192 protein-coding genes and 6 tRNA genes (1 of these 198 only partly in view) are annotated in these 230,686 nt (G+C 34.4%); 104 read left to right on the top strand and 94 right to left on the bottom strand.

The features are described 5' to 3' along the window. Both ABW637_RS11775 and ABW637_RS11770 read left to right on the top strand, forming a co-directional pair. Positions 1-353, top strand: the 3' portion of a protein-coding gene (locus ABW637_RS11775) for a PUR family DNA/RNA-binding protein (protein ID WP_367584892.1). Its footprint begins 34 nt before the window's first position; 353 of the gene's 387 nt are visible here — the last part of the coding sequence; its start codon lies beyond the left edge, outside the window; its stop codon occupies positions 351-353. Positions 354-456: 103 nt separating this feature from the next. Further along, on the top strand, positions 457-2,970 hold the full coding sequence (locus ABW637_RS11770) for a M14 family metallopeptidase (RefSeq protein ID WP_367584891.1): 2,514 nt from the start codon (positions 457-459) through the stop codon (positions 2,968-2,970). A gap of 31 nt (positions 2,971-3,001) precedes the next feature. On the opposite strand, the gene ABW637_RS11765 is transcribed toward ABW637_RS11770, so the two are convergent. Then, positions 3,002-3,871, bottom strand: a complete 870-nt coding sequence (locus tag ABW637_RS11765; protein ID WP_367584890.1) for an alpha/beta fold hydrolase — start codon at positions 3,869-3,871, stop codon at positions 3,002-3,004. Position 3,872: 1 nt separating this feature from the next. Then, a complete protein-coding gene (locus tag ABW637_RS11760) occupies positions 3,873-4,337 on the bottom strand; it encodes an Mpo1 family 2-hydroxy fatty acid dioxygenase (RefSeq protein ID WP_367584889.1) in 465 nt (154 codons plus the stop codon). A 90-nt stretch (positions 4,338-4,427) separates the two neighbouring features. Between ABW637_RS11760 and ABW637_RS11755 the strand changes: the two genes are divergently transcribed. Continuing rightward, on the top strand, positions 4,428-4,985 hold the full coding sequence (locus tag ABW637_RS11755; RefSeq protein ID WP_367584888.1) for a thioredoxin family protein: 558 nt from the start codon (positions 4,428-4,430) through the stop codon (positions 4,983-4,985). Between the two features lie 3 nt (positions 4,986-4,988). Then, complete coding sequence (locus ABW637_RS11750) at positions 4,989-5,516, top strand: GNAT family N-acetyltransferase (RefSeq protein ID WP_367584887.1); 528 nt, start codon at positions 4,989-4,991, stop codon at positions 5,514-5,516. On the opposite strand, the gene ABW637_RS11745 is transcribed toward ABW637_RS11750, so the two are convergent. The 4 genes from ABW637_RS11745 to ABW637_RS11730 form a co-directional block, all read right to left on the bottom strand. Then, complete coding sequence (locus ABW637_RS11745; protein WP_367584886.1) at positions 5,513-6,037, bottom strand: YfiT family bacillithiol transferase; 525 nt, start codon at positions 6,035-6,037, stop codon at positions 5,513-5,515. The two genes, ABW637_RS11750 and ABW637_RS11745, sit on opposite strands and share 4 nt — an antisense overlap. Before the next feature lie 13 nt (positions 6,038-6,050). Next, positions 6,051-6,848, bottom strand: a complete 798-nt coding sequence (locus ABW637_RS11740) for a hypothetical protein (protein WP_367584885.1) — start codon at positions 6,846-6,848, stop codon at positions 6,051-6,053. A gap of 284 nt (positions 6,849-7,132) precedes the next feature. Further along, a complete protein-coding gene (locus ABW637_RS11735) occupies positions 7,133-8,065 on the bottom strand; it encodes a peptidylprolyl isomerase (protein ID WP_367584884.1) in 933 nt (310 codons plus the stop codon). A gap of 463 nt (positions 8,066-8,528) precedes the next feature. After that, positions 8,529-10,736 carry a RecQ family ATP-dependent DNA helicase gene (locus tag ABW637_RS11730; RefSeq protein WP_367584883.1) on the bottom strand — a complete coding sequence of 736 codons (2,208 nt, stop codon included), beginning with the start codon at positions 10,734-10,736 and terminating at the stop codon, positions 8,529-8,531. A 238-nt stretch (positions 10,737-10,974) separates the two neighbouring features. Here ABW637_RS11730 and ABW637_RS11725 point away from each other — a divergent pair, with 238 nt between their 5' ends. The 4 genes from ABW637_RS11725 (at position 10,975) to lptB (ending at position 13,947) form a co-directional block, all read left to right on the top strand. Then, positions 10,975-11,940: a KpsF/GutQ family sugar-phosphate isomerase gene (locus ABW637_RS11725; RefSeq protein WP_367584882.1), complete on the top strand. Its 966-nt coding sequence runs from the start codon at positions 10,975-10,977 to the stop codon at positions 11,938-11,940. Beyond that, positions 11,940-12,776 (top strand): twin-arginine translocase subunit TatC, encoded by an 837-nt coding sequence (gene tatC / locus ABW637_RS11720; RefSeq protein ID WP_367584881.1) that lies wholly within the window; start codon positions 11,940-11,942, stop codon positions 12,774-12,776. The genes ABW637_RS11725 and tatC overlap by 1 nt, the downstream gene beginning before the upstream one ends. Next, positions 12,773-13,123 (top strand): carboxymuconolactone decarboxylase family protein, encoded by a 351-nt coding sequence (locus ABW637_RS11715; protein ID WP_367584879.1) that lies wholly within the window; start codon positions 12,773-12,775, stop codon positions 13,121-13,123. The genes tatC and ABW637_RS11715 overlap by 4 nt, the downstream gene beginning before the upstream one ends. 83 nt (positions 13,124-13,206) lie before the next feature. Beyond that, positions 13,207-13,947 (top strand): LPS export ABC transporter ATP-binding protein, encoded by a 741-nt coding sequence (lptB, locus tag ABW637_RS11710; RefSeq protein ID WP_367584878.1) that lies wholly within the window; start codon positions 13,207-13,209, stop codon positions 13,945-13,947. Between the two features lie 6 nt (positions 13,948-13,953). Here lptB and ABW637_RS11705 read toward each other — a convergent pair whose 3' ends face one another. The 4 genes from ABW637_RS11705 to ABW637_RS11690 form a co-directional block, all read right to left on the bottom strand. Continuing rightward, entirely contained in the window at positions 13,954-14,892 is a 939-nt protein-coding gene (locus ABW637_RS11705) for a CapA family protein (RefSeq protein ID WP_367584877.1), read from the bottom strand. Positions 14,893-14,907: 15 nt separating this feature from the next. Then, positions 14,908-17,367: a DUF3160 domain-containing protein gene (locus ABW637_RS11700; RefSeq protein WP_367584876.1), complete on the bottom strand. Its 2,460-nt coding sequence runs from the start codon at positions 17,365-17,367 to the stop codon at positions 14,908-14,910. 83 nt (positions 17,368-17,450) lie between these two features. Then, positions 17,451-17,954 (bottom strand): hypothetical protein, encoded by a 504-nt coding sequence (locus tag ABW637_RS11695; RefSeq protein ID WP_367584875.1) that lies wholly within the window; start codon positions 17,952-17,954, stop codon positions 17,451-17,453. A 78-nt stretch (positions 17,955-18,032) separates the two neighbouring features. Beyond that, on the bottom strand, positions 18,033-18,785 hold the full coding sequence (locus tag ABW637_RS11690) for a CDP-alcohol phosphatidyltransferase family protein (protein ID WP_367584874.1): 753 nt from the start codon (positions 18,783-18,785) through the stop codon (positions 18,033-18,035). 152 nt (positions 18,786-18,937) lie between these two features. On the opposite strand from ABW637_RS11690, the gene lnt reads away from it, so the two are divergent. From lnt to ABW637_RS11670, 4 genes are all read left to right on the top strand, one after another. After that, on the top strand, positions 18,938-20,524 hold the full coding sequence (gene lnt / locus ABW637_RS11685) for an apolipoprotein N-acyltransferase (protein ID WP_367584873.1): 1,587 nt from the start codon (positions 18,938-18,940) through the stop codon (positions 20,522-20,524). A 124-nt stretch (positions 20,525-20,648) separates the two neighbouring features. After that, entirely contained in the window at positions 20,649-22,517 is a 1,869-nt protein-coding gene (locus ABW637_RS11680) for an ABC-F family ATP-binding cassette domain-containing protein (protein ID WP_367584872.1), read from the top strand. Next, positions 22,514-23,089: a hypothetical protein gene (locus tag ABW637_RS11675; RefSeq protein ID WP_367584871.1), complete on the top strand. Its 576-nt coding sequence runs from the start codon at positions 22,514-22,516 to the stop codon at positions 23,087-23,089. Before ABW637_RS11680 ends, ABW637_RS11675 begins: the two co-directional genes overlap by 4 nt. 169 nt (positions 23,090-23,258) lie before the next feature. Then, entirely contained in the window at positions 23,259-24,698 is a 1,440-nt protein-coding gene (locus tag ABW637_RS11670) for a sodium:solute symporter (RefSeq protein WP_367584870.1), read from the top strand. On the opposite strand, the gene ABW637_RS11665 is transcribed toward ABW637_RS11670, so the two are convergent. Next, positions 24,675-25,037, bottom strand: coding sequence for a CoA-binding protein (locus tag ABW637_RS11665; RefSeq protein ID WP_367584869.1), 363 nt, complete (start codon positions 25,035-25,037; stop codon positions 24,675-24,677). The genes ABW637_RS11670 and ABW637_RS11665 overlap by 24 nt on opposite strands. Before the next feature lie 399 nt (positions 25,038-25,436). Continuing rightward, positions 25,437-26,942: a cadherin repeat domain-containing protein gene (locus ABW637_RS11660; RefSeq protein ID WP_367584868.1), complete on the bottom strand. Its 1,506-nt coding sequence runs from the start codon at positions 26,940-26,942 to the stop codon at positions 25,437-25,439. 352 nt (positions 26,943-27,294) lie between these two features. Here ABW637_RS11660 and ABW637_RS11655 point away from each other — a divergent pair, with 352 nt between their 5' ends. Then, the gene (locus ABW637_RS11655; protein WP_367584867.1) at positions 27,295-29,667 is read left to right on the top strand and encodes a TonB-dependent receptor; all 2,373 of its coding nucleotides are present in this window, start codon (positions 27,295-27,297) and stop codon (positions 29,665-29,667) included. Between the two features lie 273 nt (positions 29,668-29,940). Here the strand turns inward: ABW637_RS11655 and ABW637_RS11650 are convergent, their stop codons facing one another. The 6 genes from ABW637_RS11650 to ABW637_RS11625 all read right to left on the bottom strand — a co-directional run bounded on the left by ABW637_RS11650 (position 29,941) and on the right by ABW637_RS11625 (position 36,503). After that, positions 29,941-30,948, bottom strand: a complete 1,008-nt coding sequence (locus ABW637_RS11650) for a 3-oxoacyl-ACP synthase III family protein (protein WP_367584866.1) — start codon at positions 30,946-30,948, stop codon at positions 29,941-29,943. Between the two features lie 253 nt (positions 30,949-31,201). After that, positions 31,202-31,456: a T9SS type A sorting domain-containing protein gene (locus ABW637_RS11645; protein WP_367585295.1), complete on the bottom strand. Its 255-nt coding sequence runs from the start codon at positions 31,454-31,456 to the stop codon at positions 31,202-31,204. Between the two features lie 128 nt (positions 31,457-31,584). Then, positions 31,585-32,217: a response regulator gene (locus tag ABW637_RS11640; protein WP_367584865.1), complete on the bottom strand. Its 633-nt coding sequence runs from the start codon at positions 32,215-32,217 to the stop codon at positions 31,585-31,587. Continuing rightward, on the bottom strand, positions 32,210-34,264 hold the full coding sequence (locus tag ABW637_RS11635) for a tetratricopeptide repeat-containing sensor histidine kinase (RefSeq protein WP_367584864.1): 2,055 nt from the start codon (positions 34,262-34,264) through the stop codon (positions 32,210-32,212). Before ABW637_RS11635 ends, ABW637_RS11640 begins: the two co-directional genes overlap by 8 nt. A 218-nt stretch (positions 34,265-34,482) precedes the next feature. Then, positions 34,483-35,790 carry an ABC1 kinase family protein gene (locus ABW637_RS11630; protein ID WP_367584862.1) on the bottom strand — a complete coding sequence of 436 codons (1,308 nt, stop codon included), beginning with the start codon at positions 35,788-35,790 and terminating at the stop codon, positions 34,483-34,485. A gap of 47 nt (positions 35,791-35,837) precedes the next feature. Further along, positions 35,838-36,503, bottom strand: a complete 666-nt coding sequence (locus tag ABW637_RS11625) for a TetR family transcriptional regulator C-terminal domain-containing protein (RefSeq protein WP_367584861.1) — start codon at positions 36,501-36,503, stop codon at positions 35,838-35,840. Positions 36,504-36,762: 259 nt separating this feature from the next. Between ABW637_RS11625 and htpG the strand changes: the two genes are divergently transcribed. From htpG to ABW637_RS11605, 4 genes are all read left to right on the top strand, one after another. Continuing rightward, the gene (htpG, locus tag ABW637_RS11620) at positions 36,763-38,649 is read left to right on the top strand and encodes a molecular chaperone HtpG (protein ID WP_367584860.1); all 1,887 of its coding nucleotides are present in this window, start codon (positions 36,763-36,765) and stop codon (positions 38,647-38,649) included. Positions 38,650-38,885: 236 nt separating this feature from the next. Then, complete coding sequence (locus tag ABW637_RS11615) at positions 38,886-40,331, top strand: MBOAT family O-acyltransferase (RefSeq protein ID WP_367584859.1); 1,446 nt, start codon at positions 38,886-38,888, stop codon at positions 40,329-40,331. A gap of 13 nt (positions 40,332-40,344) precedes the next feature. Then, entirely contained in the window at positions 40,345-41,406 is a 1,062-nt protein-coding gene (locus ABW637_RS11610) for an alginate O-acetyltransferase AlgX-related protein (RefSeq protein WP_367584857.1), read from the top strand. A 123-nt stretch (positions 41,407-41,529) separates the two neighbouring features. Continuing rightward, positions 41,530-42,372 (top strand): hypothetical protein, encoded by an 843-nt coding sequence (locus ABW637_RS11605; RefSeq protein WP_367584856.1) that lies wholly within the window; start codon positions 41,530-41,532, stop codon positions 42,370-42,372. Between the two features lie 81 nt (positions 42,373-42,453). Here the strand turns inward: ABW637_RS11605 and ABW637_RS11600 are convergent, their stop codons facing one another. After that, the gene (locus tag ABW637_RS11600; RefSeq protein WP_367584855.1) at positions 42,454-43,524 is read right to left on the bottom strand and encodes a M12 family metallopeptidase; all 1,071 of its coding nucleotides are present in this window, start codon (positions 43,522-43,524) and stop codon (positions 42,454-42,456) included. Between the two features lie 261 nt (positions 43,525-43,785). Between ABW637_RS11600 and ABW637_RS11595 the strand changes: the two genes are divergently transcribed. Genes ABW637_RS11595 through ABW637_RS11585 form a run of 3 tightly spaced genes read left to right on the top strand, consistent with a single transcriptional unit; the run spans position 43,786 to position 45,227 of the window. Next, the gene (locus tag ABW637_RS11595; protein WP_367584854.1) at positions 43,786-44,247 is read left to right on the top strand and encodes a hypothetical protein; all 462 of its coding nucleotides are present in this window, start codon (positions 43,786-43,788) and stop codon (positions 44,245-44,247) included. Then, on the top strand, positions 44,247-44,594 hold the full coding sequence (locus tag ABW637_RS11590; protein WP_367584853.1) for a DoxX family protein: 348 nt from the start codon (positions 44,247-44,249) through the stop codon (positions 44,592-44,594). Before ABW637_RS11595 ends, ABW637_RS11590 begins: the two co-directional genes overlap by 1 nt. Before the next feature lie 21 nt (positions 44,595-44,615). Continuing rightward, entirely contained in the window at positions 44,616-45,227 is a 612-nt protein-coding gene (locus ABW637_RS11585; protein ID WP_367584852.1) for an alpha-ketoglutarate-dependent dioxygenase AlkB family protein, read from the top strand. Between the two features lie 53 nt (positions 45,228-45,280). On the opposite strand, the gene ABW637_RS11580 is transcribed toward ABW637_RS11585, so the two are convergent. Continuing rightward, positions 45,281-45,685: a MauE/DoxX family redox-associated membrane protein gene (locus tag ABW637_RS11580; protein ID WP_367584851.1), complete on the bottom strand. Its 405-nt coding sequence runs from the start codon at positions 45,683-45,685 to the stop codon at positions 45,281-45,283. 208 nt (positions 45,686-45,893) lie between these two features. Between ABW637_RS11580 and ABW637_RS11575 the strand changes: the two genes are divergently transcribed. After that, positions 45,894-46,754, top strand: a complete 861-nt coding sequence (locus ABW637_RS11575; RefSeq protein ID WP_367584850.1) for a helix-turn-helix domain-containing protein — start codon at positions 45,894-45,896, stop codon at positions 46,752-46,754. A gap of 4 nt (positions 46,755-46,758) precedes the next feature. On the opposite strand, the gene ABW637_RS11570 is transcribed toward ABW637_RS11575, so the two are convergent. Next, positions 46,759-47,541 carry a S1/P1 nuclease gene (locus ABW637_RS11570; RefSeq protein ID WP_367584849.1) on the bottom strand — a complete coding sequence of 261 codons (783 nt, stop codon included), beginning with the start codon at positions 47,539-47,541 and terminating at the stop codon, positions 46,759-46,761. 169 nt (positions 47,542-47,710) lie between these two features. Here ABW637_RS11570 and ABW637_RS11565 point away from each other — a divergent pair, with 169 nt between their 5' ends. From ABW637_RS11565 to ABW637_RS11540, 6 genes are all read left to right on the top strand, one after another. Beyond that, a complete protein-coding gene (locus ABW637_RS11565; RefSeq protein WP_367584848.1) occupies positions 47,711-48,703 on the top strand; it encodes an alpha/beta hydrolase in 993 nt (330 codons plus the stop codon). 18 nt (positions 48,704-48,721) lie between these two features. Further along, on the top strand, positions 48,722-49,528 hold the full coding sequence (locus ABW637_RS11560) for an HAD family hydrolase (RefSeq protein WP_367584847.1): 807 nt from the start codon (positions 48,722-48,724) through the stop codon (positions 49,526-49,528). A gap of 2 nt (positions 49,529-49,530) precedes the next feature. Further along, on the top strand, positions 49,531-51,426 hold the full coding sequence (locus tag ABW637_RS11555) for a M61 family metallopeptidase (RefSeq protein ID WP_367584846.1): 1,896 nt from the start codon (positions 49,531-49,533) through the stop codon (positions 51,424-51,426). A 73-nt stretch (positions 51,427-51,499) separates the two neighbouring features. After that, positions 51,500-52,804: a DUF819 family protein gene (locus ABW637_RS11550; protein WP_367584844.1), complete on the top strand. Its 1,305-nt coding sequence runs from the start codon at positions 51,500-51,502 to the stop codon at positions 52,802-52,804. Between the two features lie 59 nt (positions 52,805-52,863). Beyond that, on the top strand, positions 52,864-53,604 hold the full coding sequence (locus tag ABW637_RS11545) for a DUF4369 domain-containing protein (RefSeq protein ID WP_367584843.1): 741 nt from the start codon (positions 52,864-52,866) through the stop codon (positions 53,602-53,604). A gap of 129 nt (positions 53,605-53,733) precedes the next feature. Further along, a complete protein-coding gene (locus tag ABW637_RS11540) occupies positions 53,734-54,270 on the top strand; it encodes a GNAT family N-acetyltransferase (protein WP_367584842.1) in 537 nt (178 codons plus the stop codon). 204 nt (positions 54,271-54,474) lie between these two features. Here the strand turns inward: ABW637_RS11540 and ABW637_RS11535 are convergent. The 7 genes from ABW637_RS11535 to ABW637_RS11505 form a co-directional block, all read right to left on the bottom strand. Continuing rightward, positions 54,475-54,548, bottom strand: a tRNA-Thr gene (locus ABW637_RS11535). A 57-nt stretch (positions 54,549-54,605) separates the two neighbouring features. Beyond that, a complete protein-coding gene (locus tag ABW637_RS11530) occupies positions 54,606-54,872 on the bottom strand; it encodes a hypothetical protein (protein WP_367584841.1) in 267 nt (88 codons plus the stop codon). Between the two features lie 46 nt (positions 54,873-54,918). Then, positions 54,919-55,902 carry a type I phosphomannose isomerase catalytic subunit gene (locus tag ABW637_RS11525; protein WP_367584840.1) on the bottom strand — a complete coding sequence of 328 codons (984 nt, stop codon included), beginning with the start codon at positions 55,900-55,902 and terminating at the stop codon, positions 54,919-54,921. Further along, positions 55,895-56,356, bottom strand: a complete 462-nt coding sequence (locus tag ABW637_RS11520; RefSeq protein ID WP_367584839.1) for a peroxiredoxin — start codon at positions 56,354-56,356, stop codon at positions 55,895-55,897. Before ABW637_RS11520 ends, ABW637_RS11525 begins: the two co-directional genes overlap by 8 nt. A gap of 3 nt (positions 56,357-56,359) precedes the next feature. Then, the gene (locus tag ABW637_RS11515; RefSeq protein WP_367584838.1) at positions 56,360-56,770 is read right to left on the bottom strand and encodes a 6-pyruvoyl trahydropterin synthase family protein; all 411 of its coding nucleotides are present in this window, start codon (positions 56,768-56,770) and stop codon (positions 56,360-56,362) included. Beyond that, entirely contained in the window at positions 56,767-57,288 is a 522-nt protein-coding gene (idi, locus tag ABW637_RS11510; RefSeq protein ID WP_367584837.1) for an isopentenyl-diphosphate Delta-isomerase, read from the bottom strand. The genes ABW637_RS11515 and idi overlap by 4 nt, the downstream gene beginning before the upstream one ends. 151 nt (positions 57,289-57,439) lie before the next feature. Then, positions 57,440-58,396 carry a PorP/SprF family type IX secretion system membrane protein gene (locus ABW637_RS11505; protein WP_367584836.1) on the bottom strand — a complete coding sequence of 319 codons (957 nt, stop codon included), beginning with the start codon at positions 58,394-58,396 and terminating at the stop codon, positions 57,440-57,442. Between the two features lie 324 nt (positions 58,397-58,720). On the opposite strand from ABW637_RS11505, the gene ABW637_RS11500 reads away from it, so the two are divergent. Beyond that, the gene (locus tag ABW637_RS11500) at positions 58,721-60,307 is read left to right on the top strand and encodes a peptide chain release factor 3 (RefSeq protein WP_367584835.1); all 1,587 of its coding nucleotides are present in this window, start codon (positions 58,721-58,723) and stop codon (positions 60,305-60,307) included. Positions 60,308-60,457: 150 nt separating this feature from the next. Here ABW637_RS11500 and ABW637_RS11495 read toward each other — a convergent pair whose 3' ends face one another. From ABW637_RS11495 to ABW637_RS11370, 26 genes are all read right to left on the bottom strand, one after another. Further along, a complete protein-coding gene (locus tag ABW637_RS11495; protein ID WP_367584833.1) occupies positions 60,458-60,778 on the bottom strand; it encodes an Mpo1-like protein in 321 nt (106 codons plus the stop codon). Positions 60,779-60,915: 137 nt separating this feature from the next. Continuing rightward, positions 60,916-61,230 (bottom strand): DUF3467 domain-containing protein, encoded by a 315-nt coding sequence (locus tag ABW637_RS11490; RefSeq protein ID WP_367584832.1) that lies wholly within the window; start codon positions 61,228-61,230, stop codon positions 60,916-60,918. 67 nt (positions 61,231-61,297) lie between these two features. Continuing rightward, entirely contained in the window at positions 61,298-65,599 is a 4,302-nt protein-coding gene (rpoC, locus tag ABW637_RS11485) for a DNA-directed RNA polymerase subunit beta' (RefSeq protein WP_367584831.1), read from the bottom strand. A gap of 74 nt (positions 65,600-65,673) precedes the next feature. Continuing rightward, positions 65,674-69,483: a DNA-directed RNA polymerase subunit beta gene (gene rpoB, locus ABW637_RS11480; protein WP_367584830.1), complete on the bottom strand. Its 3,810-nt coding sequence runs from the start codon at positions 69,481-69,483 to the stop codon at positions 65,674-65,676. 131 nt (positions 69,484-69,614) lie between these two features. Then, complete coding sequence (gene rplL, locus ABW637_RS11475) at positions 69,615-69,992, bottom strand: 50S ribosomal protein L7/L12 (RefSeq protein WP_367584829.1); 378 nt, start codon at positions 69,990-69,992, stop codon at positions 69,615-69,617. A gap of 70 nt (positions 69,993-70,062) precedes the next feature. Next, positions 70,063-70,584 carry a 50S ribosomal protein L10 gene (gene rplJ, locus ABW637_RS11470; protein WP_367584828.1) on the bottom strand — a complete coding sequence of 174 codons (522 nt, stop codon included), beginning with the start codon at positions 70,582-70,584 and terminating at the stop codon, positions 70,063-70,065. Positions 70,585-70,599: 15 nt separating this feature from the next. Further along, positions 70,600-71,295, bottom strand: coding sequence for a 50S ribosomal protein L1 (gene rplA, locus ABW637_RS11465; protein ID WP_367584827.1), 696 nt, complete (start codon positions 71,293-71,295; stop codon positions 70,600-70,602). A gap of 18 nt (positions 71,296-71,313) precedes the next feature. Then, a complete protein-coding gene (gene rplK, locus ABW637_RS11460; RefSeq protein WP_210197189.1) occupies positions 71,314-71,751 on the bottom strand; it encodes a 50S ribosomal protein L11 in 438 nt (145 codons plus the stop codon). Positions 71,752-71,826: 75 nt separating this feature from the next. Beyond that, positions 71,827-72,381, bottom strand: coding sequence for a transcription termination/antitermination protein NusG (nusG, locus tag ABW637_RS11455; RefSeq protein WP_367585294.1), 555 nt, complete (start codon positions 72,379-72,381; stop codon positions 71,827-71,829). Between the two features lie 9 nt (positions 72,382-72,390). After that, on the bottom strand, positions 72,391-72,588 hold the full coding sequence (secE, locus tag ABW637_RS11450) for a preprotein translocase subunit SecE (protein ID WP_367584826.1): 198 nt from the start codon (positions 72,586-72,588) through the stop codon (positions 72,391-72,393). Between the two features lie 154 nt (positions 72,589-72,742). Continuing rightward, positions 72,743-72,815, bottom strand: a tRNA-Trp gene (locus ABW637_RS11445). Positions 72,816-72,877: 62 nt separating this feature from the next. Next, positions 72,878-74,065, bottom strand: coding sequence for an elongation factor Tu (gene tuf / locus ABW637_RS11440; RefSeq protein WP_367584825.1), 1,188 nt, complete (start codon positions 74,063-74,065; stop codon positions 72,878-72,880). Between the two features lie 57 nt (positions 74,066-74,122). Beyond that, positions 74,123-74,194 (bottom strand) — tRNA-Thr (locus tag ABW637_RS11435). Between the two features lie 123 nt (positions 74,195-74,317). After that, positions 74,318-74,390 (bottom strand) — tRNA-Gly (locus ABW637_RS11430). Between the two features lie 54 nt (positions 74,391-74,444). Beyond that, positions 74,445-74,526: transfer RNA gene (locus ABW637_RS11425), tRNA-Tyr, on the bottom strand. A 132-nt stretch (positions 74,527-74,658) separates the two neighbouring features. After that, positions 74,659-74,732: transfer RNA gene (locus tag ABW637_RS11420), tRNA-Thr, on the bottom strand. A gap of 101 nt (positions 74,733-74,833) precedes the next feature. Further along, positions 74,834-75,136 (bottom strand): ribosome hibernation-promoting factor, HPF/YfiA family, encoded by a 303-nt coding sequence (gene hpf, locus ABW637_RS11415; RefSeq protein WP_367584824.1) that lies wholly within the window; start codon positions 75,134-75,136, stop codon positions 74,834-74,836. A gap of 70 nt (positions 75,137-75,206) precedes the next feature. After that, on the bottom strand, positions 75,207-76,097 hold the full coding sequence (locus tag ABW637_RS11410; RefSeq protein ID WP_367584823.1) for a tyrosine-type recombinase/integrase: 891 nt from the start codon (positions 76,095-76,097) through the stop codon (positions 75,207-75,209). Between the two features lie 117 nt (positions 76,098-76,214). Continuing rightward, the gene (rpsU, locus tag ABW637_RS11405; protein WP_024768892.1) at positions 76,215-76,409 is read right to left on the bottom strand and encodes a 30S ribosomal protein S21; all 195 of its coding nucleotides are present in this window, start codon (positions 76,407-76,409) and stop codon (positions 76,215-76,217) included. An 88-nt stretch (positions 76,410-76,497) separates the two neighbouring features. Next, entirely contained in the window at positions 76,498-77,877 is a 1,380-nt protein-coding gene (locus tag ABW637_RS11400; RefSeq protein WP_367584822.1) for an alpha-amylase, read from the bottom strand. 256 nt (positions 77,878-78,133) lie between these two features. Further along, positions 78,134-79,300, bottom strand: a complete 1,167-nt coding sequence (locus tag ABW637_RS11395) for an acyl-CoA dehydrogenase family protein (RefSeq protein WP_367584821.1) — start codon at positions 79,298-79,300, stop codon at positions 78,134-78,136. A gap of 138 nt (positions 79,301-79,438) precedes the next feature. Then, complete coding sequence (locus ABW637_RS11390) at positions 79,439-80,308, bottom strand: ComEA family DNA-binding protein (RefSeq protein WP_367584820.1); 870 nt, start codon at positions 80,306-80,308, stop codon at positions 79,439-79,441. Between the two features lie 10 nt (positions 80,309-80,318). Continuing rightward, complete coding sequence (locus ABW637_RS11385; RefSeq protein WP_367584819.1) at positions 80,319-81,923, bottom strand: alanine/glycine:cation symporter family protein; 1,605 nt, start codon at positions 81,921-81,923, stop codon at positions 80,319-80,321. A 99-nt stretch (positions 81,924-82,022) separates the two neighbouring features. Next, complete coding sequence (locus ABW637_RS11380; protein ID WP_367584818.1) at positions 82,023-83,039, bottom strand: potassium channel family protein; 1,017 nt, start codon at positions 83,037-83,039, stop codon at positions 82,023-82,025. Then, a complete protein-coding gene (locus ABW637_RS11375) occupies positions 83,036-83,257 on the bottom strand; it encodes a PspC family transcriptional regulator (RefSeq protein ID WP_035085698.1) in 222 nt (73 codons plus the stop codon). The genes ABW637_RS11380 and ABW637_RS11375 overlap by 4 nt, the downstream gene beginning before the upstream one ends. Positions 83,258-83,286: 29 nt before the next feature. Further along, positions 83,287-84,567 (bottom strand): DUF2851 family protein, encoded by a 1,281-nt coding sequence (locus ABW637_RS11370; protein WP_367584817.1) that lies wholly within the window; start codon positions 84,565-84,567, stop codon positions 83,287-83,289. A 200-nt stretch (positions 84,568-84,767) separates the two neighbouring features. On the opposite strand from ABW637_RS11370, the gene ABW637_RS11365 reads away from it, so the two are divergent. Then, positions 84,768-85,622, top strand: a complete 855-nt coding sequence (locus ABW637_RS11365; protein WP_367584816.1) for a peroxiredoxin family protein — start codon at positions 84,768-84,770, stop codon at positions 85,620-85,622. A gap of 292 nt (positions 85,623-85,914) precedes the next feature. Here the strand turns inward: ABW637_RS11365 and ABW637_RS11360 are convergent, their stop codons facing one another. Further along, a complete protein-coding gene (locus ABW637_RS11360) occupies positions 85,915-86,883 on the bottom strand; it encodes a helix-turn-helix domain-containing protein (protein ID WP_367584815.1) in 969 nt (322 codons plus the stop codon). A gap of 160 nt (positions 86,884-87,043) precedes the next feature. Continuing rightward, a complete protein-coding gene (locus ABW637_RS11355) occupies positions 87,044-88,405 on the bottom strand; it encodes a pyridoxal-phosphate dependent enzyme (protein ID WP_367584814.1) in 1,362 nt (453 codons plus the stop codon). Between the two features lie 229 nt (positions 88,406-88,634). Here ABW637_RS11355 and ABW637_RS11350 point away from each other — a divergent pair, with 229 nt between their 5' ends. Next, positions 88,635-90,254, top strand: a complete 1,620-nt coding sequence (locus tag ABW637_RS11350; protein WP_367584813.1) for a tetratricopeptide repeat protein — start codon at positions 88,635-88,637, stop codon at positions 90,252-90,254. 24 nt (positions 90,255-90,278) lie between these two features. Here the strand turns inward: ABW637_RS11350 and ABW637_RS11345 are convergent, their stop codons facing one another. The 3 genes from ABW637_RS11345 to ABW637_RS11335 form a co-directional block, all read right to left on the bottom strand. Further along, entirely contained in the window at positions 90,279-92,945 is a 2,667-nt protein-coding gene (locus tag ABW637_RS11345; RefSeq protein WP_367584812.1) for a TonB-dependent receptor, read from the bottom strand. Between the two features lie 20 nt (positions 92,946-92,965). After that, the gene (locus ABW637_RS11340) at positions 92,966-93,871 is read right to left on the bottom strand and encodes a FecR family protein (RefSeq protein WP_367584811.1); all 906 of its coding nucleotides are present in this window, start codon (positions 93,869-93,871) and stop codon (positions 92,966-92,968) included. A gap of 115 nt (positions 93,872-93,986) precedes the next feature. Beyond that, complete coding sequence (locus ABW637_RS11335; protein WP_367584810.1) at positions 93,987-94,508, bottom strand: RNA polymerase sigma factor; 522 nt, start codon at positions 94,506-94,508, stop codon at positions 93,987-93,989. Positions 94,509-94,923: 415 nt separating this feature from the next. Between ABW637_RS11335 and ABW637_RS11330 the strand changes: the two genes are divergently transcribed. Both ABW637_RS11330 and ABW637_RS11325 read left to right on the top strand, forming a co-directional pair. After that, positions 94,924-98,157 (top strand): T9SS type A sorting domain-containing protein, encoded by a 3,234-nt coding sequence (locus ABW637_RS11330; protein WP_367584809.1) that lies wholly within the window; start codon positions 94,924-94,926, stop codon positions 98,155-98,157. 76 nt (positions 98,158-98,233) lie between these two features. Further along, the gene (locus ABW637_RS11325) at positions 98,234-98,926 is read left to right on the top strand and encodes a fibronectin type III domain-containing protein (protein ID WP_367584808.1); all 693 of its coding nucleotides are present in this window, start codon (positions 98,234-98,236) and stop codon (positions 98,924-98,926) included. A gap of 341 nt (positions 98,927-99,267) precedes the next feature. On the opposite strand, the gene ABW637_RS11320 is transcribed toward ABW637_RS11325, so the two are convergent. Further along, positions 99,268-100,929, bottom strand: a complete 1,662-nt coding sequence (locus tag ABW637_RS11320) for a tetratricopeptide repeat protein (RefSeq protein WP_367584807.1) — start codon at positions 100,927-100,929, stop codon at positions 99,268-99,270. A gap of 206 nt (positions 100,930-101,135) precedes the next feature. Here ABW637_RS11320 and ABW637_RS11315 point away from each other — a divergent pair, with 206 nt between their 5' ends. The 7 genes from ABW637_RS11315 (at position 101,136) to ABW637_RS11285 (ending at position 116,850) form a co-directional block, all read left to right on the top strand. Continuing rightward, positions 101,136-107,888: a LamG-like jellyroll fold domain-containing protein gene (locus ABW637_RS11315; RefSeq protein ID WP_367584806.1), complete on the top strand. Its 6,753-nt coding sequence runs from the start codon at positions 101,136-101,138 to the stop codon at positions 107,886-107,888. 12 nt (positions 107,889-107,900) lie between these two features. Beyond that, positions 107,901-108,602 (top strand): fibronectin type III domain-containing protein, encoded by a 702-nt coding sequence (locus ABW637_RS11310; RefSeq protein ID WP_367584805.1) that lies wholly within the window; start codon positions 107,901-107,903, stop codon positions 108,600-108,602. Positions 108,603-108,958: 356 nt separating this feature from the next. After that, a complete protein-coding gene (locus tag ABW637_RS11305) occupies positions 108,959-112,981 on the top strand; it encodes a C1q-like domain-containing protein (protein WP_367584804.1) in 4,023 nt (1,340 codons plus the stop codon). A gap of 273 nt (positions 112,982-113,254) precedes the next feature. Beyond that, complete coding sequence (locus ABW637_RS11300; RefSeq protein WP_367584803.1) at positions 113,255-113,704, top strand: T9SS type A sorting domain-containing protein; 450 nt, start codon at positions 113,255-113,257, stop codon at positions 113,702-113,704. A 567-nt stretch (positions 113,705-114,271) separates the two neighbouring features. Continuing rightward, positions 114,272-115,117, top strand: a complete 846-nt coding sequence (locus ABW637_RS11295) for a hypothetical protein (protein WP_367584802.1) — start codon at positions 114,272-114,274, stop codon at positions 115,115-115,117. 90 nt (positions 115,118-115,207) lie between these two features. Continuing rightward, positions 115,208-115,930 (top strand): hypothetical protein, encoded by a 723-nt coding sequence (locus ABW637_RS11290; RefSeq protein ID WP_367584801.1) that lies wholly within the window; start codon positions 115,208-115,210, stop codon positions 115,928-115,930. Positions 115,931-116,370: 440 nt separating this feature from the next. Next, a complete protein-coding gene (locus tag ABW637_RS11285) occupies positions 116,371-116,850 on the top strand; it encodes a hypothetical protein (RefSeq protein WP_367584800.1) in 480 nt (159 codons plus the stop codon). Between the two features lie 522 nt (positions 116,851-117,372). Here ABW637_RS11285 and ABW637_RS11280 read toward each other — a convergent pair. Next, positions 117,373-117,957: a fasciclin domain-containing protein gene (locus ABW637_RS11280; protein ID WP_367584799.1), complete on the bottom strand. Its 585-nt coding sequence runs from the start codon at positions 117,955-117,957 to the stop codon at positions 117,373-117,375. A gap of 745 nt (positions 117,958-118,702) precedes the next feature. Here ABW637_RS11280 and ABW637_RS11275 point away from each other — a divergent pair. Beyond that, positions 118,703-126,385 (top strand): MBG domain-containing protein, encoded by a 7,683-nt coding sequence (locus ABW637_RS11275; RefSeq protein WP_367584798.1) that lies wholly within the window; start codon positions 118,703-118,705, stop codon positions 126,383-126,385. Positions 126,386-126,449: 64 nt separating this feature from the next. Then, positions 126,450-127,145: a fibronectin type III domain-containing protein gene (locus tag ABW637_RS11270; protein ID WP_367584797.1), complete on the top strand. Its 696-nt coding sequence runs from the start codon at positions 126,450-126,452 to the stop codon at positions 127,143-127,145. Between the two features lie 53 nt (positions 127,146-127,198). Here ABW637_RS11270 and ABW637_RS11265 read toward each other — a convergent pair whose 3' ends face one another. Beyond that, positions 127,199-128,440, bottom strand: coding sequence for an ABC transporter permease (locus ABW637_RS11265; protein WP_367584796.1), 1,242 nt, complete (start codon positions 128,438-128,440; stop codon positions 127,199-127,201). 8 nt (positions 128,441-128,448) lie between these two features. On the opposite strand from ABW637_RS11265, the gene ABW637_RS11260 reads away from it, so the two are divergent. Both ABW637_RS11260 and ABW637_RS11255 read left to right on the top strand, forming a co-directional pair. Further along, positions 128,449-129,792 carry an exo-beta-N-acetylmuramidase NamZ family protein gene (locus ABW637_RS11260; RefSeq protein ID WP_367584795.1) on the top strand — a complete coding sequence of 448 codons (1,344 nt, stop codon included), beginning with the start codon at positions 128,449-128,451 and terminating at the stop codon, positions 129,790-129,792. Positions 129,793-129,953: 161 nt separating this feature from the next. Next, the gene (locus ABW637_RS11255) at positions 129,954-130,640 is read left to right on the top strand and encodes a Lipl32 family lipoprotein (RefSeq protein ID WP_367584794.1); all 687 of its coding nucleotides are present in this window, start codon (positions 129,954-129,956) and stop codon (positions 130,638-130,640) included. A gap of 74 nt (positions 130,641-130,714) precedes the next feature. On the opposite strand, the gene ABW637_RS11250 is transcribed toward ABW637_RS11255, so the two are convergent. Beyond that, the gene (locus ABW637_RS11250; protein WP_367584793.1) at positions 130,715-131,209 is read right to left on the bottom strand and encodes a YkgJ family cysteine cluster protein; all 495 of its coding nucleotides are present in this window, start codon (positions 131,207-131,209) and stop codon (positions 130,715-130,717) included. A gap of 252 nt (positions 131,210-131,461) precedes the next feature. Between ABW637_RS11250 and ABW637_RS11245 the strand changes: the two genes are divergently transcribed. The 3 genes from ABW637_RS11245 (at position 131,462) to ABW637_RS11235 (ending at position 133,928) form a co-directional block, all read left to right on the top strand. Beyond that, on the top strand, positions 131,462-132,172 hold the full coding sequence (locus tag ABW637_RS11245) for a class I SAM-dependent methyltransferase (protein WP_367584792.1): 711 nt from the start codon (positions 131,462-131,464) through the stop codon (positions 132,170-132,172). Between the two features lie 136 nt (positions 132,173-132,308). Next, the gene (locus ABW637_RS11240) at positions 132,309-133,094 is read left to right on the top strand and encodes a hypothetical protein (RefSeq protein WP_367584791.1); all 786 of its coding nucleotides are present in this window, start codon (positions 132,309-132,311) and stop codon (positions 133,092-133,094) included. 162 nt (positions 133,095-133,256) lie between these two features. Further along, positions 133,257-133,928 (top strand): RNA polymerase sigma factor, encoded by a 672-nt coding sequence (locus tag ABW637_RS11235; RefSeq protein ID WP_367584790.1) that lies wholly within the window; start codon positions 133,257-133,259, stop codon positions 133,926-133,928. Here the strand turns inward: ABW637_RS11235 and ABW637_RS11230 are convergent. Further along, the gene (locus ABW637_RS11230) at positions 133,925-135,550 is read right to left on the bottom strand and encodes an amidohydrolase (protein ID WP_367584789.1); all 1,626 of its coding nucleotides are present in this window, start codon (positions 135,548-135,550) and stop codon (positions 133,925-133,927) included. The two genes, ABW637_RS11235 and ABW637_RS11230, sit on opposite strands and share 4 nt — an antisense overlap. Before the next feature lie 163 nt (positions 135,551-135,713). Next, a complete protein-coding gene (locus ABW637_RS11225; protein WP_367584788.1) occupies positions 135,714-136,403 on the bottom strand; it encodes a DUF4386 domain-containing protein in 690 nt (229 codons plus the stop codon). Positions 136,404-136,659: 256 nt separating this feature from the next. On the opposite strand from ABW637_RS11225, the gene ABW637_RS11220 reads away from it, so the two are divergent. Further along, positions 136,660-137,094, top strand: coding sequence for a VOC family protein (locus tag ABW637_RS11220; protein WP_367584786.1), 435 nt, complete (start codon positions 136,660-136,662; stop codon positions 137,092-137,094). Positions 137,095-137,111: 17 nt separating this feature from the next. Here the strand turns inward: ABW637_RS11220 and ABW637_RS11215 are convergent, their stop codons facing one another. The 10 genes from ABW637_RS11215 to ABW637_RS11170 form a co-directional block, all read right to left on the bottom strand. Beyond that, positions 137,112-137,594 (bottom strand): GNAT family N-acetyltransferase, encoded by a 483-nt coding sequence (locus ABW637_RS11215; RefSeq protein ID WP_367584785.1) that lies wholly within the window; start codon positions 137,592-137,594, stop codon positions 137,112-137,114. 160 nt (positions 137,595-137,754) lie between these two features. Continuing rightward, a complete protein-coding gene (locus tag ABW637_RS11210; protein WP_367584784.1) occupies positions 137,755-139,545 on the bottom strand; it encodes a DUF885 domain-containing protein in 1,791 nt (596 codons plus the stop codon). A gap of 167 nt (positions 139,546-139,712) precedes the next feature. Beyond that, positions 139,713-142,700, bottom strand: coding sequence for a DUF2135 domain-containing protein (locus ABW637_RS11205; RefSeq protein ID WP_367584783.1), 2,988 nt, complete (start codon positions 142,698-142,700; stop codon positions 139,713-139,715). Positions 142,701-142,918: 218 nt separating this feature from the next. Continuing rightward, positions 142,919-145,906 carry a carboxypeptidase-like regulatory domain-containing protein gene (locus tag ABW637_RS11200; protein ID WP_367584782.1) on the bottom strand — a complete coding sequence of 996 codons (2,988 nt, stop codon included), beginning with the start codon at positions 145,904-145,906 and terminating at the stop codon, positions 142,919-142,921. 142 nt (positions 145,907-146,048) lie between these two features. Next, entirely contained in the window at positions 146,049-146,651 is a 603-nt protein-coding gene (locus tag ABW637_RS11195) for a GNAT family N-acetyltransferase (protein ID WP_367584781.1), read from the bottom strand. 355 nt (positions 146,652-147,006) lie between these two features. Continuing rightward, complete coding sequence (locus ABW637_RS11190) at positions 147,007-147,819, bottom strand: M23 family metallopeptidase (RefSeq protein WP_367584780.1); 813 nt, start codon at positions 147,817-147,819, stop codon at positions 147,007-147,009. Between the two features lie 151 nt (positions 147,820-147,970). Further along, positions 147,971-149,071, bottom strand: a complete 1,101-nt coding sequence (locus tag ABW637_RS11185; protein WP_367584779.1) for a serine hydrolase domain-containing protein — start codon at positions 149,069-149,071, stop codon at positions 147,971-147,973. Positions 149,072-149,174: 103 nt separating this feature from the next. Beyond that, positions 149,175-149,537, bottom strand: coding sequence for a response regulator transcription factor (locus ABW637_RS11180; RefSeq protein ID WP_367584778.1), 363 nt, complete (start codon positions 149,535-149,537; stop codon positions 149,175-149,177). 42 nt (positions 149,538-149,579) lie between these two features. Beyond that, entirely contained in the window at positions 149,580-151,322 is a 1,743-nt protein-coding gene (locus ABW637_RS11175; protein WP_367584777.1) for a TonB-dependent receptor, read from the bottom strand. 28 nt (positions 151,323-151,350) lie between these two features. Then, positions 151,351-154,368 (bottom strand): tetratricopeptide repeat protein, encoded by a 3,018-nt coding sequence (locus tag ABW637_RS11170; protein WP_367584776.1) that lies wholly within the window; start codon positions 154,366-154,368, stop codon positions 151,351-151,353. 295 nt (positions 154,369-154,663) lie between these two features. On the opposite strand from ABW637_RS11170, the gene ABW637_RS11165 reads away from it, so the two are divergent. Beyond that, the gene (locus ABW637_RS11165; RefSeq protein ID WP_367584775.1) at positions 154,664-155,347 is read left to right on the top strand and encodes a cell division ATP-binding protein FtsE; all 684 of its coding nucleotides are present in this window, start codon (positions 154,664-154,666) and stop codon (positions 155,345-155,347) included. Positions 155,348-156,399: 1,052 nt separating this feature from the next. Here the strand turns inward: ABW637_RS11165 and typA are convergent. Next, positions 156,400-158,199, bottom strand: coding sequence for a translational GTPase TypA (typA, locus tag ABW637_RS11160; protein WP_367584774.1), 1,800 nt, complete (start codon positions 158,197-158,199; stop codon positions 156,400-156,402). Positions 158,200-158,363: 164 nt separating this feature from the next. Here typA and kdsA point away from each other — a divergent pair, with 164 nt between their 5' ends. Next, positions 158,364-159,182, top strand: coding sequence for a 3-deoxy-8-phosphooctulonate synthase (gene kdsA, locus ABW637_RS11155; RefSeq protein WP_367584773.1), 819 nt, complete (start codon positions 158,364-158,366; stop codon positions 159,180-159,182). Here the strand turns inward: kdsA and ABW637_RS11150 are convergent. Then, positions 159,169-159,531: a DUF1801 domain-containing protein gene (locus tag ABW637_RS11150; protein ID WP_367584772.1), complete on the bottom strand. Its 363-nt coding sequence runs from the start codon at positions 159,529-159,531 to the stop codon at positions 159,169-159,171. The two genes, kdsA and ABW637_RS11150, sit on opposite strands and share 14 nt — an antisense overlap. Before the next feature lie 93 nt (positions 159,532-159,624). Between ABW637_RS11150 and ABW637_RS11145 the strand changes: the two genes are divergently transcribed. The 7 genes from ABW637_RS11145 to ABW637_RS11115 all read left to right on the top strand — a co-directional run bounded on the left by ABW637_RS11145 (position 159,625) and on the right by ABW637_RS11115 (position 164,052). Further along, a complete protein-coding gene (locus ABW637_RS11145; RefSeq protein WP_367584771.1) occupies positions 159,625-160,230 on the top strand; it encodes a hypothetical protein in 606 nt (201 codons plus the stop codon). Between the two features lie 59 nt (positions 160,231-160,289). After that, a complete protein-coding gene (locus tag ABW637_RS11140; RefSeq protein ID WP_367584770.1) occupies positions 160,290-160,583 on the top strand; it encodes a winged helix-turn-helix domain-containing protein in 294 nt (97 codons plus the stop codon). A 54-nt stretch (positions 160,584-160,637) separates the two neighbouring features. Continuing rightward, entirely contained in the window at positions 160,638-161,108 is a 471-nt protein-coding gene (locus ABW637_RS11135; protein ID WP_367584769.1) for a Coq4 family protein, read from the top strand. Beyond that, a complete protein-coding gene (locus tag ABW637_RS11130; protein WP_367584768.1) occupies positions 161,099-161,413 on the top strand; it encodes a hypothetical protein in 315 nt (104 codons plus the stop codon). The genes ABW637_RS11135 and ABW637_RS11130 overlap by 10 nt, the downstream gene beginning before the upstream one ends. Then, positions 161,410-162,054: a DUF1361 domain-containing protein gene (locus ABW637_RS11125; protein ID WP_367584767.1), complete on the top strand. Its 645-nt coding sequence runs from the start codon at positions 161,410-161,412 to the stop codon at positions 162,052-162,054. Before ABW637_RS11130 ends, ABW637_RS11125 begins: the two co-directional genes overlap by 4 nt. 56 nt (positions 162,055-162,110) lie before the next feature. Then, complete coding sequence (creD, locus tag ABW637_RS11120) at positions 162,111-163,466, top strand: cell envelope integrity protein CreD (RefSeq protein ID WP_367584766.1); 1,356 nt, start codon at positions 162,111-162,113, stop codon at positions 163,464-163,466. 88 nt (positions 163,467-163,554) lie between these two features. Next, positions 163,555-164,052: a DUF192 domain-containing protein gene (locus ABW637_RS11115; protein ID WP_367584765.1), complete on the top strand. Its 498-nt coding sequence runs from the start codon at positions 163,555-163,557 to the stop codon at positions 164,050-164,052. A gap of 97 nt (positions 164,053-164,149) precedes the next feature. Here the strand turns inward: ABW637_RS11115 and secDF are convergent, their stop codons facing one another. The 5 genes from secDF to gyrB all read right to left on the bottom strand — a co-directional run bounded on the left by secDF (position 164,150) and on the right by gyrB (position 172,287). Continuing rightward, positions 164,150-167,179, bottom strand: coding sequence for a protein translocase subunit SecDF (secDF, locus tag ABW637_RS11110; RefSeq protein WP_367584764.1), 3,030 nt, complete (start codon positions 167,177-167,179; stop codon positions 164,150-164,152). Between the two features lie 235 nt (positions 167,180-167,414). Further along, positions 167,415-168,035 (bottom strand): hypothetical protein, encoded by a 621-nt coding sequence (locus ABW637_RS11105; protein ID WP_367584763.1) that lies wholly within the window; start codon positions 168,033-168,035, stop codon positions 167,415-167,417. 187 nt (positions 168,036-168,222) lie between these two features. Beyond that, complete coding sequence (gene mdh, locus ABW637_RS11100; protein ID WP_367584762.1) at positions 168,223-169,149, bottom strand: malate dehydrogenase; 927 nt, start codon at positions 169,147-169,149, stop codon at positions 168,223-168,225. Between the two features lie 108 nt (positions 169,150-169,257). Beyond that, a complete protein-coding gene (locus ABW637_RS11095) occupies positions 169,258-170,259 on the bottom strand; it encodes a DUF6588 family protein (RefSeq protein ID WP_367584761.1) in 1,002 nt (333 codons plus the stop codon). Positions 170,260-170,346: 87 nt separating this feature from the next. Beyond that, positions 170,347-172,287 (bottom strand): DNA topoisomerase (ATP-hydrolyzing) subunit B, encoded by a 1,941-nt coding sequence (gene gyrB / locus ABW637_RS11090; protein ID WP_367584760.1) that lies wholly within the window; start codon positions 172,285-172,287, stop codon positions 170,347-170,349. 507 nt (positions 172,288-172,794) lie between these two features. Between gyrB and ABW637_RS11085 the strand changes: the two genes are divergently transcribed. Next, complete coding sequence (locus tag ABW637_RS11085) at positions 172,795-173,961, top strand: M12 family metallopeptidase (RefSeq protein ID WP_367584759.1); 1,167 nt, start codon at positions 172,795-172,797, stop codon at positions 173,959-173,961. 156 nt (positions 173,962-174,117) lie between these two features. Here ABW637_RS11085 and asnB read toward each other — a convergent pair whose 3' ends face one another. Further along, positions 174,118-175,782, bottom strand: a complete 1,665-nt coding sequence (gene asnB / locus ABW637_RS11080) for an asparagine synthase B (RefSeq protein WP_367584758.1) — start codon at positions 175,780-175,782, stop codon at positions 174,118-174,120. A gap of 260 nt (positions 175,783-176,042) precedes the next feature. Between asnB and ABW637_RS11075 the strand changes: the two genes are divergently transcribed. Beyond that, a complete protein-coding gene (locus tag ABW637_RS11075; RefSeq protein ID WP_367584757.1) occupies positions 176,043-176,576 on the top strand; it encodes a DUF2911 domain-containing protein in 534 nt (177 codons plus the stop codon). Positions 176,577-178,293: 1,717 nt separating this feature from the next. Here the strand turns inward: ABW637_RS11075 and ABW637_RS11070 are convergent. Then, positions 178,294-178,923, bottom strand: a complete 630-nt coding sequence (locus ABW637_RS11070; protein ID WP_367584756.1) for a 7-carboxy-7-deazaguanine synthase QueE — start codon at positions 178,921-178,923, stop codon at positions 178,294-178,296. A gap of 230 nt (positions 178,924-179,153) precedes the next feature. After that, on the bottom strand, positions 179,154-179,600 hold the full coding sequence (locus ABW637_RS11065) for a RidA family protein (protein ID WP_367584755.1): 447 nt from the start codon (positions 179,598-179,600) through the stop codon (positions 179,154-179,156). 109 nt (positions 179,601-179,709) lie between these two features. Here ABW637_RS11065 and ABW637_RS11060 point away from each other — a divergent pair, with 109 nt between their 5' ends. The 10 genes from ABW637_RS11060 (at position 179,710) to ABW637_RS11015 (ending at position 189,232) form a co-directional block, all read left to right on the top strand. Continuing rightward, positions 179,710-181,245 (top strand): helicase HerA-like domain-containing protein, encoded by a 1,536-nt coding sequence (locus ABW637_RS11060; protein ID WP_367584754.1) that lies wholly within the window; start codon positions 179,710-179,712, stop codon positions 181,243-181,245. Between the two features lie 145 nt (positions 181,246-181,390). Further along, entirely contained in the window at positions 181,391-181,957 is a 567-nt protein-coding gene (locus ABW637_RS11055) for a hypothetical protein (protein WP_367584753.1), read from the top strand. 111 nt (positions 181,958-182,068) lie between these two features. Continuing rightward, positions 182,069-182,437 carry a cupin domain-containing protein gene (locus tag ABW637_RS11050; RefSeq protein ID WP_367584752.1) on the top strand — a complete coding sequence of 123 codons (369 nt, stop codon included), beginning with the start codon at positions 182,069-182,071 and terminating at the stop codon, positions 182,435-182,437. Next, positions 182,434-183,273 (top strand): alpha/beta hydrolase, encoded by an 840-nt coding sequence (locus ABW637_RS11045; protein ID WP_367584751.1) that lies wholly within the window; start codon positions 182,434-182,436, stop codon positions 183,271-183,273. Before ABW637_RS11050 ends, ABW637_RS11045 begins: the two co-directional genes overlap by 4 nt. An 86-nt stretch (positions 183,274-183,359) precedes the next feature. Then, positions 183,360-184,226 (top strand): 23S rRNA pseudouridine(2604) synthase RluF, encoded by an 867-nt coding sequence (gene rluF, locus ABW637_RS11040; RefSeq protein WP_367584750.1) that lies wholly within the window; start codon positions 183,360-183,362, stop codon positions 184,224-184,226. Between the two features lie 93 nt (positions 184,227-184,319). Then, complete coding sequence (locus tag ABW637_RS11035) at positions 184,320-185,276, top strand: YybH family protein (RefSeq protein ID WP_367584749.1); 957 nt, start codon at positions 184,320-184,322, stop codon at positions 185,274-185,276. A gap of 33 nt (positions 185,277-185,309) precedes the next feature. Beyond that, complete coding sequence (locus tag ABW637_RS11030) at positions 185,310-185,741, top strand: VOC family protein (protein ID WP_367584748.1); 432 nt, start codon at positions 185,310-185,312, stop codon at positions 185,739-185,741. Positions 185,742-185,880: 139 nt separating this feature from the next. Continuing rightward, entirely contained in the window at positions 185,881-186,747 is an 867-nt protein-coding gene (locus tag ABW637_RS11025; RefSeq protein WP_367584747.1) for a hypothetical protein, read from the top strand. A gap of 139 nt (positions 186,748-186,886) precedes the next feature. Further along, positions 186,887-187,822 (top strand): sterol desaturase family protein, encoded by a 936-nt coding sequence (locus ABW637_RS11020; RefSeq protein WP_367584746.1) that lies wholly within the window; start codon positions 186,887-186,889, stop codon positions 187,820-187,822. A 42-nt stretch (positions 187,823-187,864) separates the two neighbouring features. Further along, complete coding sequence (locus ABW637_RS11015) at positions 187,865-189,232, top strand: aldehyde dehydrogenase (RefSeq protein ID WP_367584745.1); 1,368 nt, start codon at positions 187,865-187,867, stop codon at positions 189,230-189,232. 8 nt (positions 189,233-189,240) lie between these two features. Here ABW637_RS11015 and ABW637_RS11010 read toward each other — a convergent pair whose 3' ends face one another. Then, positions 189,241-190,602 (bottom strand): FAD-dependent oxidoreductase, encoded by a 1,362-nt coding sequence (locus tag ABW637_RS11010; RefSeq protein ID WP_367584744.1) that lies wholly within the window; start codon positions 190,600-190,602, stop codon positions 189,241-189,243. 149 nt (positions 190,603-190,751) lie between these two features. Next, the gene (locus tag ABW637_RS11005; protein WP_367584743.1) at positions 190,752-191,558 is read right to left on the bottom strand and encodes a class I SAM-dependent methyltransferase; all 807 of its coding nucleotides are present in this window, start codon (positions 191,556-191,558) and stop codon (positions 190,752-190,754) included. A 172-nt stretch (positions 191,559-191,730) separates the two neighbouring features. Here ABW637_RS11005 and ABW637_RS11000 point away from each other — a divergent pair, with 172 nt between their 5' ends. The 10 genes from ABW637_RS11000 to ABW637_RS10955 all read left to right on the top strand — a co-directional run bounded on the left by ABW637_RS11000 (position 191,731) and on the right by ABW637_RS10955 (position 200,594). Beyond that, positions 191,731-193,119, top strand: a complete 1,389-nt coding sequence (locus ABW637_RS11000; protein ID WP_367584742.1) for an ATP-binding protein — start codon at positions 191,731-191,733, stop codon at positions 193,117-193,119. 4 nt (positions 193,120-193,123) lie between these two features. After that, positions 193,124-193,960, top strand: coding sequence for an aldo/keto reductase (locus ABW637_RS10995; RefSeq protein ID WP_367584741.1), 837 nt, complete (start codon positions 193,124-193,126; stop codon positions 193,958-193,960). 3 nt (positions 193,961-193,963) lie between these two features. After that, positions 193,964-195,628, top strand: a complete 1,665-nt coding sequence (locus tag ABW637_RS10990) for an FAD-dependent oxidoreductase (RefSeq protein WP_367584740.1) — start codon at positions 193,964-193,966, stop codon at positions 195,626-195,628. 1 nt (position 195,629) lies between these two features. Then, positions 195,630-195,914, top strand: a complete 285-nt coding sequence (locus ABW637_RS10985; protein WP_367584739.1) for a UBP-type zinc finger domain-containing protein — start codon at positions 195,630-195,632, stop codon at positions 195,912-195,914. Between the two features lie 11 nt (positions 195,915-195,925). Next, positions 195,926-196,441, top strand: coding sequence for a hypothetical protein (locus ABW637_RS10980; RefSeq protein ID WP_367584738.1), 516 nt, complete (start codon positions 195,926-195,928; stop codon positions 196,439-196,441). 60 nt (positions 196,442-196,501) lie between these two features. Then, a complete protein-coding gene (locus tag ABW637_RS10975; protein ID WP_367584737.1) occupies positions 196,502-197,584 on the top strand; it encodes a hypothetical protein in 1,083 nt (360 codons plus the stop codon). Positions 197,585-197,848: 264 nt separating this feature from the next. Next, positions 197,849-198,226, top strand: coding sequence for an ArsR/SmtB family transcription factor (locus ABW637_RS10970; protein WP_367584736.1), 378 nt, complete (start codon positions 197,849-197,851; stop codon positions 198,224-198,226). Further along, entirely contained in the window at positions 198,223-198,648 is a 426-nt protein-coding gene (locus ABW637_RS10965; protein WP_367584735.1) for an SRPBCC family protein, read from the top strand. Before ABW637_RS10970 ends, ABW637_RS10965 begins: the two co-directional genes overlap by 4 nt. Positions 198,649-199,099: 451 nt before the next feature. After that, positions 199,100-199,888, top strand: coding sequence for a helix-turn-helix domain-containing protein (locus tag ABW637_RS10960; RefSeq protein WP_367584734.1), 789 nt, complete (start codon positions 199,100-199,102; stop codon positions 199,886-199,888). A gap of 73 nt (positions 199,889-199,961) precedes the next feature. Next, positions 199,962-200,594: an NAD(P)-dependent oxidoreductase gene (locus ABW637_RS10955; protein WP_367584733.1), complete on the top strand. Its 633-nt coding sequence runs from the start codon at positions 199,962-199,964 to the stop codon at positions 200,592-200,594. Between the two features lie 62 nt (positions 200,595-200,656). On the opposite strand, the gene ABW637_RS10950 is transcribed toward ABW637_RS10955, so the two are convergent. Continuing rightward, a complete protein-coding gene (locus ABW637_RS10950; protein WP_367584732.1) occupies positions 200,657-201,028 on the bottom strand; it encodes a GerW family sporulation protein in 372 nt (123 codons plus the stop codon). Between the two features lie 11 nt (positions 201,029-201,039). Continuing rightward, positions 201,040-201,585 carry a hypothetical protein gene (locus tag ABW637_RS10945; RefSeq protein WP_367584731.1) on the bottom strand — a complete coding sequence of 182 codons (546 nt, stop codon included), beginning with the start codon at positions 201,583-201,585 and terminating at the stop codon, positions 201,040-201,042. A 178-nt stretch (positions 201,586-201,763) separates the two neighbouring features. On the opposite strand from ABW637_RS10945, the gene ABW637_RS10940 reads away from it, so the two are divergent. From ABW637_RS10940 to ABW637_RS10890, 11 genes are all read left to right on the top strand, one after another. Further along, positions 201,764-202,528, top strand: coding sequence for a cyclase family protein (locus ABW637_RS10940; RefSeq protein WP_367584730.1), 765 nt, complete (start codon positions 201,764-201,766; stop codon positions 202,526-202,528). A gap of 47 nt (positions 202,529-202,575) precedes the next feature. After that, positions 202,576-202,995 (top strand): hypothetical protein, encoded by a 420-nt coding sequence (locus ABW637_RS10935; RefSeq protein WP_367584729.1) that lies wholly within the window; start codon positions 202,576-202,578, stop codon positions 202,993-202,995. Between the two features lie 242 nt (positions 202,996-203,237). Then, a complete protein-coding gene (locus ABW637_RS10930) occupies positions 203,238-203,750 on the top strand; it encodes a DinB family protein (RefSeq protein ID WP_367584728.1) in 513 nt (170 codons plus the stop codon). Between the two features lie 896 nt (positions 203,751-204,646). Next, positions 204,647-205,681 carry a hypothetical protein gene (locus ABW637_RS10925; protein WP_367584727.1) on the top strand — a complete coding sequence of 345 codons (1,035 nt, stop codon included), beginning with the start codon at positions 204,647-204,649 and terminating at the stop codon, positions 205,679-205,681. A gap of 173 nt (positions 205,682-205,854) precedes the next feature. After that, the gene (locus ABW637_RS10920) at positions 205,855-206,610 is read left to right on the top strand and encodes a hypothetical protein (protein WP_367584726.1); all 756 of its coding nucleotides are present in this window, start codon (positions 205,855-205,857) and stop codon (positions 206,608-206,610) included. A 22-nt stretch (positions 206,611-206,632) separates the two neighbouring features. Then, positions 206,633-207,271, top strand: coding sequence for a chymotrypsin family serine protease (locus ABW637_RS10915; protein WP_367584725.1), 639 nt, complete (start codon positions 206,633-206,635; stop codon positions 207,269-207,271). Positions 207,272-207,471: 200 nt separating this feature from the next. Next, on the top strand, positions 207,472-208,287 hold the full coding sequence (locus ABW637_RS10910) for a hypothetical protein (protein ID WP_367584724.1): 816 nt from the start codon (positions 207,472-207,474) through the stop codon (positions 208,285-208,287). A gap of 409 nt (positions 208,288-208,696) precedes the next feature. Beyond that, positions 208,697-209,317 (top strand): hypothetical protein, encoded by a 621-nt coding sequence (locus ABW637_RS10905; protein ID WP_367584723.1) that lies wholly within the window; start codon positions 208,697-208,699, stop codon positions 209,315-209,317. 198 nt (positions 209,318-209,515) lie between these two features. After that, positions 209,516-210,301: a hypothetical protein gene (locus ABW637_RS10900; RefSeq protein WP_367584722.1), complete on the top strand. Its 786-nt coding sequence runs from the start codon at positions 209,516-209,518 to the stop codon at positions 210,299-210,301. 406 nt (positions 210,302-210,707) lie between these two features. Next, on the top strand, positions 210,708-211,001 hold the full coding sequence (locus ABW637_RS10895; protein ID WP_367584721.1) for a hypothetical protein: 294 nt from the start codon (positions 210,708-210,710) through the stop codon (positions 210,999-211,001). A gap of 32 nt (positions 211,002-211,033) precedes the next feature. Next, entirely contained in the window at positions 211,034-211,729 is a 696-nt protein-coding gene (locus tag ABW637_RS10890) for a hypothetical protein (RefSeq protein WP_367584720.1), read from the top strand. A 508-nt stretch (positions 211,730-212,237) separates the two neighbouring features. Here the strand turns inward: ABW637_RS10890 and ABW637_RS10885 are convergent. After that, the gene (locus tag ABW637_RS10885; RefSeq protein ID WP_367584719.1) at positions 212,238-212,525 is read right to left on the bottom strand and encodes a GIY-YIG nuclease family protein; all 288 of its coding nucleotides are present in this window, start codon (positions 212,523-212,525) and stop codon (positions 212,238-212,240) included. A 402-nt stretch (positions 212,526-212,927) separates the two neighbouring features. After that, the gene (locus ABW637_RS10880) at positions 212,928-213,653 is read right to left on the bottom strand and encodes a hypothetical protein (RefSeq protein WP_367584718.1); all 726 of its coding nucleotides are present in this window, start codon (positions 213,651-213,653) and stop codon (positions 212,928-212,930) included. Positions 213,654-214,173: 520 nt separating this feature from the next. On the opposite strand from ABW637_RS10880, the gene ABW637_RS10875 reads away from it, so the two are divergent. The 9 genes from ABW637_RS10875 to ABW637_RS10835 all read left to right on the top strand — a co-directional run bounded on the left by ABW637_RS10875 (position 214,174) and on the right by ABW637_RS10835 (position 222,728). Next, the gene (locus ABW637_RS10875) at positions 214,174-215,061 is read left to right on the top strand and encodes a hypothetical protein (RefSeq protein ID WP_367584717.1); all 888 of its coding nucleotides are present in this window, start codon (positions 214,174-214,176) and stop codon (positions 215,059-215,061) included. 100 nt (positions 215,062-215,161) lie between these two features. Next, the gene (locus tag ABW637_RS10870) at positions 215,162-215,692 is read left to right on the top strand and encodes a DUF1643 domain-containing protein (RefSeq protein WP_367584716.1); all 531 of its coding nucleotides are present in this window, start codon (positions 215,162-215,164) and stop codon (positions 215,690-215,692) included. Between the two features lie 316 nt (positions 215,693-216,008). Beyond that, positions 216,009-217,412: an FAD binding domain-containing protein gene (locus ABW637_RS10865; protein WP_367584715.1), complete on the top strand. Its 1,404-nt coding sequence runs from the start codon at positions 216,009-216,011 to the stop codon at positions 217,410-217,412. A 26-nt stretch (positions 217,413-217,438) separates the two neighbouring features. Continuing rightward, entirely contained in the window at positions 217,439-219,703 is a 2,265-nt protein-coding gene (locus ABW637_RS10860) for a xanthine dehydrogenase molybdopterin binding subunit (RefSeq protein WP_367584714.1), read from the top strand. A 5-nt stretch (positions 219,704-219,708) separates the two neighbouring features. Then, the gene (locus tag ABW637_RS10855; protein ID WP_367584713.1) at positions 219,709-220,209 is read left to right on the top strand and encodes a hypothetical protein; all 501 of its coding nucleotides are present in this window, start codon (positions 219,709-219,711) and stop codon (positions 220,207-220,209) included. 8 nt (positions 220,210-220,217) lie between these two features. After that, a complete protein-coding gene (locus ABW637_RS10850) occupies positions 220,218-221,168 on the top strand; it encodes an XdhC family protein (protein WP_367584712.1) in 951 nt (316 codons plus the stop codon). A gap of 92 nt (positions 221,169-221,260) precedes the next feature. Next, complete coding sequence (locus ABW637_RS10845) at positions 221,261-221,737, top strand: nucleoside deaminase (RefSeq protein ID WP_367584711.1); 477 nt, start codon at positions 221,261-221,263, stop codon at positions 221,735-221,737. 259 nt (positions 221,738-221,996) lie between these two features. Next, the gene (locus ABW637_RS10840) at positions 221,997-222,401 is read left to right on the top strand and encodes a nuclear transport factor 2 family protein (RefSeq protein ID WP_367584710.1); all 405 of its coding nucleotides are present in this window, start codon (positions 221,997-221,999) and stop codon (positions 222,399-222,401) included. A gap of 66 nt (positions 222,402-222,467) precedes the next feature. Continuing rightward, complete coding sequence (locus ABW637_RS10835) at positions 222,468-222,728, top strand: hypothetical protein (RefSeq protein WP_367584709.1); 261 nt, start codon at positions 222,468-222,470, stop codon at positions 222,726-222,728. 139 nt (positions 222,729-222,867) lie between these two features. Here ABW637_RS10835 and ABW637_RS10830 read toward each other — a convergent pair whose 3' ends face one another. The 3 genes from ABW637_RS10830 to ABW637_RS10820 form a co-directional block, all read right to left on the bottom strand. Continuing rightward, a complete protein-coding gene (locus tag ABW637_RS10830) occupies positions 222,868-224,448 on the bottom strand; it encodes an Lcl domain-containing protein (RefSeq protein WP_367584708.1) in 1,581 nt (526 codons plus the stop codon). A gap of 11 nt (positions 224,449-224,459) precedes the next feature. Continuing rightward, the gene (locus tag ABW637_RS10825) at positions 224,460-224,924 is read right to left on the bottom strand and encodes a T9SS type A sorting domain-containing protein (RefSeq protein ID WP_367584707.1); all 465 of its coding nucleotides are present in this window, start codon (positions 224,922-224,924) and stop codon (positions 224,460-224,462) included. A gap of 256 nt (positions 224,925-225,180) precedes the next feature. Continuing rightward, positions 225,181-225,774, bottom strand: coding sequence for a hypothetical protein (locus ABW637_RS10820; protein WP_367584706.1), 594 nt, complete (start codon positions 225,772-225,774; stop codon positions 225,181-225,183). 253 nt (positions 225,775-226,027) lie between these two features. Here ABW637_RS10820 and ABW637_RS10815 point away from each other — a divergent pair, with 253 nt between their 5' ends. The 6 genes from ABW637_RS10815 to ABW637_RS10790 all read left to right on the top strand — a co-directional run bounded on the left by ABW637_RS10815 (position 226,028) and on the right by ABW637_RS10790 (position 230,168). Then, positions 226,028-226,915, top strand: coding sequence for a receptor L domain-containing protein (locus tag ABW637_RS10815; RefSeq protein WP_367584705.1), 888 nt, complete (start codon positions 226,028-226,030; stop codon positions 226,913-226,915). Between the two features lie 29 nt (positions 226,916-226,944). Further along, entirely contained in the window at positions 226,945-227,097 is a 153-nt protein-coding gene (locus tag ABW637_RS10810; protein WP_367584704.1) for a hypothetical protein, read from the top strand. Positions 227,098-227,208: 111 nt separating this feature from the next. Beyond that, the gene (locus tag ABW637_RS10805) at positions 227,209-227,877 is read left to right on the top strand and encodes a hypothetical protein (protein ID WP_367584703.1); all 669 of its coding nucleotides are present in this window, start codon (positions 227,209-227,211) and stop codon (positions 227,875-227,877) included. A gap of 128 nt (positions 227,878-228,005) precedes the next feature. After that, positions 228,006-229,043, top strand: a complete 1,038-nt coding sequence (locus ABW637_RS10800; protein ID WP_367584702.1) for an alpha/beta hydrolase family protein — start codon at positions 228,006-228,008, stop codon at positions 229,041-229,043. A gap of 319 nt (positions 229,044-229,362) precedes the next feature. Continuing rightward, positions 229,363-229,569, top strand: a complete 207-nt coding sequence (locus ABW637_RS10795; RefSeq protein ID WP_367584701.1) for a hypothetical protein — start codon at positions 229,363-229,365, stop codon at positions 229,567-229,569. Positions 229,570-229,628: 59 nt separating this feature from the next. Beyond that, positions 229,629-230,168: a GNAT family N-acetyltransferase gene (locus tag ABW637_RS10790; protein ID WP_367584700.1), complete on the top strand. Its 540-nt coding sequence runs from the start codon at positions 229,629-229,631 to the stop codon at positions 230,166-230,168. Positions 230,169-230,686: the final 518 nt, after the last annotated feature.

Genomic DNA, 230,686 nt, shown 5'->3' with positions numbered 1-230,686 from the left:
TTTTCTCAAAAGTTTTACGCGCAGGAAGAAGAACATATTTCTTTGATGTGAGGGCTACCAAAGCTGGAGATTACTATTTGACAATAACAGAAAGTAAAAAATTCACTAATGACGATGGATCGTTTCATTACAAGAAACACAAGATTTATCTTTACAAAGAGGATTTTGTTGGCTTTACAGAAATCTTAAATGAGATGACGAATTACATTGTTGAAGAAAAAGGTGAAGAAGTAATCAGTGAGAGACATCAAAAAGACTATCAAAAGTCGTATGACAATTCTACTGAAGAAAAAACCGAAGAAATATCTGCTTCTACAGAAAGCTTTACAGATGTAAGCTTTGATGATATATAGAAAGTAACAAAAGACTTATTAAAGTTAAAGTTATGCAAACCGCTTCATTGTCTGAAGCGGTTTTTTTTATATTCACAAATCGAAAGAATAACTCAACAATTCAATGAAATACATCTTTACTGTTTTTTTAGCATTAACCACTCTTGTCTCCTCTGCTCAAAATGATCTTGCTTTAGAATATTATCTTCCAAAAAACACAACCTATAATCCAGAAATACCCACTCCTCAAAGTATTTTGGGATTTGTCCCTGGGAAATGGCATGTTAGTCATGATAAATTAGTTAATTACGTAAAAACACTTGCCGAAGTTTCACCAAGAATAACACTAGAAAACAGAGGAAATACTTTTGAAGATCGCCCCATTTTATTATTGACAATCACTTCAGAAAAAAATCATCAAAACCTAAAAAACATACAAGAAGAACATCTTCGGCTTACAGAATCGGGCTCTGAAACAGTACAAATAGAAACCCAACCTGTTATCGTGTATCAAGGATTTTCTATTCATGGTAACGAACCCAGTGGCTCTAATGCGGCTTTGATTGCTGCATATCATCTCGCTGCCGCCCAGGGACCCGAAATAGAAGAACTTTTAAACAATACTATTATTTTATTAGACCCTTCTTTGAACCCAGATGGCTTACAACGTTTTGCCTATTGGGCAAATACTAATAAAAGTAAAAACCTGAGTACTGATCCCCAAGATCGAGAATATAGTGAAGTATGGCCAGGAGGAAGAACCAATCATTATTGGTTTGATATGAATCGCGATTGGTTACCCGTGCAATTACCCGAATCAAAAGCGCGAATTAAAACCTTTCACCAGTGGTATCCGAACATCCTTACCGATCACCATGAAATGGGATCAAATAGCACTTTCTTTTTCCAACCGGGTATACAATCCAGAACACACCCTCTTACCCCTAAACTTAATCAGGAATTAACCAAGAAGATAGCCAATTATCATGCTAACGCACTTGACAAAATAGGTTCTTTGTATTATACCGAAGAAAATTTTGATGATTTTTATTACGGTAAAGGATCTACCTTTCCTGATATCAATGGAGGGATTGGAATCTTGTTTGAACAAGCAAGTTCTCGCGGACATGCACAACAAACAGCAAATGGGATACTTACTTTTCCATACACTATTAGAAATCAGTTTACCGCAGCTTTGTCTACACTAGAAGCCGCCAAGTCAATGCGAAAAGAATTGCTGCAATACCAAAAAGGTTTTTATAATAATGCCAGAAAAGAACCTGCAAAGGATGCCTATATTTTTGGAAACTCACAAGATGCGGCCTCAGTATATCATCTAGCCGAAATCCTTAAAAGACATCAAATTAAGTTGTATGAACCTAAACAAGATATAACTTCAGGAAATAAAACCTTTAGAAAAGGATATAGCTATATTGTACCTAAAAATCAACGTCAGAATCGACTTTTAAAAGCCATTTTCGAGAAGAGAACTTCATTTCAGGATAGTCTTTTTTATGATATTTCTGCCTGGACATTCCCTTTGGCTTTTAATCTTGAGTATGCAGACAGGATTTCAATTGCTAATGTAGGTAAAGAAGTCTCTGATTTAAAACACCGAAATGCTAATGCTGTAAACCAGAGTAATTATGCCTATGTAATGCAGTGGCACGAATACTATAGCCCTAGAGCTTTATATCAACTATTAGCAAAAGGCATTAGAGCAAAAGTAGGCATGAAACCATTTTCATTAGAAAACAAGAGGTATGATTATGGTACTATCCTAATACCTATACAGAATCAAAAATTAAACGCTCAGGAACTTTATGCTTTACTTCAAAAAGTTGCTACTGATAATCATATTGATATTACCGGAGTATCTACAGGACTTACAGAAGGAATTGATTTAGGCAGTAGTCAATTTAGAACTCTTAAACTACCCAAGATAGGCTTATTTACTGGTGCTGGTATCACACCATACGATGCAGGTGAAGTATGGCATCTAATGGATCAACGATACGATATTCCTATTACAAAATTAAAAACAGGAAATTTCTCTAGAACAGATTTATCAAGATATTCCCATATTATTTTACCAAATAGCTGGAGACAAAGTTTTGATAAAGAAAAAGCAGAAAAGATTAAAACTTGGATTAGCAATGGAGGAACATTAATAGGGTATAGAAATGCAGCACAGTTCTTTGCTAATCATGAACTTATGAAAATTGATTTTGCGAAACCTGAGAATGATGCTAAAACTATATCTTTCGAACAAAAACGAGATTTTTCGGGTGCCCAGGTTATTGGCGGAGCTATTTTCGAAGCAAAAATCGATCGTTCTCATCCAATTAATTTTGGGTATAAGCAGGATAAGATTGCTTTGTTTAGAAATACTACATTATTTGTAAAACCCGACAAACAAAGCTACAACAACCCTATTAAGTATACCAAAAACCCATTATTGAGCGGCTATATAAGTCAAAAAAACTTAGATTCGTTATCAGGAACTGTTCCCTTTAGGCATAACGACCTAGGAAAAGGTAACGTAATTTTATTTACGGATAATACTAATTTTAGAGCCTTCTGGTATGGTACCAATAAACTATTAATGAATGCCATATTCTTTAGCGAAGAAATGTAATCTGTGAGGAGGTTGCTAAAATTAAATGATATTATGACAGTTTGTTTCTAAAATCATAATAATGCTCTAATACTTCATCCGGAGCTTCAACTTGGGGATAGTGCCCTATGTCTTCTAAAATTACGACATCTGCATTAGGTACGATTTCTTTATAAAATTCTGCCATATGTTTGCCCGAGATTGGATCTACTCCCCCATCGATTAATCGTTTTGGAATATCTGTATATTGTATAGCCTCTCGCCATCTAATTTTATAGGTATCTCTTTCTGTTAGGTATTTTATAAGTTTCGGAATGACATTTTTACCATCGTTATAGTCTACTACTTCCCAAAAATCATTTACCTCTTTCTCGCTAGGCTGTGTGTCTTTCCCAAAGATCTTTTTAAAATTCTTAGCTAGTGTATTTCTACCCATAAAATGCTTTAGAATAGCGCCAAGAGGGGTTAATAAAAGCTTCTGCGTAATAGTCGGGAAATTAGTTTCAGGAAACATTCCACCATTTAAGAAACAAACCGATTTAATATCAAATTTATATTCTGGATTTTCTTTAAATCGGGCCAACATTTCTTGTACAACAGTATCACCAAAGTCATGAGCCAGAATATGGAAAGAAGAGAGGTTATTTTCTTCAAGAAAAGTTTCCCACAAATCAACTTGTGCAGAAATCGTATATTTAAAATCCATTGGTTTTGAAGAAAAACCATACCCCAACATATCTAATGTATATACCTCATATTTATCTACAAGAGAATCCCAAATTTTTTCCCAATCCCAAGATGATGTTGGAAAACCATGTACAAGGAGCAAAGGCTCTCCCTTACCCGATTTCTTATAAAATATTTGATAGCTATCTTTATATTTAAAATAAGAACCCGAATTTTTCCAGTCTTTTAAAGTCATACTACTTCTTTCCGAACATTTTTTGAATTACCCATGCTGGACCGATCAGTAAAAACTGTATATCCTCTGCAGCTGATGGCTTTTTTCCTTCTAAATGATGCCCATAAAACTGTCCAATCCATGCAACTACAAAGATGATTAAAGAAACCAACCATAAAGGTGCATATTGACCTATATAATGATTTGCTATAATACAAAAAGCTATAAAAATCAGAATTTGCAAGGCCATTTTTACAGATAGTCTGATATAAAAGAGTAAGATAAGTAATGACACTACAAAAGCCCAGTTTTCAATAAATGGATTGTTACCAGGGATAATTGATGCTAAAAAACCACTAGGAATACTCATTATTAACCCAACTATAGAAAAGAATATAGCGGGAACGCAGATAAAATGAATTGCAATATTAGTCTTATTTTGATGGCTTACAGCATATTCTTTAAACCAAGTATCTAAAGATTTCATAAAGTTAAATTTAGTTGTAACGAAGGTACTAATTTTTTAGACTTATTATATAGAAAATTGTAATTTGGAACCTTTAATAAATTGAAAAATATGGCACGTACTCCATCAAATATGCTACCTATCGGGACTCTAGCATCAGATTTTAAACTGGTAGATGCAATTACTAATAACCCAGTAACACTAAAAGATGTTCGTGGCGAAAAAGGAACTGTAGTAATGTTTATCTGTAATCACTGTCCGTTTGTGATTCATGTAAATGAAGAGGTTGTACGGGTAGCAAATGATTATCGAACACAAGGGTTTGGTTTTGTTGCCATTAGTAGCAATGATATCGAAAAATATCCTCAAGATGCCCCTGAGCATATGTGGAAAACAGCACAAAAAAACAACTATACTTTCCCTTATCTATTTGATGCCACTCAAGAAGTGGCAAAGGCCTATGATGCCGCTTGTACGCCAGATTTTTATTTATTTGATGCAGAATCAAAACTTATCTACCGAGGTCAACTTGATGACTCCAGGCCTGGTAACGGAATACCTGTAAATGGGCGTGATCTTCGACAAGCATTAGATGCAGTATTACGTAACGCACAAGTTTCTGAAAATCAAAAACCTAGTATTGGTTGTAATATAAAATGGAAAGAATAGAGTATGCATTCAGAAATCATCTTCAAGAAATGTTCAGAAAGTGATATTGAAAGCCTGGTACATATTAGTCAGCAGTTTTATCCCGAACATTATACTCATATCTGGAAAAATGACGATCCCAGTTATTATATAAATCTAAGTTTCAACCTAAAGGCTTTTGAGGAGGATTTTAAAGTTGAAAACATTGTGTATTTCTTAATTCAAAAAAAAGATACCAATTTAGGATTGTTGAAGATTAGAAAAAATGAAAAAGTGTCTAATTTCGGTGACGCTGAAGCTATTCAATTAGAAAAAATCTATTTATTAAAAAACTCTACTGGTCTAGGTATTGGTAAAAAAGGTTTGGAATTTACAATAAACTATGCCACATCCTTGAATAAAAAGGTACTGTGGTTAGACGTAATGACCACGAGTCCTGCGTTGGCCTTTTATCAAAAAAATGGTTTTCGAACCATCTCTTTTTATGACTTGGACTATCCAGGTTTAAAAGATGGGTATCGAGAAATGCAACGAATGATTATAGAAATCTAATCCCCTAACGCTGCAATAATTTTTAAATGTGCCAAATGATGATTACCATGCCATGCATAAATGCCAATATCTTCGGCTAATGAAATTGCGATATTACCCTCTGGATGTATAAATTCTTTTTCAAGATCCACAGCAGACAATCCTTTTAAAAAGTATACCCATTTAGCATGTAAGGCTTTTATAAGGTCTATTGACAAATTAATTGGTGCTGATTTAGTATCGAAAAGTTCTGCCCATAATTTTTCATTATATGCCTTGATGGTCGGATTATTTTCTGTCATTGCCCATTTAAACCGAATATACCCGTTATGATGGCTATCATGAATATGATGAATTACCTGTCTAGCTGTCCAACCACCTTCTCTATATGGGGTTTCTAATTGTTTTTCAGTAAAATCAGAAACGAGGTCAGATATTTTTAAAGGCAAGCTCTCTATATCAGATATCCATTGTTCTATATGGGTTGAGGTTATATTTACAGGGCATTTAAATTCTCCAATAGGATATTTTCTAGCATCCATAATTAATAATACATTATTCTACTTTAGCATACACAAATTCTTCTTTAGAGAAGAGATCAATCAACGTAAGTACGTTTTCATCTACGTTTTCTATTTTATATCTATAAATACGATCATCCATAGGAAAAAAGCATTCTAGAACACCATCGTCGATCCTGGTTTTTAGACGATTTGCAAATTTACCATTGTAAAAATTAAAGCGTATAGTACCTTCAAAAATGATGTAATCGTCTGTATTTTGTATAAAAAGCCATCTCCCCTGTAATGCATCGTATATATCTCTATTGTAGAATTTATTATCCAGCAGCCCTTTCATCTTATTTGCATATGACAAAAAGTCTTCTTTTAAAGGAATTCCTGCAACGGGTGATCCAATTTTCTCAGTTTCTATTTCTTCTCCACTATTAAAGTAATGCTTCGACTCGTATTTAGTAAATGTTCTTGAATAATCAAGTACTTTTTGACCATTAGGATTGGTTGCTGTTAAATATGGTTTATGTTTATAGTCTACATAAATCAATTGGTCATTCCAGAAATAAAATGTGGTAAGAACATCTGCAGAACGTGTTCCTACTTTTCTAACAATTTTCTTAAGTCGTTCATGTTCGTAGTATCCGTTAAGCTCTGCTGCATTATCAGGCATTTTATCCAGAAATTCTTCGGGATCCAGAAAAAATGTATCAAATTCTATATAACCATCAATGACCTCCATTTGATCTTTGATATTAATAAGAAGATCTTCTTTTTCTTGTCCAAAAGAAACATTTGCCAGATAAAGAATCAAAAAAGTTGTAAGTAGTGTTTTTTTCATATTAATTGATTAAAGCTTCTTCCTGTTTTCCCATAAACATAATTAAGAAGAAGCATATATCTAACTATCAATTGAAAATTTTAACATTTTCATCATCACTTAGAACAACCAAAGTAATGATTTTGAATCAGATAAAAAATAGGTTTTATTAACAAAACCTCTATTACAATATATCATAAAGCATACCACATTTTCTTATTGCGCTAAACATATAGGTTTTAAAACAAAATGTCCCTGAGGTAATCAGGGACATTTTAAAGTATATTTTTAATAAAAAATGAAAATTATTTCACTTCTACTAATTCTACATCAAAAACAAGAGTCGCATTAGGTGGAATTACTCCTCCTGCACCAGCTTCACCATATCCCAGATAAGGTGGGATTACAAAACGAGCCTTATCGCCTACTTCTAATAGTGCTATCCCTTCATCCCATCCTGCGATTACATGTCCCATTCCTAATGGGAAATCAATAGGTTGATTTCGTTTAAAAGAAGAGTCAAAAACGGTTCCGTCGGTTAAACTCCCTTTGTAATGTACAGAAACCGTTTTACCTTTTTCTGCTTTAGCACCATCTCCTTTTTGAATTACTTTATATCGTAATCCACTCTCTGTTTTATCAAATCCCGCAGCTAGCTCTTCTAATAACGCTTCTGTTTTTTTCTTAGCAGCTGCTTCACGTTCTGCTTTTGCTCCGTTAAACTTTCTAAAAGTTTCTACAGCGTTAAAATTTTCTGCTTCTGCACCTACTCTTATGATCTCTACCTCATCAATAGCATCTCCCTGAGCTACGGCATTAACTACATTTTGCCCTTCTATTACTTTACCAAACACTGTATGTTTACCATCTAACCAAGATGTTTCTACGTGTGTAATAAAAAACTGGCTACCGTTTGTTCCCGGACCTGCATTAGCCATAGATAATACACCAGGGCCATCATGCGTAAGATCTGGATGTATTTCATCATCAAATTGATATCCTGGGCCTCCGGCACCAGTACCCTGAGGATCACCTCCTTGAATCATAAAATCTGCGATTACTCTATGAAATTTCAAACCGTTGTAATAAGGCTTTCCCTGTGGGATAGCTTCATTTTCTATGTTTCCTTCGGCAAGGCCTACAAAGTTACCTACGGTTCCTGGAGTCTTTTCGTATTCTAAATTAATAAGAATATCCCCTTTTGTTGTTTTAAATTTTGCGTATAATCCGTCTTGCATAACAGCGTATTTTTAAGCGTTTTAATTTTTGAGATGCAAAGATAAGTAATTGGTTATGGTTTACAGAAACATATTAGCTTTTAAAGTTTACATACTTATTTTGGCTTAGACTTAATATAGTTTTAACAGAAAGAGAAAATGACATCAAAAAATTATAATTACATTGTAGAGTATAATCTTAAAACCATTTATTATGTTGAAGAAAATTTTAGAAATCAAGGATATTAAATCTTTGAATCAGAATGAAAAAAAAGCTATAAAAGCAAGTAGCGCAAGTAGATCGAATTGTGCAATAGCTATTTCGTTAGATTGTACGTTATGCTTATGTGTAGGATGGAAGCCTCAAGGATGTGTTTGCGTACCTGTCAATCCATAATGGACGGTATGTAAAAAGTAAAAAAAGGCTTTGATAAAAAAATCAAAGCCTTCGGTTTAGCCTAAAGCTAGTTTATCTTTATGTTTTTTAATTCGCTACATCACTAATAAACTTGATACGGTATAAACGAAGTTCTTCGTCGTCATAGTCACCGTCAAACTCTTTTATAGCAATATCGATCTTGTCATTTTCGGCTTCAATAAAATACTCATGGATTTCTTCTTGTTGATCTTCATCAAGAATATCATCAATCCAATACGAAATATTTAGTTTAGTACCACTATACACAATAGCTTCCATTTCTTTCATAAAGGCTGTCATATCCATTCCCTTTGCTGCTGCTATATCGGTGAGTGGTAATTTTCGATCCACGTTTTGTATGATATACAGCTTGAGGCCGCTATTGGCACCTGTACTTTTCACTACAAAATCATCTGGGCGAACAATATCGTTTTCCTCTACATAATTAGTAATAAATTCTACAAAAGGCTTTCCATATTTTTTTGCTTTTCCTTCTCCTACCCCATGTACATTTCCAAGCTCTTCTATAGTAACAGGATATTTTAGAGCCATATCTTCTAACGACGGATCCTGAAATACTACAAAAGGTGGTACTCCCAGCTTTTTAGCAACAGTTTTACGCAGATCTTTAAGCATTCCTACTAACCGATCATCAGTACTTCCACCTTTACCTCCAGACTTTGCTGCAGTTATTATAGTATCATCATTAGCTTCGTCAAAAATATGATCCTCGGTCATCATGAAGCTTACCGGATCATTTAGAAAATCGGTTCCTTTAGGAGAGATTTTGATTACTCCATAAGTTTCGATATCCTTTTTAAGGTATCCGGCAACCAATACCTGACGTATAAGGGCCATCCAATACTTCCCTTCTTTAGATTTCCCACTTCCAAAGAACGATTGCTTATTGGTTTTGTGCGAGAGGATAAGTGCGTTACTTTTTCCTATAATTGTATTCACTAAATCCTTAGACTTATATATTTCGCCAGTTTTACTCACCACTTCTAGTAGTAGTTTAACCTCATCCTGAGCTTCGTGTTTTTTCTTTGGATTACGAACATTGTCATCCATATCTGCTCCATCGCCATTCACCTCATCAAACTCTTCTCCAAAATAATGCAATATAAATTTACGTCTGGATATTGATGTCTCTGCAAAAGCGACAACTTCCTGCAATAGCGCATGACCAATTTCTTGCTCTGCAACAGGTTTACCACTCATAAACTTTTCTAACTTCTCTATATCTTTGTAGGCATAATAAGCAAGACAATGCCCTTCTCCTCCGTCACGTCCTGCTCGTCCTGTTTCCTGGTAATAACTTTCAATACTTTTGGGTATATCATGATGGATTACAAATCTCACGTCGGGTTTATCTATTCCCATTCCAAAGGCAATGGTAGCGACCACCACATCGGTATCTTCCATTAAGAACATATCTTGATGTCTCGCTCTTGTTTTAGCATCCAATCCTGCATGATAAGGCACTGCTTTTACCCCGTTAACCTCTAGAGTTTGCGCAAGTTCTTCTACACGTTTTCTGCTTAGACAATATACTATACCACTTTTTCCTTGATTTTGTTTTACAAAACGAATAATATCGGCATCAACATTTTTAGTTTTAGGCCGTATTTCATAAAATAAATTAGGGCGGTTAAATGAAGCTTTAAACGTTTTTGCGTTACTCATCCCCAGGTTTTTCAGGATATCTTCTTGCACTTTTGGTGTGGCTGTAGCGGTCAACCCAATGATAGGTATATCTTCGCCTATTCTCTTGATTATGGTACGCAGGTTTCGATATTCTGGTCTAAAATCATGACCCCATTCGCTAATACAATGAGCTTCATCGATTGCCAAAAATGAAATTTTTTGTGTTCTCAAAAAATCTACATATTCTTCTTTGGTAAGGGATTCTGGAGCAACATATAGTAGTTTTGTAACTCCATTGATAATATCATCCTTTACCTTTTTTACTTCTGATTTATTCAGTGAAGAATTTAGCACATGTGCTATACCATCCTGTGATGAAATACTACGTATAACATCAACTTGGTTTTTCATCAATGCGATCAGGGGTGAAACTACAATTGCAGTTCCTTCGCACATTAAAGCAGGCAGCTGATAACATAGGGACTTTCCTCCGCCTGTAGGCATTATTACAAAAGTATTTTGCTTTCCAAGAATACTTTTGATTACCTCTTCCTGTAATCCTCTAAATTGACCAAATCCAAAATACTTTTTAAGAGCATTTTGCAAGTCAGTTTCATTCAAACTCATTAAATCCTTTAACTTTTATATACCAATTTAAATAAAGATTTTACTAACACTAAAACCCGTTTCCCCAAACACAGATTTAGTGGATATTTTCATTTCAATTTTAGTATGCCAAATATAACGAAAGCATAAATTAATATGCTTTTTTTTGACAGTATTTAAAATTAATAAGGTATTGTATACCTTTGCGTAAATTAAAGATAATAAAATCTTTATTCATAACACGCAAATTTTTTAAATTTTGAATACCCGAGATACTATAATTTCATATGCCAAAAAAACCATCGCCGAGGAAGCTCAGGCGATTGCCTATTTAGAAGAACTTATTGATGAAGAGTTTTCTAAAGCTGTGGAAACCATACAGAACTCTAAAGGTAGAGTTATCATTACTGGCATTGGCAAGAGTGCAATAATCGCTTCTAAAATAGTTGCAACGATGAACTCTACAGGAACTCCTGCTGTTTTTATGCACGCCGCAGATGCCATTCATGGTGATTTAGGAAATATTCTGAAAGATGATGTAGTCATCTGTATTTCTAAAAGTGGTAATACTCCAGAAATAAAGGTCCTGGTTCCCTTGATAAAAAGTTTTAAAAATCCATTAATTGGAATGACCTCTAACAAAGAATCTTTTTTAGGTCAAGAAGCCGATTATGTATTACATGCTTTTGTAGAAAAAGAAGCTTGCCCCAACAATCTAGCACCAACTACCAGTACTACAGCCCAAATGGTTATGGGAGATGCTGTAGCTGTAAGTTTGTTATATTTACAGGGTTTTTCGAGCCGTGATTTTGCTAAATATCATCCTGGAGGAGCTTTAGGAAAAAAACTATATTTACGAGTAAGCGATATTACTTCTCGTAATGAAAAACCAGAAGTTGCTCCGGATTCTAATATTAATAGTGTGATTGTTGAAATTACCGAAAAAAGACTTGGGGCCACCGCTGTAACAGATAATGGCAGTATTTTAGGTATCATCACCGATGGGGATTTACGAAGAATGCTTACCAATAATACTTCTTTTAATGGGCTTACTGCCAAAGATATTATGTCTCCTAACCCCAAGCGAATTGATAACAATGCCATGGCCGTTGATGCTCTAGAAAAATTAGAGGAAAACTCAATTACGCAATTACTTGCAGAAGAAGATGGTAAGTATGCAGGCTTTTTACATATTCATGACCTAATGAGAGAAGGTATTTTATAATGGCAAAAAATACAAAAAAAAACCCCCAATCCATGTCTTTTCTAGATCATCTAGAAGAGTTACGTTGGCACTTAATAAGAGCAACCATGGCAGTACTTATTGCAGCTGTTATTGCTTTTATTGCTAAAGAATTTATTTTTGATGTATTAATCTTTGGGCCAAAAAAGCCCGATTTTCCGACTTATAAAGGGCTGTGTAATTTATCAAAACTTCTAGGTCTGGACGAAAGTTTATGCTTCAAAGAATTACCTTTTAGTGTACAAAGTAGAAAAGTTGCAGGACAATTTTCGGTTCATATCTGGACATCGATCACTGCTGGTTTTATCATTGCATTCCCTTATGTTTTGTATGAATTCTGGAAGTTTATAGCACCAGCAATGTATGATAATGAGAAAAAGAATTCTAAAGGGTTCATTATTATTTGTTCTTGCTTATTTTTCTTAGGTGTCCTATTCGGATATTATGTTATCACACCGCTATCGATTAACTTCTTAGGAGGATACCAAGTAAGCAAAGAAGTTTTAAACGAATTTGATATCGATAGTTACATTGGTCTATTAAGAGCATCGGTAATTGCCTGTGGTTTGATTTTTGAACTCCCTGTTATTATGTTCTTCTTAACCAAAATTGGATTAGTAACCCCCGAGTTTTTAAAGAAATATCGCAAGTTTGCTTTGGTCATTGTACTTATTCTATCGGCAGTGATTACACCACCAGATATTGCTAGCCAGGTCATCGTTGCTATTCCTATACTAGTCCTTTATGAGGTTAGTATTTATATTTCAAAAATTGTTATTAAAAAAGAAAAGAAAAAATTACAAAAACAATCTACATGAGTACTATAGTTGATGAATTTAATGGATATCGAGAAAAAATGAACTCTCGTATCCTGGAAGATAATAATAAAGTAATCAAAAGAATCTTTAACCTAGACACCAATGCCTTTATGGAAGGTGCTCTAAATGTAAAAACCAAGGAATTATTAGGTTTGGTAGCTTCTGCTGTACTTCGATGTGATGATTGTGTTCGTTATCATCTTGAAACTTGCCATAAAGAAGGTTTATCTAAAGAAGAAGTAGTCGAAGCCCTTAGTATTGCTACCCTAGTTGGCGGTACTATTGTGATTCCTCATTTACGACGTGCCTACGAATTTTGGGATGCTTTAGAAGAAAAGGCTTCCTGAGATTAGAATACGGTTAAAAAAGAATACTGTAAATTTACCAGCTCTTTTGAGCAACACCCCAAAAATAAAGAAGTCATTGTACTATGAAGTTGAAAGCAGATAATTTAATGAAGTCCTATAAAGGACGAAAAGTGGTAAAAGACATCTCTCTTGAGGTTAATCAAGGAGAAATTGTAGGGCTCCTGGGACCTAATGGTGCCGGTAAAACTACTTCATTTTATATGATTGTTGGTCTGGTAAAACCTAACGGAGGTAAGATTACCTTGGATGATATAGATATTACCAAATACCCAATGTATAAACGTGCTCAAAACGGTATTGGTTACTTAGCTCAAGAAGCTTCTGTTTTTAGGAAATTAAGTATAGAAGACAATATTTTAAGCGTTTTGCAGCTTACTAAACTATCTAAAAAAGAGCAACTACATAAAATGGAAGCTCTAATTGAAGAATTTGGTTTAGGGCATATTAGAAAAAATCGCGGAGATCTTTTAAGTGGTGGAGAACGTAGACGTACAGAAATTGCTCGCGCATTGGCCACAGATCCAAATTTTATCCTTCTCGACGAACCCTTTGCAGGTGTAGACCCTGTAGCAGTAGAAGACATACAACGAATCGTAGCCCAATTAAAAAACAAGAACATTGGTATTTTAATCACCGATCACAACGTGCAAGAAACCCTGGCCATTACAGATCGAACCTATTTAATGTTCGAAGGTAGTATTCTTAAAGCGGGTATCCCCGAAGAACTTGCCGAAGACGAAATGGTACGTAAAGTATATCTAGGTCAAAACTTTGAGTTGCGGAAAAAGAAACTTAATTTTTAAATAATGTTATAACATTGGCACACATGATTTAATATTAAATCTGGTATCTTTGAATACAACTTGTGATTTAGTCACTTCTATCTGAATCATTAATCCTTTGGAATTTATTGGGTCTGACTGATCAAAAATAAAATTACCAATACTGTAATAAATTGGATTACCCTTATAGTATTCTATAGATTGTATAGTATGACTGTGATGACCAATAATGCCATCTGCTCCAGAATTAATCAATATACGTGCTTGTTGTTTTTGAGAAGTTAATGGTACAGAAATATGCTCTGCTCCCCAATGCAACTGAACAATTATAACTGAATCAGGCTCATTATTTTTCAACTCTTTAATTTGCTTAGCAATAGCATCGAACGAATGCTCACAAACACAAGGTTTATCTTCTAGAAATGGCCAATTTTCTGAAGGTACCTGAAGTGATGAAAGAATATAAACCTTTCGTGGAGAATTTGTAATTAATTGGGGCTTACAGGCTTCTTCCAGATTATTTCCTACTCCCAAAGGGATCAACCCACTATTCAGAATATTGATTTTTGTATCAATCAATCCTTTTCTTCCCTGATCCATAACATGATTATTAGCCATATTAAGGTGCGTAATGCCATGATTCTTTAATTCTGGTAGCCATTCTGGCTCAGCTCTAAAAATATACTTCTTATTAATAGGTTCTTCAATTTTGGTAGCGGGGCATTCTAAATTAGCAATAACAATATCACTTTCGGCAAAAACAGAGTCTATCGTAGCATGAAATAAATCACCTATCCCTAAATGCTCTATCCTTTCTCTAACTCCTCTGTCCAGAAGTAGGTCTCCAACAAAAATAATTCTTTTTTTATCTATTTCTTTTTTTGAAAAATCACAAGAAACTATAAACATTACTGTCAAAAGCAGTAGACAAAATGGCTTATTAAATATCAGGTTCGAAGTATTCATCAACATATCTTTTCTCTAGCAACCCGAACTGTAAAAGATTTTCTCATTAGGTGTTGGTGCATCGATATTGATCATAATTTCTTTTATCCAATCCGGAATTTCTGGTGCCTCACCTTTCTCCAGCATTTCCTGCCACTCTTCATCTGTTAAACGGTTGCCCATTGGGACATGAAATTCATGATATCCTAACACAGCTCCTTTAGTGATATACAAGTATCCTTCAATCTCAACAACTACATAAATATCATTTACATTTCCGGTAGCCACATGTAAAATCCCTTTATCCGGATTATTAGGGCTATTTGATGTGTAAATATCGGCTACTACTGCTACTGATTTATCAGGGCCTTTTACATCACTCCAACCAGAAAGATATTGATCTTTTTGCTTTACTAAATCTAAAGTTAACCATTCGAATGTACTGCCTATAAGTTCAATTTGTATATATTCTTTTTCAGTTAGTTTCTTTCCGGATAACTCTTTCTTACTGGCAGAAAGTAAAAACTCTGCATTTTCCCTAATGCTTGTTGTTATCCTGGATATATCCTTGCTCATAAGGTTATTTCGTTCTAAAACTCCTTTGGTTAAATCTATTAATGCTATTACCGTGTTCCAATATCCAATGTTTGGTTCTACATACCCAACTGTATATGGGCTTGGTGGTCCTCCGCCTCCGCATTCGGCAGCCATGGGTTGTTCTGCATATAAAATTGCATCGTGTTTCAACTCTGCCCATGAAGCTAATGAAGCATTTAGGTCTTTCTTACTCCATTGAGGACTCTGCATAAAATAGGGATAACTTTTATTTGGTTTCTGCAATTCTAACAGACTATGAATCCATTTGGTATATACTGTCGAATTCCAATCTAATCCTTCCATTTTACTTTTTAGACCAGCAAGTATTTCAGGGTATTCACTCCAGTTTTCTCCCTCTTTTAATTCATTCAATAGAATTTTTTCTGCGGAAGCACTTCCAAAGGCTGCCATTACATCCAACCCCTTGGGATATCCTCTTTTTGTAACATCACTTTTGACATCAACCAACTCTTGTAACACTTCATTATCGGACAAATATCGTTGGGGAATGAAATTAATTTTATCTACACAACTGCCAGGTATTTTGGGTTTTATAATATTCTGAGCATCCGCTATTTTTTTTATTTCCTTTCTAAACTCTTCTAATGAGTCTTTATTAGTCAAAATAGTATTTAGATCAAACTCTTTATTCTTGATCAATTGTACTAAATCCAAGAATGAAACATTATCAGGAAGACCTATAATAAAATTGATAGGCTCCATAATGGCATTATATTTTTTTAAAGTCTCCTCTCCAAAATTTGGACTGTTTGCTAAAACTGAAGCATTAATCATTGCTCTTTTCAAGTGGATATCATTATCCAAACAAAAAGGTGCTGTTTGCAGCCACATCATTGCTTTAAAATATCTTTTTAGTCCGTCGGTTCTTGTATAATGCCCTCTTGGTTTAAAAAGACTATAAGGAAACGCTACCTGTTTATAGTCTAAAAAAATTGAAGGTGAATCTTCGGCCATATTTATACTTGTTAGCTCTTCTTCATACAGATCCTCAAAACCTAATGGCACATTTATTTTTTCCTGGGTAAGCGTAGTATAACCAATAGCATAGAACGTAAGATTATACTCGGCCAACTCTTTTATCGATAGGTCTTTTGTAGTCCCTGCAAGAGTTTTCATATCGGTCATCATTGCCTTACAAATCTGAGAAAGTAGTGGTATAAATTGTTGTTGCTCGATTTCTTTGAGAACATAACCAAAATACATATGAAACAATTGCATATACATATCAGTGGTAACAAAATTGGGGAACTGCTGATAATCATTTTGTTCATAAACATGAAACAACTGAATATTATCATTAGGTATAATAGCAAATCCATTCTGTGCAAGCGCCTCCATAAGTTCAGATGGAATTTTTTCCATCTGAAAAAGGTTAACAATATTGTTTAGGTTTGGAAACTTACGACTTGATTCCAATACAAAATTTTTTGCCTTCAACTCATTTTCTCTAGCTTTTAGTTTAGCAATGAATTTTTGCTCATCATCTGTATACGAAATAGGAGGCATAGGTTTTTCTTCTTCTTCTGCCCAATATCTTTCTTCCATTCTTGTATCATACCAGCTTGTAGTACTAAAAACCCCTCTGAGATCAGCCTTCATAAAACAATATCCTTGTCTAGCAGCAAAAGCATTTCTCAAAATCCGAATATCGGAAAGACTAAGATCAGAAACATCCATTTCTAAATCGATGTCATTTTTTAACTGTTCAACATTCAGACCCTTATCAGAAAACAATGGAAGCGTAGATTCTTGATCTCCCTTTATAATTTCTGATATTGTGTTTGTCTTTTCTTCTACAACAGGCTTGTCTTTCGGTTTTTCATTACCTCCGCAACTCAATAGAGTTAAGGAAACCAACAATAGTATTATTTTTTTCATCGATTACTATATAATTTTTAAAGATCATACGTTTCGAAATATCGAAAACCAATTATTATTTCTTTCTATTTTAGAAAAAATTTCTAGAAAGATTCTTCTTCTAAAAAAGTCAAAGCAGTAGTGCTATCGATTTCTCTTCTTAAATATCTAATAAATTCTAACCCAAACTTACGCCATTTATATTCTGCCACTAAATATTTGCCGCTTTTTTCTCTCTCAATACTTCTTATATATGTCCCGTCTTTATCCTGGTAACAACCGAAATTCACCAAAGGTTGACTTAATCTCGACCCTAACCAAAGTGGCCTTACTAACCCTTTATAGTTTTTAAAAATAAAAAGCCGTTTATCACTTGTCGAATCAAAGCGAGTAGACTTAATGACTCCAATTAATGCATCATCCGTTCCATTATTATCAATATCTCCTGTATGAAACTGGTACACTGGATAAGGCAATTTCCACCTATCGGAATGCTTACCAGAACTTATTTTAAGATAATAAAGTGAGTCATGTTCTTTTGTAAGAAAAAAATCGCCTTTCTTGAATTCTTTCTTATGAGATTCTACATCTGTACAAGATAAAAACATGCACAAAAAAACTATTCCAACTATAAAAAAAGATGGCATTCTAACGCAATTATCATTTAATATCATGATTATCATGCATTAATCTTTCCTTGTCAAAAACAAAGACATCAATATATACAACAATATAACCACAGGAATTGCTATAAACTTCAGTAAAACGATCAATGCAATAGTAAGAAGTAAGAAGATATAACGTACTTTATTTTCGTTAAAACCCCAGGTTTTAAATTTCAAAGAAAATAATGGGATTTCAGCATTCAATAAATAACAACTCAATAGTGTTAAGCCAATCAAGAACCATTTGTTTAGTATAATTTCTACAACCCAAGTTTCCTGTTGAAATTTAAGAATAAGCGGAAGACTAATGATCAAAAGTGTATTTGCCGGAGTAGGTAACCCAATAAATGAAGTCGTCTGGCGAGTATCGATATTAAACTTTGCCAACCGATATGCAGATGCTAGTGTAACTAATAAACCTAATAAGGATACATACGACATATCTATACTTGATAAGATATGATCAGAACCCCAAGAGTTTGGAGAAGTACCGAAAGGTTTTCCAAAAACTTGCGATAACAACTGATACATAATTACCCCAGGAACAAGACCACTTGTTACCATATCTGCCAGAGAGTCTAATTGCAGCCCTAACTCGCTTTGAGCGTTTAATATTCGCGCTGCGAAACCATCAAAAAAATCAAATCCTATTCCTAACATTACGAAAAGAGCGGCTAATTCTAAATTACCTTGTACCGCAAAAATCGCTGCAATGCACCCGCAAAAAAGATTGAGAAGCGTTATAATATTTGGAATTTGTTTTTTGATCCACATACATTTGATTTTGTGTAAAAATAACAAACTATTTCGGTCTGTTAATATAGATTTAAAATATGAAGGCATATACTTCATAAAAAAGAAGCATTCAATTTTATTAATTGTAACTAAATAAGTTTATTTTCGTTCTTATAAGGAAGTCTTTTTATATGAGAAACATTGTACTGTCCGTAATTTCTGGACTCTTACTCGCAGTTAGTTGGCCAACATATGGTTTTCCTTTATTTCTATTCTTTGGATTCGTTCCTCTATTAATTGCCGAGTACACTATTCGTAAAAACAAATACAGTAAAAGTCAGGTTTTTGGACTTGCATATCTTACTTTTTTTATCTGGAATATGATCACTACTTGGTGGATATACAATTCTTCGGCCTTCGGAATGTGGTTTGCTGAAATTGTAAACACAATGCTTATGGCACTTGTTTTTTTGATGTATCATATTGTTGCAAAAAGAACAACATTTACCATAGGAAGCCTATTTTTGGTTTGTTTTTGGATGAGTTTTGAATATTTTCATCTACAATGGCAATTTTCGTGGCCTTGGTTAAATCTAGGAAATGGTTTTGCCAACTTTACCTCTTGGGTACAATGGTATGAATACACAGGAACCTTTGGAGGAACTTTATGGATATGGATAGTCAATATCGGGGTTTTTAAAAGTATCATATTGTTTCAAGAACATAAAGAGAAAACTATTTTATACCGATCTGCCATTCGGCATGGTTTAATTGTAATAGTTCCGATCCTTATTTCTTTTATTATTCTAAAAACCTATACCGAAAAAGGTCAGGATGTAGAGGTTGTTATTCTTCAACCCAATATCAACCCGTATACCGAAAAATATAACACTACAGATAAACGCATAAGTATATTATTAGATTCTCTTACAAAAACTGCCATCACACAGGAAACAGATTTTATTATAGCCCCCGAAACTGTTTTTGCCGATAGCAACAGGTTACATAATTTTCCGTATTCCACAGCGAAAAAAACAGCTCAAGATATTATAAATATGTCCCCAAATGCACATTTTCTTTCGGGCATTTCTCTTATTGATGTTTTTAACGACCCCTCAAGAGTTCATGCTCAAACCAATGTGTATAAAGAGAATATTTTTTATGATGATTATAATTCTGCATTCTTTGTTCGCCCAGATGGGACCGATGAATTGTATCATAAAAGCAAACTGGTTGTAGGTGTCGAAAATTTCCCATATCAAAGCGTTCTAAAACCTATTTTGGGAGATGCCATGATTGATCTGGGAGGTACAGTAGCTAAAAAAACCACACAAGAAGATCGTGAGGTGTTTTTTACTAAAGATAGTATCGGTGTAGGAACTATGATTTGTTATGAAAGCATATATGGTGAATTTACAGCGGGATATGTTAGAAACAAGGCCGATTTCCTGGCCGTGATTACCAATGATGCCTGGTGGGGTAATACACAAGGACACAAACAACATCTATCCTATGCCAAATTACGTGCTATAGAAACCCGAAGAAGTATTGCCAGAAGTGCCAATACCGGGATTTCTGCAATCATAAATCAAAAAGGTGATATTATTACCCAACTAGGATATGAAAAACAGGGTGCATTAAAAGGAACTTTAAAAACTAATGATGACATTACTTTTTATGTAAAGGCCGGAAACTACCTGGCAAGAGTATCTATTTTCTTGTCTATTTTTATATTCTTGTTTTCGGTAACCCGACGGAAAAGGAAAATGCAAAATTAATGTGTATTATGAAGTCTTCATACTTCAGAAATAATCTATTTGATTTTCTAGCTTTGATACTCTGAAACTTTATACCTTTCTTTCTTTACAACTTTGTACCTTTGAAGCCTTATAAAAAACAATTGTGAATTACGTATCAGTAGAAAATGTTGCTAAATCCTTTGGAGAACGAATTCTCTTTAAAGACATTTCATTTGGAATCAATGAGGGGCAAAAAATTGGATTTGTAGCCAAAAACGGAACCGGAAAAACTTCTTTACTTAACATCATTGCCGGAGATGAGGAGCCAGATCAAGGCCAGGTGGTGTATAGAAAAAACCTGAAGGTTGCTTTTCTACCGCAAGAACCCGATCTAGATCCTGGTTTAACTATTGAACAAACCATTTTTGCTTCAGACAACCCTACTCTACAGGTAATCAATAATTACGAAAAAGCATTACAAAACCCTAACGATGCTGAGGCATACCAAAAAGCCTTTGAGCAAATGGATGCCATTAGTGCCTGGGATTTTGAAACACAATACAAACAAATACTTTTTAAACTCAAACTAGAACATCTTGATAAAAAAGTGAGTGAACTCTCGGGTGGACAAAAAAAGAGATTAGCTTTAGCTAATATCCTACTTAGTAAACCTGATTTATTGTATCTCGATGAACCTACTAACCATTTAGATCTCGAAATGATAGAATGGTTAGAGGAGTATTTTGCAAAAGAGAACTTTACTCTTTTTATGGTAACTCACGATCGTTATTTTCTTGAAAACGTTTGCAATGAGATTGTAGAACTAGAAAATGGACAACTATACAGTTACAAAGGCAATTATGCCTATTATCTAGGCAATAAAGAAGCCAGAATTACCAACGAACAAATTGCAACCGACAAAGCAAAACAACTCTATAAAAAAGAATTGGATTGGATGCGCCGTCAACCTAAAGCGCGTACCACCAAATCTAAATCCCGAATAGATGATTTCTTCGAAATCAAAGAACGTGCTCATAAACGTAGAAATGATCACGAAATTCAATTAGAAATCAATATGGAACGCCTGGGAAGTAAAATCCTTGAGCTCCATAAAATTTCTAAGAGTTTTGAAGATCTTGTGTTGCTAGATAAATTCGAATATGTGTTCAAAAAAGGAGAACGCATTGGTATTATCGGTAAAAACGGAACCGGAAAATCTACTTTTCTAAATATGATTACCGGTGGGATTACCCCAGATAATGGAAAGATTGTTATTGGTGACACCGTAAAATTTGGGTATTATACCCAACGAGGAATCACCATAAAAGAGGGTCAGAAAGTGATAGAAGTGATTAGAGAGTTTGGTGATTTTATTCCATTAAAAAAAGGAAGACAAATCTCTGCACAGCAATTATTAGAGCGCTTTTTATTTGATCGTAAAAAACAATATGACTTTGTAGAAAAATTAAGCGGTGGAGAACGAAAAAGATTATACCTGTGTACTGTTTTGATACAAAACCCTAACTTCTTGATTTTAGATGAGCCTACAAACGACCTTGATATTGTTACTCTAAATGTGCTAGAGAACTTTTTATTAGATTTTCCTGGTTGTTTAATGGTGGTATCACACGACCGTTATTTTATGGACAAAATAGTAGATCACTTGTTCGTCTTTAGAGGCAATGGGGTTATACAGGATTTTCCTGGTAACTACTCAGACTATCGCATCTATGAAAACAGTAGTGACCCTGCGCCATCTAAATCAGAAAACGAAGAACCAAAGGTTAAAAAGACCTGGAAAAAAGATAACAAAGCTGGATTATCCTATAATGAGCAAAAAGAATTTAGTAGAATTGAACGCGATCTCAAGAAGTTAGAGCTTCAGAAAAAAGAAATTGAAACTCTTTTTGTTGATGGTGACCTAGAAGGAGATAAGATTAATGAAGAATCTCAAAAGCTTCAGAAAATCATTGATCAGATTGAAGAAAGTGAGATGCGTTGGCTTGAACTTTCTGAAAAAATGGAAGAATGATTTTCGAATTTAAGTCATACTTAAAATTCCTACTAAAATCTACCAATCAACATGGGGTGCACTCTCCTTTCGTTTATGATTTGGTTACAAAATGTTTTTATAACAAAGAAGAAAGGGCTTCTTATCCTGCAATTTCATCTTTATCGAAACAACAAGTTGACAAAAAACGTTTTAGTATAGAAACTGCCAAACTGCTAAATCGCATTCCAGCCTACTTTGAAGCCAAAAAAGCATTAATTCTATCCAAAAATTCTGGGCCTCTTTCTGAAATTCTATCCCTAAATAATACTATTGAGGTCCATGAATCAATTCAGTTTAAAGGACACTATGACTTAATTTTTATAAATATAAATACCCTTATACATTACCTTAAGGTTGAGACATTATCATCAATAGCACATAATAATAGTGTTATCATTACAGATTCTATGCATAAATCCGAAATCAATACAATGATATGGGATGAAATAAAAGTTCATCCAAAAATCACTGTAACCATTGACACCTTTAGTTTAGGTTTTGTTTTTATCAGAAAAGAACAAGTTAAAGAACATTTTACCATTCGATTGTAACGGGTATTAACTAACGTGAATTTGAGGTAAGAAAATTTACTTGTCTTCGATACAGTTTTCTATCGAAAACCACTCTGACTGACGTAAATTTTCTTATGACCAACTCAAATTAAATAGTTTAAAGTTTGTAGTTAATTTGTATTTTGGTGCTTCATTTTAACCAAAATTTATGCAACCCACACACATTCTGCTTTTAATTGCAGCTTATTTTGGAGTTCTAATCCTTATATCATATTTCACCGGAAAAAATGCCGATAACGAGGCTTTTTTTAAAGCCAATAGACAATCGCCTTGGTATGTTGTAGCCTTTGGGATGATAGGTGCTTCGCTTAGCGGTGTTACTTTTATCTCAGTCCCAGGTTGGGTAGAGGCTTCTCAATTTAGCTATATGCAGGTAGTATTAGGGTATATTCTAGGGTATGCCATTATAGGTACGGTATTGCTTCCACTGTATTATAAACTAAATCTTACCTCGATATATACCTATTTAGATGAACGTTTTGGAAATTATTCATACAAAACCGGGGCCTCCTTTTTTTTATTATCAAGAGTTGTAGGTGCTAGTTTCAGGTTGTTTTTGGTAGCCAATGTTTTGCAAGCTATACTTTTTGATGCTTTAGGGGTTCCCTTTTGGGTAACAGTAATCATTACCATTTTGTTGATTTGGTTATATACATTTAAATCAGGGATTAAGACTATTGTTTGGACAGATACATTACAGACTTTATTTATGCTCATTGCCGTTGGCGTGGCAATTTATTATGTATCCGATGATTTGGGAATCCAAGGATCAAACCTATTGGGTTATGTGCTAGATAGCGACCTCTCTAAAATGTTCTTCTTTGATGATTTTAAAAGTGCCAATTACTTTTGGAAACAATTTTTTTCTGGGGCATTTATTGCTATCGTGATGACTGGGTTAGATCAGGATATGATGCAAAAAAACCTTACTTGTAAGAGTTTGAAAGATGCACAGAAAAACATGTTCTGGTTTACTATTGTGTTAACTATTGTAAACTTCATCTTTTTAGGATTAGGGTTATTGCTCACCCAATATGCCGCTCAAAATGGTATCGATGCACATAAAGATCAATTATTTCCGGTGATTGCGACACAAAGTGGATTAGGTTTTGGCATTGCTATTTTCTTTGTTCTGGGTTTAATTGCCGCTGCCTATAGTAGTGCCGATAGTGCTTTAACCTCTTTAACAACCTCTTTTAGTATTGATATTCTGGATATAGAAAAAAAATATAGTCCTTCGGATCAGGTAAAAACTCGAAAAAAGATTCATATTCTATTTTCTTTTATTCTGGTGCTAGTAATTATTGCTTTTAAATATATCATCAAAGATGAAAGTGTAATTGCCAAATTATTCGTGTTTGCGGGGTACACCTATGGACCATTATTAGGTTTATATGCTTTTGGATTGTTTACAAAACTAAATGTTAGAGATAAACTAGTCCCGATTATAGCTATATTATCACCGATCCTGTCTTATATTATAAGTGATAATAGTGCAACCTGGTTTGGTTTTGAGTTTGGCTTCTTTATTCTAATTTTAAACGGTTTATTAACCTTTTTAGGGTTAATATTGATTCGTAGAAAGTAAAACAAGAGTACAGGCTACCTCAACCTCGATATCTTTAGCTCTAAGTATTTGATATAACTCTGGGTTTTCGGTTCCGGGATTAAAAATCACTCTTTTGGGAGCAAGATCTACGAGGTAATCATAGTATGGTTGTTGTCGAAGCGGATTTAGGTATAATGTTACCGTATCGATATCTTCTATTCCTTTAGGATCTGTTTGAATTTCTACACCAGATACTTCTCCTGATCTTAAACCTATTGCATGTACTTCGTGATTATTATCTACTAATTTATTGATAACATAGTTAGAATATCTATCGACTCTTAATGATGCACCTAGCACAAGTGTTTTTCTATTCATAGATCATGAATTAAATGTAGTAGTAAATTATATCTTTCCAGACCTTCAAGTAACGGTTAAAACGTTAAAAAAGCAAGCAGAAATGTTAAAAACAAAGCATGTGTGTAACACAAATCAAAGCACAGCGTCTTACTTATAAAAGATATGATTTTTCATAAATTTAGTTAGTTAGTTACTTAATAATAATCAAATTTTATTCATAGTTGATGGTTAGTGTTACTATTTGGTTATTATAGAAAACCGCCCCTAAAAATAGGGGCGGTTTTTGTATTTAGCTTGATATGCAATTATTTTATTTGTTATTGTTCTATTTCATGATCGAGACATACTCTACTAATCACTAACATGTCGCACAAAACCGTATCAGCATACTACAAATCCATGCTATTGGATATTTTATTAAATCTGACAATTCCCATCAATAATATCTTGCTGTGTAGGGTTGTTTGCATTTTCTTCTACGTTATACATCCCTTTTATATTGTTGTTCTGTACTAGATTTGATATTCCACATAAATCTGTTAATGTTATATTATAAGTTATACTCAAATCATGACAAGTTGCTTTATTATTTAATCCATTGACATTTATCAAGGATTCATTTTGATGTATTGATATTGAACCTTCAGAAATAATATTACTTAACGCGTCAATACTAATTAACGAGTCATTCCAGCTTATATCAACATCTCCATTTAAAGCTGGAACGATTGATAACCCTAATGAAGTATTTGGAGCAATACCATCCAAACTTTCAAGGGAGCTATTATTAGAAATAATAAGAGAACCCCCGATTGAAGTTAATTTACCTAAGCCATTTAGATTTTTAATTAAAGGATTTAAGCTTATACCGACATATTCACCTACCGAGGTTATATTACGTAATCCATCAAGATTTAAAAGTGAAAAATTCCTTTCTATTATTAAATCACCACTAACTTCTCTAATATTACTAAGTGCATTTAGATCTTTAATTAAGATGTTTTGTATTATTTCTAAATCCCCGTTTACTGTTTGTATATTCTCAAGTCCATCTAAATTTATAAGCGAATCATTACTTTCAATTTCCATTTTTCCTACAGTGGTTAGGTTATTGAATATACTTATACTCGTAATTAAAGGATTATTGCTAATTCTTAACCATTGACCTACCGATGTAATATTAGATAGCCCATCCATATTAGTTAAAGAATCATTTCCAAATATCCTTAGATCGCCGTTAACAGAAGTAATATTAGATAACTCATCAAGATCAGTTATTAAATCACAGAAAACTATGGTTAAATCATTAGTAACCGTAGTTATATTTTCTAATCCCGATAAATCTTGTAATAATCCAGCTGCTACCCTTAAACTGCCTACAGTTTTAATTGTTCCTAAAGGCGCCAAAGAAGTAATATCTAAATCAATATCTCCTCCTTCGATATCGGCTACTCTAAGTAATCCTGTAACTTGAGTATATTGTTTTGCTCCAAAATCGTTAATCTCCTGTTGAGAACTAAGAATAATATCTCCTGCAAAAACAGTCTCATCAATATCATTTAAATTAATTGTAATCGTAGAAGTCTTAAAAATTTCCCCATTAGCTACTTTTACCTCTCCAATAATTGATGAATTGTTTTCAAAATCATAATTCTCGGTATTTAAAACTGTTAACTCGCCAGTTGATTGATTAATAGAGAATGAATTATTCGGACTTTGTGACACTATTGAAAAAGTTATTGTACCCTGATTCGTAACTCCCTTAACAGTACCTAAAACTTGATTTTCTGATGGGTTTTCGTTTATGGATATCGTAAAATCTTCTGTAGAAACATTAATTGACATAAGAGAATTAATATTATTTCCATCATCACTACTACAAGAGAAGAAGATTATTAAAATAAAATACCCTATTTTTTTCATAAAATTTAGTTTAAATTCAGTTAACATTTAATGTATGCGTCCCAGTAGTGCAAAATCTTACCAGCTCACGTGCAACTTCTTACGCATTGGTTGCTGTTTTAATATTTTCAGTAAAACATAACTCTCCACCGTTGCTAGTCTCTATTTATTATGCCGTGCGAAGCTATGTAAAATACTACAAATACAAATCCTTATCATCGGTTTTTTTTAGAGCTAGTCATTGTTAAAATCTACATAAAGTGTAACAGATATCAAGTATAGTCGTCTAGTACTATATATACGCTTAATCACCGTGTTGAATTACATAGGTATCGTTAGATACCAAACCTTTATCAATCAAACAAACATCCAAATGAAATCAATCAATCAAAAAGCATTTGCTTTACTTTTCTTATTTTCCTTTTGTTTACCAGGTATTGCTCAGCCAAACAATGAAGCCATTGTAGGTACCATAAAGGGAAAAGTAATTGATAAAAACCTTAATCAACCCATCCCCTATGCCACTGTTGTAATTACCGATGGCGCCAATAAGATAATTAGCGGCGGTATTAGCACAGAAAATGGAAATTTTCTGATTACAGATATACCAAGAGGAAACTATACTCTTAAAATACAGTTTATAGGATATACCTCTTACTCAACGCCTATAGAGATTTCGAGAAAAAGTAAAGACATAGATGTGGGAACAGTTGCTTTAGAAGAAAGTGCTGAAGCATTAGATGATGTAACTGTAGTAGCAGAGCGAACTACAATAGAACAAAAAATAGATCGCAAAGTTATTAATGTAGGAAAAGATCTTACCACTACCGGGGGTACTGCAGCAGAAATCATGAACAATATCCCATCGGTTAATGTAGACCAAGACGGTAATATTGCTCTTAGGGGAAATGAAAATGTGCGCATTCTTATTGATGGTAAACCAACCAATTTAAGTGCATCTCAACTATTAAGACAAATCCCCTCTACGTCTATCAAAAAAATTGAACTTATTACCAATCCGTCTGCAAAATACAATCCAGAAGGAATGAGTGGAATCATCAATATTGTATTACATAAAAACAGTAATATAGGTTTTAATGGAAATATAAACCTTGGCGTTAACTTTGATGAAAATGCCCGTTTCAACAACTCTATTGATCTAAATTATAGAACCGGAAAAGTAAATGTTTATGGCAATTATGGTGCAAATATTACCAAAAATCTAAATGCCGGGTTTGTACTTAGGGAAGATCAAAACTATCTAACCAATTTTAGCTTTTTAGATAATAACAAATCACATTTGTTTAAAGTTGGGTTAGATTATTATATCAATGATCAAAATACAATTTCTGTATATACTAATCAAAATTTGTTTGATGGTTTAACCAACGGAACTACAGACATTATCTTCTTAAATAATGATCAAAATGACCTTACTCAAGATTTGGTAAGTGATAATGATAATTTGGGATCAACGTATAATTTTGACTACAAGCATGATTTCAAAAAAGAAGGTCACAATATTGAATTAGAGGTGGATTACAATGTATTTGAAAGCGATAATGATGATGATTTTAATTTTATAGGAGGAGATGGTTCGTTTACCAATTATAATGATCTAATAGATAACGAAAGAACAAATACCACAATCAATCTGGATTATGTAAATCCTTTATCAGAAAAAACAAAACTAGAATTAGGGTATGAAGCCCGATTTAGAAGAACCGACAATAACTACCGATCAACACTTTTCCCGAATTCTATATACAGTTATGATCGAGATATTCATTCTTTATATTCTACCTATGGTAAAAATAATGAAAAGTGGTCTTACCAAGTTGGGGTTCGATTAGAAAGCTATCAGGTAGATGCAATTTTTAATGGAGAAAAAGTATTTGAAGATGAGATTTTTACTGCATATCCATCTGCATATCTTACCTACAGTCCTACAGAGAAAAATACGTATCAATTAAGTTACAGCCGAAGAGTAGATCGTCCAGGGTTAAATCAGGTGAATCCGATTAGAGAATGGAGTACACCAAGAATAATTTCTATTGGTAATCCATCACTTGATCCACAATTTACGAATTCAATCGAGGCTAACTATACCAAAAAAGTAAAGGGTGGATCAATAACGGGAGGAGTTTTTTACAGGCTCATCAATGATGAAATTAACTTAACTCTAATCGAAAACCCAGATGTCGAAGAAGGGCAAATACTAACCTTCGATAACTTTGATAATAACTCTGCCTACGGAATTGAGATCTCAAGCAATTACAAACCTACCAAATGGTGGAATTTTAACACAAGTTTTGATCTGTACGGTCAAACGGTAAAAGGGGTTGTAGAAGGCTTATCTAAAGAAGTTGATGCCGTGATTTATAATTTTAGGATGAACAATAATTTCAAAGCAACCAAAAATTTAACCTTTCAGATATTTGGGTTCTATAGAGGTGAACAAAAAGGTATCCAATTTGATATGAAACCTTTCTATTTCATTAATACGGGAGCCAGATACAATTTTCTTGAAGGAAAAGGAACTGCCAGTATTAATTTTAACGATATCTTCAATACCCAGCGATTTAGATTTGATGGGGATTCTCCTTTTCCGCAAAACGGAAGATTTCAGGGAGAAACTCAAACCGTTTATTTAGGATTTTCTTACCGTTTTGGAAGCGGAAAAAACAGGAAAGTTTCCAGAAAACGAAGAGATGCTAATGAAAAGTCTGGCGGAGGAATACTTTAACTAAATTTTTCGTAAAAAATATGTTAATTCACTGAATTATAATTAATATATTGGTTAAATTTAGTATCATATAATCAAAAATTTACATAAAGTTAAATAATTGTAAAAAATCAACATATTCTGTAACACATTACAATTTACAGCGTTTATTATAATATGATCATGGTTATGATTTATTTGAATTAGCCTTTAAAGAATAATAACCGATTTTTACTACATAAAAAACGCGAAGCTATAAGCTTCGCGTTTTTGTTTTTTTATGTTCTATTTATATTACCATTTTATAATCACACTCCCCCAGGTAAATCCACTTCCAAATGCAGCAAGAACCACTACATCACCTTCATTTATTTTACCTGATTCCCAAGCTTCAGTAAGGGCAATTGGGATCGATGCGGCAGTTGTATTACCATACTTCTGGATATTATTATACACCTGATCATCTGATAATCTAAATTGTTTCTGAACAAATTGAGAGATTCTTAAATTTGCCTGGTGCGGTATCAGCATATTAATATCTGTGGCCGTAAGATTATTAGCTTGCAACCCTTCATTAATCACCTCAGAGAAACGAACTACTGCATTTTTGAATACAAATTGTCCGTTCATATATGGGTAATAAGGAATATCTTCTTGTGGGTTTTCGGCAATAATTTCAGGAACCCAATGCTCTGTACTAGGTCCATCTAATGATAATTCTTTTGCATGAGCACCTTCACTATGAAGGTGAGTAGATAAAATACCTTTACCCTCTTCATCACTTCTTGTTAACACAGCGGCACCAGCACCATCTCCAAAAATAACAGAAACGCCTCTCCCTCGTGTCGTCATATCTAAACCACCACTATGGTTTTCACTTCCTATTACTAAAACATTTTTATACATCCCAGTTTTTATGAACTGATCTGCAACTGATATTGCATAAACAAACCCACTACATTGGTTGCGAACATCCAGTGCAGGGACTGTGCTCATATTCATCATATCTTGAACTCTCACTCCTCCTCCTGGAAAATACATATCAGGACTTAAGGTGGCAAATATGATAAAGTCAATATCATCTGTGGTTAAATTAGCTCTCTCTAAAGCAATTTTTGCCGCTTTAACCCCCATAATCGAAGTACTGTTACCATCACCTTTTTTAATATGGCGTCTTTCTTTTATACCTGTTCTTTCTTGAATCCAGGCATCATTGGTATCCATTATCTTAGAAAGATCATCATTAGTTACAACATTTTCAGGAACATAATATCCCAAACCTGATATTTTCGAAGTATACATATAGCTAATTATTGTGTATTGTGCGTTATTTTATTATCAGTTAAAACTGCCGCACAATATATGTATTCTTACAATCTTGATAAAAGAAACCGCTACTATATTGTATGCATGCATAATAATTTTGATACAAAAACTAGCTACATACTCTACTCTCTTTATGAGAACTATTATGAATTGGTAGTACTATGTTTTTGATACCAAAAAGGCTACAAATTTTAAATTTGTAGCCTTTTTCCCCCAATCTTCCTAAAACTTAGAGTTTCAGAAAATTTTTAATTATTACTTTATTTTCACTTTTTACCTTCATTGTATATATCCCTGCAGGCAATTTTTTCAACGAAATGGTATTCCTAATTACTGGATTACTATTCTCTATAACAGTTCGCCCTTGTGTATTCAAAACTTTGAATGATGATTTTGAAACACAATCATTAAAATCTACATATACTTCTCCTTCTGTCGGATTTTGGTATATCGAAAATATTTCCGTTTCAACTCCACTTATCATCATCTAATACCTACTCTTTAATAATTGCCTATTGAATTTTGATATACACAAATATATCTAATCAATCATCATCAAAACATACGTAACCCTACGTAATTGCACAAAAAGTACTTGAATAAAAAGCGTATTTAAAGTAGTAATTCTTTATTCTTTTGAGACCAGATAAGAAGTGAGTTGGGTTTTTGATCTATATGAAGTTTTCTAATGATATTTGCACGATGCTTTTCTACAGTCCTGGTAGAGATACTTAAAAAATCGGCAATTTGAGCACTTGTCATTTCATCGGCAATAAGTCTTAAGATTTTGATCTCTGAAGGTGTTAGGTTTTCGATATTAGTATCTTCATCGGTAGTGTGTGAAAATCGTTTATATATTTTTTCACTAAAATAAGTCTTTCCATCACATACTGCCGCTATGCACTCTTCTAACTCGGTTAAAGCAAATTCTTTTAACAAGTAGCCATCAATATTATATTTTATAGCTTCTTCAAAGATTTTTTTTTCTTTATGTAAGGTATTTAAAATTATTTTGGTGCTAATCTGATGTCGCTTGCATTTCTTAGCAATATCGATCCCTGTCATATTTGGCATTTCGATATCTAAAATTGCAATATCTGGTTTCTCTTTTACAATAGTATTGTACGCAGAAAGTCCATCAGAACAAGCAGCTATAATAGTATGTTTTTTTTCTTTTAGAAAGTCCTCAAGCCCTTTTAACAATAAAGGGTGATCATCTGCAATAAGTATATTGGGTTTAAACATGCTTTGGTATGTTAAAAATCAATGTTGTACCCTCATCTATTTCTGAGAGTATCTTAAAACTAGCTTTCAAAAATTTAGAACGTTCTGTTAATGTTTTTAAGCCAATTTTAGAAACAGACATTTTTTCTTTTGAAACGTCAAAACCCTGACCATTATCTTTAATAACGATCTCAATATTTTCATCTTTATTAACTACTTTAATCTCTGCAGACCTTGCATTAGAGTGCTTAAGGATGTTATTGAAACTTTCTTGAACGAGTCTATAAATATTTATTTCTCTTTCTTGATCAAAAACTTTATCGATATTATCAATTTCTGCCGAAATAAAGATATCATAGTTTTCATCAATCATTTCAACACTACTTTGCAATGTTACAGTAAGGCCTAATTCTTCTAATTTAAATGGATGCAATGTTCTGGATATCTCACGTACTTCATCTATAACTCCGTCAACAACTGATGCCGTTTTCATATCCTTGTTCTGCAAGACTTTATTCTTAATTAATAGTAAGCTTTGGCCTACACTATCGTGCAAATCCTTAGAAATTCGTTTACTAACTCGTTCTTGGGTTTGAAGTAGTTCTTGTAAAAATGATTGCTGTAATCTCTTATTTCGCATTAAGAAAACTCTATTTCTATATAAATAAATGCTTAGAAAAAGTAGACTCAAGCCAATTCCTCCAAAAATCATCAAGTTTTTCTTTGCCTTATCTTTGGCTTCTAAGATTTCAATACTTGCATTTTGCGATGCTATTTTATTCTCTCTTTTCTCTGTTTCATAAAGAGTTTGATAATAAATTACACTATTTGATCTTTTAATATTATATAAAGAATCTTTGAGAAGCATATATTTTTCGAGATGTGCATTAGCATCGGAAAGCTTATTAATTTCCTTATAAGATTTATATAGACATTCCTCTACATCCAACTGGGATTGTACATCATTCATTTTTATAAAGGCCTCCTGTTTCTGTTTTAAAAAGGGAATTGCTTCTTTATATCTACCTCTAGCCATTTCTAACTCGGCCATAACGTCTAAATATAGTATTCTACCATCTGGACCATTCTTAAAATCCACATCTTGTTCTATGGTATCTATATATTTTTCAGCTATTTCTGGTTGATTTTTGTATTTTGAGTAAAATACTGAGAGATATGCCCTTGTAAACATATCACTCTTGAAATTTGATACTTTTTTAGAAAATTCTAATGCTTTTAACAACGATGTTTCGGCATCATCATACTTTTTCTGTTTGACTAAATCCCGGTAATCCATTACACTTAACTGAGATAAGGCAGAATTATTTGGGTTCTTTTGACTGGTTAACAAATTTCTTGCTTCCTTTCTTGCCTTCATTGCTTCATTGAACAAAGACAATTGACTAAAAATATAAGAGATATTAATCTTGTTAAATGCCATATAGGTTGTATCCTTAAGCTGTATAAACAACTCGTTTACTTGCTGATATCTTAGTATAGCATTGGTTAAATCTCCTAATCTTTGGTGTGTATGTCCTGTATAATAAACCACTTTTGACATACCAAGTGTATCTTCGGTTTTGCTTAATATTTCTTCGGCTTTTCTAAAATCTGTAATTGCCTTTTCTAAATCTGCTATTTGAAAATTAATAAATCCTTGACTAGCATATAAATTACCAAGGTTACTCTTCTTTTTAATTTTACCACTGTCTTGTAAAATAGTATTAATAATAATCTTAGCAGAATCAGGCCGGCCCATTACCTTTAGATAATGGTCTGTAAGCTTTGACGTTTGAAAAGCTGCCAAATCAATACTATCTATGCCTCGGGCCAGATCAATATACTGTAATGCATATTTGGTATAATTTTTTTTATAAAAATCAAAGTCTGTTGACTTCATTTGTGCTATGCTCCTTGATAACGAATCCAATACATAGAGTTTTTCTATTTTTTCTGATGTATTTTCAACCTTATCAATCAAACTTGTCACTCCTTCTCTTTCTTGTGAATAAGTATAAAAATGAAGAGTCGCTGCAACAATACATATATATATTTTGCTTTTAAACATACTGGGGGATTTCTAGTCGTGAAGATAATGATAAATGTATTTTTTGAAAATGATGAGCTACTTTTTTATTCTGAAGATTATTCTTACAAATATAGATAAGAGAGTAAATATCTAAAGTAAAGCTGAACTCCCTAAAAAGCGAAAGATGCGCCAACCACAGCGCATCTTTCTAACAACCTAACCAATAAATAAACAAACCAAGTCAGTCGGGCGACTGACTATTGGTACTTTTCAAAATTCTTTACTCGAATTGTTGCTTTCAAATCGTGTAGCAAATTATATAAGCCAAAAAAGGTTCTATTGATATACAAAAAGTGCTTACTCCCTCTGTTACCATTCATCTTTCTTAGCTCTGTATCCCTAGAATATTTTTCACTTAATCTTGTTATTTTATCCCAGAACTCTTGATCTGCAAAATCAAAAGTTGTTTCGTTAAAAGGTTTCGTTAAAAGACTAAGCATCTCATGGAAAAGCTCCGAGAAGAATCTTTTTTCTTCGGGGGTATCATCCTCTCGGAGTATTTCCAATTGAAACATCTTTTGGGCAAAAAAACGTGAATCCTCTATATTTTTCTTTTCGGCTAACTCAAAATATGGAACATAGAACTCTAACGGTACTTTTTTCACACACCCAAAATCAATTGCTATAAGATTATCATCTGCATCTACCATAAAATTACCGGGATGCGGATCTGCATGTACAGCTTTTAAAACATGCAACTGATACATATAAAAATCCCAGAGTGTTTGGCCTATTTTATTTGCTTTCTGCTGGGAGGTATTTTGTTTTGCAAACTCACTAAGGTGCACACCATCCATCCAATCCATGGTAATAATACGCTCACTAGATAAGTCCTGATAATACTTCGGAAATTTCAGATTCGGTATTTTAACACATGCATCTGTAATTTCTTTACTTTGTTTAAGTTCTAATATATAATCAGTTTCTTCTAAAAGTTTTCCTTCTACTTCTTTAAAATACTTATCAGAATCTTTTCCTTTTAGATTAAACATTCTGATGGCGATGGGTTTAACCATCGCCAGGTCAGAACTTATACTGTTTGCAACTCCAGGGTATTGAATTTTCACAGCAAGTTTTCTCCCATCTTTAATTGCTTTGTGTACCTGACCGATACTCGCCGCATTTACAGATTGAGTTGCAAACGTATCATATAACTCTTCGGGATATTTCCCATGATACTTTTTAAATGTCTTTCTAACCAAAGGTGCCGATAAAGGAGGAACACTAAATTGTGCTAAAGAAAACCTTTCGACATATGCATTTGGCAGAATATTTTTTTCCATAGATAGCATTTGTGCCACCTTAAGTGCACTACCTTTTAAATTTTTTAATCCATCATAAATATCGGATGCATTATCTTCATTTAACTGATCTTTAGTCAATTCTGGATTAACTGCTTTCTTACCATAATACTTAAGATAATTACCCCCTACCTTGACACCCGTCTTTACTAGCTCTGCAGTGCGGCCTAATTTAGTAGTTGGTATTTTATCTATTGTTTTCATTACTTAAATTCTAATCTAAAAGTCAGGAGTATTTTAAATTCCTTACATTAATTCCACATTACTTTTTCTTTCCAAAGAAATTTTCCGAAATCCATCATATTATTTAATGGAGTATTATCGAATAGATCGAAAATTGTGTTTACAGATTTCTCTATTGCCACATCGGTTTTCTCAAAACTTCTAGATTCATCCCCTATCCAAAAATTTAAGAGAAATAAAAATTGTAGCCATGCACCTTCAGAAAATACAATTACAGGGTTTTTAGTAATCTTCAACATCTTTTCATCATTATCTGACTCTATTAACTCTTGAGCAAAACCTTTAATATGCCTACGCATATCTCTTAACTGATTGAGATTTTTAAAAGGCATATCATATCGTTTTAAAGCAAATAAAACATAGCTCCGGTTTAAAGTAAGCATTTCAAAAAGTGTATAATAAAGGGTTAGCATTTTATCTCTGCTAGAGAAATCAATGTATTCCTTATTTTTATTCATCGCATCAACAGTGGTAGTAAAAAAAGCACTCCAAATACTTCTTTCTAAACTTTCCAGACTCCCAAAATACTTGTAAAAATCTTCCTCTTTAAGGGCAATGTCTTTGCAAAACTTATATACTGATTTTGGATAACCATCATGTTCTAGCACATAATTCATGTACTTTGAAATTATATACTGATCATCTTTTATTTGTTTTTTATTTGTTGATGCCATTTTTAGAATTTTTACAACTATTGTAAATATAAGAATTGTTTAACATTTTCACAAAAAGATTAAACAAAAAATTGTTAAAGTTGTTTCAGAAAAAATGAAATTTCAAAATTGATAGGAGTTTAGTCTCTTTTTTTGTCAAAAAATTACATCATGACGTTAAAAAAAACGATGTTCAATGTCAGTTTGTCAGATTACTGGTATTGGTATTTTTTTTGACCATACACACTTCAAAAAAGATATATATTTAAAACCTTATACAATGACAACAGGAAATATTAATGTATCCGTAGAAAACATTTTCCCTCTCATCAAAAAATTCTTGTACTCTGATCACGAGATCTTCTTAAGAGAGTTAATTTCTAATGCTACAGATGCTACCTTAAAATTAAAACACTTATCTAGTATAGGCGAAGCCAAAGTAGAATACGGTAACCCTACCATAGAAGTTAAAATTGATAAGGATGCGAATCAACTACGTATTATCGACCAAGGAATTGGTATGACTGCCGAAGAGGTAGAAAAGTACATCAATGAAGTTGCTTTTTCTGGAGCCGAAGAATTTCTTGAAAAATATAAAGACAGTGCTAAAGACTCAGGTATTATAGGTCATTTTGGTCTTGGTTTCTACTCTGCTTTTATGGTAGCAGATAAAGTCGAAATTATCACTAAGTCTTTTAAAGATGAGCCTGCGGCACATTGGACATGTGATGGTTCTCCCACATATAGTATTGAAGAGCATAACAAGACTGAAAGAGGAACGGAAATCATTCTTCATATTGGTGAAGATGATACTGAATTTCTTGAAGAATCAAGGATTAGCGAGTTATTGGTAAAGTATAATAAGTTTATGCCGGTACCTATTAAGTTTGGAACCAAGACTGAGACATTGCCAAAACCAGAAGATGCAAAAGAAGAAGACCCTGCTCCAACTCAAGAAGTAGATAATATCATTAACAATCCTAACCCTGCATGGACTAAGCAACCTACCGATCTAAAAGAAGAAGATTATAAGGGTTTTTATCGAGAATTGTATCCTATGCAATTTGAAGAGCCATTATTTAATATTCACTTAAATGTTGATTATCCGTTCAACTTAACAGGAATTCTTTATTTCCCAAGATTAGGTCAGGATATGAATATGCAAAAAGATAGAATTCAACTATATCAAAACCAGGTATTCGTAACCGATAATGTCGAAGGTATTGTTCCAGAGTTTTTAACCATGCTAAGAGGAGTTATTGATTCTCCCGACATTCCCTTAAATGTATCACGTTCTTATTTACAGGCAGACGGTAATGTAAAGAAAATATCAAGTTATATCACTCGTAAAGTTGGTGATAAACTTAGTACGATGTTCAAAAACAATAGAGAGGATTTTGAACAAAAATGGAATGATATCAAAATAGTTATCGAGTATGGAATGCTTTCTGAAGAAAAATTCTTTGAAAAAGCAGATAAATTTGCTCTTTATCCAACGGTAGACAATACATTTTTAACTTTTGAAGAATTACAAGAAAAAATAAAGGATAATCAGACAGATAAAGACAATAAATTAGTGGTCTTGTATGCATCCAATAAAGATGAGCAACACGCTTATATCTCTGCTGCAAAAGATAAAGGTTATGAAGTATTATTATTAGATTCTCCTATCGTTTCTCATTTGATTCAAAAATTAGAAACCAGTAAAGAAAATACAACTTTTGTACGTGTAGATTCTGATCATGTAGATAATCTAATCAAAAAAGATGAAGAAACTATTTCTAAACTGTCTGATGAAGAAAAGGAGAGCCTTAAAACTGATTTAGAAAAAGTAATTCCAGCAGAAAAATACACCGTACAATTAGAAGCTATGGATAGTAATGCTTCGCCATTTATGATTACTCAACCAGAGTTTATGCGTCGTATGAAAGAGATGCAACAAACCGGCGGTGGTGGTATGTTTGGCATGGGTAATATGCCAGAAATGTACAACGTAATAGTCAATACAAATCACGAGTTGGTTGGACAAATTGCTTCTACAAAAACCGAAAAGAAAAAAGAACGTTTGATTAAACAATCTTTAGATCTTGCAAAACTGTCTCAAAATTTACTTAAAGGAGAAGAATTAACTTCGTTTATCAAACGTAGTTTTGAGATGATAAAATAAGATATGTAATCATTACATGCTGATATTAAACCGCTTCACTACTAGATAGTTGAAGCGGTTTTTAGTTTGCATATCTACCAGAAGCATAACTGATTTGATATCAAATATGACGGTGAAGGCACAAGTTGTTAAGTGAACGAATCAAATTGAAAAACCAATGGAGTTAGTCTTAGTTATAAACAAAACTTATATTTGCCGATCGTTTAAAAACAAAAATCAGGTACTAAAAAAAGAGAATGCTATTTAATTCGATTGATTTTGCTATATTTTTACCCATAGTATTTATATTCTATTGGTTTGCAACGCACAAGAATCTTAAGCTTCAAAATTTACTGCTAGTTATTGCTAGTTATATTTTTTATGGATTATGGGATTGGAAATTCTTATCTCTCATCCTTTTTAGCACCTCAATTGACTTTTTTGTAGGGATCTTACTTTCTAAAGAAAATCACTTAGGAAAACGAAAATTGCTTCTTTGGGTTAGTATTTTAACAAACTTAGGTTTTCTTGGCTTCTTTAAATATTACAATTTCTTTGTTGATAATTTTGTTACTGTATTTTCGGTATTCGGAACTTCGTTTAATGCAAGTTCATTGAATATCATTTTACCCGTTGGTATTAGTTTTTATACGTTTCAGACACTTAGTTATACGATTGATGTTTATCGCAAAAAATTAACTCCGACAGAAGATTTTATTTCGTTTGCAGCTTTTGTAAGTTTCTTTCCGCAATTAGTTGCTGGACCAATAGAACGAGCGACAAACTTACTTCCACAATTTTATAAGAAAAGGCAATTCGATTATTATAAAGCCATCGATGGTTCTAGGCAAATCCTTTGGGGATTATTTAAAAAGATTGTAATTGCCGATAATTGTGCCATCTACGCCAATGATATTTTCAACAATTACCAAACATACTCCGGAAGCACATTGCTCTTAGGGGCTTTCTTCTTTACCTTTCAGATTTATGGTGATTTTTCTGGGTATTCTGATATCGCCATAGGAACCTCCAGGTTGTTTGGATTTGACTTAAAAAAGAACTTTGCGTTTCCTTATTTTTCTAGAAACATAGCAGAATTTTGGAGGCGTTGGCATATCTCTCTTACTACATGGTTTAGAGATTATGTTTATATTCCATTAGGAGGTAGTCGTGGTGGTACGTGGAGTAAAGTCAAAAACACGTTTATCATTTTTTTGATTAGTGGTTTTTGGCATGGCGCAAATTGGACATTCATAGCATGGGGGTTTATCAATGCCTGTTATTTTCTTCCTTTATTGCTACTAGAAAAAAACAGAAAATATACCGACGTTGTGGCCGAAAATAAAATGTTTCCGAACCTAAAAGAAATACTACAAATAACAATTACTTTCTTCTTAACAGTGATTACCTGGGTGTTTTTTAGAGCTAAAACCATAGAAGATGCTTTAGCGTATCTTAAAGAAATATTTTCAGAATCATTATTTACAATACCCTCAATTATCACAACAATACTGGTATTAAAAATTGGTATTATAATCTTTTTCGTTATCATCGAATGGCTGCAAAGAACTAAAGAGCATGCACTAGAGTTTACTATAGACCCAAAATATCGAATTTGGCGCTGGAGTTTCTTCTTTTTAATCATATTTACTATTATAGTATTTGGAGCAAAACCTCAAGAATTTATTTATTTTCAATTTTAATCTAACGCTGGTCATGAAAAGGTTTCTTACCGACATTTTTTATTTCACTTCTTTTGTGATTGTTGTGCTTCTATTCATTGAAATAATTGTTCCCGAAAATGCTATAACACATAGCCCTTTAGAAGCTAATAAAGTAAAATCTAAAGATCTATTCGTTGGTCCATTCTACCCAAATAATAAAATGATAAGAGATGGATATGGTGATTTAGCACATCACACCAAGCATGCTATTTTAAAAAAAGATATTGTATGGGATACCGATGAATTAGGTTTTAGAAACAAACACGTCATAGAGTTTCCGGATGTAATATTTTTGGGAACTTCTAATATTGCAGGGTATTCCACAAGCCAAGAACAAAACATATCCAATCAGGTTTCACATCTTACTGGATTATCTACTTACAATATTGCTCCTTATTCTTTTGATAAATTCACGCAATTATTAGATGCGCAAATAATTAATAAACCCAAAATACTAGTATATGGCTTAATAGAAAGAGGATTACCATTCCTTCCCGAAATAAAGCAACCAAACTCTGGAATAAAAAATTTGTTCTTAAAACTAAAAAACACAACAATTTTTAATGGATTAGCCAGATGTATTGATATCCCGGCAAAAAGGAGCTTTCAACGTTTTATCATTGCAAGAATTAATAAGGCTACAGGAAATGGAATTCAATCTGATATTAACAAAAAGATGTTTTTCTTTCAAGGAAAATATTCAAAAATAGATGCTACGGATGAAGTAGTTCAAAGAACCGCAGATGTGATTTCTTTGTACCGGGATTACTGTAAAGAAAAAGGTATTGAATTTGTTTTTTTCCCGATTCCGAATAAAGAAACTTTATATTATGAACTAATTCCTTTTGAAGAACAACCAAGCTATTTAAATAAGCTTTATACCGAGTTAAAAAAACGTGACATACATACAATTAATACTCTAGAAGTATTTAATCAAGAAAAACAAAAGCAACTCTTATATCATTTTGATGATACACATTGGAATGTAAACGGTATTGCCATTGCCGCTAAAGATATTGCCAAATGTATTACCAACTTAAGCACAAAACAATAACCTTAATCCGACATAATTATACCCCGACGATAGTCCACAAGTATCTGTTACAATTTTCATAAATTATAATAGAACATGATAGGTTTTAGTACTTTTAACACAAGTAACACAAATTAACGTATCATGAAAAATTTATGGCTGGCAATCCTTGCTATTGCTCTCATTAGTTGCAACCAAAATAATAAAAAAGAAAATCAAACTATCGATACAGACTCAGAAGTGATTCCTGTAGAACCTGATGGAGGGATCGGAAACGGTGGCCTTTCTATAGAAAATGTTTATGTAAAAAGTATCGAAAAAGCGCATAAAAAGAACGAATTTCTAAAGCACAAAGCAATAAGTTTTAATGCCCATATTTTCTTTGGCGGAAAAGAACATTTGAATGGTAAGATTACCATGCTTACTAATTCTACCAAAATAAGAATTGATAAAAAAGATGAAAGTAAGCTAATATACACTGGCGAAAAAGTTTTCTTATGCCCAGAAGATGCTAATGAAAAAGGAGCACGTTTTGATATGTTTACCTGGACCTATTTCTTTGGTTTACCTTATAAATTGAGTGATCCGGGAACAAAATGGGAACTCCAAAATCCCAGAACTCTTAATGGAGTAGAACATCAAACCGCAAGACTTACTTTTGAAAAAGGAACGGGTGATGCACCAGATGATTGGTATGTTCTGTATAGTGACAATCAAAATGTGGTGCAAGCTGCTGCTTATATTGTTTCCTTCGGAAGTAATGGAGACACCTCTAAAGCTGAAGCCGATCCACACGCTATACACTATAAAGATTTTAAAATGATCAATGGGATTCCTTTTGCAACCCAATGGGAATTCTACGGTTGGACCGAAGAAAAGGGAATGACCGATAAACTTGGCGAAGCCACCATTACAGACATTACTTTTTTAAATGAAGAAGGAACTATATTTGAAACTCCTGATAATGCCAAAGAAATAAAACTGTAATCCTTGATTAAGTATATAAATGAATAAAAAATCCCTCCATAAACTGGAGGGATTTCTCTATTTAGATACTATACATTCTAATTAATCATTAGAAACATCATTTAAATCTGAGGTGCTATCTGCTGCAGATTTCCCGGAGTTTCTTGATGATCCACATTGACCAATACGATCCCATCCTCGTCCAGATCTCTTTCTGTATAAAAACCCTCGATAGGTAACGAGATCTCCTGCTTGATATGATTGTGAACTTGACCAAGGAGCAACACCTTCACAAATATCTCCACTAGGGCCTCCATCACCAGGATACATAATAGCTATACCAGCGATATCACCAGATGAAAGTCCGTTTCTTTGTGCATTATACGTAGAACCATTATTTCTTACAATAGTTGGCTGACCATTAGCAGAAAAAGCAAAAGAACCGTATAACATTATAGAACCAAAGTCGAGTGCATTTGTATATTCGTTACCATCAACTCCTTGTTGTACATAGGTTTGAAAATTAAATGCTCGCCCTGATTGTATATTCTGAAAGTTAATCGTGATATACTGATCTCTGTCTTTTCTACTTTGCTCATGCCATAATCCAACGGCATGACCAATCTCATGGATAGTATTACCTGTAGAACAACCATTAGCCAAATTGATATTTTGTCTTCCACCTGTGCGTCCTACCGAAGATGAACACCCACTACCGCTTCTAAAGAAAACATAAGCAGATTGATTGGTTCTTTGCACAAATTTAAGATCTGTATTCGCTTCCCAATGCGCTATCGCATCGGTAACTCTTCTTTGATTTGGCAAACTACTTTGTATAGAGTAATATACTGTATTATTAGGCCAGCGTCTGGTGGTACGCCCGGTACTTTTACCATTCATTGTAGCCAAATCACCTTTGGTAAAAATCATATCATTATCGATGATATATTTTTCTCCAATTTTTTCTGCTTTTACAGATTGACCATTAAGTTGGATAGTCACAATCTCCCCGGTAGTTTCGGGAAAAGCTTGTTCTTGAGCAAAACCTTTTTCTATCGTTTCAAGGTTTTGTTCTTCTGAAATTTCTGCTTGTTCATTTTCACAAGAAATGAATACAGTACTTGTAGTTAATGCTAAGGCGCCTACTAAAACACCTTTAAAAAAAGTTTTCATAATTAATATATTTAAGTTGAACTCATCAAACTGTAAAAACAAACACCTTATTGTATTTGATTAAATATATTTCCATTTTTTAGTAAGAATATTGAGTTTTTCTCATCAAAACTCTTTATTACGAATCAAATTCTATGAAACGTTATTTATTTGTTAACTATCTTTTATTTATGATTAACATAATATCATGGTCAAAATATTCAATATTATTTCCTTTTTTGTATCTTTAAAAGACACAATTATGTCTTAATACGTATTCTCATGACTCCGCTTTTTAAAAAACTGCAGCTCCCTCCCACTTTAGATGAGATACTGATTCTTAATGAACCAGAAGGTTTTTGTAAAGAATTGGATTGCCTTAAAGACGTTATAATTAAAGAATCTTTGGTTCAGGTTTCTGAAGTTGACTTTGCTCTTGTTTTTGTTATTGAAAAGAAACAAATAGAAAATCGTATTGAAACTGTATACCCAAAACTTGTAGGTGATGCTATACTTTGGTTTGCTTATCCAAAAAAAAGTTCTAAAAAATATAGTTCTGAAGTTACGCAAGATCATGGCTGGGGTGTTTTAGGAGATTATAACCTAGAACCCGTAAGACAGGTTTCGATTGATGAGGATTGGTCTGCGCTTCGTTTTCGAAAAGTTAGCTTCATAAAAAAATTAACCCGAAGCAAGGATTTTGCACTAAGTAGAGCAGGTAAATCAAAAACAACAGGTGTTTAATGAGCTGGCATTTATATATTTTATCGTTTATTTTTATTACCGCAGGGATTTTTCATTTTATTCGCCCCAAGGCATTCATGAGAATAATGCCTCTTTATATCCCATATCATAGATTAATAGTTTACTTAAGCGGTCTGGCAGAGATTTTGGCGGGACTGGGGGTGTTATTTATGGCTACCAAAACAATTTCTTTATGGGGAATAGTAATTATGCTTATTTTATTTTTTCCCGTGCATATTCATATGCTTATACATAAAAAAGCGAGCCTTAATCTTCCCAAATCAATTCTTGTTTTTAGATTATTATTACAATTTGGAATAATATACTGGGCATATCAATATATTTAGGCTTACAATACGTTGTTTTCAATGAATTTAGATTTGTTTGATTCGCATAACCATCCAATTCGATTAGATATGATAGATGCAGATGTAGTCTACTATCCTGCATTTTTTGATCAAAAAAAATCTGATGAATTTTCTAAAATCTTAACCACCTCTATTAATTGGAGACAAGATAATATTACTGTTTTTGGTAAATCGCATCCACAACCTCGTCTTACGGCTTTATATGCAAATAACAATAACTCCTATAGCTATTCGAATATAACGATGACTCCGAACCCATTTACAAAAGAGTTAGTATTCATTAAAGAAAAAGTAGAATCCGCGTGTTCTGTACAATTTACAAGCTGTTTACTCAATCTATATCGGGACGGAAAAGACAGTAATGGTTGGCATGCAGATAATGAAAAAGAGTTAGGCAAAAATCCAGTCATTGCCTCTATAAGTTTTGGTGAAGATCGATGGTTTCATTTTAAACATAAAACCAATAAAAATCTAAAACGAAAGATCGTATTACAACATGGTAGTTTACTTATTATGAAAGGAAAAACACAGGATTGCTGGCTTCATCAGGTTCCTAAAACTAAAAAAACAATTGGTCCTAGAATCAACATTACATTTAGAGTAATTCAATAAAAGAGCAAACCCATTTATTAATTTTCATGCCCTTTAAACTTATAATTTCTTATTTAGAATGATATTCTATATGATTCTACAGAATTTAAATCATAATCATTTTTTCTCAACAAGATAACAGAGATCATACAAAGAAATAAATGTATCCCAGCGCAATACCAAAAATTAGCATCTAGTAAAAATAAGGTAAAAAAAGCAAATAATACTGTAGACACCATCAAAGCTTTCTTTGTAAACATTCCTAGAATCAAGAAAAATCCAATTACAAATTCTTCGAAAGGAACTAATGGAGCCATAGCCTCAATAATATCATTATCAAATATTGTAACCCGGTTAAAGTATCTATCTAATCTATCCAAAAATCCAGAATATTTGATTGCATTATATATACTATGTAACATCAATACCATTCCAAAAGAAACTCGGGTAATACTATATAAATAAATTTTAAATTTCATGTGAAGAATTGAGCGCTTAAATTTATTTTGCAAATTTATGTCTCGCTTCATTATTTATACTTGTACAATTTTCTAAATAACTTGTACAAAAACAACATAACATACTCTATCCCAAGCATATCAAACATTCTAACTAATAATTACTTGCAAAAAACAAGTTCTAATTATTGATTTTATTTTTGTAACTTTAAAATGTTAAAGAATTGTTATGAACCGTTACACCTTGCATGAAACCTTTGTGGTAGACCAATACTCTATTGATGAATGGGAAGCGGAACCTCATAATCACAATTACTTCGAGATTATTTTTGTGGAAAAAGGAAGTGGATATCACACCATTAATGGAGTTAGATTTCCTTATAAAGAAAATAATATTTTTTTATTGGCTCCAGAAGATACTCATCATTTTGAGATTGAGAATTATTCAACATTTACCTATTTCAAATTTACCGAGCTTTTATTTTCGAGTAAAGTAAACTTACCCGATAGAAAGTTTTGGTTGCAACGCATAGAACAGTTATTGCACCATCCTAATATTATACCGGGGGATGTAATTTCTCACGAAGATGATCGCGGTATTATCTGGGATATCCATAACGTCGTGTTAGAGGAATTTAAAAATGAAAAAATCTATTACCAGGAAATTATCTCGAATGCCATAAGTACTATTTTGAGTATTATTGTTCGTAACATTTCAGAAAAATACGACTCAAATCAAAGAGAAATTCCAATAAATCATTCTAAGATTGATCAGATTTTAGGTCACATAAGACAAAATGTTTATGATAATGATCGTACTAAAATAAGTTTTTTGGCCAATAAATTTAATATGTCTCAAAGTTCAATTAGCACTTATTTTAAAAGAAAGACTGGCGAATCTATACATCAATATGTAACTAAGTATAAAATGAAATTGGTTGAATATCGATTGCAGCATACAGAGTTTACTATTGCAGAAATTGCCTATCAATTGGGATACACAGATGAGAGTCATCTCACTAAAACATTTAAAAAACACTTTGCAATGTCGCCTAAGCAATATAGAAAAGAAACAGCCTTAAGTGATTAAGAGTTTATCCGAAAATTTCATTTAAAATTTTAGCTAACCGTATTCCTCCCTTCTGAAGTTGTGACCGAACCACAGGAAAATAATCATACGCGTACTTATATCCAAGTTTTTCACCCACATTTGCCGATGTATATACTTTCTTGGCAAGCTTCTGAGACTCATGTACCCAATCCACAATTGTTCCTTCTTTGAGAGCTTTAATTTGTAATTTAGACAATCTATTAGTAGTAACAGATAACTCTGTATAACTCATTCCATTATAATCTATCATATCACTATCCCATACTCTATGCAAGTTTGATCCATCCTTAAACCAACGTACCTGGATATCATTCCCTCCTTTATCCTCTCCTCTACCAACATGCAAAGGTTGGTGAAGATCTCCTATAAAGTGCACAAGCATTTTTAGGTAAAACTCCTTGTCATCCATTGATGATTTTTCATCTTTAAGAACTTCGATACACTTATTAATACCTTGAACCAGATCACCAAATTCACTTGGTTTTTCTTCACCATATTTTTTTTCAAAAGAAAAATTAACATAGTGCCATGGGCTATATGATCTATACCTTTCATCACTTTTAATATCATCTGCGAAAGTAGAAACAAAAGCTAAGCTTTGTCCTTTGAGAAGAAGAGCTATATTTTTTTTTGCTTTCTTGGTGAGATAAGATGACGCAATTTCACCTGTAGCTCTGTGCCCGGTTTTTCCCCAATCATAATTGGCAGAAAAAGCAGAAGAAGAAATTAACAATACAATAAGTATTAGTTTAATATGAAGATTCATTATTTTATATTTTGCAGCAAAGATAAAAAAGGGTATGTTAGTGATTCGTTAAAATTTATTTGAATTGTAATTTTTAATATAAACACCTTCAAAAGGTGAGTTATTATTGATCGAAGTATTAAAAATACATACGACACAAAATAAGCATTGTATTTACCCAAATCAAAATATGAAATCTTATGTATCGTTCTCTAATGTAACGTATAAAACAATTAGCCCCGCTATGAAAATTAATTTTTTCTTACTTCTTATCATCAATGTTTCTTTTTCTCTTGCTCAAGAGAAAGAATTTAATTCTGCCGTCGTAAAAATCAATAAGTATATAGAAGGTACATTGGTAGCCCCTTATTCTGATTCTGATAAAGAAGCTCCTTTGGTTATTTTTATTATGGATGCAGGAGCTATAAACAGAGATGGTAATGACCGAATGTCAAAAAACGATACGTTTAAACAATTTTCATATGAATTGGCAAAATTAGGAATATCGACATATCGTTATGACAAAAGACTTTTTAAAATGGATGGTCTTGGTATTCGTGAGCATGAAATTTCTTTTGACCATTATATTGAAGACGCTAGATCTACAATAGACTATTTTAAAAAAAATGGGAATTACACAAAAATCTTTGTTGCCGGTCATGGACAAGGATCTCTGATTGGTATGATTTCTGGAAAAGGCAAAGCAGACGGTTTTATCTCTATTGCAGGAAATGCTGATTCTATTGATCAGGTTATCATCGAGCAAATAGCTAAACAAGCACCCGGATTAGATAAAAGTGCTACTGTAGCTTTTAATCAACTTAGAGAGAATGGTAGAGCAACGAGTTATGACCCAGCTTTAGAATCAATTTTTAGATATGACTTGCAAGCATTCATGAGGTCTTGGGTAAAATACAACCCTTCTGAAGAAATTACGCAATTAGAAATTCCGATCTTACTAATACACGGAGATAAAGATATACAAGTAGAATTATCTCAAGCCGAAAAATTAAAGGAATCAGTACCTCAAGCAGAATACATAATTGTTCAAAACATGAACCATATTCTAAAAGAAATCAAAGGAAATAGCAGGCTAGAAAATCACAAATCTTATAATGAGTCCTGGCGAAAAATTATGCCCGAAGTTCTAAACGGTATTGCTAACTTTGTAAATCAACAATAATTCAAAAAAAAACAGATAATGCCACATCGCATTGTATTTTCAGATATAGATGGAACTTTATTAAATCCAGAAAGAGAACTATCTGAATTTACTATTTCAGAGATTAAAAGAATTAAGGATGAGATTCCCGTAATACTGATTTCTTCCAGAATGCCTAGTGCTATGACGCACTTACAAGAAAAATTAGAAATTACAAATCAGCCATTAATTTGTTATAACGGAGGGTTAATTTTAATCAATAAAAAAGTCGTTCACTCCACATATATTGCTACAGATATTATCAAAGAACTCCATAATTTCAATAGTAATCAAGACATTCATATTAGTGTATACCATAATGATGACTGGTATGTTCCTGAAATGGATTTTTGGGCTCATAGAGAAGCTCAAAACACCAAAGTTGATCCAGTTGTAAAACCCCTGCAACAAGTAATAAAAAAATGGAATTCAGAAAATAAAGGAGCTCATAAAATCATGTGCATGGGTGAAGAATCATATATAGATAAGGCCTATACTTTTTTAGAAAACAATTTTGCAGAAAGATTGCATTTGTATCGCTCTAAACCTACTTATATAGAAATTGCACATAAGAGCATTTCTAAGCTAACGGCTATAGAAATTTTATTAAACACTCATTTTAATATCCCTATTGCTAAAGCTATAGCTTTTGGAGATAATTACAATGACATTGATATGCTTAAAGCGGTTGGTACAGGCGTTGCAGTAGCTAATGCAAAGCCAGAAACCCTAGAAATTGCCAATACAATAACCCTTGCGGGAAAAGAAGACGGGGTTGCAACTTACATTAAAAATAATATATTATAACTGTGCAGAAAACCATTAAAACGATAACAAGCTTACTATATGTATTTGCTATTTTTAATTTAACGGCCAGTTGTAAAGCCGAGCAATTAACTGCAAAAGTAAATACTTCTCCTATCAGTGCATCTATAGACCTTTTTAATGTTATTGATGATAAAATAAAAGTAGAAATTAAAGTAAAAAATATCGACACCGATACGATAAGCTACTACCTACCCAAAATTGTTCCCGGCACGTATCAAAATAATAATTACGGAAAACTTGTAGAAAATTTCGAAGCTTTTGACCAGCAAGGTAACCCGCTATACGCACAAAAATATGGGCAAAATCGATGGAAAATAAATAATGCAAGTCAATTAGACAAAATTACCTATTGGATACATGACACCTTTGATTCTGAAGACACTCACTCTATTTTTTCACCCACGGGAACTAATATTTTAAGAAATAAAAATTTTGTTTTAAACCTTTATGCTTTAGTTGGATATTTTACTGGGCGCCAAGAAAATAAGTATAACCTATTTATAAAGCACCCCAAAAACCTCGAAGCATCTACTTCGGCAGTAGAGACTACATTTGATCAATCTATAGAAAACATTAATTATGATGTTGACTTTTTCAAGTACAAACGATATGCAGATTTAGTAGATTTACCAATAATGTATTCTGACTCAAATCGAATTATTTTTACTGTTAATGGTATAGAAATATTATTAAGTGTATACTCTCCAAATAAAGCACATAAGGCTTCTAAAATTATGCCCCAAATAGAACGTATAATAAGGGCTCAAAAAAGTTTTCTTGGCGATATCAACACCACAAAAAAATATAGTATTTTACTATATCTTTCTACACTAAAATCTGATGATGCTCAAGGTTTTGGAGCGTTAGAACATAATACATCAACGGTAGTAGTACTACCCGAATCTCTTTCGCGAGAGAAACTTAATGATGCTCTCACCGATGTGGTCTCGCATGAGTTTTTTCATATTGTAACTCCTTTAACTATTCATTCTGAAGAAATTCACAATTTTGATTACAATACCCCAAAGATGTCAGAGCATATTTGGCTTTATGAAGGCACTACAGAATATTTTTCTCTCTTATTTCAAATTACTCAAGGTCTAATCACAAAAGAGGAATTTTTTGAAAGACTACAAGACAAAATTGAAGCCTCTAAAAAATTTGACGACGCTATGTCCTTTACCACAATGAGTAAAAATATATTAGAGGAACCCTATCGCGCTAATTACAGAAATGTATACGAAAAAGGAGCACTAATCTCTATGTGTTTAGATATTATTATGCGTGAAAAGAGTAGCGGTAAATATGGCATAGTAGATCTTATTAAAAACCTTTCTAGTGAATTTGGAATTAATATTCCCTTTAAAGATAAAACGCTACTTAAAACAATAAAAGAGCTCTCTTATACAGAAGTTAATGATTTTTTAGAAAAACATGTAGTAGGAAATATCCCTATTGATTATGAATTTTATCTCAATAAAGTGGGAGTTATCTATGGAATAAAAAACATTCAATCTTCCTATTTTATTTTTGAACAACAGCCTTTAGTAAAAGGTTTAGAAGCCTCTAAAGAAGTTATTTTTGTATCAGGAATTGCCTATAATAGTTTTTTAAAAAACCTGGGGGTTATTGGTGGAGATATTTTATTAAGTATTAATAAAAAAGAATACAACCTTAAGAATATTTATGATCTTTTTGGAGATTCTAATCAATGGAAAATAGGAGATGAAATTGTTTTTAAGATTAAACGAGATAATGAAATCATAACTCTCGTATCAAATGTTGTAGAACCAACGGTAGAAAAAACAATTTTAGAACAAAACCCTAAAGCTTCTCTACAACAATTAAACTTATTGAAAAATTGGGTTAATGATTAAAACTTTTTTATCAATACTATTTGACCTCTTTTAAAATACTGTATTTTGCAAGATATCTTTTTAAAATCAAACCATGGAAAATACTCCTCTCTTTACCAATGATACTATTGTTTTCGGAATTTTAATGCTTTGTTTGGGGCTTGTTTTTTACACCTCATCTATAAAGTCAGGTTTTTGGAAATCATTTTACAAAATCGTTCCTGCTATATTATTATGTTATTTATTACCAGCAATATTTAACTCTTTAGGTATTATTTCACCAGAATGGAAAGAACTTACAGCCGATGGAGAATTAGTAGAGAAATCTTCCAAGGTATATCATATTGCTAGCAGATACTTACTACCAGCTTCTTTAGTCTTAATGACACTAAGTATAGATCTTAAAGCTGTTTTTAACTTAGGGCCAAAAGCACTAATCATATTTCTTACAGGAACATTAGGTATAATTATAGGCGGACCCATTGCCGTTTTATTAATCTCTGCAGTATCACCAGAAACGGTAGGCGGAGCCGATTTTGATGCGGTTTGGAGAGGTTTATCTACATTGGCAGGTAGCTGGATTGGTGGTAGCGCTAATCAGGCAGCCATGTTAGAAATCTATCAATACAACCCAAATAAATATGGGGGGATGGTAGTAGTTGATATTGTGGTAGCCAATCTTTGGATGGCATTGTTATTAATCGGTATCGGAAAAACCGATAAAATTGACGCTTGGTTAAAAGCAGACACTAGTGCTATCGAATCATTAAAAGAAAAAGTATCCAATTACGCAGATAGCATCAACCGAAATCCAACTTTAACAGATTATATGATCATGTTATCTATTGCATTTGTAACCGTTGGAGTTTCTCATTGGGGAGCAGGCGGTATGTCGGACTTCTTATCTAATAATTTCGAAGTATTCAATGATAAGAGTTCTGCGCTATCAACATTTACATCCAAGTTTTTTTGGATGGTAACCATTGCCACTATCATCGGAATTTTATTATCATATACCAAGGTCAAGAAATATGAAGGAGCCGGAGCCAGTAAAATAGGAACTATATTCATCTATATCCTCATAGCCACCATAGGTATGAAAATGGATATGGGAATGATTTTCGAAAATCCAGGGCTTATAGCGATAGGGTTAGTATGGATGACTATTCATGCCTTGTTGCTTATAGGCGTAGCCAAATTAATTAAAGCACCTTACTTTTTTCTTGCTGTGGGTAGCCAGGCTAACGTTGGTGGAGCAGCATCTGCCCCGGTAGTTGCAGCGGCTTTTCACCCCTCATTAGCAACTGTTGGTGTGCTTTTAGCCGTTTTTGGATATGTAGTGGGAACCTATGGCGCGATTTTATGTACTATTTTAATGCAAATAGCTTCCGGAAGTTAGTATTTCAACCCAAATTATAGCATATTTGTATCCCAATTTTTTTAATTATTAAATCATACATGAAACAATTTTCTTTCATATTATTATTAAGTATTTTCTTAACTAATTGTAGCTCTCCCGAAAAAAAAGGGAATGTTACCGTCATGGGTAATATTAAAGGTTTAAAAAAAGGAAAAGTATACTTGCAAAAAGTAAGGGATACCATGCTAATTAATATAGACTCTGTACTTATTGATGGGGATTCAGAATTTATACTGCAATCTCAAGTTAAAGAGCCAGAAATACATTACTTGTATCTTGACAAAGATGACGGGAAACAGTTTAATGATCGTATTGATTTTTTTGCAGAGCCAGGAGAAATTACTATTACCACCACACTTGCTGATTTTGAAAAAGATGTAAAAATTGAAGGAGGTAAAAATCAAGAAAAATTTGATGAGTATAAAAAAATGATCAAACGGTTTAATGAAAGAAACCTTAGATTGATCAAAGAAGATTTTGAAGCGAGCAAGCAAAAGGATGAAGAAAAGCTAATAGCAAATGACGTAGCTTATAAAAAACTAATGCGTCAAAAGTATTTATACACGATTAACTTTGCTATTTTTAATAAAAGACTCGAAGTAGCACCATATGTAACTTTAAGCGAAGTATATGATGCCAATATCAAATATTTAGATACAGTGGCTCAATCATTAAGCCCTAAGGTAAAAAAATCATTATACGGTAAGCAACTGATTACATATATAGAAGATCGAAGAGAAAAAGAATCGGTAACTATAAAAAATGATTCTATCGATTAAATTTTATTCACCCTTTAAAAAAAGGCACTAATCATTTGTATTTTGATTAGTGCCTTTTTTTATTATAATTAATTAGTATTGTATTCGAAAACCTTTTAGAGTACATAGTAAAAACAACTTTAACTAAGAATGAAAAATAACAACCCTATTGTAAGAGATGCCCTTCCCGAAGAATTTTTAGAAGTTGGAGAGTTAATGGTTAAGGTATATTCTCAATTAAAAGGATTTCCATCTAAAGATGAACAACCCAGCTATTACGAAATGCTTGCCGACGTGGGTAGTTTAACAAAAAAACCACTAACAAGGTTGTTAGTCGCACTCTCTGAAGATGGAAAAATCGCAGGAGCAGTAGTCTATTTTGGAGATATGAAACATTACGGTTCTGGCGGAACAGCTACAAAAGAAAGAAATGCTTCTGGATTTAGATTGCTTGCTGTAGATCCAGTTGCCAGAGGGAAAGGTATCGGTAGAATTTTAACCGAAGCATGCCTGCAAATTGCTAAAGATGAGAAGCAAAATCAAATGATCATTCATTCAACAAAAGCGATGCAAGTTGCATGGAAAATGTATGAGAATATGGGGTTTAAAAGATCCAAGGATTTAGACTTTGTACAAGGAGCACTCCTTGTATTTGGTTTTAGGTTGTTATTTAAAAAAGTAAACTAGAAAAGAGGCTATACTAAGAATCTTTTTCAAACAAAGGGTTCCAAATATAACATGTAAGACTTCATTAAAGAACCAATAGAGGGACTCCCTTCAACTATGCCTATATTGAGGGAAGTCGAAATGCTCAGGATAAATTTCTCGTCCCGAAACCTCATTACTTAAAAAAGAAAAGTCCTGAATATAACATCCAGGACTTCAATACAGAGCCGATAGAGGGACTCGAACCCACGACCTGCTGATTACAAATCAGCTGCTCTAGCCAGCTGAGCTATATCGGCAAAAGCGATGCAAATATAATTTCTACTTTTATATTTGCAAATACTTTTTTAAAAAAATTATAGTGAATTTACTTTCTTGATTAAAGCCTCTGCAGTTTTCTGTAAATCCGCGCGAATAGCCTTAAAGTGTTTTGACGTATTTTCTACTTTACGATCATTAACTCTGGTCATAAATCCATCAAAAGAAGTTATTGCTTCATCGATAATTGCTTCTCCTGATTTATCATCTTTACCAGGGTTATCCAATTGCCATACATAAACTTCTTCTATGATATCTCCTAACACATAGTTAATATCTTTCTTAAGGTCTCTCTTGTTTGCCATATCAAATTTATTTTACGCAAAATTAGTGTTTTCTATTAGAATATACTCAAATATAAGTTTGAAGTAGTTTTACATTTTTAGATCGTATACTAATATTTTTTATACATGCTGGGACTAGTATAGTTTCTCCAAGTTTTATGTTTATATCTGTACTTGTATTTCCATTTTTTATTACAGCTTCTCCTTCTACACACATGTACACTACAAAAGAATCAAATTTCTCATGAGAAATCACCATATTTTGATCAACTTTTATAAGGTTTGTAATAAAATGCGGGCACTGTACTAAATTAGAGATCCCATTGTTACCAGACTTATATTCTATCCTATATTCTTCTTCATTTTTAAAATCAATCGCTTCTAAAGCATCTTCTTGATGAAGTTCTCTATAGTTACCATCACTATCTTTTCTATCCCAATCATACACGCGGTAGGTAATATCTGAAGTTTGTTGTATTTCTGCAAGAAGTACTCCTCTACCAATGGCATGTATAAGCCCCGAGTATACAAAAAACGTATCTCCTTTGGTAACCTGTTCATAATTTAAAATATCTTTTATTGACTTTTGATCGACATGTTTTTGATATAGTGCTTTATCAACTACTTGATTAAACCCAATAATGATATTGGCATCTTTATCTGCTTGAACAATGTGCCACATTTCGGTTTTACCTAAAGAATCATGTTTTTGCTTTGCAATCTCGTCCCCAGGATGAAGTTGCACAGAAAGGTCTTCTTTAGCATCTATGAACTTAATTAATAAAGGAAATTTAGTTCCGAAACGTTCAAAATTTTTGTCTCCAACAAGTTGCTCTTTATATTCTATTAGAAGTTCATGTAGTGTTTTACCTGTAAACTCTCCTTCACTAATAACAGAATAATCCCCTTCTACATCACTTATTTCCCAGCTTTCGCCAATACAAGAAGTATTAGAATCTTTATTGAGAATATTCTTCAATTTAGTCCCTCCCCAAATCTTTTCTTTAAGGATAGGTTTAAATTTTAATATATATAATGAAGGGTTAGTCATTAATGATTTCCTTGATTTTGGCAATTGCTTTATCCAGGTGTCTACTAGCATTCATACTATTAAACTTAAGTTGTATTACACCATTTTTATCGATAACATACGTTTCTCTACCTGGTAGTAAGCCCAATAATTCAGATTTTACTCCAAAAAGTTTTCTTAGCTTTCCTTTAGCGTCGGACAAAAATATAAAAGGAAGTTGATATCTACGTTTAAATTTTTCATGAGATTTTACACTATCAGAACTGATCCCAATCACCTCGGCTCCTACCGATTTGAAATCAGCATAACTATCTCTAAAATCGCAAGCTTCTTTAATACAACCCGGAGTAAAATTTTTAGGATAAAAATAAATCACTACAGGAATCTTACCTACTACTAAATTACTTTGAAAATCCTCTCCAATATCATTTTTGGCTATAAAATCGGGAACTCTATCCCCTACTTCCAATCCCATATACTATTCTCCTTTATACATTACAAAATTACGGGGGGTCTCATACAAAGTAACCTCAATATCGTACTTAGAAGCCAATTTATTGCGCAGTCTATTCCAGATTACCACTGCTATATTTTCTACGGTAGGGTTTAAGGTAGCAAATTCTTCAACCTCTTCATTAAGATTTTTATGATCCATATAATCCTCAACTTCTGTTTTAATATGATCTTTCAAAATTTTGAGATCTATTAAATAGCCTGTTTCCGAATCAATCTCCCCAACAACGGCAACAGTAAGTTCATAATTATGTCCGTGATATTTTGGATTACTGCACTTACCAAATACCTGAAGGTTTTTTTCATCACTCCAGTCTTTACGATACAATCGATGGGCTGCATTAAAATGCGCTTTTCTGCAAGCTTTAATCCTCATAGTGTGATATACGAATAAAATTTATCAAAAATGATCTTAAACCATTCTGTATAGTGTTCTGGATGTTCTAAAACATCTTCTTTTACAGCCTCGATAGGCATCCATTTCCAGTCGGCTACTTCATCAGGATTGATGACGGGATTTTCTTCGTATTTACCAATCAACACATGATCATATTCATGCTCTGTAAGTCCATTATCAAAAGGTGCTTTATATATAAAAGACACGCTGTCTTTAAGTGAAGTAGTAAATCCCATTTCTTCCTGTAACCTTCTGGTACCAGCTTCAATATTACTTTCACCATCTCTTTGATGACTACAACATGTATTAGTCCATAAGCCTGGGGAATGGTATTTATGATGAGCTCTTTGTTGAAGCATTAATTCATTTTCATCATTAATAACGAATACCGAAAAGGCTCTGTGTAATACTGCTTTTTGGTGTGCTTCTAATTTGGGCATTAACCCTATTTGTTCATCATTTTCGTTTACTAAAATGACTTTTTCTTCTTCTTTCATTATTTTTTATTACGCCAAAATTACGAAATCATACTAGCAATTCATAATGTATAACTAAACTGAAATGAAATATAGTATGTAGTTATTAAAATAAAAAGCATTTACAAGGTAAGATGCTTTGAAGTAATGTATATTCCTTTACTTATTGTGTCTAAAAGAAACGCGGTGTTAACATCCTGTTGTACTTCTTGAAAAGTTCAAAACGCAAAAGCACCTCGTAACTCCCATCGTTAAATTGGGTTTGTCCTAACTCGGTAGTTTCTCTATCATAGGCAAAACCAATCATCATAGAATCCGATATCTGGAAACCAACCTGACCTGTTACTGCAGCACTCCAGCGATAGGCTGCTCCAATAGTAAAGCGATCATATAATAAAAAATTAGCCGAAAGATCAACCTGTAAAGGAGCTCCAAAGACCAATTTACTCAATACTGCAGGTTTAAACTTTACTTCAGAACTCAAATCAAAAACATGACCTGCGATCAAATAATAATTAATACGCTCTTCTGCCAGAAAACTAACCGCGGTGCTGTTACTATCGGTAGTGCTCTCATCAAAATGATCTGTCTCTAATAAATTGGGAGCACTTAACCCCAAATAAAAACGATCTGTATGATAATATATTCCAACTCCAACATTAGGACTAAATTTATTATCGATATTATTCTCAAATAGAGCATCATTGGTATTAAACTGTGTCAATTGCTGAAAATCAACATTCAATAAATGACCTCCCGTTTTTAATCCAAAACTTAATCTTCCAGAATCTGACGTAGAAATGGTATAGGAGAAATCAATATCAAAATACGTCTCGTCGGTAGGGCCTATCTCATCATTAACAATCGAAAATCCTAAACCAATACGTTCACTATCCCCTATCGGTGTATTTACAGTTAATGTTTGAGTGCGGGGTGCACCATCCAAACCCACCCACTGACTGCGATGAAGCCCCATAATACTCATCACTCCTCGGCTACCGGCATAGGCGGGATTAATACTGATGGTGTTGTACATATACTGAGTATATTGTGCGTCTTGTTGGGCTTTAATAGAAATAGAAGAAAGACTAAATGCTATAAGCATAAATACGATTAGTAGTCTATTCATTAATAGTTTAGTTTGATTTAGGGATTAACAAATATATGGTTTATATAATAAATCCAAGGTATTAGAATTATATACCAAGATTAGACAAAACAAACTTTAAAAAATAAATTTTATTTTTTCTTTCTTTTCAAACTAAGAACTACATATAATAAAGTCCAATTAAAAATATAGTACTACCTCGCATTAGTTTTTCAATTTTCCTTGATTTGGATTTCGTTTTTTAGGGTAAATTTCATTGTTAATCACTAATTTTTAATGTGCACTAATTTGATTCTTACATTACATTTTTAGTGCTATATTTGCATCCTTATCACGAACTATATAATGAAATTTACAGACGAAATAGGAAGAAGGAGAACCTTTGGGATCATCTCTCACCCAGATGCCGGTAAGACCACATTAACTGAAAAACTATTGCTCTTTGGTGGAGCTATTCAGGAAGCTGGAGCCGTAAAATCAAATAAGATTAAAAAAGGTGCCACGAGTGACTTTATGGAGATTGAACGCCAACGTGGTATATCTGTTGCGACTTCTGTTTTAGCTTTTGAATATAAAAACATTAAGATTAACATTCTGGATACTCCCGGGCACAAAGATTTTGCCGAGGATACTTTTAGAACCTTAACCGCCGTAGATAGCGTAATTGTTGTTGTTGATGTTGCCAAAGGTGTAGAGGAACAAACCGAAAAATTAGTTTCGGTATGTAGAATGAGAAACATTCCTATGATTGTTTTTATTAATAAACTTGATAGAGAAGGTAAGGATGCTTTTGAACTTCTGGATGAGATCGAACAAAAATTAGGTCTTACCGTTACCCCATTAAGTTTTCCTATAGGAATGGGGTATGATTTTAAAGGAATCTATAATATTTGGGAGAGGAATATCAATCTTTTTAGTGGAGACAGCAGAAAGAATATCGAAGAAACAATTGAAATTTCTGATTTATCGTCTCAAGAACTCAACAAGACAATCGGAGATGAAGCTGCAGACACACTGCGAGAAGAACTTGAATTGGTAGAGGGTATATACCCAAAATTTGATAAAGAAGCCTATCAACAAGGAGAACTGCAACCTGTATTCTTTGGTTCGGCATTAAATAACTTTGGAGTTAGAGAATTACTAGACTGTTTTGTTACCATTGCTCCACCCCCAAGACCTAAAGAGAGTGATATGCGTTTGGTAAAACCTGAAGAAAAAGATTTTACAGGATTTGTTTTTAAGATTCACGCCAATATGGACCCTAAACACAGAGACAGATTGGCTTTTATAAAGATTGTTTCGGGAACTTTTGAAAGAAACGTACCTTACTTGCATACCAGACATAATAAAAAACTTAAATTCTCGAGTCCTAATGCTTTTTTTGCAGAGAAAAAGGAAATCGTAGACATATCCTACCCAGGAGATATTGTTGGGTTGCATGATACAGGTAACTTTAAAATTGGGGATACTCTTACTAAAGGAGAGATTCTTCATTATAAAGGGATACCAAGTTTTTCGCCAGAACATTTTAGGTATATTAATAATGCCGATCCCATGAAATCAAAACAATTGACTAAAGGAATCGATCAATTAATGGATGAAGGAGTGGCACAATTGTTCACTTTAGAATTGAACGGAAGAAAAGTTATTGGTACCGTAGGAGCATTACAATATGAAGTTATTCAATATCGATTAGAACATGAGTATGGTGCAAAATGCACCTATGAAAATCTAAATGTTCATAAAGCATGCTGGGTAGATCCTGAAGATGCTAACAACGAAGAATTCAAAGATTTTAAACGTGTAAAAAGTAAGTTTTTAGCAAAAGATAAGCAAGGTCAATTAGTATTCCTTGCGGATTCCTCATTTAGCTTACAAATGACACAGCAGAAGTACCCTTCAATTCAATTTCATTATACTTCAGAATTTTAAAAACCAATTTAGAAGGCTGCTAAAGGCCTTTTCACATACTTTGTAAACAATATATGTTATATACCTAAAAACCGATTAAAACTATCTCGTTTTAATCGGTTTTTGGTTTATCTATATTCACTGATATTGAAAAATCAATATATACTTACCTCAATCTTTTGTACTATCAAAGGAACGCTTACCGAATAAGATTTCGAAAAACAATTTAAAATCTGATATCAAACTCCATAAAGGATATTTAAATGTGGCTGGTTTATTTTTTTCAAAGAAAGCATGTCCAACCCAAGCAAATCCATACCCAATAGCCGGAACTATAAACCATTTCCATTCCCAATTAAAGTAAATAGCTATTGCTATACATACAAAAACCAAAAACGTACCCACAAAATGTAAGGTACGACTCGTTCTGTTTTGGTGCTCTGTTAAGTAAAATTTATAAAACTCTGAATATGTTTTAATTCGATCTGACATATTTAATCTATTTATTTAGTATGAATATACTAATATATCAAAAATATACCTTTAAGTCAAGTGAGGTATTTGAATAAAAAAAACCTGCCACTTTTTTTACTATAGTAACAGGTTTTTATATAAATACATTTTTAATCTTACGCTTCACCAGTGGGTCCAAAATTCATTGGGATTGGTGGTTGCTCATAATCTTTAATCTCTCCATGAGCCGACTCAAACCTATTAACATTATCGTTAAGAGCTTTAAGTAATCTTTTTGCATGCTGCGGAGTTAAAATAATTCTGCTCTTTACCTTACTCTTAGGCCTACCTGGCATAACATTTACAAAATCAATCACGAATTCTGAAACAGAATGATTAATAATAGCAAGATTGCTATAAATACCATCTGCAATTGATTCATCGAGTTCTATATTTAACTGATTTTGTTTTTGATTTTTATTCTCTGCCATTTCAAGTTTTTTAGTACTATTCCTTTAAAAACAGAAAGCCTGCCTTTATGTAGGCAGGCTTTTCATATTAATTATAATTAACTTCTTGTCGTTGTTCCATTCGGTCCTCGAACTCTTCTTTGGATCCTACAATAATACTTTCATAGTCTCTCATTCCTGTACCTGCTGGAATTCTATGTCCAACAATTACATTCTCTTTAAGACCTTCAAGAGTATCCACTTTACCGCTTACCGCAGCTTCGTTTAATACTTTTGTAGTTTCCTGGAAAGAAGCTGCAGAGATAAATGACTTCGTTTGAAGCGAAGCTCTAGTAATACCTTGCAAAATAGGAGTTGCTGTAGCTGGAGTAACATCTCTAGCTGTAACCAGATTCTTATCTTCTCTACGTAATACAGAGTTTTCATCTCTAAGATCACGAGGAGAAATGATTTGACCAGGTTTAAGGTTTTCACTATCACCTGCATCTTCGACAACTTTCATTCCGAAGATTTCATCATTCTCTTCTATAAAGTCTGATTTATGAACCAATTGATTTTCTAAGAAAATAGTATCTCCCGGATCCTGAATTCTAACTTTACGCATCATCTGGCGCACAACAACTTCAAAATGCTTGTCATTAATTTTCACACCTTGTAGTCGATATACTTCTTGTACTTCATTCACAAGGTATTGTTGTACAGCAGATGGGCCTTTAATCTTAAGAATATCTTCTGGAGTAATAGAACCATCAGATAGTGGCATCCCCGCTCTTACATAATCATTTTCCTGAACAAGAATTTGATTAGAAAGCTTCACTAGATACTTCTTAATCTCTCCTATTCTGGACTCTACTATGATTTCGCGATTACCACGTTTGATTTTACCAAATGATACTACACCATCGATTTCACTTACTACTGCAGGGTTAGATGGGTTACGTGCTTCGAATAATTCTGTTACTCTAGGCAGACCTCCTGTAATATCACCGGCTTTTGCCGATTTACGAGGTATCTTAACCAAAATCTTACCTACTTTAATCTTATCATTATCATCGACCATTAAGTGGGCACCAACCGGAAGGTTATATGAACGTAATACTTCATCTCCTTTACCTAATACATGAAGTGTAGGTATTTTTTTCTTATCACGAGATTCAGAAATTACTTTTTCCTGGAAACCAGTTTGTTCATCTATTTCTACCTGATATGTAACCCCTTGTTCGATGTTTTCATAACTTACTTTACCAGCAAATTCAGAAATAATAACACCATTATAAGGATCCCACTGACAGATCACCTGTTCTTCTTTTAAGGTATCACCATCTTTGATAAACAGTTGAGAACCATAAGGAATCAAGTTTGTACTTAAAACAATCTTAGTCTTAGGGTCTATTACTTTAACTTCAGAAGTACGAGAGATTACTACATCTATTTCTTTACCATCCGCATCTTCACCCTTAACTGTCTTAAGTTCTTCTATTTCTGCTTTACCAGCAAATTTAGATTTTAATTGATTTTCCTCAGAAATGTTACCTGCAATACCACCTACGTGGAATGTACGTAAGGTAAGCTGTGTACCTGGTTCACCAATAGATTGTGCTGCCACAACACCTACTGCCTCACCTCGTTGAACTGTTTTACCAGTAGCAAGGTTACGACCATAACATTTTACACAAATTCCTTTCTTAGCCTCACATGTAAGCGCAGAACGTACCTCTACAGATTCTACAGGAGAATTTTCGATTATTTTAGCAGTAGCATCATCAATTTCTACTCCAGCTTCTATTAACACCTCTTGTGTAAGCGGGTTAATTACATCTTGTAATGAAGTTCTACCCACTATTCTAGCACCAAGTCCTTCAATAATCTCTTCATTTTTCTTTAATGGAGATACTTCTACACCTCTTAATGTACCACAGTCCTCTATATTAACAATAACATCCTGTGCCACATCAACCAAACGACGTGTTAAGTATCCTGCGTCTGCCGTCTTAAGAGCGGTATCTGCAAGACCTTTACGAGCACCGTGAGTAGAAATAAAGTATTCAAGAATTGAAAGTCCTTCTTTAAAGTTAGAAAGAATCGGGTTTTCAATAATCTCTCCACCAGCTGAGCTAGCTTTCTTCGGCTTAGCCATCAAACCACGCATTCCGGTTAACTGACGAATCTGTTCTTTAGATCCCCTTGCTCCAGAATCAAGCATCATATATACAGAGTTAAACCCTTGCTGATCTTCTCTAATACGTTTCATTGATAACTCGGTAAGATTGGCGTTTGTTGTTGTCCAAACATCAATTACCTGGTTATATCGCTCATTATTAGTGATAAGACCCATATTATAACTTCCTACGATTTCATCTACCTTTTTATTGGCACTGGCAATCATAGTATGCTTTTCTTGAGGTATGATAATATCACCCAAACTAAATGATAATCCACCCTGGAAAGCAAAGTTATATCCTAATTTCTTAATTTCATCTAAGAAAGCAGCAGTCTCAGGAACACTAGTCACCTTAAGAATATCTCCAATAATATCTCTAAGAGATTTTTTAGTCAATACCTCATTGATATATCCAGCTTGTTCAGGAACTTTTTCGTTAAATAATACTCTACCCGTTGTAGTTTCAATTATTTTAGTAACTGATTCGCCTTCTTCATTAATATCTTGAGTTCGTACTTTAATATTAGCGTTAATATCCAGTCTCTTCTCATTATAAGCAATAATTACTTCTTCTGGAGAATAGAAAGTTAAATCTTCACCTTTTATTTCTAATTCTGGTGTAGATCTACGTGACTTGGTCATATAATATAATCCAAGTACCATATCCTGAGAAGGTACTGTTACCGGTGAACCATTCGCAGGATTAAGAATGTTATGTGATGCAAGCATCAATAACTGAGCTTCTAAAATTGCTTCTGGCCCTAATGGTAAATGTACCGCCATCTGGTCACCATCAAAATCTGCATTAAATGCAGTACATACCAATGGGTGTAATTGTATTGCTTTACCTTCTATAAGTTTAGGCTGAAATGCTTGAATACCTAAACGGTGAAGTGTAGGAGCACGGTTTAGTAATACCGGATGTCCTTTAAGAACATTTTCTAAGATATCCCAAACTACAGGCTCTTTTCTATCTATAATCTTTTTAGCAGATTTTACAGTTTTTACAATACCTCTTTCAATCAGTTTTCTGATCACGAATGGCTTATATAATTCTGCAGCCATGTTTTTTGGAAGACCACATTCGAATAATTTCAATTCTGGTCCTACAACGATTACAGAACGTGCAGAATAATCAACACGTTTACCTAGTAAGTTTTGACGGAAACGTCCTTGCTTACCCTTTAATGAATCAGATAATGATTTTAATGGCCTGTTAGAATCTGTTTTAACAGCAGATGCTTTACGTGTGTTATCAAATAAAGAATCTACAGATTCCTGAAGCATACGCTTTTCATTACGTAAAATTACCTCTGGAGCTTTGATTTCCATCAAACGCTTCAAACGATTATTACGAATAATCACACGACGATACAAGTCATTTAAATCTGAAGTCGCAAAACGACCACCATCTAATGGCACCAATGGACGTAATTCTGGCGGAATTACTGGTACAACTTTAAGAATCATCCATTCAGGACGGTTCTCTCTATTCTTATTTGCATCACGTAATGATTCTACTACCTGAAGACGTTTTAATGCTTCAGTTTTACGTTGCTTTGATGTTTCGTTATTTGCCTTATGTCTTAGTTCATACGAAAGTGCATCAAGGTCAATTCTTCTTAGAATTTCTATCAAACACTCTGCTCCCATCTTTGCAATGAATTTATTTGGATCTGTATCATCCAAGTATAAATTCTCTTGCGGAAGGCTATCTAATATATTTAAATATTCTTCTTCTGTAAGGAAATCCATTTTCTGTACTGGTTCACCTTCTTCATTTTTGGCGATACCAGGTTGAATTACTACGTAACGCTCGTAGTAAATGATCATATCTAATTTCTTAGAAGGAAGACCTAATAAATATCCTATTTTATTTGGTAAAGAACGGAAATACCAAATGTGAGCCACAGGAACAACTAAGTTAATGTGACCAACACGGTCTCTACGTACTTTCTTTTCGGTAACTTCTACCCCACATCGATCACAAACAATACCTTTGTAACGAATTCTTTTATATTTACCACAAGCACATTCAAAGTCCTTTACAGGGCCAAAGATACGCTCACAGAACAAACCATCACGCTCAGGTTTGTGAGTACGATAATTGATAGTTTCAGGTTTTAAAACCTCTCCTTGAGATGCTGCTAAAACAGACTCTGGAGAAGCTAAACCAATAGAGATCTTATTAAATCTCTTTACTGTATTCTTATCATTATTTCTTGCCATTTTTTTCTAGTATTCAGTATTAAGTATGCAGTATGCAGCTTTAAAGCTGCGTACTGCTTACTGCAAACTATTTTTTATTCTTCTAATCTGATATCCAGACCCAGACCTTTTAATTCGTGCATTAATACATTAAAAGATTCTGGTAATCCCGGTTCTGGCATAGGCTCACCTTTAACGATACTTTCGTATGTTTTAGCTCTTCCTATAACATCATCAGATTTCACAGTCAATATCTCACGAAGTGTACTTGAAGCTCCATACGCTTCAAGTGCCCAAACTTCCATCTCTCCAAAACGCTGACCACCAAACTGAGCTTTACCACCAAGTGGTTGCTGAGTAATCAATGAGTATGGACCAATAGAACGCGCGTGCATCTTATCATCTACCATGTGGCCTAATTTAAGCATGTAAATCACACCTACTGTAGCTGCTTGATCAAAACGATCTCCTGTACCTCCATCATATAGATATGTATGTCCAAATCTAGGAATTCCAGCTTCATCTGTAAATCCGTTGATTTGATCTAAGGAAGCTCCATCAAAAATTGGGGTAGCATACTTTCTACCTAATTTTTGTCCAGCCCAACCTAATACAGTTTCATATATCTGACCAATGTTCATACGAGATGGTACCCCTAGTGGATTCAATACGATATCTACTGGTGTTCCGTCTTCTAAGAATGGCATATCCTCTTCTCTTACAATACGAGCAACAATACCTTTGTTACCGTGACGACCTGCCATTTTATCTCCTACTTTTAGTTTACGTTTTTTAGCAATGTAAACTTTAGCAAGTTTAATGATTCCTGAAGGTAATTCATCTCCAACCGAAATTGTAAATTTCTCTCTTCTAAGATTACCTTGTAAATCGTTTTCTTTAATCTTATAGTTGTGAATAAGATCTGCAACCATGCTATTAAGATCGTCATCTGTTGTCCACGTACCTTTGGTAAGGTGAGCATAATCATCAACACTGTTAAGCATTTTTTGAGTATACTTTTTACCTTTTGGTAATACTTCTTCTCCAAGATCATTCATAACTCCTTGAGAAGTTTTACCACCAACGATAGCAAATAACTTATCGACTAACTCAGACTTTAACAATTCGAATTTTGTATCGTAAGATCTCTCTAGGATATCAATATCTTCCTTGTCTTGAGAACGTTTTCTCTTATCTTTTATAGCTCGTGCAAATAATTTCTTATCGATAACTACACCATGTAGTGAAGGAGAAGCTTTTAATGAAGCATCTTTTACATCACCAGCTTTATCACCAAAGATCGCTCTTAACAGCTTTTCTTCTGGAGTAGGATCACTTTCACCTTTTGGAGTAATTTTACCAATAAGAATATCTCCTGGCTTAATTTCAGCTCCAACGCGGATCATTCCGTTTTCATCAAGGTCTTTAGTAGCCTCTTCAGAAACATTAGGGATGTCGTTTGTTAATTCTTCATGACCTAATTTAGTATCTCTAACCTCTAGAGAATACTCATCGATATGGATAGAAGTAAAAATATCATCTCTAACTACTTTTTCAGAAATTACGATTGCATCCTCAAAGTTATATCCTTTCCAAGGCATAAAGGCTACTTTCATATTTCTACCCAATGCAAGCTCACCATTTTCGGTAGCATATCCCTGGCAAAGTACTTGACCTTTAGCAACCCTATCACCTACTCTTACGATTGGCTTAAGGTTAATACTGGTACCTTGATTCGTTTTACGGAATTTTATTAGATTGTATGTTTTAGAATCGCCATCAAAACTAACCATTCTTTGCTGATCGGTTCTATCATACTTAATAGTAATCTTTTGTGCATCTACGTATTCTACAACTCCGTCTCCTTCTGCATTAATTAATACTCTAGAGTCTGAAGCTACCTGACGCTCTAAACCTGTACCTACAATTGGAGCATCAACTCTTAATAATGGTACCGCCTGACGCATCATATTTGATCCCATCAAAGCACGGTTCGCATCATCATGCTCTAAGAATGGAATTAATGAAGCCGAAATAGAGGCAATCTGGTTAGGCGCAACATCTGCATAATTAACATTCGTAGGATCAATCACAGGGAAATCACCTTCCATACGAGCAATTACCTTTTCAGACTCTATAGTTCCATCATCTTTTAATGGAATATTAGCCTGTGCGATTAATTTTTCTTCCTCTTCTTCTGCACTTAAATATCTGTACTCGCTAATGTCTACTTTTCCTTCTGTAACTTTACGGTATGGAGTTTCTAAGAATCCCATAGAGTTTACTTTAGCAAATACCGCAAGTGAAGAAATCAAACCAATGTTTGGTCCTTCAGGAGTTTCAATAGGACATAAACGACCATAGTGTGTATAGTGTACATCTCGCACTTCGAATCCTGCTCTTTCTCTTGATAAACCACCAGGTCCAAGGGCAGAAAGTCTACGCTTATGCGTAATCTCTGCTAATGGATTCGTTTGATCCATAAACTGAGATAACTGGTTCGTACCAAAGAATGAATTAATTACAGAAGATAAGGTCTTCGCATTGATCAAATCAATTGGTGTAAATACCTCATTATCTCTAACGTTCATACGTTCACGAATCGTACGAGCCATACGAGCTAAACCAACACCAAACTGTTGTGACAATTGCTCACCTACTGTTCTAACACGACGGTTAGAAAGGTGATCAATATCATCAATCTCTGCTTTAGAGTTAATTAACTCGATTAAGTATTTTATAATGGTGATGATATCTTCTTTGGTAAGCACTTGCTTGTCCATAGCAATATCAAGACCTAATTTTTTATTCATTCTGTAACGACCTACTTCACCAAGGTTGTAACGTTGGTCAGAAAAGAATAGTTTGTCAATAATACCTCTTGCCGTTTCCTCATCAGGCGGTTCAGCATTACGTAATTGACGATAAATATGTTCAACCGCTTCTTTTTCAGAATTGGTAGGATCTTTTTGTAATGTATTATGAATAATCGCGTAATCACCTTTTTGATTATCCTCTTTATGAAGTAAAATAGTTTTTGCTCCAGATTCAACGATTTCTTCAAGGTGATCCTTGTCTAAAATTGTATCACGATCTAAAACAATCTCGTTACGCTCGATAGATACCACTTCTCCAGTATCTTCATCAACAAAATCTTCATGCCACGTATTTAAAACACGAGCGGCTAATTTACGTCCTAAAACCTTTTTCAATCCAGATTTAGAAACTTTCACCTCTTCTGCAAGGTCAAATATCTCTAAAATATCTTTATCTCTTTCGAAACCGATAGCACGGAAAAGTGTAGTTACCGGTAATTTTTTCTTTCTATCGATATATGCGTACATCACGCTATTGATATCGGTAGCAAATTCTATCCAAGAACCTTTAAAAGGAATTACTCTGGCAGAATATAATTTAGTTCCATTGGCATGGAATGATTGTCCAAAGAATACTCCAGGAGAACGGTGTAACTGAGATACAACAACTCGTTCTGCTCCATTAATACAGAAAGTACCACTAGGAGTCATATAAGGGATTGTACCTAAATATACATCCTGAACAATAGTCTCGAAATCTTCGTGTTCTGGGTCAGTACAGAATAATTTAAGACGTGCTTTTAACGGCACACTATAGGTAAGACCTCTTTCTATACATTCCTGAAGGTCGTATCTTGGTGGGTCTACAAAATAATCTAAAAATTCTAGTACAAATTGATTACGTGTATCTGTAATCGGGAAGTTTTCCATGAAGGTATTATATAAACCTTCGTTTCCTCTTTCTTCAGACTTTGTTTCTAATTGAAAGAAATCCTGAAAAGATTTAATCTGTATATCCAGGAAATCAGGATATTCAGGTCTATTCTTTACGGAAGAGAAATTCAATCTTTCTGTTTGCGTTGCTAACATCAATGGACGGAATTAAATTAAAATTTTAAAAAGGGTGCACATTTTAACATTTAACATGTATATATGCAAAATGGTTTAGACCACAGAGAATACTCTCCGGGTCTAAACCTATATGTCAATATATGGTAAGCTTACTTAAGCTCAACCTCAGCTCCAGCCTCTTCTAATTGAGCTTTAAGAGCTTCTGCTTCGTCTTTAGCAATTCCTTCTTTAACTGCTTTAGGCGCACCATCAACTAATTCTTTTGCATCTTTAAGACCAAGACCAGTTAATTCTTTAACAAGTTTTACAACTGCTAATTTAGAACCACCTGCAGCCTTAAGGATTACATCAAATTCTGATTTTTCTTCAGCAGCATCACCACCTCCAGCAGCAGCTCCACCAGCTACGGCAACTGCAGCAGCAGCAGGCTCGATACCATATTCTTCTTTTAATATATCAGCTAACTCATTAACTTCTTTTACTGTTAAGTTAACTAATTGTTCTGCGAAATCTTTTAAATCTGCCATTTTCTATCGTTTTAAATAATTTTTTTTAATTGAAATATAATTTGTTAAAAAGTGCGTACACTACTAGTTATTATCCTTCTTTCTCGGATAATGTTTTAAGGATACCTGCAATAGTACCTCCACCAGACTTTAATGCCGAAATAACATTCTTAGCAGGTGACTGTAATAAGCCGATAATATCTCCGATAACTTCTTCTTTAGACTTGATATTAACTAAAGTATCAAGGTTTTCGTCACCAACAAAGATTGCTTCTTCGATAAAAGCTCCTTTTAATAAAGGCTTCTCTGATTTCTTACGAAATTCTTTGATAACCTTTGCAGGTGCATTACCAGTTTCTGCAAACATTAATGAAGTATTACCTTTTAATACATTCGGTAATTCTCCAAAATCCTTATCTGAATTCTCCATTGCCTTAGCAAGAAGCGTATTCTTAATTACTTTTAATGATACATTAGCTTTAAAACAAGCTCTACGTAAATTTGAAGTTGTACCTGCATCTAAACCTGAAATATCAGCTAAATAAATATTAGTGTTTTCAGCCAACTGAGCAGTTAAGTCTTCAATTACTAGTGATTTTTCTTCTCTTGTCATAATCGTTTATCTTAATTACCCAGCAAAGTTTTTAGAATCAATCTCTACACCAGGACTCATTGTAGAAGACATATATATTGACTTAATATATATACCTTTAGCAGTCTGTGGTTTCAACTTTACTAATGTTGTTAATAATTCTTTAGCATTTCCAGCTATTTTTTCAGCATCGAAAGATGATTTTCCTATTGCTGCATGAACAATACCTGTTTTATCAACTTTGAAATCAATCTTACCAGCCTTAACATCAGAAACAGCTTTTGCAACATCCATTGTTACAGTACCTGTCTTAGGGTTAGGCATTAATCCACGAGGTCCTAATACCCTACCTAATGGTCCTAATTTACCCATAACACTAGGCATAGTGATGATCACATCAACATCTGTCCATCCACCTTTAATTTTATCAAGGTATTCATCAAGACCAACAAAATCAGCTCCTGCTTCTTTAGCTTCAGCTTCTTTATCTGGTGTTACTAATGCTAATACTTTAACATCTTTTCCTGTTCCGTGAGGTAATGTCACCACTCCACGTACCATTTGATTTGCTTTACGAGGATCTACGTTCAAACGAACAGCAAGATCTACAGAAGCATCAAAATTTACGCTTGTTATTTCTTTTATTAAAGAAGAAGCTTCCTCGACTGAATATGCTTTATTGCTATCCACCTTAGCTTTCGCTTCTTTTTGTTTTTTAGTTACTTTTGCCATTTTGTAAACGTTTTTGGATTAAAAAGGAGCTTGTCCTTTTACAGTTACACCCATTGAACGAGCGGTACCAGCAATCATTTTCATAGCAGACTCTACCGTAAATGCATTTAAATCCTGCATTTTGTCTTCTGCTATTGTGCGAACTTGATCCCAAGTAACACTAGCCACTTTTTTACGATTAGGCTCTCCAGAACCTTTCTTCTGTTTTGCTGCTTCCAGTATTTGAACAGCTGCAGGAGGAGTTTTAATAACAAAATCAAAAGATTTGTCTTTGTACACATTGATAACCACTGGTAATACCTTACCAGCTTTATCTTGTGTTCTACCATTGAATTGCTTACAGAATTCCATGATATTTACTCCGGCAGCACCTAAAGCAGGTCCAACTGGTGGGGATGGGTTTGCCGCTCCACCACGTACTTGTAATTTTACAACCTTACTTAACTCTTTAGCCATTTTTCTAATTTTAAATTAGAATTGTTCTGTATGTGGAAGCAAAAGAACAATTCTGGATATATAATGTAACAATTATTATACTTTTTCAACTTGCATATAACTCAACTCTAATGGTGTTTTTCTTCCAAAGATCTTCACCATTACTTCAAGCTTACGCTTTTCTTCATTTACCTTCTCGACAGTACCATTAAAACCATTAAATGGACCATCGATAACTTTTACCGTTTCTCCTACTGTGTAAGGGATAGCAACATTATCAGTTTTTACTGCAAGTTCATCCACCTTACCAAGCATTCTATTAATCTCAGCTTTTCTCAAAGGAACAGGATCTCCGCCTTTCACTTCACCAAGAAAACCTATAACTCCGTTTATAGATTTTATAATGTGTGGTATTTCTCCAGATAAGTTAGCTTCTATCATCACATAACCCGGAAAATACACACGTTCCTTGTTTATTTTTTTTCCATTACGAATCTGAACCACTTTTTCGGTAGGCACAAGAATCTGGGAAACATAATCTTCAAGACCCATATGAGCTATTTCACGCTCGATATAGTCTTTAACTTTGTTTTCCTGACCACTAACCGCCCTAACAACGTACCACTTCTTTGAATTATCCACCTCGGCCATTTTCACAATTTAAGATTTAACTAAAGTAAAATAATACTCTATCATATTACTAAACACTGTATCAATTCCCCAGATAGCCAGAGAAAAAATAACCGAAAAAACAATCACGACTAAGGTAAGCCTTTGCGCTTCTGCCCAAGGAGTCCAAGTCACATGATTTTTTAACTCGTTATATGATTCTGCAATGTAATTTATTAATCCAGCCATCTTGTATATTTTTTAACGAATTGAAATTATTTCACTTCGTAAATAAAATTTATCACTTAATTCAATCAACAATTCATCAAAACCATTAATTGTTTACTCAGAATTCAACTACCTCAAACCATGTTTTAGACACCCAAATCCCTCATATAATATGCACGGGTTGAGAGACTCGAACTCCCGACACCTGGTTTTGGAGACCAGTGCTCTACCAACTGAGCTAAACCCGTATATACATAAGGCAAGGTATTCACCTTAATGAATACCTTACTCTTATATATAATATATTGTATTAGTCTAAAATTTCAGTAACCTGACCAGCACCTACTGTTCTACCACCTTCACGGATAGCAAAACGAAGACCAACATTCATTGCAATTGTTTGAATTAACTCAACTGTAATTGTTAAGTTATCTCCAGGCATTACCATTTCTACTCCATCAGGAAGTGCAATATTTCCTGTTACATCAGTTGTACGTACGTAGAACTGAGGACGGTAGTTATTATGGAATGGAGTGTGACGTCCACCCTCTTCTTTCTTAAGGATATACACCTCAGCTTTGAATTTCTTATGTGGAGTTACAGATCCTGGTTTAGTAATTACCATACCACGAGAAATCTGAGTCTTTTCAATACCTCTTAATAAGATACCTGCATTATCTCCAGCCTCTCCTCTATCAAGGATCTGACGGAACATCTCAATTCCTGTTATAGTAGAAGTTAATTTCTCTGCTCCCATACCAATGATCTCTACAGGATCTCCAGTGTTAGCAATACCAGTTTCAATACGACCAGTAGCAACAGTACCACGACCAGTAATAGAGAATACATCTTCAATAGGCATTAAGAAATCTTTTTCTACATCACGCTTAGGTAATTCGATCCACTCATCAACCTGCTTCATTAATTCCATAACCGTATCAACCCACTTTTGCTCTCCGTTAAGAGCTCCAAGAGCAGAACCAGCAACTACAGGACCATTATCACCATCATACTCGTAGAAAGACAATAAGTCTCTTATCTCCATCTCTACTAATTCAAGTAATTCCTCATCATCAACCATATCCACTTTATTCATGAATACAACAATTCTTGGAATACCTACCTGACGACCTAAAAGGATATGCTCACGAGTTTGTGGCATTGGACCATCTGTAGCAGCAACCACTAAGATCGCACCGTCCATTTGAGCAGCACCAGTAACCATGTTCTTTACGTAATCGGCGTGACCTGGACAGTCAACGTGAGCGTAGTGACGATTTTCTGTTTGATACTCTACGTGAGATGTATTAATTGTAATACCTCTTTCTTTTTCTTCAGGAGCGTTATCGATTTGATCGAAATCTCTTGCTTCAGAAAGACCTGCATCCGCTAATACCTTAGTAATCGCAGCAGTTAAAGTCGTTTTACCGTGATCAACGTGTCCAATAGTACCAATATTTAAGTGCGGTTTGGAACGATCAAAAGTTTCCTTTGCCATAATTAATTTATTTAATCTTAGTTATATATTAGTGTTCAATTTATGCTTTGCACTAAGAGCCAATGACGAGATTTGAACTCGTGACCTCTTCCTTACCAAGGAAACGCTCTACCCCTGAGCTACACCGGCTTTTTAACAAGTATAATGACAAACCAGAGCGCTTTCATTATTTAGAAAGAAATCCGATCAATCATTATATCTATTTTAAAAATCCAATCCTAACCAGCGATGATTAAAATCAGCTCTGTTGAGAGCGGGAGACCAGGTTCGAACTGGCGACATTCAGCTTGGAAGGCTGACGCTCTACCAACTGAGCTACTCCCGCATTATAATCCATAATTATCAAGCAAAACATGGATTATGTTTTTAAAACTTATTGTGGGGAGAGCAGGATTCGAACCTGCGAAGACATAGTCAGCAGATTTACAGTCTGCCCTCGTTGGCCGCTTGAGTATCTCCCCAATTGATAAATTCAAAATTTCAATTTCATCATGAACTTATGAAATTTGAGTGTGCAAAAATAGTCATTTATTTTACAATTCAAAATTTCATCAAAAAAGCTTCAATTTTTTTTAAAATTTCAACTTTTTTTGAGCCGATGGAGGGACTCGAACCCACGACCTGCTGATTACAAATCAGCTGCTCTAGCCAGCTGAGCTACATCGGCTTTTCACTATGTTTTAGAACATAAAAAAGTCCGCTATTTCTAACGGACTGCAAATGTATAATAATTTATTTTTTACACAAAACTATTTCCAAAAAAAATAGTCAAACATGTGCATTTAATTTTTCCTTTCGTTTTTTCAATTGTCTTTCTAATGAACTAACACACTCATCCACACCCCCTTCAAATGTTTTATGGATTTTTTTAATTATAAATTCATCTCCAGGTACACTTAATAAAATTTCTGTAATTTTATTTTCTTTACCACTTGTATTCATAACTTTTAGAAATACATCGGCATGAATAATACGATTAAAATGATTTTCAAGTTTATCCAATTTAGCTTGAACAAAATCTACCAACTTTTGATCTACATTAAAATTTACGGATTGCAAGTTCACTTTCATAGGTGTTAGTTTAATTGGTTGAACAAATATTTTGAGCCAAAAAGAGTGATAATTCTACTTCTTTATCCTATTACTTTTTATTCCTTGGGTGGGATTGTTTATAAACTTTTGTTAGTTGAGCCACACTATGATGAGTATACACCTGAGTAGCCGCTAAACTGGAATGACCGAGTAATTCTTTTACAGCATTTAAATTAGCACCTTCGTTAAGTAAATGAGTAGCAAATGAGTGTCTTAAAATATGCGGACTCTTTTTCACCTTTGAAGACGCCTTACTAAAATAACTATTTATGATTCGATACACAAGTGTTTCGTATATTTTAACTCCTTTTTTAGTCAACAATAAAGAAGAGCTCTCTGTATCCTTAATTATTTCTAACCTAAGATTTAAATAATGCTCTAGTGTACCACAAACTGAAGAAAGTAAAGGTAAGTATCGCTCTTTATTTCTCTTTCCTAATACTTTTATTTGCTGATTACCTAAATCTACATCTGAAAGCTTTAGGTTGACCAACTCGATTCTACGAATACCAGTAGCATAAAAAAGCTCTATTATTAATTTATCTCTTACACTTTCAAAATCCTGATGATCTGTAAGCTCTTCTAAAACATCATCAACTTCTTGAGTAGAGAACGGAATTTGAAGTTTTTTTGGAGCCTTGAGGGCTTGATGTTTTGCTAAAGGGTTCTTATCGACAAGCCCGACTTTAAGCAAAAACTTATAATACGTTTTAAGCGAAGATACTTTTCTATTTACTGTACGGTTAGAAATACCTTTATCAACCAGTGCAACAATCCAGTAACGGATCTGAGAATACCCTGCTTTAGAAATATCTGAGATATCATATTCTTTTTGATAGAACTCTAAAAAAGAGAAGAGATCAGTTTTATACGCCGTAACCGTATGCGGCGAATATTTTTTTTCAAGAAGTAAGTAATCTGTAAACTCAGAGATAAACATAAAAAACCGTTAGAAAACAAAAGTATGAAACTTTTAGAATCCTAACGGTTAAATTTTATACTGAAAAACGAAGTCTTTCATTAATTCGAAAAGAACTATAGACTACGCTTCAACTTTTTAAATCTCTTCTTGATCTCTTAAATGCTGAATGTATTGCGCTTTTTGAATTTGCGCTCTTCTTTCAACAGAAGGTTTTGAAAACGCTTGACGCTTACGAAGCTGACGCATCGTTCCTGTTCGATCAAATTTTCTTTTAAAACGTTTTAACGCTCTATCTATATTTTCTCCGTCTTTAACTGGTATAATTAACATAGTTGCACCTCCTTTCTTTAGAAATAATTAGGGTGCAAATATACTACAAAACTATTACCTGCAAAGTTTTATTGAATAATATTTACTATTATTTTAAAGACCAAACAGAATACCCTTTTGGTGGCGCCTGAATTTTAACCCATTTACCTCCCTGAGTAGTTGGTTCCCAGCCTGAATTACCAGTATAATCTTTGATTTTTCTATTTGACCAATTTGTCTGAATCCATCTTTCTTTCCATGAATTAGAATTATTGATATATACAATCAAACCGTTCTTACCTCCTCCTCCATTTCTTCTTGCTATATACTCATCATTATCTGTCCAAAGGTTTGAAGTGTTTCCACCGGCAAGATTATTATGAATCCATATCAGATTGTTAAGCTTATTTTTGTCTAACCAATCTTCATAGTCTCTGTAGAACAATGCAGGATACCCCTCGTGAGTTAAAATATATGCATACGCTAATATTTTATTATTAATGATCTCATCTGTATCATGATTAGCTACAAAAGTAACTGCTCTAGAAGAATTTCTCTTCCATAGCATATCTCCGCTAAGTGCATTTAGGTTATTACCCATAAATGCGTCTCTCATTTTATAATAACATCCAAAATCAAAAGCAGACATTTGAGCTTCGTTAACCCACCAATTTAAAGTATTCACATTTCCATCCCAATATTCTCCAACGGCAAATCCTCCTACAGCTCTATTAAATTCTTTTGCTACCCAAGGAGCAAAGCCTTTCACATAATCAAATCTCCAACCATCAAACTTCATGGTATTTTTGTAGTATTTCGCTACAGAATTAGATCGTTTCCATAACCAATCCTGTACATACGGTTTATTATGACTTAAATCAGGAAATCCACCAAAGAAACCACTATCAGAATTGTATTGGTCATTTGGGTGAAAATCATATTTTGTTCTATTAAACTTGCCTGATAGCGGTGTAAATTTTGTATACGTGCTTTTTCCTGCAAACTCGTTAGACTCCAGATCACCCCCGCTATTATGATTGAGCACCATATCTGCAATAACACTTAGACCGTTATTATGCGCAGAGGAGATCAAACTCACCAATTCTGACCTAGAACCAAATCGGGTTTCTGTACTTCCCATTTGGTTATACTCTCCAAAATCATAATAATCAAAGGGATCATACCCCATTGAGAAGGCACCATTCTGCGCTTTACTTACCGGTGGAAGCCAAATTGCATCGACTCCGGCATTACTCCAGGCTCCTACTTTACCCTTTACAACATTCCACCAGGTACCCCCGGCAGGAACATCCCAATAAAAGGCTTGCATCATTACTCCAGAACCGATTGGTTTCAGAGCTTTTGCAGAATACTCTTGTTGAAGATCATTTGACTCTGATTGAACGGAATCAAGATCCTCTTCTTTGCTACAGCTAATGAATAAAAAAGCCCCAGCAAGAAATACGTAAAAAAACTTACTTAATTTCATAAATATTTAGTGTTTTGTGTTAATTTTTTTTGAAATTAAGAATTTCATTAAGAACGAAAACGTTTGAAAAAATACGAAAACGTTTGCGTGTTGATAAAACATTAAGAATCAATATTTACTACTAGTAAAAAACGTTAGATTAAGGAAATTCCATAAAAAAAGTGCGACATAAATATCGCACTTTTTTCTTTTTTTGGATAAATCATAAAGGTTAACTACCTAAACGTAAACCTCATACAAAATAACCTAGTACATTCTATGTTGCCGGTTTATATTCTTTTTTATCAATGACCATCTTGGCAATAATTTCTCTTAAAATCTCAGACGTTCCTCCTCCGATTGGCCCCAATCTACTGTCACGTGACAATCGTGCAAGAGGATATTCTTCCATATACCCGTATCCACCTAGAAGTTGCAGACAATTATAGACTACTTCATCGGCAATTTTTGTTGAAAGCAATTTAGACATACTGGCTTCTTTAACTACATATTGTCCCTGATCTAGCCTTTTGGTTATCGAATAGTTAAATTCTTTACACATCTCTATTTCGCTAGCCATATTAGCTACAGAATGCCTCAATGCCTGAAACTTATCAATCGTTTTCCCAAAAGCTTCTCGTTCTGACATATATTTTATAGCATACTCTAAAGCATACTCAGATCTTGCATGTGCATTAACTCCCATGATTAATCTTTCTAGAGCAAAATGTTGCATTATATATGAGAAGCCTTTATTTTCTTCTCCCATTAAATTATGAGCAGGTATCTTTACATTGTCAAAAGCAATTTCACCTGTATCTGAAGCTCTCCAACCAAGTTTATCGAGTTTAGTTGCAGTAACTCCAGGTGTATCACGATCAATAACAAAAATACTGATCCCTTTATTTCCTATTTTAGGATCAGTTTTTGCTGCAATCACAAGGTAATCACTATACACCCCATTAGTTATAAAAGTTTTAGAACCATTAATTATATAATAGTCTCCTTCTTTAACAGCTGTGGTTCTCATCCCAGCAACATCAGACCCACCAAAAGGTTCTGTTATTGCCAAACAACCTATTTTTTCTCCAGAAATACTTGGTGTAAGGTATTCTTGCTTAATTCTATGATCTCCTTCTTTATTAATATGAGTCATTGCCAAATATGCGTGAGCCCACATTGCAGCAGCAAAACCACCTGAGTTGATTTTCTGCAATTCTTCTAAAAAAATTACGGTATAAAAAAGATCTAATCCAAGCCCTCCATACTCTTCGGGATATGCAATACCAAAATACCCCATCTCTCCGAATTTCTCCCAGATAAATCGATCGATATTTCCAGTTTCTTCCCACTTTTCGATATGCGGAACCACTTCCTTTTTAAGAAATTCTTTAAGGCTTTGCCTAAATAATTCGTGCTCTTCTGTAAAATACATATTGTTCATATGATAACTTGTGCTTTAATAGTTAGCATATCACTGCTTATAATGACAATAAAATATGAAGTAAGCCTTAAATCAAAACCATGATTTAGTTAACGTATTTTATGATTCATCAAAATTCACAGCAATTTTTTCCGATTATTAATTTAATGTCAAATATAAAGCTATTCTATCTATTTTTTCTAAAGAAAAACCTTCGATTTTTCCTAATTCGTTAAAGCTGGATATACCGCCTTTTTGCTCAATAAAATCTCTTACTTCTAAAGCCATTTCGAAAGTGAAATAAGGCACGGCTATCAAATCGTCTATTGAAGCCTTATTAATATTCACTTTTTCAATTACCTTTGGCGTTTTGACCGTAAACAAGGATAGCATTTTTTTTCTTTGATTATCATATAATCCTGAAACATCCTTAAGTTGTACATCACTTACAAAACCACCCAATTTATTTCTATATTTTACTATTCTCTCTGCAATGAAATCTGGTACATTTACTTTTCCCTGAAGTTGTTTTGCCGTAGCTGCATTTAAATCTTCTTTCTGAGCGTATGATTTTACCGGATAGGTTTTACTTGCATATTTCTTATACTTAGTCTTATTTTTCCATTCGGGAAACTTAAATAAAGGAGAGATTATCGCCAAAAGAGAATCTGAAACTTTTGATACTCTTTTAAAATCTGAGATAGAGTTGATCCACTTATCTTGACTTCTATATTCCTGCAGTCGATCCATTTCTTTGGCCGATAGACCCAATTGATATCCCTTATGATCAGAAATAAAGTTAGGATTAAAAGGTTTTAATCGGTATGTCTTTTTTTTCTGACTAGCCAATTCTTTTAAAGAATCTATTTGGTGTTGAAACTCGGATAACTCTACAAAACTCTGTTGTGGTTGTGTTGACTTCGGATAAAAATAATATCCCAACACAGCAACCAAAAGCAATATTGCCAAAAGAAAAATCCCATTTCGAAAACGTGAATGTATCTCGAAATGGGATTTAATATCTTTCATTGATCTATACTTATTTCTGAGAAGCTTTTATTGCTGTAAAATACCTTGCCAATTGCTTTTTAACCACAGGGAATAAGAAGTATAATCCAATCATATTAGGGAATACCATAGCAAAAATCATAGCATCAGAGAAATCCCAAATTGATTTCATACTAGCTGCTGCACCAATAACAACAAAAGTTAAGAATAATAGCTTATACACTAAATCTGCTTTCTTTCCTCTACCGAACAAAAATTTCCAGGATTGTAACCCATAATATGACCAAGATATCATTGTGGATACTGCGAAAAGAACCACAGCAATAGTTAAAAACACATTAGAATAAGGAATATACTTAGCAAATGCTTTTTGAGTAATCCCAGCACCTTCATATGAAATACCATCAATCATAACAGCTCCACTACCATCTCCTCCATACGCAAAAGCTCCATCAGAATTGAAAATAATGATTACCAATGCCGTCATGGTACAAATCACAACAGTATCAATAAATGGCTCTAACAATGCCACTAAACCTTCTGAAGCAGAATATTTGGTTTTAACAGCAGAGTGAGCAATTGATGCAGATCCGGCACCTGCTTCATTAGAAAATGCCGCTCTTTTAAACCCTACTAATAAAACACCAATAACTCCTCCAACACCTATAGCTTTAGGATTGAAGGCCTCGGTTATAATCATTCCAATTGCATCATCTATAAAGGAGAAATTACTAAAAATAATATATAAACACGCTATGATATAAAGTAATGCCATAAACGGAACCACTTTTTCAGTAACCGATGCAATTCTTTTAATTCCACCAATAATAATGATTCCAACCAAAATAGCTAGAATTATACCAATCCAAAATCCAGCTGCGGTACTTTCTAAACCTAATAGTTCTTTTAAAACCACAGTTGCCTGATTTGATTGTGCAGCATTTCCGCCACCAAACGAACCCCCTATACAAAAGATTGCAAAAACTACGGCTGCAATTTTACCCAGCCAAACAAATCCTTTTTCTTTAAGTCCTTTACTCAAATAATACATCGGTCCGCCGTAAACGGTTCCATCTTCTCCTACATCTCTATACTGTACACCAAGAGTACATTCTACAAATTTTGTAGACATACCAAGGAAACCACAAATAATCATCCAAAACGTAGCTCCCGGTCCCCCCAGAGCAATTGCTAATGCAACACCTGCAATATTACCGTTACCCACTGTTCCTGATACTGCGGTTGCCAGTGCTTGAAAATGCGAAACTTCACCTTCTTTGGATTCATCTCTTATTGTATCTCTAATATCTCCCTCTACTATATTTACTTCGGGTTTTCCCTCTATCCCATGTCCTTCGACATCATCATATTTACCTCGTACCACATTGATTGCTTTAGCGAAGTATCTAACATTAGGAAAACCAAAATAGATAGTAAAAAATAAGGCACTTAACACCAATAGTATTAAAACAAATGGTGTACCTCCGATGGTAAAGAAAATTACATTTGAGAAAAAGTCTGAAACTGGTTGAAAACCTTCATCTATTCTTTGATCGAGGCCTTTTTCTGCAGTTTCTTGTGCGAATGTTATAAATGGGGTTGTGAATGCTAAAAGTGAAAGAAGAATTCTCTTCATGATTATGTGAGTTAATTGAATTTAGTTATTAAGAAGCCAGCAAGATGCTAAAAAAAACGGTTGTGTACAATTTTTAGAGAGTTAAATGTTCGGTAATTGTTAAATATTGAACTCTTTATTTAACAGATTAATCTGCTCAGGACGACCAAGAACTACAATCTTAGAACCCGGTTTTAACAGTGTATCTGCTTCTGGATTTACAATGTACTCTCCTTCGGGAGACTTATAACCAATGATGGTACATCCTGTTCTGGATCTCATGTCTATATTACGAATTGTTCTTTCTTTAAGATCATCAAATAATTCTTCAAAAGATACTTCTTCTATATTAATAGATCGTTTACCTACAATAGAAAGGTTATCTAAAAACTCTATTAAATCAGGAACCACTACCAATGATGCCATATGATCTCCACCTATACGGTCTGGCATGATTACATTATCTGCTCCTGCCAATCTTATTTTTTTATAAGAGGTATCTAGGGAAGCTCTACTAATTATTTTTAAATTCTTATTAATTTGTCTTGCAGATAATACAATAAATAGGTTATCTGCATCTTCGGGTAAAGTACAGATCAAACAGGCAGCCTTCTTAATACCGGCTTCAATCAAAACTTCATCCTCGGTAGCATTTCCTTTTAAAAAAATTAAATTATCGTTTTGATATCTTTGAATTACTTCATCATCCTTTTCGATAATAATAAATGGTTTTTCATAGGCTAACAATTTAACTGCCGATTGTTTTCCATTACGACCATAACCAATGATAATAATATGGTTTTCAAGCTTATCTATCATTTTTTGTGTTTTTCGATATTGAACTCTTTTGGGATCATTCTTACTCACAATATATTCTGTAATTACAGATACCGAATATGCAAATATAGATACACTGGTAGCAATCAAGAAAATTGTAAATAATTTGGCATTGTCATCCAAAGGTTGCACTTCGCTAAAACCAACAGTCGACATCGTAATTACAGTCATGTATAAGGCATCAACCCACGGATAATTAGAAAAAAACCGAAACCCTATTACCCCAATTACAATTACAGTAATTAATAAAATTAAAGCAATATATACTTTTCGTCTACCCCAATTGTAAATTTTTATCATAAGTCAAATACAGAAGTTCGTTTAGTATATACCAGGTCTTTCAGTTTTAGCCAAAATGCCATATTAAGATATATCACAAATCCCAGACCAGCAGTAGCAAAGGTTAAATAAATAAAAAACAAGCGTACATTCTTAGCTCGCATACCTAACCTATCAGCTAATCTAGAGGATACATAAAACCCATTGCGCTCTAAAAAGTGTCTTAGATTATATAGCATACCGCAAAATAATTATATTATCCTAAACTTTAACCTTGATTCAATAAATAATTACCAATAGCGCATTTTAAACAAGCTTTTTTATCACAATACTCATTTTTAAGTTGTAACATAGCTTGAGATTGCATTGCATTATTTATAGATACTTTTAAAGAAGCAAAATGATCTATAATACTATTCTTTTCAAATGGTAATTGAGACAGCAACTCAAAAATCTCCTCTTCAGGGTTTTTACCTTGACTTCTAGCATATATAAACTTAATAGGAATGATGGTATTAATTAAAAGAAGATTTATAAACGATTGTGTTACCTTCTTCTTTCTTGAGACAGATTCTTTTTCGAATGTATAATGATTTTTCCAAAAATCGCTTGTATCTACTTGAAAAAGTTGGTAAAAGTCGTTGATGCAATTTGTATTAATAATACTATCAAAAAGTTGTTGATGACTACAATATAGCTTAGCCAATTGCGCAAGACGAATTGTTGGAAAGTTCGGAGGTCTCAACCTGAAAAACTGAAATGGGATAACACCTTTATTATTAATATTGAATTTGTTTCGTAAAAAATCATATTCTTTCTTAAGGCTTTTAGTGTACTCCGTTTCATGCTTGGTAGTCAATAGATTTGCTTGACCAAAAAATAAGGCTTCTAACCTGTTTAGATCTTTACTACATTTTTGAATAACCGAAAAATCTAAAGAATTAGCTAGACTAAGGAAAGATTCTCCATTAACCTTCAATCCAAAATTTTTGGCTAAAAGTTTAAACAACACTGCTTCCCAGTTATTTGTAGACTTTTTTAACAACTCTAAAATCAAAATCGACTTTTGCTCTAACCGCTCTATATACAATCTTTCTTGCCAATTAGATACTACAAAACCAGTAACTTCTGGTAATTGTTTCTCGCATGCTATCCAATTCGTGTTGTTTTTTTCAAAAAGTGCATGATAATGTACTAATATATTTTTCTGGACATAGTCTTTTAATTGCAGTGTGGGTATTTTGGTATTATCTCTTCTAAAAATCTCTGCATCCTCTTCCCAAACTACATGAAGAATTACATTATCATACGCACGATCATTTTCATGATTATGCACATACCAATCACTGGATTTACAATGTATTTCGACATTTCCTGCCCATTTCTGGTTTTCGATACTCATTTGAGCATTAAAAAAATCTGGACCTGAATTCTCGGTATTATGAACACCAACAAATTGTAAAATAACCTGTTGTTGATTCGTTGTTTTTAAATTAGAGAGTTCAAACTTTTTATGTTTCCATAGGTATTGAAGAAAATCTTCGTTCATTAATCCCAGTGTTGTTTATTTATTGATAGGTTTACCTTATAATAGAAAAGGTGGAATATACCTATTGTAGATTTTGGGTAGGAAGAAAAAGCTACACTAACGTATTTAAATATTTGCTGAAAATAATAAAAATTATTCTAATCTTGTAAGTCTATCGTTAAAGCGTGGACAAAAACAAAACAAATTCTTATCCAAACCCAATGAAAAACATTCTAAAATCAGTCTTTATATCTGTATTTCCTGTAGTAGCACTTTATTTCGTATTTGATAGCGTACTGCATCTAATCAACCATGGAATATCCTATAGATATATAGGGCGATTACTCATAGCTGCAACCATAGCCTTCTTTTTTGCCATGATTTTTATGAAACCTGTAGCCAGAACAGATGCAAATTTAAAAAAACACACCCTCCTTATAGGTATTGGTTTTTTGATTAGTATGGTATTTGGTGGGATTATTGAAAAGGACTTGAACGGTTCATTGCCCAGCGTTGGCTTATTTTTAGGTTGGGTTCTTTATATAAAATGGTATTCTGTATTTGAAGATAGGAAATCAAACAAAGCGATACACGTTGGAAATCAATTACCTGATTTCGAATTGCAAGATCCAGAAAAAAATAATGTAAATGTTTCTAAATTTATTGGCAATCCATCTATTTTTATGTTCTACAGAGGGAATTGGTGTCCTTTATGTATGGCACAAATCAAAGAAATTGCTTCGCAATACAAGGAGCTTGAGAAAAGAAACGTAAATATCGTTCTAATAAGCCCTCAACCACATGGACATACTAGATCTTTAGCCAAAAAATTTGGTGTACATTTTAATTTCTTAGTAGACCAAGGTAATAAAGTAGCTAAGCAATTGGATATTCTTTCTAAAAACGGAATACCCATGGGTTTTCAAACACTGGGCTATGATAGCGACACCGTGTTGCCAACCGTAATAATTACAAACAAAAAAGGAAAAATTATTTTTGCAGATCTCACTAATAATTATAGAGTACGACCAGAACCGGAAACATTTCTTACCATTTTAGACCAAGAAAACATGTAATTAATACCGTTATTTTGGCACTAATACCTTCTAAAAGGTAAGTTAATCCCTCATAAATTGTGTAATTATGGCTCATAATTCTTAAAATCTAGTTAATACTGCTACAAAATGTACTATTGGTAATATATTATGTATTAATGGAAACTCTAACAACAATTTCATTTCTTTACTTTGTTTCTAGAATTAAAGGGAAAATAATTCACAAAGACATAAAGATTACAAAACCCTAAGCTAAGTTGAGTTTGTGTTAGGTTATAGAAGGTTGTCAATTTTTGACGACCTTCTTTATTTTCTAGATATTGATATCGGGATAAATATCAAACTTATTAAAAAATGCTTTTCTAAATTTTGAAGAATTAGAATAATTCAGGCTATCCATTACTTCTTTAATAGATAATCCTTCACCAAATATCATATTATAAGAACTTTCTAATTTTTTATTATTAAAGAATTCTAAAGGCGTCTGATCATGGATCTCTTTAAACATATTAAAGAAATTTGTTCGACTCATATGTGCCATTGTAGCCAATTGGTCAACACCTACAAAGGGTTCATGAAGATTCTCTTTAAGATAATTACTCACCTTATAAATATTACCAACTTGGGCACTGTTAACATTAAAAGGGTTACTTTCGGTTTCCCATTTTAAAACATCTTTCCAAAAAGTTTCTAATAATCGTATTCCTCTAGCGATATAATAGAGGTAGTTTTCTACACTATCAAGACTAGGTTGCACGATTTGGTCAAAAAGATTAGATTGCCGGTACGAAAGATAGAATTTATCGATATGTTGATGCGAATAGCGAATATAACTATCTACTTTCTCAGCCATATCAGTGCTCTTCATAAAATAGGGCTTCGTGTATGAACTTTTAAGTACAATCATTGTGGACTTTACTTCTGCTCCTTTAGTAATAAAAACCTGTTCTCCTTGTCGAGCGTCCATACATCTCATATTACCGGGAGTATAACTATCAGAATATTTACTGATAATCTGATTCTCTTCTATTTGATGATCTAACGCATATTTTCTAAAATGAAGAATTATATCTTTTTCATCAATTGGTCTTCTAATGTATTCTATATCTGTATTTGCTTTATAATTATTTACTAAAAGAAATACTTCTGGAGATATTTTATAGTATGATAAATACCCTTCGCCTATTTCTGGCGGAAAATAAATTCGATCTGAAGAACTATTTGGATCCAACTGGGATCTAAAATAACCTCTTAATTTATCTATGTCAGAAAAATCAAACACATATTTACACATATACTACTACCCTTTAATCCTTACTTTATTGATGTATCTAGATAAATTATTCTAATAAAAACACAAAATTAAATATGAAAATAACCCCTTTACCAGCACATAACGCTAATAGAGGGGTTAAATTATACTAAAGATTAAAGATAAGGATTTATTTTATATGACTGATAACATCATACTTAGTAATAATATGGTGCTTTCCGTTTCCAAGGTCAACTAAAACAGCTGGATTTCCGTTTTTTATGAGTTTAGATATCTCATCTAACGAAGTTTTTGCATTCACTACCGGGAATGGATCTTTCATTACTTCTTTAATTGGAGTACTATCCATATTTTTATCTTCCATAAAGGCTTTAAACAAAGCACTCTCATCTACAGAGCCCACAAATCCTTCGCTATCAACAACCGGTATTTGTGAAATTTGAAATTTACGCATACGCTCTATAGCATGAGACACTAATTCCTCTGTTTTAACCGTAACTAATGGCTTTTCTGAGTGATCTTTTACCAAATCAACGGCCGTAGACACTTCCTCTTCAAGGAAACCGCGTTCACGCATCCAGTCATCATTAAACATTTTACCTACATATCGACTACCGTGATCGTGATACAATATAACGACTACGTCTTCTTTGGTAAAGTGTTCTTTTAATTGTAGTAACCCTTTAATTGCAGCTCCTGCACTATTCCCCAAAAACATTCCTTCTTCTTTGGCCAATCGTTGGGTATATATCGCCGCATCTTTATCGGTTACTTTGGTAAACCCATCGATTACCGAAAAATCTACATTTTTCGGAAGAATATCTTCCCCAATACCTTCAGTGATATAAGAATAGATCTCATTTTCATCAAAAATACCCGTTTCATGATACTTTTTAAATACCGAACCGTAGGTATCTACTCCCCAAATTTTGATATTTGGATTCTTTTCCTTCAGATATTTCCCTACTCCAGATATAGTTCCTCCGGTACCTACTCCTACAATAAAATGAGTTATTTTACCTTCAGTTTGTTCCCAAATCTCTGGTCCTGTACTTTCATAATGCGCCACGGCATTAGATGGGTTATCGTATTGGTTTACATACCACGAATTTGGTGTTTCTTCTGCTAATCTTTTTGAAACCGAGTAATAGGATCTTGGATCATCGGGTTCTACATTAGTAGGACACACCATTACTTTAGCACCTACAGCACGAAGAATATCCATTTTTTCTTTAGATTGCTTATCCGCCATGACACAGATTAACTTATACCCTTTTACAACGGCAACTAATGCTAATCCCATTCCTGTATTTCCTGAAGTCCCTTCGATAATGGTTCCTCCCGGTTTTAATCGACCATCGGCTTCTGCATCTTCAATCATTTTTACTGCCATACGATCTTTAACCGAGTTGCCAGGGTTAAACGTCTCATATTTAGCCAATACTAAGGCATCTACATCTTCAACTAAAGCATTCATTTTTACCAAAGGTGTGTTACCAATGGTTTCTAATATGTTTTTTGCGTATTCCACTATGTATAATTTTAATAACCCAATTTCTAGGGTATTTAACTTCGCAAAGATACGATCTAGAATATCGATTCCAATGTACTGATGAGAACTTTTTATTTTATGGTAATTTTATACTTTCCGTTTTAATAAAATACCTTTGCTAATCAGTGTATATTTAATGAAAGAATAGGATAAAATCTTTTTTCATTGTATCTATAAAAAACACATCTATTCTAATACTTTTGTTGTCATGAAATTTTATGTATTCATCATCATATTTTTTTCCATGTTTTCTTTTGTTCAAGGGCAGCAGAAATCAGAAAGTTTAGATACCCAGGATAGTTTAGAGGTTGAAAAATTGTATGGACTTGCCAAAGAAAATTCGGATCGCCGGCCAAATGAAGCTAAAAAATATCTCTATCAAGTTGTTCAATATATTGACAGTTTGGTAACTCCAAGACAGTCAAAAAATAATTATTTTAATAAAAGAAAGGCTGATGCCTATCACTTTCTTAGCTATTATGAACGTAGAGAACATAATTTTGATGAAGCTGCAATACTAGCTCAAAAAAGTATTGATATAAAACTTGCATATGGGTTAGACTCTTTATTAGCCACATCCTACCATCAAAAGGCCAAAGCCTGGATTTCAGTTTTAAATTCTATGGAAGACGGTATCAAGCAACTTGAAAAAGCAGAACAAGTTGCTCTAAAACATAAACAAACAAAGCAGTTGTTAGAGATATATAGCTCATTTGGTTCTGCTTATGGGGTAGCAAGTGATACTGTTAACGCCATGAAGTATTATAATAAATCCATCCAACTGGTTGATTCTATAGGGACAGATTATCAAAAAGCTGCGATGTATGCTAATTATGCAACTATACTAAGACGTTTTAATGACTACGAAGGTAATTTACCTTATTTACAGAAGGCCATAGCACTCCACAAGAAAAACAATAATAAAATAGGTTTAGAATCTGGTTTATACGCGCTAGGAATTCACTATACCAAAGTAGGCCAACCCCAAAAAGGCATAACGTATTTAAAACAAGCCATTGCTATGTGCTTAGCGTTGAAAAGTGAAGCGGCATTACCTTTTAGATACCTCGCTTTAAGTAGAAGTTATGAAGCTTTAGGAAACTATAAAGAGAGCCATAAAGCATATTTAGAATATCATACATTATTAGAAAAACGTAATGATGTTGAAGAAGCAAAAAAACTGGCGAAGCTTGAGACCACTTTTGCATATGAAAAACAAAAAGCAATAGATAGCCTTAAATTTGTTAAAGAAAAAAGGGAGTTAGAGTTAATCAATAAAGCAGAGAGTTCGAAAAAAAGATTGTATTTAACGCTTCTTATCACTGCGATCATGGCCGGAGTTGCAATAGGATATCTTATCAGAAGAATTTACAAAAATAAAACCCTTGTTGTTGCAAAAGAATTAGAAAAAAACAAACAGGAGTTGGCAGATTTCACCAAACAGTTGATTGAAAAAAGTGAAGCTCAAGAAACACTTAGCAGAGAACTAAAAGAATTAAAATCGGAGTTTGGAGAAAAAGAATCTATAAAAAATCTCCAAGAGCTTACTGCAGCAAAAATCTTAACTAAAGAAGACTGGTACACATTTAGAAAAAAATTCTCTAATGTACATCCAGGATTCTTTATTAAGATCAAAAATAGAGGGTTTCAACTCACCCAATCAGAAGAACGATTGATCGCCATGGAAAAACTAGAATTAGATACGAAACAAATTTCTAATATGTTAGCGATCTCTGAAGATAGTGTCATGATGAATCGTTACCGCCTTCGTAAAAAAATCAATGCCCCTAAAGGAGCACCCATTCTTGAATATCTTGAAAGAAATTAGAAACAAAAGTTTTCTGTTTTGTATCTAAAAAAATATCCTAAACACTGCATTTGGTGTAAAACCCAGAGAAAATCGTTGAATGACTTGCTCTAGAATAACCTCTAGTTCTTCGGGTGTAGATCCGGTTGTACCTTCTACAGCAATTCCACCGTCATCTAAAGGTTTTCGCTCTGCTTTGTATATTAAGTTTAAAGGTTTTATCCTGTCGTAAATATTTAAGAATGATAGTCCTAGTTGCGCTTTTAGTTTTGTATTACCAGACTTAATATTAAAATCATATAATACAGAAGCATCTAACCTATGAAAATCTGGCAATTTATCGCTATTTACAGCTCCAAAATTAACTACACCAGCATTTTCACCATCGGCATCAATCATAATTTCATAACTATTTACTGGGGTAATAGGTTTTCCGGTTCTAAACTGCCAACCGAGAGAGAATTGCCATTTTTCAAGTTGTAATGTATTCGAAATCCTAAAAGAATGCGTTATATCATTATTTCCAGGGAACTCAAAAGGGGTCTCTGCCAAATTAGGGAATTGAAACATAATATCATTATAAGTATATCCTGCCCATATCTTATAATTATCCCATTTATATTTTAATAAAACATCTACACCTTTTATCGTACTTTCACCTTCTTCTAAATTTTCTAAAGGATTACTAAATCCATTAGTGAATGTTGTTAGACCTTCGAGTTCCTTATAATAGGCATCGATGTCTATGTTTACATTTTTATAATGATATAACACTCCTCCAGAAACTTGATTACTACTTAATAAAGGAAATTGTTGATCATCAGATAAACGCCATAATTCATTTTCTAAACGTAGTTCGGTATGATTAAATTCTACCAATTGAGAAATGGGTTGATTCCTTCTTTCTACAGCAGTTTTAACCCTAAAACGATCCCCTAAAGGGTATTCCAAATTTATACGAGGTTCAACCAAAAACTCATCCAAAGAACTATAATGCACTAATCGAAGCCCGGCATTAATAAACCCATTATTTTTAAAATTAAAGGTATACTCTCCAAATAATGCATTTTGAAGATTTTCATCATCTTGACCAGAGCTTTCAAATTCAGCATCAACAGGGTTTTCTTTACTGATGATTATATCTAAATCGGTATAAGAAAGTTCATACCCTAAAGTAAGTTTTTGTGTTTCTCTGATTGCTAAAGAAGAAGTGAATTTTAGTCCTAAATCTACAATATCGTTTTTACGAATATTGATTTCTGCCAGGTCTAAAATACCATCATCTGTTTCATCTTTAATTTCATCATTTTGATAGTAAGAATTGTATTCAGAAAAATAAGCAGTAAGTTTTTGTTGATATGTATCACTTGATTTATACTCCCAGTTAAGGCTTGCCCCTTTATTTTGGGTAATTAATGAATCTACTACGATTTCGTCTCCACCTGTAAAGTCAAAATCCAAACGATTTCTGGTATACAACCCACTAACAGAAATATTATTCTTAGCATTAGGTTTTAGAATAAATTTGGTACTAACATCGGTAAAAGAAAAATCATTATTACTGGTATCCCGACTAAAATCATCATCAGTTTCCAAGGCTAACACATTACCATTAATATCTTTAGCTACGCCAAAATTTGTAAAAATCTTATCGGCATAACTATTATATGTTGGGGTTTCTACAACATCAGAATACGATCTTCTTGCAAAAGCATAAATTGCAGTTTTTTCAGATAAAGGAGCTTTTACATATCCATTTGCAGATAAACCATCAATTTCAAATCCTCCTTCAACTTTTTTGGGAATAGCATCTCCACTAGAAATATCAATAATACCCGAAATACGATCACCATAACTAGCACTTGTACCAGATCTAAAAATGGTCGCTTTTTTTGTAGCGAAGGGGTTAAATAATGAAAACATCCCATAGAAGTATCCTGTATTATACAATTTAATATCATCATATAATATCAAATTTTGATCGGGTGACCCTCCTCGAATCTGAATACCCGTAGCAGATTCATCTAAGGTTGAAATACCCGGAATTAATTGAATACTTTGCGATATATCGGGACTTACCAATCCTGGTAAAATTCCTAATTTATCAGAATCCAACGAAATCGATCCATCTTTATTTCTATCAATCCCAGAGGTAACATACCCTAATACAACCACCTCATCAAGAGCAGAAGATAATGGGTCGAGTTCTATTGTTTGGCAAGAATCACCCACCTTAATAATGATCTCTTTGTCATCATAGCCAATAAAACTCAGTTTTACATTTTCGGTAGCAAGACTAGAATCTTCTACACTAAAATATCCTTTATCATCTGTAGTGGTATTTAGATCAGCATTGACAATCACGGTAACATAAGGAAGAGGGCTATTAGAATTTGAGTCAACAACATAACCACAAATCATCTTTCTTTGTGTAATGATAACTTGTTTAGGAGATACTTTTTCAAAAATAAGATCAGTCTGCGTTTCCAAAAAAGGTAACAGATTATCAATATCTATCTCTTGTTGAGATATTGTAATTGTTTTTGAAGCAATAACTTCTTGAGCATATGAAAACAGAATATCTGTTTTAGATTCGATATCACTAAGTACTTCTTTGAGAGGGGTATCGGTATATGAAATCTCAAATTTCTCTTGTGTATAACATAGTGCAGACACAAAAAATGCCGCTATAAGCATTAGACGTTGGTTCATGAATATATACGTAAGTTGGTTTATTGTAAATATACGATAGTTTTATCTTTAGAAAGGGTATACGAAATGCCCATTGGGGTTAAGGTAGATTTTAATGCTTTCTCTAAATCATCATGTAAAAAACTTCCGGTAAATAATCTGGATAAATCGGTCTCTTTACCTTGGAATGTAACGTTATACTGAAGGCGGATTTCGTCAAGAACTTCTTGTAAAGGTTGTTCTTTAAAAACGCTAATACCGTTCATCCAATTAGGAATCGATTCTTCAGCTTTTTCAGTAACGATTTTTGCTTCAGAAAGTACAATTTTATCATTTCTCTTTAAAATGTGATATTCTTCTGAAGCGATTTTATCAAATCGTACGGCACCTTCAAAACAGTTTAATTCAAAAGTCTTAGTTCTTGTTTTAATATTAAATTTAGTGCCAAGAACCGATATATCCCCGTAGGCTGTTTGCACTACAAAATCTCCTCCTTTTTCGACCTCGAAATAGGCTTCTCCTGTTAGACTAACTTCACGATTATTTAGCCAAAAAAAGCGTTTATGCTCTATTTCTGAATCAGCATTAAGCTGTATTTTAGACCCATCGGGTAAAGTAACCGCAAGTTGTTCACCATAGGTCGTGGTATAACTTTTAGTAGAAGTAAACAATCCGAACACTCCTAATATGACTACAACAGAAGCTGCAATAGCAAGCCAGGTTGTATTGGTTGTTTTTCGCTTCTTACCAAAAGTGATTTGCTCTTTGGTAGTAATCAAAGCTCGGCGAGTATCTACAGGAGGTGCTTTAAAGTGTTGAGCTATGGTATTAATACGATTAAATCCTTTGTATGCTTCGGATTTTTTGAATTCTGATAATTCTTCCTCGCTCAACTCTCCGGCAACCCATCGTGCTATATATGTTTCATCTGATTCGTACTTTTCCATAATAGTTAGAAAGTGTTTTTTTTACTTTCGGTAATTCATGTTCATATTCTTTTTAATCCTCATCATTTTCACCTCTATATCTATAATACAGCGAAACAATGAATTACCCTATTTTTTAAATTTTAAAATCGTTACCTAGCAATTTTCTAAGGTTAATAAAAGCATTACTCATACGTCTTTCTACCGCTTTCACAGTAATATTAGTAATCTCGGCAATCTCTTTATATGTTTTTTTATCAATTCTACTTAATAAGAACACTTCGCGTTCTTTATCAGACAATTTTGAAATTGCTTGTTCTAATTTGATTCTAAACTCTTCGGTTTCTAGAACAAAATCCGGACTTTCGTGATCTTTATCATCTCTAGGCATAGCTTCATATCGTAGCACTACTTTTTTATGAGCAAATTCATTTAGCAATGCATTATTACATATCTTAAAAATGAGGGATTTTGCCGTTTCATAAATGATATCGGCACATTGTTTCCATAATTTTACAAAAGCATCTTGTACGATGTCTTCTGCTTGCTGTATATCACCACATTTATAGTACAGATAATTTCTTGCCGATTCAAAATGAGTATTGAATAGCGTATCGAAATTCTTTTCTTCACAAACAGATTGCTTTTTCTCGGGCATGGGGTTTAAAGAATTATGAAATATTCAAAGCTATTAAAAAAACATAAAGCTAGAACATTTTAATGAACCTTATTTCCTTACAACCATTGTAATCAGCTGTTTTTCAATGATATTTAAATTTTTGTAGGGGTATTTGTAGGGGTTGTTTTTAACCAATACATCTACATGGACATGTATTTTTGCATCGTTACCCCCAAAACTTTATCACTATGAACACCTCATATTTAACCTACAACTTTTCTAAAAATCATACAATCATTCTACGCTCTAACAAAGAATGAATTATGAACCTGATTCTCGTCATTTTTCCAATCCTCTAAAAAAATTAAAAAATAAAAATAGGGTATCCTGAAACTTGACTGTATTAGAATAAGAAACAACAATTAAACAATTAATTTTTATACCCCCCTTATTTATGAAAAAACTACTACTATTGTTATTAGCATCTTTTTGTATTGCTTATAACGCACAAGCACAATGTGGACCCGGACAGGATACGACTCCACCTATATTTGGTGGTGCCGGAGACGGTTCTTTGGCCAATCCATTTGGAAACTTATTACAAACTACTGTAGGAAGTGTTCCTAGCGGTACGTACTACTTCAATTTTAATGGAAGTACGTTTCAAGGAGTATTAGACAACGATACCGATGGAGGTGGTTGGTTAATGATTCTTAACTATGTACACGTTGCAGGAGATAATTCTAACTTAACGGTACGTAATACCGATTTACCTTTATTAGGGTCTTCTACCCTTGGTGATAACGAAGCTGGCACCACTACCTGGGGACATATGGGTAATGCCCTGGCCGCAGCAATTGACTTTGAAGAAATGCGTTTTTACGGTGCTACTACTGGTCATAACCGTGTAATTGATTTCAAAACTAATTATAGCAATGCATTGAATTATGTAAAGACGGGTACAGGTACTTTTTCAGGAATAAATAATACCGCTAATTTTACTGTTCTAGCAAATCACACAGCCAATATCCCTGCTCAAGCATTTAACGCGTTTTCGAACGAAGGAGACTTAGCACTGACCAATTTTCCTTTTTGGAGAGGTGGACAATATCACTGGGGAATTAGAGGTGGTGGTAATCGTTGGGAAGTTGATGATTTTGCCATCAATGCCGCAAGTACAATTCATAGAGTATGGGTTCGCGGAGATCTATCGCCAGCAGGTACAACGACACTTACTACCAGTTTGGATGCAAGTGGTAATCTTACAGTAGCTCCAACAGATTTTGGATTAACCGTTACGGACAATTGTACTACTCCTAGTCTTAGTTTAAGCAGAACCGACTTTGATTGTACCAATATTGGTAATAATATCATCCAACTCACCGCAACAGATGGTCAAAACAACAGCACTGTTATTGATGTAACCGTTATTGTAGAAGAGTCTGCTCCTGTTATTACTAATGATACATTCGTGAACATAGATTTAGACGAAACAGGTAACGCCTCGATCACATTAGCAGATCTTAATGCAAGTGCAACCGATGATTGCGGGCTACAAAGTCTAACATTAAGTCAAACAGATTTTGACTGTAGTAATGTCCGTAGACCTAATGTAGTAACGCTTACAGCAACCGATGTTAATGGCAATATAAGCACTGGCAATGTAGTTATATTTGTTAACGATGTTACTGATCCGGTCATAGAATGTGTAGCACCTTTTACTTTAGAATTAGACGCAACCGGTAACGCTATTATTACAGAAGATAATATTCTTTTAAGTGCTACAGATAATTGTTCTGTAGATCGTATTCAATTTGACAAAAGCTCATTTACTTGTGCAGACCTAGGAGATAATACTGTCACCGTAACTGTATTTGACAATAATAGAAATTCTGTAAGTTGTACGACTACAGTTACCATTACAATACCTTCATGCCCTTCAAACTTTACTTTAGAAAGTGATCCTACTGCCTGCGGAGCCGTATACAACTATCCATGTGCCAGCAACATCACCGCCGGGCCTGCGAGTGGAACACTGTTAGCTGTTGGAAGTACCACAACGTATACCTATGACACCCTTGATAATACAGGAGCTACCGTATCATGTAGTTATGATGTGACTGTGGTTGATACCAGAGCACCTTTGTTTAATACCAAAGATGTAACCCTTACATTAACAAACTTTGAGGATACAGCTACAATAACCCCACAAGACGTCTTAGGTCCAGATCCATTGGCTCGCGACTATACTGTAGAAACTTCGGGTACATTGGATCGTGTGGATATAAGCGCTACAGGAACCGAAGTTGTTTTAGACGATGACGAACTTACAGCTGCATTACCTATTGGTTTCGAGTTTGGTTTTTACGGAAATCTATATACAGAATTCTATATTTCATCCAACGGATTTATCACTTTTTCTGATGAAGGAGATGATGGATGTTGTAGTGGACAGACATTACCCGATACCAATGAACCAAACAACCTAATTGCCTTTGACTGGAATGATATAAATCCTGAAGACGGAGGAACCATGAGTTATACCACTATTGGGACTGCACCTAATCGAATTCTGATTATGGATTGGGATAGTGTGACTCATATTGATGATGATACTGACATTACAACAACCCAAGTAAAGCTATTTGAAGGAACGAATCGTATTGAGATCCATACAATTAACATTCCGTTAACCGGAGATGATAAAACCCAAGGGTTAGAAAATATAGATGGTACAGCTGCTATTATTGTTCCCGGTCGTAATGCATCTAACTGGGGAGCTACAAATGATTATGTTGCTTTTGCACCTACTAGTGGAGTCTTTGAGAACTGTGGAATCGATACGATGGTTGTTTCGCCAAATACGTTTAACATCAGAAATACAGGAGACAACATCGTAACATTTACCGTTACCGATGTTAACGGAAACGTTACTGAGCAAACCGCTATAGTAAACGTAACTGGAGATTGTTTTATAGATAATTTAGATGATAATAATTTCCAAATACAGTTGGCTAATGAAACCTGTGCCGATAAAAACAACGGTATTCTAAGCATCAATGCAGTAGAAAGTTTTAATTATGTTGCCTCACTCAATGGAGAAGATTATCCTTTTACTTCTGATCTTGTTATACCTGATTTAGTACCGGGAACCTACCCACTATGTATTACCATTGCAGGAATTTCAGACTGCCAAAAATGTTATGAATTTGTCATCGAAGAGGCTACTGTATTTGAAGGTAAAACAACGATGGATAACATCAATAACAAAGTGTTTGTTGATATCCAATCGGGTACTGCTCCGTATACCGTTACTATCGATAATAAAGTCGTAGGCGAATACAACACCAATAGTTTTGTAGTCGATGCTAAAACCGGAGGTGTAGTCGAAGTATTCTCCAGCAAAGCTGCTTGCCAGGGTAAATTATCAACAACGATGGGTAACTTAGGAAATGTAAGCCTATACCCTAACCCAACCAAAGCTAATGTAACACTAAGCATCCCTAATGCTGATAGTGATACCGTGACTATTGAGATTCATAATGCACTGGGGATGACCGTATCTTCTGGGGTGTATGACATCACAGCTAACAAAATAGAATTACCAATGCAAGGGCTACCTGCAGGAATATATTTTGTGACGATCAATCAGGGAACTTCAAAAACATTGAGAATCGTAAAACAATAAAGATAATTATCTCTCCCCTTGCTTTTCTGGAGCAAGGGGAATCAAAAACCTATTAAAAAGCAAATACAATATACCCATGAAAAATTTATATATCGCCATATTGAGCATGGTACTGTTATTCTCATGTACCGAAGAAGAGAGTATACTAGTAGATTCTTTACAAAATCTTAGTGTAGAGCCAACTACACCAGGTTTACTATACCCTACTAACAATTTAGTATGTACCAATTTTAACCTGAAGTTCGATTGGACTACATCAACAACTATTACCTTGGGTACCATTGGTTACTTGGTAGAAATTGCTTCAGATGAAGCATTTAATCAAATAGTATTTACAGCAGTAACTGATCAACCCACGGCCACTTTTACTTTAGAAAGAGGAACCTCGTATTTCTGGAGAGTAAAAGCTCTAAATAGTAAAGGATATAAAAGCCCATATTCTAGTGTGTTAACCTTTATCACAGAGCCAGAAGCCAGTACCAATACAATTCCTACAGTTTCTTCAACAGCAAGTCCTGCTTCGGGAGAAATGGTAACAGGAAGTACCGTATCATTAGATTGGAATGCTTCTGATAGCGACAATGACACACTAACATATGATGTATACTTTGGCGAGTCCAACCCTCCTCAATTATTAGCAGAAAACCTGGATACTACCACATTTGATGTAGCAGTATCTTCTGGCACAACCTATTATTGGAGAGTGGTGGCCAAAGACCCTAAACATGGGGTTGCAATTAGCCAGGTTTGGGATTTTAGAACACAATAAGGGGGAAAATTATTTGATCTATATCCGCAAATGAATTAGCTTTTTGCAAAAATCCACTCAAAATTTTGAGTGGATTTTTTCTAATCTTAATGAGAAATATAAGACATCAAAAATTTCAATTCCCAATCATTTTTATTACCAATAAAATAAAAAATACGGTATTGTAAAACTTGACTGTATATACATAAAGTAAAACCCTATTTAGAATAAAAAGCAATAAAACGGCTTCTAAAACATTAAGAATTATTAAACAATAGATAAAAATATTACGAAGGTAAGGGGTCGTAATAGATTTGTCTGTTGCAATAAACCACTCAATTTCTTGAGTGGTTTTTTTTGATCTAAACTAGTTTACTAATAAACTGTTCTAACTCTTGTTCTCGATCTAGACCTAATTTTTTTCGAATACGATGCCTGGAGGCTTTAATAGATCCCATGGTTACATTTCTAATCACCATAATTTCTTTAAGGCTTAAGTTCATGCGCATGAGGGCACAAATCTCTCGTTCAGATTTTGTAAGATCAGGATATAAGTTTCTAAGCTTCTCATTAAATTCTTTATCTATCTGTTCTATATTATCTCCTATAAAATCATATTTACTTTCTGTAGTAATTTGTGCATTCAAATCAGTAATTAGAGATTGAAAGTCTGAAACATCAACTGCATCTGTATGCTGTTTTACTTTTTTAAGTTTTGAAAGAAATTCTTGCTTAAACTGTAACCGCATTTTATTATCAGCCACCAGCTGTTTTGCTTGATAAGTAGTGTGTTTTAACTTTTCGTCTAGCAATTCTTTTTCGAGTTGTTCCTTTTTAAAACGTTCCCGGTTTAATTTTCTTCGATTGTTCACAAAGATCAACAATGTGATGATTCCAGCCGATACCAAAAGCAATAAAGTAATATAAAGCCGATTTGTGGCTTGCTGTGCCTTATTTTTTAATTTGAGCTCGGTTTTTTCGTTGGCGAATTGAAGGCTATCTGCTAGTTTTTCTTTTTGGAACTGATGATTCAACTCCAGCGCCGTGATCTTTTTTGCGTTTCTAACATTAAATATAGAATCATAATAATATTTATGGGTTTTAAAATGCTTCAAAGCATTTTTATGATCACCCATCTCTTCATAGATATGACTCCTTAGTTGAAATAGTAGAGCAAGTTTAGAGGTGTTACCATACTTTTTGTAATAGTCCAGTGCTTCATCAACATAAGCAACCGCCTCTTGATGCTTACCAAGATCAGAATGAATTTTAGCCAGGTGCATCAAGTTGTTCGAGACGAAATTATAATTTTTTGAGGATTTAAAAATGGCTAAGTTTTCCTTATAGATTTCAATAGCTTCTTTATAGTTGCCCGAAGTATAATAGATTGCAGCAATATTATCATTAGACTTTGCTTTTTCCTCTAGAGTAGTGCTGTAATTCTTTGCAAGTTGATAATAATACATGGCAGAATCATTCTGCTTGGTATAATAATGTACGACTCCAAGCATATTATAAGTCCTCGCTAATTGAGTACTATCTAGATGTCGTTTCTGTATCGCTATAGATTTTAAAAAATAAGATATTGACTTATCATACTCTTTTTGATATCTAAAGATCATAGCGATACTATGGTAACTCCGGGCAATTTCAAAAGAATCTTGTAATTTTTCTCTGATTTTTAGTGCCTGTAACCTGAGATCCAGAGAGTTTTCATAATTGGTTTGTCTGGATTCGTATTTTCCTAATATATCAAGTAGGCGTGCTTTTTGTTTTAAAAAGTGATCAGAAGGAGAAGGAATGCTGTCAATAAACTGCAGGGTTTGGTTCATCAAATCCCTTCCTTGATCTATACTGTATTTCTCTACTACCTTAGTAAGTTCGAAGAGGTAATGCACTTTTAAAGAATCATTAGCTGCATCATTAACTTTTTGTCTTAGTTCAACTTCCAGGCTGTCTTGTTGCACCTGGCCCAATACAGGAAGTAAATACAATAATGAAATGATAAAGAACAAAGTTCTCATGAAGTATAAGGGGATTAAAAGTGTTTTACAAATATAAGAATATTAATAGGATACAATACTAAATATGCTAATTGAGATTTCTTTGAAAACCCTATAAACAAAGGGATGTAACTTTTTGTAACCATAAAAAACGCATAAATCTGAATAGAGATTTGTACCATTGCAGCTTAAATCATTAACAAAACTTTAACCTAAACATGCCCCTTATGAAGAAACTGCTACTCTTACTTTTCGTGGTGTTTTACGCTATGGGATTCACCTCTTATGAATTATCGGCCAACACACCTTTTAAACCCTCCGAAGAATTATTTACACCACAGATTAGTGTTACTGGTCCCGATATGATGACAGTAATTGCCAATGGTGATATGACTCCTGATATGTTTGATGGGACCATGTATCCTGAATTAGGAACAGGTAACTCTCTAATGACACCTTTTAGCATCCTAAACAATGGTGCAAGTGATTTAAATATTTCGAATATTACAATTACTGGAACCAATGCTTCAGATTTTGTGCTCAATGACATGTGGCCAGTCACCGTATTAAGTGGAACATCAGAATCTATTGAAATAAGTTTTGCGCCACAATCTGCTGGAGTAAAAAACGCAATAGTAACCATTACCAGTGATGATCCAACCAATGGAACCTATACATTTGCCATACAAGGAACCGCTTTTGAAGGAGCTACAGGGCTACATTTTGATGGTATCGATGACAACATCACTTTTAACAATGGTAATTATAGCCTGAACGATGATTTTACCATTGAATTTTGGATGAAACCTAATATTTCTGGGACAGAGGAACATTTTATACTAGATAATACAAGCGGTAGTGCAGGATATAGTTTACGTATCGATATAACGCAGCAATTAAATTTCACTTTTTTTACTTCAACAGGGGCTAACAACTTAATGACTCCTCCAATAGCAAACGATCAATGGCAGCATGTTGTAATTACCCATAATGGTACTAATTATAGAATATTGATTGATGGTATAGAAGAAAATAGATTAACATTGTCAGAAGCTATTGTAGATAGTAGTAATAATCTAACTATGGGAAGTGCTTTTGGTGGTGGAGAATATTATGCAGGTGCTATAGATGAATTACGAGTGTGGGATATCGCATTGTCAAACTGTAGGATTTCTGATCAGTCTAGCTGTCAATTAACAGGAAGTGAAAGTGATTTGATAGCTTATTATAATTTTAATAATGGAGAAGTAAACGGAAATAACTTTCCAGAGTATAGTATACTAGATCCCAATCATACGATTACATCGGGGATTCCCCCACAAGGAACTCTAAACAATTTTGGATTATCAGGTACTACTTCTAACTGGATAGACACAACAGCTAATGGTATTTCAGGAAGTTGTAGCACTTATACGGAAGCTATAATTTCAATTGCTTCAAATAGTAATGCCATTAATAATGGGGACACTACGGTAAGTTCAAGTAATAACACCTCTTTTGGGAATGTTATATTTGGACAAGCAGAACCTGCAGATTATACGATTAGCAATACTGGTAATATTACACTAGACATTTCTAATATTACCATTGATGGAGCATCCGATTTTACCATTATAGAATCACCAACAGATGTAGCGGCAGGTACTTCTGGAAATCTAAGGATTCTATTTACACCTTCTTCTATCGGAACTAAAAACGCCACGGTTCGTATTTCAAATAACGGTTGCGATACTACGTTTACCTTTGCCATAGAAGGAACGGGGTATACTCCTGCTACAGGAATTAGTTTGGATGGAACAGATGACCATATCAATATCAATCATAACAGCGCATTCAATACAAATACGTTTACTATAGAAGCATACTTTAAAACTACATCTACTGCAGGTGGACAGTCAATTATTGGTAAATATGATGCTACAGGAATTAATGGATTCTCTATGAATTTAAGCAGTTCCGGAGTATTACGATTTGAGTACGCAGTACCAAACAATGAATCAACTAGTTTATCTAATGCTTCTGGACTTAATGATGGTAATTGGCACCATATCGCTTTAGCATTTGGAGATGGAAAGGCCATATTTTATATAGATGGTGTATTAGACAATGAAATTACTTTTAGTAATATTCCAGAAACCCCAACAAATACAGAATCACTTTACATAGGGTATTCTGCGTTTAATAACGTTTATTTTAATGGAGATATAGACGAAGTACGTTATTGGTCTAGAGCACTATGCTCAGATGAGATTTTAGCACAACAAGGTTGTGAACTAGCAGGAAATGAATCAGGATTAGTTGCTTACTACAAATTAAATCAAGGAAATGTTGCTGCTAATAATTCAAGTGAAACCACTTTAGATGATGCTACTTCAAATAGTTTAGACGGAACTTTAACCAATTTTGGATTAACAGGAAATACTTCTAACTGGATAAATACTACAGCAAATGGTATCTCCGGAAATTGTTCAATAGCGATTCCCGAAATTAATGTACAAGGAAACGGTAACGATATCCTGAATGGGGATACAACTCCTGAGACTAGTGACAATACAGATGCAGGAAGTATCAATGTAGGTAGTACTAAAGAAATGAGCTTCTTTGTTCGTAATACAGATGGTTCTGCCGCTTTAAATATAGATGGGGTGATACTTACGGGTGATACAGCTGATTTTACCATTACGCAAAACCCACATAACAATCCAATACCAGCCACTGAATCTGCTTCATTAAAAATAGAGTTTGCACCTACATCTGGCGGGACAAAAACAGCTACCGTAATTATCGATAGTGATGATTGTGATGAACCTTCATATAGTTTCACTATACAAGGAACAGCAATTCCCCTTGGGACTGGTTTAGATTTTGACGGTGCTAACGATTTGGTAACAATCCCACACAATACCTCTCAAAATAACTTGAATTTTTCAGTAGATTTTTGGATTAAAACTACCGATGGACTTGGTGGAGTCATCAATAAGTTTACCCCAGATGGAAACAATGGATGGCGTATTAACCTGGATGGTGGAAGAATAGAGTTTTATTACTATGCTAGTGCCACAAATTACATTACTCGTTTGTTAAGTCCTGCTACAAAAGTAGATGATGGAGAATGGCATCATGTGGCAGTCACTTTGAACTCTGGAAACGCCAGGTGTTATATCGATGGCACTTTGGCTAGATCAACAGGATGGGTAGGAACAGCAACGGCTACGACCACAACAGCCGATATACAATTGGGATATGCTGTTGCCGATACACCTTCAGGAGATACAGGAGGTTATTTTAATGGGCAGTTAGACGAATTACGTATCTGGACAAAAACCCTAAGTGCTTTCGAGGTTTCAGAATTGAATGGCTGTACAGCTGATATGTCGCAAACCGATTTAGTGGCCCGTTATAATTTTAATACAGGTATTTCAGGAGCAGATAATTCTGGACTAACAACATTAGCGGATGGCTCTGGAAACAGCTATAACGGAACACTTATCAATTTTGCGTTAAGCGGTGCTACGAGTAACTGGATAGATGCGTCTTCTAACAATATTTCAGAAAGTTGTGATTGTGTTGTGGCTGGAGGCATTACACTAACTACACAAGCAGAAGTAGATAGTTATATAGCAACCTTAGGAACCTGTGGGATTATTGAAGGAAATGTAACGATTAATGGAACTATTACCGATGTATCAGGCTTTTCAAATGTGAATACTATTTCAGGGAATTTGCATTTGGAAGGAAATATTGTGGATGATCTTTCTGGCTTTGCTTCATTGACTACTATTGGAGGAAATTTCACTTTAAAAGATATGACCAATACTACAAGTATAGCGTCATTCTCTAATGTAACGAGTTTGGGAGGGAATCTTACAATAGATAATTTAGATCTTTTAACAGAAATAACCATACTTGATCAGATAACTACAATACCAAATATAGAGATTACGGATAATGCGCTTTTGACAACTATCACATTGAATCAGTTACAAACAATGACAGGTAGCTTCAGAATAACTTTCAATAGCTCTTTGAGTACGCTTTCAATAGACCAATTAACCCAAGTTAACGGGGAGTTTCGTGTTAGTAATATTGGATCAGGATTAACGAGTATATCATTGCCATTATTAGAGGGGTCAGGAAATTTCCGCATAGCCGATGCAACAGGATTAATCAGTATTGATGCTCCAGAAATATTAAACTTAACAGGAGCATGCAACATAGGAGGGTGTGCGAACTTAACGACAGTTAATTTCCCTAAACTGACGAGTATTGGAAATAATTTATCTATAGATAACTCTCCATCGCTGAACTCCATAACAGCAACGGTGTTAAGTACCATAAGTGGCGCTGCACAATTTCATGATATGGCCGTGACTGATTTATCCTTTTTATCAGGTGTTACAAGTATTGGAGGAAACCTTTCTTTAACAGATATGACCGCTCTTAATACTATTCAAGGAATGGATAATTTAACAACTTTAGGTGGTTTCAATATATCAGATTGTGATTTGGTACCTAATCTGGAGGGGTTCCCTAAATTAGCTATTACTTCTATAAATTCATTGAATATTGCCGAAAATGAATTAATCACAACATTCGATAATTCTTTCTTAGCATCATTAACTTCTATTGGTATTCTAGGAATTAGTTTTAATGGAAATCTGGTAGAAATTGATGCCTTACAAAATGTAGCTTCCCTTACAGGAAGTGACTCGACAATTAGAAATAATAATAGCTTACAGAGTATAAATCTATACGCACTTAGAAATGTAGGTTCTAATTTGATTATCCGAGATCAGGACCTGGGGATTACGAATCTATGTGGTTTGTATGATTATGTTACCACAGGTGATGGTGCGACAACCTTATCATTTCAAGGTAGCAATCAAACGGCCTGGGATAGTGTTCAAGACATTACTGATAATTGTGAAACTCCTATCATAACCCTGATTGGAGATAATCCGCAAACCATAGAGCTTGGTGATGGATATACCGAACTGGGAGCAAGTACAAGTGATAGCTCAACTGTAATTATTGATGCTTCAGATTTTACAGATGCTGTAGGAAGTTATACCATTACGTATAATGCTGTAGGATTATTAGGTAATAACGCTGCTGAAGTAACCAGAACGGTAAACGTAGTTGATACTACGGCTCCGGTAATTACCCTAACAGGTGATAACCCACAAACCATTGAATTGGGTGATGGGTATACCGAACTTGGGGCAACTACAGATGATGGCACTAATATAACCATTGACACTACTGCTTTCATGGATGTTCTTGGAAGTTATACCATTCGATATAACGCTACCGATGCGTCAAACAATGCTGCCGCAGAGGTAACCCGAACCGTAAATGTGGTAAATACAACTGCACCGGTAATTACCCTGATAGGTGATAACCCTCAGATCATAGAATTAGGAGATGGGTATACCGAATTAGGAGCGAACACAGATGATGGTACGGCTGTAGTAATTGATGATTCTGATTTTGTAGATGCCGTAGGAAGTTATACTATACGATACAATGCCACCGATGCATCAAACAATGTTGCTGTAGAAGTAATACGCACCGTAAATGTAGTAGATACCACGGCTCCGGTAATAACACTAACAGGAGATAACCCGCAAACCATTGAATTAGGCGATGGATATACCGAATTGGGAGCGACCATAGATGACGGGAGTAGTATTATAATCGATACTTCTGATTTTGTAGATGCAGTGGGAAGCTACACTATTCGATACAATGCTACCGATGCATCAAACAATGCTGCGGTAGAAGTGACCAGAACAGTAAACGTAGTAGATACTACAGCTCCTGTCATTACATTAACAGGTGATAACCCACAAACCATTGAATTGGGCAATGGCTATACCGAACTGGGGGCAACCACAGATGATGGTACCACAGTAACGATCGATACTACAGCTTTTATGGATGCTCTTGGAAGTTATACCATTCGATATAATGCTACCGATGCATCAAATAATGTTGCTGCAGAAGTGACAAGAACAGTAAATGTAGTAAATAACGTTCCGCCAATAATTACCTTACTAGGTGATAATCCTCAAACCATTGTTCTAGGAGATGGGTATACCGAATTAGGAGCTACCACAGATGATGGATCAGAAGTTATCATCGATACTTCAGATTTTGTAGACGCATTAGGGACGTATATGATTACATATAATTCAACCGATGCTTCAAATAATGTTGCAGTAGAAGTGATACGAACCGTACATGTAGTTTCGGGTTGTCCTATCTTTGATTTACCTGCAGATAACTTCCTGGTAGAGGCATATAGCGAAACCTGTGAAGATAAGGATAACGGAAATATTTTAGTTAGAGCTACCGAAGAGCAGAATTACATCGCTACCATTAATAACAACACCTATGATTTTGGGACTGATCTTTTTGTACAAGATTTAGCTCCGGGAACATATACATTATGTATTGCCATTGATGGATATTCAGATTGCGAACAATGTTTTGAAGTAGCGATTGAAGAAGCTCCTATTTTAGAAGGTAAAACAATCTTGAATACCGATAATAAAAGTAATCAGATATATGTAGAAATTGACGAAGGTACAGCACCTTATACCGTAATGATTAATGATACCATGGTGGCAACCTATGATACTAATAGCTTTTATGTTGAAGTACAACATGGTGATACGTTGGAAGTGTTCTCAAGCCAGGCTTGTGAAGGAAAATTGTCAACCAAAATAACGCTATTTGATCAAATAACGGTATCACCAAACCCTACAAGATCAGATATCGTAATTACCATTCCGGAAACTGTGCTAAAAACTATAACTGTAGACATACACAGCGCATTAGGAATCAAAGTATCTTCAAATACATATAGTATTACTGAAGGAAAAGTGGTATTGCCAATGGAAACATTACCATCTGGAGTATATTTTATTTCTCTAATGAATGGAGCTTCAAAAACCTTTAGAATTGTAAAACAATAAAATAATAAACAGATGAAAAGTTTAAAATTATACATAGCCTTACTTGGTACTACTTTGTTATTTTCTTGTAGTGGAGATGATGATGGTGCAGTATCACCAGGATCCGTATCAGGAAATGAGGCTCCCGTAACCCCGAGTTTGGTATTTCCTATCAATAATGAAACCTGTACAAATTTTGACCTCGAACTCGACTGGAATATTGCTACCGATCCCGATGGAGATGTGGTGACCTATGTAGTTGAAATTGCTGGAGACAACAGCTTCAATACTGTAGTATTTACAACGACTACCACCAGTACCCAAACCATCTTTACCCTCGAAAAAGGTATCACCTATTATTGGCGGGTAAAAGCTAGAGATAGTGAAGGAAATGAGAGTGCATTTTCTGAACCTCAGTCATTCGTTACCGAGCCTGATGCCGGGTTGAATACCATCCCTACGGTTGCAACGCTGGTAAGCCCTTCTTTAGGAGCAACACTGTCTGGTAGTACTGTAGATTTAGAATGGGCCGCTAGTGATGCTGATGGAGATACGTTATCCTATGATCTATACTTTGGAGACACAAACCCTCCAGTATTATTTACAGAAAATTTAGACACAAACACCATCAACGTTTCTATATCTCCTGGTACCATATATTATTGGAGAATTACCGTTAAAGACACCAATCAAGGTGCAACCATTGGTCAGGTTTGGAATTTTAGAACAGAATAAGAAAGAGTACTATGATGCTTTAAATTTCAAATCACAACAACACTAAAACCACTCAAGAAATTGGGTGGTTTTTCTTTTTATAAAACTGATTATTAGTGCTATACAAAACCAAAATATCATAAGAACAGGATAACAAGGGTTTTGAATTAAAAAAAAGTGTCATTTCGAGTGTTTTGTCATAGTGAAACGTAGACAAAATTTATCGAGAAAAGCTTTTTTTAATTCAAAATGCACAACCAATCAACATATTCTTTATCAAATTTTAAAATAAAAATAGGGTATCCATAAACTTAACTGTACTACTACTATACATGTATGAAACCAAAATAAAGTAAATGCTATAAGCCCTATTCATTATGGATGAAAATTACAATTCAAATCAAAACACATTTGCAAAAAAATATGTACAATGGTTAACTTGTGCCATTCTACTACTAGTTGCGCAACAAGGATTTTCTCAATCTTTTAATTACCAGGCAGCTGTTCGCGATGCCGAAGGTAACCCAATTGCAAATCAAGATATTGGAGTACAAATTACCGTATTACAAGGAAATGCAACAGGTACTAATGTTTATGAAGAAACGCATACAATACGTTCTAATGCCCAAGGTATCATTACATTATCCATTGGTCAAGGAAATACCTCTGATAATTTTTCTACAATAGAATGGAGTACTCAAAACTACTGGCTTCAGGTAGCTATAGATACCGCAGGGGGAAGTAATTATACCGTACTAGGGGCATCACAATTACAATCGGTGCCTTATGCAAATTATGCAACTAATGGCCCAGATGCAGACCCAACTAACGAAATTGAATTACCCACTGGTGGAATTAACGGACAAGTATTAGCCACAGATGGCAATGGTAATTATAATTGGATCGATGTTGTCACCATTGATGGAGATGCTGATCCTACTAATGAAATCGAACTACCAACGGGAGGAACTAACGGACAGGTATTAATAACCGACGGAAGCGGAAACTATAGCTGGGTAAATGATAACGTAAACGATGCCGATGCTGATCCAACTAATGAGATTGAATTACCTGTTGGAGGAACCAATGGACAAGTTTTGGTTACCGATGGAAGCGGAAACTACAGCTGGGTAAATGATAATATAAACGATGCCGATGCTGATGCAACCAACGAAATTGAATTACCAACCGGAGGAACCAACGGACAAGTATTAGTAACCGATGGAAGCGGAAACTACAGCTGGGTAAATGATAATATAAACGATGCCGATGCTGATGCAACCAACGAGATTGAATTACCAACCGGAGGAACCAACGGACAAGTATTAGTAACCGATGGAAGCGGAAACTACAGTTGGGTCAATGATAATATTAACGATGCCGATGCTGATGCCACTAACGAGATTGAATTACCAACCGGAGGAACCAACGGACAAGTATTAGTAACCGATGGAAGCGGAAACTACAGCTGGGTCAATGATAATATTAACGATGCCGATGCTGATGCAACCAACGAGATTGAATTACCAACCGGAGGAACAAACGGACAAGTATTAAGTACCGATGGTTCTGGCAACTACAGTTGGGTGAATGATACACAAGGTGCTTTTAGTACAACAAGTAATGTGACTAGTAACGCCAATGGAACCATCGCCACCGATGATTTTGTATTTGGTAGTTCACAATTAGACAATGATAATAGCACGTTCGATGATGACTATCGTATGTTTTTTGATAAAAGCGAAGGAGCTTTTAGAGCTGGTATAGCTACAGGAGATCAATGGGATACCAGCAATGTAGGTTTTAACTCTATCGCTCTGGGATTCGACAATGAAGCTTCTGGAGGAAGATCTTTGGCTTTGGGGACTTTTAACTCCTCTACCGGAATTGGATCGATTACTATAGGTAATGACCTAATCAATGCGCAAGCAGGACAAGTAACTCTTGGGCAAGGCAACACCATAGATCCTTCAGCAAGCAATGGTATTGGAGCCACTAGCAGGTTATTTGTTATTGGTAATGGTACAGATATAAATCGTAGTGATGCCTTGGTCATGTTGAAAAATGGAAGCACTACGCTTAACGGTCCCTTAACTATAGATGGTGATAATCAAGGAGCAGGTTCATCGTATACGCTACCTGCTCAGGATGGCACCACTAATCAAATCATGACAACCGATGGAAGCGGACAAGTATCGTGGACCAACTTGCCCACCGCCCCAACGATGGCATTTTCGACAACTAATAATGTAACTAGCAATACTAATGGTACTATTGCTACAGACGATTTTGTATTCGGAAGCTCACAATTAAATAATATAGGAGGTACGGCAGATGATATCAGAATGTATTTTGATAAAAGTAAAGGATCTTTTAGAGCGGGTAGCGCAGTAGCCTCTGATGGATTTGCAGGAGATTGGGATGAGGGTAATTCAGGTGATTTTTCTGTAGCTATGGGACGAGGGAATCTTGTACAAGGTACTGCTGCAACAGCCTTTGGTAGTTATAACAATTCTGGAGGAGAAAATGCTTTTTCGGTAGGATATAATAATTTATCATCTCGTTTTGCTTCTATTTCATTGGGAGCAAATAATAGTACCTCGGGTAATTATGCAGTAGGTATAGGACGTGGTACCCAATCAACAAGTTATGGGCAACATACCATTGGATTGTTTAGTGAGTTTGTAAACGGAAATGATGCCGCTTACATTGCTACAGATCCCTTATTTATTATTGGTAACGGAATCGATGATAGTAATAGAACAAATGCTCTAGTCATGAGCAAAAACGGAAACACTACGCTTAACGGACAATTAACTATTGATGCAGATAATAACGGAAGTGGTGCTGCCTATACCCTACCCGCACAAGATGGTACTACTAATCAGGTAATGACAACCGATGGCGCTGGAAATGTATCCTGGACTACGGCTTTATCAGGCGCTTTCTCGACAACTGCTAATGTAACCAGCAATGCTCCTGGTGCGATTGCCACAGATGATTTTGTGTTTGGTAGTACCCAATTAGATAACGATCCATTAACTACAGACGATAATGCAAAGATGTTTTTTGATAAAAGTAAAGCAGCTTTTCGTGTGGGAAGATTGAAAGACCTAGATCCCACGGACCCAACCGATAATGAACCAGGAGATCAGTGGAATGATGCCAATGTTGGCGAAGGTTCTATTGCCTTAGGAGAAGGTTCTATTGCCTCGGCTAGGAATTCTATAGCTATTGGAGAGAATAATGTTTTAAGGGGAAATTCAGTTAATTCTATAGCCATAGGAAGTGGAAACGATATTAATAACAGTGTTATAAGTTATGCCATTGGTCAGGGTAATACGCTTACGGAAGGTGCCTCAATGGCCTTTGGTTTTTCAAATACATCATCAGCATTTTCTGCAATTGCTATGGGGTTTGTAACTCATTCAGGTAGTTATGCACAAACTTCTATGGGATTAAATAACACCGTTGTAGATGGAACAAAAAATAGTTTTAACGCTACAGACCGCCTTTTTGTGATAGGAAATGGTGTTTCTGTCCTTCAGAGAAGAGATGCCTTGGTGATGCTTAAAAATGGTAATACTACTTTAAATGGGCAATTTACTATAGATGCAGATAATACAGGGTCAGGAAGAGCGTATACCCTACCTGCTCAAGACGGCACAGCCAACCAGGTAATGACTACAGATGGATCAGGAAATGCATCGTGGGCAAATGTTGCAGGATTGCCATCTGGAGGAACTAATGGGCAAATTTTAGGAGTTTCTGCATTAGGAGTACAGTGGTTAGATAGCGATGAAGTAATTTTGGATAACAGTCCAACTAATGAAATTGAATTACCAGCTGGTGGGGCTGCAAACAGTCTTTTAACAACCGATGGTAGTGGAAATCGTAGTTGGACCAATGATGTTGCAACCAATTCTGTTACGACCTCTGCACTAACCGTAACAGGTTTACCAAGTTTCTCTGCAGATCTAAGTGGGACTTTGGTATTGTCTGGTGCTGGCAACTTTGTTCGGGTACCATCCTGGAGAACTAGTGATGCAACGTTAACCAATCTGCATGATAATGGAAATCATTTTGATGAAGCTTCGGGAACGTTTACTGCTCCCGTAAATGGATTGTACTTCTTTTCGGCACAAATACGCTTTGATGGAGTTAACTCAGGAGATTTCAGACTATTATTAGGAATCCAGAATAAACTAAGCTTGGATAACGGAATGCATGCTATCACTCAAGGAGATGCGGGTACCAATTTTCATACCCTAACCGTAAGTGGTGTGATGAAATTAAATGCAGGAGAGCAGGTAAATGTTAATGTACAATCTAGTACCGATACAAGTTGGAGCCTTCATTCTGAAAGTGGTTTTAGCGGGTACTTGATTAGTAGGTTTTAATTGAGTTTGTATGTCACGTTTTTATGCGAAAATCCGTCAATTCGAGTGTCCCAAACTTGTTTTTGGGATATATCAAGAATAGGATTTTCGTATAAAAAAGCTTCGTCATCCTGAGCTTGCCGAAGGGTCGATACCTGCCCGTCCAGCAGGCGGGCATTTTGTCTACGTTTCACTATAGCAAAAACACTCAAAATGACGCTTTTTAAAATTTTAATTTCGAAATATGTAACTAGTTTAAATTCTAAGATTTAAACTAAACAAAAATAAAAGCAAATGAATATACATATACTATTAATATTAGTAGTACTCACAGGAGCACAACTACAAGCCCAAAGCATAGAACGCCAGATAATAGGCAGCGCTGGGGCTTCATTTGATAACGGTACTATCGCTTTAGATTTTACTGTGGGTGAAACAGCAATCACAACATTTAAAAGTGATGCATTCAACCTTACGCAAGGGTTTCATCAATCGACATATACTATCCTAACGACAGATCCTGATACACCAGCTATTTTTTCAATGTACCCTAACCCTACCTCGGGATTGGTATTTATTGAAGGTGAAGGTATCCTCGAGACCGAAATCTACTCTATCACCGGCCAGAAAGTATACAAAACGAATACTACACGTCTTGATTTAACCCATTTGTCGTCTGGTGTATATATAGCACGTATATTAACCACCACAAGATCTATCACCAAAAGAATTGTAAAAGAGTAACGTAATACTGGATAGCTTATTAACCCGTCAGTTCGAGTGGCTTTTCGAAATGTAATGCCATTACACACCTACCCATCAGTTCGAGTGTTTTGCTGTAATAGAATGTCATAACACACCTACCCGTCAGTTCGAGTGCTTTTCGGAATGTAATGGAGAAAAGTGTATCGAGAACCTCTTAGTAATACCGCGAGTTAAATTAACCCTTGTCGGTTCTAAAACATCTCGATACAATTCTCCCGATGGTCGAATCACTCGATATGACGTAGCGTGTTTGCTAGACTGTGTTGAGTATAGTCACAACGTCAGTTCGAGTGGTTTTTTGGAATGGAATGGAAAAAAATTGTACTTCGGCAAGCTCAGCAGAGCTATCGAGAACCATTGTAATTACAAAAACACCTCGACCCTAAAAACTAAGCGCTATACAAAAAACTTTTTAAAATTTCTTACGGTTTCCCACATCGGTAGGTTAGAAATATTGGGGTAGATTAGTGGGTATAAAAAAGATATATAGGTATTAAAGGTAACTATATACGATTGTTAGGTACAAGCAGGAATAAAAAAAAGAGGATGAAAAAAATGGAATTATCAGAAATATCTTCAATATTAGAATGGGTTCTTAGAATCGCAATATTAATAAGCGCTATAGCTGGTATTCTTTGGATCATAGTTAAACAAAGAATAAAGATCAAGGAAAGTGAAAGGCTACAAATTATTGAACAGAACATTTCAGATAATAACCTCGAAGATAAACTTTATCAAGAACTAAAGGGTGAGTTGATTCTAATTGCCGATTCAAACTGGGAAAATCCGCCAAAAATTAAAAACATACATATAAAACCAACGGAAGAAGAATTAAATCTTTTACTTCAGTTTTTGCAAGAAAAACTTCCTAAGGTGTCCACAAAACCAGTAAATGGGTTATCAAACAATTCAATTAATAATATTTCAATATCAATATCTAAGTTATTCGAAAATTCAAATAAAAGACAAGACTTTGAAAACTTAATATCTAATGTAGTTAATAACGAGACATCTTATGAAGGTGATTCGAAAGTAAGATTCCTACACGGTTTACAATTATACTTTCAGAATAATTTTGCTGACAAGAAAGAGTTAATGATTGAGATTATTCTAAATACTGTTGGTCTTAAATATGAAGGGTATCCAAATAGTCCATCAATCTCTTGGGAATACTTTATGCAATTTTTAAACCAATTAGATGATAATGATAGTGAAGAATTTACTACGTATCTGAACAACGAAGTTTTTGTAAATAAGTTAAAACAGAATGGAGTAATAAATGAGTTTAATGAAATATATAGTCCCAATGGAACAAATAAAAATAATCGAGCCATATTTCTTAGTAAAATTAAAGAAAGTTATTTAGCAAAAATTATAGAAGAAAAAAAATAAAGCCAGTACCTAACAATGTGTATGTCGTTCATGCTGGCTAAACGCCACCACGCCGCATACACGAGACGTTATGAGCAATAAAAAAACAAAATGAATTTAGAGGATATTGTCAAAGATGAAGCCAGTAATTTTTATCAGTTTGGAGACTGGAAAAGATATGATCACACTCCTACCGGACTGAAGGATGCTTTAGAAACTGAACTATATAATCATAGTGATTCAACTGCAAAACTTATTTTCCTTTACGAAGTCTTAAGACAAATTAAAGAGGAGTATGAAAAACATTTGGTTCATTGTCAGCATAAAAATGAACCTATGAAATGTGGTCAAAACAAAGAATTCTTAAAAAACATCTATTATGTTGAACAAGTAATTGCAGAGTTAAATCCAAAATTCGATTTTACAATTCTAAAACCTGAAGTGAATGCAGATTTAATTCACGAGAACTTGAAAAAGCTTTCCGATTTTTCAGAAGTTGCAAGTTTATATCAATCAGCCCTGGATAAAATAAACGAAGGTAAAAATGAAAGAAATTTACTGGATGATTTAAGATTGTCATATGAACTTTTACTTAAAAATATCCTTGGGAATAATAAGTCACTTGAAAATCAAGATTCTGAATTAGGAAGACACTTAAAAGAAATGAATATTTCCTCGGAATGTAGAAATATGTTTCAAACTCTCAATAATTATTACAGAAATTATCAAAACACCTATGTTAAGCATAATGACAAGGTTAAATCAAAAGAAGTTAGTTTGATCTTAAACCTTACCTCTTCAATGGTAAATTTTTTAATAAATAATGGCACATAGTACTATATATGCGATCATAGCAGCTAAGTAATCAATCAAATGGTTGTTGTATATTTATGAAGGCGCAATACTTGCTCAAAGGAAAAGTTAGCAATCAATGCACAATAAAATTCCAAAAGCAAGGTAACATTTTACCCTGCTACGATATATATATATATATTAAACGTTATAGTTAACCCAATCCCACAGATTCATAACCTACACTTTAAAATCATAAATAGAACCACACAAAACGTAAAAAACACCTTCTCCCTACTCATAGGCCCCAGATCAGATCTGGGATGCCAATAAAAATTAAACTCCTTCACTCAAAAACTTATGAAACTACTTGTATATCAAAATATTACCTCTATATTCGCCATCGCTTAACGGCACACTCACCCCGATGCAATCGTCATATTGCAGATAAATACATATACAAACTAGTAGTTCATTCATTTTTGTCGAAAGCTTCAGCTGCAACGGAGAAATCCTTAGCTATCTTGTCGAAACGATCAGCTGCAACGGGGAAATCCTTAGCTATCTTGTCGAAACGATCAGCTGCAACGGGGAAATCCTTAGCTACCTTGTCGAAACAATCAGCTGCAACGGAGAAACTCTTAGCTATCTTGTCGAAACGATCAGCTGCAACGGGGAAACCTTTAGCTACTTTGTCGAAACAATCAGCTGCAACGGGGAAACCCTTAGCTATCTTGTCGAAACGATCAGCTGCAACGGGGAAATCCTTAGCTACTTTGTCGAAACGATCAGCTGCAACAGGGAAATCCTTAGCTACCTTGTCGAAACAATCAGCTACAACGGGGAAACCCTTAGCTATCTTGTCGAAACGATCAGCTGCAACGGGGAAACCTTTAGCTACTTTGTCAAGAACAACAACTATTGCGTATGGTAGATACCGAAGGCCGTGTAGAACAACTTAATGAGCTATATGCCATTCTGCAAAAAATCAACGCTGCAGCCGATAATGTTTTCGATGAATTACCGGCAAAACGGGACCTGTACCGCACCCCTAGCCGGCCTGGTGGTGTACCCGTTAGGGATGAAGAAGAAGTGTTGATATCGTAATGTACGACACATCACTTGTATATATTATAAAAGGAACACGGATTGGTGTTCCTTTTTTTTGAGCTTTTCGGTTCTGAAACATCTCGATAGCTCTGCACTACCGCGCAGCACTCGATCCCGAAACAAGTTCGGGACAAGTTGTGACGTAGCGGGTATGCTTGATCTGTGTTGAGTATAGTCGCAACGTCAGTTCGAGTGCTTTTCGGAATGTAATGGAGAAAAATTGTACTTCGGCAAGCTCAGCAGAGCTATCGAGAACCTTTTTAGTTACGAAATACATCTCGATTATCAAGTAAAAGTAAATTCATAAAAAAAACGGAAGCTACATTACGATAGCTTCCGTTTACATACTAATAATTGATTGTGGTTGTTATTTATTAGTTTGGCATCATTACAGATTCTGTGGTATGAATAATCCCATTAGAGGCTTCAATATCATTAATCATTAATCTACCTGCGTTTCCTCTTTCGTCGATCAAATAGATTTTATCCCCTTTCATAGAGGCAGTTAATCGATCTCCGGCTATAGTTTTTAGTTTTACACTTCCTCCATACTCTTTAATAGCCTTGATTATATCTTGTTTGTTAATTAACCCAGGAATGATATGATAGTTTAAAATTGAAACCAACTTTTCCTGATTTTCGGGTTTCTTTAGATTTTCTAACATCTTTGATGGCAACCTATCTAGTGCACCATTGGTTGGAGCAAAAACAGTATAAGGCCCTTTTTCTTCTAACTTTTTTTCATAAGCTGTAGACTTTACAATTTCATTCAGCTTTGTAAATCCAACATCTGTAGAAATAATTTCTGAAAGTGTAGGAACTTTTTCTTCAGTGGGTAAAATACTAGCCTGAGCGATTAATTTTTCATCTTTAGAGGTACTTTTTTTAGGCTGTGTACAAGCACTAAAAAGTAATACGCCCGAAATGGTTAAAATGTGAAATGCTATTTTAAGATTCATTGGTGAAATTTTGAAATCAAATATATTTTACTCAGAAACAAAATAGATATATAAATGAGAATTCGTAGGCTTCTAATTAGTAAGTGTTTTAAAAACACAAATCACTAATCTGCCAAGAAAAGGTATATCTCAATTTTCTTATTAAATCCTAGGTATATGATTTTCCCTACGACACTTTTAAGAAACCCAAACCTCTGAAACCTCTTTTACAGTAAGGCTTTACAATTTTGTAGGGGTATTTGTAGGGGTTCGTTTTTCTTTTAAAAAAACAGTTCAACATATTTTTGTCACACCCAATCTAAAACCTTACACCTATGTACATCATGAACTCTTTTAACCAAAATTCTTCAACAAATAATGATCTATGGCCTCTATTAAATCAAGATAGATTTCAAAAAAATTACAACTAAAAATAGGGTATTCTAAAACTTAACTGTAATACCTATGAACGGCACTATAAAAATTTGCCAATTAATTAGTAGTAATAACAACTAAGCCCCTAGTACTATGAAGAAAAACTACAATCTCAAAGCTCAACCTACAAATTGGTCAAACCTTTTATCAACACTCTGGCTTTTCTGCCAGCACAAAAGAGCAACATCTCATATACTGCTCTTTAGATAATCTATATCAAATACTATTAAGACACCTCTTGCGTATGCTTGCATACCTGAGTTTGTTATAAAAAACAATTCCAATTATTAATAAACCCCTTATTATGAAACAATGTTTTAAACTACCAAACATGATAAAGAAAAGGTCATTATTACTGCTTTTCTTTTTAGCGCTGGGAGCAAATACTATAGCGCAGACCTACACCGAAGTAGAAAATAATAATACTATCGGTAATGCATTAGCAAGTTCACAAGTTCGAAAGTATGGCCCTGGGAATTTTGAAGGAACAGTTTCTTCTTCAGATTCTGATTTTTGGGTTGTTTCCAGAAAATCTGATCAGGCAACACAAATAAAATTATTGGTCCATACGAACTATGTTGGAAGCCCTGGTAGTGTAGATTTTAGAGTATGGGAATATACAGGCGGTAATTGGGGAGTATCGGGCTCAGTAGTAGGGACATTAAAAACATCTCCTAACCCCGGTGTTTTTTATTATGAAGTGGCTCTTAATTATCAAAATAATTTAAATGGGAGTGGTATTAGTAATAACTATTATGCGCTAGAAGTGTTTACAACTTCTGCAACACCTATTAATTACTCGATACCGTTTAATCCTTCAACAAGTTTTCCTTATTGTTACGAGCTTACCATACCAACTGTAACACCTACTCAGGTAAACGATACAGATGTAACTCTAAATGATTTACAAATAGATATGATCGATGATCGTTACTATATTGTTAAATTCTCTGCAACCAATTCTTTTACAGATTTTACCGATCATTATATCCAGGATCAAGCATTGCCAACAGAAGCAGCTACAAATTCGTATAGTGGCTCGGGTGAACATGTAGTATATGTTGGTACCGATAATGGAGCGGTTCAGTCGGCCATGACCATGGCTAATTTACAACGAAATACAACCTATTATTACAAAGTATATACCTACAGTAATTGTCAAGGATATATAAATTATAATAATACAGGAACACCCGTAGCGGTAACCACCTGCCCAGGTACTGTACCTAGTGCAGGTTCAGTAAACTCTGTATCGGCGACATCACCTACTACAGCTACTATAAATACGTTAGGAAGACCAGCAGGTGCTGATACGTCTATAGGGTATTTAGTAAAGTTTAGTGATACTAATAGCTTTACAGCACCTACTAGTGGAACCACAATCCCAACTGCTTCGGCAGATTATTCTGGCCAAACCGGAGAGCAAGTTGTGTATACCGGTGCAGTAGGAAGTGGAGCTGGCACTACCGATGATATTAATCAGGTGATTACAGGGTTACAAATTAATACAAACTATTATGTAAAAGTATATACCTACGATTTATGTGGTGGTAAGTATAACTTTGAGACCACAGGTTCTGCAGTAGTAACGACCAATTATGTGTGTGCAGCACCTTCATCTGCTGTAACGAGCGTAAATGCAAATGCAACAGGGACTACTACAATGGATATCAACTCATTTACACCACCGTCTAATACATCGCAAGGGACTTTGGCATATGTAGTTAAAGTAAGTGATACAGATTCTTTTACGGCACCTTCATCAGAGCCAGCTTCATCAAGTACAGCTTACAATACTGGTACGGGTGGTGAGCAAGTAGTATACGTTGGTTCATCAGCTTCACCAAATGTATCGATTACAGGTTTAGCCGAAATAACAACCTATTATGTAAAGGTATATGCATATAACACCTGTGCAGGTACCGATTATTTTGAAACTACAGGAAGTACATCGGTTGCTATTACTACCTGTGGGACACCGACAGGAAATTCAGAATTAAACTCGTTTAGAACAAATTTACATTGGGAAACTAGGGTTTCACCTATTATCTCAAATGTACCAGCTGATGTAGAAGGGCAAGTAGTAAAAATAAATACAGAGAATTCATTTACAGATATAACAGGTTCTTTAAATACATTACCAATAGCAGATGTAAATTATAGTGGCTCTGGTGAGCAAGTAATTTTAGCTGGAGCATTTCCAGAAGGGCAAGCTTTTACAGGTCATAATTTATTACCTAATACACAGTATTTCTTTAAAATTTATTCTTACAAAGAATGTGCAGGAACATATTATTTTTCAAATACTTCAGACGCTATCTCTACGTATACGGCAGGAGTAACAACAAACCTTGTTTCAAATGTTACTATAAATAACTTTATAGGAAATGCTTTTACGCTTGCATCATTTTCGGCTCCGGCTGTTAGTGTTAATGGAAATCCTAAAGGGTACATTGTAAAATTAAACACAACAAATAGTTTTACACCTTATAGCTTTAGAGGTCCTATACCTACACCAGATGCAGATTATAAAGGAGGAGAGCAAGTGGTGTATGTAGGAAACTCAACAGCACCTAATCAGGTAATAACAGGGTTAACACCAAATACAACCTATTATTTTACAATTTATGCCTATACGGATTCAGGAACTCCACATTTTTTAAATAGTTATCAGCAAGTTGGTTACGAATTTTCGGTAGTAAACTCTTCAACATTACAAGTACCAATAATTACTTTTGATGATGTAACCGTAAATGCTAATGGTTCTAATTTTGATTTAAATGCAACCTCGGATTCTTCGGGAGCAATCAACTATAGAATTATAACTAATGGAGGTACCGATGTTTCATTGAGTGGTACAAACAATGAAACGGTAACTATCGGAAGCACAGCAGGTACCGTTACTATTGAGGCGTATCAAGAAGCAACTGCTACACATCAAAGTGCTTCTAAAACAATGACACTCACAATAGATAATCAACAGGCAACCTTAACAGGATTTATTTTTTATCAGGTTAATTCTGGAGTGACCACAGTCGATATGACTTCAAGCCTAACTTCAAATTCTACGGGAGCATATACATTCGAAATTATTGGAGATGCATTAGGGTATTCTGTCAACGGAAATTTATTGAATGTAAATAATGTGGCAGGTTCGATAATTATTAAAGTTACCCAAGCGGCAGATGCTAACTATGGGGAAACAGTAGAATATTTTTCAACTTTATTTTATAATGCAGGTTTTAATCCTAAAACTCCACTGGCACACAATGTATTCAATTTTTCTCTTGATATAGGAGAAAGTAGAACTATACAAAATGCAATCAATATATCTAGTATTCCGATTTCATATAGTATTATAGATGATGGAGGAACAGGTTCTACAATTTTAGGAAATGTGTTCACCGCAGGTAATATCCCTGGCACAGTAACATTACGATCAAGTTCGGCAGAAGATACGTTTTACACAGCAACAACAAAAGATGTAACGGTAACAGTAACAGGAGTGTTGCCACAAACCATTACGTTTAATAGTTTGCCAGCCAAAATATACGGAGATACCAATTTTGATTTAACAGCAACGGCCTCTTCTGGCTTGCCTGTTACTTATGTCAGTTCTAATACGTCTGTAGCTACAATTTCTGGGAGTACGGTTACTATTATTGGTAATGGTACGACTACAATTACCGCTAGCCAGGCTGGAAATGCATTCTATGACCCTGCGATTGATGTAACACAGGATCTAACAGTTATTAAAAGAACTATAGAAATCACAGCAGATGCCGTTTCAAAGGCTTATGGAAATACGGATAATCTAACCTATCAAATTACTTCGGGTAGCTTGGCGGGTAGCGATACATTTACAGGGAGTTTAGCAAGAGCTACCGGAGAAGATGTTGGTACGTATGCTATCAACCAAGGAACCTTAGCGCTTACCTCTAACTATAATCTAAGTTATGTAGGGGCAAATTTATCCATAACTGCCAAACCTATTGAAGTAACCGCCGATGCCGGTCAATCAAAAGAACTTGGAGCAGCTGATCCTATATTTACCTATACTATCACTAACGGAAATCTGGTGGGTAGCGATGCATTTACAGGTGTACTTGACAGAAATGCAGGAGAAACTGTGGGAACATACCCTATTACACAAGGGACTTTAGCATTAAATGCAAATTATAACCTATCATTTGTATCCAGTAATTTTGAAATTACTAAGACAACGGCTTCAGTTATCATAAATGATTTAGCACAAACGTATGATGGTACTGCAAAACCAGTATCGGTAACCACTACCCCAGTTGGTCTTACAGTAGATATTACGTATGACGGAGGAACCGTGGTGCCAGCCAATGCAGGTGATTATACTGTGGTGGCAACCATTAACGATCCTAACTATCAAGGAAGTACTACAGAAACATTAACGATTAATAAAGTAGACCTTACTGTTACTGCCGATGCGAAAACCAAAGTATATGGTGATTCGGATCCAGCATTAACGTACCAAATCACAGCCGGAACACTAATTGGTGGTGATGCAATAACTGGTACTTTAAACCGTGTAGCAGGAGAAGCTGTAGGAACCCATGTTATACAACAAGGAACCCTAAGCGCGGGAGGAAATTATACCATAACTTTTGTGTCTGACGATTTTGAAATTACACAAAGAGCTATAGAAATAACGGCAGATGCTAAAAATAAAGAATATGGTGGGGTTGATCCAGCACTAACCTATCAAATTACTTCGGGCGCATTACAATTTAGTGATGCCTTTACTGGGAGTTTAACAAGAACAGCAGGTGAGAATGTAGGTAACTATGCAATCAATCAGGGGACATTAGCATTGAATAATAATTATGCCTTGAGCTATATACCTAATAACTTGAATATAAGTAAAAGAGCTGTTATTGTTGCAGCTGATAATAAAATGAAAACTTATGGAGATGCAGACCCAGCCTTAACGTACACTATTACGGTGGGTAGTATAGTTGTTGGAGATGTGTTTAGTGGTGAACTTACTCGTGTTTCGGGAGAAAATGTAGGAAACTACAGAATAAATCAAGGAACATTAACATTAGGAGCTAATTACACTATAATTTTCACACCTAATACTTTGGATATTAGCCAAAAAGCGATAGAAATTACCGCAGATACTGCAAACAAACAGTATGGCGATGCAGATCCTGCACTTACGTATCAAATTACTGCAGGTAGTTTAGTGGGTAGTGACTCCTTTACAGGAAGTCTAACCAGAGCTGCCGGAGAAGCTGTAGGACCGTATGCTATTGGTCAAGGTACTGTTGCCCTTAACGGTAACTATGCTCTAAGCTATGTCTCTAATAATTTAACTATTGGTCAAAGAGCTATTGAGATTACAGCCGATGCTGTAAACAAACAATACGGAGATGCAGATCCAACATTGACATATCAAATTACATCAGGTAGTTTAGTAGGTAGTGATACCTTTACCGGAAGCTTAGCGCGTGTTGCTGGAGAAAGTGTAGGAAACTATGCTATTAACCAGGGGACCGTAGCCTTAAATGCAAATTATGTATTGACTTATGTAAGCAATAACCTAACTATTGGTCAAAGAGCCATCGAGATTACGGCAGACGCGCAATCAAAAACGTATGGCGATGCTGATCCAACTCTTACCTACCAAATTACTGCAGGAAGTTTAGCTGGTAGTGATGCTTTTATCGGAATTTTAGAAAGAGTAGTAGGGGAAAATATAGGAACCTATGCTATTACTCAAGGAACTTTAGGGATAAATTCAAATTATGCGATATCATTGGTTTCAAATGACCTTGAAATAACAACAAGAGCCTTAGAAGTTACTGCAGATGCTCAAACCAAAATATATGGTGATGGTGATCCGGCATTAACGTATCAGATCACTAATGGATCATTAGCCTTTAGTGATGCCTTTACAGGAGCTTTAGACAGGGTAACTGGACAAGCACAGGGAAATTATGCCATAAACCAGGGAACATTGTCCTTGGGAGCCAATTATGATCTAACTTTTGTACCTGGTAATTTATTTATTGATTATCGATTTATAAGAGTAATTCCTGCCGCTCCTATTTCAAAAACCTACGGAGATGCAGACCCAGATTTAACCTGGCCATATATCATAACACAAGGATCTTTAGCATTTGATGATACCTTAGAAACCTATGGAACATTTAGATCTCCAGGTGAAAATATAGGAAGATATCAGATAAGAGGCTTATCTGCTCGATTTACTTCTACCAACGGAGGAGAATCTTCATACGCAATAACCTATACCAATGCAGGTTCAGTAAGCCTTGACATTACGACTCGCGCTATTGAAGTAACTGCCGATATACAAGCAAAAACGTATGGTGATACCGATCCTGCATTAAGTTATCAAATCACTAACGGAGCTTTACAATTTACCGATACCTTTACAGGTGCTTTATCTAGAGCTACGGGTGAAAATATAGGAAATTATGCGATTAACCAAGCAACGTTATCTGCCGGGAGCAATTATACAATGACTTATATAGGTAATGATTTTACAATTGGTCAAAGAGCTATCGAGATCACTGCAGATGATCTGGTAAAAGTTATTGGATCTGCAGACCCAGCACTTACTTATCAAATAACATCGGGTGGGTTACAATTCTCTGATGTGGTTACGGGAAGCCTTAGCAGAGTGGCAGGAGAAACCTTAGGAAACTATGTTGTCAATCAAGGAACATTAAATGCAGGAAGTAATTACAACCTGACTTTTGTACCTGGTAACCTAACGATTACCAATCTGATACCACAGGCAATTACTTTTGGTCCATTGGCTGATCGTATTTTTGGTGATGCAGATTTCGCATTAACAGCTACAGGAGGCGCTTCTGGTGACCCGGTTACATTTGTAAGTTCTAATCCTAGTGTTGCTACTATATCCGGAAATACAGTAACTATTATAGGAGCAGGAACAACCACTATTACCGCATCACAGGCTGGTAATGCTACTTATGCAGCGGCTATAGATGTACAACAGATATTAACGGTGAACAAAGGTGATCAAACTATTACTTTTGCATCACTAGCAAATGTATCCGAAGATGATGCCGATTTTAATCTAAATGCAACAGCCTCATCGGGATTAGCAGTTACCTATATCAGTTCTGATCCTTCAGTAGCAACCGTATCTGGTAATACAGTTTCAATCATAGGATTAGGAACAACTACCATTACAGCTTCGCAAACTGGAGATAGTAACTGGAATGCCGCTACAGATGTTATGCAGACTTTAACTGTTGTAGAAGCTTGTCCGTTGGTTAATATTGTAGCAAATAATTTCCAGATTCAAACGTCAAGCGAAACTTGTGATGGTAAAAACAACGGAATCATTACCATTAGTACAGTTGAAACACTAAATTATATTGCTACAATCAATAATCAAACATATGCCTTTAGCTCAACCCTAGTGGTTCCAGATTTATCACCGGGTGATTATAATGTATGTATTACAGTTGATGGATTCTCAAGTTGTGAGCAGTGTTTTGAACTTGCAATCGATCAGGCTCCGGTATTAAGTGGTAAAACTACTATCAATGAAGATAGTATCAATAAACAAGTACTGGTAGAAATCGAATCAGGAACCGCTCCGTATACGGTAACCATCAATAATGAGGTTGTTGGTGAATATACTACAAATAGCTTCTTGGTAGATGTTAAAAACGGTGATGTCTTAGACATACATTCTAGCGTAACTTGTCAAGGTAAACTATCTACCACTATAGGTACTTTAGGTACTATTTCGGCATATCCAAACCCAACCAGGGGTAATGTAACATTATTATTACCGGGTACAACAGAGGATACTATTGCTATTGATATCTACAATGCAATCGGAATGCAAGTTTCTTCAGGCATATATTCTGTAGTCGGTAATAAAGTAACCTTACCTATGGAAAACTTAACCGCTGGAGTCTACTTCGCATCTATGAATACAAGTACTTCAAAAATTATTAAAATCATAAAAGAATAGATCCACCTATCCCCTGTCTTCTATGGCAGGGGTTCTATTTAACAATTATTAAATGAATACATTTATGAAACATATACATATCCTACTACTAAGTTCACTATTGTTGCTTTCATGTAATGCAGATGATGAATTTGCAATATCAGGAAACCCTTTGGTTCCAAATATAGAACCTACAACACCTAGTTTAGTATTTCCTACGAATAATCTGGTGTGCACCAATTTTAACCTTCAGTTTGATTGGAATGCCTCCAGAGATATTAACGGAGATGCATTAAGCTATGTCATCGAAGTAGCAACAGATATTAATTTTACAACCATATTGTTTACTGCAATTACTTCGCAAACTACACATCCATTTACTTTAGAAAAAGGAGTTGCGTATTATTGGAGAGTAAAAGCCAGGGATACAGAGGGTAAAGAGAGCATTTATTCTGCAACACAAACATTCTTCACAGAACCCGAAGCAGGAATAAATAACATTCCGTTTGTACCTACAGTGGTATCGCCATTGGTAAGAGCAACAGTAACCGGGCCTAGTATTACGTTAGATTGGGATGCAGCAGATGCAGATAATGATCCATTATCATATGATCTGTATTTTGGAGATACTAACCCTCCTGCGTTATTTATAGAAAATAGTACTTCATCATCATTTGATGTAAACGTATTAACAAATACAGAATATTATTGGAGAGTAGTAGCAAAAGATAATAAACAAGGAGTCACCATAGGGCAAGTCTGGAGTTTTACAACAAACTAAATAAGGGAAGTATTAAGGGAGGAAGCAATTCTTCCCTTTTTCATTTATAAGTATTACTGAAAACGGATAGATTTTGTAGGTGATATCTTAGCTACTATATAAGAGGGAATTAGCAACATGATCAAACACAATATCATAGTACCTAGATTAAGTAACAAAACATATCCAAAATCTATATACACAGGAGCCGTGTTTACATAATACGTTTCAGGATTAAGACGTACTATCCCATAATGATCCTGTAAAAACAACAATCCAATCCCTATAAGGTTGCCCCAAAACAAACCAATTAAGATTAAATACGCAGCGTTATACAAAAACATTTTTCTTATACTCCAATCACTGGTCCCTAAAGCTTTTAATATTCCTATCATAGGCGTTCTTTCTAATATTAAAACCAAGAGAGCGGTTATCATATTAATCCCGGCCACCAGGATAATAATACTGATGATTCCTATAATGTTTAAATCAAAAAGTTTTAACCATTCAAAAATGGTTGCGTATTTTAAGGTAATCGTTTGACTATCGAGTACCGAAGGGATATTTTCATAAATTTCTTGTCCTTTTTGATCGATTTTATCAAAATTATTTATAAAAACTTCAAAATTACCTACCTCATCGGCTTCCCATTTATTCATACGTTGAATATGCCTAATATCGGCAAAAAGAAACTTTTCATCAAATTCCTGAAAACCTGAATTATAAATCCCAACAATTTCTAATGCTCTAATATTAGGCCGTGAATTAGCGGTTACATTTTTTTTCAAAAAATAAGTGATCGCCTTATCCCCAACGCTTAATCCCAATCGATTGGCTATATGTTCAGAGAGTAAAATCTCTTGATTCAAATTTTCAGTAAAATCTGGTAGCCTGCCATCCACCAGGTATTCTTCAAAATGACCCCAATTATAATCATCTCCAACCCCTTTCATGACGATTCCTTCAAAATCAGTGGCGGTTCTAATCACCCCTATCTTAGTTGCAACTCCGCGAACATGCATTATTCCCTCTACGCTATTAAATTCTGGATAAAAATCCTGTTGTTTTTTGATAGGAATCCAGGATTCTAGATTGTTATTGTTGTCAAAGCTGGAAATTATCACATGGCCATTAAAGGCAGCAACTTTTTCACGAATTTTACGTTGTAAACCTACACCAGTAGCCACAGTAATCAGCATCATAATCATACCTATCGCAATTGCTGAAATTGCAATTTTTATGATTGGAGCCGAAATGCTACTTTTATGTTCCTTACCTTTGATAAGGCGTTTGGCAATAAAATACTCGAAATTCAAGCTTAACTATGGTTTTTATTAGAAATGCATCTACCTATTTGGCAGACAAGTTCAAAAATACATTTTTATTCTTTTGTACTGTTCTTATTTCTTGCGGAAGTGGAACAAAACTATCATCACAGACTTCTCCTGTGGATTCTACAAACACAAAAATTGATACTAATATTGTAACAAATACTACAAAAGTTACTCCTCCAATTATTGTAGGAGCTAATCAAACTGAGCTATACTTACCAGTATTAGAAAATAAAAAAGTAGCTATTGTAGGTAACCAGACTTCGGTTATTTTTAAATATCCGAATTTATCTTCTTTACTAAAAAATGTTGGAGAAATACAACCTTCAACACTTCCGCAGTACACTCATATCGTAGATTCATTGTTATCCAGAGATGTTAATATTGTAAAGGTTTTCGCTCCAGAACATGGTTTTAGAGGCAAAGCAGACGCAGGAGAACTAGTTTCCGATGGAAAAGATATTAAAACCGGGCTTCCTTTAATTTCTCTATATGGTAAAAACAAAAAACCTACAAAAGAAACCTTAGCAGGTATAGATATAGTGGTTTTTGATATTCAGGATGTAGGGGTGAGATTTTACACTTATATCTCTACACTTCATTATGTAATGCAAGCTTGTGCAGAAAATAATATTCCTATCTTGATTTTGGATCGTCCTAATCCTAATGCGCATTATATAGATGGACCAACATTAGAGCCAGAACACTCTAGTTTCTTAGGGGTGCACCCTATTCCTTTAGTTCATGGAATGACTATAGGCGAGTATGCCCAAATGGTTAATGGTGAAAAATGGTTAGGAGAAGATTTAAAATGTGAAATCAAGATTATACCGGTAAAAAATTATACACACAATACCCCATATAGTTTACCTATACGGCCTTCGCCAAATCTACCAAATGATACATCCATTAACTTATACCCTAGTCTTGGTTTTTTTGAAGGAACAACTATTAATGCTGGAAGAGGTACCGAAACACAGTTTCAGATTTTTGGTTCTCCGGATCTAACTATCGACAAATATGATTACGCCTATATCCCTCAACCCAATTTTGGAGCTAAATACCCCAAACATCAAGGCGAAGTATGTTATGGAAAAAACCTGGGGAAAACACCAAATCTTAAAGCAATAAACTTAGAATGGTTGGTCTACGCCTACAAAAACTCTAATAACAAAGAGAAATTCTTTAACACCAAATCATTTACATTACATGCAGGAACCAAAAAATTACAACAACAAATACAAGAAGGTTGGAGTATTACTCAAATCAAAAAATCATGGCGCGATGATCTCATAAAGTACACAAAGAAAAGAAAACAATACGTACTATATAAATAGTTTATCTTTTGATCAAAATGAACAATTTATTATTTTTTGACAACCTATCTTTAATAATAAACCCTCATATTTGTATATAAATACGATATAATTATAGATAAAAATAACGTGTGCCCTAATACTAACACTAATAACTAAATCAATTTAAAATCCAATTAATTATGAAAACAAGAATCTTAATCTTACTAGGTGCTTTTGCTCTACTTTTTTCTGTAGATGCACAAGCTCAAAAATTAAAGAAATTTGGTGGTTTAACTGAAAAAAAGATAGGCCCTAAAACGATTAAAGTACCATACACAGATATTGTATCTTATATGGGGTACGCAGCTCCTGGTAATGAGGATGAAGTAAAAGATGGCAAGAAATTTTACTATATCTACGTGTGGATACCAGCAGTAGCTCCAGAACTTGGAGTTAGAATGATGTCTCCTGTTGCGGGAACTAAAGTAAAAGGTGCTACAGCGTCTGCAGCATATACAGAAAATGCAGGTTCTAAAGACTTTTTTGATACGTACATTACTTTAGAGCGATCAAGTATCATAAGCAAAGATAAAATTAGTGACGAAGGCGTAAAAGCTGCTAAATGGACTACATTAGAACGCAATGATGATAGTAGCGAAATGCCTAAACAACCTAGCGGAAGCAGCTATAACTCTTTATTAAGATATAAGAGTGAAGTAAGTGATCCTCTTAAGGCATTAACCGTAGGACTTTATAGAATCGGGTTTACCACTTATAAAACAGGAGAAGTAAAAGGTACTTTCTTAGCACAAGTTGCTGCTCCGATCAAATTACCAGGAGTGGTAATGGCTAAAACCATCGAAGATTTGAAAAAAGGATTAAAATAAAATCCAACCCAAATTAAAAGGCACACATCTTTAGTATTCCTATGTTTTCATAGAAAAACATAGGAATACTTTTTTTATAACGACATGTTAGCCTTCATTTTCTCTACAATATTATACGCTGCAGGACAAATAGCTACATTCTTTAATGTTAAGTTAGAAATCTGCTGAAATTTTTTTCTATCTGTATGCGGATATTCACGACATGCTTTTGGTCGTACCTCATAAATAGAGCAATAATTATCAGCTCCCAGGAAAGTACAAGGCGTTTGTTGAAGTATTAAATCCCCGTCTTCGTCTCTTCTTAAATATTGCGCTTCAAACTGACTGAGTTTCATTCTTAAGTGTTTTGCTATACGCTCAACATCTTTATCTGTAAATAATGGACCTGTAGTTTTACAACAGTTAGCACATTGTAAACAATCTGTTTGCTCAAACTCTTCATCATGCAGCTCCTGCATGATGTGATCTAACTTTTTAGGCGGTTTCTTTTTAAGCTTCGCAAAGAACTTTTTGTTTTCGTTATGTTTATCTTTGGCCAGCCGTGGTAATTGATCTATAAAATCTTGCATACCGCAAAAGTAAGGCTTTTGATAATTACGATTGATGAGTTACAAATTAAGATTTGATTCTATTTAAAATCAAATCTGTATTATAGCAAGCAAATGAAAAAATAAAACGTAGTTATATTTTCTTTATCTATTTTTAATAAAGAGAAATTACCAAAATAAATTGCTTCATTATACTAATGAAGAGAATATAAACTAATACTAGTACTACGTAGAAAATCGTAAAGCGAGAATCTACAATCGTAAATCACAAATATGAACAAAGATATCTTCGGAAACGCCATTAGAGACTTTTATAATCAAAAATATACTGAAGATATCATCGTGCAAGCTCCAGACTTTGACGACGATAGTATTCCTGTTCCTTATTTATTTAGAACTTATCCAGAGATGCCCGTTATAGAGCAAAAAGCATTAGATTTCTCCTATGGTAAAGTTTTAGACATAGGTTGCGGTGCCGGAAGTCATGCTCTCTATCTTCAAAATGAAAAAAAACTCGATATAACCGCCATAGATATTTCTGAAGGCGCAATAGAAATATGTAAAAAAAGAGGCCTTAATAATGCTAAAGTTCAAGATATTTTTGATTTCAAAAACGAAACATTTGACACCCTGCTATTAGTAATGAATGGAAGTGGAATTATCGGTAAATTAAGTACTATCGATAGATTCTTTACTCATACTAAAACGCTCTTAAATCCTGGAGGGCAGGTTCTACTAGACTCATCAGACATTGCATACCTTTTCACAGATGATGATGGCGGTTTTTGGGTTGATGCCTCTGCAGGGTATTATGGCGAAATGCGTTACAAACTGAAATATAAAAAGCAAGAATCGGATTGGTTTGATTGGTTATATATTGATTATAATACATTACAAAATGCTGCTAATGCCAATGGTTTTTTATGCGAATTGTTATGTGAAGGAGAAAATAACGACTATTTAGCAAGACTTATAGTCAATTAACAAAATGAGTATATATAATTGATGGTATAATCTTTGTGGAAAAGCAATACATGCATTAAAACAATGTTAACATAAAAGTATACTCTACTATTTATGAGTTTATTTACCAATACTAACAACTTTAAAAAGAAATCTTGTGCAGCTATTAAAATTTTTAAGTTACCTATTCATATCCTCATTTATTCTTGTTAGTTGTTCTGATGATGACGATAACACTCCAATTAACAACAACGAATCTCAAGTTGCAAATTTAAGACCTCTGGGCTCTTCTGCAAATGACCTTTTAAGTGCTACGACTTTTAATAGCCTGTCTATAGAAATTGTATCTGTTCAAGGTTTTGAACCCACTGCAGCTGCAATAAGTGGATTTAGAGAATTTTTACAAGAACGATTATTTAAACCGGATGGAATCACGATTACACAACGTACCGTAACTTCTTCAAATAATGCACCTTTTAATATTGAAGAGGTAGCAGAAATAGAGAATGATACTCGTTCTTTATTTAATCTAGAAGATGATATTGCTGTTTATGTATACTTTGCCGATGGCGGTAAAGAAGACGATACCGATGAACAGGTTACCTTGGGTAGTGCTTATTTAAACACTTCTATGGTAATTTATGAAAGTACTTTACGTAGATTAAGTACAAGGCCCAATGCACCATCATTAAGCACTATAGAAACCGCAACCTTAAACCACGAATTTGCTCATTTGCTTGGATTGGTAAATATTGGTACTCCTTTACAATCAGAGCATGAAGATACAGACGCCGATGGTGATGGTAATGGGCACTGTAACGTACCAAGTTGTTTAATGGAAGCCGCTATCGAGTTTGGTAGTGGTATGATGGGTATGGGAGAGGTAATCCCTGAGCTTGATGCGCAATGTATTGCAGATTTACAAGCAAACGGAGGGAGATAAGTAAACTTCAAGCTAATCTTCGACATAAAAACTATTTTAACCCGAACATTTATAATTTCTAATATTCTTGTTATCTGATTTTTAGATGAAAAAGAGCGTATTTAGTTACAAAACTTTGTAACTTTTAGTATTCTTTTTCATCTAAATGGTAAACAAGAGGCAATGGAGCGGATTAAAATTAATGATTATAAGACTCATAAAATATCAGATTCTGATGTGATACACCGTATACATTCGGGAGAAAAAGAGTTATATGAAATCTTGCTAAGAAGGAATAATCAAAAGCTTTATAGGGTGATAAGAAGCTATATAAATGATCAGGCTGAAATTGAAGATATTATGCAAAACACCTATTTGAAAGCCTATGAAAAATTATATCAGTTTAAACATGACTCGCAGTTTTCTACATGGCTAATTCGAATTGGAATAAACGAAACTTTAGCCAGGTTAAAGACTAAAGGAAAATATATCAAACTATATGAATCTGAACATAGTCCTTCTAAAGATTTTATACTTGAGGTACCCGATGCAGAACAGTTAAATCCCGAAAAGAAGATGATTAGAAAAGAAGCCCAACAAGTACTTGAAAGAACTATTGATCGGTTAGCAATAAAATACAGAACAGTTTATGTCCTCAGAGAAATTGAAGGTATGAGTATAGCCGAGGTATCTGATTGCCTGGGGCTAACCATATCCAATGTAAAAGTTCGTCTTCATCGTGCCAAAGAAATGATTCGAGAAGAACTGTATGAGCTTTCTTTAAACACCGAAATTTTCGAATTTGGATTCAGCAAATGTGATACTCTGGTTATGAAAGTAATGCGTATTATTTAATAGACCTTCTCCCCATTTAAATAGGTGGCATTCACTTTAATATTTGGAATTTTGTTTTCCTCGATTTCCATGATATTATCTTCAAGAATTACAAAATCAGCAAATTTACCTGCTGTAATGCTACCTTTTTCAGTTTCTTCAAAATTACTGTATGCGGCCCAAAGGGTCATCCCTTTTAAGGTTTCTTCACGGGTAAGTGCATTTTCTTTTTGAAAACCTCCATCGGGATATTGTTTTAGATCTTTTCGGGCCACAGCTGCATAAAATGTATAGAAAGGACTTACATGCTCAACAGGATAATCAGTTCCTAAGGCTATTCTGCCTGTTTTCTTTAAAAGTTCTTTATAGGCATAAGCTCCTTTGATACGGTCTTCTCCCAATCGTTCATCGGCCCAATACATATCACTAGTTGCATGAGTAGGCTGCACACTCATCACCAGATTATCATTCAACATATCAAACTCTTCAGAAGCTACAACTTGTGCATGCTCTACTCGCCATCTACGATCAGATTTATTTTTAAGTACTTCATAATATGTTTTTATAACCACTGCATTTGCAGAATCACCAATAGCATGAGTATTCATCTGGAAAGGAGATGCTGCTAATCGCATTGCCAAGGCTTTAAATTCATCATTACCAATAACCATTGCGCCATAATGATTCTCTTGATCGGCGTACGGTTCTTTTAACGCTGCTCCCCTAGATCCTAAAGCCCCATCTGCATAGACTTTAAATGAAGATACATTAAGCTGATCTGTCTTATGCACTCCATTCTCTAAATAATAATCTACATATTCGGGTACATTGCTTACCATCGCATACATTCTAATGTTGAGCTGGTCTGTTTTTTGAAGACTATCTACTAAAGCGATTACCTCTGGACTTAGGCCTGCATCGTCAACTGTAGTTAGTCCATAACTGAAATTAATCGCCTCGGCATCTTTTAAGCCTTGTATCTGCTCTTGTAGTGTTGGCCCCGGAACTATTGCCCCAATCAACCCCATTGGATTATCGATTAATACTCCTGTAAGTTTCCCGTCTTTTTTAAGAATTTCACCCCCGGTAGTTTTTGTATCCACCGTTATTTTAGCCATGTCTAATGCTTTTTGATTTACTAATAAAGCATGACCATCCACTCTGGTTACGGCAACCGGAGTATCAGGAAACAGGCTATCCAGTTTTTCTTTGGTCGGAAACTCTTTTACTTCCCAATCATTCTGATCCCATCCACGACCTGTAATAAAAGACACTTTCTTTTCCTTTTGAAAAGCTACTATGCGATGAAGTACCTCATCATAACTTTTAGTACCCATTAGATCCACCTTTTGCTGCTGTAACCCTAATCCATAAAAATGACAATGTGCATCGATCAATCCTGGTATTATTGTTTTTCCTTCTGCATCCAATGTATCTGCGACGTCATAAGTATTTAGTAACTCTTCACTTGTTCCTACCGCAATAAACTTGCCTTCTTTAATTACAAATGCCTCTGCTTTTGGTTGGTTTTCGTCTACGGTATACACATTCGCATTTAATACCAATACATCTGCAGGTGTTTTAGGCTGTTGACATGAAATAAAAAGTAGCGTACTAACGAATAAAAAAGTGATTTTTTGCATTGTGTAGTTGAGTTGATTTGTGTTTATGAAGCCTAAAAATAGGGATATCTGTGTTTTGAAGTGGTTAAGATTTTCTTAATATAAAAGAAAGTATCCTTTATCACATTAATGGTAATTGGGATAAACCACTGTTAGTCTTTATCAACACACTTTCTTCGCTATTCTATATCTCTTTAGGATCCTTCACCCCTTTAATCAAAAGCCACAGGCATAATGAAATTTCGCCTATATCTGCAGGTATAGTGATATTGCTAAAAAATACAGACTCATGATTTGGGAATAAAAAATACATGCCTACATCGATCAAATCTCCAATACAACCAAGCATTAACATAATACCAATAATCTTAGGAATGATCCCTGATTTAAAGATCATATATCCCAAAGGAAGTAGATATAGACCATAAAAAATTTGGTCTATAAAATATCCATTAGTATGCATTTTTAAAAAGAAAATGGCCAAGCCGTCTAGTTGATCCGTTTCAAAAGCGTTTAAATAATCCGCACCACTAGTTAATAGTAATACAGCAACTTGATTTAGCATATTCATGCAATAAATCGCCACGGCAATCATAACAGATGCAACCATTACTTTGGATTGAAACGTATTGATCTGTTTAAAAATTAAATACAAAGCAAAAGGAAAGAAGAAAAAAGCGATTGACATAACGAGATCACTCACAATACCTAAGCGAAATAACCATTCTGATGCTTTTATATTTTCGATAGTTGCAACAGTATCTCCAGGCACAAACATTTTACTACGCACAAAGAACTCTGCAAATACTCCGCATAGTACTAAAATTAGAAATAATAACCCTGCTACTCTTGCTAATTTTTTGTTTGAATACATCCCATTGATTTTTTGATTGATACTATGTCGACGATCTAATAATTAGATTGTTACAATGAACCACCATATCTTCGATACTATTGATGCGTTATTTTTTATAAAATTTAGATCATAAATCAGGTAGTATAACTGCAAACTAGTTTCTATACATATTAAAAAAACATAAAATTACTCTCTAAATTTTTAACTAGGATTGTATTTGAAGATAACGTAGTTTAGAACTTGAAAAAGAATACAACTACTTAATACGCAAAAAATGAATAATACCAAAGATCATTCGAAACATGAGGGTTTATTAAGTTTAAAAACTGTCATCAGAACAAAAGATTTTGAAGCTTCAAAAATATTCTATACCGAGATTCTAAACCTGGGTATCGTACAAGAGTATAATGATGGTGATGGCTCTAAAGGATTAATATTAAGGTTTGGTAAGGAAGGTAGTACAGCCTTTTTTGAAATTTCAGAAATAAAGCATGATCATTATTATTATCAAGAACCTTTTAGTGATCCCATTAAAAATGATAAAATAGATATACAATTAAGAACCGATAATATAACGTATTGGGCAACCCGTCTACATGAAAAATGGAGCGCACGAGGCCCAGTACTTCGGCCATGGGGTTCTTATTATCTTTATTTAAGAGATCCCGATGGATTGCAAATCATTATTTATCAAGAAAAGGCTAAATAATTATAGATTTCACCTTCTTATAGCCTCATCTCCCAAAATTCCTGATCCATGGTTTGACCAAATAGTTCTACATTCTTATGTACCGTTTTTATAGTAAATCCATATTGATCATACAAATTTCTGGCGCTCTTAAGAAGGTCGTAAGTTTCTAGTTCTATTGATTTATAGTGATGATTTCTACAATGTTGTATGACTACGTCTAACAATGTTCTCGAAATACCGTTTCCTCTGTATTTAGGAGAAATCAATACAAAATTGATAAATGCTTTGGTATCGGATATATTAGAAATTGCTATAGACCCCACTCTTTCTTCATCTGTTTCGCAAATAAAAACGGTATCAAATGATGATTTTTCCTTTCTAAAAAAATGGACAAACTTATTCGCTATGTGTATTTCGAAATTAGGATCAAAATTAAATTCTTCAATATAAATTTCGCCATGCATTGAGATAATCCATCCAATATCTCCCGGCTTATGCTTTCGAATATTAAATTCCATTTGTAAATCAAAATTTTTATATAAAGCTATGAGATATAAAAATGATGGCAATTCAATTTAAAAATAACTTAACAAATATATTGGCTATCAAAGTCTTTAGCATAAAAAAACCTCACAGGTCCAGGAGACCTGTGAGGTTTACACTCTTATACAAGAAAAATTACTTATTTATAGTAATCCAGTTATTGATTTTATCTTCTAATAATGCTAGTGGCACACATCCGGTTTCTAGCACCTGGTTATGAAACTGACGGATATCAAACGTATCCCCAAGCTCCTGCTCTGCTTTAGCACGAAGTTCTCTTATTTTTAGTTGCCCAATTTTATAAGATAATGCTTGTCCTGGATTTGCCATATAACGCTCGATCTCTGAGATGATTCCTGCTTCAGATTCAGCTTCATTATCTAAAGAATATTGTATCGCTTGTTCACGAGTCCATCCTTTAGAGTGTAACCCTGTATCAACAACTAAACGAATTGCACGATGCATTTCTGCTCCCAGCATACCAAAATATTGGTACGGGTCTGTATACAATCCTAATTCTTTACCTAAGGATTCACTGTATAATGCCCAGCCTTCACCATATCCACTATACCACAATGTTTTTCTAAACTTTGGTAGTACTTCGCTCTCTTGCGTTAATGAAATCTGATAGTGATGTCCAGGGATAGCTTCATGTAAAAATAAAGATTCGTCGCTATAGGTATTATACTTTGTAACTTCTGGTATTGGCGTGTAGAAAATCCCAGGTCGTGTACCATCCAAGGATCCCGGATTATACTCTGCGCTTGCCGAATTCTCACGAAATGCTTCTGTACGGCGCACCTCGAAAGGTGTTTTAGGCTTCACATCAAACAGTTTTTCGATCTGTGGTTTCATACGATCATGAATCGCATTAAAATTATCGATCACTTGTTGTGGCTCTGTAAATGGCATCAACTCTTTCTTGTTACGCACATGGTCAAAGAACGATTTTAGGTCTCCTTTGTACCCTACTTCTTCTTTTATCTTCTCCATTTCTGAAGAGATTCGTGCTACTTCAGAAAGTCCTAATTTATGGATCTCATCGGCAGTCATATTCGTAGTGGTATACAACTTGATTTGATATTTATAAAAATCTACACCATTTGGGACCTCGGCAATACCCGAACTAGCTCTACCCGCTTCGAGGTATTCTGTACTCATAAACTGGTGAAGGCTTTTATACGCGGGGATGATTTTTTCTGAAACCATTTTGGTATATGCTTCTGTTACCTGTTTTTTATCCTCTTCAGAGAAATCTTCAGGAAAATTTTTGACAGGACTATAAAAAAGATGCTTATCCAGATCTTCAACGGTTAATGCTTCTAATTGTGGAAGCACTTTTACGATTAAAGATTTTGGTAAGACATACCCGGCTTTCATTCCTTCTTTCATTTTTGCTTCGGCCGAAGCCATCCACTCTAGGTATCCTTCAAGACGCTTTAGCCAATTGTTATAATCTTCTACAGTCTTAAAGGGTTGAGCGCTGGCTCCACTTGCTAACTGCCCTGCCATAAGATTAATCGACCACATTTGATCAATCGGAAAATAATCTGTTTTAAAAGCATACTTTTCGAGATTCATATCGCACTCCCAGTTAAGAATTGCTTTAGTCATTTTTTCACTTTCAGAAAGAGTGGCATCATCAAACTTTGCTAATTCTTCTTTGTACTTAGCGTAGTATGCCTTTGTTTTGGCTACTATTTCTTCTGCCAAAGGGTTAGAAAACTGGTCGTTAAAACGATTATCTCCGGTAAAAGTCGCCTGCAGAGGGTTGAGCTGAAGGCCTTCTTCGTAGTAGTTATCCAGCATCTCATTAAATTTAGCCGTAATATCTACTTCTGCTTTTGATTCTTTTGTGGTTGTCTCATTTTTACAAGCTGTAAAAACTATAGCCAAACAAGCCATAGCAAGCATTTTTTTGATCATGATATTGTGAGTTTTTGTTTTTAAGGAAGGAAAGGTAGGAAAATTAGTGTTAATAGAAATGCCTCTTAACATTATAGCAACACGTACTACTTTGGTTAATCAAAATTGAACCTCATAACAACAAAGAATCAAACTCTAAATTGCCATGAGGCATTTATAATATATTGTTATATAGAAAACTTGTCTAATGTTACCTTTTCTTTTTGATTATTGAGTTTTATAAATTTTATCTCCTTAGTCTCATTGGGTAATCCATAATTAGTGTAAATGGTATATTTAAGAAATGACTCTGATGATTTAGCCGTTTTCCTATTGACATTAAGGTTTACAACCCATTGTCCTTCAAATGATTTTTCGATAATAAACTCTTTAGACAAAGCTCCGTTTTTTGTGTCTTCCTTAAAGGATGCTTTGTTCTCTTCGGATTGATTAGACCATTCATAATATCGCATTTTGGGGTTGACAAACTGAAGAACAAATTCTGCCTCTGGGTCGTTCCAATCAAAAACTATACGAACAGGAGCACTTTTAACAACAAGAAGCTTTGTGGGCACATCAGAGTATGACACTTGTATTCGATGATTATTTAATAGATGTTGTATTTGAGATTTTGCTTGAGCTAAAAGGGGTGTAAAATCGACATTATTATCCCTATTCTGAAGCATTATTTTGTAGATCTCGAACGCATCCTGATATCTCTTATTTTCTTTATATGTTCTGGCTAGATCAAGATACGATTGCGCATAATTAGGTCGAATTTCAAAAATATTTTCATATACCAACAAAGCACTTTCTTGATCACCTATCTTTTCTAATCTAAAGGCTAATGCTCTTAATGCTTCATAATCTTTACGATTAGAAATTTCGATTAAATTAGATAATACTTCTCTTGAAAAATTCTCATTCCACTTTTTAAAATACTCGAAACTGTTTATAAAAAAAATGGTCTCCTTTCCATGATATTGTATTAATTCAAAATATTCATCTAAAGCCTCTTTATATGTCTTACTATCAAATAATGTGTCTAAGTAATCAGGCCTCCTATTATTAGAATTATGAATTAATTTGGGATGCGCATAATTTTTGGTCGTTTCGGTAAAATCCTCATAATCCTTAGTTTGTGATCGCATATCATTAGCAAACAGTACTGTCTTTATGTAAAAAACTCCATTTCTGGCTAATCTACCATATTGAATAGCGCCAGATAAACCTGGTACATACGTAATGCTTTCAATCATTGGAGGAAGTATATGTACTGGCAAACCACCAATGAATGGAATACCGTCTACAACGAATAAAGGAGTCGAACATGATACATTGGAAGAGTTGCTACGACTATTAAAAATTCGATTATTACGGACATTAACTCCTGGAAACTGAGCTCTTAAGAGATCTGGCAAGAAAATAGCCGACTGAATAAATTTATCTTTGGTAAGAGTATAAGCGGCAAACCCAAGCCTTTGTTTTTCTTTATTCATTCCTCCTAAATGAATGACTTCTTGAGGGTCATTATGCTCTTTACCTTTTACTTTTACTTGACTCAACTCATTATATTTAGGTTTAAGGTTAATTTTAATATCCTCGGGAACATCCAATACGATCTCTTTGCCTTCAAAACCAAAATGTGATAATTCTAACATATCACCTTCTTTCGCATTTACGTAAAAAACTCCATCTTTATTAGTCTCACTATGCAATAAAGTACCTTTAACTAAAACCCTACAGCCTTGAACAGGAGTATCATCTTCTGATAAAACAATACCTTTAACCACTTCTGATGATCCTACTAAATCATATATCAGAGGATCTACTGTCTTATTAAAAAAGTAATCTAATGCTGCTATTGGATCGGTTTTTAACAGATTTACATATAATCCATTTGTAAAATTTGCCGATTGTTGTAATTCGCCATGATTTGAGTTCATTTTGCTACTCACATAAAAAACCGGTACATGGTAGGCAAATTCTGGTTTGCCATAATTATAATTTCCGTCTGTAAATACCAAATATTGATCTGTGCTGTTTTTTTCTTTAAAGAGTGTTGAAAAATTTGTGGCCCCATTATATTTGATTGCCCTAATCTCATTAATCAAGCCTTTGCTACTTCCGTTTTCGATTACAAATGTTTTGGATTTTGACGATGTATTAGAAAAAGTGATCAAATCAACTTTTACATTCACGATTCTTGAAAAGTACTCTTCCAGAAATCGTATTTCTTTGTCAATGTCTCTATTTTGCATAGAAAGCGATGTATCCCAATATAAAGTAATGTGCTCCGGTTTCTCTCGATCATTAGATGTATAGAGTGACAAGGGATTCTCGGTATGGATTTTAAATGCTATTCCTACATTTTTTCTTAGTTTCCATTTATCGTGGCTTACTCTTTTTGTAAAAGAATGCCCAATACTATTCCCTGTAATTGCGAATCTTAAATTCTTACCATAGACTTTAAGAAGTTCTATACTGGCAATAAAATCATCCTCAACAATAATATCATATTCAGATAAATCGATAGTTTCTTCTCCTGTTTTTCGAGAAATCGTATGATATAGGTTATTCGTCACCAGATCAACACCCGGCTTACCATTATTGTTTTTATATATATGTACTCGTACCAAGAGGCTATCTGCAGTATTTTCAACTACATTAAATCTTAGGTTTAAAAGTTTAGTATGTTTTTTTCTTGATGTAATAAAAGCTCCTATTTGACTACCTAATGCATTTTTATCACGCCAATGTGCTAAAACATCTGAATCGTATGTAATGTACCCTATAGAATCTAGTTTACTTTCTTTAAAGGATTCATAAGTAACCGCGGTATTTATTGTTGAAGGCTCTAAGAAGATTTTATTGCTTGTATTAAGCATCTCAAAAAGTTGATCATATGTATAGCTTACCTCCTTATATCCAACACCAGAAAATTGTATTATATCATTATGATCAATATCTTCCTCATCATAACGTAAATAAAATCTTCCATTTTTATGACTTACAGTACCAACACCTTTATCAATAAAACCAATATTAGCATAGGGAACCGGTTTATTTGTTTCTTGATTAAGAACAAAAGCATCTATTAATACTTCATACTGACTATATGAAGTAAGTGTAGTTGCCAAAAAGAATACTAAAAACAAAAGCTCTCTATTTCTCATAACCCCAGATTTAAACAATTCATGTTTCCTAAAATAAAAAACAATCAACTGTAAATCAACAAGTTTAACGTTAAGGATAGTTAATTTTTGGGGGTAAATCCTATTTTTAAATACAAATCACTTCTTTTCTAGAGGAGTATTCTATTTTTTAGTTGGGAATGTAGCTTTATTTTTTTGGCCATGGTATTTTGAGTTTTTTGTTTTTAATGTATTAGGTTTTATATAGAAAACTTATCCAATGTTACTTTTTCTTTTTGATTATAGAGTTTTATAAATTTTATGGTCTTGGTCTCATCGGCTAAACCATAGTTTCTGTAAATGGTATATTTCATAAAGGTAGGTTTCAATGAAGATACATCGTCGAGCGATTGCACATTTACAATCCACTCTCCTGGTGTTGAATCATCTACAATAAACTCTTTAGATACAATACCATGTCTTACTTCATCTATTAATAACTGATTATTATCATGAAAACGATGTGACCATTTTTCATATTTCTTTTTAGGACTTACAAATTGAAATTCAAATTCTGCTTGTGGATCATTCCAATCAAAAACAATACGAATCGGCACTCCTTTTACTACTAAATGTTTAGCAGGAATATTGGTATATGGTATATGCAAACGATGATGATTTAATAAATGTTGTATCTCTGATTTCACTTGTTTTCGAACTTCAACTAATTCTTCTATATCCAGATACTCTTTTAGTATTCTTTTATAAACATCGAATGCTTTAGCATATTCTTTATTCTCTTTATAGATCCTCGCTAAATCAAGATAAGATTGTGCAAAATCAGGTCTTAAATTAAACAAATCTTCATAAACCATTACCGCTTGTTGAACATTACCTCTTTCTTCTAACAAAAAAGCCAAGGTTCTTAACACACCATAATTATCTTCGGCGATTTCAGCCAAATTAGAGATTATCTCTAGAGAAAAATTTGGATTCCAACGTTTAAAATATTCAGAACAAAAGACATAAAAAGTTACTTCTTGCATATGTGTCTCTCTAAGTGTATAGAATATCTCTTGTGCTTCAATATAGCTAGTGCTATTCCACAGTACGTCGAGGTATTCGGGTTTATTTTTATTTGGGTTCAATAAAAAAGTGGATTCATTATAATCATTTCCCTTAACTAAAAGTGTATTTTTTGATTTATTATCCGTCCCTGCAGAATTCATTAAATTAGTTTCGATAACAAAAACTCCATTTCTTGCTCGTCCACCATACATTATGGTTCCTGATAATCCAGGAATCAACGTTATACTTTCTAGCATAGCCGGTAATAAATAATAAGGAGGCGCAACTTGAATAGCACCGTCAACTACATATAATGGATCATTATCTCCTAGAATTGTATTGCGCCCTCTAACGATAACCTTAGCAGCATCTCCAAAACCAAATACTTGCACTCCTGGAAACTTTTTTCTAAGAAGGTCTGTTAAATGAAGTGAAGATGCAGGAAACTCTTCTTTATTTATCATATATGTAGTAAATCCCATCTTATATTTATTGACCTTCTTATTACCCAGATTTACTTGTTCTTCAGGTTTATCATCTTTTTTCTTTGTAAGTGTTACTTCATTAAGCTTTTCGTATTTTGGTTTAAGTTCTATCTTTACTCTTTGCAAACCATTAAGGTGCATTTCTTTACTTTTCATACTAAAATGATGAAAAGACAGGACTTGATTTGGCATGGCTTTAATTGTAAAATTACCATTACTATCGGTTACTGCTTCGATATGTGTTCCTTTCACCGAAACTCTACATCCCTCAACCGGAGTATTTTCGTATAAAACGACACCTTCAATTAATTCTGATGACTCTTTAATTTTATATAGTAATGGATCTTTCCATCTACTAAAAACATATTCTAGTGCTTCTTGCGGTTCAGTTTTTAATAAATTTACATACTCACCCCCTGTAAAATATGCAGCTTGTTGTAATTCTGTATGATTAGCATCCATTTTACTGCTGATATAAAAAACAGGTTTATCATGGTCAAATTTGGGTTTCCCAAAATTATAATTACCATCAGTAAATACTAAGTAATGATCTGTACTCTTATTTTCATGGAAGAATTTAGAAAAATTTGTAGCTCCGTTATATCGTACTTTTTTGAGATTGCTAATCAAAGTTTTACTACTTCCATTTTTGATAATGAATGATTTAGTCTGAGCAAAACTAGATGAAAAAGTAACCAGATCTACGCTTACATTTATAATTTTCGAAAAATATTCTTCAAGAAATTGTACCTCTTTCTCTAAATTCTTATCCTTCATAGAAAGTGAAGTATCCCAATATATAGTAATGTGCTTTGGTTTTTCAAATTCATCAGGCTCATAGTCTTTTAAAGTATTTGATGTGTGTAATTTAAAGGCTATACCCTTGTTTTCATTCACTGTCCATCGGTCATGACTTACCTTTTTTACAAATGAATGCCCAATAGGGCTTCCTGTTATGGCAAATTTCATATCGTTACCAAATACGTTAACCAATTCGATACTAGCTATAAAATCGTGATTAACTATAATGTTGTATTTAGACAAGTCAATACTTTCTTCGCCTGTTTTTCTAGAAATTGTATGAAAAATAGTATTCTTTACTATATTATTTCCTGGCCTGCCTTTATCATTTTCATAAATATTAACCCTAACCAAAAGGCTATCAGCGGTGTTTTCTACCACATTAAATTTTAGCTTTAAAAGTTTAGTATTTTTTTTTCTGGATTTAATAAAGGCCCCTATCTCACTACCAAGAATATCTTTACCTCTCCAATACGCCAATTGATCAGAATCATAGGTAATATATCCTATCGAATCTATTTTATTTTCTTCGACTGGTGGATCAATCACGTTAATTTGATCTTTGGTGATATGTTTTAGAAATATTTTATTGTCCTTTTTTAGAGCTTCAAAAAGTTGTTTATATCTAAAACTGGTTGATTGGTAACCAATACCCGAGAACTTGATTATGTCATTATCCTGGATTTCATCTTCATCATATCGCAAATAAAATCTTCCGTTTTTATTCGTGACTGTCCCTACCTCTTTATCAACAAAACCAACATTTATATAAGGAATCGGTTTATTTGTTTCCTGATGAAGAACAAAAGCATCTATTAGCACTTCATACTGACTGTATGACATAAGTGTAGTTACCAAAAAGAATACTAAAAACAAAAACCCTCTATTTCTCATAATGCCTGATTTAAACAATTTATGTTTCCTAAAATAGGAAACAATCAACTATTAATCAATACGCTTAATGTTAAGGATAGTTAATTTTTGGGGGTAAACCCTATTTTTAAATACAAATCACTTCTTTTTTTAGAAGAATATACTATTTCCTAAGCTTGGATTGTAGTTTTATTTTTTCTTCGGTTAACCATTCATCTTTAAGGATACTTAGTAATAATGCATCTGTACGTCCATCACCATCGAGAGCAGGAAAAATACCTCGTAGAACTCCTTCTTCTTTGCATCCCACACTTTTCATGGCGGTAATACTTATCGTGTTTTCAATATAAGCTGCCATACCTATTCGTTCTGCTCCCATGGTCTCAAAAGCAAATTGAAACAGTAAATATTTACAATGTTTATTTAGCCCCGTTCCTCTAAATGCTTTACCATACCAAGTATACCCCAATCTAATTGCCGATAGTTCGGGTGCTATCTCACAATATCGCGTACTACCCGCATATTGTTTTTTGATTTTATCATATACTATAAAAGGATATTCTTTTTTAGCTTTTCTATTGTGTATTGTGCTCTGGATATAAGTTCTTAAGTTTTCTTCACCATCTCCTTTAACAAAAGAATACTTCCAGATACCAGGTTCGTTGGCAATATCTAACAAATGAGATACATCGTCTATTTGTAATGGACGTAGACGTACAAAATCATCCTCTAGAATATAATCCGTTGTAAAATCAAAATGAAGCATGTGAATACTAGTTATTAATGGATATAAAGTTATAAAGATTACCCTTTGCGTATTTTGATTTTTTAGATTAAAAATTCGTCAATTCGAATAATTCGATCTAGGGAAGAAGTGTATTGAGCTCTTCGACTTGCTAAGGATGACAATAGTTTTACTTAAAAAAAGCTATTCTCGATACAATTTTTCTTCGTTTCACTATGAAAAATCACTCGAATTGACGCTTTTTTGATTTGCAACTTCCAGAATGCACAGCAGCTAAAGATTATACTTTATGAAAACGAATTAAGTCTCACCGATTTTAAACTTCGACAGGCCAGACAACCAATGTGTTTGGTATTTTGATAGTTATTATTCTCAATCAATATTCTCTTGTATACTGCTCCTTCTCGGTAAGCTGTATTGCCTTACCTCCTTTTCCTGTTAGAAACTTTGTTTTTAGAGTTTCTCTGTCTTTTAATCGTTGTAAAAAAACAATAAAATGAAGATGCGGCCCTGTAGCCCACCCTACATCACCACTATATCCTATAAACTGGCCAATTTTTATTTGATCTCCAACTTTAACACTTGCTCCATTTTTCTTGATATGTGTATACTCGGCAAAAGTACCATCACTATGATATATTAATATAAAGTTGTTGTATTTAGCACATTCTGCCGTTGTACAACTCTTACTATAACTTTCTTCTAAATCAACCACAATACCCTCTCGCGCAGCATAAATCTTTGTTCCTGTAGGCATTTTAAAATCTAAAGCATTTTCTCCGCGATGAGAAGTACTACCATTATACCCTTGCGAAAGCCAAAACGTTACTCCTTTGCCATAAGGTAAATAATATTTAAAATCGGTATCGTATTTTTTTTGATTGTGATTTCCATGGTTATATGTCGACTCATATCCCAATTTTATTCTTTTCTTACGGTCTATTACATTAAGATCTGTAATGGTATATTTTTTAGTTCTGGCAGGGACCACAAAAACCTTATGATCACCATTGGTAGAGTTTAGGTTTTCTAATCTGAAATCTATTTTTGCAGATACCGGGCTATACTCATCATTATCTGCCAGTATTCTAAACCCATTATCGGTTTCTTCATAATACAACTTAAAATTGTCTTGAGAATATGTAAGAATCGAAAAGAGGCAAAAGATAACTAGAGAAATACTTTTCATAGATTTTATTTTTATCTAAAATACAACAAAAATCGTACCTTCTCTTACATCTATAGTAAGTACGCTACTCTTTTAACAAGAAAATTTAATTGTTTTAGACCTATAAATAACTCTCTGGGTTGTGCAAAAAAGATATATTATGCATTATCTTTTAATTATTAGTGATAGTGATTGAAAGCTCATTCATTAATCGAATCAAAAGATCATCTTGACTTTCTCTATATGCATTAGAGGCTAAAAACACAAATAAATCTTCTTCTATTAAATAGGCAAAATCAGCGAAAAAGATACCATTTCCACCATTATGTTTGGCTGCTGGTCCTTTATTAGTATCAAGTATCCCCCAACCGAAACCTCTATAAAGTAGGCTAGTCTCATCTTCTTTAAGATGTTTTGTATACATTTTTTGTTTACTTACTTCATCGATAAGATCAGCTTTAATGAATTTGTAGTATTGATGTATATCATTTGCAGACATTAATAATCCTCCATTACCTTTTAAGTGCCAATAAGGACCATCTATATCCCAAGGTTGTTCATTAGGTTTGCCCAGGTTAGCTCCGGGCGTGCTTAATACCCCTAAATCGTCATATCCATTAGCAATTATTGTGTCATTATAATCTGGCAATATATATCCAGCAGTTTTCATCTCAGAGGGAAGAAAAACCTGTTCGCTTAAGAATTCCTCATAAGATTTGTTACTTACCGTTTCAATAATAATCCCCAAAATACTGAAACCAACATTTGAATATTCATATCGCTCTCCTGGTGAAAACAATAACTGCGTATCAAAGCTTTGGGTGAGATACATTTCTTTGGATATTTTTTCATAATCATTACCAATTACATCAACAAATCCCGAACTATGGGTAAGTAGTTGTTTGATTGTAATATTTTTTTTGTCTTCTGTAACTTCTGGGAAGAATTTTTCTAAGGTATCTTGATAATCCAGTAGCCCAAGTTCCTTACATTTTATAATTCCTATGGCGGTAAACGGTTTTGTTACTGAGCCTATATCAAAAACTGTATTTTCATCAAATTCTATTTTATTTTCTCTATTTGAATAGCCAAAACCCTTACTGTATGTAATATTTTCTACGGATCCAATGTGTATGATTCCTTTGAAGTCCTTTTCTTGTTCCATTATTTTATCAATCTTGGATTCAAGAGTTTCTTCGATAACGTTGTTGTTATTATTGCAACCCGTTATAAAAAAAAGAAGTGGTAATACTATGATATTTAGTTTGATCATTTTTTTTGATTTTACATTTATTACGATCAAAACTAAGTCGCATTAACTCAAATACGACTTTTAAAAGGTTGGAAAAAAGTTGGAAAAAGGTTGGAGACAGGGTTTAGTTATTATGTATTGAAGATAAATTATATTGCTGTAAGGAAATCTGCAATTCTTTCTTGTTCTTAACCCCAAATAATTTATAGATCCTGTTTGCATGTGATTTTACGGTAGACACTTCAATAAAAAGCGTTTCACCAATTTCTTTTAGAGATTTGTACTTTAATATTTCACCCAACACTTGTCTTTCTCTTGATGAAAGAAGTGCTAATTTTTGTAAATATGGGTCACAAGACTCTTGAGAAACATGATTTCTTCTATTTTTGAAGTATAAGAAGATTCCTATAATAGTTATCACAGTAAATGACAACAACAATATACCAGGAAACAATTCTATTACTTCTACTTCTATATGTTCTTCCATAGTTCGATTCAATTGAAATTAACTAAAGATAGTTCCTAATATTTAATAATCAAACTTATACGTAGCGCCACCTAATAGTTGTACCCCTTGAACAGGAAAATCTACCCAACGCTCATAATTATTGCCAGCCAGGTTATTTCCTCTTACAAAGAAAGAAAGCTGATCATTTAAGCGATATCCAAGGTTTATATTGGCATCAAAATACGAATCCAAAATAACGGTAGATTGGGCAAATATTGGTGCCGCTACTGCACTATTATCAATATCTTTTCGCTCTCCTACATAAAACAATTGCGCGCCACAAAACCATTGTTTATTAATTTGATAATCTACCAATACAGACGCTTTTACTTCGGGTAAATTCCATGCTTCTTGCTCATCTTCGGTACTATAGTTAAAATATTCTGCAGAAGCCCCTAATTTGAACTTTTTACTGATTTCAAAGTTTAACTCCCCATAACCTACCAATGTCGTGATATCATCATAACGATATGAAAAAGAATTTCCATAATCATATCCTTCAACCTGAACTATCGGTCTTGAATTATTAACAAATAAAGGTTTTTCGTCTTCAGAAACATAACTTCCTCTAACATTATAGCTCACTACATCAGATATTTGTCCTTTTAACCCCACATAAGCGTCGTATACTGTACTTGTTTGCTCAATAATTAAGGTTGGTGATACAAAAGGGTTCTTTTGTACGGCATCTCTATAGGTATTTTGACGTAATTCTCCTTCTAATCCTCCATAAGCAACCACAGATTCATCTAATAATCGATACGAAGCTGTGACTTTAGGATATATAAAGAAATCGTTATCCTCGTTTTCTGTATCGATACTATAATATAGTGCTGCTCCCAAATTTACGGTAAGATTGTCTCGCAATATCACTAAACTCGGGTTTACACCTAGGTTAAGAATACCATATTCATTGGGAGTTTGCGTAACCGGATCAAGGTCGCGCTCAAAACTTCCGTTAAGATAATCTACAACAAAACCTGTAGTAATTAAAGAATTTCCCATTTCGAACTCGAAAGTAGGCTTAACCACTACATGATGCTCTATAGACTTTAGCGCATCTCCAAAAAATCGATAGTTTAAGGACGCTTTTTTAATATATAGATCATCAAACTGAAGTTTTCCTCCTAATTTTACTCCGTAATAATTTTGTTGTGGATCAATTGCATTAATCTGTTCTTGACTTAATACAGGGGTTTCGGGTAGCCCATACCAATTATATAATTGATGTTCTGCTCCTACTTCGATCCCGTATGTATAATCCCGATTACGTGACGTATAATTAAGATCTACAAATGTATTATAATACGTATCATCTAACCGTACCTCATCGATCCCTCCTTGCGAAGAGTTATGATGTAAATATAGTCCAAGGTTATCAGAACGATTTACCTGAAAATTACTATAAAATTCTGCCAGAGCCGATGTAAAATTACCAAACCCCAAGGTAGCATAGTTATCATAAATTTCTATGGGTTTTGGGCGATCTATATTGGCGGCCCGCCCTTTTGCAGGAGTGTAAGTTGATGCCACAGGAACCGAGAAAATACTATATCGTACTTGTTTTTTTTGCTGGGTAACCGAATCATTAAGAATCGGGGTCGATTTCACCTTAAAAGCATCACTTATGGTAGGCGTATAGGCTTTAACAATAACTACTCGTTCGGTGTCTAGTGTTTCCTTGTCCTTTTCTTGTGCTGTGCTTCCCCAGCCTATAAGTGCAAGGCAAGTAAAAGGTATTACTTTCTGAAAATATCCAATCATAAGATACAAATCGTTTTAAACTTAAATATTACTGCTCGGTTTGGATGGATGAATTAGTTTTTGACTCTTCGGTTTTGATAGTATTAAGCTCACTTGTAGCTTCGTCAACAACATCGGGGTAATCAGAGAAATTTTTAATCACACTCTCTAAAATGTATGTAGCCTGATATGCATCTTTTAGTCCGTAGAAATTTTTGGCCATAAGCACCAATCCTTTAGACCCATATAATCGATATCCAGGAAAATCTTTGGCCAGCTTTTGTATGGTTTCGTTAGAAGCTTTATAATTACCTTCTTCATTTTTAAAATAGGCATTATAATACAATGATTCTGCCGCAAGTTCTCCTGTTGCTATTTTTTGAACTTCGGCATATGCTCTTTTGGCACGAACCATATCATTAGTTTGTAAAGCGGCTCTTGCGGTAAATATCTTTGCATCACTTTTTACATCATTCTGGATCTTAGGATTAGCCAATACTTTATCTGCATATTCAATTGTTTTTTGATAATTGAGTAATTGATAATGTGATTTCATCAAATTAGATTGTGCAAAGACAATATTTTGTGGATAATCGGCATCGCTTTCTAACCGTTCCAGTACGGGAATAGCTTTTTGATAACTACGATTCTCTAAATACACCTGGGATAACCTTGCCGATGCCTGCTCTGTAAATTCGGTTCTATCTTTTTGAAGAACATATTCATAATGAGGTATGGTAGCATCTTTATCTCCTTTTTTGAAATATAACTGAGCCAGGTAAAAATGACTTTTTAAGGCATGCAACCCATTAGGAAAATCACCTAGGTATTTCTCAAAACCATTGATGGCTGCATTATCATTACTTTCTAAAAACTGTTTTTCGGCAGCTTCATACGAGGTATTATCCAGATCTGCATCACTAACATCTACAAAAGACAATCCTTTTACCCAAGAGGCATATTCATCGGTTCTTCCTAGATCTACATATATAAGCCGAGCAGTATTTACCGCTTGTATGGCTTCATCTGTACCAGGATACTCTGCAACCACTTTTTTAAACTTTGATAAAGCTCTATTCCCCTGATCTCCATTATAAAATACCAATCCTTGTTTTAATAAGGCCTTAGGCACATATGAACTTCTGGGCATATCTCTAATCAGACGATCATAAGCATCAATACCCCGTTCTGTTTTATTTTCAGAAATATATACATCTCCCAGAGCAAACATGGCATCATCACGATATGTAGATCGAGGATATTGTAACAAAAACATTTCGAGATCCTTGATTTTTTGACCGTGCTTATTTACGAAGCCGTAACTAATGGCTTTTTGATAATGTGCATAATCAGAATCTGGTCCATTTTTTTTGATTGCTTTATTATACGCCTCCATAGCAGGCCAGTATTTACTAGAAATAAAGTGACTATCCCCAAGTCTAAGATATGTATCTGTTTCTCTGCTTTGATCTATATCATTTTTTGTAGAAAAAGCTTCGAAATATTGAGCTGCTTGTGGATATTGCTTTAACTTAAAATATGTATATCCTAAATTATAATCAATATGGCCATATTCTATAGTCGATGATGCCCCTGTACTTCCTTGAAATTGCTTAAATCCTATTAAAGCTTCATCAAAATCCTGCATTAGATAATGACTCTCTGCTTTCCAATAGGTAGCTCGAGCGCTAAAACCAGGATCTACTTGTTCTTTCAAAGATTTATCAAAATATGTAATTGCCTCAGTATACTTGTTTTCATTATATAATTCTACACCTCTATAAAAAGCTACTTTTTGATACACTTCTTTATCTGCAAAATTTCGACTTCCTTCTAAGAGATCCATTGCTTCTTTATAATTTTTGGAAGTAATGTATGAGCTAATTAATAGTTCTTTTATTTCATCTTCAAATTCGGTATTTGGGTATTGGTCTAAATAATTAAGTAATATGTTTGGAGTACTTTCATATGAGTTTCCAATCTCATAACTTAATTTGGCGTAGTTGTATAAAGCATCTTCTTTGATCTTGGCTTCAAAATTCATTTCTGAAGCATTCTTAAAGGCATTGAGTGCTTGCTGTTTTTGATCGGTTTTTAGATACGATTCTGCCAGGTGATAGTAGGCGTTTTGAGCTGTCGCATTACGCCCATCTACAATTTTATTAAATTCTGAAATTGCATTACTATAGTCTCCTTTCTTATAATAAGCATACCCAAGGTAGTAATAATCGGTATTATTCCATTTTCCTTTACGGCCTTTGTATTCTTTAAGGTATGGAATTGCCTTTTCATATTGCCCAAGATTGAAATAGCTCTCTCCTATGATTTTGTTCAATTCTGATTTTTCTGAAGGTTTTGATTTTGGTAATTGTACCAGTCCTTCTTTTATGGCATCTTCAAAGTTTCCGGATTTAAAATTCATATCACTCTGGAAATACGATAAATTCTTATTGTACTGATCCAGATCTTTGACTTCATCAAAAAGTTTATCGGCTTCCTGATAATTATCTCCTTCATAAGCGATAAAACCAAGATAATATTTAGCCTTTGCACCATACTCGGGAGAGTCTTGAACGCGATTTAAGAACTTCTTTGCTTCGTTAAATCGTTGAATTTTAAAATAGGCATATCCATTATTGAAATTAAATTTTTCTTTTTCTCTTCTGCTAAGGTTAGCATCGTCGACTTTCTCATACCATTTACGAGCGTATGCATATTTTCCATTATCAAAATAATAGGTAGCGGCATCAAGATACGCTGCATTACGTTTAATACTAGTGGGATATTGTACTACAAAATCCTCTAAAAGCTGATCTGCATCTTTTTGATTTAACCACACGGCACAATTAGCAATATAATAGGTACAGTTAGCATCAATATTTTCATCGTTTACAACATCTCGTACTTTATCAAAAAGGGTCTGAGCTGCTAGAAACTGTTTGTTATTATATAACTCTAGTGCCTGGTTATAGAGTACTAATTCGTTAGTATAGATTGCAGATTGCTGTGCAGATATATTGACTGACAGGCTAATCACAAAAAGCATCGAGGTGATGTATTTGTTCATTTAACTATGGATTAAAGTATAAAAAGTAAATATCGTTTCCCTTAGATATATTTTGAGTTAAAGATAGCCTAATCTTTCATTCTAATAACGAAAGTTTTTGGAGTTAATTACACTCAAAATTTATAATTAAGAATTCTTTATGAATCTACTAATCATAAAATGTACTGAAACTAAAATATTTACTTCGAAAACCGGTTATCAATTCATAGTTCGTTAAAAACTATTTTGGATACCCATTTTTTTACCAGAAAACTTTTTACTTTTACCAAGTAGTACTAATTGATAATCATAAACTATGTCTAATACGGTATTAAGCCTTAAAGATGCTTCAATTTATCAACGCGAAAGCCTAATTCTATCTGATGTTAATGTAGAAGTTAACAAAGGGGATTTTGTATACCTTATTGGTAAAACCGGTACAGGAAAAAGCAGTTTCATGAAGACCTTATACGGTGATCTCCCTCTGTTAGAAGGTGAAGGAAGTATTGTTGATTTTGATTTACCTACGTTGCAGGAAAATCAAATACCGTTTCTGCGTAGAAAACTAGGTATTGTTTTTCAAGATTTCAAATTACTTAATGATAGAACGGTAAAAGATAATCTACTCTTTGTTCTTAAAGCCACAGGATGGACCGACGAAATAGCAATGGATGACAAGATTGATAGTGTTTTAGACAAAGTAGGCATGAAAACCAAAGGGTTTAAATTTCCGTATCAATTATCGGGAGGAGAACAACAACGTATTGCAATAGCAAGGGCTTTATTAAATGATCCCGAATTAATACTTGCCGATGAGCCTACCGGAAATCTGGATCCACAAACTTCGGTTGAAGTTATGGAAGTATTACAAGACATTAATAAGAATGGCAATACCATTCTTATGGCCACGCATGATTATGCTCTATTGCTTAAGTATCCTTCCAAAACTTTAAAATGTGATGGCCATAAGGTCTTTGAAGTTGTGCAAAGAAAAGAGTAACCTCTAAAGTAGCTGGTCAACTATCTTACCAAAATTATTTGCCAATAATCAAAAAATAATTTCGAAAAAACATGTCTAAATAGTACGAAAACGTTATAGTTTATGCTTTTCATCGATAATAAATTGCTTTTTACCGATTATTTGTTGCTTTTTACAAGTTCTGTTACGATGTATCTTCTTACATTTGTACTATAAAATTAAAGAAAGCATTGATGGCATTTCGCCCCAAATAAAGAAAAGCCCCAATAAATTACCCCAAGATATTTGGATTAGCCCCCAAATCATACCCCAAAATATCGACTATAAGTCCCGAGCCCCCCTCTCGGGATTTTTTTTGATCTATAATTTCTTCTACAATCAATATATAACTATGTACAAAAGACCGAAGAGACTCTATTCACGAGTTGTATTACTTTTAGGTGTATAAAATTTTACTTCAGCACAACTGGTAAAAATAGCTAAATCATTATAATTTGTGTATTTTATCGATATAAAATGTATTTTACCGATTATTTGTCGGTTTTTACAAGTTCTGTTTATATATATATTCTTACATTTGTACTGTAAAAATTAAAGAAGTGTTTTACGCACTTCACCCCCAAAATAAAAAAGCCCCGAAATTACCCCAAGATATTTGGATTAGCCCCCAAATCATACCCCAAAATATCGACTATATGTCCCGAGCTTCCCCACTCGGGACTTTTTATTTTTAGCCCTTCATGTAATTTTGATTCCTCCTATACAAGTATTAAAATTTTTATAAAACTTGGATTAAGTTGTAATACGACAAAAATTCTATCGTATCTTAATAGTAGATAAAAATTGTATCATTTAAAAAGTAGGGAAATGAAATTATTTTACGGAATTATGATTGTAGATCTCAAAGCTCTAAAGTTTTTTTTAAAGCAATTGCCCGGTGCTAGTAGATATGCAATGAGGAAATAGGAAGCTTTTCGGGCAGTATCCCGATTAGATTGAAGACCCTTTATTAGTTACCTACAAAATAAAAACCCCGAGGATTCCTCGGGGTTTTACATTGTATATACTTAGTTTTACACTATTTTATTTCGCTTACGCTCTACTTCGGTCAGGTATATTTTACGTAACCTCAAATGATTCGGCGTTACCTCTACGTATTCATCTTTTTGGATATATTCTAAAGCCTCTTCTAACGAAAACTTAATTGCAGGTACAATTTTAGCCTTATCATCAGCTCCAGAAGAACGTACATTAGATAATTTCTTAGTTTTAGTGATATTAACAGTCATATCATCACCACGTGAGTTCTCACCAATTACTTGTCCTTCATAAATATCTTCTCCCGGGTCTACAAAAAACTTACCTCTATCCTGTAACTTATCTATAGAATATGGTATCGCAGATCCTTTTTCCATAGAAACAAGAGAACCATTAATACGACCTGGGATATCCCCTTTTAAAGGTTGATATTCCTTAAAGCGATGCGCCATAATTGCCTCTCCTGCAGTAGCAGTAAGCAACTGGTTACGCAAACCAATAATTCCTCTTGACGGAATCATAAATTCACACACCATGCGATCTCCTTTAGCTTCCATACTCAACATTTCACCTTTACGCAAGGTTACCATCTCTACAGCTTTTCCTGAAACAGTCTCAGGAAGATCTATCGTTAATTCTTCTATAGGCTCGCACTTTACTCCATCTATTTCTTTAATGATAACCTGTGGTTGTCCTATTTGTAATTCATATCCTTCGCGACGCATCGTTTCTATCAATACTGATAAATGCAGTACACCTCGACCAAATACCAAAAACTTATCTGCACTATCGGTATCATTTACTCGTAATGCCAAGTTTTTTTCAAGTTCTTTTGCTAATCTCTCCTTAATATGTCTTGATGTTACAAACTTACCATCCTTACCAAAGAAAGGTGAGTCATTGATCGTAAACAACATACTCATAGTAGGCTCATCGATAGCAATAGTTTTTAATCCTTCTGGGTTTTCTATATCGGCAACTGTATCACCAATTTCAAAACCTTCAAGTCCTACTAGAGCACAAATATCACCTGCTTCAACTTTATCCACTTTCATTCTTCCTAAACCTTCGAAAGTATGAAGTTCTTTAATTTTTGACTTCTTGATTGTTCCGTCACGCTTTACTAAAGATACTTGCATACCTTCAGTTAAAACACCTCTTTGAAGACGTCCAATAGCAATACGCCCGGTAAATGATGAGAAGTCTAATGATGTAATCAGCATTTGCGGAGTACCTTCTTCTATTTTAGGAGAAGGAATATGTTCGATCACCATATCTAATAATGGCTCAATGTTATCCGTTTCGTTCTTCCAATCATCACTCATCCAGTTGTTCTTTGCAGAACCATATACTGTAGGGAAATCTAACTGCCACTCTTCTGCTCCTAATTCGAACATAAGATCAAATACTTTCTCATGAACTTCGTCTGGAGTACAGTTTTCTTTATCTACTTTGTTTACAACAACACAAGGTTTTAAACCAAGGTCAATTGCTTTTTGTAACACAAAACGAGTTTGTGGCATAGGTCCTTCAAAAGCATCGACAAGAAGTAACACTCCATCGGCCATATTTAATACACGTTCTACCTCACCACCAAAATCGGCGTGACCAGGAGTATCGATAATATTAATTTTAGTCCCTTTGTATAGTACAGAAACGTTCTTTGAAGTAATTGTAATCCCTCTTTCACGTTCCAGGTCATTATTATCTAATATTAAATCACCTGTGTTCTCATTTTCACGAAATAATTGACAATGGTACATAATCTTATCTACCAACGTAGTTTTACCATGATCTACGTGAGCAATTATTGCAATGTTCTTTATAGCTGTCATAAACGCCTCATTTTTAAGGCTGCAAAGGTACGAGTTATTTCGACAGGTTGTATATGTTTTGTATGTTATTTAAAAAGTCATAGAATTTGCAATGGAAACTCTTATGCATAATGCATTAATTCTCACAATAAAACTTCTATCTTTGCACCTTAAAATAAGCTATCATGCAACTAGAGAACATCCCTAATTTAAAACACCTTAACGCCAACAATTTTTTTCTTCTTGCCGGGCCTTGTGCTATCGAAGGAGAAGAAATGGCATTGCGTATTGCAGAAAAAGTAGTTACTATTACTTCTAAACTGAAAATACCATATGTTTTTAAGGGATCTTTTAAAAAGGCCAATCGCAGTCGTATTGATAGTTTTACAGGAATTGGAAATGAAAAAGCCTTAAAAATATTACGTAAAGTAGGGGAAACATTCGAAGTTCCTACGGTAACCGATATTCACGAAAATGAAGATGCTGCTTTAGCTGCAGAATATGTAGATATTTTACAAATTCCGGCTTTTTTAGTACGCCAAACGGATCTTGTGGTAGCAGCCGCAAAAACAGGCAAAACAGTAAACCTAAAGAAAGGGCAATTTATGAGTCCCGAGGCCATGCAGCATGCGGTTAAAAAAGTACAGGATGCTGGTAATGATAATGCGATGATTACAGATCGAGGAACCATGTTTGGTTACCAGGATATGATTGTAGATTTTAGAGGAATCCCAACCATGAAGCAATATGGAACAACAGTTCTTGATGTGACCCATTCGCTACAACAACCCAATCAATCCAGCGGAGTGACCGGAGGTAGACCCGATATGATTGAAACTATAGCTCGTGCGGGAGTCGTAACTGGCGTAGATGGCCTGTTTATGGAAACGCATTTTGATCCGGCGAATGCTAAAAGTGATGGTGCTAATATGTTACATATAGATCACTTAGAAAAATTACTAAGCAACCTGGTTGCCATAAGACAAACGGTTAATCAGTTATAAACTTTTCATTTCTAAATGTATATGCTTGCTCAAGAACTTCAATAAGTACTTGATCGTCTATTTGATCTGGAGTCTGGTAGCGTAGCGATTTTACATACTTCCTTTTATCAGATTCTAATTTTTCGACATGTTTCGAAAAATATTGTGCACCCCAAAAGCCAACATCAACATATCCTTTGGTTACGTTTAGGTAACAAATCGGACTCTTTCCTACATAATAGAAAGGAACGCGCCACTTATATAACAACTCTACTTCAGGGATTGTAGTTTCTACAACTACCTGTACATGAAGTAGTATCGATTTAAAAGGTTCTGGTTGTTTTAAAATGTATTCTTCTGCAGGATTCATAGATCAAAAATAAAATTTTGAGATCACTAATTAAAAAAACATTTGCACAATTCGATATTTTCATTTTACTTTGTATTTCAAAGTACTTTTAAAATGAGCACAGAAGAATACTTAAAAGATATTACAGAGATTAAGGATATGATGAACAAATCATCACGCTTTTTCTCGCTTAGTGGTTTATCAGGTATTATGGCTGGCATCTATGCCTTGATTGGTGCAGCCGTTGCCTATTATTTAGTTAGTATTAGTGGTAGAGACTATCTCATTCTTGATGGTAAAATATTTAACTATATCCTACTCGATCTATTTGCCGTAGCCTTGCTTAGTATCATCACAGCAATATTTCTAAGCACTAGAAAAGCCAAAAAAAATAATGAAATCTTATGGAATGGCACTTCGCGAAGATTACTTACCGCTTTTCTTATCCCCTTGATCACAGGTGGTATTTATATCATGATCAAGATCTATAGCAATCACTATGGGCTTACTGGTTCGTTAATGCTTATTTTTTATGGATTAGCACTTGTAAATGCATCAAAATATACGATTGGTAACGTAAAATATTTGGGATATATAGAAATTGTATTAGGTTTGATCTGTGCAATATATCCTGGGTATGGCTTCTGGTTTTGGGTGCTGGGATTTGGAGTAATGCACATTGTTTATGGAAGTTTAATTTATTTTAAGCACGATCGATAACGTAGGTTATGGATAAGCTCTAAATACTTAAGAACATTTCTGCGTACGCGGAAACGAGGATGAAAAATATAATAGGAAATATAAACAAAGCTTTTGATCACCGAATCCGATTGGGGATTATGTCGATATTGGTAGTCAATGAATTTGCCGATTTTAAAATGTTAAAAGAACTCCTGGGCGCTACAGATGGCAATCTGGCAAGTCATACTAAAGCCTTAGAAAAAGAAGAATATATAGTAGTCGAAAAATCATTTATAGGCCGAAAACCTAATACGAGATATAATGCAACCAAAAAAGGTCGTGAAGCTTTTAAAAAACACGTAGAAGCTATTGAAAAATTATTAAAACAATAGCTATATTTTTTTATCAATTTACTTTGAAATTCAAAGTACTTTTAAAAACTAAAAATGAGAGCATTTATTTTAGAAACCATTTACGAACTAAGTAAAAAACCATATCAAAGATGGTTTAAAAAGGATCCCGCCTGGGATATTTCTGTAACCACACTATTACAAGAATACCCGAAAAACAGTTTAGGCTTTCATTTGGGATGTTTTTTGGTTCAATATGATTTTTCTCCACAGCCTAAGTTAGAGAATCATGATGTTTTTCATGTTTTAACCAATACGGGTATTTCTGTTCCCGAAGAGATCGCAATGCAATATTATCTTCTGGGAAATGGTAAGCGCAGCACTTATCTATTATCGGTAATTTTTCTGGGCACCCTACTCTACCCCGATAAGATGATCTTTTTTAGAAAAGCATATAAAAAAGGAAAAGCAGCATATTCTTTTTATCAACTGGATTTTAAAAAACTATTGCATAAACCTATGCTAACATTGCGAACTATATTTTTAATCTCACCACTATGGAAATAAGACAAACCATTAACAGGAAAGCTCTTATGGTTGCCATTATAAGCTTTCTCTTAGGAACATCGATTTTATTATTATATCTAATTTCAGGATCAGAAGCTTTTCTTGTAGGAGGGTTATTTTATGTTCTTATAGCATTAGTACTAAACACAATTACCTTAATAGGACTATTAACTAATGCTATTATCAATTATCAGTATTACAAAGAAAACTTGATAACCATCCTACTTTTTACAATCAATATCCCAATAGCTATTGCGTATTTATTTCTGGTAATGAATAACCCATTTCAATACAACATATTATGACAAATACTACCTATATACAAACATCTTTTATCAAAAATTTTACAATGGCAACGGCCTTTAGTGGTCTATTGCTACTAACCAGAATCATAAAAACAGATTCCTTTTTTTTCCTTTTCCTTGTATGGAATTTGTTTTTGGCAGGAATACCCTATCTCATTTCTACGCTACTAAGTATACGTAAAGTAAATAGGTTTATTTTCTGGTCAGGCTTTACCATATGGCTAGCATTTTTGCCAAACTCACCATACATACTAACCGATTTACAACATATACGACTAAGCTCATTACAATCGGTTTGGTTTGATGTTTTGCTTATTCTATCCTTCGCCATTAATGGGATGATCATAGGCTTTGCTTCTTTACAAATGATGCGAAAACTACTGTTAGAACGATTATCTGTTAAAGTTTCTAATGCAATTACTTATGGCATCTTACTCCTTTGCGGATTCGGAATCTATCTAGGCAGAGTGTTACGATGGAATAGCTGGGATATACTTCAAAATCCAGCAGGAATCTTATCCGATATTCTAAAAAGAATTCTTTTTCCTATTCAACATATGAATACCTGGGCATTTACCATTGGTTTTGGAGGTTTTTTGATCATCACCTACCGATTGATACAATACTATCAAGAGAAATAAGAACATTACCCCTAATAAAATAGCACAACAATACAAATACAATAAATTTTATATCTATGGAAACCCAAAAACAAAAAAAGTCCTTCGGGCAATGGTTAAAAACCTCAATTACTATACGCATGCTCATGGTAGGAATACTAATCCTGGTATTATTAATCCCGTTATCTTATGTTAAAAATTTAATACAGGAACGTGCATATAGACAAGAAGAAGTTGTAAAAGAAATTAATCAAAAATGGGGAAATGAAGTATTACTTTATGGCCCTGTTCTTAAAATTCCGTATCAAGTACATAATCTCAAGAAAAGCTGGGATGAAAAAACAAAATTATATATCGAAGAAGATTTAATCTCTATACAATATGCTTTCTTTTTCCCTAACACATTAGATATAAAAACTAATGTTGAATCTGAAACCCTGGGAAGAAGTATTTATGAATCGGTAGTATATACTGCTGATATGAAGATAAAAGGCTCTTTTGTTTCTCCAAATTTCGAAATACAGGATATAGCAGCCGCAGATATTCTATGGAATAAAGCTACCGTAATACTAAATTCTACTAACCTAAAAGGAATAAAAAGCAACTTAGAATTAAAAATTGGGCAAGACAACTATGCTTTACAATCAAGATTTGCCCAAAAATCACATACCAATACACTAGAGACCCAATTTCTTAAGGAAAATTCATTACCTAAAGAAAACCCGATTGATTTTAGCTTAGATCTCAGGATCAATGGTAGTGAACAATTACGTTTTATCCCTGTAGGTAGAGAAACTAATGTTTCAATAACATCAAACTGGGCATCGCCAAGCTTTAACGGTAATTATTTACCAGACACAAAGACCAAAGAAATTACAGAAAGTGGTTTTAAAGCCAACTGGAAAGTATTACAAATCAATAGAGAATTTGAACAAGAGTTTTTTGGGGAGTTACCCTATATTGATTCATCTGCTTTTGGTGTAAAACTACTAATACCAGTAGATGAGTATCAAAAAAGTGAACGTGCCACCAAATACGGGTACCTGGTCATTGCACTCACTTTTTTAGTCTTCTTTCTAATACAATCAATTAGCAAGATTCACATACATCCTTTTCAATATATGATGATAGGCCTGGCCCTTACCATGTTTTATACATTACTCATATCTATATCAGAGCATTCCAGTTTTCTACAAGCCTATATTATTGCTGGTATTGCTGTTGTCTTGTTGATTTCTATATACTCAAAAGCAATACTCAAAAGCCTTAAGTTTATGGGATTTATTGCAGTTTCACTTGCCGTCTTATATACTTTTATTTTTGTTATTATACAATTAGAAAACTATGCCTTACTTGTGGGGAGTATAGGATTATTCTTAATTCTAGGAACCATTATGATGATATCTCGAAGAATTGATTGGGGAAATGGCTAAAATATGCTTAGTAGATTGAGAAAAGTCATGCTTCAGATTTTTGAAGCATGACTTTTTTCTATACTTTTAAATCCTCTAAAATAAACTCATGAGAAAAAACACCTATATCCTGGCCATGGCATGTGCTACACTAAGTTTGTTTTCTTGCAAAACAGACTCTAAAAACAAGCAAAATCTTGTTAAAGAAGTAGCATTTATCAAAGAGGGTGAACTATCGCTATTTAATTTAAAAGATTCTATCCCAAATTCTATCACCAAATTGGATATCGAAATCGCCGATGATGATTATCAAATTCAGACAGGTTTAATGTATCGAAAATCTATGCAAAATGATAGAGGTATGCTGTTTATATTCCCAGAAGAAGCTCCTCGTTCATTTTATATGAAAAACACCGAATTTGCATTAGACATTATTTTTATTGACTCAAAAAACAAAGTAGTAAGTATTCAAAAAAATGCGAAGCCTCTTGATGAATCCTCATTACCATCTAAAGGTCCAGCACAATATGTGTTAGAAGTAAATTCGGGGTTAACAGATACCTGGAATCTTAAAACAGGAGATTCTATTTCTTTCATTAAAATGTAGAATAATGCACGCTATAGAAGAAAACGTTTAAAAATATTCAACAAAAAAACCGTCTCAATTACTCGAGACGGTTTTTTTATTCTAAAACTGAAAAATATTATTTCTTCTTCTCTTCAGTATCTTTTTCTTTGATCTTCAGACCAACTTTACGCACTGTATCATGCATTATCGGTGTTGCGATAAACAATGACGAGTATGTTCCTACTAGTACACCAATGATTAATGAGAACATAAATCCTCTTAATGGCGCAGCAAATATAAAGATCGCTACAAGTACTAATAATGTAGTTAAAGACGTATTTAATGTACGACTTAATGTACTGTTTAAAGCTCCATTTACATTCTTTTCTAATGGCCATGTTGTATGTTCTCTGAAGAATTCTCTAATTCTATCAAATACAACCACGGTATCATTCAGAGAGTAACCGATTACGGTAAGTATAGCAGCAATAAATGCCTGATCGATTTCCATATTGAATGGCATAAATTTCCATGTTAATGAGAACACACCAAGTACAACTAATACATCATGGAATACCGCCGCAACCGCACCTAAACTAAATTGCCATCTTCTAAATCGTAGTAAAATATATAAGAATACCACGATCAATGATCCTAATACAGACCAGAAAGCAGCTTGCTGAATATCATCGGCAATTGTAGGTCCAACTTTCATAGAAGACATAATACCCACTTGCTTGTCTTCGTCTCCATTAGCAAATTCATCATAGGTTAATCCTTCGGTAAGATATGGTTTTAAAGCTTCAAATAGTTTATTTGAAATCTCGGTATCAACGGCTTCTCCAGTTTCATTTACTTTATACTTCGTTGTAATCTTAAGCTGGTTATTAGCCCCAAGAGTTTTAGCTTGAGCACTTTCGAATACAGCAACCAAATCCTTCTCTACAGTGGTAGGAACGACATCTTTAGCAAAACGAACAGTATATGTTCTACCTCCAACAAAATCAACTCCATAATCCAGGTTATTCGTAAACAAAGAACCAATACCTCCTAAAATTATAGCTCCAGAAATAACATAAGCAATCTTACGTTTCTTTAAGAAATCAATATTTATATTTTTAAACAGATTCTTAGTAGCACCTGTAGAAAAAGCTAATTCTTTACCATTTTTACCATAACCATCAATAAATAGTCTGGTAATAAAAATTGCTGTAAATAAAGAAGTTAAAATACCGATTAATAACGTTGTAGCAAATCCTTTAACTGGCCCTGTTCCTATCAGTAATAAGATTAAACCGGTAAGACCTGTAGTTATATTTGCATCAAGAATAGAGGATAATGCATTATTAAATCCATCTTTGATAGCGTCTGCTTGGGATTTTCCTTTAGTTAGTTCTTCTCGAATTCTTTCGAATATTAACACGTTTGCATCCACCGACATACCAATCGTTAATACAATACCCGCAATACCAGGAAGTGTTAATACGGCTTTTAATCCTGCTAACACTCCAAATATGAATAAAATATTAACTACTAATGCAACATCGGCAAAAGCTCCAGCCTTACCGTAGTAGAATATCATCCAGATTAGAATCAAAACTAATGCTATTGCAAAAGACATGATACCACTATCGATAGCTTCCTGACCTAGAGAAGGTCCAACAACTTCACTTTGGATAATATCTGCAGAAGCTGGTAATTTACCTGCTCTTAATACATTTGCTAAATCCTGACCTTCCTCAACAGAAAAGTCACCCGTAATTTCACTTCTACCTCCACTAATTGCTCCGGTAGTAACTCCTGGGGCAGAATATACAATATCATCAAGTACAACAGCAATCTGGCTTCTCTGACTAAATGCATGACCTGTCATTTCTTCCCATTTCTTAGCTCCTTTACCATCCATCTGCATGGTAACTGTTACTTTTCCTAACTGGTTGTATTCTTGTCTTGCATCAGTAATAACACCACCACTTAATTCTGGCTCGTTATCACGATTACCTTTTATTGCATAAAGATCAAGGATTTCGACATCCTTTTCTGGTTTACCCCAAGCAAATTTTGCATAACGCTGTTCTGTTGGTAATAATGCTCTTACTTTAGGATCATTAAGATATGCCATAAACTGATCAGCATCCTTCTTTAGAACAGATACGATAACCGGGCCACCTTGACCACCTTGACCAGCAATTAGATCTAATAATGGATTTACCTGGTCAACAACATCAGTAGAATCTTTTGCATCTTCTAACAAGTCTTCAATCGCAGCATCTGCATCAGATTTAGTGGTATCTACCTGAGTAGAATCTACAACTACTTCGCCTGCTTCTTCTTTAACTTCTTCTTTAACTTTTTCAACCTTATCGGCTTGTTCTTTTAGAAGATTATTTGCTGTAAACAGGAAAGGAAAGATTTCTTCTGCTTTGTATACATCCCAGAACTCTAACTGCGCCGTACTCTGTAATAAACTTTTTACCCTATCTACATCCTTTGCTCCTGGTAATTCAACCAAAATACGACCAGATTCTCCTAAACGTTGAATATTGGGTTGCGTAACACCAAACTTATCAATACGCTTACGTAATACTTCAAAAGCTGAAGTTACAGATTCATCAATTTTTCTTCTTAGTACAGGTTTTACCTGATCATTGGTCATATCATAAGTGATGTCATCACTTAGGTTTTTATTTGCAAAAATATCTGGTGAAGCTAATTTAGCGTCCGGAATTTTTTCAAACTCTGTAAAGAAGTCTTCGATATATGTATTCTGACTATTTTTTTGCAATTCATCTGTAGCGAGTAACGCTTGATTAAAAGATGGGTCTTTGGATTTATTTGCAAGTCCACCCAAAATATCCTTCACAGAGATTTGAAGAATTACATTGATCCCTCCTTTAAGGTCAAGCCCTTTATTAAGTTCTTTATTTTTTGCGAAGTTATACGTAATACCAGCAAAAATCTCCTCTTTACCAATAGAGTCTAAGTACGCTTTTTCGGCTGTTTCTCTTAGTTTTGAATAGTTCTCTATGGTTTCTGGATACGCTTGTTGCGCATAGGTTTCAGCCTCTTTCTCTTTTGAATAGGTTAAATACGTATATGATAATTGGTATACACATACCAATCCAAACAAAATCGCAAATACCCTAACAAGTCCTTTATTTTGCATTATTTATTTATTTTGGTCAAACCTCTTTTAAAAATGGGTAATTATAAAATTTACCCAAGATTTGACAATTAGTTTTAATTATTTACTTCAATGTAATTGAGCTTTATCAAGCTACCGATATAAGCTATATTTAAAAGTTAAAATGACTTTCAAGAGGTATGTATCACTCTTCTTTTTTAACTTCTAATAAAAATATGATTAGTTTTTAGGAATTTTTTAAAGCTATGAATCCCAACTAAGAAATTGGGCCAGCTCTTACTTCTGGAATGTTATGTGAAGTATTATCTATTGCTATAGCAATAGATGAATTTACTTTTTGGGCTACTTTTACAAGCCTATCTATATCATCGACATCAACCCTAGTAACAAAACTGTATGAGTTAGAGCCTGAAAATCTATCTTGTTCATGTTTTACTTCTAAAACACATATCCCATTAAAGTCAGAACTAAAATCTGTACTTTTTTGGATTTCATAAACATCAAGATTATAGTCTTTTGAGCTTTTATTTAAAGGAAATTGGTTATCATCTTCATTTTGATCATAAAAAACATGGTCAAGCGCTACGTTTTGTGCTTCAGAAAGTATTTTTTTTATAAATTCTACATCCTCATCACTGTAGTACGCAATTTTAAGGGTCCCATTTTTTAATTCCCTTGATATTCTGGTATTCTTCACCCCAATGGATTGCAATTGTTTCTTTACAATTGTTATCGCATTTTGAGCTTCTTGAGAGGTAATCTCAATATTAACAAACTCTAATACTATTTCCTGATTAGGTACAACAGTTTGCTGCTGAATAACAACAAGCAATGCAAGTGAAGAGATTAAAATCCCGAAGTACCATTTTTTCTTCATGCGGCAAATATAAAAAAATTAAAACTGCATTTCTAAAGTCTTCAAATAAATATCTATTACAATCTCTTGATCACCACTAACTCTCTAAAAAAGAAAAACTTAAGATCTATCAATAAATCCATGATTTAAACAATAAAAGCTGCAATAAAGCAGCTTTTATTACAAATATTTATAGATTCTAGATGTATTATAGCTCTAATAATCCATTTGTTTTCTTAACACCTTCTGCACTTTCTGCTAGTTTTGCTTTTTCGGCATCACTTAGTGCTATCTCAACGATTTTTTCAATTCCGTTTTTACCTAACACTACTGGTGCACCAATACAAAGGTCATTTAATCCGTATTCTCCTTCTAGTAATACTGAACAAGGAAAGATTTTCTTTTGATCACAAGCAATTGCCTGCACAAGACCAGAAACTGCGGCTCCTGGCGCATACCATGCTGATGTTCCTAATAGTTTAGTTAAAGTAGCTCCTCCAACTTTAGTATCTGCAGCTACTTGCTCTAATCGATCTTTAGAAATAAATTCTGAAACAGGCACACTATTTCGTGTTGCCAATCTCGTTAATGGCACCATCCCTTTATCACTATGTCCACCAATCACCATACCATCAACATCAGAGATAGGAGCACCTAAAGCTTCTGCTAATCTGTATTTAAAACGTGCACTATCTAATGCTCCTCCCATTCCGATAATTCTATTCTTAGGAAGATCTGTAGTCTTATGCACTAAATATGTCATTGTATCCATTGGGTTACTCACCACGATAATGATCGCATTAGGAGAATGCTCTATTAAACTTGAAGATACTGTTTTAACAATCCCAGCATTGATCCCGATAAGTTCCTCTCGTGTCATACCTGGTTTACGTGGAATTCCTGAAGTAATTACAGCAATATCACTCCCTGCAGTTTTAGAATAGTCTCCTGTAGTTCCTGTAATCTTTGTATCAAAACCATTAAGAGAAGCAGTTTGCATAAGATCCATTGCCTTACCTTCTGCATATCCTTCTTTGATATCTAACAATACTACTTCTGAAGCAAAATCCTTTATTGCTATGTATTCGGCGCAACTTGCACCTACTGCACCAGCTCCTACTACTGTAACTTTCATTGTGTTATATATATTTTAATTAATATTAATTCGTTCTATTGAAAAGATTTCAATACCTGCGCGAAAATACAAATTCTTTAACGAATTAATTCACAAATAGAAGGTAAATTACCACCCAAAATTAAGCCCAAGAGAAAGGTTATTATAATTCTGAAGTGTATAATCAAGATTTGCGTTAAAAACACCAAATTTCACTCTGGCACCAATGGTGGCTTTAACACCTTTGGTTTTATTTTTTACACTAATAGGATCAATAATTACATCTGAAGCAAATGGCCCATTTTGAACTTGATATATACCTTTTACATCGGCATCACTAGATCCAAAATAATACCCCAATCCTCCATAAAAATTTAGAACAGGTAACTTGGTCGATACAATACTTGTAATTAACCAGGAGTTAGAATTCAATTTCACTTCTTGATCTGTACCTGGTACTCCGCTACCAGTATTTATATCATAAAATCCTTTCACATTAGTATACCCTATCAATCCCGCTAATTTTACCGGCCATCTTTTTAGTGGATACACCCAATCTGTAAATTCGTGCTGAAAAGCGACTCCATACAATTGGATTTCTGCATCCTCTACGGCTTTGATTCTTGGCAAAAATCGAAGTTTAATTTCGGTGCTTTTTATTAATCCTAATGACCCCTGGAGGAATCCTGACGGAATAGATTTAATTGGCGAGCTTCCGATACCATCAGGTAAAACCACCTCTAATTCGGTAACTTGCCCTTCATTAATAACAACGGCAATATTACCCTGGTTAACACCAAATGCATTGGGCGCTTGTTGACTAATAGAACCATCTCTGAAGGAGAGATCGATATAATCTGCGGTATTAAGAATAAAAGATTGTTTTTCTTCTCTAACAAAAGAAAGATTACCCACTATTCCAACCTCAAAATGCCAAAGTTTTTTTGTTTTTGCCGTACTATACCAACCATTAGACATATTATTTACTAACGACTCTCCCGCCGGAACAAAATAATCTGCACTAAATCTTTGAGCATTTGCAATACCAATCTCTAGAATTTGATCAATATCAGTTTGTGAAGAGGCCGCTTGACCTAGAACTAATGCCAACAGCAATGTTAACTTTTTCATTCGATTTGTTTTTTTGGGCACTGCAATATAAAAAAAATCCGCTATACCAATTTATATAGCGGATTTTGAATAGATTTATTATATTTATTATGCATCAATATTTGCATACACTGCATTCTTTTCTATAAATTCTCTACGAGGCGGCACTTCGTCTCCCATAAGCATAGAAAAGATTCTATCAGCCTCAGTAAGATTATCAATCGTAACCTGGCGCATAGTTCTAAATTCTGGATTCATGGTCGTATCCCATAATTGCTCTGCATTCATCTCTCCAAGACCCTTATATCGTTGTATTTTGGCATTCTCTCCATATTCTTTAACAATCAAATCACGTTGATCATCATTCCAAGCATATTGCTTTTTCGCTCCTTTTTTCACTAGATATAATGGCGGTGCTGCGATATAAATATGCCCAGCCTCAATTAATTCTTTCATATATCTAAAAAAGAATGTTAAGATCAATGTAGAAATATGACTACCATCGACATCGGCATCACACATAATTACTACTTTATGATATCTTAATTTTGAAAGGTTTAATGCTTTACTATCCTCTTCGGTTCCTATGGTGACTCCTAGTGCAGTAAAGATATTTTTGATCTCTTCATTTTCAAATACTTTATGATGCATTGCTTTTTCTACATTCAATATCTTACCACGAAGTGGAAGAATCGCCTGAAACATACGATCACGCCCTTGTTTTGCTGTACCACCTGCAGAATCTCCCTCGACAAGGAATACTTCACATAATGCAGGATCTTGTTCTGAACAATCTGAAAGTTTACCAGGTAAACCACCGATACTCATTACCGACTTACGCTGCACCATTTCACGTGCTTTTTTAGCAGCATGACGTGCCTGGGCAGCAAGAATTACTTTTTGAACAATTGTTTTTGCATCATTAGGATTTTCTTCGAGATAGTTCTCTAACATCTCAGAAACAGCTTGTGACACTGCAGAAGTGACCTCTCTATTTCCTAATTTGGTTTTTGTCTGCCCTTCAAATTGTGGCTCTTGTACTTTTACTGAAATAATAGCAGTCAATCCTTCACGGAAATCATCTCCGGCAATTTCAAACTTCAACTTATCTAACATCCCAGAAGCATCTGCATACTTCTTAAGTGTAGCCGTCAAACCTCTTCTAAAACCTGAAAGGTGCGTCCCTCCCTCATGCGTATTAATATTATTTACATAAGAATGTAAATTCTCTGCATAAGAATCATTGTAAATCATAGCTACTTCAACAGGGATATCATTTTTTTCTCCCTCCATAGAAATAACATCGCCAATGATAGCACTACGACTAGTATCTAAAAATCTAACAAATTCTTTTAATCCTTCTTCAGAATGGAAATTTTCGGTAACATCATTCCCTTCATCATCCTGATGCCTCTTATCGGTTAGTGTAATTTTTATCCCTTTATTAAGGTATGCCAGTTCTCGCAAACGACTTGCCAAAGTATCATAATTATACTCTAAGGTTTGCTGAAAAATAGTTGGATCTGGTCTAAAAGTAACAACCGTACCATTAAAATCAGTATCTCCCGTTGATTTAACCGGATATAAAGGTTTTCCTTTCTCATATTCCTGCTCCCATACTTTTCCATCCTTATGAACAATCGCATGTAAATGGTCTGACAATGCATTCACACAAGATACCCCTACTCCATGCAATCCTCCTGATACCTTATAAGAATCTTTATCGAATTTTCCTCCTGCTCCAATCTTAGTCATTACAACCTCTAAAGCAGAAACACCTTCTTTTTTATGAATCCCGACAGGAATACCACGACCATTATCTCTGGTAGTAATAGAATTATCTTCATTTATGGTTACCTGTATAGAATCACAGTATCCAGCCAATGCTTCATCAATTGAATTATCTACAACTTCATACACCAAGTGATGTAATCCTCTAGATCCCACATCACCTATATACATGGACGGACGCATACGTACGTGCTCCATTCCTTCGAGTGCCTGAATACTATCTGCTGAGTAATCCTTCTTGTTAGCTTCTTCGCTCATAAAATCCCTTATTTAATATTTTAGTTTTTTGACAACAAACAAAGATAAAAAAACACCAAAAGGATGAAAGGGTTTTATCAAAGATGATTTAAAGAGTTATCAACAATTAGTTAAGATTAATACCAGAAAACACACAAACCTTCTTAAAAACGATAAAAACAGCCTTAAATGGATTTTATAATAATTTTATAATTTTTATAACCGATTAAAAAACCACCTTTCAAATTACCAAAAAGATAGGGCGAATTACTCATAATACCAAGGTATCAAATGTGTTCCATTTTATATTTATTAATCCATAAATGAAGTTTTAAAAAACATACTGCCCATTAAAAGTATGACTTACTCAATACGCTTAATAGACAGCGCCTTACGGATACTCGTTGGTTAACATAAATTAACATTCTTTAAAATAATTTTAACCTGTTGATTTGTAATAACTAGAGCAACAACTTAGTTATCACAGCTGTAAAAAAACACAAACAAACTCAAATTTTTAAATTCAAAATGAAAACAAAAAAATTAATTTACTTAGGAAAAGTTACTGCATTATGTCTAGGGCTTTTTATAGCTTCCTGTTCTAATGAAAGCTTTGAAGAAACTCTTCCAGAAACTTCGGAAGCTCCTCAATTAGTAGAAAAGTACTTTAGAGGAAATCTAATAGAAGTAGAAGAACTCGAAAACGGAATGCTTAAATGGGGAGATGTAGAATTTAATCCAGAACAATTACAGGATGAAAAAACGGCCTATGATCGCAAGCCAACCCCTGGCGAAATTGATGCCAAGCTCGGTCTTGCTTCTGGAGTTAGAAAATGGAGAGATAATACTATTATCTATGTATTAGATGGTAGTCTTACAAGTAATCAACGTGATGTTACTTTTAAATCTATGGAAGAATGGACCAATAAAACCAACATCAAGTTTAAAGAAAGAACAAATGAACGTTCTTATGTAACTATTCTTAACAGCAATAGACCATGTAATTGTGCTTCTGCTAGTTTAGGGGATAATGGTCCCAGAGGTAGAATTAATATGGGAGTTAGAACAGGAGTTGGAGTAATGACTCATGAAATCGGACATACTCTAGGTTATCTACATGAACAAAATCGTAGTGATAGAGATCAGTTCGTTGATATTTTCCCTGAAAACATTCAAGATGGTGCAATAAGTCAATTTAGAGTAGATAACAATTCGGTTAATCCTGGTCCCTTTGATGTTAGATCTATCATGATTTACAGTAGTTTTACTTTTAGCAAGAACCGTCAACCTGTGATGTTAGAGAAAGACGGAAGTCGTATACCATTTAGAAGTGTATTATCTGCTGGAGATATTGCAGGTACTAATAAACTTTACCCAGCCGGAGATGGTGGCGGTGGCGGTGGCGGTGGAGACACCGATACTTGCGAAGGAGTTGAAGAATGGGTAAGAGGTCAACAATACGAGGTTGGAGATCGCGTAACCTACCAAGGTTCTTTATATGAAAGAGATTTCTCTAGATGGAATCGTATTAAAGAATGTGATACCACTACACCTCCAGCAGATATTTGTGCGGGAGTTAGTGAATATAGCAGAAATACCAGATATCGTCCTGGAGATAAAGTTACCTACAGAGGATTCCTATACGAATTACAGAGCAACTTTAGATGGTCTAACCAAGGTAGATGTGGCAACTAAAAGATCAAAATCTTAATATTTATAAGGCTATAGTTAATTCTATAGCCTTTTTTAATTTGTTCACGACAATAAAAACCCCAAGAAAATACTCTCAGGGTTTTAAATCTCAATTAACTCAACTATAAATAATAAAATAAAAACTTTTTTTATTCACGTTTAATAGGCTTCTTCATGAACAGCGGCAACTGCTCTACCACTTGGGTCATTCATATTCTTAAAAGCTTCATCCCATTCTAAAGCGATTTTAGTACTACAAGCTACTGATGGTTCTTGTGGCACACTTAACGCTGCAGCATCACTAGGAAAATGTCCTTCGAATATTGAACGATAATAAAATTCTTCTTTGTTTTGAGGAGTTTGTATCGGGAATCTAAAATGTGCATTTGCCATTTGTTCATCAGACACTTCTCTATCCACTACTTCTTTTAATGTATCAATCCAGCTATACCCTACACCATCAGAGAATTGTTCTTTTTGTCTCCAAGCTACACTCTCTGGAAGATAAGATTCAAAAGCCTTACGAATCACCCATTTTTCCATTCGCTCTCCGTTAATCATTTTATCTTGTGGGTTAATACGCATGGCTACATCCATAAATTCTTTATCCAAAAATGGTACACGACCTTCGATCCCCCATGCTGCTAGCGACTTATTAGCACGCAAACAATCATACATATGTAACTTATCAAGCTTACGAACTGTTTCTTCATGAAACTCTTGAGCATTTGGTGCTTTATGAAAATATAAATACCCTCCAAAAATTTCATCAGCACCTTCGCCAGACAATACCATTTTAACTCCCATCGACTTAATAACTCTTGCCATTAAATACATTGGTGTCGATGCTCTTATTGTAGTTATATCATAAGTTTCTAGATTGTAAATCACATCCTTAATAGCATCCAATCCCTCTTGAATAGTAAACTTGATTTCGTGGTGAACGGTACCTATATGATCTGCAACTTTTTGGGCTGCAGCAAGATCCGGAGACCCTTCTAATCCAACAGAAAATGAATGTAGTTGTGGCCACCAAGCTTCTTTAGTATCACCAGACTCTATACGTTTCTCAGAATATTTTTTAGCAATAGCCGAAGTAACCGAAGAATCCAAACCGCCCGATAACAATACTCCATAAGGCACATCCGACATCAACTGTCTGTGAACTGCATCTTCAAGAGCATCTCTTAACTCATCAATACTTGTCTGATTTTCTTGTACAGTTTTATAATCAGACCAGTCTCTAACATACCATTTTTTAAGCTCTCCATCCTCAGAAGACAGATAATGTCCCGGTGGAAACAATTCGATCTTGGTACAAACGCCTTCAAGAGCCTTTAATTCTGAAGCTACATAAAATGTCCCGTTCTGATCCCAACCCATGTATAGAGGTATAATCCCCATATGATCTCTTGCGATCAAGTAGGTATCCTTTTCTACATCATATAAGGCGAAAGCAAAAATACCGTTTAACTCATCTATAAAATTAGCTCCTTTCTCTTTATACAAAGCTAAAATAACCTCGCAATCAGAATCTGTTTGAAAATTGTACTTCCCATCGAATTGCTTGCGAAGTTCTCTATGATTATATATCTCACCATTAGCCGCTAAAACTATTTTTTTGTCTTCACTAAATAATGGTTGTTTTCCTGAAGCAGGATCAACAATTGCCAATCGTTCATGCGCCAATATTGCTTTTTCATTCGCATATATTCCATTCCAATCCGGTCCTCTATGACGAATTTTTTTAGACATTTCCAATAATTGAGGTCTTAGTACCTCTGCATCTTGCTTTAAATCAAAAGCCGAAACAATTCCACACATATCGTATAATTTATTGTTAGTTAATAGTTCAAAGATTCACTTATAGTTATAAAATAAAAACAATAATACGAATTTTGCTTCTAAATTGAAACTTATAATCAAAAAAAACATTTAAATTGAAATCAAAATCTAATTACAAGCTATCATATACTATCAAATTGTTATTCGAAACATTTAACAGAATTTATAGACTGGATTAACATTTAGCTTATTACTTCGCGTATATCTTTACAATTAAGAAATAAATCAAAAGCAGTATTATGAAAAAATCACTCTTATTAGTTGTTATTATGTTTTTTGGGGCGTTAACTACAACAAGCGCTCAAAAATTTGCGGATATGCAAAAGAGTCCTACCGACATTTCTTATGCTAAGGCAGATAGAAATGCCAAACCAGAAATTAAGGTTGTTTATAGTCGCCCTCAAAAAAAGGGGAGAGAAATATTTGGCAACCTTGTTAAATTTGATAAAGTTTGGAGAACAGGAGCAGATGAAGCTACAGAAATAAAGTTGTTTAAGGATATGAAAATGGGCGATCAAACCGTTAAAGCCGGAACGTATTCTCTTTATACCATTCCTGGTGAGAAAGAATGGACAATCATTATTAATTCTGACCTTGATAGCTGGGGAGCATACTCTTATGACAAAGGAAAAGATGTAGCCCGAATAAAAGTACCCGCCGCATCTGGAGATGCTTTAGAAGCATTTTCAATTGCATTCAAAAAGGTCGACAAAGGATACCATATGGTTATGGGTTGGGATACTACTCGTGTAGAAGTTCCATTTTATATGTAATCACGAAGTCATCATAGTTGCATAATAAAAAAAGCAGCTCGGTAAATTTACCGAGCTGCTTTTTTAAATAAATTATATTATGCCCCTAAATATAATTGATTTTGATTATCCATTTAAACAGGATAATAATGTCTTTCTTATACTATCTATGAATAGCATGTCCTGATGCTCCAGGTAGTTCTCTTAGAAATTCCATTACAATTCTAAAAGTTAATCTAAATTTCGTGTAAAATAGCCCCATATTTTTATATTAAATTAATATTACTCAAATATACCACCCAAATAAGGTGATGTCAATAATTTTTAAAGCTTTTAGATGTAATTTTAGATTTTATCGGTAACATACACAAAAACCTAAAATTGAGATAGTTCCTTTCCGGTTTCATTATCATTTTTTACAAGGAAAAAGAGATAAATTCCCCAAAATTCTTCTTTTTTTGGTGCCATTTTTTTGTATTGATAACACCTTTTTAATAATTTAAAAATTTACCTATGAATTGCATGACTACAAGCAGAAGGTAATTGCTTCAAAAACATTTTTAAAGCTTTCATGTCAATTGTCAAAATTCCGTAAAATATCTTCATAATTCATTCATTTATAATTCATTACACAAAAATAACACAGAGTAGCATATAAATAAAATTAAAGTGCGAAAAAAATCTAAAAGTTGTTATAAAACTCTTTTAGCCAGACATACCGTAATAATCACACATTTAAATGTTAAAAACTGAAGAATGTACTTACAAACAGCAACTAATATCAGGGGTAAATTCCCCTAATTTAATAAATCAGTTTTATAAAACACATTCATTATTGTCCTCTACTTAATAGTGAAGAACTCTACCTATGAATTGCGTTACTACTTGCTGCTGGTAATTCTCTTAAGAAAGTTTTCAAAACCTTTAAATCAATAAACAATACATTGTAAAAAAACTTCATAATCATTTGATTTATAATTTGTTATACAAAGATACATGACAACATTTTTCATAGAAAAAAATTAACACTCTGAATAAGAGATTTTAGACATAAAATATTTTTGTAGCGATATAAGGTAAAAAAGCGTTTTTTTATGTTAATTTTTGAAGAAATATCCTACAATTTGGAGTGGCTTTTTAGGGGGATTCTCCCCCTATATTATTACTGAAGAGTTTATTTTTTGATCCAATAGCTTTGATGATTAGCCATAATTAAAGTAAGTTAGCTGTTACTTAACTCCTCAATCTCAATTTTACACCGTATTTAAAATCCTCTTGAGGTCATTGCATAAAAAAAGACTGTACATCTATACAGTCTCGTCTTATTAAATAAGTAAATAGTTTTTAAACTTAGGCTTGTTTTTCTTTATTTCCGCATTGCGTAAGTCGATGCTCCTGGAAGATCCTTTAAAAATCTTACTACTGCATTAAAATTTAGCCCCTGAAAAGTAAAAATTGAGTTCATATGTTTCAATTAAAAGTTAATTACTTCAAAATTAACATGATAGTGCGAAACAATCAATATAAATGTTAAAAAATTACTTTTTATTTGACATTGCATAACTTTTCATAGATAAAACTCAACCATCCCTTGATGAACTTATTTTTTACGTAGGTTTTTTACTACAAATACTATGAATATTCAAGTATTATACCATGTGGTTCCTACGGAAAAACCATAATAAAAAATTTCAGATTTAGCAAAAACATGTAAAAACGACAAATTCGTCTATTCTCTCTAAGGAATATTCAAGTATTTATGTGTTTGAAGAGAAACTTTCCATTTTGGATTTTTCATGACATAATCAACAATCAAAGGGATCATTTTTTCACGTACACTCCATTCTGGTTGAAGATATAATATACAGTTGTCAGAAACTTTAGCCGCTTGTTCTTCGGCAAATGCAAAATCATTTTTGTTAAACACAATGCATTTTAGCTCATTCGCTACACTATATATTTCTTCTTTTGGTAATTTCACTTTTTTAGGAGAAAGACATATCCAATCCCATTTACCTGTTAGTGAATACGCTCCAGAAGTTTCTATATGGGTTTGTGCACCTTTATCCTTAAGCCCCTTTGTTAATAGAGTCATATCCCATGTAAGCGGCTCTCCACCGGTAACTACGACTACATCGCTATACTTTGAGGCATTTTCCACAATTACATCTGTATCTGTTGGGGGATGTAAATCTGCATTCCAACTTTCTTTAACATCACACCAATGACAACCCACATCACAACCACCAATCCTAACAAAATACGCTGCTGTTCCTTTATGATATCCTTCTCCCTGAATCGTATAAAACTCTTCCATCAATGGAAGCATTTTACCTGCATTCACTAATTTTTGTGTACTCTCTTGCATAAGTTTGCAAAGGTAAATAATATAAATTACGAATTATGAATTATGAATTACGATTTTGGGCAAGTGTAGTAAAAACAAATCAGATTAAATTATTCACAAAAGCAATAAGGGAGAAATTCTCATCATATACATATAGAAATCCACTTTATTTCAAGAAATCTATCTAATAATTTTGAAATAAAATAAACATCACTATACAGGAACAAAACCTAACCACTAACTTCTATAGACTAACAACACTTTGCAGCAATACATTCAATTTCAATTTTAGCTCCAACAGCTAATCCTTTGGCAGCAAAAGTAGTACGTGCCGGTTTCAAGGGGAAGTATGTTTTGTACACTTCATTAAAGGCAGAAAAGTCTTCAATATCAGCAAGAATCACAGTACACTTTACTACATTATCCATGTTCATATTATGGTGCTCTAATACCGCTTTAATATTTTCTAGTGTTTGTTTCGTTTCGGCTTTGATGCCTCCACCTACTAATTTTCTTGTCGTCTGATTCATCCCGATCTGACCCGACAAAAAATATACATCCCCTACCTGAACCGCATCAGAAAAGGGAGCTTCAGATTTTTTTGGCTCATGACTCTTATGAAAAATGATACCTGAAGTTTCTGTAGTACAACTCATCAAAAATGTACTGATGAATATAAATAAAAATGCGTTCTTCATAGTTAAAAAATTAAAACAGTGTTCTTTATCGATTGTGCAACATTAAAATTAACGTATAATTTCGATAGCAAAGTTAAGATTCCTATTTTTATCAAAAATTAATTCCATTATGAGTGACAATCAGGCATTTCTAGATCATATTAATGAAGGGTATACGACCAAAGGTGATTTCATTATCATGGGTGCGGCGATGCACGAAGGCGAAACTATTACTAACGCTCATGTTAAAGTACCCTTAAAGACGTTAAATCGTCATGGATTGATCGCAGGGGCAACAGGTACAGGTAAAACTAAAACGCTACAGGTCATAGCAGAAAACTTAAGCGAAAAAGGGATACCCGTTTTACTTATGGACATCAAAGGGGATCTTAGTGGGATCGCTGCCGCAAGTCCTGGTCACCCAAAAATAGATGAACGTCATGAAAAAATAGGTATTCCTTTTGAAGCAAAAGATTTTCCCGTAGAAATACTTACACTTTCTGAGCAAAATGGGGTAAAGCTTCGAGCGACTGTAAGCGAATTTGGCCCCGTTCTCTTATCAAGAATCCTTGATGTCACCGAAACACAAGCGGGAATTATATCTATCATATTTAAGTATTGCGACGACAATAAATTACCCCTCTTAGACCTGAAGGACCTAAAAAAAGTACTGCAATTTTCTACTGCAGAAGGTAAAAAAGAATTAGAAAAGGATTATGGGCGTATCTCTACGGCTTCAACAGGATCTATACTGCGTAAAATTATTGAGTTAGAACAGCAAGGCGCAGATCTTTTCTTTGGTGAGAAGTCTTTCGAGGTTGATGATTTATGCCGAGTAGATGAAAATGGAAGAGGGATGATCAATATTATCAGATTAACCGATATACAAGACAGGCCAAAGCTATTTTCTACATTTATGCTTAGTCTTCTTGCCGAAATATATGGAACTTTCCCCGAACAAGGTGATAGCGGAAGGCCAGAATTAGTAATATTTCTTGATGAAGCTCATTTAATTTTTAAACAAGCTTCAAATGCATTAATGGATCAAATAGAGAGTATAGTAAAATTAATACGATCAAAAGGTGTTGGTTTGTATTTTGTTACTCAAAATCCAACCGATGTACCCGACGGAGTATTGGGCCAGCTTGGTCTTAAAGTCCAGCATGCACTAAGAGCCTTTACTGCCAAAGACAGAAAAGCCATAAAACTCACCGCTGAAAATTACCCGGAATCAGAATACTATGACACTAAAGAAATATTAACTTCTTTAGGGATTGGAGAAGCTTTAGTATCTGCCTTAGATGAAAAAGGACGCCCGACTCCTCTTGCAGCAACAATGTTAAGAGCACCTATGAGCAGAATGGATATTTTAACAGATACAGAATTAAAAGCCTTATTGAAAAAATCTAAACTCATTTCTAAATACAATGAGGAAATTGATAGAGAAAGTGCCTATGAATTATTAGGCGAGAAAATTGAAAAAGCTGAAGCTGAAGAGGCAAAAGCTGCTGCCAAAAAAGAAAGAGAAAAACTTAAAAAAAGTTCATCAGGCTCACGCTCTAGAAGCACAAGAACAAGTGCTACAGAAAAAGCGGTAATAAAAGTTCTAACCAGCGCTACTTTTATTAGAGGTGCCCTAGGTGTACTCAATAAGTTATTGAAATAAGTTTGAATAGTAATCTAAAATAAAGCCAACCTAATATAGTGATTCATATTTTCGGATTCAATCTTACCATAGAATGACCATAATTATATGCAGATGAAATATTTTGCGTTACTACTATTAGGACACATTATTTAATCAACATATCATGAAAACCAGAATTTTTCTAGTACTTCTAACTTCAATACTTATTATTAGCTGTCAAAAAGAGGAAAAACAAGATCCTTTTGAGATATCAAATAACAGAATAGGCTTACTAACTAACGAAATTAAAATCAATCAATTAGATTCAATTTTCGCAAGTGACTCAATAGCCAAAACTGTTTTAGGAGAAAGTTCCTTGAGTGGTTCTAATGAAATTGAAATTTACGAAAAAGGAGGTGCCAAACTTCTTGTTCTCGAGGCAAAAAACGAATCTGATCCAACATCGACAATAGAGAATATTCAAATAATAGATCCCAGGTATAAAACTCGGGCTGGTTTGTCATCAGAAAGTATTTTTAAAGAAGTTAAAGATCATTATGCAATCTCAAAAATAAACAACACCCTAAGTACAGCTGTAATTTTTGTAGATAGTATTCAAGCTTATTTTACCATAGATAAAAAAGAGTTGCCAAGAGAATTTCAGTATACTACAGATATCAAGATTAAGGCTTCTGATATACCGGATTCAGCAAAAATTAAACATTTCTGGATCAATTGGGATAGCAATTAAGGTAAAAGTAAAGTCATAAGAATAAGGTTTACAGGAATTTATTTATAGCAACTTTTTATTGAATACGGTACCCTAAACTGTATATTCCAAATAAATCTCATACTTTTGAACATGGCAAAAAAATACATCATTCAAAAATCTCCGTTCATTGTCCCTACAACAGATGGGAAATTGATAGAAGAGCATTTTGGCAATGCAACAGATAGTAATTCTGAAATTAGTATTGCACATATGATTGCCCCTCCTGGCTGGAGTGAACCTTTTCAAACTCCCGAATTTGATGAATATACCTATATTATTCGCGGTAAAAAGCAATTTATAATAGAGGGTGAGAAATTACTATTAGAATCTGGCCAATCCATAAAAATTAAAAAAAATACAAGAATTCAATATTCAAATCCTTTCGATCAAGAATGTGAGTATATTGCTATTTGTCTTCCTGCATTTACACCAGAAACTGTTCACCGAGAAGATGAATGAGAGAAAAATTTAAACAATATCTGCCTACTTTAATTGGAAAATACATCCAGTTCTTATTCTTTTTTTCTCAAAAAAAAGCATTAAATAAGGCATACATCTTGTTTTGCACCCCCAGAAAAGGCAAAATATTACCCGAACAAGAAGATTTTCTTGAAGATGCCGAAGATGAAATTATCCTTGTAGAAGATCTAGAAATCCAAACCTATAGATGGTCTAGTTTAGGAGAAACAATTTTATTGATCCATGGATGGGAAAGCAATGCCCATCGTTGGAAAAGACTTATACAAAAACTACACAAAAAAGGGTATAATGTAATTGCATTTGATGCTCCGGCACATGGAAACTCTTCTGGTAAGATTCTCAATGTCCCTCTATATACCAAATGCCTTCAAAAAATTGTAGAGTTATATCGCCCTAATCATCTTTTAGGTCATTCGGTAGGCGGAATGACAACCATATTTCATCAATATACCTACCCAAGCCCGGAAATAGAGAAGTTAATTGTATTAGCACCTCCTGGAGAATTAGCCAGGATCATGAAAGGATATCAAGAAATATTAAAACTCTCTCCTAAATTCATGAAAGCACTTGATCAATATTTTAAAAACAAACATAGTTTCTATTTTAAAGAGTTCTCTGCACCGCAATTTGTAAAAAACCTTACTCATAAAGGTTTATTGATTCATGACAAAAATGATGATGTTGCACCCTATGCCGAAGCAGAAGCCATCTCAAAAAATTGGAATGGAGTGCATTTTATAGCTACCGAAGATTATGGTCATTCCTTATTCTTTGACGAAGTAGACACTATGATTATAGATTTTTTAAAAGCTTAAATCTCAAAAAAATTATGACTGATTCTACGGAGTGCGTGATGGTATTCTATACTTTGAAACTACAAAATTTATAACCACCTTTGCATGTGGAAAATTCTAAACAAACCAGACTTAATAAATACCTTAGCGAAGTAGGATATTGCTCTCGTCGTGAAGCCGATAAATTGATCGATCAAGGGCGTGTAACCATCAATGGAAAAGTGCCAGAAATGGGTACTAAGGTCACCATAAGAGATATAGTACATGTTGACGGTGAATTAATAAGCGAATCCAAGGAGAAACATGTGTATCTCGCCTTTAATAAACCTGTTGGGATAGTTTGTACTACAGCACAAAATGAAAAGGATAATATCATTGATTTTATCAACTACTCCAAACGTATTTTCCCAATAGGGCGTTTAGATAAACCGAGCGAAGGACTCATCTTTTTAACAAGCGATGGCGATATTGTAAACAAAATTCTTAGAGCCAGGAATAACCATGAAAAGGAATATCTGGTTACCGTAAATAAATTGATAAGTCCTCAATTCATTAAACGAATGAGTAATGGCATCCCTATTCTTAACACTATAACACGTAAATGCGAGGTAGAACAAATTAACAAATACGATTTTAGAATTGTACTTACCCAGGGTCTTAATCGCCAAATTCGTAGAATGTGCGAATATTTAGGATATGATGTAATTCGTTTAAAAAGAATACGAATAATGAATGTTTCTTTAGATGTTCCCGTTGGTGAATGGCGATATCTAACCGAGGAAGAATTAAAAGTAATCAATACCGATGTAGGAGATTCTAGCAAAACCGAGGAAGCCTCGATTATAGAAAACTCTAAACCAAAACATCAGGCCACTACAAAGCCTTTGAACATCAGTAAAGGAAAAAGAAACCATCCTATAAAAAAAGATGCTACAAAATCTGCAACAAGAAAACGGAGAGATCGCAGAAGCTAAGTTGTGCTGTTAATTATATCCTAATTTTACATTATAAGAATTTATTGTTTTTCCAAAATAGGTAAATTACTTTACCAATAAATTCTTCAATAGATGAAACCATTAGTTTTTTTACTGTTCTTATTATTTTACACCATTACATGGGGGCAAGGCACGTATGAACCTTCTGTTGATTATCCTTTTGGGCAACCTAACCCAAATGCACCCAAAGAAATTCTTGATTTCGAACCCTTAATAGGTATTTGCGATTGTATATCCAAAAGACGTAATAAGGATAAAACATGGGCAGAACCAAACAAAATGACATGGGAGTTTAAATACATTATGAATGGCATGGGTGTACAAGATCAAACACTTAAAGAAGATGGTAAACATGCAGGTAGTATCAGGCAATTTATTGCAGATAGTAGCAGGTGGTATGTACATTACTACTCTTCGGCTACTCCTACATCTGTTCTTTCTGCTTGGGAAGGAAATAAAAAAGATGATAAAATTATTTTATATCGAAAGCAAAAAGCCCCCAATGGAATGGATGGGTTTTATAAAATCAATTTTTACGACATCAATGCAAATGGTTTTAAATGGTTAGGAGAATGGGTGAATACAGATGAATCTTTTTCGTATCCAACATGGGAAATAGCATGTATTAAACGAAAGAATACAAAAAAACTTTCTGGTGAAAAGCAAATAAGAGCCGCCGCAAAAGCATTTTCTACTTCATATCTCGAGCAAGACTATGAAGCTATTGCAAAATCCTATACAGTCGATGCAAAAATATTCCCCAATAACACGCCTATTATCAGTGGGTATCAGGCTATAAAAAAGAGATGGTCTGGGTCTTCTGGGTTCACCCCAATCGAACACGAAATCATCCCAGAAGAAATTGTAATACTTGGTGATACTGCACATGATTATGGAATATATAAAGGCAAAAACAAAAAAGATGATGGGACTATAATCAATTACAAAGGCAAGTACGTAGTTGTATGGAAAAAAATAGACGGCCAGTGGAAAATGTATTTGGACATTTGGAATAGAATAAAAGATTAATTATTAATACTACACTTTAATTAGCATTATATCATGAATACGACTACAATATCTCCGTTTCACCTTGCCATCCCTGTAGATGATCTAAAAAAAGCAAGAGATTTTTATAATGAAGTTTTAGAATTAGAAGAAGGCAGAAGTAGTGATCATTGGGTGGACTTTAATTTTTTCGGCCATCAACTAGTAATCCATTACAAGGAAATCCCAGATGCTGAAAAAACCCATAGTAATCTGGTCGATGGTAAAAATGTTCCTGTCCCTCATTTTGGAGTACTCTTAGAATGGGATACATGGCAAGATCTTGCAGATAAGTTATCTAAAAAAGGTATACAGTTTAGTATAGAACCCTATATACGATTTAAAGGAGAAATTGGAGAACAGGCAACTATGTTTTTCTATGACCCTTGCGGTAATGCATTAGAATTTAAATCATTTAAGGATACATCGCAGATTTTTACCAAATAATGCTAATTATATAGCCTTATCCATTATTCAAAAGGCTTCAAAAAATATGGTTTTAACGTAATATTATGAGTGTTAATGCTTTTTTAGTATCTTGAGAGTCAATACATGATATCAAATACCATCACTAAATCCCTTATTCATGAAAAACATTACATTAACAGGCTATAGTTTATTCTTACTATTTTTTATAAGCTGTGGTGTTCCTCAAGCCGACTATGATAAATTAAAAAATGAAAATGAAAAATTAAAAAATGAACTGGCAGAATGTGAGCTTACTCCAGCCCAAATATTTGATCAGGCAAATAAGTATTATGATGCTGCAGATTACATAAAGAGTAGAGAAAGGCTTATGACCCTTAAAGCTAAATATGTTAATTCTAATGAAAACAAAAAAGGCAAAATCCTATTAAAAAAAGTCGAGAAAAAAATATTAGAAACAGCCAGAAATAAAAGTAAACAAGAAAGTAACGAAGAGGTAACCGAAGAAAAAGATGAAGATGTAACTGAAGAAGAAGATAATATAGACAGCGAAGCGAATAAAAAAGCGCTAGCCAAAATGAAAAAGAAATATGACATCAATGATCATGTTACTTGGTACTCTGATAAATCTTCGACTAAATTAAGCACAAAGAATTATATACAAACATACATAGGTAAAAAAGAAAAGAAACCCTGGTTAGGATTATCCATAAATTACTTCTCTAAAAAGAAATGGTTGTATCTAGAAAGAATTGAAATAAACGTAGATGGCGAAATCTTTGAAATAGAAGAAAACAGCGAAGGAGAATTTAAGACAAAACAAGAATCAGGTGGAAAAAGAGAATGGTTAGATCGCATTGTAAAGAATGATGATATGTTATTGATTAAAAAAATTGCTTCAGGCAAAAGTGCTAAGATGAAATTTGTTGGTCAAGATGATATATACAAAAGAACGATAAGTAAAACGGAGAAAAAAGCAATACAAAATGTTCTTGCTGCATATGAGGCGCTTGGAGGTAATCTTTAACCTGATTTATTTGTAAGTATATATTAAAAAATCTTATACAATAGTTAAAAAATGGTTATTTCGATAATAGAATCAAATTGTTAAAGGTTTACTAAAAAAATCTTACTATCTTCTGCCCTTGTTATGAATTGAAAAAAAAATGGATTTTACTAACCCCTTAGTCTATGGAGTACCTTGCTTTCTCGGACTAATATTATTAGAACTTACATACAGCAAAACTCACGACCATAAACACAAAAACCTTTATCAATGGAAAGATCTTGGTGCTAGTTTGTTTATGGGTGTTGGTTCTGCATTATTGGCCCCTTTGATTAAAACAATCTCTGCAATTGTAATTTTTAACTTTGTATATGATTTTTTTAATCCAGAAATCGACGGTATACGTACCAATATCATGGGATGGCAATCCTTTGGTTATGCTTGGTATGTATGGCTAGCTTGTCAGTTATTGGATGATTTTACCTATTACTGGTTTCATCGACAGAATCATATGGTTAGAGCTTTATGGGCCGCGCATATTGTACACCATTCTTCTGACAATTTTAATCTGGGAACCGCAGTTCGTAATGGATGGTTTACCATCCTATACAAACCTCTATTTTATATGTGGTTACCAGCAATAGGGTTTCCACCAGAAATGGTTGTAGTTTGTTTAGGAATAGAAGCATTATGGCAATTTCAGTTACATTCTGTATATATCCCAAAAATGGGATTCATAGAAAAGATATTTAATACCCATACCATGCACCAGGTACATCATGCCAAAAATGTAGAATACATGGACAAAAACCATGGAGGATTTCTTAATGTTTTTGATAAATTATTTGGAACCTGGAAAGAACTCGATGAAAATATCGAAGTACAATATGGTGTTACTCATGCACCTAATTCATATAACCCATGGGTTATTCTCACACATGAATATAAAGATATTTGGAACGACACTAAGAAATCCAAAAATTGGTATCACAAGTTTATGTACATCTTTGGCCCACCTGGATGGAGTCATGATGGTAGCACGCTTACCGTAAAACAGATGCAACGTGAGCTAGAATTGAATAAGCAAAAAGCGTAACTTTAGCTTCATTATTTTTCATAATCTATTGACAATTTTACTATGAACTATCAGGAAATTATAGATCAGCAACGTCATTTTTTTAACACAAACGCAACTAAAGATGTATCTTTTAGAATTAAAGAATTGAAGCGTTTAAAAAATGTTTTGAAAAAAAATGAAGCATTACTATATGACTCTATTTATAAAGATTTTAAAAAATCTGAATTCGAAACATACGTTACAGAGTTATCTATAATTTATCACGAGATTGATCTTGCACTAGTAAAAATTAAAAAATGGGCTAAGAAAAAGAAAGCGTCTACCGGATTGGCAAATTTACCGGGGAAAAGCTATATCATACCAGAGCCTTATGGTACCATTTTGGTTATTGGCGCATGGAACTATCCGTACCAACTATCCTTGTGCCCTGCTATAGCTGCAATTGCTGCAGGTTGTACCGTGGTCCTTAAACCTAGTGAAGTACCCTCACGTACAGCTGAAACAATGGCTAAGTTGATCAATCAAAATTTTGAGCCTAGCTTTTTTAAAGTTGTTGAAGGTGGTGTAAAAGAAACAACCGAATTATTAAATGTTGAATTTGATAAGATATTCTTTACCGGAAGTGTTCCTGTTGGGAAAATTATCTATCAAGCTGCTGCTAAACATTTAACCCCTGTTACCCTCGAATTAGGTGGAAAAAGCCCCGCTATCATTACCAAAGATGTAAATATTGATATGACAGCCAAACGATTAGTTTGGGCTAAGTTTCTTAATGCAGGACAAACTTGTATTGCTCCAGATTATGTTTTGGTAGAATCCAGTATCAAAGACAAGCTTTTATCGGCTATGAAAGAGCACATTGAGAAATCAGATTACCATGTTGACAATGATAATTACACTCAAATCATTAATGAAAAGAATTTTGATCGACTTAATGATATGATAGATTCTGATAAGGTGTATACTGGTGGTAGTGGAAATAAAGAAGAAAGAGTTATACCTCCAACGGTAATGAAAGATGTTGAATTCTCAGACAAAGTAATGCAGGATGAAATCTTTGGCCCTATTTTACCCGTCATTACATTTAATACTATCGAAGAGGCTATCGAAAAAGTAAAAAACTTATCTAAACCGCTTTCATGTTATGTTTTTACAAAAAACAGTACTGTAAAAAAGAAAGTATTAAATGAAATCTCTTTTGGCGGTGGTGCCATAAATGATGCTATGATGCATTTTACAGAACAAACTCTTCCTTTTGGTGGTGTTGGAAATAGTGGTATAGGTAATTACCACGGAAAATATGGTTTTGAGACATTTTCGCATTATAAAAGTGTTTTGCAAAAACCATTTTGGATCGAACCTAACTTTAAGTACTCACCATACAGTACAAAGAAACTTAATTTCTTAAAACGTTTTATAGGACTTTAATACTATTATCATTTTTTTACATAGTATTTCTCCTCTAAAAGAGTAAGAATATAGTGCTCTACCTCATTGGTATCCCAAATATCTTCGATATTATCCATTTCCATTACTTTATCCATGATGGCAGATTGTTGATCTCCGGTTTTTAGAGCTTCAGCATAGGGCCTATGGCTAAACGTTACTCTAGAGTATAGCGGTAGCCATTTATCTGGATATTTTTCAGAAAATTGTTTTTCAATCTTTTTCCTCATAATAAAATCAGGATCCGCTGTCTTACTGCTCATTTCTATAAAATTGCGATAAGAAAGTTTGGCGATTGCATCTGCATTTGGTTTACGAGATTCTTGATATGCTTCAAAAATATCTTGCCAATTATTGTCGCCATGAGTGTCTATAATTTCATCCAGAATAGAGATATCTTCGAAACCTGCATTCATACCTTGGCCATAAAACGGAACAATAGCATGCGCAGAATCTCCTACTAAAGCAATTTTATCCCAATACGTCCATGGGTAACATTTCATGGTGACTAATGCACTAGTTGGATTATTTTTAAAATCTTTGAGTAATGTTGGCATCAAACCAATAGTATCTGGAAAATGTTTTTGCCAAAATTTTGTAACCTCATCGTCTGTTGCTAACTTTTCAAAAGAATTTTCGCCTTCATGCGGCATAAACAATGTGCAGGTAAAACTACCATCCAAATTAGGTAGCGCAATAAGCATAAATTTACCACGAGGCCAAATATGAAGAGAATTTTTATCTAATTTATGGGTTCCATCCTGATTAGGAGGAATCCCTAGTTCTTTATATCCGGTGTCTAAGAATTTTTGAGAATAATCAAATCTACTTCTTCTCTGCATTTTGTGTCGTACTCTCGAAAAGGCGCCATCACATCCAAAAATCATATCATATTGATACTCTTTCCATTCACTCTTTTCGGTTTCTCCCGTATAGATTTTTGCTTCAGGCAAATTGATATCCCAAACTTTTTCATTAAATCTAAAAACTACACCGGCATCTTCGGCAATAGTAATCATTCTTCTGTTTAATACTCCTCTGGGAATCGAAGAAATAGCCTCCCCATCTTTACCATAATATTGATGATATACAGGCTCTCCCGTTACATGTATCGTTCGTTTATCCATTGGAATCGCCAATTTTCTCACCTCATCTCCAATTCCTATTTTATCTAGTGTTTTCCAACCACGTACAGACATCGCCAGATTAATAGATCGCCCACTAAATTGAACTGTTCTAATGTCTGGTCTTCTATCAAAAACAGTAACCTGATAGTTACGTTTTCTTAGGTAAAGTGCTAACAGTGATCCTACAAGGCCACTTCCTACAATAGCTATATTTTTTGTTTGCATAAATTAATTGTGATTCACAACCCGTTGGAACTTTTATATAGAATCATAAGAAGATTCGAGTCTTAATGTCTCCAACAGGAAGCCCCATATTATCTAAGAAGCTTATGCAAACATTAAAACCTTCGGTAAAAATAACAAATATTGCCGAATTATCCCTTTATTGCTTTGATAGTAAAGATCAAAGGGTACAATTTATCTTCAGTCTCAAACATACCCTTCTCCTTTTCTATCAAACCAGGAAATATTTCATAGGGTGTTTTATCATGTTCTTCAAGATATTGAATTCTTAATCCAGCTTCGCATAAAGAAGAAATTACCTCGCCTATACCATGATTCCATCCAAATTCTTTACTAATCATATTCGAATTAGTATCTGCATAGGTTCCTTGATACTCTTCATAAATCACCTCGCTTTGATTATACCCATATTTTATTTCTGGTTTATTTTCTAAGTAATCAAACATCCAAACTATAGGATGAAATTCGACCATATAAAAAGTTCCTCCTGGTTTTAATCGCTCGGCAATCATTTTTGCCCAAGGTTTCAGATCAGGTAACCAACCTATAACTCCATAACTTGTATACACAATATCAAATTGGTCTTTAACAACCTGAGATGTATCCAAAACATTGCAGCAAATAAATTTTGCATCAAGCTGTAGCTCTTCGTTTAACTGTTTTGCCAGTTCGATTCCTTTTTTAGAAATATCAACACCTGTACATTTTGCTCCCATCCTACTCCAACTCAAAGTATCTTGTCCAAAATGACATTGTAGATGAAGCAATGATTTACCCGAAACATTGCCTAGTGCCTCTAATTCATAGTGCTTTAATGAGGTTTTTCCTTTTTTAAAGGATTCGATATCATAGAAATCACTTTTAGCATGGACATCTACTTTTTTATCCCAAGTTTGTTTATTGGTTTCAAAATATTGATCAAATTCTTCAGAAATCATATGTAGATTAATTATAGCTTATGAAATATAAAGAATTTTTATTTCACAAAGCGTATTACAGACAACCGATTCTTGATCCCTTTCCCTCTTCTTAATGCCCATAAACCAATTTTATAAAAACCTTAAGAATTGTACGGTTTACAAGTGGTTTTTTATTGATTAATTTTAGAAGATGAAAATTACCGCACAACATCTCAAAGAAATACCAGACTTTATTCATGTTCCTGATAAACAATTAGATTGGTTAATTGAGAAATCGCAGATTGAATCCTTTAAACAAGGTGAGTATGTTTTTCAAAAAGGAGATGTTGTTGACAAACTCTCTATTATACTTGAAGGAAGGTTAGAAATTAAGTTCGAACAAAACGGGAACTACAAGGTATTTGACCAAATCACGAAAAATGGAATTACAGGACTGCTTCCCTTCTCAAGAATGAGTTCTGCAATGGGATATGGTGAAGTAATCGAAGATACCGAAGTCTTATTTCTAGACAAATCATTCTTTAAAGAAATGGTTGCAAATCATTACGAACTTACCGAAAGTCTGGTTCACCATATGACATCGCGTGTACGAGAATTTACTAAAAACAATGTGCAATCAGAAAAAATGATGGCCTTAGGTAAATTATCTGCAGGTTTAGCACATGAACTTAACAATCCAGCTTCAGCAATGTTACGAAGTGCCAAGGCATTAAAAAAGCATCTCGGTAATGTTCCCGAAAAATTTAAAAAAGTGACTTCAATTAGGATTTCTGAACAAGAAGTCGATATTCTAAACAACATCCTTTTTGATAAAATAAATAACCGCCCTGAAAACAACATGAAGCTTACCGAGCGTAATGAGAAAGAAGATGAACTAGAAGAATGGCTAGAAGATCATGGGGTAGATGATGCTTTTGAACTTACCGAAACGCTACTCGATTTTTGTATGGGTATTCCTGCCATGGAAGAAATCTACAAAACTACTGGAAATCATAATTTCGCTAGTGCCATAGAGTGGATAGAAAATGTATTGACTACAGAAAAAATGGTAGACGAAATTGAAGAAGCTTCTGATCGTATTGCAAGTCTGGTGCAATCCATTAAAAGTTACACACATATGGATCGTGCCCCCGAAAAGGTAGCTACAGACATACATATTGGTATCAAAAGTACCCTTACGATGCTTAATCACAAGCTAAAAAAGAAAAATATTGTGGTAGAAAAAGACTTTCAAAATGAGTTACCGCAACCTAAGATATTTGTGAGCGAAATCAATCAGGTATGGACCAATCTTATCGATAACGCCATTGATGCCATGGAACATTCTGGCACTCTAGAAATAAAAACGCAAAAAGACAACGATTTTGTAAAAATTGACATTGCTGACAATGGAAAAGGAATTACAGAAGAACATCTTACTAAAATCTTTGACCCATTCTTTACCACCAAAAGCATTGGTAAAGGCACGGGAATGGGATTAGAAGTAGTGCAACGTATTATTAACCAACATAACGGAGACATTGAAGTAACATCAAAAAAAGGAAAAACCACATTTACTGTGTGTTTACCGATAACATAAAACAATGAATAGTATAACAGACATAAAAGGCACTTTTCAATTGCATAACGGTGTTCACATGCCCTATCTGGGATTAGGCGTGTATTTAGCAGATAACGATAATGAAGTTATTGATGCCATACATTGGGCATTAGATACTGGATATCGTCATATCGATACCGCCAGCATTTACAGAAATGAAGAAGGTGTAGGAAAAGCAATACATTCTAGTTCGATACCTAGAGAGGAGATTTTTGTGGTTAGTAAGGTATGGAATGCGGATCAGGGATACGATACTACCATAAAAGCTTTCGAAGAAAGTCTTAATCGATTACAACTTGATTATCTGGATCTGTACTTAATACATTGGCCAGTTAAAAATAAATACCTGGATACCTGGAAAGCCTTAGAAACACTTTACAAAGAAAAACGTATACGAGCGATCGGAGTGAGTAATTTTATGCAACATCATCTAGAGGATCTTATGGCGAAATCTGAAATAGTTCCTATGGTGAATCAAATGGAATTTCATCCGCATCTTGTTCAACAGAGTTTAATCGATTTTTGTAAGCAGCATCATATTCAATACGAAGCCTGGTCACCCATGATGCAAGGAAAAATATTTGAATTATCCATATTAGATGATCTGGCCAATACATATAATAAGACAGTGGCTCAGATTGTTTTACGGTGGAATCTTCAAAAAGGGGTAATTACTATTCCTAAGTCAGTAAAAAAAGAACGTATCGTTACCAATAGCAATATTTTTGATTTTGAAATATCAAATGAAGATATGAGCTATATTGATGCTTTAGATAAAAACCATCGAAACGGGCCGGATCCCAATAATTTCAATTTTTAAAACATGAAAAAACCAATCATATTTGCACTAGATGATGACCCGCAAGTGTTAAGAGCAGTAACCAGGGATTTAAAATCAGAATACCGCAAGGAATACAGAATCATGAGTACCGAATCTGCAAATGATGCTCTAGAAGCATTAGTAGATCTTAAAAAGAAAAATGAAGTCGTAGCTCTTTTTTTGGTAGACCAACGAATGCCAGAAATGCTTGGCGTAGAGTTTTTGGCCAAAGCCAAGAAACACTATCCCGAAGCCAAAAAAGTACTGCTTACTGCATATTCTGATACCGATGCAGCTATCAAAGCTATTAATGATGTACAACTAGATTATTACCTTACCAAACCTTGGAACCCACCAGAAGAAAAGTTATACCCAACGCTTAACGACTTACTCGATGTGTGGCAAATGAGTTTTCTACCAGAGTTTGATGGTATTAAAGTATTGGGCTATCAATTTTCACCAAAATCACATGATATTAAGGATTTCTTATCTGCCAATTTATTCCCTTTTCAATGGTTAGATGTAGAAACCAGTGATAAAGCCAAAGAAATTATAGAGCTCTATGATCTAAAAACAACAGATATGCCCGTTGTTTCTTTACAAGATGGGGAATGTTATAAAAACCCAAGTATTGTTGAACTTGCAACGGCTTTAGGCCTAAATGCACATCCTAAAGACAACTTATACGATGTAGTGATTATTGGCGCAGGACCTTCGGGATTAGCTGCAGCCGTATATGGAGGATCCGAAGGTTTAAAAACCCTACTTATTGAGAAACATGCCCCAGGTGGGCAAGCCGGAACCAGTTCGAGAATTGAAAACTATCTCGGGTTCCCTAATGGATTAAGCGGACAAGAATTAACCCATCGTGCCATTACCCAAGCTAAGCGATTTGGGATCGAGTTTTTATCTCCGCAAGAAGTAACTTCTATTTCTGAGAAAGATGGTTATAAAAGTATTACTTTGGGTAACGGCGAATGTATCAGCTCTAAAAGTATAGTCATTACAACTGGTGTTAACTATAGAAAACTAGAAGCCCAAGGTATCGAAAATTATACAGGAGCAGGTATATACTATGGTTCTTCGATGACTGAGGCACAAGCATGCAGTGATAAAGAAGTATATATCGTTGGTGGTGGTAACTCTGCAGGGCAATCTGCCGTATATCTTTCAAAATTTGCAAAAAATGTATACATCGCTGTTCGTAAAAAAGACCTTAGTAACAGTATGTCGAGTTATCTAATTGATCAAATTGATGACATTGATAATATTACGCTACTTGGACACACTAGCATAACCAAAGCAATAGGAAAAGATGAACGCTTAACCGCTCTCGAAATTAGTAATAGTGAAACTTCTGAAGTTAAGGAAGTCCCTGCTGATGCATTATTTATATTTATCGGAGCACGCCCATATACCGATTGGATTGCATTAGACATTATAAAAAACGAAAGAGGGTTTATTGAAACTGGTAGAGACCTAACGCGATATGATAACTTCAAAAAAGTCTGGAAAAAAAACAGAGAACCGTTCTTATTAGAAACTTGTAGTCCCGGAATTTTTGCCTCTGGCGATGTACGAGCTGGTGCTATGAATAGAGTTGCTTCTGCCGTTGGTGAAGGTGCTATGGCCATTAAATTTGTACACGAATATCTAGCAGAAATATAATATGAAACTAAGAACAAAAATATGCGAACATTTAGAAAATTTTGATGCCTCGAGTGTCAAAAGAAGTACGAGGTATGAGTGTGCCGAATGTGTAAAAAACGGTGACACTTGGGTACACTTGCGTACCTGCCAGGAATGTGGAGTGACCCTATGTTGTGATTCATCGCCCAATAAGCACGCAAGTCATCATTATCAATCGCATAACGATCATGCAGTTATTATTTCTGCCGAACCTAAAGAAAACTGGGCCTGGTGTTATGAGCATAAATCGTTTATTAAGTATTAATAGTTAAAGAAATGGGATATAATTTCTTTTCGTTCATTCAATTGATCACTAATCGAAAATATATAATAAAAAAAACACTTGCATGTGTAGTATTCCTCTGGTTATCATTCAATAGTTTTTCTCAAGATAGCGGCCATTGGAAACTTATTTATCACAATGATAAAGACGGAAAAACTATTGAGGGTAAAATAGAGACACTCATTAAATCTGCACGATCAGGGGAACAAATACGCATCTACTGGTCATCACAAAGAAAAAGTGACCCTACAAAAAAGGTAGAGCATTTTGCCGATGCCAAATTCTTGACGGTTTTAAGTGATACTATCGTATTTGCCCAAATTGACCCCATTATTGGTCAAACACCCAGCTTTGATGACCAGACAGTTACGCTAAAAGAAAACTTAGAATGGTCTTTAATCGCTGGCAGTAATGGCAAATCAGATACCATGATGCGAAACGTAGTAACAGGAGAAATAATAGGACATGGTCAGGCTACTTTTTCGGTTAAATGGTATGTTAAGCAATAGATTTCGGTGAATTGAAACCCATAGTCATTAAAAAATAAACAAGTGAAAAACAAGTCCTTTTTGTCAATATTCATTTTTATGGTACTTAGTATTGCTTGTCAAAAACAAGATGGCAAATATGTGTGTACACCTTGTGATCAATCGTGTGATGCACTTTTTTTTTCCGAGCCTGGAGTCTGTCCACATTGTAATATGAAACTCATCAAAAAAAGTGAGCTCAAAGCAAAAAAAGAACTCGTAGTAAATGCTATCAATATTAATGAAGGTTCTGGTGAATTTTTGATAGATGGTGGAGTTGGAAACAAGGAAAAAACAATAAAAGTGTATTACCACAAACCAAAAAATTATCGCCCAGAATCCAGAATTTTGATTGTTGTTCCTGGTGCAGGAAGGAATGGAGATAGTTATCGAAATGCGTGGATTGAAGAATCAGAAAAATACGGGGTGTTGATTCTATCCCTAATGTATCCAGAAAAAGAATATGATTTTGGTGCGTATCACCTGTGCGGAATTATGCATGATTTGGATATAAAAAATAGTATTGAGTATGTAGAAAATACAAATGTGGCGAATATGGATGAAAGTAAATTCACCTTCAAGATCAATGAGAATCAAGATGAATGGATTTTTAATGATTTTGATAGAGTCTTTGATCTTACTGTTCAGAAATTAAAATCCGCACAAACAACCTATGATATTTTTGGACACTCTGCAGGTGGACAGATCTTGCACCGTATGGCCATTTTTCAAAAAGAGTCCAAAGCAAAATATATCATAGCAGGAAACTCTGGTTTTTATACCTTACCTAGCAATGATTTTATACTTCCCTTTGGAGTAAAGAATGCTCCTTTTCATGTAGAACATCTTCCATCGATATTTAAAAAGAAACTAATTGTAATGATTGGTGAACTTGATAATGCAACCGAAAAAGGAGGAACGTTATTACACTCTGTTTCTGTAGATAAACAAGGCTTGCATCGATTAGAAAGAGGCACATTCTTTTTTAAGTACTCAAAAACAAAAGCTCAAGAAATGGGACTCGATTTTAATTGGGAGTTAAAAATAGTACCTAACACAGGCCATAATCATAAAAAAATCGGAGATGCAGCAGCTAGATATTTGTATGAAAGTGCCAAGCGGTAAGGGTAATCATTAAATGACATATTAAAAAGTATATTTTTAAGTTAGGCTAAAAGACTAAGCGAATGGAAATTGCCAAACGACCAATCGGCAATTTTAAATACCAAAAACTAAAAATTAAATTATCTACTCGGGTTTCTAATACCTAAGAAACACAACCTAACACAAAGTGTATCAAAGACTTTATTGATTTTTTTAAACAAAAATTTGCGCAAGTAAATACTTGCACTTATATTTGCAAGCAAATACTTGCATAAAGATAATATCATGGACACAAGAAGAGATGTTTTTCAGGCCATTGCGGATCCAACGAGACGACAGATTATTGGTTTATTAGCCAATCAAAGTATGAATCTTAATGCTATTTCGGAAAACTTTAATATGAGCAGGCAGGCAGTTTCACTGCACATCAAAATTCTTCAGGAATGTAATCTTATCGCCATAAAACAGCAAGGTCGACAAAGAATCTGTGAAGCTAAACTCGAGAAACTAAATGAAGTTCATGAATGGACAGAACAATTTAGCATCTTCTGGACCAAAAAACTACAAGCCCTTAAACATGTTGTAGAAGCTGAGTCTAAAACAGCTTCAGATCCATCTGTAAATAGTACTAAACCTCTAACTAAAAAGAAAAAACAAAAATGAAAAAAGTAGTTGTTGAAGAAACTTATGATGCTTCTGTGGAAGCAGTTTGGAAAGCATTGACCGATAAGGACGAAATGAAAAAATGGTATTTTGATGTATCTGAATTTAAGACAGAAGTTGGATTCGAATTTCAATTTATAGGTCATGGCAAAAACGGAGATCCCTATCTGCATTTGTGTAAAATCACCGAAGTAATCCCCTACAAAAGACTTCAGTATAGCTGGGAGTACGAAAATCTTGAAGGCACCTCTTTGGTAACTTTTGATTTACAAGTAGAAGAAAACAAAACTCGTGTAACACTAACTCATACCGAAATTGAAAGCTTCGCCAAGGACAATCCCGATTTTGACATCAAAAACTTCAAAGAAGGCTGGACAGCATTACTCACAAAACTTTTACCTGATTATTTAGCAAAACAGTAAGTGTATACCCGTTGTGCATTTAGGAAAATCATTACAAAAAAAGCGTCAATTCGAGTATTTTGCGTAATGACCTCTCGACTTCGCTCGAGATGACAGAAGACAAAATGCCCGCCTGCCGGATGGGTAGGTATCGATCCTTCGACAAGCTCAGGATGACAAAGCTTTTTTTAACCAATAATCTTATTCTCGATAGCTCTGCTGAGCCAGTCGAAGTACACTTCGCCTAAAGTCGAAGCACTCGAATTGACGGAGTTTGGTTAAAAAACATCTAAATGCACAATAGGTAGTGTATATGTTCTACATCAAGAACAAAATACTCTATTTTTATATCTTACCGGCTGCACTATTCTTTTTACAATAATGATTATCATTAGTACTTATAAAAGGGTTAGAAAAATGAAAGATGTATCTTTATTTCATAGAGTCTTGTAAAATGTAAAAATCAGCTATCATGAAGAAAGTGGAGTTTATCGTACGAAAAGACTTAGAGCCTTTTATTAATTGTATTATGGTTCAAGAAAATGATGAGCCCACTTCGCATACCAATATTCCATTATACGCAGATGGATATCCGGGCATTATGTTTCAACAATCTAAAAACGGTTTTTATTTACTTCCCAGAAAAAAGAAATTATCAGAACTCTTTTTATATGGCCAGACACTCGAACCTGTCTCTTTAGATGCTAAGGGACCGTTTAGTTTTGTGGTTGTTCAATTGTATCCTTTTGCTTCCAAATATCTATTAGGAGTAGATCCTAAAGAACTTAATGATGACTGTTTTGATCTGCTTCAATTAGATCATATCGATGTTGAGGCATTCAGAAAAAAACTTACAAACTGTAATAACTTAAATGAGAGGGTAACTATTATCTCTGACTTAATGCAAGAATTAATTACTTCAAATCAAGAATCTAAGGATGATAGGATTCAACAAGCGATCTCAATTATTCTTCGGCATAACGGACAAATAAAGATAAAAGAGCTATTAGAAAAATTGTATGTCACCGAGCGTACTTTTGAACGTAATTTCATGACACAAGTTGGCCTAACACCAAAACAATTTGCAAAGATTATACAATTTCAGTGTTCCTTGCATAAACTTAACGAAACAAATTACGATAGATTGATTGAAGTTGGCCTCGACAGTGGATTTTCTGATCAGTCTCATTTTATTCGAACATTTAAGAAGTATACAGGCCAAACTCCCTCCTATTATCTAAAAGAGATGATCACTCATTAGGTTTTGTCGGTTTTGTTCAATTTTTACCGTTGGGCCGTAATTACTTTTGTCTCATAATCTTAAATAAAAAATTATGAAAGTTATAGTATTTGGCTCTACAGGAACCATAGGTAAACATCTCATAGAGCAGTCACTCGAAAAAGGACATGAAGTATTGGCATTTTGTAGAGATGCTTCAAAACTAAGTGAATTTAAACACCCAAATCTAAGCACTACCGAAGGAGATGTAGTTAACCCTATCGATGTACAAAATGCAGTTAAAGGTCAGGATGTAGTTATTATAGCACTAGGATCCGGAAAAAGCAGAAAAAGTACCGTTCGATCAGAAGGAACAAAAAACATTATTGCAGCCATGAAAGATTGTGGTGTTAGTCGATTGATTTGCCAAAGTACTCTAGGTACGGGTGAGAGTAATAATAACCTCAACTTTTTCTGGAAACACATTATGTTTGGTTGGTATTTAAAGCAAGTTTTCCTGGATCACGAATTACAAGAAGACTATGTTAAGAACAGTAATTTAGACTGGACAATCGTAAGACCCGGGGCGTTTACCGATGGCAAAAAAACAGAGGATTACCTGCATGGATTTAGCCCAAATGACAGATCGGTAAAGCTTAAAATTTCAAGAGCCGATGTGGCCGATTTTATTCTGAAACAAGTTGGCAATAAAAGCTATATGCATCAAACACCAGGATTATCCTATTAAAAATTATGTGTGTAGAAGAAATAAAGCTCTACGAAGCCTTCTTACTTCGTAGAGCATTTTTTTTATACCGCTGCCTCTTCTCCTTTAGCTCTATTTTTGGCAAAAGATTCGATCATATCGGGTACTTTTTCAAACAAGGCGGCCAGGCCTCTTGTTTTTCCGGCTGCTAAGAATGAAATTTCATCTCCTTTGGTTACTAAGAAGCCAATAGGTTCGATACCCACTCCTGCTCCTGCACCAACCCCTTGGCCTTTTCTGGATTTCGATTCGGTTCCTTCTCCTCCCCCAGAGCCAAATCCCATACCCACTCTAATTACGGGTACGCATTTAAACTCTCCTAAGTCAAAAGGATCACCAACAACAGTCTCTGTCTTTGCTTCACTTTTTATAAAATCTGTGATTTGCCCTAATAATTCTTCAAAATGTAACTCCATGATTGTATGTTTTATTGGTTTATAAATGATTTGATAATATATATTGGTCTATTATGTACCTGCACTATCAATTGATTTTTTCCTTCAAAATTAATAGTGAATGTTCCTATATAATGATTCATAAATCCGAAAATCGGATATAATTTTGCATTCTGAATATCATCCCCAGTATCTATATCCAGCAACAGTCTTTTTACTTTGAATGTTCTTAAAATCGCTATAATTTTTCTGAAGCTAAACCTCTTACTGCCTTTCTTGCTAGTCTTCACTTCTGTCTTCTTTACTTCTTCTTTCTTGCTTGCTTGAGCTTGCCGAAGGCTATTATCCTTAGTCTTTCGAAGGGTTTTTCTAAGCGGATAGAAATAAAAATTCAATAGAAAGACCCTCAACTTTATACGTAACAATTCTTGTTCATGTTCTTCTACACTTGCCGTGGCCAGACCTTGCAGTTGTACTTCATATTGATTCTGGTTGGTATTAATATATACTTCGATCTTTGCAAACAGCACATACATAATCAATGCTAAAAGTAGGATAAGGAATACCAGGAACCACATGATTTGATTTTTCTTCGAAAGAAGCTGAAAAAGAATAGAATAACAATGACATTAGTCATGCTACGCCATTAATTTTGTTAAATTTTGCAAACCATTTATAGATCTAACCATCACCTCTTGATATCCCAAAAAAACCCTTAGTTTTGTGTATACACAGATAACAAAACAACCAACCAACATGAAAATAATTGACTTATCCAAAACCATACAATACAACCCTGGCGATCCTTTTTTCATGAAAGTGAAAATCAAGCACAAACCGCATCGCAAAGCCAAATGGTTAATTCGATATTTAGGATTACCCTTTAGATTGTTTCCGAAAGGTTTTATAGGCTGGGCAGATGATAGCATTAAAAAAATGGGGGTTCATTCTACCACTCATATCGATGCTCCGTGGCACTATGGCCCTACTTGCGAAGGCAAACCCGCCAAAACTATTGATCAGGTACCTTTGGATTGGTGTTTTGGGCAAGGAGTAGTAATCGATATGAAACACAAAGTCGATTATGACCCCATCACAGTTAAAGACATCGAAACCTTTCTTGACAAAGAAAATATCACCCTACAACCCAATATGATCGTGCTCATAAAAACCGGAAGAGATCAATACATGGGCACCAAAGATTTCTTTCTTAAAGGAACCGGCATGAGTGCCAAGGCCACCGAGTGGCTCATCAACCAAGGAATAAAAGTAATGGGGATCGACCAATGGGGTTGGGATTTACCACTACCCTTTTTAATTAAAGAAGCTAAAAAGAATAACAATCCAGAATTATTTTGGGAAGCTCATTTGGTAGGCGTTGATCGCGAGTATTGCCATATGGAACAACTTACCAACCTAGATGCGCTACCCTATCAAGGCTTTAAAGTGGCTGCTTTTCCTATAAAAATTAAAGGTGGTTCTGCTGCTCCTGCAAGAGTGGTAGCCATTCTAGACGATTAAAATGATTTACATGCTAAAAACACCTTAACTTCGTATATACACTCATCATGAAAAACAATCTCACCCTTCAAAAAACTGCGATTACGTTTAGTGTCGTTTTGTATGCTATCGTTGTCCCCTATCTCGAAATTAATACCACCCATGTGTTTAATCCCGACTGGACTCCCCACGCCCGTATTCATGAAGTATGGCAGCTCTTTACCAATACCAGTATAGGGATCTTATGCCTGTGGTTAGTTTGGAAAAAAAGAGAAGTACTTTTGAGTTCGACACTAAGTATGGTTATTACCGGTAGTTTTTTGATCGCTTTTGCATTGCAAGATATGTATGGTGGTTCTATGAAGTTTTTAGACGGTAGCGAAAACACGATCCTGGGTATCAACATCGGTGTTTTCGGATTTGGTATAGCGTTTATCCTTTTGGTCATATCCCTAATGATGTACTTCAAAAACAATAAAAAAGCGTAGCTCTAGTTTTCAATTTTTATTCCTAACCGGTCATCCCTAATCCAGCGGTATCAAAAAGGTATTCCTAAATACATTTTTATGCAATGCTCCTCCACCTTTGGCAAGCCCAAAGCCAATCTACAAAAGAACAAAAACACTGTATATTAACACTTTACACATCAAACTTTAGTGTTTTATTAGCGATGCTAAGGTGATTAATATCGTATCTTATAGAGGCTTACTAACCTTTAAATTTCACAGCAATGATACGACAAGCTTTATTAGGAGAGCTTCAATTTGAAGCCGAAAACACACGAAAATTATTTGATGCCATACCCGATGAGGTATTAGATTACAAACCCAATGAGTTTAACTGGACCATTGGTCAAATGGCCGCCCATACAGCCGAAATATACAGCTGGTGGGACAGTACCTTAAACCAAGACGTGTTGGAGATGAGTACCTATACATACGACAAAGGAGATATTTCTAACATGTCATCGATAAAAGAAAAACTAGAAGAAAATATTAGCAAAGCTGTACAAAGTTTAGAAAATTATCCCGAAGAAAAATTTAAGGAACTATGGACCATGAAAAAAGAAGGAATTGAACTAATGCCTGCCATGCCAAGAAGTAGGGTTATTCGAGGATTCTTGATGAATCATCTCTATCACCACCGAGGAGAATTAATCGCCTACCTAAGAGCAAACGGAAAACCAGTACCGGGACTATACGGCCCATCGTACGAAGAGCAAATGACCCTCGAAAGCGTATAAATCACTCCTTCCCTTATAATGTCCTCATAAAAGCACCGGTGTTCTGCCGGTGTTTTTGTTTTCTTTATTTTACCTGTCACCTCTGCGCCCTTCGACAAGCTTGTCGAAGGGCGCAATTTATATGCAATATAAACAGGATATATGCCTTTCGCACAGAAAAACATTTCTGCATGTTCAAAAGATATAGTTTATTCAGTTTTTGAAGTATTTTTATTTTTGAAATACACTATACAAGCTTCTGCTATTTTTGTGATAGGTAGCACCTGTAATAAAGATGTAAAAAGCTTGCGTATTGTATCAATCTTCTTGTTAGGCATTGCCCAAAACAAAACTAGAATAACAATAAAAAAGATCATATACATTAAGGTCTTATCCATACATCAATAGTGCAATAATTAGTAGTTACATAATAGATTAATACTAAAAGAAATTGTTTACTAAAATTAATAAACATGTAAGATCACCACAAGCAGAGTACAGTATTTTTAGTACAATAACCTTGTATAAGTGTAAATGAATCAATCATACAGGGTGTTTGGCAGATCGACAAACTCATTATAATTGCGTAAGAATTTTCTTCAAAAAAGTTAATCGATTTAAGCAGTTTCATAGCAAAAACCGGTGTTCTACCGGTGTTTTTGTTTTCTATACTATACCCTAAGCCCTTTGAAGGAAAACCTGAAACCTGAAACCCAAAACCCTCAAACCCAAAACCCTCAAACCTGAAACCCTGAAACCAGAACCCTGAGAACTTCAATAAGCCTGTCCTGAACCTGCCGAAGGACACAAATATCCCCACCATTGGGTATTGAATCCCCTACCGAATACTCATAATTTTGAAAAGGAAACAAAAGGGGATTATTAACTTCTAGGATATAGAACAAATACACACAAAAATGAAACGGTACTACATGACTATCCTTTTGCTCATCGGTATATGCGCAGAAGGTAAAACAACAGAGCCCGAAAATACAAAATCCAGACTCGCTATCGAACGACAGTATAATCAACTAAATCAAGATCATGATAAAACGGAAGAAGAGATAAAACTATTTAAAGACTTCTTACAAATAGCCCAAAAAAGAAGAGAAAAATTAAAAGAGGTTATTTTTAATAAAGATCAGATTGAAGATAGGCTCAAAGTCCTAAAAACGAATCTAACCAAGATTAAAGACGAATTAGAAACGGGCAAAATTAAATACACTTCGATAGAGCAACTTACAACGCCTTATGAAGACATCATCAATTTTATACGAAAAGATATAAGAAGAGCCTTGTATTATAATGAGTACTCCTATAATAATGGTAAATCCCAGTACTCGGCATATATAGAAACCTTAACACTGGACAAAAAATCTGAAACCTCGCCTAATCTCGAATTCCTACCGGTACTAAACAGATATTGGAGTTTTAGATATCGGGATAAGACCATAGAGATTCAAAAAGAAGAAATTATCAAACTAAAATCAGAAATTGAAGCCCTTGACCTTTCAAAAATGGAGGCGCTTTTTAACGAATACAAAACATTTCAGTTAGGTATTATTGATTTCGTATCCCAAAAAATTAAAGAAAAAGTACAATCTCTAAACGATGATAACGATAAAACAGAAAAACAGTTGGTAGAATTAGAAAGTTTATTAGAAGACAGACAGCAAGTAATAAATACTAAACTTATTAATGCCGTGTATCTTATGATTGTTGCTTTGGTGGTATTATTTATGGGCTTATACTTTTTTAAAGTCGAAATAGCCGGCAAAATTATCGAAAAACGCTCTCTTGTCGAAGTGATTAGTATGGCCTTTATGCTTATTACCATTATCATACTAGGTACGGGTGCAAAAATTGGAAATGAAACTCTGGGTACTTTATTAGGTACCATCGCAGGATACATTTTTGGAAGCAGAGGCGTATTAAGACCCAATGTAAACTAAACCGACCTATAAGGCATCTACCACAATAATTAGCTCAGGTTTTTCTATCCCCCATACAAAAAACTTTCTTACGATGCTTACGGTTTCCCTCATCGGGATGTTAGAAATATTGAGGTAGATTAGTAGGAGTAAATATGCAATAGTGTATGCTAAACAATTAAAATAACTTAAAAATGAAAAATTATAATGTAATAAGTATGTTAGCCGTAATAATTTTGATAGCGGCTTGTCAAGAAAAGAAATGTCCTGAATTGCCTAAAGGAGAATTCGAAATACAAGGGCATAATTATATTATTGATACGCTAAAAGTACAGAACGTGGATAGTTTAGCATTTGAAGAAAAAATTTTACTTGATGAAACATTTATAAATACCTATAAAAACTTAGACTTAAGTGCCAATTTTATCAAATCAGATACTGAAGCGATTACTACCACATGTGGGGCCATACCCACAAATATGGCAGAACTAACAGGCGGACTCAAAAAATATTTTTACAAATTTACATCAAGCACTACGGTTAACTTAGATGCTTTAGGTTATGGCGGAGGAAGTCTAGGCAAAAAAGAAATGCTATTAATGATTGATTTTGTTCAACACAAAGAAGTTCAATGCGACGATGGAAAATCGAGAAAATACGGAGTAGGATCAAGGCTATTTTTGCATATTACCAAAAAGAAAAGAGGGGTTAACCTAACATTACCGCAATTAGCTGCAAATGTAGAGCTTAATCGAGCAGAAGTAGCATATACCATCTCTACTATTGGAATTGTTGGACCTAGCGTAATTGACGCCCTGCCTACAGGTTCTAACTTTGATGTTGAGAATTATGCAAAGGTCGTTAACGCTGTAGATAATATTATCAGATTAGCAAAAGACAACGAAGAAGGCGTAGTGGTTACACCACAATTACTACCATCAAAAAACTAACATAGAAGAAACTTTAATCATAATGAGTAGTTTACAAGAAAAATTTGATGTATTAATTGGTGGGATTCAAATTCAAAGCAAAAGAAAAAATGGAATTGGGACATTAGGCTGTATCGTTTTTGACAAACATACTGGAAAACCATTAGGTCTCACCAACAGACACATTCTAAAAAAAAGACGTGGTTTTAGTGTAATACAACCCTCTGGAAAAAAAAGAACAACCGAATATATTATCGGAAATATTCTAAGAAAAGGTGGCAAGGGAAAATCGAATGATTTTGCTGTATTCGAATTAGATCTAACTAATAGAACATATGATCTAGAAAATAGCATCTATGGATTATCTGGAAAAATTAAGGACTATGTTGAACCTGTAAAGGGAATGAAAGTTCAAAAAGTTGGACAAAGAACTGGTAATACTTATGGAATTATTGATGATGTTAACAGAAATACGGTAATCATAAGATCTAATCCTGATAAATATGTTGATGAAATTTCTCTAGGTGGAGATTCTGGAGCCTTATGGGTAACCGACGAAGAAAATTTTAAGGCTGTAGCATTACATCGAGGAGGAGAACCTGATAATTCTAGAAACTTAACAGACAAGGCATATGCAATACCTATTAAAAATGTATTAAGTGCACTTCAAATAAGATTCTAAAAAAGATAGATAGTCTAAATCCGGTTATTAATGTACGTATACTGCTCAAGAATCATACAAATAACTTTTTAAAAATGCATACAGTTTCCGGCATCGGGAGGTTAGAAATATTGAGGTAGATTAGTGGGTATAAAAAAGGTCTATAGGTACTAAAGGTGACATATACAATTGTTAGCAACAAATTGAAAATCAACAAAACTATGAAAAAAGCTATACTTTTATTAATGACAATTGTTCTAGCGAGTTGTAAGTCAAGTCAACAATTACCAGATACATTAGGAGACCAAAAAAATGCAGTTAGTTTTGGATATCAACCAATTGACCCACTTCCAGTTGATTTATACATTGGTAGTGAAGATAAGTTGAAGGCTTTTGAGCGTGACAACGTAACTAACAAAAAAATTATGTCAACCCTACCTGATGAAACTATGAGATTGGCTATTGGAAAAATAGACTCTAAAGGTAATACTAGTTTTGCATCTGCAAAGATAGGTTATGCTGGAAGTAGTTATATTGTAATATTGGATTATATTAAATTTGACACAAAATCACTTAGCCTAGAAGTTGCTAAAGATTCTTTAGATAATATTATTGACTTTAGAATCCCTTTGAAATATGATGAATCAAATTTTGTTGTACCAGTTTACGTTGGTGTTGGTTTAAGATTTACAGCTACAATTCAGGTAAATGAAGGTTCTGTTGATTTAGGTAATCTTTTTGCTTTAGGTTTAGCAGCCGAATCAAAAAAAGTTACAGGGACTCTATTAATCCAAACTCTCGGTGTTAGTGGAAAAGATATCTCTTCATTAATACCAATGCCAAGTCAAATAAATACAACTACAATTCAGAATGCTATAATGTCATTATCTTCTATAAAAGCTAAAATGTATGAAGATGATAGTGAACTGAACCCTAGAATAGTTGGTTTTTATAACAATATTGGAGGAGGACAAAACACGGCACAAAAATTAATTAGTAGTGTTATGTCTCAGCGATTAAAACATAAAATCGAATAAAATCAATTGCTAACAATGGCTATAATTAATAAGGGTTTTGGTGCTTAACCCCAGATGGCGTGGATTTGTAATCGGTGCTCCTACAAGTCTATGACCAGTCACCACAAAGATTCTATCCCGCAGATATCTATCTATAGGTAGATAAGTCAACAAATTTATCAAAGTATAGCTCTAACTTATTACAAACTCGTCGAAGGTGTCACCCTGAGTTTATTGAAGTATGGTCCCTGAGCTGCGTCGAAGGGCCATACAAAAATCTTTTTTAAAATGCTTACGGTTTCCCACATCGGAAGGTTACAAATATTGGGGTAGATTAGTGGAGGTAAAAAAAATAGGTACTAAAGGTAACTATATACAATTGTTGGCAGTAATTCAAACTATGAGTGAACTTAAAGAATAGAATCTAAATATGGGAGATAAAGGTATTGACAAACAATGGACGTTCAATTTTTTAATAAATGAATTTAAAAAAGAAACTGATCGAGCTGCAGTTATTCTTGTAGCTGCGCTAATTGATGAAGCCTTAACTACAATATTGAAATCTTATCTAATCCCAATACCAAATGCAACTGACAATTTATTTGAAGGAGGAAATGCTCCTATATCAACATTTAGCTCTAAAATTGATGTATCATATAGATTAGGAATTATTAGCTCTCGATTTTGTAGAGATATTCACTTGATTCGGAAAATTAGAAATTCATTTGCACACGATATTTACGGATGTAACTTTGAAAATGGTAGTGTAAAATCAAGAGTTAGTGAGTTATCCAAAACTTGTGAAATTATGCCAGTTTATGATCATTTTCTTGAAAAGAAAAATGAAAATATTGTAAAAGGCACTCGAGGAGTATTCTTATTTATTTCTTCCGTAATGATTTATCATCTTAACAATGTCATTGATGATTTATCTCCTTTAAAACCAATGAATTTAATAGAAGATGAATTACTTTATACTGATGGAAAAAAAATGATTAAAGAAGAATTGGAAAAAGAAAAGGCAAAGACAAAGGATAAAAATAAAGAATAACTACTGCCAACATTATATATAAAATCAGAGCAAAGTTTTGTATTGGATCGAAAGGTCATTTCCTTTTTACAATGGCGCTAGATTTTTATAAATTGAATAAGAAATAAAAATGCGCAGATAAATCGATTGGCTCAGGTGTACTTGCCTTGCTCCGATTCATATATTTGGCGTTAGCTGTCATTATAAAAAATCTCGAAAATGAAACATTTTTTTTTCTTTTTATTAATCATTTGTTCCTTCATTATTCGTGGGCAGGAAGGGAATAAAATATTAGATTCATTAATTCTCGAAACAAAACGACAGGATTCAATAATAAAGAAATATGCCGATGAATCAGAACTATCAAAGCAAGAACCAAAACCTTTGAGACATTCAGGTTCTATAAAGCTAGAATCTAACAAATCAGATTCAATTTTTCAATTTATATTTCCATCTTTGATTGCAATTTTTGTCGGATTAATTGCTCTGTATGGAACTATTCATACAGGTAAAAAACAAAGAAAATTATCCGAAAGACAGTTAAATAATCAACTCTCAGAATCAAAAAAAACAGTTGATGCTCAAATCAAATCTTCGAAAGAAATATTGGAGAAACAAATAAATTCAGCTGATAAAAATGCAGAACTAATATTCAGACAAAATGTACTTTCAAATAATAGACAAAATTGGATTAATAAATTAAGAGACGTTATTAGCGAGATGATGCCTTTAGTAAGTCATATGGGATTAACTAAAGTTGTACCTCACGAAGAATACAAGAAATTCCAACAATTGATTTTCACCGCTGAACTAATGGTTAACCCTGAAAAAGACAAAAATTTCATTGATGCCTTAAAAAAGCTTCGTATAACCATGTTAAAGGCTACCAAAAAAGATGCAGTAGAAAGTGATCTGCAGGAGTTATGGAAGTGTCAAATTGATGTATTGGAACTAACTAAGAAAACATTGAAAACAGAATGGGAAAGAGTGAAAAAAGGAGAATAACACCAGCTAACAATGGCTATAATTAATCCCCCCCTGCTAACGCTCGTCTGTGACGAGTGCCGTCAAAGATGTATCAACATTAAACCCGATATCGCAGATTGCACATCCGAGCGATCTAACCAGTAGAACCACAAACATCTTTTCCATGTCTAACCGGTACAACCTCATCGTAGCTACCAAATAACAACCCCAACACCTACCCCCTAACTACTAACTACTAACTACTAAAAATCTAACAATACTAATCAGCAATTCATAATTCAAAAATTAATCCTTATATTCGCCATCGCTTAACGGTACACCCACCCCATGCAATCGTCATATTGCGTCTAAATACATATATAGTTTAGTAGTTTGTGAATTTTTGTCGAAAGCTTCAGCTGCAACGGAGAAATCCTTAGCTATCTTGTCGAAACGATCAGCTGCAACGGAGAAATCCTTAGCTATCTTGTCGAAACAATCAGCTGCAACGGAGAAATCCTTAGCTGTCTTGTCGAAACGATCAGCTGCAACGGGGAAACCCTTAGCTGTCTTGTCGAAACGATCAGCTGCAACGGGGAAACCCTTAGCTATCTTGTCGAAACGATCAGCTGCAACGGGGAAATCCTTAGCTGTCTTGTCGAAACAATCAGCTGCAACGGGGAAACCTTTAGCTACTTTGTCAAGAACAACAACTATTGCGTATGTGTATTTAACTTAATCATTTTACTCATAAAATTAAAACCTAAAAAAATGGCAGAACGCAATTACAGTTTTAAAGACACAGTTCTTTTAGAATGGGGAGACACTACAGTAGAACATTTAAAACTAGACATCGATCAATTTACCACCTTTGATCCAAAACTTAACAACGATTTTGTAACCCAATTAGAGCAAAAAGTAGCGCAGGGCTATAAAGAAGGTGGCGATGACCTCAACGTAGCACAGCTACAAGAAAAAACAGAAGTGGTAGAAAAGGCCATGCAAGAGTGTCGCACGTATTTTAAAAAGCTTCGATATTGGGTATTAGATGCATTCCCGGGTCAAAAAGCAATACAACGTCAATTTGGTATTGGCAGATTTAAAGATGTTACCAAAAATCAGATAAAAATGATCCAGTTTATGGAGGGATTGTCTGATACGATTGCTCAGCATCTCAAAGCATTAGAAGCCACGGGTATGCCAAAAGATATCGTAAAACAACCAACTGTCCTGGCACAAACCCTTCGCGAAGTTAATAAAGTGCAAGAACAGAAAAAAGGAACACGCACGGTAGATACTGCCGAGCGTGTAGAGCAACTTAATGAGTTGTATGCCATCCTTCAAAAAATAAATGCTGCGGCCGATAATGTGTTTGATGAGTTTACTGCCAAACGCGATCTTTACCGCGCTCCCAACCGATCTGGCGGTGTAACCGTTGGGGATGAACAAGAAGAAGAGTTGGTATAGTAGTTTATAATATACACGCTATATAAAGTATAAAAGGAACACGATTGGTGTTCCTTTTTTTTGTGTTTGGGTTTTTCCGGTTCTAAAAGCATCTCGATACAATTCTCCCGCTGGTCGAATCACTCGATGAGACGTAGCGTGTTTGCTTGATCAAATCACTCGATCCCGAAAACAAGTTCGGGACAAGTTGTGACGTAGCGTGTGTGCTTGGCCATGTTGAGCTTAGTCGCAACGTCAGTTCGAGTGGTTTTTCGGAATGTAATGGAGAAAAATTGTATCGAGAACCATTTAGGTGTACTATAGATTCAATTAAACCCATCGGTGCTAAAAGCATCTCGATACAATTCTCCCGCTGGTCGAATCACTCGATGAGACGTAGCGTGTTTGCTTGATCAAATCACCCGATCCCGAAAACAAGTTCGGGACAAGTTGTGACGTCATAGCCTATCTCCCCGTCAGTTCGAGTGATCCCGATGGTAATCGGGATTGTATCGAGAACCGTTTCTTACTAAAATTTCTTTTTTGCAAGATTAGGAAGCTTATCATAATCTCCATTGATTAAAGCTTCTTTTTTAACTCTAGACCACTTTTTAATCTGTTTTTCGGTATCAATAGCAAAATTGATATCTGTAAACTCGCAAACAAAAACTAATGTTATGGGCCTTCTTTTATAGGTATAACAATCTCTATAAAAACCTGATTCGTGTTGAAACAATCTTTTGTTGAGATTTGATGTTACTCCGGTATAGTAAGAATCATCAGAGCATTTTAAAATGTAGACGTAAGATAGTTTCATATTAGTAAATATAGACTTTTCGTTGCTAAAAGCATCTCGATACACCGCGCCAAGGCGCGGCACTCGATGTGACGTAGCGTTTGTGCTTGATCTGTGCTGAGCTTAACGCAGTATCGAATCACCCGATCCCGAAAACAAGTTCGGGACAAGTTGTGACGTCATAGCCTATCTCCCCGTCAGTTCGAGTGGTCCCGATGGTAATCGGGATTGTATCGAGAGCCATTTAGGTGTACTATAGATTAAGTTTAAACCTATCGGTTCTAAAAGCATCTCGATACAATTCTCCCGCTGGTCGAATCACTCGATGAGACGTAGCGTGTTTACCTGTTCAAATCACTCGATCCCGAAAACAAGTTCGGGACAAGTTGTGACGTAGCCAATCTCCCCGTTAGTTCTATCGGTCTAATTTGTTTTTACTTTGATTCTAAACTTACCATTTGTTAACGCTTTAGAATTTGTATCATCTAAATGACTATACATGGTACATGCAAAAGTTCCTTCAAGAATATAGGTGTTTTCATCTTCTTCCTCTACCGAGGTGATTGCAAATGTAGCATTGGTATTCTCACCAGCCGACGTATAAAAATCTTGCTCTTCGGCAGGAACTCCGGCTACTTCTGGCGGAAATAAAGAAAAGGTAATTCTACTCAAGGTTCTATCGCTTACGCCTTCAGAATACACAAAACTATCTCTATTAAAAAAAGATTCTAGCGTTTCATTTTCATTGGCTGTAGAACATTGACCCAAAGCTATTTCGTAAATAAATAGTTTAGCTCCGTCAACATTGGGTACAGGACTTTGAGTATTATCCGGCAACACTCCAAAAGCATAAGAACCATAGCAATATTCTATATCCTCTCCTGTACGAGGTACTCTATTAATACCTCCTCCTCCAAAATCGATCGTATGATCATCATTGGGAGGATTACCAATGGTAGCGTCATAGGATTGAAATCTAATATCAAAAGCGTCATCCCCTAAAGTACCTGTAAAGAAAAACTCGTCAAGGAGTACTGGGCTAGTAGGAACAGGATTCTGAACAGTATCACTATCAGAGTCACAAGATGAAAGCATAACTAATAAGCCTGCTAATAAGAATAAGGGTAAAGATAAAATTTTGTTTTTCATGTTACTTTTTTGTTTGTTTTCTGTATTTAATTCAACTAATATTTAATGTTACGATTGTACACCGTCTACTATATGTGTCTAGAAGGGTAAAATGTTACCCTGTTTTTTTGTTTTTTTTGTGGAGTGATGCGTAAAGTTTTCCCATTTTAATTATCTATATCTATTGAATACATAGCCTTTTGGATAACTCGCCTACCTTACTATTATTGTTTCTATCCTAATAATGCACAGTACATAAAACATAACATGATGGTACTATATTATGCCTTACTATCGTATAATTCTTAGTTTATTTACGTATAAATACTTTAGGAATAAACAAGTATTTATACTGTTGTTTCTTCTTTTTTCTTGGACTATCTTTAGGTTATCGTATTCGAAGAATATCTTCTGTGTATACTACCCCTAAGTGCACAATATTTACTCATAATATTATATCGTGGAGATCAGAAACCACACAAAAAAACGAGGCGAAATCCGAAAAGCCATACGAGTAGGAAATTCTTAAAACCAATAAAACATGGCATGCAGATCAGCATCAGTTAAAAGAGTCGCCGACAAAACTGTAAAGGCAAAACAACAAGTGGATAAGCTTCAGGCAATGATTCAGGCCCAGGAAGCCGCCAACAAGAAAAAATTCTACGCAGAAATTGAGAGTCACTTAGCTAGCGCTAACATTACAGACGCAAGAGAACTATCGTATAATTCTGATATCAAAACAGAATATACCAGCGAGTTTAGTTTAGATAAGATTGCCGCGGTGGTAACCTCATCATTAAAGGCCGTTTCGGCAGCATCAGACCCCACCGTGGTACAACCGGCCATGAGTGCAGAGGCTATTGATGCTTATGTTGATGTAGTGAATACGGTAGCCCAGGCGGCCAAGTCATCATCAACGGCATCGGCGAGTTTGTCGTTTTCTATGAATCGCTTGTCTCCCGGTATGTTTGGATTCTTATATGCATCATCGGTAAGTATCCAGGAAGAAGAAACTTTTGGTAGCGAAGCCGTTACCTCTACCGCAATTTATTATCGACTTATAGAAAGTATTGATGATGTAAAGCATCAGGCAAAATTTGATGCAGCGCTTATCGATAAGAATAATTACTTGCATATGAAAACGCTGCAAGCCGGACTTACCGATGATCTGGCTCAGGGTAAAATAGATATTACCACCTGGATGAAGTTAGACGACCAATATTCTGCAGCGGTGGCTAAACTTAAAGCCCGACTTGATGCAGACCAGATTAAATCGGCAGAGCGATTGGTAGTAAAAAGTAAAAGTATGGCTGTATCCACCAACCACCAGCTTGTTCTTGATGCTGTTAAAAAACTATCGGCTATGGGAGACATACATAAGGTAGCCATCGAAAGATCACAAGCTCGTATTGCGAGTTCGTATTACTAGATTGCTAAACTAGTTATAGATCATCATAAAAGCTTAGTAACTGTGTATACTGTTGCTAAGCTTTTTTCTTAATAAGAACCTATGAAAAATCTAAAACCGCATGAGTACAAACATCACAGAATGGATATATATTCATAACCAAAACAATACTGCACGATTTGTATTAGGAGAAAAAGGAGATCATATGATTGCTTGTCTAGGGATCAACCCTAGTACTGCTGTACCCAATGAACTGGATAACACCCTAAAGTCTGTAAAAAGAATTACCGACAGCAATGGCAATAAGGGTTGGGTAATGTATAATGTATATCCACAACGTGCCACTAACCCCAAAAACCTTAGTGACATAGTCGACACAGAGTTACATAGCTTAAACTGCGATATCATAAAAAGAACTGTAAAAGAATTGGGTATAACAACGATCTGGATTGCCTGCGGAGAAGTAATAGAAACAAGGCAGTACCTGGGTCAATGCCTTACAGATATCTATCAAAAATTAAGTCCCCTAAACCTGCAATGGAAAATAGTAAATACCCTCACACAAAGTGGTCATCCCAGACATCCACTCTATGTAAAGACCACAAGTTCTTTATCTGATTTTGATATTGCTATCTATTGCAAGAATTTATAAAAGAGAATGAAAAATAACGATGCTTAAAACCATACATGTTTTCATAGCAGCGAATTAATACCCCAGGGGTTCTTATATGTTTCCCATGACACAAAGATTTTAGAAACTTCTGTCCTCTTCAATTCTAATACCAAATCCAATATAAAAATAGGCTTATCTGCTTGCTCATATCCATCCTTACTTCATTATAGAATTATTCCATAGCTACGGCTATGCAAGAACCTTATGGCTTTGTAAGTACAAATATTATCTGCGCATCTTTAACCTATTTTTATATTAGATTTCGTATAAGTTTTTAGTACCTTGCCTTTTACCTATGATTCGATTTATTTTAAATAATGAGGTTATTCATACCTCTGCACATGCAGGAATAACGCTGCTGGATTTTATTAGAGAACACAAGCAATTAAAAGGAACAAAAATTGGTTGTCGGGAAGGAGATTGCGGTGCTTGTACAGTTTTAGTCGGAAAACTAATTGACAACAACCTCTCTTATCAAAGTATTACATCCTGTATCTCACCTCTTGGAAATGCTAACGGAAAACATATTGTAACAGTTGAAGGGATTAATTTACCTTCAGAATTAAATACTGTACAACAAGCCATGACCGATCACTACGCTACGCAATGTGGATTTTGTACTCCGGGATTTGTGGTTTCTATGACAGGCTATGCCATAGAAAAAAGCAAAGTTACCCTGGATTCTTGCAATGATGCTATAAGTGGGAACATTTGTAGATGTACAGGGTATAAATCAATTGAAAAAGCAGGTTTAGGTATTGAAGAGAAATTGCAAGAAAAAGATACTAATGATCCAATTGCGTGGTTGATCAAAGAGGGGTTTATTCCAAATTATTTTGAATCCATTCCGCAAAAATTAAAAGAGCTAGCACCAAAAACTATTGCCAGCAAAGGAAAAATAGTGGCTAACGGAACCGACCTATACGTTCATAATGCAGATCAACTTGCCGAAGAACAAGTTCATCTAATTGCAAGCGATGAAGCTTTGACAGGAATTCGATTTACAGATTCAATGTGTACCATAGGTGCCAATACAACGGTTACAGACCTATTAGAAAATGAGAAATTACAGCTCTTATTTCCAAAGTTAAAATCATTTCTTAAACTCGTGTCTTCAGAACCCATTCGTAATATGGGGACCTTGGGAGGAAACTTTGTTAATGCTTCTCCGATCGGAGATATGACCATTTTCTTTTTGGCGCTCAACGCTACCTTAACCATTCTAACCGAGACTAAATCTGAAAGACAAATAGCTTTTAATAAGTTTTATAAAAGTTATAAAACCTATGATTTGCAAAAGGGAGAAATTTTAAAAAGCATCTCCTTTGATATCCTAGAAAACGCAGACTTCTATAATTTTGAAAAGGTAAGTAAACGAACACATTTAGATATAGCCAGTGTAAATACAGCAGCAAAAATTACCCTTGAAAACGATGTGGTGACAGCCGCACATTTTTCTCTGGGAGGAGTTGCTCCTATTCCGAAATATCTATTCGAAACCGGTAATTTCTTGATCGGAAAAACAATTGATTCGGATACCGTAAAAGAAGCAGCATCTATTTTACAATCCGAAATTGCACCCATTAGTGATGTAAGAGGATCATCAGAGTATAAGCGTTTATTAGCCAATCAATTATTCTTTGCACATTTTATTGAATTATTTCCTGCAAAGGTTCAACTTCAAAAACTGACGGCATGATGAAAACGATGAAAAATACGGACTACATGGCGAAGACAATGAAAAACATTGACAGTTTTACGCATGTTCGTGGAGAATCACTATTTGTAGATGACTTGATTACCAGGCAAGATACTTTATACGGATTGGTATTTGATTCGCCAAAAGCACACGGAAAAATAAAACATGTAGATTATACTAAGGCAGAACAAGTTAAAGGCGTTGTAAAAATATTTACCTACAAAGATGTTTTGGGTGAAAATCAAATCGGGGGAATTATTCCTGATGAACCCTTATGGGCCGAAGATGAAGTTCATTTTTGGGGACAACCTATTGCATTTATTGTAGCAGAATCTGAAGCCATTGCAAAAAAAGCACGCCTGCTCATTGACATAGAAATTGAAGAATTACCAGTCATTACCACAGCAAAACAAGCCAAAGAAAAACAGAGTTTTATCAATGCGCCCCGTTCCTTTACATTAGGAGATACGAATGCTGCTTTTTCAGATTGCGATTATGTAATTGAAGGGGAAACATTTTCAAATGGCCAGGAACACCTGTATCTGGAAACACAAGGTTGCTACGCTGTTCCGCAAGAAAATGGGAGTATCAAGATCACCTCATCTACACAGGGCCCGACTGCAGTGCAAAAAACAGCAGCTAAAGTTTTAGGAGTGCCCATGCATAAGATCGAGATAGATGTCATCCGATTAGGCGGAGGATTTGGCGGTAAAGAAGATCAAGCTACACCCTGGTCTGTTATGGCCGCAGTTGCCGTTCAATATTTAAACAAACCTGTAAAATACATTCTCAATCGTCATGATGACCTTCGCATGACCGGAAAGCGACATCCATATTCCTCTTTTTTTAAAATTGGAGTAAGCAAGAACTTAAAAATAATGGCTTTTGAAGCAGAATTTTTACAAAACTCCGGGGCAGCAGCAGATTTATCACCCGCAATTGCCGAGAGAACATTATTTCATGCAACGAACAGTTATTTTGTACCCAATGTAAGTACAACGGTCTATAGTTGCAAAACCAACTTACCTCCCAATACTGCATTTAGAGGTTTTGGCGGCCCACAAGGAATGTTTGTCATTGAATCGGCTATTGCCAAGGCAGCAGATGCAATGGGTATTGACAGGCGAAAAATTCAGGAAGCTAATTTATTGGCAGAAAATGATGAGTTCTCTTACGGGCAAATCGCAACCCAAGTCGAAGCTCAAAATACTTGGTTTTCTGCGAAAGAGAAGTTTGAATTTGATACACTAGAAAAAGAAGTTACCGACTTCAATACGAATACTGCTCATTTCAAAAAAGGAATTTCTTTAATGCCCGTTACCTTCGGGATTTCATTTACGAATACAATGATGAATCATGCTAGAGCATTGATTCATATCTATCAAGATGGTAGTGTTGGTGTAAGTACCGGAGCAGTAGAAATGGGACAAAGTGTTAATACAAAGATGTTACAAGTCGCTCAGAATGCCTTGGGCATTTCTGCTAATAAAGTTAAATTAGAAACGACTAATACCACTCGTGTAGCCAATACCTCGCCTTCTGCAGCCAGTTCAACAGCAGATCTCAACGGAAAAGCTGTAGATAAAGCTTGTGCTGCATTACTAGAAAGATTAACAAAAGTGGCTGCTAAAATGGCTGATGCAGATCCCGCCAAAATTTCTTTTCACAAAGATTACGTTTTTGTAGATGAAAAAAAGTCGAATGTAACATGGGAGGCAGTTGTAGCTCAAGCCATGGCAGAACGAATTGCCTTAACTGAAAATGCACATTATGCCACACCCGTTATTCATTTTGATAAAACAAAAGAAAAGGGGCACCCATTTGCATATCATGTGTATGGTACTGCCATTACATTGGTTACTCTAGATTGTGTAAGAGGAACCTATGAAATTGACGCTGTAAAAATTGTACATGATTTCGGAAAAAGTATGAATTATGGTGTAGATATAGGACAGGTAGAAGGTGCCCTCGCACAAGGAATTGGATGGATGACTATGGAAGAAATCGCATATAACCACGATGGGCGATTATTATCCAATGCCCTATCGACGTATAAGGTGCCAGATATATTTTCTGCTCCAAAAACAATCGAAACGATACCTGTAGAAACGGATGGAAATGATATGGCTATCCATAAATCTAAAGCCGTTGGCGAACCTCCGCTGATGTATGGGATTGGTGCGTATTTTGCCATTCAACAAGCCGTAAAAGCATTCAATAAAAATTATAAACTAAAGTTTGATTCGCCGTTTACGCCAGAAAAGGTACTAATGGGATTATACGAAAAGTAATACTATTGAGCAAGGCTATACAACTACAATACACCAAAGCGAACATCCTAAGAGGAGCTTTAATCTATAGTTCAGGAGATTTGATCGCTGCCATACTGCTAGGAGAATTTTCTATGTATCGACTATTGGGTATGATTGCTTTGGGAGCCACATTATATGCATTCGAAATCCCCAATTATTTTGCATGGATAGAGGCTAAAACCAAAGAAATAACAGGAATTAGAAAAACGCTAGTCAAAACAGGATTAGCCATACTCTATTTTAATCCCCTTTGGATTGCTCGCCATTTGTTATTTATTAAACTTTTCTCAGGTAATTTTAATCAAATCGACTTAAATTTACTGGAAATAGCATGGTTATCATTCCTGGTTAATATACCTATATCGTTTGTGGCCAATTATTTAATCCAAAATAAAGTAAGCTTAAACTGGCGATTTTTGGCAAGTGCCATTTTCTCTGCATTAATGGCTATTTATTATGCATTAAGTGAAGTGATTTTCAATTAATAGAACTTATGAAATTCTGGCAACATCTTTTATTAAAATTACGAGATAACCAAAATGTATATCTACTAACTGTTATAGAAAACATTGGTAGTTCTCCTGGTAGAAAAGGATTTAAAATGCTGGTATCCGAAGACGGTTTTATTTTTGGTTCTATTGGAGGCGGTGTTATGGAATTTTCGCTGGTAGAAGAAGCTAAAAAATTACTGCAAAATGATGATTTAAAAATCTTTTTGAAAAAACAAATACATCAAGGCCATAAACAAGATGGTTCGGGAATGATTTGCTCTGGAGAGCAGACCATCGTCTTTCATCCTTTAGATACTCGAAATGTTGCGATTATTGAAAGTATTTTGGATTGTTTGCAAGGTAATAGTAAAGGAACATTTACACTTACACCTACTTCAATCAATTTTTCTAATGAACCGTTAGCTGATAAATTCGAATACCAAATAACCTCATCTCAAGATTGGTCTTTTAAGGAACATATCGGGTTTAGGAGCACATTATACATTGTTGGCGGGGGGCATGTAAGTGTCGCAGTTTCTGAATTGTTTGTTACCCTTGGGTTTCATGTGGTAGTTTTTGATAATCGAGAAAACCTAAATACACTGGAGCTTAACACCAGTGCGCATCAGAAATTAATAATAAACTTCAATGAAATAGCAAATTACATTTCCGAAGGTCCAGAGAGTTATGTGGCAATTATGACCAACCGATACACTGAAGATAAATTAGTGTTGAGCAAATTGATTAGAAATAGCTTTGCATACATAGGGGTGCTTGGGAGTACTGCAAAACTAAACACCATGTGGGAAGTATTACAAAAAGAAGGTATTACAGCGTCTGAATTAGACATCGTTCATGCACCCATAGGACTTGCCATAAAAAGTCAAACCCCTCATGAAATAGCAGTAAGCATTGCTGCTGAAGTTGTTAAGATTAAAAATATCAACCAATAATATATTTTGTTTCATGACCTAAAAAAGATACATTTCAGGCTGGTTTTGATTCATGGTTGCATGAACTTACTAAAAACATTAAATCAATAAAAATGACAGAAGAGGATAAGAAATTTATGAGACGTGCCATCGAACTTGCAGAAAATGGCATGGATTCTAATACAGGAGGTCCATTTGGGGCAGTGATTGTAAAAAATGGAGAAATAATAGCAGAAGGATGTAATAAAGTTACATCACATAATGACCCTACGGCTCATGCCGAGGTAGATGCCATTCGTACGGCTTGTAAAAAATTAAATGATTTTCAATTAGAAGATTGCATCATTTATACTTCTTGCGAACCTTGCCCTATGTGCCTGGGAGCTATATATTGGGCGAGGCCTAAAAAAGTTTTTTACGGATGCACACGTGAGGATGCTGCCGATATCGAATTTGATGACCAATTAATTTATGATGAGATTGCCGTGGGAATTTCTAATCGACAAATAGAGTTTACCAATGGCCTGCGTGACGAAGCATTAAAAGTGTTTCAGAAATGGAATTCAAAATCTGACAAAACAGAGTATTGATTCAATCGGTTTTCCTCATCGGGAAGGTAGAAATATTGGGATAGATTAGTGGGAGTTAAAAGAAATAATAGCAATTATTACTATAACATAGTTACAGTACGTTATTGAAAAGACCGGTGTACTCATTTATAATTTTAAAGGGAATAAACTGACTTTAGATTTGACAGGAATAATCATTAAATGAATTGACCAAAATCATAGTAATTGAATGAACTTCTATTGATATTAGTAAAGAATTCTAACTCAATAACCTGATATCATGAATAAAGAACATCCAAATATCGGCGTTTTAAAAAGATTTAACCCTGCCAATATCGCTGCATCCGCCGAAGTTTTATCAGAAGATGCCGTTTTTCATTTTTTTAATCCCGAACTACCCGAAGTAGAGGGAGACTATTTAGGCCTAAAAGGGTTTATGGACTTCTTCAAAAAAATGGCAGGGAATACTGGTGGCAGCTTTAAGGTAAACCCCGTATCTATTACCCCTATGGGAGACGAATTAGTCGTTACCCATGTTAAAGACACCATGGTGTTAAAAGGCAAGTCAATGGAAATCGACGCCGTTGTCGTATGGCGTATTATCGATGGCAAGATTAAGGAAGCCTGGGACATCCCTGCGGTGTATACTGCAAAAGTATTGAATCATAACCCCGAACGTAACTAATTAACCCGGCAGACCATCCACTTTTCTGAAAAATCATAATGAGACCGAGAACTAAAAAAAATTAAAATGAATGCATCTAGAGGTAATGTTACTAAAAAATGTTTCGATTGTGGTAAAAATGCCAAAGATATGTACGGCTATGCTATTTGTGATTCGTGCAAATCCAAATTACGATTATTTACCAATGATACCATAAAAAAGTATAACTCTGAAGATCCTGAAAATTTCCCTAAAGAAATCCAAAGAAGGCTAACGTATTTAGATAAAGATTATATCAAAAAAAGAATTAAACTTCTTCATATTCAAGAACAACTGAAAAAAATTTGACGATTGTAAGATTTAAAGAAAACCCCAATCTCATCAGGTAGATCTGCAATCCGTATCTGCAATAAAACAACTAAACATAGCACGGAAAGCATTTCCGCCTTTACTTTGTTATTATATAAGAATAGATAGTTTTTTATATTTAAAAAGAACGTATGGCACGTACATAAAACGGGTTAATCTTAAGTGCATGAGTTTGACTACCATTGCGAAACCATTGGTACCAAGCTCTATCATCTTCGTACTCTGTAGAGCTCCAATAGAAACCATCAGCAAAACCACCTACATTTCCTAGTCCCAAAGCATCTCCTGGCCCAATATTTTGGTACATTAAGTTTAACTCGTATTTCGATGGTAGGTACCAATCGTCATAGCCACCAGAATTTAAATCCTGGCATAATTCACTTGCGTAGCAAGCGCTACACGTTCCCTGCCATCTTCGTATTCCTTGGCTATTACCATCGCCACTTCCAATGCCATTTCCATAGGCATAGGTATCTACATAGCTTCCATTATACCATTGCAGTCCTGTATGTTGATCTACCGCCATACTAACCAATCCATGACAACCCGATGGATCCAGATAAAATATAATACCCCCTAGATGTGTATCTCCTATCGACAAACCACAAGCACTAGTCGTACTGATCACGTTACTGGTAATATCTATTCCGGTTCCAGCCGTATACACCTCTACATTATCTTCAAATGATCCCCCACCGTTAGACAAGGTAATCGTTGTTCCTGATCGACTTATTGTTTGTAATTCATTATTCGGGTCAGCATCCGCATCATTTACCCCATCTTGTAAGGACGAAAGATCTGTAACAATAGTACCACCACCATCTGTGGTTTCTAAATCTGTACCGTTTAATACTACAGAAGTGTTCATTTCATTATTAGGGTTGGCATCCGCATCGGTTACTCCATCTTGTAAGGACGAAAGATCCGTAACAATAGTACCGCCACCATCTGTAGTTTCTAAATCTGTACCGTTTAATACAACAGAAGTGTTCATTTCATTATTCGGGTTGGCATCCGCATCATTTACTCCATCTTGTAAGGACGAAAGATCTGTAACAATAGTACCACCACCATCTGTAGTTTCTAGATTCGTACCATTCAGTACAACAGAAGTGTTCATTTCATTATTCGGGTTGGCATCTGCATCGGTTACTCCATCTTGTAAAGATGAAAGATCTGTAACAATAGTGCCACCGCCATCTGTGGTTTCTAAATCTGTACCGTTTAATACGACTGAAGTGTTCATCTCGTTCAAAGGATCAGAGTCGGCATCATTGACTGAATCATTGATCACATTTTCGGCAGTGTTTGCATGCAATGCATACGGAACACTCATAAGTTGGCTAGTACCCATCACAGAAAAATTAGTTCCTCCGTTAATATCAACAGCGGTCTCAATAAAGTACGGACCGTTTGCCCAATCAATACTCGCAAAATCGTCGGTAGTGGTACCCGAACCGATTTCGAGGTTTACCAAGCCATAAGCATTTGTTGTTATTGTAAACGTTTCTGTATATACAGCTGTTCCTGCGATTGCACCTTGTTGAATCGTTAATTGCAATCCGACAGCCTGGTTGTTTAAAATCAAATTTCCGGCATCTCTCACGACAGCCTGGTATTTAAATCCCTCTGGAGCTTGTCCGAAAGAGCTCAATGCGATAGTTGTAACAGCAAAGAATGATAGTAAAGCTTTTTTCATAGTCGTTTCGTTTAAAGTATCTTAGCTAGTTTAAATGTTTTTAGTTTTTTTCCTTTTGTATTCAATGTCACCGAATACAATCCAGAGGCTAAATGACTGGTAGAGACAGGTGTCAGTTCTGCAGAGAGTTTATCCTGCAAAACAAGTTTCCCCAGGGCGTCATAAATTGAATAGGTCACATTTTCGAAGGAACTCGTTTGAATATTCAGAATGTCTTCGGTTGGATTAGGAAATATAATTACTTCGAAACTTGGAGTGTGATCTTCGAGATCTACAAATTTCCAGTTTGTTTGATGAAAGCCCTGTGTTATATCATTGGTACCATCTGTTAAAGTGTTTATAACAACTTCACCAATGGTAAAATCGACACTAGCACTCTCATTGGCATAAGAATCTCCCTGTGTGGATATAACTTCTTGAGCATAGACAGTTAAGCTAGTAAGTATTAAAAAAAATACTAAAGTAATTTTTGGCATGCATGGATTATTTTGGGGCCGCTAAAGTAGTATATTTTAAGCAATTACGCAAAAGTGGCGTGGATTTGGCTTAGAAAATATTTCTCCTACTATCACAAGCCTTCTGGCTAGTAGTATAAACAACCTCTTATCACCCAAATGTACAATCCATACGTAAGCATAATAAATAACATCACACAGAAAACATTTCTGTGCTATCAAGTCTAAATATGACAATATCAAAGTGTGCCCACCAGGTATCTAAAAATAAACGTACTTATTGCTTTTGAAAAGCAAAGCCTCTAAACTCTGTAATTTCTATAGTTTCGCCATTAACCTCAACCGTTTGATTTTCGCTGCTGTTATCGTTTATTAACAAGGACATAGTTGATGTATTACCAGGTGTTGCAAAACCAGAGATATAAATTTCGTTATTTTCATCTAGCAATCTGATGCTGTTATACCCTCCAGATGAAAAAGTTGTTACACTTCCATCAGCATCGGTAATAGAATAATCCCCAGTAGCCCAGGTATACATAGCATTAGACTCTATTTGGGTACAGTCGATTTGTTGTTCGAATTCATTATCGGTTCCCTCAATTAATTGCAGTGTTACTTTAAGCGTAGAACCAGAAGTAAGTGTAGCAGTACCATCTGGTTGTATAATTAGGAATTCATTTACCAAACAGCTTTCATTTACGTCTAGTTCTGATGTGATACTAATATCATTAGTACCTGTAGAGCTATTGACTATTGTAACTTTAGTGAGTTTCCAAGTTCCTGTAAAATCAAATGCATCGTTGTCATCATCTTTACAAGAAGAAAATAATAGTAATGTTAGCAAGGATAGGATTAATGTGAAGTATTTCATAAGTGTTATTTTTAGTAAGCTTTACATCATAAGTATAATGGCTTTATGATTAAAATTAGTATGCTATGAAAGACGTATCAATGATAAATGTGTTGCAAACATCGTTCTTTTCCTAATTTATGTAACCTAATTATAGCCGCTACAACTAATAGTAAATACTGTAAAAATGTTTTGAGTCTCAAAAAATGAAACTAGCCTTTTGTAGTATTGCAGCATTATAACCAAAGAAACCACCAGAAAACTAAAACAAAGAATGAGAGCACTACTCCTTTTGATCATATCATTAATCTTCTTTCTACTAACATTGTCTTGCAATAAAGGTGATGATATAGCAAATAAAATAGTACTAACACAACTAGTTTTTAAAGGAGATACTATGATAAATAACCAGGCAGAATTGGTCAATTTTGCCATTCAAGGGTATACTAATATAGAAGGAAACCTAACCATATCTGGGGTCACCGATCTAACTCCGCTAAATAACATTACTACAATAGATGGATCTGTATTAATAAAAGACAATCCAGATTTAGTGACTTTATCAGGGTTTTCGGGACTTAAAACAATTTCTGCTTCTTTAAGCATTTCAAATAATCAAGCATTAACATCGATAAAGGGTTTTGAACAATTAGAAACTGTAGAAATATTTTTTGTCTATAAAAACGATGTTTTAAAAAACATAGATAGTTTTAGCCAGCTAAAAAAAGCAGATCTACTGGATATAACTTTTAATTCTGAATTAGTATCGATTGAGGCATTTTCAAACCTAGAGCGCCTAAGTGGCATTGCCATAAAAAGAAATCCCAAACTAACCACAATTTCTCCTTTTTCTAAGTTAACCGAAATATCTAAATCTTTGGAAATTAAAAATAATAATTCTTTACTTGGTCTGAATGGTTTTATTTCTTTACAAAAAATAGGTGAATCAATGGTTATTACTGAGAACATATCATTAACTGATTTAGAAGGATTATCCAATGTGAAAACAATTGGTGCCGATTGTACAATAATAGACAACGAAAACCTAAACGACTTTTGTGCCTTACGAAACACCAGTTTCTCGGATATGAGCTACTCTGTTTTTGGCAATTTACATAATCCAACTAAAGAGCAATTAACAGATTCTAATTGCAGAGATTAATTAGATGCTATATTACAACAAAGAGCACTATGTCTAGTACTCCTATGTACGGCAATAATGAGATTTCGAGAACCTCTGTCCACATTGTTACCGAACCCTTAGATATTCTAAGGGCGGCCTGCGTCAGTTCGAGTGGTCCCGATATTATTCAAGAATGGAGTGATAGAGTAACGAAAAATTAAAGAGTAGAAAAAAGACCAGTTTCAAAAAATGAAACTAGTCTTTTGTATTCTTGCAGTTATCTAACCAAACTTAGTATTTGAAATTGGCTAGATGTAATATATAAGTAACGAATGACAAGAGAACAACATTTAGCATTTTGTAAAAAATGCACTAACCGCGAGATGGATCTAAAACAAGGTTTAATCTGTACACTTACCAAAGAAAAAGCAAACTTTATAAATGAGTGTCGTGATTTTAGTCTCGATCCAGAGTACCAGGAACGATTTGATGATATCGAACCTCTAGAAAACCATGTGATGAAAAGCTTGGTAGACGACAAAGTATTAGATAAACTAAGGCTAGAGCAAAACTATCCACAGGGATTAATCGGCGGAATATCTACCGGAATTGTGGGAGCCGTGCTCTGGGGAGCAATTACTGTAGCTACTGGTTTTCAGATCGGCTTTATGGCCCTCGCCATAGGTGCTGCAGTAGGGCTTGCTATTCGTTTTTCTGGTAAAGGTGTAGATCCAATCTTTGGCATTTCGGGTGCTATTATAGCGGTATTAAGCTGCTTTCTTGGTAATTTCTTTAGTATTATCGGTTTTTTAGCCAATCAAGAAAATCTCGCTTATATCGATACCTTGTTTTTGTTTGACTATTCTTTTCTATGGCCAATCATGCAGGAAACTTTTAGCATTATCGATTTGTTATTTTATGGTATTGCAGGAGCCGAAGGTTATAAATTTGCTTTCAGAGCCCTAACCGAAAAAGATATTGCAGAATTAAAAGAAAGGTAATCAAGGTATATACTATAAAAACAGCAAGGGGCACTAAAAATAGTGCCCCTTGTTTATATACATAAACCTTGAAGTGTAACAAATTGTATTTTGGAGTATCTATGATATAGACACTAATCAATACAACCATGAAAAAAGTCTTACTCCTTGCGATTTTCCTTGTTTTATTTTTTTCCTGTGCGTCTTCAAAAAAAGAACAACAATTTGCAATCGGTCAAAAGTCAGTTACGTATACCGATGTATCCAGAAATCGCTCACTGGTAACAGAAATATGGTATCCAACCTATGATACTGTAGCTCAAAAAGAAACTTCCCCAAAGCGAAAAGAACTATTTAAATCTATTCCCACCGTACCTAATGCAAGCATTCCTGATAAAAAATTTCCGTTATTACTCATCTCACATGGCACCGGTGGCAATCGCTTTTCGTTAACCTGGTTTATAGAAAAAATGGTGCAAGAAGGGTATATTGTTGTCTCGGTAGATCACTACGGAAATTCGACTTTTAATAAATTACCAAGAGAATTCGTGAAATGGTGGGAAAGAGCTATTGATATACAATATGTACTCACCCATGTGCTTAAAGATGAGCAGTTAGGATCAAGAATTGACACTTCTAGAATTGGTGGTGTTGGTTTCTCTCTGGGCGGCTACACCAATATTGCTTTAGCTGGTGGTTATGTGGATAGAAATAACAACGACCAAACTGATCGTGATAGAGAAATGCCGCCGGAATTTCCTAAAACCGATGAGCATATTGATTTTGATACCGACAGCTTGATTGTTGCCTCCTATAACACCTATAAGGATCAGGTTAAAGACAAAAGAATAAAAGCCTTTTTTGTTATGGCACCCGCGATAGGATTTGGGTTTCATTCTGAAAAACAAACCGAAACGATTACTGCTCCTATCTATATTGTAGCCGGCAAAGGCGATACCAATACCCCTATACAATATAATGCACAACAGTATCATCGTTTAATCAAAAGCAGTACACTTCATCTCTTTGATGAACATGTTAATCACTATGTCTTTTTAAACGAAGCAACAGCATTCGGAAAAGAAGTAGCACCAACGATTACTATTGACCATCCCAATGTAAATCGTGGTGAGATACATCAAAAAACAGTAGATCTTGCTATCGATTTTTTTAATCAACATCTTTAATACCGTCTTTGGGTGTAGGACAATAATGGGACTTCGAGAACCTCAGCCCACATTCTAATCGAACCCTGTGGCTCTCGAAGGGTGGTCTCCCTCAGTTTGAGTGGTTTTTCGTAATGTAATGGAGAAAAATTGTACTTGGGTAAGCTCAGCAGAGCTATCGAGAACCGTTATAAGTATAAGGGATTAATATATACGTATTGTTACTAAAGCATCTCGATACACTAAGCTAAGGCCCGGCACTCGTCAAGGCGTAGTATTTTAAAATAAATAGTTTAGATTTGCTGCTTTATACATTGGGAAAACAAAAAACAAGTACAACATGAACGAGAAATGGAAAAATAGAATAAAAACTGGCGCAATATGGGGAGGTATAGCCGCTATTGTATCTAACCTATTTAAATTAACAGATCATATGTCTTTTGGAGACATCTTCTTTTCTTATCGTTTTTTATTAGAACTTCTAGTATTCTTAGCGATTGGTATTTTATTTTTAACTATAGGTATTAATGTAAAACCTAAAAGCTAACATTTCGTATATCTAAGCAGTGTAAACAGTATATAACACAGGGATCTCACGCATATCATATGAAATACTTACTTAAAGGGCAAGAAACTGAAAGACTCACATTTAGGCTTCTAGAAGAAGAGGATTTTGATACTTGGGTTTCTCTTTTTAAAGAAAAAAATGTGGCCGAGTTTTTAGGACTTGACCAAACATTATCTCCTACAGGATTATGCCAAGCCTGGTTTGATAAATCATTTAATCGATATGCAAATGATCTGGGTGGTATGAATGTTTTAGTCGACAAAAAGACAAATGAATTTGTAGGACAATGTGGGCTTTTAGTACAAACTATAGACGATACAGAGAGATTAGAGGTTGGGTACTCAATTCTTCCAAAATTCTGGAATCAGGGATACGCATATGAAGCAGCTGCTAAATGCAAAAACTATGCTTTTGAAAACAACTTTGCTGATTCGTTAGTTTCTGTCGTTCATATCGATAATATTGGCTCTGAAAAAGTAGCTTTAAAAAACGGGATGACCTTCGAAAAACTAACCGAAGACGTATTTAACGTGTTTAGCATCAAAAAAGAGGATTGGATTTCTTCTAAGCACAAGTAATAGTATACATTTTTCTAAAATTTCTTCTTGACAAGGTTTGGAAGCTTATCATAGTCTCCATCTATTAAAGCTTCTTTTTTAACTCTAGACCACTTTTCAATCCGTTTTCCTGCATCAATAGCAAAATTGATATCTGTAAACTCACAGATAAAAACTAATGCTATTGGCCTCCTTTAATACCTATAACAATCTCTATAGAAGCCAAATCCATGTTGAAATACTCTTTTATTAAGATAGGATCATCAGAGCATTTTAAAAATGTGGATGTAAGATAATTTCATAGTAGTAAATATATTATCCTTCATTTCTAAAAGCATCTCGATACAATTCTCCCTCTGGTCCAATCACTCGATGTGACGTAGCGTATCAGCTCGTCAGTTCGAGTGGTTTGTTGCAGTGTAACGGAAACAAAGTGTATCGAGAACCATTATGTGTAACATTAAAAAGTATGAATCTTTCGTTTTCAAAAGCATCTCGATAGTACAAATACAATTCTCCCTCTGGTCCAATCACTCGAT

Source organism: Aquimarina penaris (assembly GCF_040786285.1).
Taxonomy (GTDB): Bacteria; Bacteroidota; Bacteroidia; order Flavobacteriales; family Flavobacteriaceae; genus Aquimarina.
This window is presented reverse-complemented; position numbering and strand designations above follow the sequence as displayed.

Coding starts and splice junctions, on each gene's coding strand:
- ABW637_RS11770 (WP_367584891.1), top strand. CDS start 457: ATGAAATACATCTTTACTGTTTTTTTAGCATTAACCACTCTTGTCTCC.
- ABW637_RS11765 (WP_367584890.1), bottom strand. CDS start 3,871: ATGACTTTAAAAGACTGGAAAAATTCGGGTTCTTATTTTAAATATAAA.
- ABW637_RS11760 (WP_367584889.1), bottom strand. CDS start 4,337: ATGAAATCTTTAGATACTTGGTTTAAAGAATATGCTGTAAGCCATCAA.
- ABW637_RS11755 (WP_367584888.1), top strand. CDS start 4,428: ATGGCACGTACTCCATCAAATATGCTACCTATCGGGACTCTAGCATCA.
- ABW637_RS11750 (WP_367584887.1), top strand. CDS start 4,989: ATGCATTCAGAAATCATCTTCAAGAAATGTTCAGAAAGTGATATTGAA.
- ABW637_RS11745 (WP_367584886.1), bottom strand. CDS start 6,037: ATGGATGCTAGAAAATATCCTATTGGAGAATTTAAATGCCCTGTAAAT.
- ABW637_RS11740 (WP_367584885.1), bottom strand. CDS start 6,848: ATGAAAAAAACACTACTTACAACTTTTTTGATTCTTTATCTGGCAAAT.
- ABW637_RS11735 (WP_367584884.1), bottom strand. CDS start 8,065: ATGCAAGACGGATTATACGCAAAATTTAAAACAACAAAAGGGGATATT.
- ABW637_RS11730 (WP_367584883.1), bottom strand. CDS start 10,736: ATGAGTTTGAATGAAACTGACTTGCAAAATGCTCTTAAAAAGTATTTT.
- tatC (WP_367584881.1), top strand. CDS start 11,940: ATGGCAAAAAATACAAAAAAAAACCCCCAATCCATGTCTTTTCTAGAT.
- ABW637_RS11715 (WP_367584879.1), top strand. CDS start 12,773: ATGAGTACTATAGTTGATGAATTTAATGGATATCGAGAAAAAATGAAC.
- lptB (WP_367584878.1), top strand. CDS start 13,207: ATGAAGTTGAAAGCAGATAATTTAATGAAGTCCTATAAAGGACGAAAA.
- ABW637_RS11705 (WP_367584877.1), bottom strand. CDS start 14,892: ATGAATACTTCGAACCTGATATTTAATAAGCCATTTTGTCTACTGCTT.
- ABW637_RS11700 (WP_367584876.1), bottom strand. CDS start 17,367: ATGAAAAAAATAATACTATTGTTGGTTTCCTTAACTCTATTGAGTTGC.
- ABW637_RS11695 (WP_367584875.1), bottom strand. CDS start 17,954: ATGTTTTTATCTTGTACAGATGTAGAATCTCATAAGAAAGAATTCAAG.
- ABW637_RS11690 (WP_367584874.1), bottom strand. CDS start 18,785: ATGTGGATCAAAAAACAAATTCCAAATATTATAACGCTTCTCAATCTT.
- lnt (WP_367584873.1), top strand. CDS start 18,938: ATGAGAAACATTGTACTGTCCGTAATTTCTGGACTCTTACTCGCAGTT.
- ABW637_RS11675 (WP_367584871.1), top strand. CDS start 22,514: ATGATTTTCGAATTTAAGTCATACTTAAAATTCCTACTAAAATCTACC.
- ABW637_RS11670 (WP_367584870.1), top strand. CDS start 23,259: ATGCAACCCACACACATTCTGCTTTTAATTGCAGCTTATTTTGGAGTT.
- ABW637_RS11665 (WP_367584869.1), bottom strand. CDS start 25,037: ATGAATAGAAAAACACTTGTGCTAGGTGCATCATTAAGAGTCGATAGA.
- ABW637_RS11660 (WP_367584868.1), bottom strand. CDS start 26,942: ATGAAAAAAATAGGGTATTTTATTTTAATAATCTTCTTCTCTTGTAGT.
- ABW637_RS11655 (WP_367584867.1), top strand. CDS start 27,295: ATGAAATCAATCAATCAAAAAGCATTTGCTTTACTTTTCTTATTTTCC.
- ABW637_RS11650 (WP_367584866.1), bottom strand. CDS start 30,948: ATGTATACTTCGAAAATATCAGGTTTGGGATATTATGTTCCTGAAAAT.
- ABW637_RS11645 (WP_367585295.1), bottom strand. CDS start 31,456: ATGATAAGTGGAGTTGAAACGGAAATATTTTCGATATACCAAAATCCG.
- ABW637_RS11640 (WP_367584865.1), bottom strand. CDS start 32,217: ATGTTTAAACCCAATATACTTATTGCAGATGATCACCCTTTATTGTTA.
- ABW637_RS11635 (WP_367584864.1), bottom strand. CDS start 34,264: ATGTTTAAAAGCAAAATATATATATGTATTGTTGCAGCGACTCTTCAT.
- ABW637_RS11630 (WP_367584862.1), bottom strand. CDS start 35,790: ATGAAAACAATAGATAAAATACCAACTACTAAATTAGGCCGCACTGCA.
- ABW637_RS11625 (WP_367584861.1), bottom strand. CDS start 36,503: ATGGCATCAACAAATAAAAAACAAATAAAAGATGATCAGTATATAATT.
- htpG (WP_367584860.1), top strand. CDS start 36,763: ATGACAACAGGAAATATTAATGTATCCGTAGAAAACATTTTCCCTCTC.
- ABW637_RS11615 (WP_367584859.1), top strand. CDS start 38,886: ATGCTATTTAATTCGATTGATTTTGCTATATTTTTACCCATAGTATTT.
- ABW637_RS11610 (WP_367584857.1), top strand. CDS start 40,345: ATGAAAAGGTTTCTTACCGACATTTTTTATTTCACTTCTTTTGTGATT.
- ABW637_RS11605 (WP_367584856.1), top strand. CDS start 41,530: ATGAAAAATTTATGGCTGGCAATCCTTGCTATTGCTCTCATTAGTTGC.
- ABW637_RS11600 (WP_367584855.1), bottom strand. CDS start 43,524: ATGAAAACTTTTTTTAAAGGTGTTTTAGTAGGCGCCTTAGCATTAACT.
- ABW637_RS11595 (WP_367584854.1), top strand. CDS start 43,786: ATGACTCCGCTTTTTAAAAAACTGCAGCTCCCTCCCACTTTAGATGAG.
- ABW637_RS11590 (WP_367584853.1), top strand. CDS start 44,247: ATGAGCTGGCATTTATATATTTTATCGTTTATTTTTATTACCGCAGGG.
- ABW637_RS11585 (WP_367584852.1), top strand. CDS start 44,616: ATGAATTTAGATTTGTTTGATTCGCATAACCATCCAATTCGATTAGAT.
- ABW637_RS11580 (WP_367584851.1), bottom strand. CDS start 45,685: ATGAAATTTAAAATTTATTTATATAGTATTACCCGAGTTTCTTTTGGA.
- ABW637_RS11575 (WP_367584850.1), top strand. CDS start 45,894: ATGAACCGTTACACCTTGCATGAAACCTTTGTGGTAGACCAATACTCT.
- ABW637_RS11570 (WP_367584849.1), bottom strand. CDS start 47,541: ATGAATCTTCATATTAAACTAATACTTATTGTATTGTTAATTTCTTCT.
- ABW637_RS11565 (WP_367584848.1), top strand. CDS start 47,711: ATGAAATCTTATGTATCGTTCTCTAATGTAACGTATAAAACAATTAGC.
- ABW637_RS11560 (WP_367584847.1), top strand. CDS start 48,722: ATGCCACATCGCATTGTATTTTCAGATATAGATGGAACTTTATTAAAT.
- ABW637_RS11550 (WP_367584844.1), top strand. CDS start 51,500: ATGGAAAATACTCCTCTCTTTACCAATGATACTATTGTTTTCGGAATT.
- ABW637_RS11545 (WP_367584843.1), top strand. CDS start 52,864: ATGAAACAATTTTCTTTCATATTATTATTAAGTATTTTCTTAACTAAT.
- ABW637_RS11540 (WP_367584842.1), top strand. CDS start 53,734: ATGAAAAATAACAACCCTATTGTAAGAGATGCCCTTCCCGAAGAATTT.
- ABW637_RS11530 (WP_367584841.1), bottom strand. CDS start 54,872: ATGGCAAACAAGAGAGACCTTAAGAAAGATATTAACTATGTGTTAGGA.
- ABW637_RS11525 (WP_367584840.1), bottom strand. CDS start 55,902: ATGACTAACCCTTCATTATATATATTAAAATTTAAACCTATCCTTAAA.
- ABW637_RS11520 (WP_367584839.1), bottom strand. CDS start 56,356: ATGGGATTGGAAGTAGGGGATAGAGTTCCCGATTTTATAGCCAAAAAT.
- ABW637_RS11515 (WP_367584838.1), bottom strand. CDS start 56,770: ATGAGGATTAAAGCTTGCAGAAAAGCGCATTTTAATGCAGCCCATCGA.
- idi (WP_367584837.1), bottom strand. CDS start 57,288: ATGAAAGAAGAAGAAAAAGTCATTTTAGTAAACGAAAATGATGAACAA.
- ABW637_RS11505 (WP_367584836.1), bottom strand. CDS start 58,396: ATGAATAGACTACTAATCGTATTTATGCTTATAGCATTTAGTCTTTCT.
- ABW637_RS11500 (WP_367584835.1), top strand. CDS start 58,721: ATGAAATTTACAGACGAAATAGGAAGAAGGAGAACCTTTGGGATCATC.
- ABW637_RS11495 (WP_367584833.1), bottom strand. CDS start 60,778: ATGTCAGATCGAATTAAAACATATTCAGAGTTTTATAAATTTTACTTA.
- ABW637_RS11490 (WP_367584832.1), bottom strand. CDS start 61,230: ATGGCAGAGAATAAAAATCAAAAACAAAATCAGTTAAATATAGAACTC.
- rpoC (WP_367584831.1), bottom strand. CDS start 65,599: ATGGCAAGAAATAATGATAAGAATACAGTAAAGAGATTTAATAAGATC.
- rpoB (WP_367584830.1), bottom strand. CDS start 69,483: ATGTTAGCAACGCAAACAGAAAGATTGAATTTCTCTTCCGTAAAGAAT.
- rplL (WP_367584829.1), bottom strand. CDS start 69,992: ATGGCAGATTTAAAAGATTTCGCAGAACAATTAGTTAACTTAACAGTA.
- rplJ (WP_367584828.1), bottom strand. CDS start 70,584: ATGACAAGAGAAGAAAAATCACTAGTAATTGAAGACTTAACTGCTCAG.
- rplA (WP_367584827.1), bottom strand. CDS start 71,295: ATGGCAAAAGTAACTAAAAAACAAAAAGAAGCGAAAGCTAAGGTGGAT.
- rplK (WP_210197189.1), bottom strand. CDS start 71,751: ATGGCTAAAGAGTTAAGTAAGGTTGTAAAATTACAAGTACGTGGTGGA.
- nusG (WP_367585294.1), bottom strand. CDS start 72,381: ATGGCCGAGGTGGATAATTCAAAGAAGTGGTACGTTGTTAGGGCGGTT.
- secE (WP_367584826.1), bottom strand. CDS start 72,588: ATGGCTGGATTAATAAATTACATTGCAGAATCATATAACGAGTTAAAA.
- tuf (WP_367584825.1), bottom strand. CDS start 74,065: ATGGCAAAGGAAACTTTTGATCGTTCCAAACCGCACTTAAATATTGGT.
- hpf (WP_367584824.1), bottom strand. CDS start 75,136: ATGAAAGTGAACTTGCAATCCGTAAATTTTAATGTAGATCAAAAGTTG.
- ABW637_RS11410 (WP_367584823.1), bottom strand. CDS start 76,097: ATGTTTATCTCTGAGTTTACAGATTACTTACTTCTTGAAAAAAAATAT.
- rpsU (WP_024768892.1), bottom strand. CDS start 76,409: ATGTTAATTATACCAGTTAAAGACGGAGAAAATATAGATAGAGCGTTA.
- ABW637_RS11400 (WP_367584822.1), bottom strand. CDS start 77,877: ATGAAATTAAGTAAGTTTTTTTACGTATTTCTTGCTGGGGCTTTTTTA.
- ABW637_RS11395 (WP_367584821.1), bottom strand. CDS start 79,300: ATGAACAATATGTATTTTACAGAAGAGCACGAATTATTTAGGCAAAGC.
- ABW637_RS11390 (WP_367584820.1), bottom strand. CDS start 80,308: ATGAAAGATATTAAATCCCATTTCGAGATACATTCACGTTTTCGAAAT.
- ABW637_RS11385 (WP_367584819.1), bottom strand. CDS start 81,923: ATGAAGAGAATTCTTCTTTCACTTTTAGCATTCACAACCCCATTTATA.
- ABW637_RS11380 (WP_367584818.1), bottom strand. CDS start 83,039: ATGATAAAAATTTACAATTGGGGTAGACGAAAAGTATATATTGCTTTA.
- ABW637_RS11375 (WP_035085698.1), bottom strand. CDS start 83,257: ATGCTATATAATCTAAGACACTTTTTAGAGCGCAATGGGTTTTATGTA.
- ABW637_RS11370 (WP_367584817.1), bottom strand. CDS start 84,567: ATGAACGAAGATTTTCTTCAATACCTATGGAAACATAAAAAGTTTGAA.
- ABW637_RS11365 (WP_367584816.1), top strand. CDS start 84,768: ATGAAAAACATTCTAAAATCAGTCTTTATATCTGTATTTCCTGTAGTA.
- ABW637_RS11350 (WP_367584813.1), top strand. CDS start 88,635: ATGAAATTTTATGTATTCATCATCATATTTTTTTCCATGTTTTCTTTT.
- ABW637_RS11345 (WP_367584812.1), bottom strand. CDS start 92,945: ATGAACCAACGTCTAATGCTTATAGCGGCATTTTTTGTGTCTGCACTA.
- ABW637_RS11340 (WP_367584811.1), bottom strand. CDS start 93,871: ATGGAAAAGTACGAATCAGATGAAACATATATAGCACGATGGGTTGCC.
- ABW637_RS11335 (WP_367584810.1), bottom strand. CDS start 94,508: ATGCCCGAGAAAAAGCAATCTGTTTGTGAAGAAAAGAATTTCGATACG.
- ABW637_RS11330 (WP_367584809.1), top strand. CDS start 94,924: ATGAAAAAACTACTACTATTGTTATTAGCATCTTTTTGTATTGCTTAT.
- ABW637_RS11325 (WP_367584808.1), top strand. CDS start 98,234: ATGAAAAATTTATATATCGCCATATTGAGCATGGTACTGTTATTCTCA.
- ABW637_RS11320 (WP_367584807.1), bottom strand. CDS start 100,929: ATGAGAACTTTGTTCTTTATCATTTCATTATTGTATTTACTTCCTGTA.
- ABW637_RS11315 (WP_367584806.1), top strand. CDS start 101,136: ATGAAGAAACTGCTACTCTTACTTTTCGTGGTGTTTTACGCTATGGGA.
- ABW637_RS11310 (WP_367584805.1), top strand. CDS start 107,901: ATGAAAAGTTTAAAATTATACATAGCCTTACTTGGTACTACTTTGTTA.
- ABW637_RS11305 (WP_367584804.1), top strand. CDS start 108,959: ATGGATGAAAATTACAATTCAAATCAAAACACATTTGCAAAAAAATAT.
- ABW637_RS11300 (WP_367584803.1), top strand. CDS start 113,255: ATGAATATACATATACTATTAATATTAGTAGTACTCACAGGAGCACAA.
- ABW637_RS11295 (WP_367584802.1), top strand. CDS start 114,272: ATGAAAAAAATGGAATTATCAGAAATATCTTCAATATTAGAATGGGTT.
- ABW637_RS11290 (WP_367584801.1), top strand. CDS start 115,208: ATGAATTTAGAGGATATTGTCAAAGATGAAGCCAGTAATTTTTATCAG.
- ABW637_RS11280 (WP_367584799.1), bottom strand. CDS start 117,957: ATGAATCTTAAAATAGCATTTCACATTTTAACCATTTCGGGCGTATTA.
- ABW637_RS11275 (WP_367584798.1), top strand. CDS start 118,703: ATGATAAAGAAAAGGTCATTATTACTGCTTTTCTTTTTAGCGCTGGGA.
- ABW637_RS11270 (WP_367584797.1), top strand. CDS start 126,450: ATGAAACATATACATATCCTACTACTAAGTTCACTATTGTTGCTTTCA.
- ABW637_RS11260 (WP_367584795.1), top strand. CDS start 128,449: ATGGTTTTTATTAGAAATGCATCTACCTATTTGGCAGACAAGTTCAAA.
- ABW637_RS11255 (WP_367584794.1), top strand. CDS start 129,954: ATGAAAACAAGAATCTTAATCTTACTAGGTGCTTTTGCTCTACTTTTT.
- ABW637_RS11250 (WP_367584793.1), bottom strand. CDS start 131,209: ATGCAAGATTTTATAGATCAATTACCACGGCTGGCCAAAGATAAACAT.
- ABW637_RS11245 (WP_367584792.1), top strand. CDS start 131,462: ATGAACAAAGATATCTTCGGAAACGCCATTAGAGACTTTTATAATCAA.
- ABW637_RS11235 (WP_367584790.1), top strand. CDS start 133,257: ATGGAGCGGATTAAAATTAATGATTATAAGACTCATAAAATATCAGAT.
- ABW637_RS11230 (WP_367584789.1), bottom strand. CDS start 135,550: ATGCAAAAAATCACTTTTTTATTCGTTAGTACGCTACTTTTTATTTCA.
- ABW637_RS11225 (WP_367584788.1), bottom strand. CDS start 136,403: ATGTATTCAAACAAAAAATTAGCAAGAGTAGCAGGGTTATTATTTCTA.
- ABW637_RS11220 (WP_367584786.1), top strand. CDS start 136,660: ATGAATAATACCAAAGATCATTCGAAACATGAGGGTTTATTAAGTTTA.
- ABW637_RS11215 (WP_367584785.1), bottom strand. CDS start 137,594: ATGGAATTTAATATTCGAAAGCATAAGCCGGGAGATATTGGATGGATT.
- ABW637_RS11210 (WP_367584784.1), bottom strand. CDS start 139,545: ATGATCAAAAAAATGCTTGCTATGGCTTGTTTGGCTATAGTTTTTACA.
- ABW637_RS11205 (WP_367584783.1), bottom strand. CDS start 142,700: ATGAGAAATAGAGAGCTTTTGTTTTTAGTATTCTTTTTGGCAACTACA.
- ABW637_RS11200 (WP_367584782.1), bottom strand. CDS start 145,906: ATGAGAAATAGAGGGTTTTTGTTTTTAGTATTCTTTTTGGTAACTACA.
- ABW637_RS11195 (WP_367584781.1), bottom strand. CDS start 146,651: ATGCTTCATTTTGATTTTACAACGGATTATATTCTAGAGGATGATTTT.
- ABW637_RS11190 (WP_367584780.1), bottom strand. CDS start 147,819: ATGAAAAGTATTTCTCTAGTTATCTTTTGCCTCTTTTCGATTCTTACA.
- ABW637_RS11185 (WP_367584779.1), bottom strand. CDS start 149,071: ATGATCAAACTAAATATCATAGTATTACCACTTCTTTTTTTTATAACG.
- ABW637_RS11180 (WP_367584778.1), bottom strand. CDS start 149,537: ATGGAAGAACATATAGAAGTAGAAGTAATAGAATTGTTTCCTGGTATA.
- ABW637_RS11175 (WP_367584777.1), bottom strand. CDS start 151,322: ATGATTGGATATTTTCAGAAAGTAATACCTTTTACTTGCCTTGCACTT.
- ABW637_RS11170 (WP_367584776.1), bottom strand. CDS start 154,368: ATGAACAAATACATCACCTCGATGCTTTTTGTGATTAGCCTGTCAGTC.
- ABW637_RS11165 (WP_367584775.1), top strand. CDS start 154,664: ATGTCTAATACGGTATTAAGCCTTAAAGATGCTTCAATTTATCAACGC.
- typA (WP_367584774.1), bottom strand. CDS start 158,199: ATGACAGCTATAAAGAACATTGCAATAATTGCTCACGTAGATCATGGT.
- kdsA (WP_367584773.1), top strand. CDS start 158,364: ATGCAACTAGAGAACATCCCTAATTTAAAACACCTTAACGCCAACAAT.
- ABW637_RS11150 (WP_367584772.1), bottom strand. CDS start 159,531: ATGAATCCTGCAGAAGAATACATTTTAAAACAACCAGAACCTTTTAAA.
- ABW637_RS11145 (WP_367584771.1), top strand. CDS start 159,625: ATGAGCACAGAAGAATACTTAAAAGATATTACAGAGATTAAGGATATG.
- ABW637_RS11140 (WP_367584770.1), top strand. CDS start 160,290: ATGAAAAATATAATAGGAAATATAAACAAAGCTTTTGATCACCGAATC.
- ABW637_RS11135 (WP_367584769.1), top strand. CDS start 160,638: ATGAGAGCATTTATTTTAGAAACCATTTACGAACTAAGTAAAAAACCA.
- ABW637_RS11130 (WP_367584768.1), top strand. CDS start 161,099: ATGGAAATAAGACAAACCATTAACAGGAAAGCTCTTATGGTTGCCATT.
- ABW637_RS11125 (WP_367584767.1), top strand. CDS start 161,410: ATGACAAATACTACCTATATACAAACATCTTTTATCAAAAATTTTACA.
- creD (WP_367584766.1), top strand. CDS start 162,111: ATGGAAACCCAAAAACAAAAAAAGTCCTTCGGGCAATGGTTAAAAACC.
- ABW637_RS11115 (WP_367584765.1), top strand. CDS start 163,555: ATGAGAAAAAACACCTATATCCTGGCCATGGCATGTGCTACACTAAGT.
- secDF (WP_367584764.1), bottom strand. CDS start 167,179: ATGCAAAATAAAGGACTTGTTAGGGTATTTGCGATTTTGTTTGGATTG.
- ABW637_RS11105 (WP_367584763.1), bottom strand. CDS start 168,035: ATGAAGAAAAAATGGTACTTCGGGATTTTAATCTCTTCACTTGCATTG.
- mdh (WP_367584762.1), bottom strand. CDS start 169,149: ATGAAAGTTACAGTAGTAGGAGCTGGTGCAGTAGGTGCAAGTTGCGCC.
- ABW637_RS11095 (WP_367584761.1), bottom strand. CDS start 170,259: ATGAAAAAGTTAACATTGCTGTTGGCATTAGTTCTAGGTCAAGCGGCC.
- gyrB (WP_367584760.1), bottom strand. CDS start 172,287: ATGAGCGAAGAAGCTAACAAGAAGGATTACTCAGCAGATAGTATTCAG.
- ABW637_RS11085 (WP_367584759.1), top strand. CDS start 172,795: ATGAAAACAAAAAAATTAATTTACTTAGGAAAAGTTACTGCATTATGT.
- asnB (WP_367584758.1), bottom strand. CDS start 175,782: ATGTGTGGAATTGTTTCGGCTTTTGATTTAAAGCAAGATGCAGAGGTA.
- ABW637_RS11075 (WP_367584757.1), top strand. CDS start 176,043: ATGAAAAAATCACTCTTATTAGTTGTTATTATGTTTTTTGGGGCGTTA.
- ABW637_RS11070 (WP_367584756.1), bottom strand. CDS start 178,923: ATGCAAGAGAGTACACAAAAATTAGTGAATGCAGGTAAAATGCTTCCA.
- ABW637_RS11065 (WP_367584755.1), bottom strand. CDS start 179,600: ATGAAGAACGCATTTTTATTTATATTCATCAGTACATTTTTGATGAGT.
- ABW637_RS11060 (WP_367584754.1), top strand. CDS start 179,710: ATGAGTGACAATCAGGCATTTCTAGATCATATTAATGAAGGGTATACG.
- ABW637_RS11055 (WP_367584753.1), top strand. CDS start 181,391: ATGAAAACCAGAATTTTTCTAGTACTTCTAACTTCAATACTTATTATT.
- ABW637_RS11050 (WP_367584752.1), top strand. CDS start 182,069: ATGGCAAAAAAATACATCATTCAAAAATCTCCGTTCATTGTCCCTACA.
- ABW637_RS11045 (WP_367584751.1), top strand. CDS start 182,434: ATGAGAGAAAAATTTAAACAATATCTGCCTACTTTAATTGGAAAATAC.
- ABW637_RS11035 (WP_367584749.1), top strand. CDS start 184,320: ATGAAACCATTAGTTTTTTTACTGTTCTTATTATTTTACACCATTACA.
- ABW637_RS11030 (WP_367584748.1), top strand. CDS start 185,310: ATGAATACGACTACAATATCTCCGTTTCACCTTGCCATCCCTGTAGAT.
- ABW637_RS11025 (WP_367584747.1), top strand. CDS start 185,881: ATGAAAAACATTACATTAACAGGCTATAGTTTATTCTTACTATTTTTT.
- ABW637_RS11020 (WP_367584746.1), top strand. CDS start 186,887: ATGGATTTTACTAACCCCTTAGTCTATGGAGTACCTTGCTTTCTCGGA.
- ABW637_RS11015 (WP_367584745.1), top strand. CDS start 187,865: ATGAACTATCAGGAAATTATAGATCAGCAACGTCATTTTTTTAACACA.
- ABW637_RS11010 (WP_367584744.1), bottom strand. CDS start 190,602: ATGCAAACAAAAAATATAGCTATTGTAGGAAGTGGCCTTGTAGGATCA.
- ABW637_RS11005 (WP_367584743.1), bottom strand. CDS start 191,558: ATGATTTCTGAAGAATTTGATCAATATTTTGAAACCAATAAACAAACT.
- ABW637_RS11000 (WP_367584742.1), top strand. CDS start 191,731: ATGAAAATTACCGCACAACATCTCAAAGAAATACCAGACTTTATTCAT.
- ABW637_RS10995 (WP_367584741.1), top strand. CDS start 193,124: ATGAATAGTATAACAGACATAAAAGGCACTTTTCAATTGCATAACGGT.
- ABW637_RS10990 (WP_367584740.1), top strand. CDS start 193,964: ATGAAAAAACCAATCATATTTGCACTAGATGATGACCCGCAAGTGTTA.
- ABW637_RS10985 (WP_367584739.1), top strand. CDS start 195,630: ATGAAACTAAGAACAAAAATATGCGAACATTTAGAAAATTTTGATGCC.
- ABW637_RS10980 (WP_367584738.1), top strand. CDS start 195,926: ATGGGATATAATTTCTTTTCGTTCATTCAATTGATCACTAATCGAAAA.
- ABW637_RS10970 (WP_367584736.1), top strand. CDS start 197,849: ATGGACACAAGAAGAGATGTTTTTCAGGCCATTGCGGATCCAACGAGA.
- ABW637_RS10965 (WP_367584735.1), top strand. CDS start 198,223: ATGAAAAAAGTAGTTGTTGAAGAAACTTATGATGCTTCTGTGGAAGCA.
- ABW637_RS10960 (WP_367584734.1), top strand. CDS start 199,100: ATGAAGAAAGTGGAGTTTATCGTACGAAAAGACTTAGAGCCTTTTATT.
- ABW637_RS10955 (WP_367584733.1), top strand. CDS start 199,962: ATGAAAGTTATAGTATTTGGCTCTACAGGAACCATAGGTAAACATCTC.
- ABW637_RS10950 (WP_367584732.1), bottom strand. CDS start 201,028: ATGGAGTTACATTTTGAAGAATTATTAGGGCAAATCACAGATTTTATA.
- ABW637_RS10945 (WP_367584731.1), bottom strand. CDS start 201,585: ATGTGGTTCCTGGTATTCCTTATCCTACTTTTAGCATTGATTATGTAT.
- ABW637_RS10940 (WP_367584730.1), top strand. CDS start 201,764: ATGAAAATAATTGACTTATCCAAAACCATACAATACAACCCTGGCGAT.
- ABW637_RS10935 (WP_367584729.1), top strand. CDS start 202,576: ATGAAAAACAATCTCACCCTTCAAAAAACTGCGATTACGTTTAGTGTC.
- ABW637_RS10930 (WP_367584728.1), top strand. CDS start 203,238: ATGATACGACAAGCTTTATTAGGAGAGCTTCAATTTGAAGCCGAAAAC.
- ABW637_RS10925 (WP_367584727.1), top strand. CDS start 204,647: ATGAAACGGTACTACATGACTATCCTTTTGCTCATCGGTATATGCGCA.
- ABW637_RS10920 (WP_367584726.1), top strand. CDS start 205,855: ATGAAAAATTATAATGTAATAAGTATGTTAGCCGTAATAATTTTGATA.
- ABW637_RS10915 (WP_367584725.1), top strand. CDS start 206,633: ATGAGTAGTTTACAAGAAAAATTTGATGTATTAATTGGTGGGATTCAA.
- ABW637_RS10910 (WP_367584724.1), top strand. CDS start 207,472: ATGAAAAAAGCTATACTTTTATTAATGACAATTGTTCTAGCGAGTTGT.
- ABW637_RS10905 (WP_367584723.1), top strand. CDS start 208,697: ATGGGAGATAAAGGTATTGACAAACAATGGACGTTCAATTTTTTAATA.
- ABW637_RS10900 (WP_367584722.1), top strand. CDS start 209,516: ATGAAACATTTTTTTTTCTTTTTATTAATCATTTGTTCCTTCATTATT.
- ABW637_RS10890 (WP_367584720.1), top strand. CDS start 211,034: ATGGCAGAACGCAATTACAGTTTTAAAGACACAGTTCTTTTAGAATGG.
- ABW637_RS10885 (WP_367584719.1), bottom strand. CDS start 212,525: ATGAAACTATCTTACGTCTACATTTTAAAATGCTCTGATGATTCTTAC.
- ABW637_RS10880 (WP_367584718.1), bottom strand. CDS start 213,653: ATGAAAAACAAAATTTTATCTTTACCCTTATTCTTATTAGCAGGCTTA.
- ABW637_RS10875 (WP_367584717.1), top strand. CDS start 214,174: ATGGCATGCAGATCAGCATCAGTTAAAAGAGTCGCCGACAAAACTGTA.
- ABW637_RS10870 (WP_367584716.1), top strand. CDS start 215,162: ATGAGTACAAACATCACAGAATGGATATATATTCATAACCAAAACAAT.
- ABW637_RS10865 (WP_367584715.1), top strand. CDS start 216,009: ATGATTCGATTTATTTTAAATAATGAGGTTATTCATACCTCTGCACAT.
- ABW637_RS10860 (WP_367584714.1), top strand. CDS start 217,439: ATGGCGAAGACAATGAAAAACATTGACAGTTTTACGCATGTTCGTGGA.
- ABW637_RS10850 (WP_367584712.1), top strand. CDS start 220,218: ATGAAATTCTGGCAACATCTTTTATTAAAATTACGAGATAACCAAAAT.
- ABW637_RS10845 (WP_367584711.1), top strand. CDS start 221,261: ATGACAGAAGAGGATAAGAAATTTATGAGACGTGCCATCGAACTTGCA.
- ABW637_RS10840 (WP_367584710.1), top strand. CDS start 221,997: ATGAATAAAGAACATCCAAATATCGGCGTTTTAAAAAGATTTAACCCT.
- ABW637_RS10835 (WP_367584709.1), top strand. CDS start 222,468: ATGAATGCATCTAGAGGTAATGTTACTAAAAAATGTTTCGATTGTGGT.
- ABW637_RS10830 (WP_367584708.1), bottom strand. CDS start 224,448: ATGAAAAAAGCTTTACTATCATTCTTTGCTGTTACAACTATCGCATTG.
- ABW637_RS10825 (WP_367584707.1), bottom strand. CDS start 224,924: ATGCCAAAAATTACTTTAGTATTTTTTTTAATACTTACTAGCTTAACT.
- ABW637_RS10820 (WP_367584706.1), bottom strand. CDS start 225,774: ATGAAATACTTCACATTAATCCTATCCTTGCTAACATTACTATTATTT.
- ABW637_RS10815 (WP_367584705.1), top strand. CDS start 226,028: ATGAGAGCACTACTCCTTTTGATCATATCATTAATCTTCTTTCTACTA.
- ABW637_RS10810 (WP_367584704.1), top strand. CDS start 226,945: ATGTCTAGTACTCCTATGTACGGCAATAATGAGATTTCGAGAACCTCT.
- ABW637_RS10805 (WP_367584703.1), top strand. CDS start 227,209: ATGACAAGAGAACAACATTTAGCATTTTGTAAAAAATGCACTAACCGC.
- ABW637_RS10800 (WP_367584702.1), top strand. CDS start 228,006: ATGAAAAAAGTCTTACTCCTTGCGATTTTCCTTGTTTTATTTTTTTCC.
- ABW637_RS10795 (WP_367584701.1), top strand. CDS start 229,363: ATGAACGAGAAATGGAAAAATAGAATAAAAACTGGCGCAATATGGGGA.
- ABW637_RS10790 (WP_367584700.1), top strand. CDS start 229,629: ATGAAATACTTACTTAAAGGGCAAGAAACTGAAAGACTCACATTTAGG.